The organism is Streptomyces sp. NBC_00122, assembly GCF_045160845.1.
Taxonomy (GTDB): Bacteria; Actinomycetota; Actinomycetes; order Streptomycetales; family Streptomycetaceae; genus Streptomyces.
On sequence record NZ_CP108191.1, the window covers coordinates 113,422 to 338,115 of the forward strand.

206 protein-coding genes and 1 pseudogene (2 of these 207 cut by a window edge) are annotated in these 224,694 nt (G+C 73.3%); 91 read left to right on the forward strand and 116 right to left on the reverse strand.

Annotated elements, in window-relative coordinates; all coding sequences use genetic code 11:
- The 8 genes and pseudogenes from OG737_RS00525 to OG737_RS00560 all read right to left on the reverse strand — a co-directional run.
- Positions 1-462 carry the 5' portion of an Asp/Glu racemase gene (locus OG737_RS00525; protein WP_328930161.1) on the reverse strand. The gene continues 264 nt to the left of window position 1, outside the view, so the window shows 462 of its 726 coding nt (coding positions 1-462); its start codon is at positions 460-462; the stop codon falls past the left edge of the window.
- A gap of 73 nt (positions 463-535) precedes the next feature.
- On the reverse strand, positions 536-1,477 hold the full coding sequence (locus tag OG737_RS00530) for a fumarylacetoacetate hydrolase family protein (protein WP_328924124.1): 942 nt from the start codon (positions 1,475-1,477) through the stop codon (positions 536-538).
- Positions 1,478-1,518: 41 nt separating this feature from the next.
- Positions 1,519-2,634: a cupin domain-containing protein gene (locus OG737_RS00535; protein WP_405680460.1), complete on the reverse strand. Its 1,116-nt coding sequence runs from the start codon at positions 2,632-2,634 to the stop codon at positions 1,519-1,521.
- Positions 2,631-3,659, reverse strand: coding sequence for a carbon-nitrogen hydrolase family protein (locus tag OG737_RS00540; protein ID WP_405921071.1), 1,029 nt, complete (start codon positions 3,657-3,659; stop codon positions 2,631-2,633). The genes OG737_RS00535 and OG737_RS00540 overlap by 4 nt, the downstream gene beginning before the upstream one ends.
- Positions 3,660-3,669: 10 nt before the next feature.
- Complete coding sequence (locus OG737_RS00545; protein ID WP_405680458.1) at positions 3,670-5,988, reverse strand: FAD-dependent monooxygenase; 2,319 nt, start codon at positions 5,986-5,988, stop codon at positions 3,670-3,672.
- On the reverse strand, positions 5,970-6,500 hold the full coding sequence (locus OG737_RS00550; RefSeq protein WP_405922389.1) for an acyl-CoA thioesterase: 531 nt from the start codon (positions 6,498-6,500) through the stop codon (positions 5,970-5,972). Before OG737_RS00550 ends, OG737_RS00545 begins: the two co-directional genes overlap by 19 nt.
- A 27-nt stretch (positions 6,501-6,527) precedes the next feature.
- Positions 6,528-8,147: pseudogene (locus tag OG737_RS00555) on the reverse strand (AMP-binding protein); the annotation flags it as partial.
- Positions 8,148-8,284: 137 nt separating this feature from the next.
- Positions 8,285-8,716, reverse strand: a complete 432-nt coding sequence (locus tag OG737_RS00560; RefSeq protein ID WP_328924128.1) for an ATP-binding protein — start codon at positions 8,714-8,716, stop codon at positions 8,285-8,287.
- A 249-nt stretch (positions 8,717-8,965) separates the two neighbouring features.
- On the opposite strand from OG737_RS00560, the gene OG737_RS00565 reads away from it, so the two are divergent.
- Both OG737_RS00565 and OG737_RS00570 read left to right on the forward strand, forming a co-directional pair.
- Positions 8,966-9,922 (forward strand): alpha/beta hydrolase fold domain-containing protein, encoded by a 957-nt coding sequence (locus tag OG737_RS00565; RefSeq protein WP_405680456.1) that lies wholly within the window; start codon positions 8,966-8,968, stop codon positions 9,920-9,922.
- A 92-nt stretch (positions 9,923-10,014) separates the two neighbouring features.
- Positions 10,015-10,761 (forward strand): phosphatase PAP2 family protein, encoded by a 747-nt coding sequence (locus OG737_RS00570; protein ID WP_328924130.1) that lies wholly within the window; start codon positions 10,015-10,017, stop codon positions 10,759-10,761.
- A gap of 64 nt (positions 10,762-10,825) precedes the next feature.
- Here the strand turns inward: OG737_RS00570 and OG737_RS00575 are convergent, their stop codons facing one another.
- The 3 genes from OG737_RS00575 to OG737_RS00585 form a co-directional block, all read right to left on the reverse strand.
- A complete protein-coding gene (locus OG737_RS00575; RefSeq protein WP_328924131.1) occupies positions 10,826-11,833 on the reverse strand; it encodes a LacI family DNA-binding transcriptional regulator in 1,008 nt (335 codons plus the stop codon).
- Between the two features lie 124 nt (positions 11,834-11,957).
- On the reverse strand, positions 11,958-13,502 hold the full coding sequence (locus OG737_RS00580) for a carboxylesterase family protein (RefSeq protein WP_328924132.1): 1,545 nt from the start codon (positions 13,500-13,502) through the stop codon (positions 11,958-11,960).
- A gap of 96 nt (positions 13,503-13,598) precedes the next feature.
- The gene (locus tag OG737_RS00585) at positions 13,599-14,294 is read right to left on the reverse strand and encodes a phosphatase PAP2 family protein (protein WP_405921072.1); all 696 of its coding nucleotides are present in this window, start codon (positions 14,292-14,294) and stop codon (positions 13,599-13,601) included.
- A 644-nt stretch (positions 14,295-14,938) separates the two neighbouring features.
- Here OG737_RS00585 and OG737_RS00590 point away from each other — a divergent pair.
- The 3 genes from OG737_RS00590 to OG737_RS00600 all read left to right on the forward strand — a co-directional run bounded on the left by OG737_RS00590 (position 14,939) and on the right by OG737_RS00600 (position 18,951).
- Entirely contained in the window at positions 14,939-16,198 is a 1,260-nt protein-coding gene (locus OG737_RS00590; protein ID WP_328924134.1) for an MFS transporter, read from the forward strand.
- A 94-nt stretch (positions 16,199-16,292) separates the two neighbouring features.
- Entirely contained in the window at positions 16,293-17,225 is a 933-nt protein-coding gene (surE, locus tag OG737_RS00595; protein ID WP_328924135.1) for a 5'/3'-nucleotidase SurE, read from the forward strand.
- 73 nt (positions 17,226-17,298) lie between these two features.
- Positions 17,299-18,951, forward strand: coding sequence for a carboxylesterase/lipase family protein (locus tag OG737_RS00600; RefSeq protein ID WP_405680451.1), 1,653 nt, complete (start codon positions 17,299-17,301; stop codon positions 18,949-18,951).
- Positions 18,952-18,963: 12 nt separating this feature from the next.
- Here the strand turns inward: OG737_RS00600 and OG737_RS00605 are convergent, their stop codons facing one another.
- On the reverse strand, positions 18,964-20,037 hold the full coding sequence (locus OG737_RS00605) for a DUF2330 domain-containing protein (protein WP_405680450.1): 1,074 nt from the start codon (positions 20,035-20,037) through the stop codon (positions 18,964-18,966).
- A gap of 148 nt (positions 20,038-20,185) precedes the next feature.
- Between OG737_RS00605 and OG737_RS00610 the strand changes: the two genes are divergently transcribed.
- Positions 20,186-21,301: a TauD/TfdA family dioxygenase gene (locus tag OG737_RS00610; protein ID WP_405680449.1), complete on the forward strand. Its 1,116-nt coding sequence runs from the start codon at positions 20,186-20,188 to the stop codon at positions 21,299-21,301.
- Complete coding sequence (locus OG737_RS00615) at positions 21,298-21,861, forward strand: phosphonate degradation HD-domain oxygenase (RefSeq protein WP_405680448.1); 564 nt, start codon at positions 21,298-21,300, stop codon at positions 21,859-21,861. The genes OG737_RS00610 and OG737_RS00615 overlap by 4 nt, the downstream gene beginning before the upstream one ends.
- Here the strand turns inward: OG737_RS00615 and OG737_RS00620 are convergent.
- From OG737_RS00620 to OG737_RS00650, 7 genes are all read right to left on the reverse strand, one after another.
- Positions 21,851-22,618: a GntR family transcriptional regulator gene (locus OG737_RS00620; protein WP_405680447.1), complete on the reverse strand. Its 768-nt coding sequence runs from the start codon at positions 22,616-22,618 to the stop codon at positions 21,851-21,853. The two genes, OG737_RS00615 and OG737_RS00620, sit on opposite strands and share 11 nt — an antisense overlap.
- 10 nt (positions 22,619-22,628) lie before the next feature.
- Entirely contained in the window at positions 22,629-24,581 is a 1,953-nt protein-coding gene (locus OG737_RS00625; protein WP_328924141.1) for a serine/threonine-protein kinase, read from the reverse strand.
- A gap of 66 nt (positions 24,582-24,647) precedes the next feature.
- Positions 24,648-25,307 carry an HAD family phosphatase gene (locus tag OG737_RS00630; protein WP_328924142.1) on the reverse strand — a complete coding sequence of 220 codons (660 nt, stop codon included), beginning with the start codon at positions 25,305-25,307 and terminating at the stop codon, positions 24,648-24,650.
- On the reverse strand, positions 25,304-26,401 hold the full coding sequence (locus OG737_RS00635; RefSeq protein ID WP_405680445.1) for an ABC transporter ATP-binding protein: 1,098 nt from the start codon (positions 26,399-26,401) through the stop codon (positions 25,304-25,306). Before OG737_RS00635 ends, OG737_RS00630 begins: the two co-directional genes overlap by 4 nt.
- A gap of 5 nt (positions 26,402-26,406) precedes the next feature.
- Positions 26,407-27,342 carry an ABC transporter permease gene (locus OG737_RS00640; RefSeq protein ID WP_405680443.1) on the reverse strand — a complete coding sequence of 312 codons (936 nt, stop codon included), beginning with the start codon at positions 27,340-27,342 and terminating at the stop codon, positions 26,407-26,409.
- Positions 27,330-28,217 (reverse strand): ABC transporter permease subunit, encoded by an 888-nt coding sequence (locus OG737_RS00645; protein WP_328924145.1) that lies wholly within the window; start codon positions 28,215-28,217, stop codon positions 27,330-27,332. Before OG737_RS00645 ends, OG737_RS00640 begins: the two co-directional genes overlap by 13 nt.
- Positions 28,217-29,380 carry an ABC transporter substrate-binding protein gene (locus OG737_RS00650; RefSeq protein ID WP_405680441.1) on the reverse strand — a complete coding sequence of 388 codons (1,164 nt, stop codon included), beginning with the start codon at positions 29,378-29,380 and terminating at the stop codon, positions 28,217-28,219. Before OG737_RS00650 ends, OG737_RS00645 begins: the two co-directional genes overlap by 1 nt.
- A gap of 209 nt (positions 29,381-29,589) precedes the next feature.
- Here OG737_RS00650 and OG737_RS00655 point away from each other — a divergent pair, with 209 nt between their 5' ends.
- The 3 genes from OG737_RS00655 (at position 29,590) to OG737_RS00665 (ending at position 31,724) form a co-directional block, all read left to right on the forward strand.
- Positions 29,590-30,354 carry a GntR family transcriptional regulator gene (locus tag OG737_RS00655; RefSeq protein ID WP_328924146.1) on the forward strand — a complete coding sequence of 255 codons (765 nt, stop codon included), beginning with the start codon at positions 29,590-29,592 and terminating at the stop codon, positions 30,352-30,354.
- A gap of 148 nt (positions 30,355-30,502) precedes the next feature.
- Complete coding sequence (locus OG737_RS00660; RefSeq protein ID WP_328924147.1) at positions 30,503-31,411, forward strand: LysR family transcriptional regulator; 909 nt, start codon at positions 30,503-30,505, stop codon at positions 31,409-31,411.
- A gap of 115 nt (positions 31,412-31,526) precedes the next feature.
- Complete coding sequence (locus tag OG737_RS00665) at positions 31,527-31,724, forward strand: hypothetical protein (RefSeq protein ID WP_405680440.1); 198 nt, start codon at positions 31,527-31,529, stop codon at positions 31,722-31,724.
- A gap of 19 nt (positions 31,725-31,743) precedes the next feature.
- Here the strand turns inward: OG737_RS00665 and OG737_RS00670 are convergent, their stop codons facing one another.
- Both OG737_RS00670 and OG737_RS00675 read right to left on the reverse strand, forming a co-directional pair.
- Positions 31,744-32,436: a response regulator transcription factor gene (locus OG737_RS00670; RefSeq protein ID WP_328924149.1), complete on the reverse strand. Its 693-nt coding sequence runs from the start codon at positions 32,434-32,436 to the stop codon at positions 31,744-31,746.
- Positions 32,433-33,296: a histidine kinase gene (locus OG737_RS00675; protein ID WP_328924150.1), complete on the reverse strand. Its 864-nt coding sequence runs from the start codon at positions 33,294-33,296 to the stop codon at positions 32,433-32,435. Before OG737_RS00675 ends, OG737_RS00670 begins: the two co-directional genes overlap by 4 nt.
- 130 nt (positions 33,297-33,426) lie before the next feature.
- Here OG737_RS00675 and OG737_RS00680 point away from each other — a divergent pair, with 130 nt between their 5' ends.
- Both OG737_RS00680 and OG737_RS00685 read left to right on the forward strand, forming a co-directional pair.
- Entirely contained in the window at positions 33,427-34,137 is a 711-nt protein-coding gene (locus tag OG737_RS00680; protein WP_328924151.1) for an ABC transporter ATP-binding protein, read from the forward strand.
- Positions 34,134-36,443, forward strand: coding sequence for an FtsX-like permease family protein (locus OG737_RS00685; RefSeq protein ID WP_405921073.1), 2,310 nt, complete (start codon positions 34,134-34,136; stop codon positions 36,441-36,443). Before OG737_RS00680 ends, OG737_RS00685 begins: the two co-directional genes overlap by 4 nt.
- Positions 36,444-36,464: 21 nt before the next feature.
- On the opposite strand, the gene OG737_RS00690 is transcribed toward OG737_RS00685, so the two are convergent.
- Positions 36,465-37,343 (reverse strand): hypothetical protein, encoded by an 879-nt coding sequence (locus tag OG737_RS00690; RefSeq protein WP_405921074.1) that lies wholly within the window; start codon positions 37,341-37,343, stop codon positions 36,465-36,467.
- A gap of 186 nt (positions 37,344-37,529) precedes the next feature.
- Between OG737_RS00690 and OG737_RS00695 the strand changes: the two genes are divergently transcribed.
- Positions 37,530-37,952, forward strand: a complete 423-nt coding sequence (locus tag OG737_RS00695) for an STAS domain-containing protein (RefSeq protein WP_328924154.1) — start codon at positions 37,530-37,532, stop codon at positions 37,950-37,952.
- Here OG737_RS00695 and OG737_RS00700 read toward each other — a convergent pair.
- Positions 37,942-38,670, reverse strand: coding sequence for an ABC transporter ATP-binding protein (locus tag OG737_RS00700; RefSeq protein WP_328924155.1), 729 nt, complete (start codon positions 38,668-38,670; stop codon positions 37,942-37,944). The two genes, OG737_RS00695 and OG737_RS00700, sit on opposite strands and share 11 nt — an antisense overlap.
- A gap of 175 nt (positions 38,671-38,845) precedes the next feature.
- Here OG737_RS00700 and OG737_RS00705 point away from each other — a divergent pair, with 175 nt between their 5' ends.
- The 4 genes from OG737_RS00705 (at position 38,846) to OG737_RS00720 (ending at position 47,459) form a co-directional block, all read left to right on the forward strand.
- On the forward strand, positions 38,846-42,169 hold the full coding sequence (locus tag OG737_RS00705) for an FtsX-like permease family protein (RefSeq protein WP_328924156.1): 3,324 nt from the start codon (positions 38,846-38,848) through the stop codon (positions 42,167-42,169).
- A complete protein-coding gene (locus OG737_RS00710) occupies positions 42,166-44,901 on the forward strand; it encodes a hypothetical protein (RefSeq protein ID WP_405921075.1) in 2,736 nt (911 codons plus the stop codon). The genes OG737_RS00705 and OG737_RS00710 overlap by 4 nt, the downstream gene beginning before the upstream one ends.
- Positions 44,898-45,884, forward strand: coding sequence for an ABC transporter ATP-binding protein (locus OG737_RS00715; protein WP_405680438.1), 987 nt, complete (start codon positions 44,898-44,900; stop codon positions 45,882-45,884). The genes OG737_RS00710 and OG737_RS00715 overlap by 4 nt, the downstream gene beginning before the upstream one ends.
- Before the next feature lie 90 nt (positions 45,885-45,974).
- Positions 45,975-47,459: a condensation domain-containing protein gene (locus OG737_RS00720; RefSeq protein WP_405680437.1), complete on the forward strand. Its 1,485-nt coding sequence runs from the start codon at positions 45,975-45,977 to the stop codon at positions 47,457-47,459.
- Positions 47,460-47,578: 119 nt separating this feature from the next.
- Here OG737_RS00720 and OG737_RS00725 read toward each other — a convergent pair whose 3' ends face one another.
- A complete protein-coding gene (locus OG737_RS00725) occupies positions 47,579-48,799 on the reverse strand; it encodes an RNA polymerase sigma factor (RefSeq protein WP_405922390.1) in 1,221 nt (406 codons plus the stop codon).
- Between the two features lie 58 nt (positions 48,800-48,857).
- Complete coding sequence (locus OG737_RS00730; RefSeq protein ID WP_328924159.1) at positions 48,858-49,214, reverse strand: YciI family protein; 357 nt, start codon at positions 49,212-49,214, stop codon at positions 48,858-48,860.
- 178 nt (positions 49,215-49,392) lie between these two features.
- Here OG737_RS00730 and OG737_RS00735 point away from each other — a divergent pair, with 178 nt between their 5' ends.
- The gene (locus OG737_RS00735; RefSeq protein ID WP_328924160.1) at positions 49,393-49,770 is read left to right on the forward strand and encodes a hypothetical protein; all 378 of its coding nucleotides are present in this window, start codon (positions 49,393-49,395) and stop codon (positions 49,768-49,770) included.
- Between the two features lie 60 nt (positions 49,771-49,830).
- Here OG737_RS00735 and OG737_RS00740 read toward each other — a convergent pair whose 3' ends face one another.
- Complete coding sequence (locus tag OG737_RS00740; RefSeq protein ID WP_328924161.1) at positions 49,831-50,100, reverse strand: hypothetical protein; 270 nt, start codon at positions 50,098-50,100, stop codon at positions 49,831-49,833.
- Between the two features lie 106 nt (positions 50,101-50,206).
- On the opposite strand from OG737_RS00740, the gene OG737_RS00745 reads away from it, so the two are divergent.
- The 5 genes from OG737_RS00745 (at position 50,207) to OG737_RS00765 (ending at position 53,121) form a co-directional block, all read left to right on the forward strand.
- Entirely contained in the window at positions 50,207-50,545 is a 339-nt protein-coding gene (locus OG737_RS00745; RefSeq protein ID WP_328924162.1) for a thioredoxin domain-containing protein, read from the forward strand.
- A gap of 141 nt (positions 50,546-50,686) precedes the next feature.
- Positions 50,687-51,874: a cytochrome P450 gene (locus OG737_RS00750; protein WP_405921076.1), complete on the forward strand. Its 1,188-nt coding sequence runs from the start codon at positions 50,687-50,689 to the stop codon at positions 51,872-51,874.
- Between the two features lie 20 nt (positions 51,875-51,894).
- Positions 51,895-52,089, forward strand: a complete 195-nt coding sequence (locus tag OG737_RS00755; protein WP_328930166.1) for a ferredoxin — start codon at positions 51,895-51,897, stop codon at positions 52,087-52,089.
- Between the two features lie 91 nt (positions 52,090-52,180).
- The gene (locus OG737_RS00760) at positions 52,181-52,531 is read left to right on the forward strand and encodes a DUF1304 domain-containing protein (RefSeq protein WP_328924164.1); all 351 of its coding nucleotides are present in this window, start codon (positions 52,181-52,183) and stop codon (positions 52,529-52,531) included.
- Positions 52,528-53,121: a TetR/AcrR family transcriptional regulator gene (locus OG737_RS00765; protein WP_328924165.1), complete on the forward strand. Its 594-nt coding sequence runs from the start codon at positions 52,528-52,530 to the stop codon at positions 53,119-53,121. Before OG737_RS00760 ends, OG737_RS00765 begins: the two co-directional genes overlap by 4 nt.
- Before the next feature lie 90 nt (positions 53,122-53,211).
- Here OG737_RS00765 and OG737_RS00770 read toward each other — a convergent pair whose 3' ends face one another.
- Positions 53,212-53,418: a cold-shock protein gene (locus OG737_RS00770; RefSeq protein WP_328924166.1), complete on the reverse strand. Its 207-nt coding sequence runs from the start codon at positions 53,416-53,418 to the stop codon at positions 53,212-53,214.
- A gap of 162 nt (positions 53,419-53,580) precedes the next feature.
- Positions 53,581-53,931 carry an HGxxPAAW family protein gene (locus tag OG737_RS00775; protein WP_328924167.1) on the reverse strand — a complete coding sequence of 117 codons (351 nt, stop codon included), beginning with the start codon at positions 53,929-53,931 and terminating at the stop codon, positions 53,581-53,583.
- Positions 53,932-54,022: 91 nt separating this feature from the next.
- Here OG737_RS00775 and OG737_RS00780 point away from each other — a divergent pair, with 91 nt between their 5' ends.
- On the forward strand, positions 54,023-54,556 hold the full coding sequence (locus OG737_RS00780; RefSeq protein WP_328924168.1) for a MarR family transcriptional regulator: 534 nt from the start codon (positions 54,023-54,025) through the stop codon (positions 54,554-54,556).
- Positions 54,557-54,599: 43 nt separating this feature from the next.
- Entirely contained in the window at positions 54,600-56,087 is a 1,488-nt protein-coding gene (locus OG737_RS00785) for a DEAD/DEAH box helicase (RefSeq protein ID WP_405680433.1), read from the forward strand.
- A gap of 41 nt (positions 56,088-56,128) precedes the next feature.
- Here OG737_RS00785 and OG737_RS00790 read toward each other — a convergent pair whose 3' ends face one another.
- From OG737_RS00790 to OG737_RS00810, 5 genes are all read right to left on the reverse strand, one after another.
- A complete protein-coding gene (locus OG737_RS00790; protein ID WP_328924169.1) occupies positions 56,129-56,599 on the reverse strand; it encodes a hypothetical protein in 471 nt (156 codons plus the stop codon).
- Positions 56,600-56,802: 203 nt separating this feature from the next.
- Positions 56,803-57,468, reverse strand: a complete 666-nt coding sequence (locus OG737_RS00795; protein ID WP_328924170.1) for a GNAT family N-acetyltransferase — start codon at positions 57,466-57,468, stop codon at positions 56,803-56,805.
- Positions 57,469-57,589: 121 nt separating this feature from the next.
- Positions 57,590-58,174 (reverse strand): SRPBCC family protein, encoded by a 585-nt coding sequence (locus OG737_RS00800; protein WP_328924171.1) that lies wholly within the window; start codon positions 58,172-58,174, stop codon positions 57,590-57,592.
- 93 nt (positions 58,175-58,267) lie between these two features.
- Complete coding sequence (locus OG737_RS00805; protein WP_328924172.1) at positions 58,268-58,900, reverse strand: hypothetical protein; 633 nt, start codon at positions 58,898-58,900, stop codon at positions 58,268-58,270.
- A gap of 43 nt (positions 58,901-58,943) precedes the next feature.
- On the reverse strand, positions 58,944-59,987 hold the full coding sequence (locus tag OG737_RS00810; protein WP_328924173.1) for an NUDIX hydrolase: 1,044 nt from the start codon (positions 59,985-59,987) through the stop codon (positions 58,944-58,946).
- 206 nt (positions 59,988-60,193) lie between these two features.
- Between OG737_RS00810 and OG737_RS00815 the strand changes: the two genes are divergently transcribed.
- The 3 genes from OG737_RS00815 (at position 60,194) to OG737_RS00825 (ending at position 63,158) form a co-directional block, all read left to right on the forward strand.
- A complete protein-coding gene (locus OG737_RS00815) occupies positions 60,194-61,072 on the forward strand; it encodes a heparan-alpha-glucosaminide N-acetyltransferase domain-containing protein (protein ID WP_328924174.1) in 879 nt (292 codons plus the stop codon).
- Positions 61,073-61,113: 41 nt separating this feature from the next.
- Positions 61,114-61,602 carry a hypothetical protein gene (locus tag OG737_RS00820; RefSeq protein WP_328924175.1) on the forward strand — a complete coding sequence of 163 codons (489 nt, stop codon included), beginning with the start codon at positions 61,114-61,116 and terminating at the stop codon, positions 61,600-61,602.
- Positions 61,603-61,670: 68 nt separating this feature from the next.
- Positions 61,671-63,158: a hypothetical protein gene (locus OG737_RS00825; RefSeq protein ID WP_328924176.1), complete on the forward strand. Its 1,488-nt coding sequence runs from the start codon at positions 61,671-61,673 to the stop codon at positions 63,156-63,158.
- A gap of 19 nt (positions 63,159-63,177) precedes the next feature.
- Here OG737_RS00825 and OG737_RS00830 read toward each other — a convergent pair whose 3' ends face one another.
- The gene (locus OG737_RS00830; protein WP_328924177.1) at positions 63,178-64,143 is read right to left on the reverse strand and encodes a WYL domain-containing protein; all 966 of its coding nucleotides are present in this window, start codon (positions 64,141-64,143) and stop codon (positions 63,178-63,180) included.
- A gap of 78 nt (positions 64,144-64,221) precedes the next feature.
- On the opposite strand from OG737_RS00830, the gene OG737_RS00835 reads away from it, so the two are divergent.
- The 3 genes from OG737_RS00835 (at position 64,222) to OG737_RS00845 (ending at position 69,672) form a co-directional block, all read left to right on the forward strand.
- Positions 64,222-64,854 (forward strand): TIGR03086 family metal-binding protein, encoded by a 633-nt coding sequence (locus OG737_RS00835; protein WP_328924178.1) that lies wholly within the window; start codon positions 64,222-64,224, stop codon positions 64,852-64,854.
- 97 nt (positions 64,855-64,951) lie between these two features.
- Positions 64,952-66,748, forward strand: a complete 1,797-nt coding sequence (locus OG737_RS00840) for an RNA ligase family protein (protein ID WP_328930168.1) — start codon at positions 64,952-64,954, stop codon at positions 66,746-66,748.
- Positions 66,748-69,672: a poly(A) polymerase gene (locus tag OG737_RS00845; protein WP_405921077.1), complete on the forward strand. Its 2,925-nt coding sequence runs from the start codon at positions 66,748-66,750 to the stop codon at positions 69,670-69,672. Before OG737_RS00840 ends, OG737_RS00845 begins: the two co-directional genes overlap by 1 nt.
- Positions 69,673-69,685: 13 nt before the next feature.
- On the opposite strand, the gene OG737_RS00850 is transcribed toward OG737_RS00845, so the two are convergent.
- The 5 genes from OG737_RS00850 to OG737_RS00870 form a co-directional block, all read right to left on the reverse strand.
- On the reverse strand, positions 69,686-70,603 hold the full coding sequence (locus OG737_RS00850) for an NADP-dependent oxidoreductase (protein WP_328930169.1): 918 nt from the start codon (positions 70,601-70,603) through the stop codon (positions 69,686-69,688).
- 120 nt (positions 70,604-70,723) lie between these two features.
- Entirely contained in the window at positions 70,724-72,100 is a 1,377-nt protein-coding gene (locus tag OG737_RS00855) for a GH1 family beta-glucosidase (protein WP_328924180.1), read from the reverse strand.
- On the reverse strand, positions 72,097-72,960 hold the full coding sequence (locus OG737_RS00860) for a carbohydrate ABC transporter permease (RefSeq protein ID WP_405921078.1): 864 nt from the start codon (positions 72,958-72,960) through the stop codon (positions 72,097-72,099). The genes OG737_RS00855 and OG737_RS00860 overlap by 4 nt, the downstream gene beginning before the upstream one ends.
- Complete coding sequence (locus tag OG737_RS00865; RefSeq protein ID WP_405680426.1) at positions 72,950-74,005, reverse strand: carbohydrate ABC transporter permease; 1,056 nt, start codon at positions 74,003-74,005, stop codon at positions 72,950-72,952. Before OG737_RS00865 ends, OG737_RS00860 begins: the two co-directional genes overlap by 11 nt.
- 10 nt (positions 74,006-74,015) lie before the next feature.
- Entirely contained in the window at positions 74,016-75,332 is a 1,317-nt protein-coding gene (locus OG737_RS00870; RefSeq protein WP_328924182.1) for a sugar ABC transporter substrate-binding protein, read from the reverse strand.
- Positions 75,333-75,494: 162 nt separating this feature from the next.
- Here OG737_RS00870 and OG737_RS00875 point away from each other — a divergent pair, with 162 nt between their 5' ends.
- Positions 75,495-76,787, forward strand: coding sequence for an ROK family transcriptional regulator (locus tag OG737_RS00875; protein WP_328924183.1), 1,293 nt, complete (start codon positions 75,495-75,497; stop codon positions 76,785-76,787).
- 37 nt (positions 76,788-76,824) lie between these two features.
- On the opposite strand, the gene OG737_RS00880 is transcribed toward OG737_RS00875, so the two are convergent.
- The 3 genes from OG737_RS00880 to OG737_RS00890 form a co-directional block, all read right to left on the reverse strand.
- Positions 76,825-77,901 carry an RNA ligase (ATP) gene (locus tag OG737_RS00880; RefSeq protein ID WP_328924184.1) on the reverse strand — a complete coding sequence of 359 codons (1,077 nt, stop codon included), beginning with the start codon at positions 77,899-77,901 and terminating at the stop codon, positions 76,825-76,827.
- Between the two features lie 140 nt (positions 77,902-78,041).
- Positions 78,042-78,788, reverse strand: coding sequence for a peptidoglycan-binding domain-containing protein (locus OG737_RS00885; protein WP_328924185.1), 747 nt, complete (start codon positions 78,786-78,788; stop codon positions 78,042-78,044).
- Positions 78,789-78,984: 196 nt separating this feature from the next.
- Positions 78,985-79,806: an MFS transporter gene (locus OG737_RS00890; RefSeq protein ID WP_405921079.1), complete on the reverse strand. Its 822-nt coding sequence runs from the start codon at positions 79,804-79,806 to the stop codon at positions 78,985-78,987.
- A 9-nt stretch (positions 79,807-79,815) separates the two neighbouring features.
- On the opposite strand from OG737_RS00890, the gene OG737_RS00895 reads away from it, so the two are divergent.
- Together OG737_RS00895 and OG737_RS00900 are read left to right on the forward strand one after the other, a co-directional pair.
- Positions 79,816-80,244, forward strand: a complete 429-nt coding sequence (locus OG737_RS00895) for a hypothetical protein (protein WP_405921080.1) — start codon at positions 79,816-79,818, stop codon at positions 80,242-80,244.
- 58 nt (positions 80,245-80,302) lie between these two features.
- Positions 80,303-81,145: a MerR family transcriptional regulator gene (locus tag OG737_RS00900; protein WP_405680423.1), complete on the forward strand. Its 843-nt coding sequence runs from the start codon at positions 80,303-80,305 to the stop codon at positions 81,143-81,145.
- A gap of 4 nt (positions 81,146-81,149) precedes the next feature.
- Here OG737_RS00900 and OG737_RS00905 read toward each other — a convergent pair whose 3' ends face one another.
- Entirely contained in the window at positions 81,150-81,446 is a 297-nt protein-coding gene (locus OG737_RS00905; protein WP_328924189.1) for a hypothetical protein, read from the reverse strand.
- A gap of 97 nt (positions 81,447-81,543) precedes the next feature.
- Between OG737_RS00905 and OG737_RS00910 the strand changes: the two genes are divergently transcribed.
- Together OG737_RS00910 and OG737_RS00915 are read left to right on the forward strand one after the other, a co-directional pair.
- On the forward strand, positions 81,544-82,014 hold the full coding sequence (locus OG737_RS00910) for a hypothetical protein (protein ID WP_328924190.1): 471 nt from the start codon (positions 81,544-81,546) through the stop codon (positions 82,012-82,014).
- Positions 82,015-82,443: 429 nt separating this feature from the next.
- Positions 82,444-82,926, forward strand: coding sequence for a GNAT family N-acetyltransferase (locus OG737_RS00915; protein ID WP_405922391.1), 483 nt, complete (start codon positions 82,444-82,446; stop codon positions 82,924-82,926).
- An 11-nt stretch (positions 82,927-82,937) separates the two neighbouring features.
- Here the strand turns inward: OG737_RS00915 and OG737_RS00920 are convergent, their stop codons facing one another.
- Positions 82,938-83,945: a transcriptional regulator gene (locus tag OG737_RS00920; protein ID WP_328924191.1), complete on the reverse strand. Its 1,008-nt coding sequence runs from the start codon at positions 83,943-83,945 to the stop codon at positions 82,938-82,940.
- A gap of 119 nt (positions 83,946-84,064) precedes the next feature.
- Here OG737_RS00920 and OG737_RS00925 point away from each other — a divergent pair, with 119 nt between their 5' ends.
- A complete protein-coding gene (locus OG737_RS00925; RefSeq protein WP_328924192.1) occupies positions 84,065-84,475 on the forward strand; it encodes a DUF3224 domain-containing protein in 411 nt (136 codons plus the stop codon).
- 75 nt (positions 84,476-84,550) lie between these two features.
- Here OG737_RS00925 and OG737_RS00930 read toward each other — a convergent pair whose 3' ends face one another.
- On the reverse strand, positions 84,551-87,283 hold the full coding sequence (locus tag OG737_RS00930; RefSeq protein WP_405680420.1) for a DNRLRE domain-containing protein: 2,733 nt from the start codon (positions 87,281-87,283) through the stop codon (positions 84,551-84,553).
- Positions 87,284-87,618: 335 nt separating this feature from the next.
- Between OG737_RS00930 and OG737_RS00935 the strand changes: the two genes are divergently transcribed.
- From OG737_RS00935 to OG737_RS00945, 3 genes are all read left to right on the forward strand, one after another.
- Entirely contained in the window at positions 87,619-87,921 is a 303-nt protein-coding gene (locus OG737_RS00935; RefSeq protein ID WP_328924194.1) for a hypothetical protein, read from the forward strand.
- A 159-nt stretch (positions 87,922-88,080) separates the two neighbouring features.
- Complete coding sequence (locus OG737_RS00940) at positions 88,081-88,542, forward strand: cyclic nucleotide-binding domain-containing protein (protein WP_328924195.1); 462 nt, start codon at positions 88,081-88,083, stop codon at positions 88,540-88,542.
- A gap of 302 nt (positions 88,543-88,844) precedes the next feature.
- Complete coding sequence (locus OG737_RS00945) at positions 88,845-89,288, forward strand: subtilase-type protease inhibitor (protein WP_328924196.1); 444 nt, start codon at positions 88,845-88,847, stop codon at positions 89,286-89,288.
- A 74-nt stretch (positions 89,289-89,362) separates the two neighbouring features.
- Here the strand turns inward: OG737_RS00945 and OG737_RS00950 are convergent, their stop codons facing one another.
- The gene (locus tag OG737_RS00950) at positions 89,363-90,220 is read right to left on the reverse strand and encodes a GNAT family N-acetyltransferase (protein WP_405921081.1); all 858 of its coding nucleotides are present in this window, start codon (positions 90,218-90,220) and stop codon (positions 89,363-89,365) included.
- Between the two features lie 89 nt (positions 90,221-90,309).
- The gene (locus OG737_RS00955; protein WP_328924198.1) at positions 90,310-90,741 is read right to left on the reverse strand and encodes a hypothetical protein; all 432 of its coding nucleotides are present in this window, start codon (positions 90,739-90,741) and stop codon (positions 90,310-90,312) included.
- A gap of 221 nt (positions 90,742-90,962) precedes the next feature.
- Here OG737_RS00955 and OG737_RS00960 point away from each other — a divergent pair, with 221 nt between their 5' ends.
- Entirely contained in the window at positions 90,963-91,703 is a 741-nt protein-coding gene (locus tag OG737_RS00960; RefSeq protein ID WP_328924199.1) for a Sir2 family NAD-dependent protein deacetylase, read from the forward strand.
- Here OG737_RS00960 and OG737_RS00965 read toward each other — a convergent pair.
- The 7 genes from OG737_RS00965 to OG737_RS00995 form a co-directional block, all read right to left on the reverse strand.
- Positions 91,700-92,188: a VOC family protein gene (locus tag OG737_RS00965; protein WP_328924200.1), complete on the reverse strand. Its 489-nt coding sequence runs from the start codon at positions 92,186-92,188 to the stop codon at positions 91,700-91,702. The genes OG737_RS00960 and OG737_RS00965 overlap by 4 nt on opposite strands.
- A 125-nt stretch (positions 92,189-92,313) precedes the next feature.
- On the reverse strand, positions 92,314-95,895 hold the full coding sequence (locus tag OG737_RS00970) for a bifunctional glycosyltransferase family 2 protein/CDP-glycerol:glycerophosphate glycerophosphotransferase (RefSeq protein WP_328924201.1): 3,582 nt from the start codon (positions 95,893-95,895) through the stop codon (positions 92,314-92,316).
- 169 nt (positions 95,896-96,064) lie between these two features.
- Positions 96,065-96,439 (reverse strand): hypothetical protein, encoded by a 375-nt coding sequence (locus OG737_RS00975; RefSeq protein ID WP_328924202.1) that lies wholly within the window; start codon positions 96,437-96,439, stop codon positions 96,065-96,067.
- A 71-nt stretch (positions 96,440-96,510) separates the two neighbouring features.
- Positions 96,511-96,957, reverse strand: coding sequence for a roadblock/LC7 domain-containing protein (locus tag OG737_RS00980; protein WP_328924203.1), 447 nt, complete (start codon positions 96,955-96,957; stop codon positions 96,511-96,513).
- A 71-nt stretch (positions 96,958-97,028) separates the two neighbouring features.
- Complete coding sequence (locus tag OG737_RS00985) at positions 97,029-97,814, reverse strand: transcriptional regulator (RefSeq protein WP_328924204.1); 786 nt, start codon at positions 97,812-97,814, stop codon at positions 97,029-97,031.
- Positions 97,811-98,230 carry a hypothetical protein gene (locus OG737_RS00990; RefSeq protein ID WP_328924205.1) on the reverse strand — a complete coding sequence of 140 codons (420 nt, stop codon included), beginning with the start codon at positions 98,228-98,230 and terminating at the stop codon, positions 97,811-97,813. Before OG737_RS00990 ends, OG737_RS00985 begins: the two co-directional genes overlap by 4 nt.
- 160 nt (positions 98,231-98,390) lie before the next feature.
- Positions 98,391-98,636: a helix-turn-helix domain-containing protein gene (locus OG737_RS00995; RefSeq protein WP_405680419.1), complete on the reverse strand. Its 246-nt coding sequence runs from the start codon at positions 98,634-98,636 to the stop codon at positions 98,391-98,393.
- Between the two features lie 189 nt (positions 98,637-98,825).
- On the opposite strand from OG737_RS00995, the gene OG737_RS01000 reads away from it, so the two are divergent.
- Positions 98,826-99,107: a hypothetical protein gene (locus tag OG737_RS01000; protein ID WP_328924206.1), complete on the forward strand. Its 282-nt coding sequence runs from the start codon at positions 98,826-98,828 to the stop codon at positions 99,105-99,107.
- A 54-nt stretch (positions 99,108-99,161) separates the two neighbouring features.
- Here the strand turns inward: OG737_RS01000 and OG737_RS01005 are convergent, their stop codons facing one another.
- Positions 99,162-99,725, reverse strand: a complete 564-nt coding sequence (locus OG737_RS01005) for a TetR family transcriptional regulator (protein ID WP_328924207.1) — start codon at positions 99,723-99,725, stop codon at positions 99,162-99,164.
- Between the two features lie 210 nt (positions 99,726-99,935).
- On the opposite strand from OG737_RS01005, the gene OG737_RS01010 reads away from it, so the two are divergent.
- The gene (locus tag OG737_RS01010; RefSeq protein ID WP_405921082.1) at positions 99,936-101,141 is read left to right on the forward strand and encodes a PucR family transcriptional regulator; all 1,206 of its coding nucleotides are present in this window, start codon (positions 99,936-99,938) and stop codon (positions 101,139-101,141) included.
- 3 nt (positions 101,142-101,144) lie between these two features.
- Here OG737_RS01010 and OG737_RS01015 read toward each other — a convergent pair whose 3' ends face one another.
- From OG737_RS01015 to OG737_RS01035, 5 genes are all read right to left on the reverse strand, one after another.
- The gene (locus tag OG737_RS01015; RefSeq protein WP_328924209.1) at positions 101,145-101,900 is read right to left on the reverse strand and encodes an MOSC domain-containing protein; all 756 of its coding nucleotides are present in this window, start codon (positions 101,898-101,900) and stop codon (positions 101,145-101,147) included.
- 33 nt (positions 101,901-101,933) lie between these two features.
- Positions 101,934-103,883, reverse strand: coding sequence for an APC family permease (locus OG737_RS01020; RefSeq protein ID WP_328924210.1), 1,950 nt, complete (start codon positions 103,881-103,883; stop codon positions 101,934-101,936).
- A gap of 51 nt (positions 103,884-103,934) precedes the next feature.
- Complete coding sequence (locus OG737_RS01025) at positions 103,935-105,362, reverse strand: helix-turn-helix domain-containing protein (RefSeq protein WP_328924211.1); 1,428 nt, start codon at positions 105,360-105,362, stop codon at positions 103,935-103,937.
- Between the two features lie 175 nt (positions 105,363-105,537).
- Positions 105,538-105,993, reverse strand: coding sequence for a (2Fe-2S)-binding protein (locus tag OG737_RS01030; protein ID WP_328924212.1), 456 nt, complete (start codon positions 105,991-105,993; stop codon positions 105,538-105,540).
- A 47-nt stretch (positions 105,994-106,040) separates the two neighbouring features.
- Positions 106,041-108,251: a molybdopterin cofactor-binding domain-containing protein gene (locus OG737_RS01035; protein WP_405921083.1), complete on the reverse strand. Its 2,211-nt coding sequence runs from the start codon at positions 108,249-108,251 to the stop codon at positions 106,041-106,043.
- 523 nt (positions 108,252-108,774) lie between these two features.
- Between OG737_RS01035 and OG737_RS01040 the strand changes: the two genes are divergently transcribed.
- A complete protein-coding gene (locus OG737_RS01040) occupies positions 108,775-110,196 on the forward strand; it encodes a SpoIIE family protein phosphatase (RefSeq protein ID WP_328924214.1) in 1,422 nt (473 codons plus the stop codon).
- A gap of 73 nt (positions 110,197-110,269) precedes the next feature.
- Here the strand turns inward: OG737_RS01040 and OG737_RS01045 are convergent, their stop codons facing one another.
- The gene (locus tag OG737_RS01045; RefSeq protein WP_328924215.1) at positions 110,270-111,766 is read right to left on the reverse strand and encodes a hypothetical protein; all 1,497 of its coding nucleotides are present in this window, start codon (positions 111,764-111,766) and stop codon (positions 110,270-110,272) included.
- 231 nt (positions 111,767-111,997) lie between these two features.
- On the opposite strand from OG737_RS01045, the gene OG737_RS01050 reads away from it, so the two are divergent.
- From OG737_RS01050 to kstD, 3 genes are all read left to right on the forward strand, one after another.
- Positions 111,998-113,122, forward strand: coding sequence for an aminoglycoside phosphotransferase family protein (locus tag OG737_RS01050; protein WP_405921084.1), 1,125 nt, complete (start codon positions 111,998-112,000; stop codon positions 113,120-113,122).
- Positions 113,123-113,363: 241 nt separating this feature from the next.
- Positions 113,364-113,978, forward strand: coding sequence for a hypothetical protein (locus OG737_RS01055; RefSeq protein WP_328924217.1), 615 nt, complete (start codon positions 113,364-113,366; stop codon positions 113,976-113,978).
- Between the two features lie 79 nt (positions 113,979-114,057).
- On the forward strand, positions 114,058-115,857 hold the full coding sequence (gene kstD / locus OG737_RS01060) for a 3-oxosteroid 1-dehydrogenase (RefSeq protein WP_405921085.1): 1,800 nt from the start codon (positions 114,058-114,060) through the stop codon (positions 115,855-115,857).
- 10 nt (positions 115,858-115,867) lie between these two features.
- Here kstD and OG737_RS01065 read toward each other — a convergent pair whose 3' ends face one another.
- The 9 genes from OG737_RS01065 to OG737_RS01105 all read right to left on the reverse strand — a co-directional run bounded on the left by OG737_RS01065 (position 115,868) and on the right by OG737_RS01105 (position 122,724).
- The gene (locus OG737_RS01065) at positions 115,868-116,368 is read right to left on the reverse strand and encodes a hypothetical protein (RefSeq protein WP_030960903.1); all 501 of its coding nucleotides are present in this window, start codon (positions 116,366-116,368) and stop codon (positions 115,868-115,870) included.
- Positions 116,369-116,453: 85 nt separating this feature from the next.
- Entirely contained in the window at positions 116,454-117,272 is an 819-nt protein-coding gene (locus OG737_RS01070; protein ID WP_328924219.1) for a maleylpyruvate isomerase family mycothiol-dependent enzyme, read from the reverse strand.
- A gap of 43 nt (positions 117,273-117,315) precedes the next feature.
- Positions 117,316-117,729 (reverse strand): ACT domain-containing protein, encoded by a 414-nt coding sequence (locus tag OG737_RS01075; protein ID WP_328924220.1) that lies wholly within the window; start codon positions 117,727-117,729, stop codon positions 117,316-117,318.
- A gap of 252 nt (positions 117,730-117,981) precedes the next feature.
- A complete protein-coding gene (locus tag OG737_RS01080) occupies positions 117,982-118,131 on the reverse strand; it encodes a hypothetical protein (RefSeq protein ID WP_328924221.1) in 150 nt (49 codons plus the stop codon).
- An 11-nt stretch (positions 118,132-118,142) separates the two neighbouring features.
- On the reverse strand, positions 118,143-118,370 hold the full coding sequence (locus OG737_RS01085; RefSeq protein WP_405681472.1) for a DUF397 domain-containing protein: 228 nt from the start codon (positions 118,368-118,370) through the stop codon (positions 118,143-118,145).
- A gap of 142 nt (positions 118,371-118,512) precedes the next feature.
- The gene (locus OG737_RS01090) at positions 118,513-119,688 is read right to left on the reverse strand and encodes a thiolase domain-containing protein (protein ID WP_328924223.1); all 1,176 of its coding nucleotides are present in this window, start codon (positions 119,686-119,688) and stop codon (positions 118,513-118,515) included.
- Positions 119,685-120,752 carry a thiolase domain-containing protein gene (locus tag OG737_RS01095; protein ID WP_405680415.1) on the reverse strand — a complete coding sequence of 356 codons (1,068 nt, stop codon included), beginning with the start codon at positions 120,750-120,752 and terminating at the stop codon, positions 119,685-119,687. The genes OG737_RS01090 and OG737_RS01095 overlap by 4 nt, the downstream gene beginning before the upstream one ends.
- Positions 120,752-121,714 (reverse strand): OB-fold domain-containing protein, encoded by a 963-nt coding sequence (locus OG737_RS01100; protein WP_328924225.1) that lies wholly within the window; start codon positions 121,712-121,714, stop codon positions 120,752-120,754. The genes OG737_RS01095 and OG737_RS01100 overlap by 1 nt, the downstream gene beginning before the upstream one ends.
- Positions 121,715-121,923: 209 nt before the next feature.
- Positions 121,924-122,724, reverse strand: a complete 801-nt coding sequence (locus tag OG737_RS01105) for a crotonase/enoyl-CoA hydratase family protein (protein ID WP_328924226.1) — start codon at positions 122,722-122,724, stop codon at positions 121,924-121,926.
- Between the two features lie 165 nt (positions 122,725-122,889).
- Between OG737_RS01105 and OG737_RS01110 the strand changes: the two genes are divergently transcribed.
- The 3 genes from OG737_RS01110 (at position 122,890) to OG737_RS01120 (ending at position 127,973) form a co-directional block, all read left to right on the forward strand.
- Positions 122,890-124,521 carry an acyl-CoA synthetase gene (locus OG737_RS01110; RefSeq protein ID WP_328924227.1) on the forward strand — a complete coding sequence of 544 codons (1,632 nt, stop codon included), beginning with the start codon at positions 122,890-122,892 and terminating at the stop codon, positions 124,519-124,521.
- A gap of 275 nt (positions 124,522-124,796) precedes the next feature.
- On the forward strand, positions 124,797-126,350 hold the full coding sequence (locus OG737_RS01115) for an alpha/beta fold hydrolase (protein WP_405921086.1): 1,554 nt from the start codon (positions 124,797-124,799) through the stop codon (positions 126,348-126,350).
- Positions 126,351-126,428: 78 nt separating this feature from the next.
- Positions 126,429-127,973, forward strand: a complete 1,545-nt coding sequence (locus tag OG737_RS01120) for an alpha/beta hydrolase (RefSeq protein WP_405921087.1) — start codon at positions 126,429-126,431, stop codon at positions 127,971-127,973.
- A 74-nt stretch (positions 127,974-128,047) separates the two neighbouring features.
- Here OG737_RS01120 and OG737_RS01125 read toward each other — a convergent pair whose 3' ends face one another.
- Positions 128,048-128,908 (reverse strand): alpha/beta hydrolase, encoded by an 861-nt coding sequence (locus OG737_RS01125; protein ID WP_328930172.1) that lies wholly within the window; start codon positions 128,906-128,908, stop codon positions 128,048-128,050.
- 107 nt (positions 128,909-129,015) lie between these two features.
- Between OG737_RS01125 and paaK the strand changes: the two genes are divergently transcribed.
- From paaK to OG737_RS01140, 3 genes are all read left to right on the forward strand, one after another.
- Positions 129,016-130,344, forward strand: a complete 1,329-nt coding sequence (gene paaK / locus OG737_RS01130) for a phenylacetate--CoA ligase PaaK (RefSeq protein ID WP_405921088.1) — start codon at positions 129,016-129,018, stop codon at positions 130,342-130,344.
- Between the two features lie 159 nt (positions 130,345-130,503).
- Positions 130,504-131,274, forward strand: a complete 771-nt coding sequence (locus tag OG737_RS01135; RefSeq protein ID WP_405681471.1) for a YhjD/YihY/BrkB family envelope integrity protein — start codon at positions 130,504-130,506, stop codon at positions 131,272-131,274.
- A gap of 87 nt (positions 131,275-131,361) precedes the next feature.
- Positions 131,362-132,243, forward strand: coding sequence for an oxidoreductase (locus OG737_RS01140; RefSeq protein ID WP_405921089.1), 882 nt, complete (start codon positions 131,362-131,364; stop codon positions 132,241-132,243).
- A gap of 71 nt (positions 132,244-132,314) precedes the next feature.
- Here the strand turns inward: OG737_RS01140 and OG737_RS01145 are convergent, their stop codons facing one another.
- A complete protein-coding gene (locus tag OG737_RS01145) occupies positions 132,315-133,859 on the reverse strand; it encodes a fatty acyl-CoA synthetase (RefSeq protein ID WP_405921090.1) in 1,545 nt (514 codons plus the stop codon).
- Between the two features lie 156 nt (positions 133,860-134,015).
- Here OG737_RS01145 and OG737_RS01150 point away from each other — a divergent pair, with 156 nt between their 5' ends.
- Positions 134,016-136,442 (forward strand): penicillin acylase family protein, encoded by a 2,427-nt coding sequence (locus OG737_RS01150; RefSeq protein WP_405921091.1) that lies wholly within the window; start codon positions 134,016-134,018, stop codon positions 136,440-136,442.
- Positions 136,443-136,478: 36 nt separating this feature from the next.
- On the opposite strand, the gene OG737_RS01155 is transcribed toward OG737_RS01150, so the two are convergent.
- The 4 genes from OG737_RS01155 to OG737_RS01170 all read right to left on the reverse strand — a co-directional run bounded on the left by OG737_RS01155 (position 136,479) and on the right by OG737_RS01170 (position 140,785).
- Entirely contained in the window at positions 136,479-137,579 is a 1,101-nt protein-coding gene (locus OG737_RS01155; protein ID WP_405921092.1) for a calcium:proton antiporter, read from the reverse strand.
- A 145-nt stretch (positions 137,580-137,724) separates the two neighbouring features.
- Positions 137,725-137,925, reverse strand: a complete 201-nt coding sequence (locus tag OG737_RS01160) for a hypothetical protein (protein ID WP_405921093.1) — start codon at positions 137,923-137,925, stop codon at positions 137,725-137,727.
- 184 nt (positions 137,926-138,109) lie between these two features.
- Positions 138,110-139,660, reverse strand: coding sequence for an acyl-CoA synthetase (locus tag OG737_RS01165; protein WP_328924237.1), 1,551 nt, complete (start codon positions 139,658-139,660; stop codon positions 138,110-138,112).
- 18 nt (positions 139,661-139,678) lie between these two features.
- Positions 139,679-140,785: a nitronate monooxygenase family protein gene (locus OG737_RS01170; RefSeq protein ID WP_328924238.1), complete on the reverse strand. Its 1,107-nt coding sequence runs from the start codon at positions 140,783-140,785 to the stop codon at positions 139,679-139,681.
- A 150-nt stretch (positions 140,786-140,935) separates the two neighbouring features.
- Here OG737_RS01170 and OG737_RS01175 point away from each other — a divergent pair, with 150 nt between their 5' ends.
- The gene (locus OG737_RS01175) at positions 140,936-142,777 is read left to right on the forward strand and encodes a serine hydrolase (RefSeq protein ID WP_328924239.1); all 1,842 of its coding nucleotides are present in this window, start codon (positions 140,936-140,938) and stop codon (positions 142,775-142,777) included.
- 209 nt (positions 142,778-142,986) lie between these two features.
- On the opposite strand, the gene OG737_RS01180 is transcribed toward OG737_RS01175, so the two are convergent.
- Positions 142,987-144,174, reverse strand: coding sequence for an IS4 family transposase (locus tag OG737_RS01180; RefSeq protein WP_328926695.1), 1,188 nt, complete (start codon positions 144,172-144,174; stop codon positions 142,987-142,989).
- A 205-nt stretch (positions 144,175-144,379) separates the two neighbouring features.
- Between OG737_RS01180 and OG737_RS01185 the strand changes: the two genes are divergently transcribed.
- Complete coding sequence (locus OG737_RS01185) at positions 144,380-144,970, forward strand: hypothetical protein (protein ID WP_328924240.1); 591 nt, start codon at positions 144,380-144,382, stop codon at positions 144,968-144,970.
- An 86-nt stretch (positions 144,971-145,056) separates the two neighbouring features.
- Here OG737_RS01185 and OG737_RS01190 read toward each other — a convergent pair whose 3' ends face one another.
- The 3 genes from OG737_RS01190 to OG737_RS01200 all read right to left on the reverse strand — a co-directional run bounded on the left by OG737_RS01190 (position 145,057) and on the right by OG737_RS01200 (position 147,188).
- Positions 145,057-145,359: a DUF1876 domain-containing protein gene (locus tag OG737_RS01190; RefSeq protein WP_328924241.1), complete on the reverse strand. Its 303-nt coding sequence runs from the start codon at positions 145,357-145,359 to the stop codon at positions 145,057-145,059.
- 90 nt (positions 145,360-145,449) lie between these two features.
- The gene (locus OG737_RS01195) at positions 145,450-146,535 is read right to left on the reverse strand and encodes a mechanosensitive ion channel family protein (RefSeq protein ID WP_405921094.1); all 1,086 of its coding nucleotides are present in this window, start codon (positions 146,533-146,535) and stop codon (positions 145,450-145,452) included.
- Between the two features lie 260 nt (positions 146,536-146,795).
- Positions 146,796-147,188: a VOC family protein gene (locus OG737_RS01200; RefSeq protein WP_405921095.1), complete on the reverse strand. Its 393-nt coding sequence runs from the start codon at positions 147,186-147,188 to the stop codon at positions 146,796-146,798.
- Positions 147,189-147,526: 338 nt separating this feature from the next.
- Between OG737_RS01200 and OG737_RS01205 the strand changes: the two genes are divergently transcribed.
- Positions 147,527-147,976, forward strand: a complete 450-nt coding sequence (locus OG737_RS01205) for a nitroreductase family deazaflavin-dependent oxidoreductase (RefSeq protein WP_328924244.1) — start codon at positions 147,527-147,529, stop codon at positions 147,974-147,976.
- 7 nt (positions 147,977-147,983) lie between these two features.
- Here OG737_RS01205 and OG737_RS01210 read toward each other — a convergent pair whose 3' ends face one another.
- From OG737_RS01210 to OG737_RS01235, 6 genes are all read right to left on the reverse strand, one after another.
- Positions 147,984-149,567 (reverse strand): phytoene desaturase family protein, encoded by a 1,584-nt coding sequence (locus OG737_RS01210; protein WP_405921096.1) that lies wholly within the window; start codon positions 149,565-149,567, stop codon positions 147,984-147,986.
- On the reverse strand, positions 149,564-151,639 hold the full coding sequence (locus tag OG737_RS01215) for a protein kinase domain-containing protein (RefSeq protein WP_405680407.1): 2,076 nt from the start codon (positions 151,637-151,639) through the stop codon (positions 149,564-149,566). The genes OG737_RS01210 and OG737_RS01215 overlap by 4 nt, the downstream gene beginning before the upstream one ends.
- Complete coding sequence (locus tag OG737_RS01220; RefSeq protein ID WP_405921097.1) at positions 151,621-152,559, reverse strand: oxygenase MpaB family protein; 939 nt, start codon at positions 152,557-152,559, stop codon at positions 151,621-151,623. Before OG737_RS01220 ends, OG737_RS01215 begins: the two co-directional genes overlap by 19 nt.
- A gap of 143 nt (positions 152,560-152,702) precedes the next feature.
- The gene (locus OG737_RS01225) at positions 152,703-154,787 is read right to left on the reverse strand and encodes an ATP-binding protein (protein ID WP_405921098.1); all 2,085 of its coding nucleotides are present in this window, start codon (positions 154,785-154,787) and stop codon (positions 152,703-152,705) included.
- Complete coding sequence (locus OG737_RS01230; protein WP_328924249.1) at positions 154,784-157,201, reverse strand: FxsB family cyclophane-forming radical SAM/SPASM peptide maturase; 2,418 nt, start codon at positions 157,199-157,201, stop codon at positions 154,784-154,786. Before OG737_RS01230 ends, OG737_RS01225 begins: the two co-directional genes overlap by 4 nt.
- Positions 157,171-157,389, reverse strand: coding sequence for a hypothetical protein (locus tag OG737_RS01235; RefSeq protein WP_328924250.1), 219 nt, complete (start codon positions 157,387-157,389; stop codon positions 157,171-157,173). Before OG737_RS01235 ends, OG737_RS01230 begins: the two co-directional genes overlap by 31 nt.
- A gap of 137 nt (positions 157,390-157,526) precedes the next feature.
- Here OG737_RS01235 and OG737_RS01240 point away from each other — a divergent pair, with 137 nt between their 5' ends.
- A complete protein-coding gene (locus OG737_RS01240; RefSeq protein ID WP_328924251.1) occupies positions 157,527-158,075 on the forward strand; it encodes a GNAT family protein in 549 nt (182 codons plus the stop codon).
- Between the two features lie 35 nt (positions 158,076-158,110).
- Here the strand turns inward: OG737_RS01240 and OG737_RS01245 are convergent, their stop codons facing one another.
- Together OG737_RS01245 and OG737_RS01250 are read right to left on the reverse strand one after the other, a co-directional pair.
- Positions 158,111-158,443: a hypothetical protein gene (locus OG737_RS01245; protein WP_405921099.1), complete on the reverse strand. Its 333-nt coding sequence runs from the start codon at positions 158,441-158,443 to the stop codon at positions 158,111-158,113.
- A gap of 159 nt (positions 158,444-158,602) precedes the next feature.
- Complete coding sequence (locus OG737_RS01250; RefSeq protein WP_405921100.1) at positions 158,603-159,793, reverse strand: acyl-CoA dehydrogenase family protein; 1,191 nt, start codon at positions 159,791-159,793, stop codon at positions 158,603-158,605.
- Positions 159,794-159,890: 97 nt separating this feature from the next.
- Here OG737_RS01250 and OG737_RS01255 point away from each other — a divergent pair, with 97 nt between their 5' ends.
- The gene (locus tag OG737_RS01255) at positions 159,891-160,385 is read left to right on the forward strand and encodes a hypothetical protein (RefSeq protein WP_328924254.1); all 495 of its coding nucleotides are present in this window, start codon (positions 159,891-159,893) and stop codon (positions 160,383-160,385) included.
- Positions 160,386-160,433: 48 nt separating this feature from the next.
- Here OG737_RS01255 and OG737_RS01260 read toward each other — a convergent pair whose 3' ends face one another.
- The 4 genes from OG737_RS01260 to OG737_RS01275 all read right to left on the reverse strand — a co-directional run bounded on the left by OG737_RS01260 (position 160,434) and on the right by OG737_RS01275 (position 163,224).
- On the reverse strand, positions 160,434-160,784 hold the full coding sequence (locus OG737_RS01260; protein WP_328924255.1) for a hypothetical protein: 351 nt from the start codon (positions 160,782-160,784) through the stop codon (positions 160,434-160,436).
- A 151-nt stretch (positions 160,785-160,935) separates the two neighbouring features.
- Complete coding sequence (locus OG737_RS01265) at positions 160,936-161,469, reverse strand: hypothetical protein (RefSeq protein ID WP_328924256.1); 534 nt, start codon at positions 161,467-161,469, stop codon at positions 160,936-160,938.
- Positions 161,470-161,488: 19 nt separating this feature from the next.
- Positions 161,489-162,325, reverse strand: a complete 837-nt coding sequence (locus tag OG737_RS01270; RefSeq protein WP_405680402.1) for a ketose-bisphosphate aldolase — start codon at positions 162,323-162,325, stop codon at positions 161,489-161,491.
- Positions 162,322-163,224 carry an SIS domain-containing protein gene (locus tag OG737_RS01275; protein ID WP_328924258.1) on the reverse strand — a complete coding sequence of 301 codons (903 nt, stop codon included), beginning with the start codon at positions 163,222-163,224 and terminating at the stop codon, positions 162,322-162,324. Before OG737_RS01275 ends, OG737_RS01270 begins: the two co-directional genes overlap by 4 nt.
- Before the next feature lie 143 nt (positions 163,225-163,367).
- Here OG737_RS01275 and OG737_RS01280 point away from each other — a divergent pair, with 143 nt between their 5' ends.
- A complete protein-coding gene (locus OG737_RS01280; RefSeq protein ID WP_328924259.1) occupies positions 163,368-164,147 on the forward strand; it encodes a DeoR/GlpR family DNA-binding transcription regulator in 780 nt (259 codons plus the stop codon).
- Positions 164,144-164,944: an MBL fold metallo-hydrolase gene (locus tag OG737_RS01285; protein WP_328924260.1), complete on the forward strand. Its 801-nt coding sequence runs from the start codon at positions 164,144-164,146 to the stop codon at positions 164,942-164,944. Before OG737_RS01280 ends, OG737_RS01285 begins: the two co-directional genes overlap by 4 nt.
- 76 nt (positions 164,945-165,020) lie before the next feature.
- Here the strand turns inward: OG737_RS01285 and OG737_RS01290 are convergent, their stop codons facing one another.
- The 3 genes from OG737_RS01290 to tdh form a co-directional block, all read right to left on the reverse strand.
- Positions 165,021-165,935, reverse strand: a complete 915-nt coding sequence (locus OG737_RS01290; RefSeq protein ID WP_328924261.1) for a LysR substrate-binding domain-containing protein — start codon at positions 165,933-165,935, stop codon at positions 165,021-165,023.
- Positions 165,936-165,965: 30 nt separating this feature from the next.
- The gene (locus OG737_RS01295) at positions 165,966-167,183 is read right to left on the reverse strand and encodes a glycine C-acetyltransferase (protein ID WP_405680399.1); all 1,218 of its coding nucleotides are present in this window, start codon (positions 167,181-167,183) and stop codon (positions 165,966-165,968) included.
- A gap of 130 nt (positions 167,184-167,313) precedes the next feature.
- Positions 167,314-168,342 carry an L-threonine 3-dehydrogenase gene (tdh, locus tag OG737_RS01300; RefSeq protein WP_328924263.1) on the reverse strand — a complete coding sequence of 343 codons (1,029 nt, stop codon included), beginning with the start codon at positions 168,340-168,342 and terminating at the stop codon, positions 167,314-167,316.
- 205 nt (positions 168,343-168,547) lie between these two features.
- Here tdh and OG737_RS01305 point away from each other — a divergent pair, with 205 nt between their 5' ends.
- Positions 168,548-169,459, forward strand: coding sequence for an alpha/beta hydrolase (locus OG737_RS01305; RefSeq protein ID WP_328924264.1), 912 nt, complete (start codon positions 168,548-168,550; stop codon positions 169,457-169,459).
- An 8-nt stretch (positions 169,460-169,467) separates the two neighbouring features.
- Here the strand turns inward: OG737_RS01305 and OG737_RS01310 are convergent, their stop codons facing one another.
- Positions 169,468-170,214, reverse strand: coding sequence for a class I SAM-dependent methyltransferase (locus OG737_RS01310; protein WP_328924265.1), 747 nt, complete (start codon positions 170,212-170,214; stop codon positions 169,468-169,470).
- Between the two features lie 138 nt (positions 170,215-170,352).
- A complete protein-coding gene (locus OG737_RS01315) occupies positions 170,353-171,321 on the reverse strand; it encodes a LysR family transcriptional regulator (RefSeq protein WP_405680396.1) in 969 nt (322 codons plus the stop codon).
- 103 nt (positions 171,322-171,424) lie between these two features.
- Here OG737_RS01315 and OG737_RS01320 point away from each other — a divergent pair, with 103 nt between their 5' ends.
- A complete protein-coding gene (locus OG737_RS01320; RefSeq protein WP_328924267.1) occupies positions 171,425-172,933 on the forward strand; it encodes an MFS transporter in 1,509 nt (502 codons plus the stop codon).
- A gap of 4 nt (positions 172,934-172,937) precedes the next feature.
- Complete coding sequence (locus tag OG737_RS01325; protein WP_328924268.1) at positions 172,938-175,091, forward strand: SpoIIE family protein phosphatase; 2,154 nt, start codon at positions 172,938-172,940, stop codon at positions 175,089-175,091.
- 20 nt (positions 175,092-175,111) lie between these two features.
- On the opposite strand, the gene OG737_RS01330 is transcribed toward OG737_RS01325, so the two are convergent.
- Positions 175,112-175,978, reverse strand: coding sequence for an alpha/beta hydrolase (locus tag OG737_RS01330; protein ID WP_328924269.1), 867 nt, complete (start codon positions 175,976-175,978; stop codon positions 175,112-175,114).
- Between the two features lie 130 nt (positions 175,979-176,108).
- Here OG737_RS01330 and OG737_RS01335 point away from each other — a divergent pair, with 130 nt between their 5' ends.
- From OG737_RS01335 to OG737_RS01360, 6 genes are all read left to right on the forward strand, one after another.
- Entirely contained in the window at positions 176,109-177,062 is a 954-nt protein-coding gene (locus tag OG737_RS01335) for an STM4015 family protein (protein ID WP_328924270.1), read from the forward strand.
- Positions 177,059-178,198, forward strand: a complete 1,140-nt coding sequence (locus OG737_RS01340; protein ID WP_405921101.1) for an STM4014 family protein — start codon at positions 177,059-177,061, stop codon at positions 178,196-178,198. The genes OG737_RS01335 and OG737_RS01340 overlap by 4 nt, the downstream gene beginning before the upstream one ends.
- A gap of 1 nt (position 178,199) precedes the next feature.
- Positions 178,200-179,015 carry an STM4013/SEN3800 family hydrolase gene (locus OG737_RS01345; protein ID WP_405922392.1) on the forward strand — a complete coding sequence of 272 codons (816 nt, stop codon included), beginning with the start codon at positions 178,200-178,202 and terminating at the stop codon, positions 179,013-179,015.
- Complete coding sequence (locus OG737_RS01350; RefSeq protein ID WP_405921102.1) at positions 179,012-180,343, forward strand: STM4012 family radical SAM protein; 1,332 nt, start codon at positions 179,012-179,014, stop codon at positions 180,341-180,343. The genes OG737_RS01345 and OG737_RS01350 overlap by 4 nt, the downstream gene beginning before the upstream one ends.
- 23 nt (positions 180,344-180,366) lie before the next feature.
- Positions 180,367-181,275: an STM4011 family radical SAM protein gene (locus OG737_RS01355; protein WP_328924273.1), complete on the forward strand. Its 909-nt coding sequence runs from the start codon at positions 180,367-180,369 to the stop codon at positions 181,273-181,275.
- 196 nt (positions 181,276-181,471) lie between these two features.
- Positions 181,472-182,878, forward strand: a complete 1,407-nt coding sequence (locus OG737_RS01360; protein ID WP_405921103.1) for an APC family permease — start codon at positions 181,472-181,474, stop codon at positions 182,876-182,878.
- Between the two features lie 41 nt (positions 182,879-182,919).
- Here OG737_RS01360 and OG737_RS01365 read toward each other — a convergent pair whose 3' ends face one another.
- The gene (locus OG737_RS01365) at positions 182,920-183,948 is read right to left on the reverse strand and encodes an NAD(P)-dependent alcohol dehydrogenase (protein WP_405921104.1); all 1,029 of its coding nucleotides are present in this window, start codon (positions 183,946-183,948) and stop codon (positions 182,920-182,922) included.
- A gap of 142 nt (positions 183,949-184,090) precedes the next feature.
- Here OG737_RS01365 and OG737_RS01370 point away from each other — a divergent pair, with 142 nt between their 5' ends.
- Positions 184,091-184,912, forward strand: a complete 822-nt coding sequence (locus OG737_RS01370; RefSeq protein ID WP_328924276.1) for a helix-turn-helix transcriptional regulator — start codon at positions 184,091-184,093, stop codon at positions 184,910-184,912.
- 17 nt (positions 184,913-184,929) lie between these two features.
- Here OG737_RS01370 and OG737_RS01375 read toward each other — a convergent pair whose 3' ends face one another.
- Both OG737_RS01375 and OG737_RS01380 read right to left on the reverse strand, forming a co-directional pair.
- Positions 184,930-186,729, reverse strand: a complete 1,800-nt coding sequence (locus OG737_RS01375; protein ID WP_328924277.1) for a glycoside hydrolase family 15 protein — start codon at positions 186,727-186,729, stop codon at positions 184,930-184,932.
- Between the two features lie 62 nt (positions 186,730-186,791).
- Positions 186,792-187,364: a DoxX family protein gene (locus OG737_RS01380; protein ID WP_405680387.1), complete on the reverse strand. Its 573-nt coding sequence runs from the start codon at positions 187,362-187,364 to the stop codon at positions 186,792-186,794.
- Between the two features lie 124 nt (positions 187,365-187,488).
- Here OG737_RS01380 and OG737_RS01385 point away from each other — a divergent pair, with 124 nt between their 5' ends.
- Together OG737_RS01385 and OG737_RS01390 are read left to right on the forward strand one after the other, a co-directional pair.
- Positions 187,489-187,953: a MarR family transcriptional regulator gene (locus OG737_RS01385; protein WP_328924279.1), complete on the forward strand. Its 465-nt coding sequence runs from the start codon at positions 187,489-187,491 to the stop codon at positions 187,951-187,953.
- A 59-nt stretch (positions 187,954-188,012) separates the two neighbouring features.
- Positions 188,013-188,309: a YkvA family protein gene (locus OG737_RS01390; protein ID WP_328924280.1), complete on the forward strand. Its 297-nt coding sequence runs from the start codon at positions 188,013-188,015 to the stop codon at positions 188,307-188,309.
- Between the two features lie 24 nt (positions 188,310-188,333).
- Here OG737_RS01390 and OG737_RS01395 read toward each other — a convergent pair whose 3' ends face one another.
- From OG737_RS01395 to OG737_RS01405, 3 genes are all read right to left on the reverse strand, one after another.
- Positions 188,334-188,969, reverse strand: a complete 636-nt coding sequence (locus tag OG737_RS01395; protein WP_328924281.1) for an alpha-ketoglutarate-dependent dioxygenase AlkB — start codon at positions 188,967-188,969, stop codon at positions 188,334-188,336.
- Between the two features lie 70 nt (positions 188,970-189,039).
- Positions 189,040-189,537, reverse strand: a complete 498-nt coding sequence (locus OG737_RS01400) for a hemerythrin domain-containing protein (protein WP_328924282.1) — start codon at positions 189,535-189,537, stop codon at positions 189,040-189,042.
- A 110-nt stretch (positions 189,538-189,647) separates the two neighbouring features.
- A complete protein-coding gene (locus OG737_RS01405) occupies positions 189,648-190,166 on the reverse strand; it encodes a flavin reductase family protein (RefSeq protein WP_405680384.1) in 519 nt (172 codons plus the stop codon).
- Between the two features lie 183 nt (positions 190,167-190,349).
- Here OG737_RS01405 and ctaD point away from each other — a divergent pair, with 183 nt between their 5' ends.
- Both ctaD and OG737_RS01415 read left to right on the forward strand, forming a co-directional pair.
- Positions 190,350-192,047, forward strand: a complete 1,698-nt coding sequence (ctaD, locus tag OG737_RS01410) for a cytochrome c oxidase subunit I (protein WP_405680382.1) — start codon at positions 190,350-190,352, stop codon at positions 192,045-192,047.
- 44 nt (positions 192,048-192,091) lie between these two features.
- Positions 192,092-192,481 carry a cytochrome c oxidase subunit 4 gene (locus OG737_RS01415; protein ID WP_328924285.1) on the forward strand — a complete coding sequence of 130 codons (390 nt, stop codon included), beginning with the start codon at positions 192,092-192,094 and terminating at the stop codon, positions 192,479-192,481.
- A gap of 19 nt (positions 192,482-192,500) precedes the next feature.
- On the opposite strand, the gene OG737_RS01420 is transcribed toward OG737_RS01415, so the two are convergent.
- Positions 192,501-194,069: a cytochrome bc complex cytochrome b subunit gene (locus tag OG737_RS01420; protein WP_405681470.1), complete on the reverse strand. Its 1,569-nt coding sequence runs from the start codon at positions 194,067-194,069 to the stop codon at positions 192,501-192,503.
- Positions 194,070-194,367: 298 nt separating this feature from the next.
- Between OG737_RS01420 and dhaK the strand changes: the two genes are divergently transcribed.
- From dhaK to OG737_RS01435, 3 genes are read left to right on the forward strand one after another with little or no spacing between them, the layout of a single operon-like run.
- On the forward strand, positions 194,368-195,372 hold the full coding sequence (gene dhaK, locus OG737_RS01425) for a dihydroxyacetone kinase subunit DhaK (protein ID WP_405680381.1): 1,005 nt from the start codon (positions 194,368-194,370) through the stop codon (positions 195,370-195,372).
- A 48-nt stretch (positions 195,373-195,420) separates the two neighbouring features.
- The gene (gene dhaL / locus OG737_RS01430) at positions 195,421-196,035 is read left to right on the forward strand and encodes a dihydroxyacetone kinase subunit DhaL (protein WP_405680380.1); all 615 of its coding nucleotides are present in this window, start codon (positions 195,421-195,423) and stop codon (positions 196,033-196,035) included.
- Positions 196,032-196,454, forward strand: coding sequence for a PTS fructose transporter subunit IIA (locus tag OG737_RS01435; RefSeq protein ID WP_328924288.1), 423 nt, complete (start codon positions 196,032-196,034; stop codon positions 196,452-196,454). The genes dhaL and OG737_RS01435 overlap by 4 nt, the downstream gene beginning before the upstream one ends.
- An 81-nt stretch (positions 196,455-196,535) precedes the next feature.
- On the opposite strand, the gene OG737_RS01440 is transcribed toward OG737_RS01435, so the two are convergent.
- A complete protein-coding gene (locus tag OG737_RS01440; RefSeq protein ID WP_328924289.1) occupies positions 196,536-196,934 on the reverse strand; it encodes an RNA-binding S4 domain-containing protein in 399 nt (132 codons plus the stop codon).
- Between the two features lie 231 nt (positions 196,935-197,165).
- On the opposite strand from OG737_RS01440, the gene modA reads away from it, so the two are divergent.
- Both modA and OG737_RS01450 read left to right on the forward strand, forming a co-directional pair.
- Complete coding sequence (gene modA / locus OG737_RS01445) at positions 197,166-197,993, forward strand: molybdate ABC transporter substrate-binding protein (protein ID WP_328924290.1); 828 nt, start codon at positions 197,166-197,168, stop codon at positions 197,991-197,993.
- 113 nt (positions 197,994-198,106) lie between these two features.
- Positions 198,107-200,056, forward strand: a complete 1,950-nt coding sequence (locus OG737_RS01450) for an ABC transporter permease (protein WP_405921105.1) — start codon at positions 198,107-198,109, stop codon at positions 200,054-200,056.
- A 15-nt stretch (positions 200,057-200,071) separates the two neighbouring features.
- On the opposite strand, the gene OG737_RS01455 is transcribed toward OG737_RS01450, so the two are convergent.
- The gene (locus tag OG737_RS01455; RefSeq protein ID WP_405680376.1) at positions 200,072-201,424 is read right to left on the reverse strand and encodes an acyltransferase family protein; all 1,353 of its coding nucleotides are present in this window, start codon (positions 201,422-201,424) and stop codon (positions 200,072-200,074) included.
- A gap of 101 nt (positions 201,425-201,525) precedes the next feature.
- Between OG737_RS01455 and OG737_RS01460 the strand changes: the two genes are divergently transcribed.
- Together OG737_RS01460 and OG737_RS01465 are read left to right on the forward strand one after the other, a co-directional pair.
- The gene (locus OG737_RS01460; RefSeq protein WP_328924293.1) at positions 201,526-202,230 is read left to right on the forward strand and encodes an alpha/beta fold hydrolase; all 705 of its coding nucleotides are present in this window, start codon (positions 201,526-201,528) and stop codon (positions 202,228-202,230) included.
- Between the two features lie 156 nt (positions 202,231-202,386).
- Positions 202,387-203,187 (forward strand): DUF4328 domain-containing protein, encoded by an 801-nt coding sequence (locus OG737_RS01465; protein WP_328924294.1) that lies wholly within the window; start codon positions 202,387-202,389, stop codon positions 203,185-203,187.
- Positions 203,188-203,197: 10 nt separating this feature from the next.
- Here the strand turns inward: OG737_RS01465 and OG737_RS01470 are convergent, their stop codons facing one another.
- Positions 203,198-205,273 carry a SpoIIE family protein phosphatase gene (locus OG737_RS01470; protein ID WP_328924295.1) on the reverse strand — a complete coding sequence of 692 codons (2,076 nt, stop codon included), beginning with the start codon at positions 205,271-205,273 and terminating at the stop codon, positions 203,198-203,200.
- A 161-nt stretch (positions 205,274-205,434) separates the two neighbouring features.
- A complete protein-coding gene (locus OG737_RS01475; protein WP_405921106.1) occupies positions 205,435-206,586 on the reverse strand; it encodes a DUF6777 domain-containing protein in 1,152 nt (383 codons plus the stop codon).
- Between the two features lie 396 nt (positions 206,587-206,982).
- Between OG737_RS01475 and OG737_RS01480 the strand changes: the two genes are divergently transcribed.
- Entirely contained in the window at positions 206,983-208,230 is a 1,248-nt protein-coding gene (locus OG737_RS01480; RefSeq protein WP_405921107.1) for a streptophobe family protein, read from the forward strand.
- On the opposite strand, the gene OG737_RS01485 is transcribed toward OG737_RS01480, so the two are convergent.
- From OG737_RS01485 to OG737_RS01495, 3 genes are read right to left on the reverse strand one after another with little or no spacing between them, the layout of a single operon-like run.
- Positions 208,227-209,195, reverse strand: coding sequence for a serine/threonine-protein kinase (locus OG737_RS01485; RefSeq protein WP_328924298.1), 969 nt, complete (start codon positions 209,193-209,195; stop codon positions 208,227-208,229). The two genes, OG737_RS01480 and OG737_RS01485, sit on opposite strands and share 4 nt — an antisense overlap.
- Positions 209,195-209,890, reverse strand: a complete 696-nt coding sequence (locus tag OG737_RS01490) for a hypothetical protein (RefSeq protein WP_328924299.1) — start codon at positions 209,888-209,890, stop codon at positions 209,195-209,197. Before OG737_RS01490 ends, OG737_RS01485 begins: the two co-directional genes overlap by 1 nt.
- A gap of 8 nt (positions 209,891-209,898) precedes the next feature.
- Complete coding sequence (locus tag OG737_RS01495) at positions 209,899-212,271, reverse strand: FHA domain-containing protein (protein ID WP_328924300.1); 2,373 nt, start codon at positions 212,269-212,271, stop codon at positions 209,899-209,901.
- Positions 212,272-212,433: 162 nt separating this feature from the next.
- On the opposite strand from OG737_RS01495, the gene OG737_RS01500 reads away from it, so the two are divergent.
- The 5 genes from OG737_RS01500 (at position 212,434) to OG737_RS01520 (ending at position 217,620) form a co-directional block, all read left to right on the forward strand.
- Complete coding sequence (locus OG737_RS01500) at positions 212,434-213,447, forward strand: cation diffusion facilitator family transporter (protein ID WP_328924301.1); 1,014 nt, start codon at positions 212,434-212,436, stop codon at positions 213,445-213,447.
- A 57-nt stretch (positions 213,448-213,504) separates the two neighbouring features.
- Positions 213,505-213,984, forward strand: a complete 480-nt coding sequence (locus OG737_RS01505) for an NUDIX domain-containing protein (RefSeq protein WP_328924302.1) — start codon at positions 213,505-213,507, stop codon at positions 213,982-213,984.
- A 47-nt stretch (positions 213,985-214,031) separates the two neighbouring features.
- Positions 214,032-215,288 carry a Tm-1-like ATP-binding domain-containing protein gene (locus OG737_RS01510; protein ID WP_405680370.1) on the forward strand — a complete coding sequence of 419 codons (1,257 nt, stop codon included), beginning with the start codon at positions 214,032-214,034 and terminating at the stop codon, positions 215,286-215,288.
- Positions 215,289-215,395: 107 nt separating this feature from the next.
- Positions 215,396-217,018: a serine/threonine-protein kinase gene (locus tag OG737_RS01515; RefSeq protein ID WP_405680369.1), complete on the forward strand. Its 1,623-nt coding sequence runs from the start codon at positions 215,396-215,398 to the stop codon at positions 217,016-217,018.
- Positions 217,015-217,620, forward strand: coding sequence for a hypothetical protein (locus tag OG737_RS01520; RefSeq protein ID WP_328924304.1), 606 nt, complete (start codon positions 217,015-217,017; stop codon positions 217,618-217,620). Before OG737_RS01515 ends, OG737_RS01520 begins: the two co-directional genes overlap by 4 nt.
- Before the next feature lie 75 nt (positions 217,621-217,695).
- Here the strand turns inward: OG737_RS01520 and OG737_RS01525 are convergent, their stop codons facing one another.
- Positions 217,696-218,985, reverse strand: a complete 1,290-nt coding sequence (locus OG737_RS01525; protein ID WP_328924305.1) for a bifunctional GNAT family N-acetyltransferase/ATP-binding protein — start codon at positions 218,983-218,985, stop codon at positions 217,696-217,698.
- Positions 218,986-219,145: 160 nt separating this feature from the next.
- Between OG737_RS01525 and OG737_RS01530 the strand changes: the two genes are divergently transcribed.
- A complete protein-coding gene (locus tag OG737_RS01530) occupies positions 219,146-220,609 on the forward strand; it encodes a hypothetical protein (RefSeq protein ID WP_405681469.1) in 1,464 nt (487 codons plus the stop codon).
- A gap of 149 nt (positions 220,610-220,758) precedes the next feature.
- Complete coding sequence (locus OG737_RS01535; RefSeq protein ID WP_328924306.1) at positions 220,759-221,526, forward strand: trypsin-like serine protease; 768 nt, start codon at positions 220,759-220,761, stop codon at positions 221,524-221,526.
- 52 nt (positions 221,527-221,578) lie between these two features.
- On the opposite strand, the gene OG737_RS01540 is transcribed toward OG737_RS01535, so the two are convergent.
- From OG737_RS01540 to OG737_RS01550, 3 genes are all read right to left on the reverse strand, one after another.
- Positions 221,579-222,082, reverse strand: a complete 504-nt coding sequence (locus OG737_RS01540) for an NUDIX domain-containing protein (RefSeq protein ID WP_328924307.1) — start codon at positions 222,080-222,082, stop codon at positions 221,579-221,581.
- Positions 222,083-222,119: 37 nt separating this feature from the next.
- The gene (lnt, locus tag OG737_RS01545; RefSeq protein WP_405921108.1) at positions 222,120-223,736 is read right to left on the reverse strand and encodes an apolipoprotein N-acyltransferase; all 1,617 of its coding nucleotides are present in this window, start codon (positions 223,734-223,736) and stop codon (positions 222,120-222,122) included.
- A gap of 62 nt (positions 223,737-223,798) precedes the next feature.
- A complete protein-coding gene (locus tag OG737_RS01550; protein ID WP_405680366.1) occupies positions 223,799-224,314 on the reverse strand; it encodes a hypothetical protein in 516 nt (171 codons plus the stop codon).
- Positions 224,315-224,428: 114 nt separating this feature from the next.
- Here OG737_RS01550 and OG737_RS01555 point away from each other — a divergent pair, with 114 nt between their 5' ends.
- Positions 224,429-224,694, forward strand: the 5' portion of a protein-coding gene (locus tag OG737_RS01555; protein WP_405921109.1) for a VOC family protein. 202 nt of this gene lie beyond the right edge of the window; the window shows 266 of its 468 coding nt (coding positions 1-266); it begins with the start codon at positions 224,429-224,431; its stop codon lies off the right edge, out of view.

Sequence of the window (224,694 nt, forward strand, 5' to 3'; positions counted from 1 at the left end):
GACGTCGAGGTTGTCCGGGATCTCCAGGGCCTGGTGGTCCAGGACCTCGATGCCCTCGTGGCCGAGGTAGTCGACGACGGTACGGGTGAGCGGGCGCATGTACGGGGCGAGCAGCACGATCTTCCGGGCGCCGATCGTGTGCAGTCCGTGGACCAGGGCGCCGGCGCTGGTGACCACGGGCGCCGGGGCGCCGTTCTCCACGGTACGCAGGTGCAGCCGCTCCTGGGCGGTGCGGTGGTAGCCGAGGCCCATGCTCATGATGGCGACGAGGCAGGCGTACCCGAGGACGTCGACGCGGGCGTCGGAGAGTTCCACGGCGCACCGGTCGGAGTCGGCGTCCATGGCCTTGAGCTGCTCCGGCGTCACATGGGTCATGCGCATCCGGCTGGAGTGGAAGGTGAAGTCCTCGTCGGGTACGAGGCCGCGGCGGGCCCGCAGGATCGCGGGGACCTCGGTCTCCATGGTGACGTTGGAGCTCGGCACGATCTGGCCGATGCGGTGGATACGGGTGCGGGACGACACGGTCGGTTGCTCCTCAGCGGGCGTCGACGACGGGGTTGGTCAGGGTGCCGATCAGCTCGACGGTGGCCTCCACGGTGTCACCGGGTACGAGGTACTGCGGCGGGACCATGCCGGCGCCGACGCCGGACGGGGAGCCCGTCGCGATGACGTCACCGGGCTCCAGGGTCACCCCGGAGCTGATGTCGGCGATGAGGCGGGCGATGGGGAAGAGCATGTGCCGGGTGTTCGACTTCTGCTTGGTGACGCCGTTGACGCGCAGCGAGAGGTCGAGGGCCATGGGGTCCCGGATCGCGTCCGCCGTCACGACGACCGGGCCGAAGGGGGCGTAGGAGTCCTGGCCCTTGGAGAAGAACCACTGACCGGAGCGGCGCTGGTCGCGGGCGCTGATGTCGTTGACGATGCTGAAGCCGAAGATGTGGTCGTAGGCCTCCTCCTCGCTCACCCGGTAGGCGGTGCGGCCGATGACGACGGCCAGTTCGCACTCCCAGTCGAGCTGGGTCGTGAGGTCGGCGTTGTGCAGGATGGGCTGGCCCGGGCCGGTGACGGCGGTGGCGGGCTTGGAGAACAGGACGGGGCGCGGGGGCAGGTCCCGGTCGGTGTCCAGGCTGCGGCTGGACTCCTCCACGTGCTCGACGTAGTTGAGGCCGACCCCGATGATCTTGCCGGGGCGGTGCGGGGCGCGCAGGGTGACGTCTTCGATCCGGTGGACCGCGCCTGCCGGGTGGCCGCAGGCGGCGCCGTCGAGCAGCTGCCGGGCGGTCTGCCGTGCGGCGGGTCCGGCCTGGATGAAGGAGAGCAGGTCGTGCGGGAGGTGGACGCCCGCGTGGTGGGCCAGGGCGGCGAGGTCGAAGACCTGGCCGTCGGCCTCGACGCCCAGGCGTTCCGGGGCGTCGGTGGTCGTGGTCGCGGTGGTCGCGGTGGTCGTGGTCGCGGTGGTGAAGGTCAGCAGTCGCATGGCGGTTCCTCGGGTCTTCGGGTCGTCGGGGGCCTCGTGGGTCAGGCGGTGGCCGGCTGGTGGCCGTCGTTGTCGGCGTACGCCTCTTCCCGGTGGAAGCCCAGCGAGCGCATGACGGGGAAGTCGTTGAAGGAGAAGAGGCAGGCGTCCTCGGACGGGTCCAGGTTGTGGTGCTCGTGCCAGGCCCAGGAGGGGACGCAGAAGATGTCCCCCTGCTGCCACACGAAACGCCGGCCCGCGATCACCGAGACCCCGCACCCCTTGGCCGCCGTGTAGACGACCGATCCGGTGTGCCGGTGGGCCTTCGTGGCCTGGCCCGGGCGCAGCAGCTGCATGTGGGCGCCCATGGTGGGCATGACGGGGCCGCCGGTGACCGGGTTGGTGTACTCGGCGATGACCCCGTCGTACGGGGAGCCCTCGGTCGCCTCGGCCAGGCCCAGCAGTGCCTCGTAGGTGGGCTCCCACGGGTAGGCGAGCAGCGGCGAGTACGGCCTCGTCCACTTCTCCGAGCCGTAGGGCAGAAGATGGGCCGCGTAGGTCAGCACGGAGGAGTTGACGACCTTTCCCGGGGTCTGGTGGAGCTCGGGGTGCACCTCGTAGAAGCCGGCGTCCAGGGCGTTGACCAGCGGGATGTCGAGTCCGTCCTGCCAGATGACGGGCGCGTCGTCGGCATCGTTGCCGTGTTCGTGCCAGGTGCCGTTCGGGGTGATGGCGAAGTCCCGGGGGCCGACCTTCAGTTTCTGGCCGTCGACGATCGTCCAGGCCCCGGTGCCCTCGTGGACGAAGCGCAGGGCGGCGGCCTGGTGGCGGTGTGCGGTCATGGCCTCGCCGGGGCCCATGATCTGCAGGCCCGTGTAGAGGAGTCCCGCGGCGGCGCTGACGTCCCGGCGGCCGGGGTTGACGAGCATGACCACGCGGCGGCCGGCGTCGTCGGCCTTGACGAGCCCGAGGGCCTTGTGGACGAGCGGGCGCAGGTCCGCGTAACGCCACAGCACCGGAACGGACTTGGGCTGGGGGTACCAGGGCTCGATGTCGTTGGCCACGGTCCACAGGGCGCCGGCGTCGAGGGCGCCGAGCTCTTCGTAGTACGCGGTGAGTTCGGGGGTGTCGGACACCCGGGCGCGGCCGAGCGCGGTGTCGTCCTGTTCCGTGGTCATGCGTCCTCCTCGGAGGTGGTGGTGGCGGTGGTGGGCGGGGCCGGGGCCGGGGCCGGGGCCGGGGGCACGGTGAACGTCACCGGCGGGCGCGGGCGGTTGTCGACTTCGAGGCGGAAGACGTCGAAGCGGTTGTAGTGGCCGACGATGTCGTGCATCTGCTTGGGCTGGATGCAGCGGGCGAGGTCGATCTCGCCGTAGACGATGCCCTCGTCGTCGACGAGCGGATCCGAGACGGGGCGGCCGTCGGGGCCGAAGATGCCGGACAGGGCGCTGCGCGGGCGGGTGAACTGCTTGCGGAGTTCCTCGTCGTCCCCGGCGAGGGCGTCGACGATCTCCGGGGAGACGGTGGAGCAGGCGACGACGGAGAAGACCTTGCCCTCGAAACTGTGGGCGGCGGTTCGGACGGCGATGGCGTCCGCCATGTCGTAGTCCGCGGGGGCCACGGGCAGGGCGATGTAGCAGGAGGCGTGGATCAGTTCGCCCTGGGCGAGGAGGGCGAAGCGGGCCAGGGTGTTGGTGTTCTCGCCGCAGGCCAGTACGCCGAGCGGCCCGACGGGGGTGGAGTGGACCCGCAGCGAGCTGCCGTCCCCGCCGGTCCAGGTGAGCTTCTCCGCCCAGGTGGGCACCAGTTTGCGGTGCACGCCGAGGAGTTCGCCGTCGGGGGCGATGGTGAGCAGGGTGTTGTACAGGACGCCGAGGCTGTACGGGACCCGCTCGTTGACCCCGATGACGACGGTGACGCCGTGCTGCCGGGCGGCGGCGCGCAGGGTGTCGACGTGGGGGCCGGGCACCTCGACCGAGGCCCGCTGGAGCCGCTCGAACCAGGGCGAACCCTGGACCGGGTTCATGGTCCAGTTCCAGTACGGGTATCCGGGGACGAACACCTCGGGGAACACGACGAGTTCGGCGCCGTTGCCCGCCGCCTCGGCGATCAGGGCGACGGCCTTGTCGACGGTGGCGGCGGGGTCGAGGTAGACGGGTGCGGCCTGGACGGCCGCGGCCGTGAAGCGGCGCAGGTTGTCCATGAGGGCCTCCCTATCGGTGGGCGGGTGCGGGTACGCGCGGCAGCCAGCGCCGACGGACGGGCGGGGCGAGCTGCCGCAGGAGTTCGAGCCGGGGAGGTACCCGGTCGGTGCGGGCGGCCGGCGGCCGGTTGCGGCCCGCCGCCCAGGAGCGCGCCCAGGGCGCCGCGGGACCCTGGTAGCCCTGGGCCGCCGCGGCGTGCAGGGTCCACAGGGGATCGTGGAGCTGGGCGCGGCCGACACCGCAGAGGTCGGCCCGGCCGGCCAGGATGATCGAGTTCACGTCGTCGTACGTGGAGATCGCGCCGACGGCGATGGTCGGGACCCCGGTGGCGTTGCGGACGAGGTCGGCGTACGGGGTCTGGTAGCTGCGGCCGTAGCGGGGCCGCTCGTGGGCGACGACCTCACCGGTGGAGACGTCGATGGCGTCGGCGCCCGCCTCGGCGAGCGCGCGGGCGATCGCCACGGCGTCGGCCTCGCCGAGGCCGCCCTCGGCCCAGTCCGCGGCGGAGATCCGCACGAGCAGTGCCTTGCCGAGGGGCCACACCGCCCGTACGGCGCGCAGCACTTCGAGGGGCAGGCGCAGCCGCCCGGCCAGGCCGCCGCCGTAGCCGTCGGTACGGAGGTTGGTCAGCGGCGACAGGAAGCCGGAGAGCAGGTGGCCGTGCCCGTACTGGAGTTCCAGGACGTCGAACCCGGCCCGGTCCGCGCGCCGGGCGGCGGCCGCGAAGTCCCGTACGAGTACGTCCATGTCGGCGCGGGTGACCTCGCGCGGGACCCGGCTGTGTTCGTCCCAGGCCAGGCCCGAGGCGGCGATCGGCGGCCCGTCGCCGGTGCCCGCGCGGCGGCCGGCGTGCGTGAGCTGGATGCCGAGGCAGGTGTCGGACTGGCCGTGGACGAAGTCGGTGACGCGCCGCCAGGCGGCTTCCTGTTCGTCCGTCCACAGTCCGGGGCAGCCGGGGCCGCTGCGGCCGTCGGCGCTGACGGCGGTCATCCCGGCGAGCACCAGGCCGGAGCCGCCGAGCGCCTGGGTGCTGAGGTGGACGAGGTCGAAGTCGCCCGGGACTCCCTCGTGCGCGGTGTCCAGCGCGGTGGGCGGTACGACGACCCGGTTGCGCAGCAGCAGCCCGCCGAGCCGGAAGGGCCGGAACATCGGCGGTACGTCCGGGGAAGAGGTCTCGCGGGACGCCGTGTTGACGGCCTCGGTGAAGCCCGCGTCGCGTTCGCGCAGGTTGTCGTAGGTCACGCGACGGCTGCGGGTCAGGAGGTTGAAGGCGAACTGGTGCGGCTCCTGGCCCGTGTACCGGCCGATGTTCTCGAACCACTCGAGGCTGGCCTGGGCCGCGCGCTGGGTGGACTCCACCACCGGCTTGCGCTCCTCCTCGTAGGCGGCGAGCGCCGTCGGCACGTCCGGGTGTTCGTGCAGGCAGGCGGCCAGGGCGAGGGCGTCCTCCATGGCGAGTTTGGTGCCGGAGCCGATGGAGAAGTGCGCGGTGTGGGCGGCGTCCCCGAGGAGGACGACATTGCCGTGGCGCCAGGTGCGGTTGCGCACCGTGGTGAAGCGCAGCCACTTGGAGTTGTTGGGGATCAGCCGGTGGCCGTCGAGATGGTCGGCGAGGAGCTCCTCGCAGCGCCGGATGCTGTCCACGTCGCTGGTGCCGGGCGGGTGGTCGCGCCCGGCGAACTCCTCGAAGCCCGCGCGCCGCCAGGCGTCCTCGGCCATCTCCACGATGAAGGTGGAGCGGGTGGCGTCGTACGGGTAGGCGTGCACCTGGAGCGTGCCGAAGTCCTGCTCGTCGACGATGAAGGTGAAGGCCTCGAAGACCTTGTCGGTGCCGAGCCACATGTAGCGGCCGGCGCGTTCGTCGAGGTCGGGGCCGAAGGTGTCGGCGTAGGCGGCGCGGGTGGCCGACCGCACCCCGTCGCAGGCCACCACCAGGTCGTACTCGGCGGCGAGTTCGGCGGCCGGCGGTGCCTGGGTGCGGTAGCGGACGTCCACCGCGAGGGCGGCGCAGCGCTGCTGGAGGATCCGCAGCAGGTGCCGCCGGCCGAGGGCGGCGAATCCGTGGCCGCCCGAGGTGAGCGTCCGGTCCCGGTAGCGGATGTCGATGTCGGTCCAGCGGGCGAACTCCGCGGACATGGCGTCGAAGGTCTCGCGGTCGGCCTGCGCGATGCCGTCGAGGGTCTCGTCGGAGAAGACGACACCGAAGCCGAAGGTGTCGTCGGGGGCGTTGCGCTCCCAGACGATGACCTCCCAGTGCGGGGAGAGCTGCTTGGCCAGGGCCGCGAAGTACAGCCCGCCGGGTCCTCCTCCTATGACTGCCACGCGCACGGCGTGCCTCCCAGTGGTTCCGAAGCGATGAGGAGCTCGGCCCGCTGCGGGCCGGCGCCGGTGAGCGCGGCCCGTACGTCGGCGGGCCAGGGGGTCGTGCCGGTCGCACGGGCGGCGGAGTGGGCGACGACCATGGTTCCGGCGGCCGCCTCCACCCCCTGCTCGCCGTAGACCGTGAACGCGTAGTGGAGCGAGCTGCCGCCGACCTTCGTGACCCTCAGGTCGGTGCGCACCGCGTCCCCGAACCAGAGCCGCGCGCGGTAGTCCGCTTCGAAGTGGACCCGCGGCGTGCTGCCGAACAGGTGGGCCAGGCCCAGGCGGCGCAGCAGGACGGCCTCGGCCGCCTCGACCCAGCGCACGACGGTGGAGTGGTGGTAGTGGCCGGCGGCATCGGTGTCGGTCCATTCGACGCGGCGCTCGACGACCACGCTGGGCAGTCGCGGCACGGGCACCTCCGGGGCGGCCGGCTCCGGCACGGGCACCTCCGGGGCGGCCGGCTCCGGCACGGGCACCTCCGGGGCGGGCGGCTCGGTCCGGTCGGCGGCGGACCGGGCCCGACTGCGCAGTTCGGCGCGCTGGAGCTTCCCGGTACCGGTGCGCGGGAGTTCGGTCACGAACTCCACGGCCCGCGGGTACTTGTACGGGGCGATGGTCTGCTTGACGTGGGTCTGCAGCTCGCGGACCGTGTCCTCGCCCGACGGGACGCCGGAGCGCAGGACGACGTACGCCGTGACGACCATGCCGCGCCGTTCGTCCGGGGCTCCGACGACACCGCACTCCTCGACGTACGGATGGGCGGCGAGCGCCTTTTCGACCTCGGGGCCCGCGATGTTGTAGCCGGAGGAGACGATCATGTCGTCGCTGCGGGCGACGTACCAGAAGTAGCCCTCCGCGTCGCGGACATAGGTGTCGCCGGTGATGTTCCAGCCGTTCCGTACGTACGAGGCCTGGCGCGGGTCCGCGAGGTAGCGGCAGCCGGTGGGGCCCGTCACCGCGAGGAGGCCGGGCTGCCCGTCGGGGACGGGATCGCCGTTCTCGTCGACGACGGCGGCGCGGTAGCCGGGGACCGGGCGGCCGGTGGAGCCGGGCCTGATGTCATCGTCCGCCGCCGAGATGAAGACGTGCAGCATCTCGGTGGCGCCGATGCCGTCGATGATGCGCAGCCCGGTGGCCTCGTGCAACTCGTGCCACACCGACGCGGGCAGCGGCTCACCCGCCGACACGCAGCGTCGCAGCCCGGCCAGCCGGTCCGCCGCCCCGGCCGCCATGATCGCGCGGTAGGCCGTGGGCGCGGTGAAGAGCACGGTCACCCCGTGGTCCGCGACGAGGTCCGCCAGCTCCCGTGGGCCCGCCTGCTCGATCAGCAGGGTCGCGGCCCCCACGTAGAGGGGGAAGACCACGAGTCCGCCGAGCCCGAAGGTGAAGGCGAGGGGCGGCGTGCCCGTGAAGACGTCGTCCGGGCGGGGTTCCAGGATGTGCCGGGAGAACGTCTCGGCATTGGCGAGGACGTCGCGGTGGAAGTGCAGGGTCGCCTTGGGGCGGCCCGTCGTGCCGGAGGTGAAGGCGATCAGCGCCACGTCGTCGGCGGCCGTGGCGACGGTAGCGAAGCGGCCGTCCTTGGCCGCGCACCGCTCGGTCAGGTCTTCGGGGCCGGAGCCGCCGTATGCGAGGACCGGCAGGCCGGGGAGGCCGGCCGCGTCGAGTTCACCGGTGTAGCGGTGATCGCAGATCGCGACCGATGGCCGGCTGATCTCGTGGAGCTCGGCGAGCTCGGCGGCCCGCAACAGCGGCATGGTGGTGACGGCGACCCCGCCGGCCTTCAGGACGCCGAACCAGGCGGCCACGAGCCAGGGGTTGTTGGGGCCGCGCAGAAGGACGCGGTTGCCCGGGACCAGGCCGAGGTCCTCGGTGAGCACCTGGGCGACCTGGTTGGCCCGGCGCTGCAGCTCGCCGTAGGTCCAGCGTTCGGTCGGGGTGAGCAGGGCGGGGCGGTCCGGGCCCCGGCTCTCGACGGCGTCGTCGAGCAGCCGCCGGGCGCAGTTGAGCCGGTCCGGATGGGCCAGCTCGGGGAGGTCGAAGTGGATTTCGGGCCAGAGGGGGAAGGGCGGCAGCCCGTCACGACAGAAGGAATCGGCATGCGCGGAAGGGGAGAGCTCCATGGGGCGGCACCTCAATCAGGGAGCAGCGGGGGAGACGAGAGCAAGGTATGTTGAATATTTGGCGTCCGTCAACATTGCTCGATATCGCGAGGAGTCGACGGCCTTCCCCACCCGGGGCCAGCAGGCCCCGGGGCGACTCAGGGCGCCGGTATGCGCACGCGGGCGGATTTCCCGAACTCGTCGACGACCACCGAGAGTTCACCTCCCAGGCCGACGGCCATCAACTGGACGATCAGCAGGCCGCGACCACCCTCGGAGTCCAGGTCGCCCTCGGCGCGGGGCCCGGGCAGGAGCGGAAGGGCCGCACCCTGGTCGGCGACCTCCAGCCGGAGCCATCTGCCGTCACAGGCCAACCCCACCCTCATCCGGCCGGCGCCGGCATGCCGGACGACGTTGCCGACGAGTTCGCTCACGGCCAGCAGCAGGACGTCCGTCTCGTCGGCCGGGACGCCCCAGCCCGCGAGCACGGCCCGCACCCGAGCCCTGACCCGCGGGACGGTCGCCGGGTCCGGGTCGGCGATCCAGTGGATGACGTTGCGGACGGCGCTGCCGACGGTGGTGGTGAGCATGTGGTGCTCCCGGAGGGGGAAGGCGACGGACCCACTGGAGCTGCTCGTGTAACTGGACCCGAAGTCTGATCGCTCATGGGCTTGTGGTCAGCGGAAACGCGTCGCTAGATTGTGATTACACGTGTAACACGCTAACCCTCCCCGGTGAACCGCGCAAGCATTTCGGACAATCCTCGCGAAGCTCCCGCCTGTGCCCGCTCACCGGGCCCAGCCGGCCGCCCCGGCCGGCGCCGAATTGGAAGGGCCTCAATGACGCAATCTCCCCCGGCCGAGTTCGACACCGCCGACATGGCCTGGCCGCCCCCGCCGTACCACTCCCCCGTGCCGCCCGTGACCGGCCCGGACGGCATACGCCGCTTCGAGGGGGTCACGTACGCGACCAAGCCGGGCTACCGCCCCCGGCTGCTCGACGTCCAGGTGCCCGCCGACGAAGGGCCGTTCCCCGTCGTCGTGTGGATCCACGGCGGCGGCTGGCTGGAGGGCGACCGCCGCTACCCGCCGCCGACCGTGCCCGCCGCGCTGCTGCACGGTTCGATCCTGGCGGCCGGGCTCGCGCTGGTCTCCATCGACTACCGGCACAGCCTCGAAGCGCCTTTCCCGGCCCAGCTGCATGACGTGAAGGCCGCGATCCGCTACGTCCGCCGGTTCGCCGGAGTCCTCGGCATCGACCCCGACCGGATCGGCGTCTGGGGCGAGTCGGCCGGCGGCCACCTGGCCGCGCTCGCCGGTCTGGTCGGCCCGGGCAGCCCGGACGGCGCGGCGCTGGAGGGCACGGAAGGGGTCGGCTCCGGGGAGACCGGGGTGCTGGCCGTCGTCGACTGGTACGGCTGCTCCGACCTCGTCGCCCTGGCCGCGCACCCCATGCCGCCGATGCCGTCGGGCGCCCCGTTCCCCGATCCGTACGAGGCCCTGCTCGGCGGTACCGAGGCCGAGCGCCCGGCGCTGGCGCGGGCCGCGAGCCCGGTGACGTACGCCGGGGGCCCGCACCTGCCGCCGTTCCTGCTCGTCCACGGAACCGCGGACGGCCTGGTCCCCTACAGCCAGAGCGAGGTACTCGCCGGGGCGCTGGAGGGCGCCGGGGGCGAGGTCATCCTGGAGCCCGTCGACGGCGCGGACCACATCTTCATCGGCTCCCCGGACATCCCCGGGCTCGTCGCCCGGAGCGTGGCCTTCCTGGCCCGGCACCTCGGCTCCACCACCCCCTAGCGCCTGTCGTCGTGCGGCGCGGCCCGGCCGCGCCCCCGTTTTCCCAGATCACCTACGGCCGCGGGCCGGGTCCGCGGCCGCGAGAGGCAGCCATGTCCACACGTCCGGCCCCCGCCCGCCGCTCCGCCAGACCCGCCGGCCGAGGCGGCCCCGGCGCACTCGTCCTGGGCCTCCTGCTCCTGGGGGCCGCCGCGCTGGCGGCCCTCGTGGTCCGCTCCGACGTCGCCGATCCTCCGTTCCAGGGCCTGGACGAGCGGTGGCTGGCATGGATGGGCGGGCCGCACGAGGGGCTGTACTCGGCCCTGGCCGCGGCCCTGAACTGGTTCGGCGGCCCCCTGGGGGCCGTCGTCCCGCTCGCCCTGCTGCTCCTGCTGCTCCTGCGCGGGCGCTGGGTGTCGGCCGGCTTCCTGCTGCTGGTCTACCTCGGCGGCAACATGGCCGTCGTACAAGGGCTCAAGCACCTGGTGGACCGGCCGCGCCCGGCCCACCCGCTGGTCCGCGTCGACCACGGCTCCTTCCCGTCCGGGCACTCCGCGTCGGCGGCGCTCCTCGTCGTCATCGTCGGGGCGCTGCTGGTCCCGGCGGCCCGGCGGCGGCTGTGGTGGGCGGCGGGCACGGCCTTCACGCTCGCCATGATGTGGAGCCGTACCTGGCTGCACGCGCACTGGCTCACCGACACCGTGGCCGGCGCCGCCGCGGGCGCGGGGGCCGGGCTGGTGGCGTGGTGGCTGGTGCGGCCCGCGCTCGCGCGGGAACACGCACGTGTCCACGGCCGCCGGGGGGCAGCCGCGGACACCCCGGACTCCGTGCCCGCATCGGCCGCCGCTCCTGTGGGGTGATGAGCGGCGGCTGATGCGGGCCGGGTGTCCGGCCGAGGGGCCGGGGGACGCTTCCCCCGGCCCCTCAGGAGGTCTCGCGGTGGACGAGGACGGCTTCCACGTCCGGCAGCGGCGGCGCCGTGCCGGTCTCGATCAGCTCGTGCACGACGTCCGCGATCCGCGCGGCCGACGGAAGGTCGAGGCGGACCGTGGTGAGCGCGGGCTGCTGGAGTGCGGAGAGGACGAGGTCGTCGCAGCCGACCAGGGCGACGTCGTCCGGTACGGCGATTCCCTCGGCCTGGAGCGCGTGCAGGAGCAGCGCGGCGTACTCGTCGTTGTAGGCGAAGACGGAGTCCAGGTTCAGGCTGCGCCACTGCCGGGCGAGGGCGGTCGCGGATTCGCGGGTGTAGGCCAGCTCCACCGGGGTGACGGTGGCCATCCGACGCGCGGCGACCGACTCGGCGCCCGCGAGGCGCGGCTCGGCGAGCGTGCGCAGGCCGCGTTCCTGGGGCATGACGACGCCGATCCGGGTCCGGCCGCGTGCGATGAGGTGCTCGGCGGCGATGGCGCCGATGTGGGCGTGGTCGAAAACGACGGTGTGCACGCCCTCGACGGGGTGGGACGCGAAGGCGAGCAGGCCGCGCACCCCGGCGCGGTGCAGCAGTTCGGCCGCCTGGGCGGTGAAGCGGTCGCCGTCCATGGCGACGACGGCCGCCGGGCGCAGTTCGGCCCAGGCCCGGGCGGCGTCGAGGGGGTCGGCGAAGCGGCCCGCGTGGAGCACCGCCGTGTAGCCGTGCCGGTCGAGCTCGCTGTGCAGGTCGTCGACCCAGTCGCTGACGAGACGGCCGATCGCGGAGATCGCCGATGGCATCAGGACGAGGTTGCTGCGGCCGGCCCGCAGGGACCTGGCGGCGGCGTGCGGTACGTAGCCGAGCTGCCTGGCCGCGTCGAGCACGCGGTCGCGGGTGCTCTGGCTGACGCGGTGGCCCGGGGTGTCGTTGAGCACGAAGGAGACGGTGGCGCGCGACACCCCCGCGAGCCGGGCCACGTCCGCGCTGGTGATCGACGCGGGGACGGGTGTGTCTTTGACCATGACGTCCCTCGACGCTCCTTCTGGCTGTGCCGGGCTTGCACCTTCTTTCAGGTTACACGAGTTAGATCAGGGCGGCGGGGGTCGATCAGGCGTGCGGGGGCTCGGTCGGCCCTGCCGGATCGGTCTACTCGGCCGGCCCGGTCCGCCGGGCCCGCTCGTGCAGGAGCCGGGAGGAGCCGGCGAGGTCGTCGAGGGCGGTGATGACGGAGTCGAAGCGCAGCGTGGTGCGCTTCGGCGTGTCGTACGGCTCCCACCGCGGCAGGTCCGGATGGTTCGGGTCGCCGGTGCGGACGAAGGCGATCCAGGCCCGGTGCATGGCGTACGCGAGGCCGTCGCTGACGGCGGGGTCGAGTCCGGCCAGGAAGGGGGCGTGCGCCCACTGGTCGAAGTTGTCGAAGACGAAGGGGAGTTCGAGGCAGTGCGCGGCGCCGAGCCGGCCCTCGTGCGCGGGCGTGGGCAGGTCGAACTGGTACGCCCACACGGGCCTGCCCAGCGCGGCCCTGGCTTCGGCCAGCCGCACCGATGGCACCCGGAAGAGCTCGTCCGTGATCAGGTCCATGAGCACATCGGCCGGGCGGGCGCCGGGCCGGGCGCGCTCGTACACCGAGTACGCCTCGGGCGCGGCCTCGGCGCCGACGGTCTCGGCGAGCCGGGCGGTCACCTGCTCGCGGGTGGCGGCGGCGTACTCCTCGTCGAGCGCGAAGCCGAAGTTGGCCTCCTCCCGGGTCCAGCCGATCATGACGTCGATGCCGGTCGCCGGTCCGTGCAGCAGGGCCTCCACCGGGTGCCGGCTCAGGGTGGCGCCGTCGACCACGGGCAGGAAGGGCGTCGGCCAGTGCCCCCACCGCATCGTCAGCGCGAACAGTCCGGCGCCCGCTCCGATCAGCTCGGGCCAGGGCAGGGCGCGCAGCTCCGCCGCGTCCTTGGCTCCGGCCAGCTCCAGGTAGGCGGCGGTGCGCTCCAGGTACGCGTCCGGGTCGGGGAGGTCCAGGCCGAAGGGCGGGCTCTGCAGGATCACCCGCTTGATGAGGTCCCGGGCCTGCGGATGTCCGGCGAGGGCGGCGGTGGACACCGCGCCGCCTGACTGGCCGGCGACCGTGATGGAGTCCGGGTCGCCGCCGAGGGCGGCGATGTTCTCCTTCACCCAGCGCAGGGCGGCGAGCTGGTCGGAGAGCCATGGGTTGCCGGTTTCGCCGGGGCCGTCGAGGTAGAGGTAACCCAGTGGCCCGATGCGGTAGTTGACGCTCACGACGACGAGGTCGCCGTCGCGCGCGAAGGTCTCGCCCGAGTACCCGGGCAGCGAGCCCGAACCGGACACGAAGCCGCCGCCGTGGATCCAGACGAGGACCGGGCGGCGGGCCGCGTCGGCGGCGGGCGTCCAGACGTTGAGGGTCAGGCAGTCCTCGTCGAAGGGGGGCGACCCGTGCCCGCCGAGCACCGGGTCGCCGCCCTCCCGGTACAGCTGCGGCGCGCTCGGACCGTCGGCGGTGGCGTCGCGCGTGCCGCTCCAGCCCGGGTGCGGCCGGGCCGGCCTCCACCGCAGGTCGCCGACCGGCGGTGCGGCGTACGGCACGGCCCGGAAGACGGCGACGCCGCCTTCGATCGCACCGCGGAGCCGCCCTGCGGGCAGGTCCGCCACCGTCGTTTCCTCGCCTGGGGAGTGAGCCATGAGCCGGTCCTTCCTGGCGGCGCGCGGGCTGCGTACCGACACGTCAAGACTATTGCGTGAATTTCACGACCGTCAACTCTTCACGATATTTTGGAGTCACAGCCACAGGCTGTCCGAGGCGATGCGCTCCGCCTCCGCACGCAGCAGCGGCGCGAAGACCCGCCACAGCATCAGACAGGCTCCGGCGCCGACCAGGGCGCCGGCGAAGGTGTCGGTGAGCCACTGGGCGTGCAGCCAGGTCCTGCTTCCCATCATGGCGAGGACGTACGCGGCCGCGCAGGGCCACCACCAGCGGCGGGCCCGCGGCGGGAAGACCACGAGCGCCACCACGATCACCAGGGTCACGGCACTGAACACCTGGCCGGAGGGGTACGAGCCGTCGTTGACCAGGACCGACGGGTGCGGGGGACGCGGGCGGTCGGCGAGCGCCTTGAGGGGCAGGAGCACCACGACGTTGGCGACGACGGTCGCGGTGAAGACGAAGAGCGCCGATCGCCAGCGCCCGTAGACGCAGAGGCAGCCGATCAGTGCGAGCGGCACGACCAGCCCGAGGGGGCCGCCGAGCCGGTCGAGCACGAGGGTGAATCCGCCGCCGCCGTCGACGGCGGATCCGTTCACCGAGGCCGCCCACCGGTCGTCGACGCCCTGGAAGAAGGGGCGCTCGACCACGCGGAGCAGGAGCGCGACGAGCAGCGGTACGACGAGGAGGAGGATTCCGCAGCCGAGCGCGTGGCGCGGCGGAGCCGCCGGCAGGTGGTGCGGCGGCGGTACACGGGAGGACGAGGGCGCCATGGCGGGCCTTTCACGGACACCGGTCCGCTCCCCTGGGGCGGAGCGCGGGCACGGGAGGGGACGGAAGGAGCGGCGATCGGGGCAGCGATCGGGGAACGTCGAGCGGGAACGTCGGCCGGGAACGTCGGCCTGAAGACATCCGGGCGGACCCGGCGGCGCGAGCGGCGCCTCCGCGGGCCCGCAGGACCCGGCGGTGCGGGCCCCCGGCGGTAGCCGGTCGAACTCCCGGCGCCCGGCGCGGCTCGTGATGCGCCGCGGGACGCGCGGTGCATTCCGGGGCACGCCCCGGCCGTCGGACGGCGGGGGCCGCGCAGGGTGGGGGCGGCGGCGATGGGGTTGTCGCACCGCGGCACGGAGTATGGCCGACGCACCACCACCGCCACAAGGGCTGTGGTTACACGTCATGGCACATGAAATCTCCGGACGGTCACGATCTGCACAACGACCGCACGCAGCCTCTGGCGGTGGCCGGAAATGGGTGCTACACAGTGTCCAGCGCCAGTGGTAACACGTGTAAATGACGGCTGGCAGGACCAGTACCCGTCCGTCGCACCTTCCCGCGCCCTGCGGCGCCCTGCCGCGCCCCGCCGCCCCCCGTTCGGCCCCCGCTCATCACCTCCCCGCTCCGTTCCCGAGGAGTCGTCATGGCCCTGCCCGACGTCGTCGATCCCGTTCCCGCGGCCCCCGAGCCTCCCCGCCAGCGCGGTCTGCTGCCCCTGCTGCTGTTCGCCAACGCCGCCATGCTGGCGGTCTACATGGGCGTGGGATCCGTCCTGCTGCCGCTGCAGATCGCCGAGATCGATCCCGCCAACAAGGTCGCGCTCCTCGGCCTGATCGGCGGCGTCAGCTCGATCTTCGCGACCGCCTTCAACCCGATCGCCGGCGCCCTGTCCGACCGCAGCGGGCGCCGCAGCCCCTGGATCCTGGGCGGCGCCCTCGCCGCGCTCGCCGCCCTGGCCTTCCTCGGCAGCGTGAGCACCGCTCTGCTCGTCGGCATCGGCTGGTGCCTGGTCCAGGCGACCATGAACGTCTACCAGGCGGCGGTCACCGCGATCGTGCCCGACCGCATCCCCGCCGCCCGCCGCGGCACCGCGTCCGCGCTGGTCGGACTGGGACTGCCCATCGGCGGCACGGTCGGCGTCCTGGTCGCCTCCCAGACCGCGGACCACCTGCGCACCGGCTACCTCGTCTTCGGCGCCATCGTCGCCGGAGCGGCGCTGCTGCTCACCACCTTCTGCCGGGACCTGCCGCGCCCCCGGTCCGCCCCGGGCGCGGCCTCCGCGGCCGCCCGCCCCAAGGGCGCCGGGCTCGCCGCCTTCCTCTCGTCCCTCGGCAACCACGACTTCCGGTGGGCCTTCATCGGCCGCGCCCTGATGGTCCTCGGCTACTTCTCCGTCGTCGGCTACCAGCTGTACATCCTCGACGACCACATCGCCCTGCCCGCCGGGCTGACCCCGCCCGCCGCGATGGCCGTGCTCACCCCGGTGTCGATGGTCGCGATGGCCGTCTCCACCGTGCTCGGCGGTCTGCTGTCCGACCGCCTGAACCGCCGCAAGGTGTTCGTCGGCGTCTCGGCCGCCCTCGCCGGACTCGTCATGGCAGTGCCCGTGGTGAGCCCGACGTGGACCGGCATGCTCGTCTTCAGCGCGCTCAACGGCCTCGCCTTCGGCTGTTTCATGGCCGTCGACACCGCGCTCGTCACCCTGGTCCTCCCCCGCGCCGAGGACGCCGCCCGCGACATGGGCGTACTCAACATCGCCAATGCCGGGCCGCAGGTCGTCGCCCCCTTCGTCGCCTCGGCGATCGTCACGGGCCTGGGCGGCTACACCCCGCTCTTCCTCGCCGGCGGCGCGCTGTCCCTGATCGGCGCGCTCGCCATCCTGCCGATCCGCAGCGTGCGCTGACACCGAACTCCGGCGGGCGCATGCCGAGGGTCACGCGCCCGCCGGTCACCACCCTTCTCACCCTCCTCTCCCTCCCCTTCGAAGGAGCACTCCTGTGAGACGCAAGCGAGTTCTGCCGCTGGCCGCACTGATGCTGTGCGCTCCGGCCCTGGCCGGCACGGCACCCGCGGCCGCCTCGCCACAGACCGTGCCCGCGCCCGCCCCCGTACCCGCGGCCGCCGGCCCGCTGCGGATCCTGCTCACCAACGACGACGGCTACAACGCGCCCGGCATCCGGAAGGCGTTCGAGCGGCTGACCGCGGCCGGACACGACGTCACGATCGTCGCCCCGCTCACCAATCAGAGCGGCACGGGTACGAAGATGATGAGCGCCCCCACCCTGACGGTGAAGCACCCCGAGCCCAAGGTGTGGGCCGTCGACGGCACGCCGGGCGACTCCGTCGCCTTCGGCCTGGCCGAGGTCTTCGCGGACGGGGCCCCCGATCTGGTGGTCTCCGGCACCAACTTCGGCCCGAACGTCGCCGGGCTCGCCACCCACTCGGGCACGGTCGGCGGCGCGGTCGCCGCGCTGGAGTCCGGCGTCCCCGCCATCGCACTGAGCACCGGCGGTCTGACCGCGCCCGACCCGGTCACCACCGTCAACGCGATGGGCCCGACGCTCGACTTCGCCGTCAAGCTGATCGACCGCCTGCGGGCGCGGGCCCCCCGGTCCGGCCCGCTGCTGCCCAAGGGCGTCGGCCTCAACGTCAACCATCCCGTGGTCGGCGCGGACGGCACGGGTACGGCCGCCGGTGTGGCAGCGACGTTCCAGGATCCGCAGACGCTCCTGGAGCCGGACTTCACCGATTCCGGCGACGGCACCTGGAAGGTGACCGTGAAGGTCGTGCCGCGCGCCGCGGCCAAGGGCGGCGACATCGAGGCCGTGAGCGCGGACCGGATCGCCGTCAGCCCCATGAACGCCGACTGGAACACCGGCCCGGCCGACCACGCCCTGGCCTCCGCCCTGCTCGCGGGGCTCCGCCCGTAACCCGTCGGACGGCCGGGGGCGCGGCGGCACGCCCGTCCGCCCCCGGCCCTCGGTCACACCCCCAGGAGGACGGATGAAGTGGCCCGGCAAGCGGCTGACTTCGGCAAGACCCCTGCTCGGAACGGCCCTCGCGCTGGCGGCTCTGCTCACCTCGACTCTGCTCGCCTCGGCGCTGCCCGCCGCGGCGCTGCCCGGTGGCACGGCCCGGTCCGGCGCGTCCGACGGACCGGCGCGCCCGGTGGTCGCCCTCGCGCAGGGCGCCCTGCGGGGGCAGACGCGCGACGGGGCCGAGGAGTTCCTCGGCGTCCCGTACGCCGCTCCCCCGGTCGCGGACGCACGGCTGCGCCCGCCGCGGCCGGCGCCCCGGTGGACCGGGGTGCGGGAGGCCGACCGGCAGGCTCCGGCGTGCCTGCAGTTCTCGCCGTTCGGGCTGCGTGATCCGCGGGCCGCCGCGGAGGACTGCCTGTACCTGGACGTGTACCGGCCCCGCACGGCCCGTCCCGGAGCCCGGCTCCCGGTGATCTTCTGGATGCACGGCGGCGCGTACAGCCAGGGCACGGGAACCCAGTTCGGCGGGCGCACGATGGCGGATCTCACCCAGACCGTGGTGGTGAGCATCAACTACCGGCTGGGACAGCTTGGTTATCTGGACCTGCCCGAGCTGGCCGAGGGGAGCGACGCGCCGCGCTCCGGGTCCTTCGGACTGATGGACCAGATCGCGGCGCTGCGCTGGACGCGACAGAACATCGCCGCGTTCGGCGGTGATCCGGACAGCGTCACGGTCTCCGGCCAGTCCGCGGGCAGCGGTTCGGTCTGCGCGCTGCTGGCGAGCCCGTCGGCCGCGGGCCTGTTCCACCGGGCCGTGCTGCAGAGCGGACCGTGCACCTTGCTGCGTACGCCCGACAGCGCGCGGGCCCAGGCGCAGGCGCGGGCCTTCGCCGCGCGGGCGGGGTGCGCCGGCCCGGCCGGGGTCGCCGCGTGTCTGCGCGGCGCCTCTGGAGCGGCCCTGGTGGAGGCGGCCCGTACGCTGCCCACCCCGGGTCCGGCCTCCGGCGACGGCCTGCTTCCGGCCGATCCGGAGCAGGCGATCCGGACCGGGACGTGGAACAAGGTGCCGGTCCTGATCGGGAGCACCCGTTCGGAGGCCCGCTTCTTCGTCGCGCTCAGCCGGCCCGGTCTGACGCAGGACCAGTACACGGCGCAGATCATGGCGGCTTACGGAGACGCGGGGGCCGAGGTCCTCGCCCGGTATCCGGTGGCGGACCACGGCTCGCCCTATCTCGCGCTGTCGGCCCTCATGACCGACTCGTCCTTCGCCTGCCACACCGCGTGGACGGCCGAGCTCTTCGCCTCCCAAGTGCCGACGTATGCCTACGAGTTCGATGATCCGCAGTCGCCGACGCTGGCCGGGGCGCAGGTGCCGGGCCTGGACGAGTCGAACGCGCACAGCGCGGAGCTGGCCTACCTGCACGACTTCACCATGGGCGACCGCCCGCTGACCGCCGTGCAGGTCGCGCTGGCGACCCGGATGAAGCGGTACTGGGGCGCCTTCGCCCGCTTCGGCGTGCCCGCCGTGCCGGGTCAGACCCGGTGGCCGGCGGTCGTTCCCGGCGCCGGGGCCGCCCCGGTCCTCACCCTCAACCCCACGGCGATGTCGGCGGGTTCGTCGTTCGCGGCGGACCACCAGTGCGCGTTCTGGCGGACCCACCCGCCCCTGCCCTTCTAGCCTTCCATCCTTCTAGGAGGTCCGTCGGCGGCGCCGGAGCAGGAGCGTGACGGCCGCCGCCGACACCACCAGGACTGCCGACACCGTCAGGAGCCACACCGGAACGCCGTCGCCCACCGTGAGCAGCTCGTCGTGGTAGACGGTCCGGCGGTACGGGGTGTCCTTGGCGGTGGCGCGCAGTTCGTGGTCGCCGTCGATGCGGCCGGGCTCCGGGAATTCCTGGTCGATCGCGGTGAGGAACACCGGCTCGCCGCCGGTGAGTTCGGCGAGCGGGGTGCCCTTCCTCGCCGTCACGGTGCCCGCGAAGGTCACCTTCGGCGCGGAGCCGCCGATCGTGGAGCCGGGTTCCATGCGGTGGTCGGCGAGCACGTACAGGCCGAGGGACTGCGGGGTCTTCGCCATCCGGGAGAGCCGCATGGGGTAGACGAGCCTCTCGCTGTCGAAGCGGATCTTCAGCGGGTCCAGGGTGCCCTGCAGCTTCTTGCCCTGCTGCCGCGGGGCGAGGCGGACGGCGACGTACTCCCACTTCTGGTCGACGTAGGGCTTCAATTCGGTGGCGAGGCCGTCGGGCAGTTTGAAGCCGTTGTCCTCCAGCCAGTTCCGCAGCGCGTCCGGGTCGGTGGCGGTCAGGCGCGCGACGTCGAAGTCGCCGAGCTGCTCCCGGCCGACCACCCCGACCGAGGGGGCGCCGGCGCCCGGCGCGGCTCCGACCATGCGGTCCCCGGCGGTGGCGGAGAAGGGCCAGTCGCCGTCGCGCGGCCAGAAGTAGTGCCGGGGCTTCTCCTGCGGCTCGGTCAGCTGGGAGAGCTGACCGAACACGGCCCCGTCCGCGAGCTCCACCGTGGCCCGGCCCGGCACCGGCATGATCCAGGCCGCCCGGGGCGCGTCCCCGCGGACGACGAACCGCATCACGATCTGTTCGGCGCGCCCGTCCCAGCGCACGACGGAGGTCTCCTTCTCGACCCCGATCCGCGCGTAGCCCTCAGGGATCATCGCCCCGCATCCGCAGGCCCACGCGGGGCTGATGAGCGAGCCCAACTGGGTCGCGAGCAGGGCGAACAGCAGGACCAGGATTCTTCGTTTCATCCACACGGGGTCTCAGACGACGGCCCGCGTGATCCGGTTCCTCGGGAGCGGGCGGGAGCCGTCGGACACTTCGCCGCCACCTTCCGGTCATCCGGCACTGCCACCATGCCGTTCCGAAAGTTGTATATACAACTCTGATGGAGAAGCGATGACCGCGACGGAGACCGCCCACCCGCCCGCCTTCTGGCTGCGCGACAACTGTCCTTGCGGCGCCTGCCGTGACCCGCGCAACGGCCAGAAGCTGTTCCAGATCACCGACCTGCCCGACGACCTGGCCGTCGGCGCGGTACGGGACGGTGTCCCGGCCGCGGACGGCGGCCCCGGCCGGGAAGTGCTGTGGGAGCCCGACGGACACCGGTCCGTCTACCCGGACGCCTGGCTCGCCGCCCACGCGCCCCGCGCAGCCCTCGGCCCGCCCCGCGCGGGCGACGGCCGGACCGAGGCGGACAAGGACCTGTGGGCCGCGGCGGATCTGCGCGGGCGGATCCCCGAGGCCGGCTGGGACGCGTACATCGGCGACCGCCGGGTGCGGATGCGGACGCTCGACAGCGTGGTGCGCCTCGGCTTCGTCCTGCTGCGGGGTGTCCCGCCCCGGGACCGGATGGTCCTCGACGTGGCGCGCACCTTCGGCTTCGTGCGCGAGACGAACTACGGCGAGCTCTTCGAGGTCCGGGTGGAGGCCGACCCCAACAATCTCGCCTTCACCGGCGCCCGGATCACCCCGCACACGGACAACCCGTACCGGGACCCGGTGCCCACGCTCCAGCTGCTGCACTGCCTGAGCAACGAGGCGCGGGGCGGGGACTCCGGACTCGTCGACGGCTTCCACGCCGCCGCGCTGCTGCGCGAAGAGGACCCGGACGCCTTCGCCGTACTGACCCGCGTGCCCGTCGAGTTCGCCTTCGCCGACGCCCGCACCGAGCTGCGCGCCCACCGGCCGCTGATCGACGTGGACCCGCTCGGGCGCATCCGGGAGATCCGGTTCAACAACCGCTCCATCGGCACCCTGCACCAGACGGCCGCGGTCGTGGAGGAGTTCTACGCCGCCTACCGCACGTTCGCACGGCTGCTGCTGCGCCCCGGCCTCCAGCTGGATTTCCGGCTGGCCCCCGGCGACTGCGTCGTCTTCGACAACACCCGCCTGCTGCACGCCCGTACGGCCTTCGCCGAGTCCGGCGCCCGCCACCTCCAGGGGGCCTACGCCGACCTCGACGGCCTCCTGTCCACCCTGTCCGTCCTGCGCCGCGGAGGAGACCGCTCATGACCCGGGACATCAGCCCCGTCGACACGCTCGCCGCGCTCTTCGAGGGCGAGGGCAGCGCCGAGTACTTCGGCGAAGCCGTCACCCAGGCCGGGCACATGCTCCAGGCCGCCGCCCTCGCCGAGGCCGCCGGCGCGCCCGCGCACCTCGTCGCCGCCGCCCTGCTGCACGACATCGGGCACTTCCACGGCACGGTGACCGGCCGCGACCTGATGGAGGGCGGCGTGGACAACCGGCACAGCCACACCGGAGCGGACTGGCTCGCCCGGTGGTTCGGTCCGGAGGTGACCGAGCCGGTACGGCTGCACGTCGCCGCCAAGCGGTACCTCTGCACGGCCGAGCCCGGCTACTTCGACCTGCTCTCCGAGGCCTCCGTGCACACGTTGCGCGTCCAGGGCGGGCCGATGACCGAGGACCAGGCCCGCGCCTTCGAGGCGCTGCCCGGCGCGGCCGACGCCGTGGCCGTACGGCGCTGGGACGAGCGGGCGAAGGACCCGGATATGGCGACCCCGGGCTTCGAGCACTTCCGGCCGCTGCTGGAAGGGCTGCTGGTCAGGGCCTGAGCCGTCGGCCCAGCCCGCCCGCCGCCGTGGTGTGCACGGTGAAGGCCACCGTCCCGGGAAGGTAGCGGTCCTGCGACCACTCCACCGGGACGCCGGCCGGGTCGGTGGAGCGCCGCCGCTCCCGCAGCAGCGCGTCCCCGGCCCGGCAGCCCAGCAGCCGCGCGTCGTCGGCGTCCGCGAGGGCGATGTCGATGGTGTGGTGGGCGTCGATGAACAGCACTCCGTGCAGCGCGAGTTGCCCGGAGTACGAAACCGTGTCCAGCGGCATCTCGGCCACCAGCGCGCCCACCGCCGCCGGGTACGTCGTGCGCTCCACCATGACCGGTGCGCCGGAGAGCGTACGCAGCCTGAGCACGCGGTGGACGGTGGCGCCGGGTTCGACCCGCAACTGCTCCGCCTCCTCGGCGTCGGCCTCACCCCGCTCGACCGAGACGGTCCGGCCGCCCGGCTCCTCGCCCAGCGAGCGCGCCCACCGCGTGAAGCTCCGCAGTTCGGCGGCGCCGCCCTGGCCGCCGGGGCCGGCCAGCACGACCCGGCGGGTGCCGCGGCGCGAGGTGATCAGCCCGTCGCTGCGCAGCGCGGCCAGCGCCTGGCGGACCGTACCGCGGGAGACGCCGTAGCGGCGGGCGAGTTCGTCCTCGGCGGGGAGCCGGGCGCCGGAGCCGTACTCCCCCGCCGTGATCGCGGTCCGCAGGTCCGCGGCGACGGTCCGGTAGAGCGGTGTCCGGCGGGACGCCGGCTCCGGTGTCTGGTCCACGGCCCCGGGCTCAGCCGCGCGAGCCGGAGCCGGAGCCGGCGGCATTGCGCCAGACCGTCACGTCCAGCGTCATGTACTTGCTGGGGGAACCCTCGGGCGAGAATCCCTGCACCGTCACGAGGCCCATGTGTCCGGTGCCCGTGGTGACGCAGATCTGCCGCCCCTTGGCGAGCTTGGTCAGATAGATGTTCTTGGCGAACCGCGTCTCGGCGCGGCAGACGGCGAGAGATCCCTCCTGCCCGGGATCGAGCAGGACCATGTTCCCCTCCGAGGTCTCCGCGTCGAGGTATCCGCCGGTGTCGTAGGACAGTTCGTACCCCCCGTCCTCGCCCTCCTGGGGCCGGACGTCCTCGTCACCGAGGGTCAGGTGGTAACCGGCGGTGAGGTTGATGCCCTTGTGGTCGGTGGGCTTCGGATCGGCCTTGGCGCTGGGCTTCGCGCTGGGCTTCGCGCTCGGCTTCGCCGTGCCCGTCTGCCCTCCGCCGGCCGTGTCCGTCCCGGTCCCCGTCCCCCTGCCCTTGTCCTGCGAGGTGGCGCCGCCCTGTGCCTGCTTCCCGTCTTCCTTGAGCAGGAAGTACGCCGTGCCGGCGCCCCCGACGGCGAACACCAGCGCGGCCGCGAGCGCGATGAACGGGCCCCGCTTGCCCGAGCTCTTCGGGGGCTGGGCGCCCGGGGGCATGGGGTATCCGGGGTAGCCCTGCGGCTGCGGGTGCGGGTGCGTCGGGAACTGGGCCGGAGCATAAGCGTGGGCGTGGGCCTGCGTGGGGACGTGCGTGGGCGGGGGCGTGGGGTACTGCTGCTGGACCGGTTGCTGCGGCTGCGGCAGGTGCTGAGGCTGCTGGGGCAGTGCCGGCCCGTAGCCCGGAGGCGGAGTGGCCGGTGCCGTCGGCGCAGTGGCCGGAGCCGTCGGCGGGTTGACCGGAGCCGGAGGCGCGGTGGGCGGAGCCGTCGGCGCGGTGGCCGGAGCCACCGGCGCGGTGGGCGTGTACGCCGCCACGGTCGGGGCGGCCGAGGGCGGCGGCGGGGTCTGGACCGGGGCGGGGGCGGCCGCGCGCACGGTGATGTCGGCGGCCACGGGAGCCGGGAGCCAGTCCTCGGGGCGGCGCAGGACCGTCTCCGCGTTCGCGGCCTGGCAGAGCTCGATGATCTCGGAGATGGACGGCCTGGCCTCGGGGTCCTTGGCGAGGCAGCGGGTCACGAGCTCCGTCAGCCGCTCCGGGACGGCGGAGAGGTCGGGCTCCTCGTGCACGATCCGGTAGAGCACCCCGTGCGAGGTCCCCTCGCCGAAGGCCGGGGTGCCCGTCGCCGCGTACGCCGCGACCTGGCCCAGCGCGAAGATGTCCGTGGCCGGGGTGACCTTGCGCCCCGCCGCCTGCTCGGGGGCCATGAACGAGGGCGTGCCGATGGTCACTCCGCTGCCCGTGAGCGAGGTCGCGTCGGCGGCGTAGGCGATGCCGAAGTCGATGACGCGGGGCCCGTCCGCGGCGAGCAGCACGTTGGACGGCTTGAGGTCGCGGTGGACGATGCCCGCGCCGTGGATGACGTGCAGGGCCTCGGCCATGCCGGCGATCAGCAGGAGCACCGCCTCGACCGGCAGCGCCCCGTGCGCGACGACGGCGTCGGCGAGCGAGGGGCCCGGCACGTAGGCGGTGGCCAGCCAGGGCTGCGCGCCGTCGGTGTCGGCGTCGATGACCGGGGCGGTGAACAGGCCCTGCACCCGCTGCGCGGACTGCACCTCCTGGGCGAACCGGCGGCGGAACTCGGCGTCCTCGCCGAATTCGGGGCGGATCACCTTGATCGCCACGGGCCGGCCGCCGGGGGTGTACGACAGGTACACCTTGCCCATGCCGCCGGCGCCGAGCTTGGCGGCCAGCCGGTACCCGGCGATGGTGGTCGGGTCGTCTCCCGAGAGCGGTTGGAAGACCTGAGGGGTAGTGTCCCGGCCCGGCTGCTGACCACTCATCAACTCATGTCTCCCACGCAGTACTCCATTGTCGACCGGCACCCTACCCGGCGTCCCGGCCCCTCCTCACACGGGTGGCCGCGCGCAGCCCCGCAGCAGCTCGGGGGTGACGTCCTCCAGGGACGCGGCGAAGGTCCGCGGCGGCGACGCGGGGACCGGCAGCAGCGACGGGACCACCAGGACCCCGCATCCGGCCGCCTCCGCCGAGGCCGCGCCGTCCGGCGAGTCCTCCACCGCCACGCACGCCTCCGGTACGAGGCCCAGCCGCCCGGCGGCCACCCGGTAGGGGTCCGGGTGCGGCTTGGTCCGTACGGTGTCGTCGGCGGACAGCGTGAAAGCGAAGGGGACGTGCGCCAGCGAACCGCCGACCACCGAGTCCACGACCACCCGCGGCGAGGCGCTGACCAGTGCGAAGGGCACGCCCTCCGCCTCCAGGGCGGTCAGCAGCCGCTGGGCGCCGGGCCGCATGGGGGCGCCCGCCTGCACCCGGCGGAAGAAGTCCTCGGTGAGGGCCGCCCCGACCTCCCGCGGGTCTCCCCCGCCCGCGACCCGTACGAGGTGGGCCGCGGTGTCCTCCACGGCGCGGCCGACCACCTCCGGAGCGTCCGCGTCGGTGAGCCGGTGGCCGAGGCCGTCGGCTATCTCCTCGGCGGTCCGCCACCACAGCACCTCGGTGTCGACGAGGGTGCCGTCCATGTCGAACAGGACCGCGGCGAGGGTGCTCACGCGGGCCTGGCCACGACGAGCACGGGCCGCTCGGCCAGTCCCACGGCGGCCCGGGCGCCGGGCACCAGGGCGCCGGCGTCCCGCGAGGGCAGGTCGGCCTTGACGGGCACGCCGCCGGGCAGCTCCAGGTGGAGGCGGGTCACCGAGCCGAAGAAGGAGGCGGAGACGACCGTCGCCGTGCCCTCGGCGTCGGCGGTCGCCGTCACGTTCTCGGGGCGTACGAGGACCTCCACGTCCGGTGTCGAGGGGACGGGGCCGTCCACCGGGAGGCGTACGCCCGCCACGGCCACCATGCCGGAGTCGGTGAGCTGTCCGGGGAGCCGGTTCATGGTGCCGACGAACTCGGCGACGAACGGTGTCGCGGGACGCTCGTACAACTCGGCCGGGGCGGCGCACTGTTCGAGCCTGCCGGCGTTCAGGACGGCGACCCGGTCGGCCATCGACAGCGCCTCCACCTGGTCGTGGGTGACGAACACGGTGGTGATGCCGAGGGACAGCTGGAGCCTGCGGATCTCCTCGCGCAGGTTCGCCCGCACCTTGGCGTCCAGCGCGGAGAGCGGCTCGTCGAGCAGGAGCACGCGCGGGCGCAGTGCCAGGGCGCGGGCGAGCGCGACGCGCTGCTGCTGGCCGCCGGACATCTGGTGCGGGTAGCGGTCGCCGTGGTCGGGGAGCCCCACCAGGTCCAGGAGTTCGGCGGCCCGCTCGCGGCGCTCGGCCGCGCCGACCTTGCGCACGCGCAGGCCGAAGGCGACGTTGTCGCGCGCGCTCAGGTTCGGGAAGAGGCTGTACGACTGGAAGACCATCCCGGCGTCGCGGCGGTTGGCCGGGACCCGGGTGACGTCCTGTCCGTCGACCAGGACTTCGCCGGAGTCGGGCTGCTCGAAACCGGCGACGACGCGCAGGGCGGTGGTCTTTCCGCAGCCCGACGGGCCGAGCAGGGCGAGGAGTTCGCCGGGCTCGACGGTCAGGTCGAGGCCGTCGAGGGCGACGGTGGAGCCGAACGCCCGGCGCAGGCCGCGGAACTCGACGCGGGCGCCCGCGGGGGCCGCTGAATCGGCCGCCGGCTTCCCGGCGGTGGGAAGGGTGGTGGACATGGAGGTCAGGTCTCCTTGCGGGAGGTGGTGGCGGGTGCGGCCGCGGCGGTGGACGGGGCGGTTCCGGCTCGCGAGAGGGCGAGCAGCAGCAGCCAGGTGATCAGGAGGCTGAGGACGGACACAGCCACGGACATGCGGGCCTGGGCTCCGGAGATCGAGACGATCCACACGGCGAAGGGCCGGAAGCCGAGGAGGGAGGCGATGGTGAACTCGCCGAGCACCAGGGCCAGGGTGAGGAAGGCGGCGCCCGCGATCGAGGCCCGCAGGTTCGGCAGGAGCACCCGCAGGACGACGTACGGCCAGCTCGCGCCGCAGCTGCGGGCCGCCTCGACCAGCGTGGGCACGTCGACGGCGCGCAGGCCGGCGTCGAGCGAGCGGTAGACGAAGGGCAGCGCCAGCACCGTGTAGGCGAGGACCAGGACGAAGGGGAAGTTCTCGTTCTGGACGGCGAGGAAGGTCTGGTAGAGCGGGGTCCGCGACAGGTGCTCCGGTCCCCAGCGCAGCACGGTGGTGATCCCGGTGACGAGGGCGATCGGCGGTACCACCAGCGGCAGCATGCACGTGATCTCGACGACGGGACGCAGCCGCGGGGAGCCGAGGCGTACGCCGATCAGCGCGGGCACGGCGAGCAGCAGCGACAGCGCGATGGTCGCGGCGGCCAGGCCGAGGGAGAGCAGCAGGCTCTCGGTGAAGCCGTCGGCGGAGAGCAGTTCGGTGTACGCCTCGAAGGTGATGCCCTGGCCGGGCACGTGCACGGTGAAGACGAAGGAGGCCAGGAGCGGGACGAGGAAGTACGCGCCCGCCAGTACGAGCACGGCTCCGCGCCACACCGCGGGCCTGCGGCGCCGTCCCCGGGGCCGGGCCGTGGGACGGTCGCCGGACGCGGCGCCGGTGCTCCGGGGTGCCGTGTCGGACGGGGCGGGTGAGGTCATCGCAGCCATCGGGCGCTCCGTCGCTGGAGGGGCAGGTAGACCGCCATGACCAGGCCGGCGATCAGGATCATGTCGAGGCCGAGGGCGAGCGCCACGTTCTCCTGGCCGGTGAGCACGTTGCCGGACAGCGCGTCCGCGATCTTGAGGGTGACCAGCGGGACGGAACCGCCGACGAGCGCCGCGGCCGTCGCGTGCGCGGCGAACGCGGTGCCGAACAGGAGCACGAAACCGCCGAGCAGGGAGGGCGCGAGCACGGGCAGGCCGACGTGGCGCCAGAACTGCCATCCGGTGGCCCCGCTGTTCTGGGCGGCCTCGCGCCATTGCGGACGCAGACCCTCCAGCGCCGGGGCGATCACCAGCACCATCAGCGGGATCAGGAAGTACAGGTACACCACGGCGAGACCGGTGAAGGAGTACAGGCTCCAGCCGAGGCTCGTGAGGTCGGCGAGCTGGGTGACGACTCCGGAGATGCCGACGGTGGCGATGAACGCGAAGGCGAGCGGGACGCCGCCGAAGTTCGCGAGCACGCCCGAGGCGGTCAGTGCCGCGCTGCGCAGGGCGCCGGAGCGGGAGGTGACCACGGCCTGGGCGATGAGGACGCCGAGGACCGAGCCGATCAGCGCGGTGAGCGCGGAGAGCTGGACGCTGCCGAGGAGCGAGCCGAGGTACGGGCCCTGCAGGGAGCGGGCGAGGTGCTCACCGGTGAGCTGGGTGGCGCCGGTCGCCGGGTCCGTGCGGGTGACCGCGCCGAAGGCGATGGCGCCGAGCGGGATGCCGAAGCAGAGCCCGGTGAAGGCCAGCAGCGGGAGGGCGGCGAGCCAGGTGCGGGGGCCGCGCCGCCGGCGGCTGGTGCCGTCGGCGGCGCGGGAGAGGGTGGTCGGCATCAGGAGAGGGCCTTGTCCCACTTCTCGGCGAGGGTGGCCTTGGCCTTGTCGAGCTCCTCGGAGGCGGGGAACGCGGGGGTGCCCTGGACCTGCGGGAGCTTGGTGACGGCGTCCTTGTCGACGGTGCCGTCCTGGGTCATGACGGGCAGCAGGACCGGGCGGGCGTGGCCCTTCAGCCACAGGTTCTGGCCGTCGGCGCTGTACAGGAACTCCATCCACAGGCGGGCGGCCGCCGGGTTCGGGGCCTCCTTGTTGATGGCCTGCGAGTAGAACTGGGCGTAGACGCCGTCGGCGGGGACGGCGACCTTCCAGTCGACGCCCTTGCCCTTGAACTGCTCGGCGTAGCCGGCGTTCAGGTAGTCCCAGTCGATGGAGATGGGCGTCTCGCCCTTCTCCACGGTGGCCGGGGTGGACTCGACCGGGATGAAGTTCCCGCTCTTCTTCAGCTGGCCGAAGAAGTCGATGCCGGGCTGGATGTCGGCGAAGGAGCCCTTGCTGGCGAGGGCGGCCGCGTAGACGCCGCCGAAGGCCGAGCCGGACTTGGTGGGGTTGCCGTTGAGGGCGACCTTGCCCTTGTACTCGGGCTTCAGCAGGTCGGCGAAGGTCTGCGGGCAGGCGGGGATCTTCGCGGCGTCGCAGCCGATGGAGACGTAGCCGCCGTAGTCGTTGTACCAGCGGCCGTCGGCGTCCTTCTGGCCGGCCGGGATCTTGTCCCAGGCGGTGACCTTGTACGGGGCGAACAGGTTCTCCGCGGCTCCGCTGCGGGCGAAGGCGATGCCCAGGTCCATCACGTCGGGGGCGCGCTTCTGGCCCTTGCGGGACTTGACGGCGGCGATCTCGTCGGAGCTGGAGGCGTCCGGGTTCTCGCTGTTGACCTTGATCTTGTACTTGGCCTCGAAGGCCTTGATGATCTCGCCGTAGTTCGCCCAGTCCGGCGGCAGCGCGATCACATTGAGCTGGCCCTCCTTCTGCGCGGCGGCGACGAGGGCTTCCATCGAGCCGAAGTCGGCGACCGAGACGGCGGCGCCCGGCTGCACCTTGCTCTTCGCATCGCCGGCGGCGCCGGACTTGGGGTCGGGTGCGGCACCACACGCACTGAGCGTGGTGAGGACGGCGGCGCTGAGCAGAACGGCCGCACCGCGACGAGCGGAGGAACTGAGCACGGTCTCTCCCGGAGACGAAGGGGGAATCACTTGTATGGACAAGTTGGCTCCAGTTCGCCCGGGTCCGCTGTACGGACGGTGAACGGCGGCTGTCCCGGGGAGCACGGCTCGACGAAGAGACGAGAATGACCTGAGGATCGGCGGCACGACCTGCTGGAATGATCATGAGAGGTGGAGACGGGCGCGCGGCGAGCAGGGGGCGAAACGGCATGGCCATGGGTACGGGCACGGGCACGGTCCGGTATCTGGAGATCGCCGAGGCACTGCGCGGCGCGATCGTCTCCGGTGAACTCCCAGTGGGCGCGCAGCTGCCCTCGGAGAGCGATCTTGCGGCCCGCTGGTCCGCCTCGCGCGGGACGGTCCGCCAGGCGGTCGCCACGCTGGCCGCGGAGGGGCTGATCGGCTCCCGGCAGGGCGCGCGCCGCACCGTCCTGCGCCACGAGCGCCGGCAGAGCTTCGGCGAGCTGAACAGCTTCGCCCAGTGGGCCGAGGGGGTCGGGCACCGGGCCGACAGCCGCTTCCTGTCCCGGACCCGCCGGCCGGCCACGGCCGAGGAGGCGGAACGGCTCGCCCTGGACCCCGGTACGGAGATCCTCGCCGTGCTGCGGCTGCGCCTGCTCGACGGGGAGCCCACCATGGTGGAGCGGACCGCCTACGCCGACTGGGTCGCGGCGGGCGTCGAGGCGCTGCCGGCGGACTGCCGCTCCGTCATGGACAGCCTGGCCCAGAACTCCGGGATCGTCGCCCACCACGGCGAGCACCTCATCGACGCCCTGGCGGCGGGCAGCGAGGACGCCCGGCTGCTGGAGATCCGGCGCGGCAGTCCGCTGCTGCGCCAGCGCCACGTCTCGGCCACCGCGGCGGGCCGCCCGATCGAGTGGTCCGACGACCGCTACCGGGCGGGCAGCGTCACCTTCAGTGTGAGCAACTCGGCGGTAGCCACCCCCTTGGAGCGGCGGGCCGGCGAAGGCTGACCGCTGCGGCGCGGCTTCGGCGCGGCTTCGGCGATCCCGCCCGGCAGCCGGCCGACGATGCCAAAGATCTTCTGCATGCGTCCGGCCCTGCCGCTGTATGGTCCCCAGCGGAACTGACGATCGGCTGAACACCCCTGAAGGAAAACCGATGATCGACGTGCAGCGGCTGCGCATCCTGCGGGCCGTGGCGGAGCACGGCAGCTTCAACAGGGCGGCCGGAGCCCTGCTCCTGACACCGTCGGCCGTCTCCCAGCACATCGCCTCGCTGGAGCGCACGCTCGGTCAGCCGGTGGCGGTGCGCAGTACCCGCGGGGTCACGCTCACCGAGCCCGGACGGCTGCTCGTGGAAGCGGCGGAGACGATATCCGCCGAACTGGACCAGGTGCGCCACGAGATCGACCGGCTCACCGCGCCGCGGCCGCGCCTCACCGTGGCCACCTTCACCAGCGGGGGCCGGCACCTGCTGCCCGAGGCGCTGTCCCGGTTCGTGTCCGCGCATCCGGAGGTGGAACTGACGGTGCTGGAGAGCGAGCCGGAGGCCGCCGTGCCGATGGTCCGCGCCGGCGCCGCCGACCTCGCGCTGGCCTACCACTTCGACGGTCCGCCGCCGGTACGGCCGGACGGGCGCCCCGCGCTCGACTGGGTCCCGCTGATGGAGGACCCGCTGTGGCTGGTCCTGCCGCCCGGCCACCGGCTCGCGGACCGGACCTCCATCGGCCTCGCCGAGCTGGCCGCCGAACGCTGGGTGCTCGGCTGCCTCAAGACGGAGGCGTTCTTGCGCCGTTACGCGGAACTCGCCGGGTTCGGCCTGCGGGTGGGAGCCTCCACCACCGACTACTTCTTCGCCCAGACCCTGGTCGCCGCGGGCGTCGGCGTGTCCCTGGTCCCGCAGGTGTCCCTGGCGCCGCCTCCCGGATCGGCCGTGGTCGGGGTCGAACCGCCGCGGCCCGCGCGGCACATAGGCGTGGTCACCCCACGCCGCAGGCGCCCGATCCCGTACACCGTCGCCCTGACCGAGGCCCTGACCGCCGCCGCACGCAAGGACGCACACTCGTGAACCCTCTCCTGCGCGGTCTCGCCGCCAATCCGGCGCTGCCGCCCGAGCTGGTCGACCGGCTGATCGAACTCGCGGTCGCGAGTTGCCCGCCATGGTCACGCGGCACGGCGTACGCGTGGCAGCCCACGTCGCCGCCAATCCGGACGCGCCGGGAGCCTTGCTGGCGGAGCTGGCCCGCCACGAGCCCGTACGCAAGACCTTGCGCCGCATAGCCGTCCATCCGAACGCGACGGCCGACGCGCTCCTGCCCGCTCTGGCCGACGCGGGGGAGGGCCGAGGCCGCGGCCCAACCCCGCACTCCCGCCCGCGGTGATGGAAGAGCTGGTGGCCCGCTACTCCGAGCCCGGAGTGACCAGACCCGTCTCGTAGGCGAGGACCACGGCCTGGGCCCGGTCACGCAGCGACAGCTTCGCGAAGATCCGGGCCACGTGGGTCTTCACCGTGGCCTCGCTGAGCGTCAGCTCCCGCGCCAGTTCGGCGTTGGAACGGCCGCGGCCCATCAGCGTCAGCACCTCGCGCTCGCGCGGGGTCAGCGCGGCGAGCTCCCGGTGGACGGCGGGGGTGGCGATCCGGTCCGGCTCTGCGGCCGCCGGGGCGCAGCGCTCCACGAGGCGGCGGGTGATCGACGGGGCGAGCAGCGCGTCGCCGGTGCCGACGAGGCGGACGGCGGCGGCGAGGTGTTCGGGGGTGACGTCCTTGAGCAGGAAGCCGCTCGCTCCGGCGGCGAGGGCGGCATAGACGTATGTGTCGAGGTCGAAGGTGGTCAGCATGATCACCCGGCAGTCGGGGACCTCGGCGAGGATCCGGCGGGCGGCCTCCATGCCGTCCATGTTCGGCATCCGGATGTCGAGCAGGACGACGTCGGGGCGCAGGCTGCGTACGGCGGCGACCGCTTCCACCCCGTCGGCGGCCACCGCGACCACGTCGATGCCACGGGCGGTGAGGATCAACCGGAAGCCGGTGCGGACGAGGTCCTGGTCGTCGGCGATCACCACCCGGGGCGCGGGCCCGGCGGGGGCGGTCACGGCCGGTCCAGGGGCAGGCGGGCCCGCACGCGGAAGCCGCCGCCCAGGCGGCGGCGGGCGTCGAGGTCGCCGCCGTAGACGGCGACGCGCTCGCGCAGACCGAGCAGCCCGCGGCCGGCCCCCTCGGCCTTGGCGGCGGCCGGGCGGGTGCGCCGCTCCCCCGGTGCGGCGGCCCTCAGCACGCTGGGTCCGCTGGTGAGCACCTCCACGCGCAGCGCGTGGTCCGCGTAGCGCACCGTCACCTCCGTCCTGCCCCCGTCTCCGTGTTTGAGCGCATTGGTCAGTGCCTCCTGGATGATCCGGTACGCGGTGACGTCGATCCCCGCCGGCAGCGGGCTCGGGTCTCCCGAGATCCGGACGTCCACCGGCAGCCCGGCGAAGGCGAACCTGTCGATGAGCGGGGTCAGCCGGGCCATGGTCGGCTGCGGCGCGAGCCGCGTACCGGCCGTCGGGTGCGGGGCGTAGGGCTCGTACGGTTCGTCCGCGCCGTCCTGCGCGGGGGCCAGCAGCCCCAGCAGGTGCCGAAGTTCGGTCATGGTGTTCCGTCCGGCGCTCTCCACCGCGCCCATCGCCGCCGCGGCCTCCTCCGGCATGGTCTCCAGCACCTCGCGGGCGGCGCCCGCCTGGACCACCATGAGGCTGACGTTGTGGCTGACGATGTCGTGGAGTTCGGCCGCGATCCTGGCCCGTTCCGCGTCGACGGCGCTGCGGGCCGCGCTCTCGCGCTCCCGCTCCAGCAGCCAGGCGCGCTCCTCCAGGGCCGCGCGGTGGCCGCGCCGCGCGCGCCGCAGGGCCGCGCCCAGCCCGCCGGCCACGGCCGCGGCCACGCACGCGGCGCCCACCGCGATGATCAGTCCCACCCCGAACTCCCTCTGTCCGCCCGGGTGTCATTGTGCCGGACGGGCCGCGTACATCCCCAGGACGACCTGCCCGGACCTTTACATCCGGGGGGTGACGCACCGTCCCCGAACACCGCCTTAGGTTCGGGCCATGACAACTGATCACGGCAGTGCGGGCAACATGGTGGTGCGGCTGGAGGGCGTGCACAAGGAGTACGGCGACGCGAAGGCGCTGGACGGGCTGTCGCTGGAGATCCGGGCGGGCGACGCGGTCGCCGTCATGGGTCCTTCGGGCTGCGGCAAGTCGACCCTCCTCAACATGGTGGCCGGCCTGGACCGGCCGACCGCGGGTCTGGTGGAGGTGCACGGCCAGGACCTGGGCCGGCTGAACGAGACCGGGCTGGCCCTCTTCCGGCGCCGCCACATCGGCATGGTCTTCCAGTTCTTCAACCTCATCGACGATCTGCCCGCCCTCGACAACGTGGCGCTCGCGGCCCAGTTGACCGGCACCTCGGCCCGGCAGGCGCGCCGCCGGGCCCTGGAACTCCTCGACGAGCTGGGTGTCGCCGACCGCCGCAACAACTACCCGGCGACGCTCAGCGGCGGTGAACGCCAACGGGTCGCCGTGGCAAGGGCGTTGATGAACCGCCCGGCACTGCTGCTGGCGGACGAGCCGACGGGCGCCCTCGACAGCCGCTCGGGCGAGCAGGTGATGGACCTGCTGATCGACCTGAACCAGATCGGCCAGACCCTGCTGCTCGTCACCCACGACCGGCACCTGGCCACCCGCTGCGCCAGTCGGCTGGTCGAGGTCGCCGACGGTCGGGTGGCCCGCGAGAGCTCCCTGGAGGCGACCGCGTGAGCGCCGTATGGAGGGCCTCGCGTGCGGCAGTGAAGCGCCGCCGGGTCCAGACCTTCGTCATCGGGCTCGTCGTCCTGTGCTCCACCACGACCGTGCTGCTCGCGCTGGGGCTGCTTTCCGCCTCCTCGGGGCCGTTCGACACGGCGTACGCCGCCCAGCGCGGCGCCCACGCGGTGGCGGGCTTCGACACCGCGAAGGTCACCCGGGAGCAGTTGGAGCGGACCGCCCGGCAGCCGGGCGTGGAGGCCGCGGCCGGACCGTTCGGGCAGGCCGTGATCGACATCCCCAAGGGCTGGCTCTGGACGGCGGGCGGCACCCTCACGGTGGTGGGCCGGGCCGATCCTGCGGGCGAGGTGGACCGGATCGAGCTGCTGGAGGGCCACTGGGCCACCGCGCCCGGTGAGATCGTCGTGGGCTGGTCGGTCCAGGGTTCCCCCGGGCCCGAGTTGCTGGGCAGCAGGCTGGAGAACACCGGAGGGCCGACGCTGACCGTCGTCGGATTCGCCGCGAGCATGAGCCGGTCGGCGAGCGCCTGGGTCTCACCGGAGCAGATGGAGGCACTCCACCCGTCCTCCGCCCAGATGCTCTACCGGTTCACGGACGCCTCCACACCGGCGCGGCTGAGCGCCGCGCTGGCCGGGGCGACCGCCGGACTGCCGCAGGAATCGGTGATCGGCGTACAGGACTACTTCACCCTCAAGCAGACGTTCTCGGCCCTGGCCGACTCCTATCTCCCGTTCATCACGCTCTTCGGCGTCCTGGGCCTGCTGGTCTCCGCCCTGATCGTCGGCAACGTGGTCAGCGGGGCGGTCGTCTCCGGGTACCGGCACATCGGGGTGCTCAAGGCCCTGGGCTTCACCCCGAACCAGGTCGTCGCCGTCTACCTGACGATGGTCTGCGTCCCGGCCCTCTTCGGCTGTGTGCTGGGCACCCTGCTCGGCAACGCGCTGGCCGGGCCGATCCTGAAGATCGCGTTCACCGGCATCGAGACCGGGCAGGCGTCGGTCGGCGAGGTCGGCCCGTGGGTGTCCGTGGTCTGCCTGGCGGGCATGCCCGCCCTGGTCCTGTCGGCCGCGCTGGTCCCCGCCCTGCGGGCGCACCGGCTGCCCGCCGCCCGGGCGATCGGCGCGGGCGGCGCGCCGCGGACCGGGCGCGGACTGCGGGCCCAGCGGGTGCTCTCCTCCACGCGGCTGCCGCGCGCGGTCAGCCTGGGCCTGGGCCAGCCGTTCGCCCGCCCCGCCCGCACGCTGCTGACCATGGCGGCCATCGTCCTCGGTGTCACCACGGTGACCCTGTCGACCGGGCTGACCAGCACGATGGTGGCCTTCGGCGAGGTCGGCCGCGGGGACGGGGGCGCGAGGATCCATGTGGAGGCGGGAGGGCCGGGCAACGACCGGACGCCGCCGCTGCTCGGAGACCCGCAGATCGAGGAGCGGCTGCGGTCGCTCCCGGGCGCGGCTCGGGTACGGGCCCGGGCGTTCACCCAGGCGAACCTGACCGGGCAGACCCAGCCGGTCTACGCCGACTTCTACCGCGGCGACGATGCCCTGTACGCGGACACGATCGTCCGGGGCCGCGGACCGGCCGCGCCGGGTGAGGTCGTGGCCGGGCCGGCCTTCTTGAAGGAGCGCGGGCTGAAGGTCGGCGACCGGGTCGCTCTGGAGCTCGGCGGCAGGAAGATCTCCGCGACCGTGGTGGGTGAGCTCATCGAGGGCAACGCGCGGGCCCTGGAGGCCTCCTGGCAGACCCTGGCCCTGCTCGCACCGGAGGCCCGGGCCACCGAGTACACGGTACGGCTCGCCCCCGGGGCCGATGTCCGGGCCTACGTCGAGGCGGTCGAGGCGCTCGACCCCGGCCTGCGCGCCTCGGTGGCGGACTCGGGGAACACCGGCACCACCACCGTCGTCGCCTTCTCCACGGTGTTCACCGTGCTGCTGACCCTCGTCGCCTCGCTCGGGGTCTTCAACACCGTCCTGCTGAACACCCGCGAGCGCCGCCGGGACCTGGGCATGCTCAAGTCGATCGGGATGACTCCGCGGCAGGTGGTGGTGATGACGCTGACCTCGGTCGCCGGACCGGGCGCGGTCGGCGGGCTGCTCGGCATCCCGCTCGGGATCGCGGCGCACCGGCTGGTCGTCGACCACGTCGAGGTGGTCACCTTCCCCGAATCGATGAAGGACGTGTGGCACGCGCCGCAACTCGCCGCGATGCTGCTGGCGGGGGTGGCGATCGCCGTCCTGGGCGCGCTGGTCCCGGCCCGGTCCGCGGCCAGGGCGACCATCGCCTCCGTGCTGCACACCGAGTAGCGATGACGGCCGGGGCGGGCGTCACGCTCCCCCGTCCCCTTCTGTCGGCCCGGATCGCGCCCGGCGCGCGGCGGCCTCCGCCGCGCGCCGGGCCTTGCGGGCCTCGCGGGTGGCCGTGCGGTGGCGTTCCTCGGTCTCGGCGACGCCGGCGTAGGCGAGGTCCCGGGCGGCCTGGGCGCGCTCCACCTCCGCGTCGGCGGCCACCGCCTCGGCAACCGCCCGCCGCCTGGCCTCCTCGGCCTGGCGCAGTTCGTCCTCCCGCGCCGTGGCGGCCCATTCGGCGTCCCGGGCGGCGGCGCGTGCGGCCTCGGCCCCGGGGACGGGCCGCCGCTCGGCGGCCTGCGGTACGGCCGGTGCCTGCGGCTCGGGCGATGCCGGCGGCACGGGCGATGCGGGCTTTGCGGGCGGCACGGCGTCCGCGTCGACACCGGGGAACTCCGTCGGCAGCTTCGGCGCCTTCGCGAGCCGGCCCGAGGCCCAGGCCTCGGCCGCCTCCGGATCGGCCAGGGCAGCGTAGAGGATCTGCTCGACCTCCCGCAGCACCGTCTCGGAGACGGGGGTCCCGGCCTCGTCGGCCAGCCGCAGTGCCTCCCGGGCCAGCGCCCCGACCACCACGTGCTGCTGGTGGGACAGATCGCGCAGCTGCTCCCCGTCCAGGGACCGGTGCGCCGCCCGCAGCGCCTGCCCGAGCTGGCGGAACTGCTCGACCTCCTCCGGCTTCGCCCGGACGAGCGTGTTCGACGTCCACGCCGCGATGGTGGGCCGCCGCAGCCCCGCGATCCGCTTCCCCGCGGCCGGATCCCCGGCCCGTTTCGCCCGGGACGCCGCCTCGTCCCGCGCCGCCGTGAACCGCGCGGGAGGCAGCGCGTACAGGCCGTCGATGACCTCTTCCACATCCACGCCGCCCACTCTCCGTCATCATCACCCGCGGACGGGGGACCGTGCGGACTCAGCGCGCCGCCAGCGGGACGCATCGGTACCCCGGGTACGGGACGAAGATCGCCGGAACGGGCCAGCGGCGCGGCCCGCGCGGGTGAATGACCGCTCCCGCCCGTTCCCACCTGGGGTGGAGCCCGTTGGAGAGTCATGCGCACTCCGATAGACGCCCCGATGAACGCATCGGCGGACGCCCCGGTTCCGGCCGTGGCCGCCGCTCTCCGCGGAGCCTTCACCGAGCGCGCGGTGGAGGCCGGTCCCGATCCCCTCTCCCGCATACGGGCCACGCTCCGCGACGACGTGCTCTGCGTCAGCCTGGCCGGGGAGTTCGACCACTACACCTGCGCCCGCCTGAACGGCCTCCTCGACGAAGGCGCCGCCCGCGGAGCCCGCCGGCTCGTCCTCGACGCGGCCGGGGTCAGCTTCTGCGACTCGGCCCTGCTCCACGTGCTGGACCGGTGGGCCCTGACAGGCGGCCAGGTGGAGCTGGCGGCGACCTCCCGCGCGCTGCGTCTGCTGCTGAACGTGGCGGCCCGGGTCCATCGCCCGCCCCGGGTCTGGCTCAGCCGGTGACCGCCTGACCGACGCGGTGTTCTTCGACGATGCGGCCGTCACGCAGTTCCACGACCCGGTCGGCCAGTTCGATCAGGGCCGGGTCGTGGGTGGCGACCAGCGCGGTGACGCCTTCGCTGCGCACCACCGCCCGCAGCAGCCGCATGATCGAGCGCCCCGTCTCGGAGTCGAGCTGGCCGGTCGGTTCGTCCGCGATGATCAGGTCCGGTTCGTTCGCCAGGGCCCGGGCCACGGCCACCCGCTGCTGCTGGCCGCCGGAGAGTTCACCGGGGCGCTGGCCCGCGTGGTCGGCGAGGCCCACCAGGGCGAGCAGCGTCCTGGCGCGCTCCTCGCGCCGGCGGGCGGGGATCTTCCGCAGCCGCATGGGGACCCCGACGTTCTCGGCGGCGGTCAGGACGGGGATCAGGCCGAAGGACTGGAACACGAAGCCGATCCGCTCGCGGCGCAGCCCCAGCAGCCCCGGCTCGTCCAGGCCCGCCAGCGGGGTGCCGTCGAGCAGGACGGTTCCGGCGGTCGGGGTGTCGAGGCCGCCGACCAGGTTCAGCAGGGTGGTCTTGCCGGAGCCGGACCGGCCCTTGAGCGCGGTGAGTTCGCCGCGGCGCACCTCGAACGACACGCCGCGCAGGGCGTGTACGGCTCGGGGGCCGCTGCCGAAGCTCCGGTGGACGTCGTCCACCACGACCATGGGCCCCGCCGTGCCGTCCTGTTGCTGCGTCATGTTGTGGGCTCCCCCTGAGACTGGAATCGGCCGACGGGCGCCCCGTGGAACGCCTCCCGTCGAATTTGCTCATCCGTCACATCCTGTACGCAAGTCCCTTCCCCTGTGCGTTCGAATCTGACAGCATCGTCCGCTATCCGGTGCCAGAGGTCCGGACGGGGGAGGAACAAGGCACATGCTCGGCTTCGTCGTGCGCCGGCTGCGCGGGCGATTGCCGCTCGCTGCCGCCGTACTGCTCACCGTACTGATCACCACGACCGTGCTGACGGCACTGTTCGCCTTCACCCGTGGTGTGGGCGAGGCGGGACTGCGCCAGGCGCTCCAGGGGCCGGGCTGGAGCCGGGCCACCGTCCTGGTCACCGACGAGCATCCGGGGTCGGCCGGCCCCGGGGGCGACGGGGCCGTACGGGCCTTCGCGGGCGAGCTGTTCGGCGGGATCCCGTACGGCGTCGAGTCGGTGGCGCGCAGCCGTCCGTACGGCCTGCAAGGTGGCAGCGCGCCCGGCAAGGACGCCGATCTGACACTGCTCGCCTCCCTCGACCGGGACCGCGTACGGCTCCTCGCGGGCCAGTGGCCGCAGGCGGCGGGCGGACCGGGCGGGGCGGATCCGTCCCGGCTGCCGGTGGCCGTGCCCCGGGCGGCGCTGGTCCGGCTCGGACTGACCGAGGCCGCGCTGCCCGCCGAGCTGCACCTGGACGACCGGTACGGCGGCGCCCCGCTCACCGTGCTGGTCACCGGCGTCTACCAGGCGGCCGATCCCGGGGCCGCGTACTGGCGGCTCGACCCGCTCGGCGGCCGCGAGGTCCAGGTCGGCAGTTTCACCACCTACGGCCCGCTGCTCGTCGACGGCAGCGCCTTCACCGCGGGCGGGCTCGCGCAGAACAGCCGTGCCTCGCTCCTCGCCCCCGACTTCGCCGCCGTGCGCCCCGCCGAGGCCGAGGTCCTGCGCGAACGCGCGGCGCCACTGGCCGGCGGCCCGGCCGGAGCCGGTGTCAAGATCCCCGCCGGCCTCCAGATCAGGAGCGAACTTCCGGCACTGCTCGGCGAGTTGGAGTCCGCTCAACTCGTCGCCCGTTCTTCCCTGCTGGTCGGCGCGCTCCAGCTCGCCGTCCTCGCCGCGGCCGCCCTGCTGCTGGTCGCCCACCTGCTGACGGACCGCCAGGAACCCGAGCGCGTCCTGCTCACCGCGCGCGGCGCCTCACGCGCACGGCTCGGCGCCCTCGGCGCCGCCGGGTCGCTGCTCCTGGCGCTGCCCGCCGCCGTTCTCGCACCGCTGCTCGCCCCGCCCCTGCTGGACCTGCTCGGCGGATTCGGCCCGCTGTCGCAGGTCCCGTTCGACACGTCCGGGGGCTGGCTGCTGTGGCCCGTCGCGGGCGCCTGCGCCCTCGGGTGCGTGGCCCTGACCGCGCTTCCGGCCGTACTGCGCGGCGCGGGCGCCGCCGCCCTGCGCCGCAGCGGCCGCCGTCAGGCCCTCGTCGCGGGGGCCGCCCGGTCCGGCGCGGACCTGGCGCTGGTGGTGCTCGCCGTCCTCGCCTACCAGCAGCTGGCGCAGTACAGCGGCCACGGGCCCGCCCCGGCCGGGGCGGGCGGCGGACTCGGCGTCGACCCGGTGCTGGTGGCCGCGCCGACCCTGGCCCTGTGCGCCGGCACCCTCCTGGTGCTGCGGCTGCTGCCGTTCGCCGCGCGGCTGGGCGGGCGGCTGGCCGCCCGCGGCCGCGGGCTGGGCCCCGCACTGGTCGGCTGGCAGCTCGCCCGCCGGCCCGGGCGGGCCACCGGCCCCGTGCTGCTGCTGGTCCTCGCCGTGTCCAGCGGGGTCCTGGCGCTCGGCCAGCACACCGCCTGGTCCGCGTCCCAGCGCGACCAGGCCGACTTCGCCACCGCCGGCGGCCTGCGGATATCGGGCAGCGAACTGGCCTCGCCGGGCCGGGGCGGACGCTACGCGTCACTGCCCGGCGGCGAGCGGGTGATCCCGGTGATCCGTGCCAAGCAGGAGCTGCCGGGCGGGCGCGCCGGGGAGGTGCTCGCGCTGGACGCCGCCGGGGTGGCCGAACGGGTGCCGCTGCGCGCCGACTTGCGGGACGGGCGCGCCATGCGGGAGCTGTTCAAGCCCCTCGCCGTGGACGGCGGCACGGGCGCGGGCGGCATCGCGCTGCCCGGCCGGCCGCGGCGCATCGACGTGGACGTGACGGTACGGGCGCCGGGAGTCGGCAGCCACCCCGGCCTGGGGCTGCTGCTGCGCGACCGGTTCGGCCTCACCTTCCGGACTCCGATGCTCCAGCTGCCCGAGGCAGGGGAAGCGACCGTATCGGTGGACCTGGACGCGCTCACCGGGGCCCCGCTCGGGTCCGCCGCCGCGCCGCTGAACCTGGCCGGGCTGGTGTTCTCGTACGGCATGGAGGACCCCGGCCCCGACCCCTCCGACGACGGGGTGGCGCCCGGCCCGCGGGATCTCACCGGGGAGCTGACCGTACGCCGGCTCGCCGTCGCCGACAGCCCGCACGGCGAGGCCCTGCCCGTCCCCGGCGGCGCGTCTGCCTGGGCCCTGAGCACCCCGGCCCTGACCAGCGGCGCTGCCGTCGCCGAACTGCTGCCGGGCGCTGAGGGCGGCCAGGGCGGCCCGGCACTGCTGCGGCTGCGCTACCGCGGCGGCTCCGACACCCTCGCCGGCGTCCGGATCGGGCTGGTCCCCGGCGGTGCTCCCGCGGCCGAGGTGCCCGGCATCGCCACCCGCGGGTACCTCGCCGCCGTCGGCGCGTCCGTCGGCGATCTGGTCCGCGTTCCCCTGGGCAGCGCGAGCGTGCCGGTGCGGATCACCGCGGCCGTCGGCTCCCTGCCGGTGGCCGGTGACAGCGCGCTGGCCGTCGATCTGGCCACCGCCGGGCGGCTGTTGGCCGCCGACGGCGCGAGGGAGCTGCCCGCCCCCGGCGAGTGGTGGCTGCCGGCCGCCTCCGCGGGCGACCCCGTCCCCGCGCAGGCCGCCGCCGCACTGCGCTCCGCGGCCGGGTCGCAGCAGGTGGAGCTGCGCGAGGAAGTGGCCGCCGCCCTGCTGGACGACCCGCTGAGCGCGGGCCCCCAGAGCGCGCTCGCCGCCCTCGCGGTGGCCTGCGCGGTGCTGGCGGCGATCGGCTTCGGGGCCGCCGCCGCTGCCACCGGGCGGGAACGGGCCCGGGAGTTCGCCGTGCTGCTGGCGCTCGGTGCGCCCCGCCGCGGGCTGGGCCGGACGGCCGCCGCCGATAGCGGTGTCCTGGTGGGCCTGGGCACCGCCGTCGGGCTGGGGCTCGGCGCCGCCATCGTCCACATGGTGGTGCCGCTGGTGGTGCTGACGCCGGCCGCGCGGCGGCCGGTGCCCGGGGTGCTGGTGGACCTGCCGGCTGCCCAGACCCTGCTGATGGCCGCCGCGGTCGCCGCGGTGCCGCTGCTGTCGGCCGTGTTCGGCGGCCGCCGTGACCGGACCGTCCGGGGCTCCGCCGAACGGCTGCGCCTCTTGGAGGACATGTGACCCGCCCGGCCCCGACCGCCGCCGACGGGCGCGGGACCCGCCCCGCGCCCTGGGTACGGACCCGGCTGCGCGCCGCGCCGCTGACCGCGCTGCTCGGCGCCGCCCTCGCCTTCGTCGCCGTCCTGCTGGCGGCCGCCCTGCCGCGCGCCGTCGACCGGGGCTCCGACCAGGCGCTGCGCTCCTTCCTGCACGACCGGGGCCCCGGCCCGACGAGCCTGCTCGCCACCGCGCCCGCCCGGTACGGCCGGCAGAGCCCCCAGGAGCTGGACTCCGTGCTCGCCACGCTGCGTTCGCGTACCGGCGGGTCCTTCAGGCTCGATGCGAGCGGTCCGGTGCACGGCACCCTCGGTGTGAAATCGCGCAGCCTCACCAACCCCGACATGCCGCGTCCCGATGGTGTCGACCCGCGGCTCACGCTGATCCGCCTGCCCGAGGCCGCCGCGCACGTGTCTCTCGTGGCCGGGCGCTGGCCTGGCGGCGCCGCCCCCGGCGCCCCGGTCCAGGTCGCGCTGTCGCGCGCGGCGTCCGAGACCCTCCGGGTCCCGCTCGGCACCGTGCTGGAATCCGTACCGGGCACCGCCGGTACGGCCCGGGCCGAGGTGGTCGGCCTCTACGACGCCGCCGACCCGACGGACGTCTACTGGACCGACCTGCCCTGCCTGACCAAGGCCTGCCAGGCCTTCACTCCCACCGTCGTGCCCCAGCTGTACTGGCAGACGGCCGCCCTGGTCGGCCCGGACGGCCTCGACCCGCTCGCCGTCTGGGGCGACGGCGCCGAAGACTTCTGGCGGCTGCCGGTCGACACCGCGGTCCTGCGGGCCGACCAGCTGCCCGCCGTCACCCGGGAGATCGCCGCCTACGTGGCCGGCCCCACCTCCTCCGCGCTGACACGCGCCACCCAGCGCCCCGAGCTGCGCATCAACTCCCGCCTGCCGGAACTGTTCAAGCAGGCCGAGGCCCGTCGCCAGGCCGCCGCGCCACTCGCCGCGATCGGCACGGCCGGAGTCGCCGGGGTGGCCCTCGTCGTGTTCTGCCTCGCCGCCGCGCTCACCGGGGACCGGCGCGAGGCCGAACTGCGGCTGCTGCTCGCACGCGGCGGCTCGCGCCGCACCGTCGTGGGCCGCCTGCTCGGTGAGGCCGCCGTCACCGTGCTGCCGGCCGCCGCGCTGGCCACTTGGCTCGCCGTACTGCTGCTGCCGACACCGCGCCTGACCGCCTCGCTGGCCGGGGCGTCGGCCGTCACCCTCCTGGCGCTGCTGGCCTTCCCCGTACGCGCCGCCGTGCTGCTGTCCGCGCCGCGGCGGCCGCGCCCCCGCCGCCGGCTCGTCGCCGAGCTGCTCGTGCTCACCGCCACCGCCGCGGCCGTGTTCGAGGTACGCCGTCGCGGGGTCGCCCCCGCCGGCGGCGGACTGGATCCGCTGGTGGTCGCCGCCCCGCTGCTGCTGGCGCTGTCCGGCGCGCTCGTCCTGGCCCGGCTGCTGCCCGCCGCCGTCGGGGCGATGGCCCGGGCGGCGGGCCGGGGTTCCGGCCTGATCGGCTTCCTGGGGCTGGCCCGGGCCGCCCGGGGCACCGGCGGCCGGGCACGCGTCCCGGTGCTACCGCTGGTCGCGCTGCTGCTCGCGGTCACCACGGGCGGCTTCGGGGCCACGGTGCTGAGCTCGGTGGACACCGCCCGGCTGCAGGCGGTCCGGCAGACCGTCGGCGGCGACGCCCAGGTCATCGCGCCCGCGGCCGGCACCCTCGCGCCGGAGCTGATCCGAGCCGCGGCCGCGCTGCCCGGCGTACGCACGTCCGTCCCCGTGTGGACGGACGACTACACCTTCCTCTTCGGCACCAAGGAGGGCTCCACCCAGGTGACGGTGGTCGTCGCCGAGCCGGAGGCGTACGCGGAACTGGCCCGCACCGTGGGGCGCGGCCGGTTCGACCCGGCGCTGCTCGCCGGCGGCGCCCCCGACGCTCCCGTGCCCGCGCTGCTGAGCCGCGACCTCGCCGCGCGAGCCGTCTCCGACACCCTGCGGGTGCGGATCGGCAGCGACGAAGTCGCGGTCAGGGCCGCCGGTGTGGTCGACGGCACGCCCGCCGTGGCGGGCCCGGGCGGCTCCACCGTCGTGCTCCCGGCCGGACCGGCCGGCGCCCACATCCCCAAGACCACCCGCCCGAACCGGTGGTTCGCGACCGGGCCCGTCGACGAGACCGGGCTGCACGACCTGATCCGCGCCACGGTTCCGGCCGCGACCGCCGGCCACTACACGGTCAAGACCAGTGCCGCCTCCGTCGCGGCACTCGCCGGCGAACCCCTCCAGCACTCGGCCGGCCGGCTGTTCTGGGCGGCCGTCGCGGCCGCCGCGGGCTTCGCCCTGCTGTCCGTCCTCCTCACCCTCGTCCGCGCGGCGCCCGAGCGGGCGGCGCTGCTGGCGCGGCTGCGCACCATGGGCCTGCGCCCCCGGCAGGGCGTGGCCCTGATCCTGGCCGAGGCGTTGCCGCAGGCCCTGGTCGCCGCCCTCGGCGGCGGGCTGGTCGCGCTGGCCGCCGTGGCCCTGCTCGGCCCGGCCGTGGACCTGTCCGCGCTGGTCGGGGAGAAGGTGCCGGCCGGGCTGCGGCTCGCCGCGCGGCCCGTGCTGACCCAGGTGCTGGGCCTGACGGCCCTGGTCACCGCGGGTGTGCTCGCGGAGGCCGCGATATCCGGAAGGCGACAGATCACCACCGAGTTGAGAGCGGGAGACCAGCGGTGAACACCGACCAGCCGACCTACGAAGAGCTGCGCACGCAGGCCCTGGCCGCCGCCGCGCCCCGTACGACCGGGGCGGGCACGGCCATCGCCTGCGACCGCCTGGTGCGCATCTTCAGCACCGACGGGGTCGAGGTACAGGCCTTGCAGGGGCTCGAACTGACCGTGGCCCAGGGTGACCTGGTGGCCCTGGTCGGTGCCTCCGGCAGCGGCAAGTCCACCCTGCTGAACATCCTGGCCGGACTGGACGTCCCCACGGCGGGCACCGCCACCGTCGGCGGCTACGACCTGCTGGAAATGTCCGCGAAGGACCGGCTGCGCTACCGGCGGGAGGCGGTGGGCTTCGTCTGGCAGCAGACCGCCCGCAATCTGCTGCCCTTCCTGACCGCGGCCCAGAACATCGCCCTCCCCATGCAGCTGAGGGGCCGCGCCTCCCGGGGCGCCGCCGCGCGCCGCGCGGGCCGCGTCCGCGACCTCCTCGAAGCGCTGGAGATCCCCGACCTGGCGGGCCGCCGGCCGGCCGAGCTCTCCGGCGGGCAGCAGCAGCGGGTGGCGATCGCCGTGGCCATGGCCAACGATCCCGCGGTCCTGCTCGCCGACGAGCCCACCGGAGAACTCGACTCCGAGACCGGCGCCGCCATCTTCGAGGCCTTCCGCACCGTCAACCGCGAGCTGGGCGCCACCGTGGTCATCGTGACCCACGACCCGCTCGTCGCGGGCGAGGTCCGCCGCACCGTGGCCATCCGCGACGGCCGCACCAGCAGCGAGGTCCTGCGCCGCACGGTCACCGACGAGCACGGCGCGGAGTCGGTGAGCGAGCGCGAGTACGTGATGCTGGACCGCACCGGCCGCGTGCAGCTCCCGCAGAAGTTCCTGGAGGCCCTGGGCATGGAGCAGCGCGTGGCCGTCGACCTCGCCGCCGACCACATCGAGGTGCGCCGCGACGACGCGGACGCGGACGGGGACGCGGACGGGGACGACGCCTGAAGGACACCCGCGGGACCGGATTCCGTCACCTCCCCGGGTCGGGGGTCGTTAGGGGCCTTGGGGTTGACTCGGGGGCGAAGGGATGACGGTATGCGGCAATTTCCTCTGGAAATGCACCAAGTGGCACCTGGTCGGGTGGTCGAGTGGCGGTTGCGGTCCACGGCGGCGGAGGAGAGCGACGGCCCGGGTGACGCGGCGGGCAGGAAGGCGTCCTTCAACCAGGACAAGCACTTCACCGTCGCCGAGGAGAGCCGGGCCGCCGACGACCCCGTCGCGTCGTGGATCGCGGTCACCTTCGAAGTGGCCGGGCGGCTGGACGAACCGGCCCTGGCCCGCGCCCTGCTGGCCTTCGTCCAGCGGCACGAGGTGCTGAGGTGCGCGTTCCGGAGGCTGGCCGGGGAACTGGCCTGTGAGCCCTTCGACCCGGCCGAACTCGCCCTCGAGGCCGAGCCCGTGGGCGCCTTCGCGACCTCCGAGCTCCTGCGGGACTTCCTCGTCGAGCGGTTCAAGCGGAGCATCGACACCCTGTCCTGGCCGCTGTTCACCATGGGCGCGGTCCTGCGCGAGGACTCCGCGACGGTCTATCTCGCCTTCGACCACATCGTGTGCGACGGCATGTCGATGCCGATCGTCGTCCACGAGGTGCTGACCGACTACGAGGCCCTGTGCCGCGGGGAGGACAGCGGGCTGCCGCCGGTCGCCCCCAGCTACCTCGACTTCGCCGACGAGCAGCGGCGCCGCTACCTCTCCATCGACGCCGGCGACGAACGCCTGGGCTACTGGAAGGAGTTCATCGAGCGCGGCGGCGGGTTCTTCCCCCGCTTCCCGCTCGACCTCGGGGTGGAACCGGGCCGGATGTACCCGATCGTCAACGAAGCCTCCGTGCTGCTGGACGCGGGTGAGGCGGAGGTGTTCGAGAAGACCTGCCTGGCGGTCGGCGGCAAGCCGTTCATGGGGGTGCTCGCCTCCGTCGCGGTGTGCCTGCGCGAGGCGGGCGGCCCCGGCGTCTACCGGGGCCTGATGCCGGTCAGCGAGCGCGGCCGGGAAGGCTGGGCGGACTCGGTGGGATGGTTCGTCAACACCATGCCCATCGAGTTCGACGCCTCTCCCGGCCGGGACTTCGCGCAGGTCATGGCCGCGGTCCGGGCCGGATTCACCGAGATGATCGGCCATATCGACGTGCCGTTCGTCCGCGCGTGGGAGCTGCTGGCGCCCGAGGAGTTCGCCGCCCGCTCGTGGCCCTACCCGGTGAACTTCTTCTCGTACATCGACATGCGCAAGTGCCGGGGCGCCGACCGCCACGACGAGTGGCGGCCCGCCACCCACGTGTGGTCTGCGCGGGCCAACGGAGCCTGCTCGTGGTTCCAGCGGGACGCCGACGGAATGCACATGAACTCCCTGTACGTGGACACCGTCGCGGCCCGCCGCACCATGGGCGACCTGCAGGAGGCGCTGCGTCTGAAGGTCCAGGAGATCGCCCGCTCGGGCGGGTTCCGCCGGCCCGTCGCGCTGACCCCGCAGCGCCGGCCCGTCGGGTCACCGCTCGACGTGGCCGCGTACGCCCGGCGCGGCTGAGCCCCGGCCCCGGTCCTGGCGGCCGGCGACGGCGTGCGCCGTGTATCGGGGCGTCGGACGCGGACGGCCGATGCCCGGTGGCTCGGCAAGGAGGACCGCGGCGGCCGGTTCCGCTGCGGTCAGAGGCGGGCCGCGCGGCTGCGGAGCAGGGCGCGCTCCCGCGCGTTGCGGGTGAGCGAGGCCGCCCGCTCGAACTCGGCGCGGGCCTCAGCCGGCCGGCCGAGGCGCTCCAGCAGGTCTCCCCGCACGCTCGGCAGCAGGTGGTAGGCGCGCAGCCCCGGCTCCTGCGCCAGCGCGTCGACCAGCGGCAGCGCCGCCTCCGGTCCCTGGGCCATCGACACGGCCACCGCCCGGTTGAGCTCCACCACCGGGGACGGAACGAGCGTGACGAGGCTCCCGTACAGGGCGGCGATCGTCGGCCAGTCGGTGTCCTCGTAGCGGACGGCCGCCGCGTGGCAGCCGGCGATCGCGGCCTGCAGGGAGTACGGGCCGCTGCCTGCGCGGCGCATGGCCTCGATGCCCCGGTGGATGAGCATCCGGTTCCACCGGGCCCGGTTCTGGTCGGCGAGCAGGACCGGTTCCCCGTCGGGGCCGGTACGGGTGGCCATCCGGGACGCCTGGAACTCCAGCAGCGCGGCCAGGCCGTGCACCTCGGGCTCCTTGGGCATCAGCGCCGCCAGGACGCGGGCCAGCCGCAGGGCGTCCTCGCACAGGGCGGGGCGGACGAGGTCCTCGCCGGCGGTGGCCGAGTAGCCCTCGTTGAAGACGAGGTAGATGACCTCCAGGACCGAGGCGAGCCGCGCCTCGCGGTCGGCCCCGTACGGGACTTCGAAGGGCACGCCGGCGGTGGCGAGCGTCCGCTTCGCCCGGACGATGCGCTGGGCGACGGTGGACTCGGAGGCGAGGAAGGCGCGGGCGATCTCCTGGGTCGTCAGCCCGCCCATCAGGCGCAGGGTGAGTGCGATCCGGGCCTCGGTCGCCAGCACCGGATGGCAGGCGGTGAAGATCAGCCGCAGCAGGTCGTCGTCGATGTCGTCCGGGTCGGCCGGTTCGCCGGGGGCGGGTACGTCCTCCAGGCTCCGGCCGACCTCGGCGAGTTTGCGCGCGTACGTCTCCTTGCGGCGCACGAGGTCGACCGCGCGGTGCTTGGCGGTGGCCATCAGCCAGGCGCCCGGCCGGTCCGGGACGCCGGACTGCGGCCACTGTTCGAGTGCGGCGACGAGGGCGTCCTGCGCGAGTTCCTCGGCGATGCCGACGTCCCGCACGATCCGGGCGACGCCCGCGATGATGCGCGCGGACTCGATCCGGAACACCGCTTCGACCGCCTGGGCCGTACTCACTGCCGTCACGGCCACCCATCAGAGCAGCCGTGACGCGGCAGGGCAAACGGGGCGCGGATCACATCTCCTGGATCTCCCTGACCTCGGCGCTCACGTTCCACTCCGCCGGGTGGATCTCCAGGAACCTCTTCGTCCACTCGATGGCCTCGGCCTTGTCCTTGCACTGGGTCAGGGAGTAGCCGCCGACGACCTCCTTGGTCTCCGTGAACGGGCCGTCGGTGTAGCTGATCTTTCCGCCGGACCAGCTGAGCCGGGTCCCCTCGGAGGTGGGGAGCAGCCCGGCGGTGTCCAGCATGACCCCGGCCTTGGTGATCTCCTCGAACAGGGCGCCCATGCGCTGCTCGAACTCGGCCGGGAACTTCTCGGGCGGCAGGTCCTGCTCGTTGATGCGGATCATCGTCAGGAAGCGCGGCATGGTGACTCCTCGGTCGGGAGCGGCGGGGGCTCTCCCCGCCTCTCACCCCTGCGTCGAACGGGAGGCGCCCGGATCGACAGCTCCTCGAAGATTCTTCGGAGAATTTTCCGGAGGGGCCATCCGGCGCGCCCCTACTCGCGAGTAGGATCGCCGCCCAGGCCGCCCCGAAAGGTCCCCCATGCCGCGCACGCCTTCCTCGCCGCTCCTGCTCGCCGGCCTCCTGGCCGGGGCGGCGGTCGCGCACGCCGCCGTGCCCGAGAAGTTCGACGCGACCGTCCCGCGCTCGCTGCCGGGCAGCCCGCGCGCGTGGACGTACGCGAGCGGGGTGGCCGAGCTCGCGCTCGCCGCCGGGGTCGCCCATCCGCGGACCCGCAAGGCGGCCGCGATGGCCGCGGCCGCCTTCTTCGTCGGCGTGTTCCCGGCGAACGTCAAGATGGCCGCCGACGCGCGCCACCGCTCCCCCGCCGTGCGCGCCGTGGCGTTCGGCCGGCTGCCGCTCCAGGTGCCGCTGGTGCTGTGGGCCGGGAAGGTGAGCCGCGGCGCCGCGGCCCGCTGACCGGCTGCCCCGTCGACCTCCGGCCCCGGCCCCCGGCCGCCCTGACCGGCCCGGATCGGGTCAGCGGCTGTCGCCCGTCCAGTCCCAGCGCCCCGGATCGCCCGCCCGGCGGCGGTAGTGGGCACGGCCGCCCGCCCCGTAGCGCCCTATCTCCGTGGACAGCCGGGCCTCTTCCGCGAGCTGCGGGGTGCTCCAGCCCGTGATGTCGAGGAGGAGCCCGTCCAGGGGACCGCCCACGAGTTCGCCGTAGACGTGGCCGGGGCGGGGGCCTGGGTCGGGATCGTCGTGGTCGGCGCCGTAGACCCGGCGGCGGAGCATCCTGTCGTCCATGCCTCCAAGCTTCACAGGCACCACTGACAATCGGCCGCCGCGTGCAGCGGCGATGATGGGTGCCGCCTCCCGGTCGCGGGAGGCATGGGAGCGAGGAGCGGCACGCATGGCACGTCGGGTACACCAGCCATTGGAGGACCAGGAGTTCGACTTCATCCTCTCCATGGCGCCGGGGCCGGTTCTCGCCTACTTCTGCGGGAGCTGGCCGAAGGCCCTGGAGGCGTGCCGGGCGATGGACACGCTCGTCGGCGAGCTGTCCGAGGAGTACGGGGCGCGGTTCACCGCCGTCCGCACCGACATGACCCGCTGCCCCGGCCCGACCAGGCGTTACGGCGTGACCGGCGCGCCGACCGCCGTGCTCATCAGGGACGGTGAGGCATTCGCGAGCCAGGCCGGACCGATGACGCGCGAGGAGTTCCGGGCGTTCCTGGACGCCCACCTCTGAGGCCGCCTCCGTAGGCCGGGCCGCCGGTTGGGCCCTGTGGGCGAACTCGGGTGATCTGGCCGAAAGTGGCATAGGTGGGATAGGTGCCTCAGGCATGTAATGGAGTCCGGCGAGACGGAACCATCGCTTGCGAGGTGCTCCATGTCAGAGACAGTTGCCTTCCCTCAGGACCGAACCTGCCCCTACCACCCACCGGCTGCTTACGAACCCCTGCGGGAGAGCCGGCCGCTCTCCCGCGTCACCCTCTTCGACGGCCGCTCCGTATGGGTGGTCACCGGGCACGCCGAGGCGCGTGCCCTGCTCGCGGACGGCCGGCTCTCCGCCGACCGCCGCAACGCGGCCTTCCCGGCGCCGACCAGGCGGTTCAAGGGGCTGCAGAACCGGCGTGCCGCACTGCTCGGGGTCGACGACCCCCAGCACAACGTCCAGCGCCGGATGCTGATCCCCAGCTTCACGCTGAAGCGGACGGCCGCCCTGCGGCCGCGGATCCAGCAGACCGTGGACCGGCTGATCGACGAGATGGTGGCGGGCGGTCCGCAGGCCGAACTGGTGGGCGACTTCGCCCTACCGGTGCCGTCGATGGTGATCTGTGCCCTGCTCGGGGTCCCGTACGAGGACCACGAGTTCTTCGAGGGACAGTCGCGGCGGCTGCTGCGCGGCCCGGAGCCGGCCGACGTGGAGGACGCCCGCCGCCGGCTGGACGGCTATCTCGTCGGCCTGATCGAGCGCAAGCGCCGGGAGCCCGGCGACGGGCTGCTCGACGAGCTCATCGCGCAGCGCCTGGAGACGGGCGAGATCGACGTCGAGGAGCTGGTCGCCCTCGCCGTGATCCTGCTGGTGGCGGGGCACGAGACGACCGCCAACATGATCTCGCTCGGCACGTTCACCCTGCTGCGCCATCCGGAGCAGCTGGCCGAACTGCGGGCCGACCCGGCGCTCATCTCCTCGGCCGTGGAGGAGCTGATGCGGTTCCTGTCGATCGCCGACGGAATGCTGCGGGTGGCGACCGAGGACATCGCCGTCGGCGGGGTGACGGTGCGCGCGGACGACGGGGTCGTCTTCTCCACTTCCGTCATCAACCGCGACGACTCCGTCTTCGAGGAGCCGGACGCGCTGGACTGGCACCGGCCCACCCGCCACCACCTGGCCTTCGGCTTCGGCATCCACCAGTGCCTGGGCCAGAACCTGGCCCGTGCGGAGATGGAGATCGCGCTGGGCACGCTCTTCGAGCGGCTGCCCGGACTGCGGCTGGCGGCCGAGCCAGACCGGATCCCCTTCAAGCCCGGCGACACCATCCAGGGGATGGTCGAACTCCCCGTGGCGTGGTGAGGGCCGTGCCGGACCGGCGGCTGCGCATCGACATCGACACCGGCGTCTGCATCGGCGCGGGCCAGTGCGCGCTGACCGCGCCCGGGGTGTTCACCCAGGACGACGACGGCTTCAGCGAGCTGCTCCCGGGCCGCGCGGACGGCGCCAGGAGCGCGCTGGTCCGGGAGGCCGCTCGGGCCTGCCCGGTCTCGGCCATCTCCGTCCGCGAGGACTGACCCGGCCGGTGGTGGGTGCGCAGGTATCGGGGGGCTGGATTTCCTGTACAGTTGTCCAGGAAATCTAGTCCCCCGAGAAGTGGAGGCGGCCATGCACACGGTCGCTCAGATATTGACCGGCCTCGTGGCCGCGCTGCACGTGTACTTCCTGGTCCTGGAGATGTTCCTGTGGCAGCGGCCGCCGGGGCGCGCGCTACACGGCTTCGACGCGGAAACCGCCCGGCTCACCGCACCGCTCGCCGCCAATCAGGGCCTCTACAACGGCTTCCTCGCCGCCGGGCTGGTCTGGGCGCTCGTCATCGACTCGCTGGCCACGCAGGTCTTCTTCCTCGTCTGCGTGATCGTCGCCGGGGTGTACGGGGCCGCGACCGCCAACCGCCGGATCCTCATCGTGCAGGCCCTGCCCGCGGCACTGGCCCTCGGCGCGGCACTGGCAGCGTGAGCCCTCAGGAGCCGCGCGAGCCCGCCGTGCGCGCGCCGGACCCGCGCACGGCGAGGACGAAGGCGCGGCTGCGCGAGAGCCTGCTCGCCGAGTGCGCGGACAAGCCGCTCGCCGAGGTCAGCGTCTCGGCCGTGGTCCGCGGGGCGCAGGTCGGCCGCGCCACGTTCTACCTCCATTACGAGGACCTCACCGCGCTCGCCGTGGACGCCTGCGCGGATGTGGTGCACGCGGCGGTCGACGCCCTGCACACCTGGCAGACGGGCCCCGGATCGCTTCCCCCGGCGCGGCCGCCCGCCGCGCTGGCCGCGTTCCTGACGGCCGCGGCGGACCGGGCGCCGCTCTACCGCACGCTGCTCCTCCCGGGCGGCGGCGGACCGCTCGGCGACCGCCTCCACCGGGAGCTGCGCGCCCGCGCGCACGCCGAGCGCACGGCGGCGGGCGCCCCGCACTCCGATCTCGTCGCGTCGGCGGTGGCCGCCACCTTCACCGGCGTCCTGGCGGACTGGCTGCACGGTGCCGTCCCGGCGGATCCGGCCGGACTGGCGGACCAGCTGTGGCGGCTGCTCCTGGCCCTCCACCAGGCCGCTTAGGACGGGGAGCGACCTTCGCGCCGCGGACGCCGAGAGCCCCGCCGGCCGGACCGGCGGGGCTCCCATCACGGGCGGTGCTCGTGAAGCGGACTACCGGAGGGGAACCACCCGCTCGGCCTGGGGGCCCTTGGGGCCCTGGGTGACGTTGTACTCGACCCTCGCGTTCTCTTCCAGGGACTTGAAGCCGGTGGTCTCGATGGCGGAGAAGTGCACGAACACGTCCGGGCCGCCGTCGTCCTGCTGGATGAACCCGAATCCCTTCTCCGAGTTGAACCACTTCACGATGCCTGTTGCCATCTTGCTGATCCTTCTCAACGTTCCACTGCGGGCCGCATATGCGGCCGTCATTGATCCTGCCCAAACGTCCCTCGGAGCACACGCTGAACGCGGCCAACCGTGGCGTGGCGCGTATTCGAACTTCTGACCGCCCTGTCCGTGAATCGAGGGATCGGCGCCTTCTCAAGACGCTTCGAGGGGGGACGGAGACCGAGGGGCTGCCGCGCGGGCTCGCCGCGGTCCGCCGACCCGGCAGCCCACGCAGTCGGCATGGCCCGTGTGCGCCGCGGTGTCCCGGGTGCGCCAGTCCCACTCGGCCTCGGGACGCGGCCCGCTCGGCTTGCCCCACCCCGCGAGGTGGAGGAGCCAGGTGACGATCCCGGCCGCGACGACGACGCCGAGGCCCAGCCAGATGCCGGGGGTCCACGCCGCGCACACCGCGGCGCCCGCTCCGGCGAAGCCCAGCAGGGCCAGGGTCGTACCGGTCCAGCCGGCCACCGTGTGGCCGAGATCGACGTGACCGTGCGCACTCATGATCCTCCCTGGTCGGACCGTCGGCAGTAGGCTCGGAGAAAGGTTCATTTATCTCACGAGCTAAGTTACTTAGATGCTAAGGAGTATGTGCGTGGAGGGCAAGACCCGCCCCCCGGCCACGGCCGAGGAGGCGATGGCGCGCATGGACCAGTTCGTCGCCCTGGGCATCGTCGGACAGCAGGAGGTCGCACAGCGGCTGGGGCTCAACGTCACCGACCTGACCTGCCTGGGCCACATCCTGGGCGCCGGGGACACCCCCCTGGCCGCCGGTGACCTCGCCGAGCTGGTGGACCTCACCACCGGCGCCGTCACCGGGGTCCTCAACCGCCTGGAACGCGCCGGATACGCGCGGCGCCGACCCGACCCCGCCGACCGGCGCCGGGTGCGGGTGGTGGCCGAGCCCGAGGCCGCCGCCCGGGTCGTCGCGGTCTACCAGCCGTTCTACGACCGGCTCGGCGCCCTGTTCGCCGACTACACCCCCGACGAGATCGCCGTGATCGCCGACTGGTTCGAGCGCGCCGCGGCCGAGGTGCGCGCCCACTGCGCGCAGGTGCGGTCGGGCGAACTGGACGGGGAACCGGAGGCCGGAGGGCAGCAGCCCCCCGCTGGTACCATGGGCGGTTGACCATCTTCTTCCTTCTTCTTCACTTTGCTTCGAAAGGCCCTGCATGAGGAACCCGTCAGTTCATGGACGCTTCGGTGTGAAGGGCGGTGCCAAGGCCGGGGCCAAGTCCGGCGGCAAGACCCCCCGGAGCATCGGGCCGCAGGGCGAGTTCACGATGCACGAGCCGAAGAATCCGGCGCTGCCGCCGGTGGAGTCGTTCTCCGAGCTCGACCTGCCCCTTGAGCTGGTGACGACCATGGCCTCGCTGGAGGTCAAGGAGCCGTTCCCCATCCAGGCCGCGACGCTCCCGAACGCGCTGGCCGGCCGGGACGTCCTCGGCCGCGGCCGGACCGGGTCGGGCAAGACCCTCGCCTTCGGCCTGGCGATGCTGGCGCGTACCGCGGGACAGCAGGCGGATCCGAAGCGCCCGCTGGCACTGGTCCTCGTACCGACGCGGGAGCTGGCGCAGCAGGTGACCGAGGCGCTGGCTCCGTACGCCGAGGCCCTGAACCTGCGGATGGCCACCGTGGTCGGCGGGCTGTCCATCGGGCGGCAGGTGAGCACGCTGCGCACCGGCGCCGAGGTAGTGGTGGCCACCCCCGGGCGCCTGAGCGACCTGGTCGGGCGGCGTGACGTCCACCTGGAGCGGGTGAAGATCACCGTGCTCGACGAGGCGGACCAGATGTGCGACATGGGATTCATGCCGCAGGTCACGGAGATCCTGGACCAGGTGCACCACGCGGGGCAGCGAATGTTGTTCTCGGCGACCCTGGACCGCAATGTGGACCAGCTCGTGCGCACGTACCTGAAGGACCCGGTCTCGCACTCCGTCGACCCGCAGGCGGGCGCGGTGACCACGATGGACCACCACGTGCTGCACATCCACGCGGCCGACAAGATCTCGGCGGCGACCGAGATCGCCGCCCGCGACAACCGGGTGCTGATGTTCCTCGACACCAAGCACGGGGTCGACCAGTTCGTGAAGCACCTGCGGGCCATGGGCGTACGGGCGGAGGGGCTGCACAGCGGCAAGTCGCAGCCGCAGCGCACCCGGACCCTGGCGCAGTTCAAGAGCGGCGCCGTGACCGTCCTGGTCGCGACCAACGTCGCGGCGCGCGGTATCCACATCGACGACCTCGACCTCGTGGTCAACGTCGACCCGCCCGCGGACCACAAGGACTACCTGCACCGGGGCGGCCGTACCGCCCGGGCCGGCGAGTCCGGCAAGGTCGTCACCCTCGTGACGCCGAACCAGCGGCGGGACATCGTCCGGCTGCTCGCCGACGCACGGGTCCGGCCGACCATCACCCAGGTGCGCTCCGGCGAGGCGGCCCTGAGCCGGATCACCGGCGCGAAGGCTCCTTCCGGGGTGCCCCTGGCCGGCTCCGCGCCGACCGACGCCAAGGGCAAGCCCTCGGGGTCGGAGCTCGGCTTCCGCGGGATGGGCACCCGGCCGGGCCGCCCGGGCAGGGGCAAGGAGTCCCGCAAGACGATGGAGGCCCGGCAGGCCGCCGAGGCCCGCCGCGCCGCCCGGGTACGCAAGGGCCTCTGACCCGCGTACGCCCCGCCCGGACAGGGGCGGGGCGGGCCTGGTCAGGCCAGGGTGCGGCGGCGCAGGCGATCGGCGGCCGCGTTGCGGACGCGGCGGGTGCGGGCCTCGGCGGCGAGCAGCCGCAGGGCCTCGGACGAGGTCAGGGACTGGGCGGCGGTGCGCTGGCACCAGTCGGAGGCGGCGGTGAGCTCCGCCGCGGACCACGCTTCACCGCGGGAGATCGCCTTGAGCAGGGTCCATTCGCGCAGCCGCCGCTCGGGGAAGGCGCGGCCGGCGAGCGCGGCCGTCATGGCCTGCGCCCAGGCGGGAAACCCCTCGTCGGCCAGCAGCCGGGCCGCCCGGCGGTTCAGGTGGGTGACCACCGCGCTCTCGGCCATCACGGGGTCGGGGTCGCGCAGCACGGCGGCCACGGCCTCGGCTTCGGCGGACTCGCCCGGCGCCACGGCCAGGAACTCCAGGTGGCGGCCGTAACGCCAGTGCTCGTGCGGCGTGCCGGCATCGGAACGGCTCATCGGCCGACGCCTTCGCGGACGCGCTCCGCCCGGCCGCCCGCCGCGGGCCCGACCGCTGCGGACCGCGGTATGCCGAAGGTGTGCCGCTGCTGCTTCTTCCCTCTCGCCATGGCACCCATTCCACACGACCGCCGTGAGCGCCCGGTGGTCAGGGTGCCCTCGGGGCGCTTCCGGGGTGCCTTTCCGGGTGCCTTTCGGGTTGCTCAGCCCGCGGCGGGCAGCATCAGCGCCTCCGCGCCGACCGGGCGGTAGCCGGCGGCCTGGAAGGCGCGGACGCTGCGGGCGTTGCCGGTGGCCTGCTGGGACCAGACCGGCTGCCCGTCGGGGACGAGGTGGCGGGCGGCGCGGGCGAGGTCCCGCCCGAGGCCGCGGTGGCGGACGTCCTCATCCACCTCAATCGCCGTCTCCCAGCGGCCCGCGACGCCCCGGCCGAGGACGACGACTCCCCCGTCCGCCGCCCAGACCCGTACGCCGTCCCGGCGGTGCAGGGCCCGCCGTACCCGGGGGTGGTCGGGGTCTGCGATCTCGCGCAGCTCCAGCGGGGGTTCGCCGGACAGCGGTCCGGCGACGGTCAGCAGGTCGACGGTGTCGGTGGTACGGCCCGTACGGTCCAGCAGCGCGGCCAGGAAGCGCGCGTTCATGGTGGCGGCGAGGGCGTCGCACGTGAGGGCTTCGAGAGTGGACCGCACCCAGTGCGGGTCCTCGTCGGTGAACACCACGGAGTGCGCGGTGAAGGCGATGACGCCCGCGTCGCGCCGGTTCTCCTGCGGCACCACGGTCGTGCCGCCGTCGGGCGGCGGAAACCGCCCCTCCGCGGCCGCGTCCAGGATCTCGCCCAGAGTCCGCCCCGTGCCGTGCTCGCGTGCCATGTCCGCACTCCTGATCAGTGGCCGGCACACATGATCTCAGGCGTGGTGTACGGGTGTTGGGGCGGGGGGGGCGGGGGCGGGGAGAGCCGGGCTGCCCGGGCCGGCTCTCCGTATCCGCCGGTCAGCTGCCGCCGGACCCGCCGGTGTCTCCGGCGTCGCCGATCCCGCGGGTCTCGCGGGTCTCGTACGCCTCGTGCCCGCCGTACCCCTGCTCCGTCCCGTCCCCGGGCCCGGGCAGCGGGGCTCCCGTCTCCAGGAGGGTCTTGAGACTGGAGGCGAGCATCGGCCAGGCGCGCCCGCACATGCCGATCAGGGTGCCGCCGGGTTCGAAGCCCTCGTGCAGGATGGTCAGCCGGGCCAGGGCGTCGCCGACCGGCTCGATCTCGTACGTCACCTTCGTGCGCCGTTCCCCGGCCAGTTCCGCCCGCAGCTCCTCGTCGACCCCGACCGCGGCCGCCCACTGCGGGCTGAAGGTGTGCCAGGTGTAGGACAGCAGGCGGTCCGGGACGCAGTCGAGGACCACCTGCTCGGGGTCGGTGGTGCTGGCCCCGCGCTCGACCCAGGCCATCGTCGAGCCCACGGCCCAGTCCGTCTCGAAGCTCAGGCCCCAGTAACGGCGGGTGAGGGCAGGATCGGTGAGTGCCTGCCAGACCCGGTCGGGATCGGCCTGGATGTACAGGGTGTAAGTGATCGCACTGTCGCTCATGGCCCCATGCTGCGGGACCGCGGACCGCGGACGCCGGATTTCCCGATCATGGCGGCGGACGCGGCCGGTCCGGCCCTCCCGCCGACACCCGGCTCACATCACGTGGAATGCGACCCCACACAGCCCGAGCCCGGCCCGCGCGGCCCCGCGCCAGGCTCGCAGCGGCCCGTCGAGGACGCTCTCCTCGCCGTCGGGTCGGTCCAGCCAGTGCCGCTCCTGCTCCCGAGCCCGCTCCCGCTCCCCCGGCGTGAACGCCAGCGCGCGCTCCACCTGCGGCAGCGCCCGTCGTACTTGGCCGGCGGTCAGCAGGAAGTTCCCGCACCAGCCGGGCAGCAGAGCGGCCCGCCAGGGCCCGATGGCATGGAAGAGCGCGGCGACCGCATAGTCCTTCCGCTGGACGGACACGAACATCGCCTCCGGTTCCGGCAGGCGCTCCCAGACATCGTCCGCGAGGTGGAAATCCGGGTCCGAGCTGCCGTTGCACAGGTCGTCGACGTGACGACCCGGGCTCGTCAGCTCCAGGAAGGAGCGGATCGCGTCGTCGTGCGTCGTACCCGTCCACCACGTGCGGTGGTCGGGCAGCGGGGCACTCTGCCACCGCGCCCACCGGCGGCGGGCTTCCGGGCGGTCGCGGTCGGCCTCGATCGCCACCGCCACGCGCGGCGCGAGCTCCCCGATGACGGAGTCCTCGTGGCCGCTGATCGACCAGGCACTGGTGAATCCCATGCCGTCGACGGTAGGAGGCCGCACTGACAGCGGCGGCCCGGTCTCACCAGCAGGTGCCCGGCTCCGGGAGTTCCGTGGGCGGGGTGCGGGGCGGGGACGGGAGGGACAGGTGGGTGCGGGCCGTGTGGACCGCCGCGAGTTCGTCGTCGCCCGCCCGGCCCCAGTCGCTCAGTTCGCGGACCTGCTCGGGGGTGGCCAGGAGCCGGGCGTACACCGGGTCCGCCGCCGGCGGGAACCCGGTGAGGCGCGCCGCGGTGCGGGCGTGGGCGCCCTGGTCACCGTGGCGGTAGCCGAGCTCGACGGCCCCGGCGGCCGGTGCGGCCGTCGGGGGCGGGAGGTGCGCTGCGCCGGTGGCGCGGTCGACCAGGAGCAGGACCCGGCCGTCGGGGGCGAAGAGCCACCCCGAGCGGTCCCGTACGGGCAGCCGCGCGGGTACCGGGCCCGGGTGCCAGGCGCCGTGCTGCGGCTCCCGGCGGGTGCGCAGCACGCCCAGCCGGTCGAGGGCGTTGGGCACGGTGGGACGGCCGTCCTCCAGCAGGGCGGTCCCGCAGCCGTTGATCCGGGCACGCAGCGCCGACAGGGCGCGGCGGGCGTCTCCCGCGTCCATCAGGCCGGGCAGATCGGCCGGTTCGGCGAAGTGGATGCCGGTGATCTCCTGGGGCGGAAGGCGAACGGAGTCGATCCGGTCCTGGGTCCACGTGCCGCCGTCGTAGACATGGAGGATCTCGCCGGGGAACCGCATCCCGGCCGGGAAGCCCGGGGTGTCGGCCGGGATCCAGTCCACGGCGAGGCCGTGCGGGTAGCACCCGTCGACGCCCAGTTCCTCGCGCACCTCACGGGCCGCCGCGGCGGACGGCGCCTCGCCGGCGTCCACGGCGCCGCCGGGCAGCATCCGGTCGGCGCGGTAGTCGACGCTCTGCACCAGGACCCGGCCGTCGACGTCGGTGACCAGGACGACGGCGCCGGTCCACAGCACGGCGCGCGAGGCACCGTAGGCCTCCGGGGTCATCCAGGTCCCCGCCCTCCGGTGCTCGTCGGTCCCTGCGCCGCCCTGCTCGGGCACGGCCTCGTCGGTCAACTGCGGCATCTGAACTCCGTTCACCGTGGGTGGACCCGCCGACTGTGCAACAGCGGGCGCGGCCGGCTGGTTACGGCAGCCCCCCGCCCGCTCCGCTTTGCCGCCCCTATACCTCCTTATTACCTGGTTATGCGGTCCTTGCTACCTTCCGGAGGCGGACTGGCGGCATGAAACCCGCCGGTCCGACCACGTCACCGGACCGAGGAGACCCAGCCGTGCGACGCGCTTCCGGTCCGGGGCACGTCGATTCCGGAAGGCTGGCCGGAGTAGATGCCGTGCGCGGGCTCGCCGTCCTCGGCATGTTCGCCGTGCACGTCGGCCCCGGCGCGCGGCCCGAAGGCGCCGGGTTCCTGATCGTCGCGGCCGACGGCCGCGCCCCGGCGCTCTTCACCCTCCTCGCCGGCTTCTCCCTGGTGCTCGCCCAGCGCGACCGCGACCCGGCCGGCGGGTGGACCCGGCGCTACCGCCCCCTGCTGATCCGTTCCGCGATCCTGGCCCTGCTCGGCGTGTTCCTGGCCTCGCTGTGGCCCGGGATCCTGGTCATCCTGGCCTTCTTCGCCGTGTACTTCCTCGCCGCCGAACCCTTCTCCCGGCTCGCCACCCCGCTGCTCGCCGCCGTCGCGGCACTCTCGGTGGTGGCGGGCCCGCTGCTGTCCTTCCTGCTGGGCCCGGTGTTCGGGTACGGGACCTCCGGGCGGGGACTGGTTCCCGAAGCCGCCGATTTCACCAGCTGGGCCGGGCTGGGCCGGGTGCTCTGCGAGCTGCTGCTCACCGGCGCGTATCCGCTGGCCACCTACTTCCCGTACGTCCTGGCCGGGATGGCTCTGGCCCGCCTGTGCGACGTCCGGGAGCGGGCGGTGGCCGGGCGGATGGCAGTCTGGGGCACGGCCGCCGCCGTGGCCGGCTACGGCTCCGCCTGGCTCGCCGCCCACGTGTTCGGCTCCCGGGGCCGGCTGCTGGACGCGATCGCCGTCCACCACCCGCAGGCCGCGGCCGCCGCCGATCCCGTACGCGAGGTGCTGCGCGGGCAGTACGGCGCCGTGCCCAGCACCTCTGCGTCACCGGGCGCCGGGCGACTTCACCCATCCGCATGACGGGTGCCGCCCGGGGGCGCCCCGTACGGCAGGGTGGGCGGATGCAGCTGCGCCGGGCCCTGCCCCTGACCCTTGCCGCACTCACCATGGCCACCGGATGCGTGACCGTGCATCCCGCCGCCCCGCCGGACGCTGCGCGCCTGACGCCCGCGGCCTCCCTCACGGAGCCCCGCCAACCGGCCGTCCCCGCCTTGCCGTTGGGCCATCTCCCGACGGCCGAGGAGACCGCCCCGCAGAGCCCGGAGGCCCGGGAGCCCGCACCGGCGGATCCGGTCCCGGCGGCGGCCCCGGAACCGCAGCACCGGGCGGCCGAGCCGACCCGGAGATACCGGCCGCACCGGCCGCCGGCGCCGTACAAGCCCGTCACTCCCGTCAAGCCCGCCCGCCCCGCGCCCCCGGCCAGGCCCCGCACGTTCCCCCCGGCGAAGGCCAAGTCCCGTCCCGCGCCGCCGCGTACGTACGACATGACGCCGCTGTGCGAGGCGGCCCGCGGCACGGTGTCTCCCTCCATCGTGGCCCTGTGCCGGTAGAGGGGGTGTCCGGCCCGACCGGCGGTTACCCTCGGAATCGCACGGCGGACGACTCGGGGAGCAGGCACATGAACGACGCGGGACCGGAGGCGGCCGCGGCCGTCGTCCGTGCGCTGCGCGAGCTGGCGAGGGAACGGCCGCACGAGGTCGAGCTGTTCGACGGGTTCACGGACGCGGAGCTGGACGGCTGGGCCGTCCCGGTCCCGGAGGACGTCCGGATCGTGCTGCGGGAGATCGGCGGGCTGGAGAGCGAGGCGCACGAGTACCGCTTCGGGCCGCGCGGTCGCGCGGTGTTCGAGGACAGTCACTGGACCCTCGGTGAACTGGACTTCGGCGAGGGCTCGCTCATCGTCGGCGTCGGTCCCGTCGGCTGGGGGCCGGTCGTGGCCGTCCGTCCGTGGGGGGACGGCGCGGACGTCACCGTCGAGGCCCCGGAGTTCGTCGGCTGGCTCGCCTGCTTCACCCGGCGGCTCGCCGAAGGGACGGCGGACCGGACCGCCGCGAAGCACTTCGTACCGGCCGTCCCGACCGTCGAGGTGGCCGAGGGGACGGACACCGGGCTCGCCGCGCTCGTCGGGCGCGGCGACTCGCTCACCGATCTCGTCGACCTGCGCGACCTGCCCGGCTACCCGTGCGCGGTGGGCTGGGAACCATATTTCTCCACCTCTCACAACACGGCCGACACCGGCAGCAGCGAGGTCGAGTACCGGATCGTGGGCGACGGCCGGGCACTGCTGCTGCGCAGCGTGGTCAGCGGGGACTTCCTCGGGCGGCCGGTGCGCAGGCACCGCCCGCCGGCGGATGCCGCGGACCGCGCGGTCGCCGAACTGCGCGCGCTGGCAGCAGAGTTCCCCTCTTTCGCCGTCCTCGACGCGGGCGCCTGCGACCGGACCATGGACGGCTGGGCGGTCCCGGTGCCCGCCGACGTCCGGTGCGTGCTGCGGGAGATCGGCGGGGTGGCCATCGCGGGACTGCCCGCGCTGCGGCTGCTGCCCGGAGCCCCCGAGCACGAGGTGGACCCCGAGGTGCACCGCATGATGGGCGGCGACGGCACGTACTGGCCGCTGACCCGGATCGGGTACGGGCACAGCCCCGCACTCCTGCAGATCCGCGTCGACCCGGAGACCGGGCGGTGGGGGTACGCCGTCTCCGTTCCCGCCGACGCGAAGGCGCTGCGGGAGTACCCCGAAGTGGCCCTGGTCGCCGAATCCCTGCCGGACCTGCTGCTGACCTTCGCCCGGCTGGCCCGGCAGGCCGTGGACGGCCCGGACTTCGCGGGCCGGGTCACCCGGGACACCCGGTGGCTGTTCCCCAACACCGGGGAGCCGTGGCCGCGGCCGGCCCCGGTCGGCGAGTGGGCGGGATCCGCGGACCCGCTGCTCGCGGCGGCCGCCACACTGCCGGCCGGGACGCACGCCGCCGACCTGCGGGCGGTACCGATCCCGAGCGACCTGTGCTTCTACCGGGCGGCGGGCTGGCCGTACGCGGCCCGGCTGGACCGGCTGCACTTCGCGGCCGGCGGCGGGCTGGCCGCGGCGATACCGGCCGGCGGCTGAGCGCACCCGGGGCGGTGCGTCACGCCGGCCCGTCGTCCGGGGGCGGTCCGTAGAGCCCGGCGAGTTCGGCGCCCAGCCGGGCCAGCCACTCCCGTACGTCCGGCGGTTCGAGCACTTCGATCCGGGCTCCCAGTCCGGACAGGTGCGCGGCCAGCGCCCGCGGTGCCGGGCCGTCGACCCAGACCTCCGTCCAGCCGTCGGGCAGCGGGCCGCCGACGCGCAGCCGGCCGCCGGAGAGCCGTGCCAGCAGCGCCACCGCGCCGGGTTCGACGCGGGCCCGGGCCGTCACCGCGTACAGCCGGTCCTCCATGGCCCCGGCCAGTTCCCGCCAGGCCGTGGCGAGGTCGAAGTCCGGTGGCCGGTGGGCGGGTTCGCCGGTCGGCTCGACCGAGGTGACCCGGCTGAGCCGGAAGGTGCGCAGCCCGTCCTCCGTACCGGCCACGAGGTACTCGACTCCTGCCTTGGCCACGAGTCCGAGCGGGTCGGCCGTACGGACGGCGGCCGGTTTGCCGGCGCCCGCGTACCCGAGGCGGATCCGGGTGCCGTCCACCACGGCCCGCTGGAGGGCCGAGCGGTACGGGGCGTCGGCGGTGACGGGGGTGCGCGACCAGTCCGTGCCGTCGACGGCGGTGGCCCGCGAGGCGGCCTCGGCGCCTCCGCGGAGCGTGGCCGGCAGGGCCTGGACCAGTTTGCGCAGCGCGGTGCGCAGTTCGGGGGTGGTGGCCTGGGGGCCGGCGACGAGGAACAGCGCCCGGATCTCGTCGGCGGTGAGGCCGGTGAGGTTGGTGCGGGCGCCGCCGACCAGGGACCAGCCGCCGCCCCGGCCGCGCTGCGCGTAGACGGGGATCCCGGCGGCGGCCAGTGCCTCCAGGTCGCGCCGTGCCGTGCGCTCCGAGACGTCGAGTTCCTCGGCCACTTCGGGGACGGTGACGCGCCCGCGCGCCTGGAGGAACAGCAGGGCCGCCACCAGCCGGTCAGCCTTCATGGGAGTCGTTTCGCATGGACAGGATTCTCCCCGGAAAACTGGCCAGAAGGTGGCCACTTTGCCCGCCAGGATGAGGTCATGACCGAAACCGAGCAGTTCACCACCGCCCCTTCCGCCCCGGCCGCCGCGGCCTCCTACCCCGGCGTCGACACCCGTCCGGATCTGGCGGCGGCCGTCGCCCTCGCCGGGCGTACCCTGGCCGCCGTCCGGCCGGACCAGTACGACCTTCCGACGCCCTGCACCGAGTTCGACGTCCGGCGCCTGTCGAGCCACCTCGTCGGCGTGCTGCGGCGGATCGCGGTGATCGGGCGTGGTGAGGACCCCTTCAGCGTCCCGTCCTTCGCCGACGAGCTCGCGGACGGCGAGTGGGCCGCCGCCTGGGAGCCGGCCGCCCGCGAGGCGGCCCGGGTATGGGCGGACCCGGGAGTGCTGGGCCGCGACCTGCGCCTGCCGATGGGGGTCAAGCCGGGGGCGGTCGCGGCGGCCGTGTACGCCAACGAACTGACCCTGCACACCTGGGACCTCGCCACCGCCACCGGACAGCGGCCGGACTGGGACGCCGGCCTGCTGGAGCGACTGGTCGAGGTGGTACGCCGGGCACTGCCCGCCGAAGCCCGCGGCGGCCGTATCCCGTACGGCGAGGTCGTCCCCGTGGCCGAGGACGCGTCCGCCCTCGACCGGCTGGTGGCCTGGTCCGGCCGCCGCCCCTGAGCGGGCCGCCCGGCGCGGGCGGGCCGTTATTCGATGGATGAGGCTGCTCCGGATACCTACAGTGACGGGGCACCACGTCGTCGAGCAGGAGCAGATCATGCGCACGCACTACCCCCGTACGCCCCATCTGCCCTGGTCTCCCGGGGCCAGCGCGGACGATGTCCGGGTGACGGGGCCGGGGGCGTGGTCGGGGCTGGCCGGGCGTGAGGTCGTGGTGACCGAGAAGCTCGACGGGGAGAACACCACCCTGTACGCGGACGGCCTGCACGCGCGTTCGCTCGACTCGGCCCACCACCCCTCGCGGGCCTGGGTCAAGGGCCTCCAGGGGCGGATCGGCGCGGGCATCCCGGCCGGCTGGCGGGTGTGCGGGGAGAACCTGTACGCCCGGCACTCGCTCGCGTACGAGGATCTGGAGAGCTGGTTCTACGGGTTCTCGGTGTGGGACGGGGAGCACTGCCTGGACTGGGACCGGACCGTACGTTTCCTGCGCGGTCTGGGCGTTCCCGCTCCGCGCGTGCTGTGGCGGGGCGTTTTCGACGAGCGTGCGCTGCGCAGGCTGAAGCTCGACACCGCGCGGCAGGAGGGGTACGTCGTACGGACCGTGGACGGCTTCGCGTACCAGGATTTCGGGCGGTGCGTGACCAAGTGGGTGCGCGGCGGGCACGTGCAGACGGACACGCACTGGATGTTCGCACCGGTCGTGCCGAACGGGCTCGGTCCGGCCGCCCCGTTGTGGGCGGTCCGGTCGGGTGCGCGGGCCGACGCGGCGGAGCTGCTGACGGCGGCCGGGGTGGCGGGTGCGCCCTGGGCGGCCGGCGCCGCCGAGGCCGGCCAGGTCTCCGGGACCGATGCCCCGACCGCATCCGTCGCCGATGCGGTGGCCGAGGCCGCCGCGCGGACGGACGGATCGGGGCGGACCGGCGACGCCCGGCTGGCCGGGGTGCTGGCCGCCGCGCTGCACGGCGCGCCGCGGGGCCGGGTCGCGGCGCGGCTCGCGGCGGGACCGCTCGGGATGGGGCTCGCGCGGCAGGTGTCCGACCTGCTCGGGCTGTACCCGTACCTCCAGCGGCCGTTCCCGGACACGGAGCGGCGGGCCGGGCTGGTCCGGATGGCCGCCGCGGCCGATCTGGGCGTGCTGCACGCGCTGGCGGGGGCGACGGCCGGGGACGCGCAGGCGCGCGAGTGCGTGGAGTGGTCCGCGCTGTGCGCCGAGGAGGCGGGGCTGCTCGGCCCCGACCCGCTCGGAGCCTTGCGCACCGCGCTGCGGGAACCCCTCGGTGAGCTCGGCGCGGACGCGGCCGACCGCTGCTGGGCCGAGGCGCGGCGCGCGTTCGCGCTGGGTCGGATCGGCACGGCGGAGGAGGCGGTGGCGGCCACCTGGCGCTGGCGCGACGGAACGTTCCCCCGGCTGGTGCAGCTGTGCGGCCCCTCGGGCAGCGGCAAGAGCACCTTCGGACGCGCCCTGCCCGGAGTGGACACCTACATCAGTCTCGACGATCTGCGCACCGCCCGGGGTTCCCGTGCGGACCAGCGGGCCAACACGGAGGTGCTGAGCGAGGGCCTCGACCGCCTCGACGCCGCGCTGGCCCGCGGGGGCACGGTCGTGTGGGACGCCACCTCCCTCACGGACCAGCAGCGGGGACTGGCCGGTTCGGTCGCGCGCCGCCGCGACGCGCTGGTCACCCACGCCGTCGTGCTGGTCGACGAGGAGGAGCTGGTACGGCGCAATGCCGCGCGCCCGCATCCGGTGCCGCCGCAGGTACTGGACTCGCAGCTGCACCGGTTCAGCCCGCCGTATCCCGGTCAGGCGCACCGGACCTGGTACATCGGCGCGGGCGGCGGCGTCGAGGACACGGTGGGCGTTCTGGGCGCCGCGGCGGGCGGGGAGCGTTGATGCGTACCAGCGAGGAGCTCTACCATCAGGTCCGCTGGGACCCCCGGTTCGATCCGGCGCGGTTCGTCCTCGGGCTGCTCCAGCGCGGAGCCGCCCCGAAGCGCGTGCCGCTGCCGTCCTTCGTGCCCGGCGGCGACATCCCCTGGCACCGCGTGCTGTTCGTCGAGGCGGACGGCGAACTGGTGTGGGACCGGGCCACGGGAGTGGACCGGATCGACGCCACCGCCGCGGGGCGGGTGCGTGATCCGCGCCTGCTGCGGGCGCCGTTCTTCACCGCCCGGACCCCGTACGCGTGGGATCCGGCGGACGGCGGCGGCTGGCTGCCGACGCAGGCCCCTCCCCCTGGCGGGACGGGGGCCCCGACCGCGGTGCGGCTGCTGACCTGGAACACCCTCTGGGACCGGTACGACGCCCCGCTCATCGCCACCGCCCGGCGCAGGCCGCTGCTGCTGGCCGATCTTGCGGCCGCCGACGCCGATGTCATCGTGCTCCAGGAGGTCGAGCCCGCGCTGCTCGGCATGCTGCTGGCCGAGGACTGGGTGCGGGAGCGGTACACGCTCGCCGCGGATCCGGGCGGCCGCGACGTCGCCGAGTACGGGCTGCTGGTGCTGAGCAGGCTGCCGGTACGGGAGGCGGGACTGCACCGGCTCGGCCCGCACAAGGCGGTCACCGCGGTCACGGTGGACGTCGCGGGCGGCCCCCTGGTCGTCGCCGCGACCCACCTGACCAGCGATCACACCGAGAACGGAGACGTACGGCGGGCCGCCGAACTGAGGCGGCTGGCCGAGGGGCTGGGCGGTGTGGAGGCCCCGGTGGCGCTGCTGGGCGACTTCAACGACGGCCGCTCCGGAGCCGAGGGACCCGGGGCCGCGCTGGGGATGCGGGATGCCTGGACCGATGTGCACGGGGCCGGCGACGGTACGCCCACGTTCGATCCGGTGGCCAATCCCCTGGCGGCGGTGGGCTCGCTGTCGGGGCGGGCGGCGCGGCTGGACCGGATCCTGCTGAGGGCCTCCGGGCCGGCGCGGGTGACCCGGGCGGCGCTGCGCGGCCACGCCCCGGACCGGGACGGCCTGTTCGTCTCCGACCACTACGGGGTGGAGGCGACGGTGGAGTGGGGGGCACCGGGCGCCGGGCCCGCGCGGCTGGGGGCCCCTCCCAGCGGAGCTGGGGGAGTACCGTCGACCGCGCGTACGGCGGTGGCGTGGCTGCCGCCCGAACTCCCCGAGGCGGCGGACGCGCTGCGGCGGGCGCACGACCCGCAGGCCGACCGCTGGCCCGCACACGTCAACCTGCTCTTCGGCTTCGTGCCCGAGTCCTCGTTCGAGGAGGCCGTACCGCTGCTGGCCGAAGTGGCGGCGGCGACCCCCGTGTTCACGGCACGGATGGAGGGGGTGCACAGCTTCGGGCACCGGGAGGACGCCACGCTCTGGCTGGATCCGGCGGCGGCCGGCGACGAGCCGTGGCAGGACCTGCGCGGGGCGCTGGCACGGCGGTTCCCGGGGTGCCGGGAGCGCACCGGGGAATACACCCCGCACCTGACCCTGGGCCGCAGCCGGGATCCGCAGCGGGCGGCTCGGGAGTTCACCGCCCGGCTCGGCGGCGGCGTGTCGGCGCGTGTCGGGGAACTGGCGGTGCTCTCACGGCGCGGGGACGGGCCGATGCGGGTCCGGGCGACGGTGGCTCTGGGAACCGGCGAGGTGCGGTGGGTGGCGCCGGAGGCCGCGGAGCCGGTCGGCGAACCCGCCCCCGGACCCGCCACCGGAGCGATCACCGAGCCGGTCACTGCCCGGTTCGTCACGGCCACGGCCGATCGGGTGGCCGGGGCGATCGGCGCCGGGCTGCTGCGGGTGGCCGGATCGCGCCGCATGCGCTGCGAACTCGCGCACGCGGACCTGGACCTGGTGGCGGCGCTGCCGGGCTCGCCCGATGTCGCGGAGGTACGGCGACGGGTCGAAGCGGCGCTGCCGGAGGCCGAGCGGATGCGTGAGGTGACCGGTGCGCGGGTGCCGGGCCTGCGGTTCCGGCTGGGGACGCTGGATGTGGACCTGGTGGTGGTCGGCTGTGGCGCGGTGGAACCGGGGCAGGCGCTCGCCCGGCGGTCGGAGCTGGGCGAGGCGGCGGCCGTCGCGCTCAGCGCGCTGAGCGACGCGGATGCCGTACGGGACTTCGTGCGCGAGGAGGCCGACGCCTTCACCCGGCTGGCCCGGGAGGTCAAGGCCTGGGCCCGGGCGCGGGGTCTGGACTCGGCGCCGTTCGGCGCGCTGCCCGGCCTCGCCTGGGCGGTGCTCGCCGCGCGCACCGTGAGCGCGGCCGGGCCGATTCCGCCCGAGGCCCTGCTGCGGGAGTTCTTCGGCATGTGGGCGGCGTGGGACTGGCGGGAGCCGGTCGGCCTGACGCCCTCGGCGCCGGGGCCCGGCCCGGTGACGGTCCTCACCCCCTCCGAGCCGGTCCGCAGTTGCACGACGCAGGTGGGACTCGGCATGCGCGATCTGCTGGTCCGGGAGCTGTACCGGGCCTGGGAGCTGCTGGACGCGGATCCCGGGGCCTTCGGCGAGGTCCTGGCGGCGCCGCCGCTGCACCGGCGGCACGCCGCCTGGGCGGTGGTGACCGTACGGGCGCCCGAGGAGCGGGAGTTCGAGTCGGTCCTGGGCCGGGTGCGCGGCCGGATGCGGGCGCTGCTCGGCGCCCTGGAGGAAGCCGGGACCGCCGACGCGCACGCCTGGCCGGATCCCTTCGGGACGGTCCCGGGCCTGGCCCGCTACGCGATCGGGCTCGGCGCCACCCCGCCGGACGCGGCGCGGCTCGCCGCCGTGGCCGCGCCGTGGTCGCGCGGCCTGCCCGGCGTCGAGGTCACGTGGGCGGCCTGCGGCGAGGTGCCGGACCTGGGCCGGCGGGGCCCGGGCCCGGCGGTCGGCGCGTAGCGGCCGTTCACGTTCAGATCTCGATGACGATCTTGCCCGAGGTGTGGCCGCCCTGGCTCAGCTCGAAGGCCGCGGCCAGCTCGGACAGCGGGAAGGTCCGCGCGACGGGCACTGTGAGCTGTCCGCCGTCCGCGAGGCGGCCCAGTGCCTCCAGGTCGCTGCCGACCGGGCGGACCCACATCCACTCGCCGCCCGAGCCGGTGACGGTGGGGTCGGCGATCGAGGCGTGGCGGCCGTCGGCGTGCAGCACTTCGCGGGTGACGGCGAGGACCCCGCCGACGAAGTCGGCGACGACCGTGACTCCTTCGGGGGCCAGTTCGAGGACCCGGCCCGCGAGTCCGTCGCCGTACTCGACGGGCTCGGCTCCGAGCGATCGGACGCGGTCGTGGTTGCGGGCGGAGGCGGTGCCGATGACCCGGGCCCCGAGCGCGCGGGCGATCTGGACGCCGAGGGAGCCGACGCCGCCGGCGGCGCCGTGGATGAGGACGGTGTCGCCCTTGCCGGTGCCGAGCCGGGTGAGCACCTGGTAGGCGGTCTGGCCGGCGAGCGGGAGCCCGGCGGCCTCGGCCCAGCCGAGCGAGGCGGGCTTGTGCGCGAGGGACCGTGCGGGCACGGTGACGAACTCGGCACAGGTCCCGCCGTGCACGTAGTCCTTGCGGGCGTTGGCCATGACCTCGTCGCCCTCGGTGAACTCGGGGGTGTCCGGTCCGACCCGCTCGACGGTGCCGGAAACGTCCCAGCAGGGAACCACCGGATACACGACGTCCATCAGGCCGTCGAGCCCACCCGCCATGACCTTCCAGTCGACGGGGTTGACGCCGACGCACTTCACCCGGACGAGGACCTCGCCCGGACCGACCTTCGGCAGGGGCAGCCGTGTCTCGGTGAGCACCTCCGTACCGCCGTACGTCTCGTAGGCAATCGCCCGCATGGTGTTGTCCTGCGCCATCCACCTGACCTCTCCGTGAGCTGCTGGACCCGCCCCGGGCCCATCCCACCACGCGCGCGGCGCCCGCCCCGAGAAGCAGGGCGGGCACGGTGCGGCGAAGCGTCAGCGGGCGCGGTGCGAGGCGATGATCTCGGCGTAACGGCGGCCGCTGGACTTCACCGTGCGACGCTGGGTGGCGTAGTCGACGTGGACCAGGCCGAAGCGCTTGTCGTAGCCGTAGGCCCATTCGAAGTTGTCCAGCAGCGACCAGGCGTAGTAGCCGGCCACCGGTGCGCCGCGGCGGGCCGCGCGGGCGCAGGCGGCCAGGTGGGCGGTGAGGTAGGCGGTGCGTTCGGGGTCGTGGACGCGGCCGTCGGGAGCCACGGTGTCGGGGTACGAGGAGCCGTTCTCCGTGATGTGTACGCGCTGGGCTCCGTACTCCTCGTGCAGGCGCATGATCAGCGACTCCAGGCCGTCGGCGTCGACCTCCCAGTCCATGGCGGTGCGCGGGACGCCGGGCCGCTCGATCTGGCGGGCGAAGGGCGCGGGGCCGGCCGGATCGTCGGTGACGACCTGCGGGAAGTAGTAGTTGAGGCCGGTCCAGTCGAGGGGGGCGGCGATGGCGGCGAGGTCGCCGGGACGTTCGGGGAGGTCCACGCCGTAGACCTCGCGCATGTCCGCGGGGAAGCCGCGGCCGTGGACGGGGTCGAGCCACCAGCGGTTGACGTGGCCGTCCATGCGCCGGGCGGCGGCGTGGTCGGCCTCGCTGCCGGTGGCCGGTTCGACGGTGGAGAGGTTGTTGACGATGCCGATCCGCGCTCCGGGGGCGGCCGCGCGGACGGCTTGGGTGGCGAGGCCGTGGCCGAGCAGCAGGTGGTAGGAGGCGCGGACGGCCGCGGTGAGGTCGGTCAGGCCGGGGGCCATCCTGCCCTCCAGGTGGCCGATCCACGCCGAGCACAGCGGCTCGTTCAGCGTGGCCCAGTGGGTGACGCGGTCGCCGAGCCGTCCGGCCACGAGACCGGCGTACGCGGCGAAGTGCTCGGCGGTGGCGCGCTCGGGCCAGCCCCCGCGGTCCTGGAGGGCCTGGGGCAGGTCCCAGTGGTAGAGGGTCACGTTGGGTTCGATGCCCGCGGCGAGCAGTGCGTCGATCAGCCGGTCGTAGAAGTCGAGGCCCTTGGAGTTGGCGGGGCCGTCTCCGCCGGGCACGACGCGCGGCCAGGCGACGGAGAGCCGGTAGGCGTTGGTGCCGAGCTGCCGCATGAGGCCGATGTCGCCGCGCCAGCGGTGGTAGTGGTCGCAGGCCGTGTCGCCGGTGTGGCCTCCGTCGATGGCGCCGGGGACGCGGGTGAAGGTGTCCCAGATGGAGGGGGACCGGCCGTCCTCGTCGACCGCGCCCTCGATCTGGTAGGCGGAGGTCGCGGTGCCCCAGGCGAAGTCGCGGGGCAGGGCGGCGAGGTCGAGGGCGCGGTCGGCGACGGGGAGGCGTTCGAAAGAAGTCATTTGACGGCTCCTGCCGTGAGTCCGGCCACCAGGTACTTCTGCAGCAGCAGGAATCCGGCGACGACGGGGATGCTGACGACGAGCGAGGCGGCCATGATCTGGTTCCAGTACACGTCGTTCTGCGTGGAGTAGCCCTGCAGTCCGATGGAGAGGGTGCGGGTGGTGTCGTTCGTCATGACGGACGCGAAGAGCACTTCGCCCCACGCGGTCATGAAGGCGTACACGGCGACGGCGACGATCCCGGGCACGGCGGCCGGGAGCACGACCCGCAGCAGCGCGCCGATCGGGCCGCAGCCGTCGACCGTGGCCGCCTCGTCGAGGTCGCGGGGCACCGAGTCGAAGTACCCGATGAGCATCCAGATGGAGAAGGGCAGCGAGAAGGTGAGGTAGGCGAGGATGAGCCCGCCTCGGGAGCCGTAGAGCGCCACCCCGGTGCTGTTGCCGATGTTCACGAAGATCAGGAACAGCGGGAGGAGGAAGAGGATCCCCGGGAACATCTGGGTGGACAGCACGGTGACGGTGAACAGGCGCTTGCCGCGGAACCGGTAGCGGCTGACGGCGTACGCCGCGAAGACGGCGATGACCACGGAACAGACGGTGGCGGCCCCGGCGACGATCAGGGAGTTCAGGAAGTACGTGGCGAGCGGGACGGTGTGCCAGATGTCGATGTAGGGGCGGATGGTGAGCCCGCCGGGGATCCAGCGGAACCGGCCCGCCACGTCCGCAAGCGGCTTCAGCGAGCTGGTGACCATCACGTAGACGGGCAGCAGCACGAAGCCGGCGAGCAGGGTCAGGAAGACGGCCCGGACGGCCCTGAAGGACAGGGGCGGGTCGAGCGGGCCGCAGGGCCTAGCAGGCATCGTCGTGCCTCCGTCCGCGTGTGGTGACGAGCAGGTACCCGGCGGTGACCAGGAGGAGGAAGAGCAGCAGGAGGACGGACATGGCCGAGCCGGTGCCGAAGTTCCAGGTGACGAAGGACGACTGGTAGATGTGGACGGAGATCAGGTCGGCGGCCTCGGGCGCCGCCTTGCCGAACAGGACGAACGGCGTGTTGAAGTCGTTGAAGGTCCACAGGAACAGCACCAGGACCAGTACCTGGTTGACCGCGCCGAGCGAGGGCAGGGTGATCCGGCGGATCTGCTGCCAGACGCCGGCGCCGTCCAGGGCCGCGGCTTCGTAGAGGTCGCCCGGGATGTTCTGGAGGGCTGCCGTCACGACGAGGAAGGCGAACGGCCAGCCCTTCCACACCGAGACGGTCAGCAGGGCCCAGAAGCTGTTGTCGCCGATGAGCCAGAAGGTGTGCTCGGCGCCGCCGAGGCCGAGCTGGTCGTGGAGGACGTGGTTCACCAGGCCGTTGTCCCGCTGGAACATGAACACCCAGGTGATGACGGCCGCGTAGACGGGCAGGGCGTACGGGACGAGGAAGAGCGCCCGCAGGAAGCCGCGGCCGCGGAAGCTCTCCTGCGTGAACACGGCGGCGGCGGTTCCGAGCAGCCAGCACAGGCCAACGGAGAGCAGGGTGAACAGGCAGGTGGTGAGGAAGGAGCCGAGGAGGGCCTCACCGACGGGGCGGTTGACGTCGACGGCGAGTTCGTAGTTGCGCAGACCTGTCCAAGGGGCGCGGGACCAGTCCCGGATGAAGAACTGCGTGAGCTCCCGGAAGCTCATCAGGATGCCCATCACCATCGGGACGAGGTGGATGAACAGTTCGAGGAGGAGGGCGGGCAGGAGCAGGAGGTAGGGCAGGGCGGTACGGCGCAGACGGCCGGTGGGGCGCATTCGTCCCGTACGGCGTACCCGGACGGCGGCGCGGGGCGGCCGCGGGGCGGCGCCGGCCCCAGCCTGGGCGTCGGCTCCGGCGTCGGGCCCGGTGTCTGATGGCATCGCGGTGGGCGCGGAGGTCATCTGGCGGGGCTCAGTTCGGCATCTGCTGCTGGGCCTTGGTGAGCTTCGCCTTGACCGATTCGGTGGTCACCGGGCGGCCGGCCGCGGCGTCGGCGAAGAGCTCCTTGATCGCGGTGCCGACGGTGGTCTCGAACTGCGACTCCTCGGGGACCTGCGGGAGCGGGGCGGCGCTGGTGGCGAGGGTGTCGCGGAGCACGGTGAGGTCCTCGGCGGCGAAGGCCGGGTCGCTCTGGGCGGCCTTGACCGGCGGGATGGAGCCGTAGGTCTTGTTGAGGATCTTCTGCTCCTCGTCGCCGGTCATGAACTTCACGAATTTCAGCGCGCCGTCGATGTTGTCGGTGTTCTTGAAGACGGCCAGGTTGATGCCCGCGACCATGGAGTTGGTGTTCCTGCCGGTACCGGGGGTGCCGCCCGCGGGGACGGGGACGGGGGCCACACCCCAGTCGCCCTCCTTCATGCCGTGTGCCGTGAAGCTGCTGGCCGCGCTCTGCCACAGGACCATGGCGGTCTTGCCGCCGGCGAAGTCCTGGAGCGACTGGTTCTTGTCGTACTCGGCGTTGCCGGGCGCGATGATCTTGTCCTTGGCCATCAGGTCGACGTACTGCTTGACGGCCTCGACGTTGGCGGGGGTGTCGAAGGAGGGCTTGCCGGCGGCGTCGAAGAACTCGGCCCCGTGCTGCCTGGAGAGCACGAAGGCCTGGTGGATGTTGTTGGAGAGGTTCGAACCCTCGGCCCCCAGCGCCCACTTGCCGTCCTTGGACAGCTTCCGGCCGGTGGTGACCATCTCGTCCCAGGTGGCCGGGGGCTTCTCGATGCCCGCCTCATGGAACATCTTCTTGTTGTAGTAGAGCGCGTACGACATCGAGTAGAGCGGGACGGCGGCCGGGTCCTTGCCGGCGGCTCCGGCCGAGCCGATCGCGGACTCGACGAAGCGGTCCTTGCCGCCGATCGCCTCGAAGTTCCCGGCGTCCCAGGGCAGCAGGGCGCCGGTCGCCTGGAGGGAGGAGGACCAGGTGTTGCCGATGTTGAGGACGTCCGGGCCCTGCCCGGAGGCGGTGGCGGCGAGGATCCGATTGAGCAGGTCGGACCACGGGACGACTTCGAGCTTCACCTTGATGCCGGTCCGCTGCTCGAACTTCTTCAGCTCGGGACCGAGCGCGGCCTGGTCCGCCGCGATGTCCGGGCCCTGGTTCGACGCCCAGTAGGTGAGCTCCCCGGGGGCGGTGTTGGATCCGCCCCCGCTGTCCGCGGATCCGCCGCCGCAGGCGGTGGCGGCGGCGAGGAGGGCGACGGTGACGGCGGCTGCGGCGGCTCTGGTTCTGCGCATGGCGGCTCGGCCCCTTTCGGCGAGGTCGCGGGCAACGGCAAGGCCGACGCGGGCACTCCGTCCAGGCCTTAATTTAGGACGTGAGTTAAGCCTCGTGAAAGGGTCGCGTCAAGAGGTCGCGCAAGGGTATGTTGCGAGCGATGCCACTGCGGAAGGAGCCGGATGACCACGGGGCGTAGCGGACGAACGGTGCGGGACCTGCGGCGGGGCAACCGGAGCGCCGTTCTCCAACGGCTGTACTTCGGCGGGCCGATGAGCCGCCAGGAACTGGGGCCCGCCACCGGGCTGAGCTCCGGATCCGTCAGCAACGTCGTCGGCGAACTCGTCGCGGACGGGCTGCTGGAAGAGGCCGGCGTGGTCGACTCGGACGGCGGCCGGCCCCGCACCCTGCTGCGCGTGGCGCCCGGCAGTGCCCACATGATCGGCGTCGATGTCGGCGAAACCCGGGTCCGCGTCGAGCTGTTCGACCTGACCCTGACCGAACTGGCCCGCACCGAACTCCCGTTGCTGCCGCGCGGCTGCTACGACGTCGGCCCGATCGTCGACCACATCGAGCAGGGCATCGCCACCGTGCTCGCCGAGGCCGGCGTCGGTACGGAGCGGCTGCTGGGCGTGGGCGTCGGCGTACCGGGCATCGTGGACCGCGAGGCGCCGGGCGGGGCCGTGGTGCACGGCCAGACCATCGGCTGGGACGCGGTCCCGCTGGAGGAGCTGCTGCGCGCCACCGGAGCCCTGCCGCCGGAGGTCCCGTACATCATCGACAACGGCGCGCGGACCCTCGGCCAGGCGGAGATGTGGTTCGGCGCGGGGCGCGGGGCCCGGGACGCGGTGGTCGTGCTCTTCGGCTCGGGCGTCGGCGCGAGCCTGATCACCGACGGCTCGCCGGACGGCGGGACGACGCAGGGGACCCCGCTGGAGTGGGGCCACCTGACGGTCTCCGTACGCGGCCGGCGCTGCCGGTGCGGGGCGCTGGGCTGCCTGGAGGCGTACACGGGAGCCGAATCCCTGCTGGCCCGCTGGGCCGAGCGCGGCGGCGGCCCGGTGGACTGCGTGGACGAGGAGGAAGCCCTGTCGGCCCTGCTGGCGGCGGCCGGTTCGGGGGACCCGGTGGCGCGGGAGGTCCTGGACGAGACCGCGGAGTACCTGGGCGCGGGGCTGTCGGACCTGATCAACCTGTTCCGTCCTGAGCGGATCCTGATCGGCGGCTGGGCGGGCCTCATGCTGGGCCCCCGCATCCTCCCGGCGGTACGGGAGCACGCGACGCGGTACTCGCTGCGCCATCCGGCGGGCCGGGTCACCGTGGGCCTGGGTTCCCTGGGCCCGGACGCCGTCACGGTCGGCGCGGCCACCCTCCCCCTCTCGGCGTTCTTCGCGACGGGCGGCCGCCGCGCGGCCCCGGCCCCCCACACCGAACCGCCGGGCTGGCGCACGGCCCTGGAGGTCCGAAAGCCGTGAGGGACGGGGCCGGGGCCGGCCGGACCGGCCCCGGCGGTCACTCGTACTCCGTACCGCCCTTCCGGGTCAGGTACGCCGGGCTCACCGCCTTGCCGATGGCGCGGCCGCCCACCACCGGGCTGTACCGCTCCACCACCGGCCGGATCACGACCCCCTCGCGCAGGTGCACCTCCCGCCCGGACACGGTCTCGCGGCCGCTCGCCAGCTCCAGCACCGTGTCGAGGTCGTACGGCCCCTCGTACAGCCGCGGCACCAGCGGCAGCTCGCCCTCCGGCAGCACGGCAGCCGGGTCCAGCCACCGCACCTGCCCGTCGATCTCCGCGGACACGTCGAAGACGGCGTATCCGGGCGGGGCCCCGGCGGTGCGCACGTCCGTCCCGTAGCCGAGGTCCTGGACGCCCGCGCCGTACACCTCCCCGAAGATCCCGACCCGGCTCGCGCCGAGCCGGGCGGCCAGCCCGGCCGCGACGGCCGGCACGCCGTGCCCCCGCACGGCCCGCCAGTAGACGTTGCGCTCGTCCTCGCTCAGCGCGAGCCCCTTCGAGCCGTAGCCCTTGGAGGAGACCACGGCCCGCTCGCCCTCGACGACGTACGTGAACAGGCAGGCGGTGCCGTGCAGTTTCTCCGTGAGGACGACCGGCTCGCCGGGCTCGAAGAGGTGCGGATAGCGCTGGAGGTTCTCGATGTCCACCCACGGCATCAGGTCCGGGGCGGACTCGACGTCGCCGTTCATCGTCGTCGGCACGGGCGGCGCCCATTTGGTGATGCCCAGCGACTCCGCGAAGTCCGTGCCCTCCTTGGCCGCCAGCACCAGATCGACGTCGGCGAGCGCGCGCGGCCGGCACACCAGCCCCTGCGAGAGCTCGCCGCGCAGCCGGACCGCCTTGACCCGGTCGGCGGAGCTTCCGGCCAGCCTCCCGGTCAGGCCGAGCTCCTCGATCAGGCCGGGCGGCAGGACGGCCTGCTCCGGTATGTACAGGGCGAACTCACCCGTGCGGTAGGCGCCCTTGGCGACGACGGCCCGGTACAGGCCCACCTGGGCCAGCTCCAACGCGTCGGCGTTCGGGTGCTCGTGGACGGTCAGCTCCTCGACGGTGACCCTCAAGGTCGACATGGGCGGACTCCTCGGACGTGGCGGTGGTGATGGACGCGACTGCGGCCGACGCCCACTTTCCCTCCCGCCATTTCCGCTGGTCCAGCACTTATCGGGGTGTTAGCCTGCCGCGCCGCCGAGGGCCTCCGACCGCGGGAGGGTCAGCCGCCGATGGGGAACGAAGCCTGCGTGGCGGGCCCGTAGACACCGGGCTGGTCGCCCTTGATGTTCCGGTCGCGCTGGAGCTGGGCGACACCGCGCCGGGTCTGGCTGTCGTAGACACCGGTCGTGGAGACGTACGTGAACCCCTGCCCGAACAGCCGCTCCTGCAGGGCGCGCACCCCCGAACCGCTGTCCCCCATGCGCAGCGTGCCGTACGAGGCCTGCCCGGCCGAGGCGCTCGCCGACGGCCCCGGCTTCGGCGACGCCTGGGAGGCCGAGGCCGAGGCCGTGGCCGACGCCGAGGGCTTCACGGACCGTACGGTCGCCTCCGGCGACGGGCTGCCGTCCGGGCTGCGCGCCGGGAGCGCCGGCAGGGACAGCCGGAGCGGCGCCTCTGCCCGCGCGCGGGGCTCCGGCTCGTCGGGGCCGGTCAGCAGGTACACCAGACCGCCGGCCAGGCCGAGCGCGATCAGGGTGAGGGCCGCCGCCGGGAGCCGGCTGCGGCGGCCACCGTCGCGGTCACGCCCGGCCGCGCGGCGCGAGCGGGGCGCGGCGGAGGCGGCGTCGCGGGCGGCGGGCGCCGCCTCCGCCCGCGGTTCGAAATCGTGGAAGGACAGCGGTGCGGGGCCGGTCTGCGGCCAGACGGAAGCCGTCGGCCCGGAGGGACCTTCCGGGGGCACCGCGTACGGGCTCGTGAACAGGCTGTCGCCGGGGACGGGTCCGCTCTCGTCGGGGTGGTGGGACACGGTTGCCGGTCAGGCTCTGGCACGCCGTGCGGCACCGCGTGCAACGAGCGCGGGAGAACCACCGGTCGCGGCCGGGTGGAGCGAGGAGCGGACCGATATGGACATCTTGGGGTCTCCGAGTGCAGCTCATGCGGTGGTTCTTGATCGGGCGCACTCTGTCCCCTGTGCGTACCCCGGGTCAAGCCTGATGTCCGAACTATCCCTTCGGTCCGCTATCCCGGCGCCTTACCGACGTGACCCGGACGGTACCCGCGGCCAGGAGCATCAGGGCGGCTCCGCCGCGCGGTGCGGCCGGGGCCGCGATGCCGTCGACGGCGAGGCCGCCGAGCAGCGCGCCCGCGGCTATGGCCAGGTTGAACATGGCGACCATGAGCGAGGAGGCCGTCTCGGCCGCGGCCGGAGCCGCCTTGATCATCCAGTTCTGCAGGCTCACCGGGACCCCTCCGTACACCAGCCCCCAGGCGAGCAGCAGGGTGGTCCCGGCGACCGCTCCCGGGAGGACGGCGATCGACGCGAGGATCACGGTGAGGCAGGTGCTGACCGTGAGCAGCGTGCGGTACGCGTCGCGCGCCCCGGCCAGGAAGTTGCCCGCGACGCCCGCGACGCCGTATCCGAGCAGGAGGGTGCTGACGTACCGGGCGTCGATGCCGGAGACGTCCTGCAGGATCCGTACGAAGGTGTAGCCGGCGAACTGTCCGGTCACCACGAGGAAGGTGACGACGACTCCCGCTCGGACCCCCGGGTTCTCGCGGAGCAGGGCGGGGAGTTCGGGGAAGGTGATGGGGCGGCTCGGCGGCAGCGGGGGCAGCAGCAGGAGCAGGGCGACCAGGGTGAGGAGGCCGAGGGCGCCGACCGCCGCGAAGGCGGTGCGCCAGCCGCCGAGTTCGCCCAGCAGGGTCCCCGCGGGGACGCCGAGCACGGAGGCGGCGGGGACGCCGCCGAAGGATCGATTCGGCTCCGCGGCCGCCGTCACCCGGACGCGTGAGGCGGGGCCCCGGCCGGGCGGGGTGTACGGCAAGGTGGTGCGATGCAGTTACGCCGGGCCGTGCCCCTCTCCCTCCTCGCGCTCCTCGCGAGCGCCGGCTGTGTCTCCGTCGGCCCGCAGCAGTCGGTTCCGGTTCCCCCGCGTGGTTCCGTACCGCCCGCCGACGCGCCGGACGCGTTGCCGCCCGTGCCGCTGCCCCTCGGGGAGCTGCCAGCGGCCGCGGCGGGCGGCACCGGCCCACGTCCCGTCCCGGCTCCCGATCCGGCCCCGGACCCGGCCCCCCCGGCCGCGCGGCCCCGGGCCAAGGCCTCCCGGCCGTCCGCCGGACGGCAGCACGCCGCCAAGCCCACGGTTCCCCATCCGCGGCGGGCGCCGGTCCCGCCGCCGCACGTGGACGAGCTGTGCGCGGCCGCGGAGGGCGCCGTACCGCCGTCCATCGTCGACCTGTGCCTGCGCCAGTACGGTCACTGACCACCACAGTGCGAGGCTTGACCCTCCCCCTGTGTCAGGGCCTGCACTGGAAGGCGTCATGTTCACCATCGGAGACTTCGCCAAGCACGGCCGCGTGTCGGTCCGCATGCTGCGTCACTACGACGCCCTCGGACTGCTGCGCCCGGCCCGTGTCGACCCCTTCACCGGCTACCGCTCCTACGAGGCCGGGCAGCTCGCCCGCCTCAACCGTGTCATCGCGCTCAAGGAACTCGGCTTCAGCCTCGACCAGGTGGGGACGATCCTCGACGAGCGGGTGGGTACGGAGGAGATGCGCGGCATGCTGCGGCTGCGCCAGGCGGAACTGGAGACCGCCATGGCCGCCGCGGCGGCCCGGCTGGTCCAGGTCGAGGCGAGGCTCCGGACCATCGAGAGCGAGGGTTCCATGCCTGCCGACGACATCGTCGTGAAGAGTCTCCCGTCCGTCCGGCTCGCCGAGCTGGCCGGGATCGCGGGGAGCTACGAGCCGCAGGACATCACTCCGGTCATCGGCCCGCTGTACGAGGAGCTGTGCCGCCGCGTCGAGGAGGCCGGGGTGGTTCCGGCCGGTCCCGGCCTCGCCTACTACGAGGACGCGCCCGGCGTGGAGCCCGGTACCGCGGTCCTGGTCCACGCGGGGCTGCCGGTGGCGGCGGCGGTCCGCGCCGAGGATCTCGGGGGCGGGGTACGGATCGTCACGCTGCCGGCCGTCGAGCGGGCGGCGACCGTGGTGCACCGGGGCTCGATGGACGGGGTGCTGCCGACGGCCCAGGCCCTGGCGCGCTGGATCGACGCGCACGGCCACCGCTCGGCGGGGTACGCGCGCGAGTTGACGCTCGCCTGCCCCGAGGACCCGGACCAGTGGGTCACCGAACTCCAGGAGCCCCTCGCCCCGGCCTCCTGACGCCTCAGGCGCGGCGGCCGCAGACGTGGGCGCAGCGCCTGGCCGTGTCCCGGCGGGCGGTGCGCAGCCGGTGCACGGTGGTGCGGCCCCGGCGCTTCCACTCCCCCCGGGGCAGGGCGGCCCGCTGGCCGCCGCTCGCGATCAGGGCGTTGACCGGGGTCATCGGGTCGGCGGCCATCGCCTTGGCGAACAGGACGCCGACGACGAGCGGGACCAGGGCCACGGCCAGGGCGGTGCCGGCGGTGGTCACGTGCTGCATGCGCGGGCGGAGCGTGGCGCTGCGCGGGGCCTCGGAGGTCATGGCCTCATTCGACCAGCGGCGGCGCGGCGGGGAATCGGTGCGGATACTCAGGCTGTTGGGCTCCATGTACTCAGACGGGCGGGCGGGGTGGTAGGTGATGGAGGCATCCGGGCAGGGTTTCGAGGCCGCGACCGGCGACGGCCCTGACACGCCGGACGAAGCCGGAGCGCCGGCTGCCCGGCGGGCGGCGGAGGTACGCACGGCGTACGAGGGGCTGCTCCAGATCCGTCGGCTGGTCAACGGCCCGGCGGGCACGGCGGTTCCCGCCCCGTGGGAGGTCCGCCGGCTGCCGCACGCGGTGGCCCTCGTACTGGAGGCGGCGGGGATCGCACCGTCGGCGCTGGACGCGCGGGGGCGGCGTACGCGGACGGGCTACCGCGTGGCCGCCGGAGCTGAGCCCGGGCGGGCGGAGGTGACCTGGCCCGGCCCCCCGGGCGGCGGCGCGGCCGGGGAGGAACAGGAACGGCTGAAGGCCTGTGCGGCCGTGCTGGAACGGCTGGGGTGGGTGTGCCTGCTGTACCGGGGCGCCCGCGGGCGCCGCTTCCTGGAGGTGGAGCCCCCGCGCTGACGAAATCCGGTGGCCGTCGCCGTCCCGTACGGCGAGACTCGCGCGATGAGCATGCTCGAAGCGCTGGCGGACCGTATCGGCCGCGGCGAGACCGTGGACTTCCGGCCGACCGGCGGATCCATCGCGCCCCTGATCCACAGCCGGGATCGCGTGCGGGTCGCGCCGGCCGACCCGGCGCTGGTCGAGGTCGGCGACATCGTCCTGGCCCGCGTCAGCGGCGCGGTGTACCTGCACCTGGTGTCGGCGGTGGACGCGCCCCGCCGGCGCGTGCAGATCAGCAACAACCAGGGCCACGTCAACGGCTGGACCGGCCATGACCGGGTGTTCGGCATCTGCCTGGCCGTGGACGGCGTCCCCCGCCCGGGCGCGGCCGCCAAGGTCCGCCGTCCCGCGACCCGGCCCGTCGCGCTCGCCACCCGCCGCCTCGACCTGCTCCCGCTGAGCCCCGCGCACGCCGACGAGATGGCCCTCGTACTGGCCGACCCCGCCCTGCACGCCTTCATCGGCGGCGCACCGCTGTCGCCCGACGGGCTCCGCGCCCGCTACGAGCGGCTGGCCACCGGCTCCCCCGACCCCGAGGTCGTGTGGGCCAACTGGGTACTGCGGCTGCGCGAGCAGGGAAGGCTGGTCGGCACCGTCCAGGCCACGATCACCCCCGGCCGTGACCGGGCCGAGCTGGCGTGGACCGTCGGCACCGCATGGCAGGGCCGGGGTTTCGCCGCGGAGGCCGCCCGGGCGCTCGCCGCCTGGCTGACGGAGCTCCCGATCGGCACTCTCGTCGCGCACGTGCACCCGGACCACGCGGCATCGGCGGCGGTCGCCGCGGCCTGCGGCCTGCGCGCGACCCCGCACCGCCAGGACGGCGAGATCCGCTGGCAGTCCGCCGGCCGCGGCGGCCCCGGCTCGGGGTGAGCCGGCCGGTGTCAGCCGTAGCGGGCGGCGAGCGCCGCGACCGTGCCGGCGACGGCCGAGCGCAGCTCGGGCGGGCCGAGGACCTCGGCCTCCGTACCCAGCCGGAGCAGGTCGCCGACCGCGACGGCCTCGGACTCCACCGGGAGCCGGATCCGTACCCAGCCCTCCTCGTCGGCCGGACCGGCGTCGGCGAGCGCCCGTACGCCCGCCGCGCCGAACTGCATCGGCAGCAGCCGCTGCCCGCGGGGCGAGAGGCGCAGCTCGGCGGTCTGCTGGTGGAGCACGGCGTCCAGGCGGCGGGTGGACTCCTCCCAGTACGCGGCTAGTTCGAAGTCGGCGGGCCGCTCGAAGGCGTCGGGCGAGGCGTCCACCGCCAGGAACCGCGAGACCCGGTACGTCCGGACGGCGGCCGCGGGGGCCGCGGGGGCCTCTGAGCTCACCGCGTTCCCGGAATGCCCGGCCCGGGCCACGAGGTACCAGATGCCGCCCTTGAGGACGAGGCCGAGCGGATGCAGTTCCCGGTGCACCTCGCCGCCCCAGCGGCGGTAGTGGGTGTGCAGGACCCGCTGGTCCCAGACGGCCTCGGCGATCCCCGCGAGGTGCGGGACGGGGTCGGCGTCGCGGAACCAGGCGGGCGCGTCGAGGTGGAACCGGTCCTGGATCATCCTCGCCCGGCCGGCGAGCGCGGCGGGGAGCGCGGCCTGGAGCTTCAGCTGGGCGGCAGCCAGCTCGGCGCCGAGGCCGAGTTCCCGCGCGGGGCCGGGTACTCCGGCGAGGAAGAGGGAGCCGGCCTGGGCGTCGGTGAGGCCGGTGAGGCGGGTCCGGTAGCCGTCCGCCAGCCGGAACCCGCCGGCTGGGCCCCGGTCCGCGAGGACGGGGACTCCGGAGGCGCCGAGGGCCTCGGCATCTCGGTAGACGGTACGGACGGACACCTCCAGCTCGGCGGCGAGCTCGGGCGCGGTCATCCGGCCGCGGTTCTGGAGCAGCAGGAGCAGGGAGAGGAGGCGGTCGGCGCGCATGGCAGTCATTGTCGCCGTACCTGACAGGAGGTGTCAGGTACGGCTGCCAGCCTGGGGGCACAGACCGATGAACGACCCGGGCGGGCAAGAACCGCCCGGGCCCCGCCGAGAGGATCACCATGCCCACGCCCGTAGAGACCGGCGGCCGTTTCACCTTCGCCGACTGGCAGGAGAGTCCCGTCGGCCCCGCGGAGGCCACCCCGCGCCTCGCCCACGCCGAGGTCACCAACTCCTTCAGCGGCGGGGTCGAGGCGGCCCGCACCACCTGCGCCTACACGATCGCGTACACCGGGGAGAAGGTCGGCACGTACGCCGGCATGGAACTGCTCTCCGGCAGCGTCGACGGCCGCAAGGGCACCTTCGTCCTGGAGGAGCGCGGCAGCTTCGACGCGGCCGGCACCGTCTGCCGCTTCGAGGTCGTACCGGGTTCCGGCACCGGCGATCTCGCCGGACTGACGGGCTCCGGAGGGTTCACCTTCCGGTACGGCGACACGTCCGTGGAGTACACCTTCACGTACGGCATCGCCTGAGGCCCGGGCCGTCGGTGGGGCGGACCGGAAACGGCCCGTCCCCGCCGACGGCGCTGCCCTACCTCACGGCGTACCTCACGGCGCGCCGAAGGTCAGCGTCAGCTGCGGTGTGCCCTCGTTGGCCTGCGCCTCCGAGGACCACAGCCACAGCGCGTCCGCACCGGCGCTGCTCAGGGCCAGGCCGTATCCGGTGCCGAGGGCCGCGGCGACGGCCTGGGTGTTCAGCGCCGTGGTGTTCACCGCGGAGCCGTCCGGGACCCCCGCGAACGCGCCGAGTGCCGGACCGCCCAGGCCGGGGCGGTTGTTGTACGTCGTCCCGCCCTCGGTCCACGGCCCGGCGACCGGGACGACCGAGACGGTGTCCGTCGTACCGGCGCCGCTCATCGTGCTCGTCTTCACGCTGAGGGTGGCCGACTTCAGCACCGTGCCCGCGGGCGCGGCGGGCAGGTCGAAACGGAGGTAGCTCGCGTAGAACGAGGTGCCGCGCACGGCGAGCGAGCTCGACGTGCCGTAGTTGGTGTCGGGCGCGCCCGCGTTGGCGTAGGTGTCCTCCGCGGCGGCCACCTGCACCACCGAGTCGGCCGGGGCGGTGGCGAGGGCGTAGTGGTTCTGCACCTGCGCCGCGCTCAGGACGGTCGGGTAGACGGCGGTCTCGTCGAGCCGGCCCGCCCAGTACTCGCTGGTCGGGCGGTCCGGCCAGCCGCCGAGGCTGTCGCCGCCGGCATGCCAGTAGCCCGAGAAGTTCTCGTGCGTGGTGACGTTCAGGGTGCCCTTCTGCGCGCCGTCCACGTAGAGGGTCATCCCGCCGGGGCCCTGGGTGGCGACGACGTGGTGCCACTTGTCGTCGTTGTACGCGGCGCTGGTGGTGACGGTGCGGGTCGCGCCGGTGTAGACGCCGTAGACCAGCCGGCCGTCATTGGTCATGTAGATGTGCTTGTCGTACTGATTGCTGCCGCGGGACTGGTTGTTCCCGAAGCCGAAGAGCTTGCCGCCGCGGGTGGTGTTCGTCTTGAACCAGGTCTCGATGGTGTAGGTGCTGCCCACCGTCTGGCGCTTGTCCCCGTACACCTGGGTGTCCGTGCCGTTGAAGCCGATCGCCGTGCTCGCGCCGGAGACCGCGCCGGGCGTCTGGCGCAGGGCGGGGGCGTTCAGGTGCACACCGCTCTGGTTGCCGCCGTCCGAGGAGTCGGCGACGAAGGGCAGGGCGGACTCGTCGTAGCGCCAGTACTGCTGGGCCCCGTCGGCGCGGACCTGGTTCGGGTAGCCGTCCACCGAGGTCGGGACCGTCACGCTCGCGGTGCCCGACAGGGCGCTGGCGTTGCCCGCCGCGTCGGTCGCCGTCACGCGGTAGGTGTACGACTGGCCGGGCGTGACGGTGGTGTCGGTCCAGGAGGCCTGCGGGCGCCGGAAGAACAGCGAGTCCGCGGTGACCGTGGCGATCGGCGTGGCCGCCCCGTTGCGGTAGATCTTGTAGGTGAGCGCGCTGTCGTCGAGGTCGAGGCTGGTGCGCCAGCGCACCTGCGCCTGGCCGGGCTTGAAGCTGACCGCGCTCGCGACGGGCACGGTGGGCGCGCCGGTGTCCCCGGTGGAGGCGAAGCGCGTCAGGCTCTGCTGCGCCGCGCCGTTGACGGTGGTGAACTCGCCGCCGACCCACAGGTACTGGACGCCGCCCTTGGAGCCGACCGTCATCACGCGCGGGCCGATGCCCTCGCCGATGCCGTCGTTGGTGTCGGGGGCCCAGCCCAGCTTGCCGGTGCCGCTGGTGGGCTGGGCGAGCAGGTGGTGGCGCTGGCCGTCGGGGAACTCGCCGACGCTGGAGCAGTCGTGCGCGTGCGAGGCGCTGTAGAGCACGTTCTGGTACGGCAGTACGGCCTGCGTGGCGCCCAGGCACGTGTCGCGCCAGCGCTGGTTGAAGTCGCCGAGGCCCAGCGCGATCCGGCCGTCGAAGACACCGCCGCCCGTGCCCTCGTTGGCGGTGTAGAAGCCGTTCGCGTCGGTCGCGATGTCCTTGACGACCGAGTTGGTCTCGATGAAGCCGGGATAGGACCTGGTGAGCGCGCCGCTCGTCGCGTTCACGACGGCCAGCGCGTGCGTGTTCGTACCGTTGACGGTGAAGAAGTCGCCGCCGAGCACCACACTGTTGCCGTCCGGGGTGACCTCCACGGCGCGGCCGGGCTCGTCCGCGTTGGCGGTGAAGGGCCTGAGCGTCCCGTCGGCCGCGTCGACCGCTGCGAAGCGCTCGCGCTGCTGGCCGGCGACGCTGAGGAAGTCGCCGCCCGCGTAGACGGTGTCGTCGGTGACGGCGAGGGCCCGTACGGTGGCCGCGAAGGCGGGCCGGAACGCGGGCTTCACCGTGCAGCTCGCCACGTCGATGGCCGCGAGACTGGAGACGGGGGTGCCGTTGACGGCACCGAAGTAGCCGCCCGCGTACAGGGTCTTCTTGTCGGGCGAGAGGGTGAGCGCTCGGACGGTGGCGGTGCCGCCGCCGACCGTGAAGGACAGCTCGCAGGAGGTCGGGGCGCCGGTCGCGGCGTCGAGCGCCACGAAGTTCGCCACCGGCTGCTCGCTGCCGGCGCCGCCCGCGGGCGGGCGTACGGCGGAGAAGGTGCCGCCGACGAAGACCTGGCCGCCCGCCTCGGCGAGGGCCCAGACCACGCCGTTGGGCTGCCAGGTCGACAGCGCGTCGGCGGTGAACGCGACGGGCGGGGTGATCGCCGCCGCCTGCTGGACGAGGCCGAGGCCCATCCCTGCGCCGGTTGTGGCCAGGGACAGGGCGAGAGCGGCCGCCAACCCTCTGGATCTACGCATGAACCCCCCAGTTCGAGTGCCGTGTGGCCGTATCGGGCGCGGCCGGGTGAGCCATGGCCGGAAACAGCCGAACAGCCGTCCGCCAGCCATGCGTACGGGCGCACCTTAGGGTGAATCCGCACTCCGTTCACCCCACTTGACACATCGGATGCCAAACCGCACCGCGCCCACGCGAAGGCGGGCGGGGAGGGTCGGGCGGCGGCGGTGAGCCAGCCGGAACCTGTCGGCCACGACCCGTTCACACAGGGTCACCCTGGCAAAACCGCCCCGCGCGGCGCCGCGCCCCTCTACGGTGCCCTGGGGGGACGGGCACGGCACTGGAGGATGGGGCGGGGATGGACGAAGAAGAGGACATGCGGCTGGCGAGGATGACGCCGGAGATCTCCCGCCGCACGCTCGCCATGCTGCGCGGTCTCGCGGGCCTCGAACCCCCCGAGCAGGTGCCGGAGGACGCGATGGTCGTGGCCGACGCGATCCTCGCCGACTACGGCACCGACGGGCTCCGGGTACTGGCGATGACGCTGTCGGCCTGGGCGACGGCGCAGATCGAGAACGTCGCCGAGCTGAGCGGGCGCAGCAACGAGGCGGTGCTGGACGCCATGGAACTGGCCTGCCTGGAGGCGAACGCCGACGAATAGACGGGGCCGCCGGGACGGGCGGGGACGTGCGGGGCGTACCGGGACCGGGCGGACGGGGCCGGTCCGCAAGAAGCCCTGTCCGTTGCGGTCTCGATGGCGCGCATGTCGGCGACACTGGGGGTAGCAGTGCGCCGCGGGGGGTCGTGATCGGAGGCCGTCGTGAGCACACCTTCCCCCGTCCGGATGGCTGCCGTGCTGTCCGCCGAGCATCGTGGCCGACTGATGGCCCAGGCCCGCGAGGTCAATTTCCCCGAAGGCGCCCGGATCTTCGCCGAAGGCTCCGTGGCGGAGTCCTTCTGGATCGTGCGCTCCGGCACGGTGACCCTGCAGATCCCCGTGCCCGGCGGCCGCAGGCCCACGCCCGTGGAGAACCTCGGCCCCGGTGAGCTGGTGGGCTGGTCGTGGCTGTTCCCGCCGTACGTGTGGCAGCTGAGCGCCGAGGCGATGACGCCGGTGCGGGCGTACGAGTTCGACGGCACGCGCGTGCGGCTGCTCATGGACGCCGACCCCGCCTTCGGATCCGCGATCGGCCACTGGGTCGGGCGCGTCCTCGCCATTCGGCTGCAGCAGACCCGCACCCGTCTCCTCGACCTCTACGCCCCGCGCGCCTCGGCGCGCTAGGCCCGTCCGGGCCTAGCGCGCCGAGGGCGCCCCACGGGATCACCATGCCGCTGCGGACGCCCAGCGGGGGTCCCGGACGGCCTCCGGGGCCTTTCGCAAAGGTTTCACGCGTGTCTCCCGGCCATTGTTCAGCCGATTCGGCGGCCTGCTCCCGCACAGGTCAGGCCCTGTCACACCGCTGCGGTCTGCAGTCATCCGTACACGATCGGTGACGAAAAATGGGGGTCCGAACGGGCGTTCACGGCCCGCGTCGGCAAGACTCTGTCCGCTATCCGAAACAACAACCCAAGGGAGTGTTCGAAATGCGGTCCATCACCAGGGGTCTCGGGCTCGGTTCCGCCGCCATGGCGCTCACCGCGCTCACTGCGCTGGCCTGGCCGGGGACGGCCGGAGCCGCTCCTTCCGGCGCGGAAAGCCTCTACGCCCCGTCCGCGCTCGTGCTCGGGGTGACCGCCGGAGACGACGCCGCGACCGGTACCGTACTGCGCGCGGTGACGCTGGTCTGCGCGCCGACGCCGGGCGGGACGCACCCGAACCCGGCCGGCGCGTGCGCCGAATTACGTGCGAACGCGGCACGGCTCGACGTCCTCGCGGCGCCCGGGCCCGACACGGCGTGTACCAGGGAGTGGAACCCCATGACGGTCACGGCCGACGGGGTGTGGCAGGGCCGTCGGCTGAACTACGACCACACCTTCGGCAACCCGTGCGGTCTGCGCAGCGCCAACGGCGTCCTGTTCGGCTTCTGACGCACGCTCAGCGCAGTGCGGTGACCGGCCGGGCGGCACGTCGACAGCCGCCCGGCCGCGGTCACCTCGCGGGGTCAGCCCAGTTCGAGGCTGGTGACCCCGTAGATCCCGGCCAGTTCCACCTCGGGGGCCGGGCCGGTGTACATCCTTGCGGTCTCGAAGGTGGGGACCAGCCCGAGGCCCTCGAAGAGGGCGATGCCTTCCGGGTTCGCGTCCGGCACGTCCACGGAGACCAGACCGCCCGGCGCGTGCTCGGCGAGCCGCCGCAGCAAGGTGGCGGCGACGCCGGGGGTGGCCGCGTAGAGGGGGCCGATACGGAAGGCTCCGCTGCACGGCCGGATGACGCCGATCCCCTCGATCCGGCCGCCCCGGACGGCGGCCAGCGCCGTCCGGCCCGGCAGAGCGGTCCAGGCGGAGAGGAAGGCGTCGCGCGCTTCGGGGAAGAACCGGCGGTCGTAGGCCGCGAGTTGCCCGAAGGGCAGCGCGGCCGCGTCGACCACGTCGACCCCGGCGCCCTCACCGGCGCCCTCACCAGCGCCCTGCGGGACACCTTCGTGGCGGACGTTGTTCCAGGCATGACGGAAACCGGACTTACGGTAGTTGTCCTGCTGCTCGACGACCCCGTCCAGCCCGATGAGCCGCCCGTCCAGCCGCTCCATCGCGGCATGCCAGAGCCTGATGCCGTACCCCTGCCCGCGAAAGGCGGGCCGGGCGATGTAGAAGCCGATGAATCCGAAGCCCTCGCCGTAGCGGACCGCTGAGACGCAGGCCACCGGCTCGCCGTCGAGCCGGCCGACGAGGAAGCCCTCCGGGTCGGCGACCGCGAAGGCGAACCGGTCCGTGTCTCCCGGGTTCCAGCCCTCCTCGGCCGCCCAGCCGCGGATCATCTCCATGTCGGCGGCGCTCGCGCCGGTGATCTCGAATCCCGTCATGCCCGGTGTTGTACCAGACGGCCGAAGGACGTGCAGCAGGGCCTGATGAGCCACCGGGAGCCGGCGCCCGGCCGCGGCGCGCGGGGGTCTCAGCCCGCGCAGATCACGTCGTCGAGCCGGATGGGCTCGGAGTCGAGGCGTACGTAGGCGGTGAAGGTGTCGGTGTGCCCGGACTCCCAGTGGGTGGTGACGGTGGCCCAGCCGACGGCGGCCGCCCGGGCGACGGTGACCGGGCCGACGGTGATGTCCTTCGGTTCGTTCTGCGCGCAGAGCAGGACGTCGACCTCCGGGGTGTCCTTCTGTCTGTCCTTCAGCACCTGCGAGACACGGCTCTCGCGGTCCTGGCGGGACGGGCCGTGCTCGCCGTAGAAGGCGGCGAGGAAGTGACTGATCGCCTCCTCGTTGTGCCGCGGCGGCCCCGGGACGGCCACCGGCGCGGCGAGAGCGGGAACGGACGACAGGGCCACCGGCGCCGGCAGGGTCAGCAGCAGGGCGACAAGGCTGTACGGCTTGAGCTTCATGCCCGGTTTGTACCCGCCTGCCGGTGTCGAGGGCAGGGGCCCGGCCCGGATCTCACCCCAGTGGAGGCCGGGATTCACCGCAGAAACGGCCCTCCGGCCCCCGGGCGCACGGGTCCCCGCCCCGATCGGCGGGAGGTGCAGACGGGCGGCAGGCTGACGGCAGACGGGTGAACGGATAAATGCGGTCGCGGCCGCGAGGGACCCGTACGTAGGCTCGGCGCATGGGGAAACCGCTCGTCGCAGTGTTCAGTGGGGCCGGGATGTCCACCGATTCCGGGATTCCGGACTACCGGGGGCCGCAAGGTCTGTGGCGGCGTGAGCCCGACGCCGAGAAGCTCGTGACCTACGCGTACTACATGGCCGATCCGGAGATCCGGCGCCGGTCCTGGCTGATGCGAGCCGAGCTCGGCGCACTCGGGGCGCGGCCCAACGCCGCGCACCTGGCCGTGGCGGAGCTGGAGCGCGGCGGCACCCCGGTGCGGGTGATCACACAGAACGTGGACGGGCTCCACCAGCTCGCCGGGATGCCCGCACGCAAGGTGTTCGAGCTGCACGGCACCGCCCGGTCGGTGGTGTGCACCGCCTGCCATGTCCGGTCGGACATGGACGAGGCGCTGGCCCGGGTCGCCGCCGGGGAGCCGGATCCCGCCTGCCGGCGGTGCGGCGGGATCCTCAAGGCGGCGACCGTGATGTTCGGCGAACGGCTCGACCCGCAGGTGCTGGGGCAGGCGATGGCGGTGGCCAAGGGGTGCCAGGTCTTCATCGCCGTCGGGTCGACGCTCCAGGTGCAGCCCGCCGCCTCCCTGGCCGGGATGGCGGCGGAGGCCGGAGCCCGGCTGATCATCGTGAACGCCGAAGAGACCCCGTACGACCCGCTCGCCGACGAGGTGGTCCGTGAGCCGATCGGGACCGCCCTGCCCGCGCTCCTGGCCCGGATCTCCGCCAGCCGGGAAGCGGTCTAGCCCGAGAACCCGTCGGCCGCCCGGCGCAGCTCCGCCACGTCCAGCTTCTTCATCTTCATCATGGCGGCGGTGGCGCGGGCGGCCCGCTCCGGGTCCGGATCGCCGATCACCTCGATGGCGCCCGGCGGGATGACCTGCCAGGACACCCCGAACTTGTCCTTGACCCAGCCGCAGGCGGACTCCTGTCCGCCCTCCTTGGTCAGCTCGTCGTAGTAGTAGTCCGCCTCGGCCTCATCGGCGCAGTGGATCTGGAAGGAGATCGCCTCCGTGAAGGGGAACTGCGGTCCGCCGTTGAGACCGACGAACTTCTGCCCGTTGATCTCGAACTCGACGACCATCACCGCGCCCGGCGTCCCGGGGCCCGCTTCCGTGTAGCGGCTGGTCCGGCCGATCTTGCCGCCCTTGAAGACGGACACGTAGTAGTCCGCGGCCGCTTCCGCGTCGCCGTCGAACCACAGACACGTGGTGAAACCGTTGCCGCTCATCTCTGCCTCCAGGCCCGTGTGTGGACGGTGGTTACCGTTCCTCACATACAGACCGGCCCCGGGCCCGAAATTCATCGGTGGGCCCGGGGCCTTTCTGTGTTCGGCCGGGATTTCGCCCGTACGGCCTACTTCGCGGGCTGCGCGCCCATCGAGAGCATGCGGTCGACGACACGCTCGGTGGCGCGGCCGTCGTCCAGGTCGCAGAACTCGTCGCGGAACGCCGCCCGCGCCTGCGCGTACTGCTCGCCGACGGTGTCGGCGTTGCGTACGGCCTCGATCAGGCTCGCCGAGTCCGCCAGCAGCGGGCCGGGCGCCTTCTCCTCCAGGTCGAAGTTGAAGCCGCGCAGCGTGCCCTTGTAGTGCTCCAGGTCGTACGTGAAGAGCAGGATCGGCCGGTCGGTGAGCGCGAAGTCGAAGATCGCGGAGGAGTAGTCCGAGATCAGCACGTCGGCGACGAGCAGCAGGTCGGCGGCGTCGGGCCAGCGGGAGACGTCGACGACGAAGCCGTCGCGGACGCCCTCGCGGACCTGCTCGCCCACGTGGTGGTGGCCGCGGACCAGCAGGACGTGGTCCTCGCCCAGCTCACGGCGCGCCTGCTCCAGGTCGATCCGCAGGTCGAGCTTGTAGCCGCCGGACCAGCCCTCGCAGTTCTCGCGCCACGTGGGCATGTAGAGGACGACCTTCTTGCCCTCGGGCAGGCCGAGCCGCCGCCGGACCTCGGCGATCCGCTCGGCGTCGGGCCGCACGAGTGCGTCCGTGCGCGGGCTGCCGGCCTCGATGACCTCGCCGTCGTAGCCGAGGGCGCGCTTGAGGAGGGGCGTCGCGTACGAGCTCGGGGAGGCGAGCAGGGTCCACTGGGCACTGTCGTGCGCCAGCCCCTCCAGGATCTCCGGGCTCGTGTAGTAGTCGTGCACGAAGTCGTGGCCGATCTGCTTGATCGGCGTGCCGTGCCAGGTCTGGACGACGACCTGACCGGCGCGGCGCTCGAAGTGCGCCGGCACGGTGTCGTTGGTGACGTAGTAACGGGCGCGGGCCAGCAGTTCCCAGCACTCCAGGCTGCCGTGCTGCACGGCGCGTGCGGTCGCCGGCACCTCGGCGCGGCCGTCGCGGACCAGCCAGATGTGCTCCAGCTTCTCGCCGCGGCGCACCAGTTCCTCGTGGATGGCGCGGGGGGAGTCGCCGGCGCCGTTGCCCTGGAAGGTGTCGTAGATGACGACGTCCTTGACCGGCAGGGCGCGCTGCGCCGGGTAGGTCTCGAAACGGGCCACGCGCTGGGAGTAGCGGGAGCGGTCGTGCGGGCTGAGCAGCGGGTCGGCGACCAGCACCATGCGGTCGTAGAAGCGGGTCTCGACCCGCATCCGGCGGCCGTGCGTGGTGAGGGGGTGCGGACCGGCGAAGAGCAGGCCGGGGCCCATCTGCACGGGAGCGCCGCGGTCGACGCCGAGGAGGCCCGCGGTGGTTCCGCCCTGGGCGGCCGGGCGCAGCGTGGGCCACCAGCGGCCCTCGGGGATCGTGGTGCGGCCGGCGTACGGCTCGGGGAGCACGGGCTCGAAGGTGGTCTCGAAGCCGTTGCCGTCACGGGTGACGGGGTAGCTGAACTCCACGCCGTGCGCGTTGTGCAGGACGAGCTCGTAGGGCTCGTCGGTAGGTGCGGTGAACCGGCCCTTCAGGGTGACGGTGCCGTCCTTGGTCTCGACGGTGTCGATCAGAGGCGGCGAGGGCTGCACGGAGAGCGTCAGGTGTCCGGTGTTGCCGCGCTTGGCGAACAGGACGCGGTCCGCGTCCTCGCCGGGCAGGGGAAGGACGAGACCGTTGAAACCGCCGCGCTCGTCGTGGGCCAGGCGGTGCTCGGTGCCGTCGGCGCCGAGCACGGACAGGCTCCACGGCTCCGGGGTCCACTCGCCGGGCTCGCACGGGGCGTCCGGTACGGCGGCCAGCTCGGCCAGCGGTACACGGGCGGTGAACGGGATCCGGCCGACGCCGGCCGCGGAGGCGGTCTCCAGCGGGAAGGTGAGGATGGTGCCGGTGCTGACGTGCACGGCCTGCAGGGTGGCGGCGCCGTCGATCTGGGCGGAGAGCTCGCCGCTGATCAGGGCGGCGTCGTCGCCGTCGGGTCGTACCTCCAGGGCGCGGGCGCGGACGATCTCCACCTGGATGGTGAGGGAGCCGGAGACGGCCGGAACGATCCGGACGTCCGGGGCCACCCAGTGCGCGGGCGGGTTCTGGCCGGTGTCGTTCTCGCCGCCCTTGAGGCGGGCGCGGTGCAGGCCGCCGGCTCCGGTGACGGCGATGGAGGTGGTCCATATCCCTTCGCGCCAGGTGCCGCCCGACTGGAAGACCGAGGGGTCGACGACGGCGGTGAAGCCGGCCCAGTCGGCGTGCCTCAGGGCGAGGTGGTGGGCGTTCACGGTGGCCATCGGGGAGGCGACCGTACGGGCGCTGACGACCGAGCGGCGGCGCTTGCCGCCCTCGCGGAACACCAGCATCTTGCGGGAGCCGAGGCGGCTCTCCGCGCCGAGGTGGCCGGGCACGGCGTAGCCGCGCAGGAGCAGCTTGCCGTCGGCCCAGGCAGCCTGCTCCACGCGGCTGACGACGCGGCGCTCGCGCGGGCCGAGGGTGAGGATCTTGGCGGGGACCGGCGGGCGGCCCTGCAGGAAGGGGTAGTCCGCCTGCGGGCGTGCGATGCCCTTGACGGGCACGCTGTACTGGTAGTCGCGCTGGTGATCCTGGAGGGCGATGAAGTCCTCGACGCGGCCTTCGCTCGCCAGGAACGCCTTGAGGCGGTCGGCGACGGTCAGGTCGGACCAGGGGCCGGTGCCGATCTCCCGGACGAGGCCGCCGACCTCCTTGACGAACGCGGCGCGGAAGTCGGCGCCGCCTTCACCGACGTACTTGTAGATGAGCGGGAGTTCCTCGCTCAGTACGTTGTAGTCGTAGTCGCGCAGGTAGCGGGTGTACTTGGCGCCCTGCTTGGCCTTGAGGGACTCGCGGACCAGGCGGACGGACGTCACGCGGTCGATGAGCGAGACCGGGTCGGTGGAGCGCTGGGTGATGGAGCGCTCGCCGGTCTCGCGGACGCGCCAGTGGTAGACGCAGTCACTGAGGATGTCGACGCTGGAGGCGAAGTAGTGCGAGGGGATGCTGACCGGGGCGTCCTCGTAGAGGATGCCCTCCGGGTACTGGAAGCCGTGCTCGTCCCAGAAGGTGCGCCGGTAGACCTTGTTCCACGCGGTGCGGTCGGTGACCAGCGCCGGGAACTTGGAGATGTGGGTCTTCAGCTGGGTCTTGGCGAAGGCCGCCCGGTGGCCCCAGGACTGCTGCATGCCGACGGAGCGGAAGCGCTTCACGTTGCCGGCCGCGAAGTCCGAGCCCGTCTCGTCGAGGGCGTCGATCATCCGCTGGTAGGCGTAGTCCGGCATGGTGTCGTCGCTGTCGACGAAGGCCAGGTACTCGCTGTCCTTGTGGGCGTGCCGGGCACCGACGTTGCGGGCGGCGCCGAGGCCGGCGTTCTCCTGCATCACGACCCGGAAGCGCTTGTCCCGCGCGGCGAAGGCCTTGGCGATGACGGCGCTGGTGTCCGTGGACCCGTCGTCCACGAGGATGGCCTCGAAGTCGCCGAAGGTCTGAGCGGCGATGGATTCCAGGCACTCGTCGAGGTAGAGCTCGACGTTGTAGACGGGGACGACGATGCTCAGGCGCGGGGGCATGGGTGGCGGGTTCTCCAGCGATTGGTGCTTTATCGATGATCAGCTGCTCACAGCATCCTACTAGGTGGCAGAATCATGAACTCCTCCCTTATCGGGCATACCACAGCTGATCGCCGGGGCGGACGGCAAAGATTTAAGCCGCCCGCCACCTCGACGACGCGGTCCTGGCTCAGATTTCCAGATCGGCCTCGATCCTCTTCAGCTGGTGGCGGGCCATCGCGAGGTTGGCCCGGCCCCTGTCGAGGGCGAGGTAGAAGAAGAAGCCCGAGGTGCCCCGGCCCTTCAGCAGGCGGATCAGGTGGTACTGGCCGCCCAGCGTGATGAGGATGTCCTCGATCTCGTCCTTGAGGCCGAGCATCTCCATCGTGCGGACCTTGGCGCGGACCACGTCCGTGTTGCCCGCGGCGGCTACCGCGAGGTCGAGGTCCTTGCCACCGCCGATGGTCCCGAGGGCCATGCCGCTGCCGTAGTCGACCAGGGCGGCGCCGAGCGCGCCGTCGATGGTTGTGGTGCATTCCTTGAGGCAGGTCTCGACGTTTGCCATGAGTGGTTCCTCTTTCGTGTTCTCTGTGGCTGTTCTGGTTGCGGTGCAGTCTGGTGTCGCCCTGCAGGGCGTCAGGTGGGCGGAGCGGGCGGCAGCGGGGGAAGGGGCGGAACGCCGGAGCCCCGCCGCCCGAGGGTGCGGTCGATGAGTTCGCCCACGCGCACGCTGGAGCGCCGGGCCTCCAGGTGGAGCCGGCCGACATTGACGCGCGGCTCCGCCGTCAGGGTCAGGACGGCCGCCTCGCCCGCCGCGTAGGTGGCCACGTAGCCGTACTCACCGCGCACGAGAAGCTCGCGGAATCCGCCCTGGCCGGTGCTGTCGCTCAGGCGCTGGGCGACACCGAGGGCGGCCGCGGTCAGTGCCGCGACGGTCTCCGCCTCGGAGGCGGCGCTGTCCTGAGCGAGTACGAGGCCGTCGGCGCTCGCGGCGAGGGCGCCGGTGAGCTGGGGCACGCGGGCCCGCAGCCTGCGGAGCTCCGCGAGTATCTCGGCCTCCGCCTCGGGAGGCACCGTGCTCATGTCGGCCTTTCTCCTTTCGGGCTGCCTCCGCTCGGAGCGGTCGGCGCGCAGGGCCGGTCGCAGCGGGAGCCTCACAGGCTTGCCTCCAGTGCGTCGCGTAACCGGCGGAGCAGCGCCACGTCCGGGGGTTGGGCCTGGGTCATCCAGTCGGGCAGGGGGTCCACGACCGGCGGCGGGGCCGGTGCGTGCGGGGTCTCGACCAGTCCGGCCGCCGCGAGGCGCCGTACGTCGAGCAGTGTGTGGAAGGCGGGTCGGCCGAGTACCCACGCGAGGTCCGCCGGGGTGCGCACACCGTCCGCCTGGTGCAGCAGCATCCGCTGCCGGGCTGTGATCGTCTGGCCGGGGAGGGCCTGTCTCGGCACGACCGGTGAGGTGTCCAGCAGGGGGTACGGCCAGACCGCGTCGAGCAGTTCCCGGCGGCGCCGGGTCTCGCGCTCCACGGCGGCGGCCGGGACGGAGCGGACCGAGCCGATCCAGTGGGTGGCTCCGCGGCGGAAGCGGGAGGGCCCGCTGCCCGGGGAGAGCGCGAAGAAGGCGGCGTCGAAGATGGCGGCGAGGTGGCAGATCTCCAGCTCCCCGCCCGCGAGACCGCCGCTGTCCACGAGGAAGCGGGCGACCTGGCGGCGGGCGCCGGCCCGGTCCACGGCCTCGCGCCAGCGCTCGGGGGCGAGGCCGCCTCCGGTGGTGAGCAGTACGTCGAGGCCGGGAGTGGCCGGGCTCTCGGCGTGCACGATGCGGCCGTTCTCCAGGAAGAGGGTGCCCCGGTCACGTAACAACGCGCCGGTGGCGCGCTCGGCGGCGAGCCGGGTGAGGAGGGGGGAGACGGCGACGCCCGCAGTGGTGACCGGGATGGTCATCTGAGCACCAGCCCCTCGGCGAGGGCGCGTAGCCTGTGGCGTGCCAGGGCGAGATTGCCGTCGGTGCGATCGAGCCACAGGTGCAGGAAGACACTGCTGTCGAAGCTCGTCTCGACGAAGCGCAGCACGTGGTAGCCGGTGCGGGTGGTGACGATCAGGTCCTCGACGGGCGGGCCGGCGGGCGGTATGCCGGACCCGTCACCGGATATCCGTTCGGCCTCCGCCGGGGCGAAGGACTCGTACTCGGCGGCCGCCCGGGCCAGCTCGGCGGTCTCGGCGGCGGTGGTCTCGTGATCGCCCACGGGCGAGTCCCCGGCGGTGCCGAGGGCCAGTCCGCTGCTCCAGTCGACCAGCGCGGCCCCCCGCGCACCAGGCAGGGCCATGGCTTCGAGCAGGCATTCGTCGATCCCGGGCACGCGGGCTCCCCTCCCGGCCGGACGTGCGGAGTGCACGGTCGTACGGCGCGACAGGAGGGAACTTACTCAACTTCCACACCCCGAAAGGGCGTTCTGGCATTTTCCGCTGGAACATGCACGGACGGGCGCGAGAGCTTGGCCGGAACCCGTCCACTTTTGATCACGAAGCGAGCGGAAGATCGTCAGCCAGCCGGAACGAGCCGCCCTCGCGCTGCACATAGCCCTCATGGCTCAGGGTGCGCAGCAAGTGGTAGACGGTGGGCAGCGGGATGCCGGTGAGCCGGGCGAGCCGCTTGGCCGTCACCCCGCCTTCCGCGTACATCGCCTCCAGCAGGCGCAGCGCGCGCTGCACGGAACCGATCAGGGTGGGTGTGCTGTCCTTCTGGCTGTGTTGCTCGGTGCCCATGGGTGGTCCCCCTGCTCCGGTACGAGGCCTGGCAAACCCATCAAAGTCCCTCACCAGCCGCAAAACCAGCTGACTCGCGTAAACCTGAGCATAAGATCACCGCACCTCGGCCCGGCTGCGACAGGCGGGGAACCGGCACCTATGCCGCCCCGACCTCGGATCCAGGGGGACCGCGGCGGGGAGGGAATCATGGAGACCGGCATCGGGGTGGCGGCGCCACCGGCCCGGGAGTGCCCGGAGTGCGGGGCCGCGGTACCCCGTGACGAACGCTACGTCGAATGGTGCGAGGCCTGCGACTGGAACGTGGACCCAGGCGCGCCGGACCCGGAATCCGGCCGGATCGCGTCCGTCCGGCGGCGCCTTGCGCAGCAGGTCGTCTGCGACGGATCCAGGCAGGACGAGGTGAGCGCCGAACTGGCTCCGGCCCGCGCCGCGCTGGCCCGCCAGGTGATCCGCGACTTCGCCGGCTGATCCGGCCGACCCTGCCGACCCGGCGTGCGGCGGGCCGGTCAGTCCGCGGGAAGGTCAGTCCGCGGGCCGCTCCGGGAGGAGGCGCTCGGCCATCTTCTCTATGAGCGTCTCCACCGGGTAGGCCTCCAGCAGCGTCGGCACGGTCAGGTCGTCCACGATCAGACCCAGCATCGCGAGGTAGAGCAGCACCACCCCCTGCCGGTCCCCCGGCAGGCCCGACTCCAGGTGCCAGCTGACGTTCGCCTCCAGCTCGGCGCGCTGGAACCCTGCCAGCTCCGCCTGGAGTTCGGGGCGCCGGGTGCCCTCCAGCCGCAGCTCCAGCATCGCGATGTGCACGCTGCGCTCGCGCCGCATCCGGTCCAGGAGCTGACCGAGCAGCACCTTGGTGTCCAGCGGGCCGACCAGGTCGGCGGGGTCCGGGACCAGCCGCTCCCGGGTGCGGTGGAGGATCTGCACGAGCAGCTGGGCCCGGTTGGCGAAGTAGTTCGAGGCGGTGCCCGTCGGCACGCCCGCCTCGGCGTCCACCGCGCGCAGCGTCAGGCCGCGGGAACCCTCGCGTGCCAGGACTTCGATGGCGGCGTCGAGCAGTGCGGCGCGGCGCTGCGGATTCTGGCGCATGAGCGGTCCCTCGGGTTCGTCGGTGGCCGTGGGCGGCGGGTCGTGAGCGGCGGGCGGTACGGCGGGTGCGGGTCCTGGCGAGCCGCCCCGGAGACCGGTGAGCACTGCAAGCGCAGTGCTCCGCTCACGGTAGCGGATGCGTACACGCATACGGATGCGCCCGGTCCTGGCCCTCCCCACCGCCCCCTCCCCCGTGTCAGGCTGCGCGTCATGGAGCGGATCATCGAGGAGATACGCGAGGACCTGGCACGCCGGCTCGCCCTGGCGGCGGACCGGCTCGCCGACCGGACGCTGGCCGAGGATCCCGCGTACGCCGCCCCGCTCGGCCGGGCCGCGCTGCGCGAACGGATCCACCACGACCTCCGCCAGGCCGTCGAGGGCCTGGTCCGCAGCTCCCGGGGCCTGCCGGTGGAGCTCGCCGACGCCCGGGCCGCCGGCACGCTCCGGGCCGAGCTGGGACTGCCGCTCTCCCCGCTGCTGCGCAGCTACCGCAGCGGCGGGCGGCTGCTCTGGGCGGCCCTCACCGAGGCCGTGGCCTCGCACGACCGGGCGGCGCTGCCCCGCCTCGTGCCGGGCGCGACCGCGCTGTGGGACGTACTGGACCAGATGACGGACGCCGCGTCCGAGTCCTACCGGCGTACGGAGGCCGCCCGCACCGACCGTGACCGGGAGCGCCGCGCGGCCCTGCTCGACTCCCTGCTCGACGGCGCGGCCACCCCCGCGGCTCCCGCTGCCCCGGAGGCCGCGGCGCAGCTGGGGCTGCCGGAGAGCGGCCGCTTCGCGGTGGTCGTGGTGGCCCCGGACACTGCCGCCCGGGCGGGGGAAAGACCCGGAGCGGGGGCCGGGGACCTGCGCGTGCTGTGGCGGGTCCGTGCCGAGGCGGAGACCGGTCTGGTGGAGCTGGGCCACCACCCGCTGGAGTCCGTACGGGAACTGCTCGCGCCGCTCGGGGTCCGCGCCGGGGTCAGCCCGGTCGTGGAGGCCCCGGCCGATCTCGCCCGGGCGTACCGGCTGGCCGTCCTCGCGCTGCGTACCGCCCCGGAGACCGGCGGCCCGCGCACCGCCCTGCTGGACGAAGGACTGCCAGGGGCGCTGGTCGCGGGCCAGGCCGAACTCGCCGGGCGGCTGCGGCAGGTGGTGCTGGGGCCGGTGCTGGCCCTGCCCGCGGAGGACCGCCGGCTGCTGCTGACCACCCTGGGCACCTGGCTGGCCTGTCAGGGCTCGACGACGTTCGCCGCGCAGCGGCTGTACTGCCACCGCAACACCGTCTCCAACCGGCTGCGCCGCGTGGAGCAGCTGACGGGGCGCTCCCTGTCGGACCCGCGGCAGCTGGTGGAGCTGGCGCTCGCCCACGCGGCGGTGGTCCAGCGGACCCCGGCACCACAGGCACCCCGTGGCCGCGTGGACCCGAAGTGAGCCCTAGGCGAGCAGTACGGGATCCCCTGCACGGGCGGTGCCCGGTGCGATGACGCCGGCGAGCGCGTCGAGCCGGTTGTCGTGGGCCGCGGCGATGGCCTTCAGGATCCGTGACGAGTGTGGGAGGTCCCGCTGGGCCTGGTTGGTCATCACACACCGCTCGCTGGAGCGCAGGAACTCGATGCGAAGGGTGTCTCCCGTGCGGGCCTGGTGTCCGATCCACCCGTCCTCGACGAACGGCGGGGTACCGGGCGGGGTGCGCAGGAGGATGTTCGGCCGGAAGCGGCGTTCGTCGATCGGTACGTCCGGTACCTCCTGGCGGATCCAGTCGAGGGTGGCCGTGGTCAGGACACTGAGCGGCAGTTGGTCGAAGTGTGAGATCCCGCCCTCGCGGGCCAGCTCCACATCGTCGCGGCCGAGGTACGCGCGGAGGTAGGCCGTGGGATCGGCCACCCTGCGTCCATGAGGGTCGATCAGCTCCGGTTGCCGCGGTTCCTGCCGTTCCTGCCGTTCCTGCGGCTGTTGCGGCCTCCGGTCGCCTTCCGGATAGCGGGAGCTCAGGTGCAGCAGCCCGTCCATGCGCCGGAAGCGGCGGGTGTTCTTGCCCGAGCCGAACTTGCCGTCCGCGCCCCGTACCGCGTACAGCCGGTCGCCCACCAGGCCACGCCGGTCGACCTCCGCGCTGCGCAGCCGTTCGCCACCGGTCGACTTGACCGGGTACCGCCACAACCGCTCGATCACACCTATGAGTTCCGCCACGGTGGCGACGGTAGCGCGCCCGCGGAGTACCGGTCATTTCGGCGTGACCGGGGCGAGCGGGGTGTCCGCGGGCTTCGCCGACTGCAGCAGGTACGGCACGTCGATCACCGCGACACCCGAGGTGAACAGCAGCCGCGCTTTCAGCCGCAGCGCGTTCTGGTTGTGCAGGGGCTGCTCCCACCAGTGGCCGACCACGTACTCCGGGATCACCACGGACAGCATGTCGGCCGGGCCGTCCGCCACCAGCTCCTCGACGTGGGCCAGGATCGGGCGGACCACCTCGCGGTACGGCGAGTGGAGGATCTTCAGCGGGAGGCCCGGAGCGTGTTCGGCCCACGCCGCGCGCAGCCGGCCCGCCTCCTCCTCGTCCGCCGCGACCGTGACCGCCGTCAGTGTGTCGGGGCGCAGGCCCTGGGCGTAGCCGAGCGCCTTCAGGGTCGGGGCCTGCACGGAGGCGACCAGGACCAGTACGTGGTGGCGGGCGGGCTTGCGCGGCTTCGCGCCGGGGGCGATGGCGACTTCGCGGGCGACCTGGTCGTAGTGGCGGCGTACGCCCTTCATGCCGAGGAAGAGCAGCGGCATGGCGATGACGACCAGCCAGGCGCCGTGCGTGAACTTGGTGGTCAGGACGATGACCAGGACCAGGGCGGTCAGGGCGGCGCCGACCGCGTTGATGGCGAGCCGGCGGTGGATGTGCACCCGCTCCTCGCTCGCGGTGGCGGGCGAGGCGAGTTCTCTGCGCCAGTGCCGGACCATGCCCGCCTGGGAGAGGGTGAAGGAGACGAAGACGCCGATGATGTAGAGCTGGATGAGGCGGGTCAGTTCGGCGTCGAACGCGACGATCAAGGCGATGGCGGTGAGCGCGAGGAGCACCACGCCGTTGGAGTAGACGAGCCGGTCGCCCCGGTTGAAGAGCTGGCGCGGCGCGTACCGGTCCCTGGCCAGGATCGAGGCGAGCATCGGGAAGCCGTTGAAGGCGGTGTTCGCGGCGAGGATCAGTACGCCGGCGGTGACGGCCTGGAGCAGGTAGAAGAGGAAGTGCCAGCTGCCGAAGGTGGCCCGGCCGATCTGGGCGAGGGCGGTGGAGGTCGGGGTGCCGGGGGGCAGGCCCAGCTCGGTGGGGTCGGCCGCGACGTGCACCTGGTACGTCATGGCGAGCACGGTGATGCCCATGAACATGGTCACCGAGAGCACGCCCATCGCGGCGAGGGTGGTCGCCGCGTTCCCGGCCTTGGGCTTCCGGAAGGCGGGGACACCGTTGCTGATCGCCTCGACGCCGGTCAGGGCGGTGCAGCCGGAGGCGAAGGCGCGCATCGCGAGGAAGACGAGCGCGATCCCCGTGTAGGTGCCGACCGCGGTGATCGGCAGGTCGGCGGATTCCGCGCGGATGGTGTCGCCGGTCGCCATGCGGACGGCGGCCCAGGCGAACATGAGGTAGATGACGAGCACGAAGCCGTAGGTGGGGATGGCGAAGACGCGCCCCGATTCGCGCACACCGCGCAGGTTCATCAGGGTCAGCAGCACCACGAACCCCACCGACAGGACTACCGCGTGGCCGCTCAGCGCCGGGATGGCCGAGGTGATCGCGTCGACGCCCGACACCACGGAGACGGCGACGGTCATCACGTAGTCGACGAGCAGGGCGCTGGCGGCGGTCAGGGCGGCGGTCTGGCCGAGGTTCTCGGAGCTGACGACGTAGGCGCCGCCGCCTCCGGGGTAGGCGTGGCAGGTCTGCCGGTAGGAGGCGACGACCACCACGAGGAGGAAGACGATGGCGGCGGCCGCGTACCACGTGAGGTGGAGCAGCGCGACGCCGCCGAGGGCGAGGATCAGCAGGATCTCCTCGGTGGCATAGGCCACTGAGGAGAGCGGGTCGCTGCAGAAGATCGGCAGGGCGAGCCGTTTGGGCAGCAGGGTTTCCCCCAGGCGCGCGGTGTCGAGGGGTTCACCGACCAGTACGCGTTTCGCATTGATGCGCCTCATGGAGGAATGATCGTCGACGTTTTGCGCCGGTCTTCCCTTTTGCCGCCTGTGTCACCCGGCGAGCTCCTCCGCCCGGTGCGCCAGCCACAGGTCGTGGCGGGCGCTCGGGGACTGGAGGAGGGAGCGTTCCAGAACTGCCTCCACGCGGGACAGCCGCTTGCGGGCGCCCGGCACGGAAATGCCCAGCGCCCCGGCGGCCGGGACGAGTTGGGCGTCGTGCGCCAGCCAGACGCGGACGGTCTCGCGGGCGCCGGACGGAGCGTCCGGTCCGGTCAGCGGGCCCAGATGGGAACGGGCCCACGCGGTCAGGCGTGGATCGCGCAGCACCTCGTCGAGGTCCGGGGCAAGCGCCGCGCCCGCGCCCTGCCCCCCGCCCCCCGGACCGCCCGAGGTCAGCCGCAGCGCCAGCGAGAGCGCCGCCTGGTCCGCGAGCCGTGCGAGGTCCAGGCCGAGCAGCGTCTCGACCAGGCGGAGCCGGGCGGCGAGGGTGTTGCGATGGATCTTCAGCAGCCTGGTCGCGTGCGAGGTGAAGTTCAGCCAGGCGTGAGCGGTGGCCCGCAGCTCCTGCGCCCCGGGGTCCTGGGGGCGCCGGGGCTCGTGGGTGTGCAGGGGAGCCAGCAGGGCCTCGGCCCAGCCTGCCCCCGCTCCGTGGGCGGCGAGCGCCAGTTCGGGGCCCGGCCCGAAGCGGGCGTGCCGTTCGCTCCGGCCGCGGGCGACGGCCAGGGCGTGGAAGGCCTGGGTGTAGGCGGCCGGGGCCTCGCGCAGGCCCAGTTCCCCGCTGACCCCGACCGCGCAGTCCGGGGCCACCTCCACCAGCGCCACGGCCAGGGAGTCGTGGTCGGCCGAGGCAGCCGCCAGGTCCGCCGGGACGAGGAGGATGAGGTGGCGCACGTACGCCGGGCAGCGCACGATCCAGGCCCGGCCGCCCGTCAGCTCCTCGCACCGCCGGGCCACTTCACCGCGCCGACCGGTCCGGCATTCCACGACGTACATGCGCATCGGCTCGGGCAGCGAGGACCCCAGCGTCTCGGCGATCTGGTGGGCGACGGAGAGCCGCCCGTTCATCAGCAGGTGCAGCACCGCCTCCCGGGCCCGCGACTCGGCGAGCTGGGCCCGCTCCTCCCGCCGCGCGGCCTCCTCGGCGCGCAGTACGAGGGCCAGCGGTACGGCGGCGTCCGCGAGCAGCGTGGCCGCGCCGGGGTGCTGCGGCTGCTCCAGTACGGCGGCCAGCGCGCGCCCGCCGTCCAGCGCGAACAGCAGCGTGGCGGAGCCGCCGTGGTGCAGGACGGCCGACCGTACGCCGCGGGCGCTCATCTCGGCGGCGCCCCGCACGGCGGACTCGGGCCCCGGCCCCTGCCCGTCGGCGTCCACCACACCGGCCCACCCGCCCAGGCGGGCGGCGAGCCACCCCAGCAGCGCGGCCGAGCCTCCGGCGTGGGCGAGCCTGTGGACCTTGAGGATGTCGTCGGACCGGGGCACGGCCGCATTCAACCATCCGCCGCACACTGTGCGCAGTGATACCCGTCTCGGCCCGTCACTGGGCACAGCGCACCCTGCGGAGGGCTCTCCACCCGCATACGCTGTGACGAGCGGCCGGATCCCGGCGGGGGCGCGAAGCGCCCGGTACGGGGGAAGCACCGGGGTCCGCCGCCGCTCACATCCTGGCGGCCGCGCTGCGGATGGCCTCCCGGATGCGGAAGTACGTCCCGCACCGGCAGATGTTGGCGATGGCGTCGATGTCCTCGTCCGTCGGCTCGGCGCTCCGCTTGAGCAGTGCGACGGCCGCCATGATCTGGCCTGGCTGGCAGAAGCCGCACTGGGCGACGTCCTGTTCGAGCCAGGCCTCCTGCACCGGGTGCAGCTCGTCCCCGTTCGCCAGCCCCTCGATGGTGGTCACCGACTTCCCCGCGCAGGCGGAGACGGGCACCACGCACGGCCGGATGTCGGTGCCGTCGAGATGACTGGTGCAGGCCTTGCAGACGTCCACGCCGCAGCCGTACTTGGGGCCGTTGACCCCGAGCATGTCGCGGAGCACCCACAGCAGGGGCAGGTCGTCGGGCGCGTCCACGGTGACGCTCCGCCCGTTGACGGTGAAGGTGTGGGAGGGCACGGCGTACTCCTGGTTCGTGGCTGCGGGGATCTGTGGGCCTGCGGGGCTCAACGGGGGTAGGGGGTGAAGTCGACGTCGAAGTCGAGGGGGAAGCCGCGCGGCTTGGAACCGGTCGCCCGCGCCCAGGCGTTGGCGATCGCGCCGACCGCCGCGGGGACCCCCAGCTCGCCCGCGCCGCCCGGCTCCTCCCCGGTGGCCGGCAGGACGTGGACCTGTACCTCGCTCGGGGTGTCGCGCTGCTTCGCCCAGTGGAACTGGCTGTAACTGCCCTCCAGCGGTAGTCCCTTGTCCAGGTGCAGGCCGGCGCGCAGGGTGGTGGAGATGGCGTCGGTGAGGCCGCCGATCATCTGGGCCTCCAGGCCGCGCGGGTTCACGGGCAGGCCCACGTCCACGGCGATGACCGCCTTGGTCACGCGGACGTGCTCCGGGTCGCGGGTGTCGATCTCGACGAGGCAGGCGGTGCGGGACTTGTACTCCTCGTGGAAGGCGATGCCCTGCGCGCATCCCGCGGGCATCGGCCGCCCCCACCGTCCTTCCGTCGCCGCCTTGTCGAGCACGGCGCGCTGGGCGCCGGTCTTCAGGAAGGTGCGGCGGAAGCGGTACGGGTCCTTGCCGGTCGCCGCGGCCAGTTCGTCGACCACGATCTCCTCGGCCCCGCGGGTGTTGGCCGAGTAGACCGAGCGCCAGGAGCCGGTGGGGATGCCGGTCGGCACCTCGGTGAGGGCCTGCGTGGTGAGACCGAAGTGGTACGGGGACTTCACCGTGGTGAGGAAGAGGGTCTGGGCCAGTGTCGCGTTGCCGATGCCGAGCGGCAGGCTCGCCGCCGTGGCGGTGATGATCTCGCCGAGCCCGTGCCGGAAGTCGGTCTCGGCGGCGGCGACCCGGTGCTCGAAGCTGAGCACCTCGCCCAGCAGGTGGGTGGCCCGGATCTTGTGGTGGGTGGCGGGGCGCATCCGGCCGTGCCGGGTGTCGTCCACACGGGTCCACATCAGCTTGACCGGGCGGCGGCAGGCCTTGGAGATCCGGGCGGCCTCCAGGGCGGCGTCGAAGAAGAGCCGCCGGCCGAAGGATCCGCCGGCCTGGACCACGTGCACCTTCACCTTGTCCAGGGGCAGGCCGAGGTCGGCGGCGATGGTCTCGCGGGCCACGATGGGGGACTTGAGGCCGGACCAGATCTCGGCGCGGTCCTCGGTCACGTCGGCGACGGCGGAGTTGGTCTCCATCGGCGCGTGACTGACGAACGCGAAGTCGAACTCGGCGTCCACGTACGGCGTCAGCAGCGGCGGCACCAGCAGCGGCGGGGTCGCGGCGCGCAGCTTCGTACGGATCTGCGTGTCGGACAGCGCGTCGGCGGGGCCGGGGCCCCAGGTGACCTGGAGGGCGGCCTTGGCGTTCAGGGCCTGACCGAAGGTCTCGGCGACGACGGCGACCCCGGTCGGGACGGTCACCACGTGCAGGACCCCGGGCATGGCCTGGACGGCGGCGGTGTTGGCGACGGACTTCACGCTGCCGCCGAGGGTGGGCGGGCGGCGCACCACACAGGGCTTGGCGCCGGGCACGTCGAGGTCGAGGGTGTACCGCTGGGCGCCGGTGACCATGGCGCGGGCGTCGACCCGGCTGGTCGGCCGCCCCACGAGGGTGTGCTGCGCGGTCTTCTTCGGGGTGGCGCCGGGGACGACCAGGCCCGGGTCGGCGGCGGCCGTGGCGAGGGAGCCGTAGTCGGCGGTCCGGCCGTCGGGGGCGCGGACCGCTCCGTTCGCGGTGGTCAGCGTGGCCGCGGAGAGGCCCCAGCGGCGGGCGGCGGCCGCCACGAGGCGGGCCCGGGCGGTGGCGGCGCACTGCCGGACCGGCCCGTAGAGGGAGCGGATGGAGTTGGAGGAGCCGGTGAGCTGGTTGAAGACCAGCTCGGGCCGCGCGTCGTCCAGTTCCACGCGTACGGCGGCCAGCGGCGCGTCGAGTTCCTCCGCGACCAGCATGGCCACGGCGGTGGTGAGGCCCTGGCCCACCTCCTCGCGCGGCAGCCGGAAGCGGATGGTCCCGTCCGCCTCGACGGCGAGCGCCAGCAGGGCGGAGGTGGGCGCGCCCGCCAGGATGAACAGGTCTCCGAGGTCGATGACGTCGGCGATGGCGGGCAGGCTCGGCACCACGGCGTGGGCGGGCTGCGGGGCGAGGGCGTCGGCCCCGGCCCGGGTGACGAGGGCCAGCGTCGGCGCCGCGACGAGGTACGTGAGGAAGGTACGGCGGCTCCGCCCGGTCATGATGCTGTGTCCCCACCCCTGCACGGGCCCGTGTGCGGACCTCCCCCGGCTCGTTACCGACACGTAGGGTAGCGATCGCCGCGCGGGCTGGGAAGCGGAAGCGCAGAGCGGGGTCCTTCGTTCGAGGGGTACCGCACCGGAGGGGTGACCGGTGCCCCACGGCCCGGACCGCTCGCACACCTCGCGCGTACACACGACGAACCGCCGCGGAGCAGCAGGATTCAAGCCACGGGTGGACGACTCCGGGGCCCCCTCGGCCGGCGCGGTCCAGCACGTCCACCAGGCGGCCGGGCACCCGGCTGCGGAGATCTCCCGGTGCCAACCTCCGCCCAACGCCGCCCCCACAGCGGGTGGCCGGAAGTATTCGTACAGGCGAAGCGATACCGGAAGGCCCTTGGCATATGCCACATGCAAGTCCTTAACGGATGTTGCCAAACTCCTTACAGGCCGTCGCGGCCTGTGCCACAGTCGTAACCGGTTCTTCCTCCAGACTTGGCCGTGCCGCGCCTGTATCGGAGTTCTCATGCCGTCCCACTTGTTCGCGGACCGTCCCGCGCAACCACCCGAGCCGGGGTCGGTGGACGCACTGATCTCGCAGACCCGGCGCCTTCGGGGTGAAGTGGACGCGGTCCGCCGCGACACCGTCGTCGACGACGACGACGCCCAGGGCCGCTGGCAGCGCGCGCTGTGTGATCTCGCCGTCCACCACCTCGACGACCTTCGCGAGCACCTGGGCCAGCTCAAGGAGGGCCTGCCGCCCGCGCCCGACACCGTCGAATTCCCCTCGGCGGCCCCCGAAGCCGGGCCCGAGGCGCAGACCCGCGTCGGCAGCGCCGAGTGGAACCTGCTGACGGACGAGGTCAGTTGGTCCGACGAGCTGTTCCAGATCTTCGGCCGGTCCCCCGAGTCGGGCGCGCTCCCGCTCGACGAACTGGGCTCCACCCTCTTCTCCGAGGACCAGCCGCTGCTCACCGCGTGGGTCACCGCCTGCCTGGTGGACGGCAAACCGATCGACGGTGAGTTCCGCATCGTCCGGGCCGACGGGAGGGTCCGGACCTTGCAGATGAGAGCCGAGCCGGTACTCGACTCCGACGGCTGCACGGCATCCATGTGGGCCGTGCTGCGGGACGTGAGTGAACTGCGCCGGAGCCAGCGGGCGGTGCGCGAGTCACGGGACTCGCTGCAGCGCCAGCGGGAGATCGCGCAGACCGAGCACCGGCTGGCGGTCGAGCTGCAGGAAGCCGTGCTCCCCCCGTGGCGCGGCTCCCTGCGGTTCCCGTACAGCAGCTCGGGCTCGCTCGACGTGGCCGCGCACTACCTGCCGTCGGCGACCCGCGCACTGATCGGCGGCGACTGGTACGACGCCCTCGAACTCCCCGACGGACGCTCGATGCTGACCGTCGGCGACCTGACCGGGCACGGGGTCACCGCGACCTCCGGGATGGCGATGATGCTCGGCGCCCTGCGCGGCATGGCCATGGCCGGCATCGAGCCCGGCCCCCTGATGGGCTGGCTGAACCAGCTCCTGGAGACCTCCGTACAGCCCGCGCTCGGCTCGGCCGTGTGCTGCCGGTACGATCCCGTGCGCCGCGCGCTCTCCTGGGCGCAGGCCGGACACCCCGCCCCCCTGCTCTTCCGCCACGGCTCCGGCCGCTCCCTGGCACCGCCGGAGGGCGTCCTCCTCGGCGCCACCTCCGGAGCCTCGTACGGGCAGGCCGAGGAGCGACTGGAGGTCGGCGACGTACTCGTCCTGCACACGGACGGGCTGACGCCGCGCAGCATCGAGTTCAGCCGGGCCGACGGAGCCGAGCGGCTGCTGGCGCTCGCGCCCCGGTTCTCGGCGGCGCGGTCGGCACAGGACTGTGTGCGGATGGTGATCGAGGAGTTCGGCGAGAGCGAGCGCGAGGACGACGCCTGCGTGCTGGTGGCCCGGGTCGGCTCCTGAGCGGGAACAGCCGTAAGGGTTCAGGGCCGCGCCGGAAGGCGCGGCCTTTCTCGTCTCCTTTCGCCTCCGGCCACTACACCTCCGTACCGCGCGGGCTGCGCGGTGCCGGGATGTCGGGCAGGGCCAGCTCGATCTCCTCGCGCAGGTCCTCGATGCGCGCGTACCCCGCGTACTGGCCGGTGAGCCGGTACATCTCGCGCAGCCGGTCCCATGTCCGGTGCGAGGAGGTCTCGTTGATCGACACCAGGGCCAGCCGGGCGTAGCGGTCGGCCTGTTCGGGATCGTCGGCGATGAAGCAGGCCGAGGCCATCGAGATGTAGTCGAAGATCTGCGAGCGCTGGTAGCCGTCGCCGCGCAGCCGCAGGGCCTCCTTGGCGTGGCGCGCGGCGATCGGCGCAGCCGTGGCGTCGTGGTCGGCGAGCGTACGGTACGCCAGCGCCTGCATGCCGTGCAGGTCCGCCTCGTCGAAGTGCTGCATCCAGCTCGGCGGCGGTACGTCGCCCTTGTCGGAGACGAACAGCTCCTCCGCCTCGCCCAGGGTGCGGCGCATGGCCTGGCCCTTGCCCATGGCGGCCTGCGCCCAGGCCTCGATGGTGTGCAGCATGGCGCGGGTGCGCGGCAGGGTCTGCTCGCCGGAGCCCGACTGGGCCAGCTTCATCAGGTCGAGGGCTTCGTTCGGCTTGCCGAGGTGGACCATCTGGCGCGCGGCCCGGGACAGCGCCTCGCCAGCGCGCGGCCGATCGCCGCCCTCGCGCGCGGCGTGCGCGGCGATGACGAAGTACTTCTGCGCCGTGGGTTCGAGGCCCACGTCGTGGGACATCCAGCCGGCGAGCACGGCGAGGTTGGCCGCCACCCCCCATAGCCGCCGCTGGAGGTGGTCGGGGTGGTGGTAGGCGAGCATCCCGCCCACCTCGTTGAGCTGGCCGACGACCGCCTTGCGCTGGAGGCCACCTCCTCTGGAGGCGTCCCAGGCACGGAACACCTCGACGGAGCGTTCCAGTGCCTCGATCTCCTGGGAGCCGATGGGCGCGGCCTCGTAGCGGTCGTAGCCCGCGGGGTCGGCCTGGAAAGAGCCCCCGAAGCGCTGCGTCTCCTTGGCGAGGGCGGGGTCGGTGTGGAGCCAGTCGTGCATGGCGTTGGTGAGGGCGGAGCCGGCGGTGAGCACGGCGCCCGCGCCCATCAGACCGCGACGGTTGAGCATGAGGTCCATTCCCGTGAATTCGGTGAGGACCGCGGCTGTGCGTTCGGGCGCCCATGGCATTCCGTCGGGGTTCTCCTGACCCCCGTCCGGCTGCCTTCTGCTGGTGCGCCGCTGCCGTACGAACCCGAGGTCCTCGATGGTCACGACACGACCGAGCCGCTCGGTGAACAGTGCTGCCAGTACCGTGGGCACCGGTTCGCGCGGGGACTCCCCCATGTCGATCCAGCGCCGTACCCGCGAGGTGTCGGTGGCCAGCTGGGGGTGGCCCATGGCCGCCGCCTGCCGATTGACCATCCTCGCGAGTTCGCCTTTCGACCAGCCGGCCAGGCCGAACAGGTCGTTCAAGCGGGTGTTCGGACCTTTGCTCACGTCAAGCCCCCAGGTTCTCGGCTGAGTTGACATTAGCCCGCCGTCAGATGCCCGGCGACTATTCGCCAGGCTTCGCCAGGGCACGCTCGATGATGCGCCACCCACGCCCGGGTGTCTGGTTGGAATGCGCCTCCCCGCCCCGGTTTACCGGCGGAGCTCCCCAGGGTGAAGTACGGGATCCGGCGGGGCGGCGTACGCAAATCGTCGGCGCACGAAGGGATCCGTAACGCCATGTACGCAGCAACGTCCTCCGTGTCCGCCCCGGTCCGGCCGCACCGCACGCTCCCGGCGGGCGGCGGCTCCTACCTCGAACCCGGCCGTCCCGCCATTCCGGCGCAGGGCGCCGTACGAGCGCGGCGGATGCCGGGAGCCGGATCTCAGCCGCTCAGCGGAAGAATCGACCTCTCGGGGCCGCAGGGGGCGCAACTGCGCACCGCGCTCGCCTCGGTGCAGCGGATCTGTCCGGAGTTCGCGCCGGTCCAGGTGCTGCGGCGCAGCGGCCGGTCGGTCCTCCTGGTGGGCACCACCGGACGGATGACCGCCGTCGCGAAGGTTTTACTGGACCACTCGCCCGAGTGGCGTGAGCGGTACCGGCACGAAATAGGAGCATATCGGACGTTCGTCCGACACCGCCCGCCGGTCCGCGTGCCGCGGCTGATCGCCGCCGACCCGGAGAACTGCGTACTGATCGTCGAGCGGATGGCGGGCCGGGTCGCGGCGCTGCAGCGGCATCCCGTGGAGGCCCCGCCGCGGGTCGACGTACGGACGGCCCTGGGCGCGGTGTGCCGGGTCAACCAGTGGCGTCCGCCGGCCGATCTGTTCGGGACCCCGCTGAACTACGCGCGGCGGATCGCCCGCGACTACGAGCTGGGCCTGCTGACCGACCGGGACCTCGGTGACCTGCAGAAACTGCTGCACGGCGTCAAGCTGTCGGGCACGTCCCTGCAGTTCAACCACGGTGACGCGCTCCTGTCGAACCTGCTGCTGTCCCCGGCCGGGCCGGTGCTCCTGGACTGGGAGCACGCGGGCTGGTACCTGCCGGGCTACGACCTGGCCACCCTGTGGACGGTGCTGGGCGACGCCCCGGCGGCGCGCAGCCAGATCAGCCGGCTCGCGCAGTCGGCCGGTCCGGCGGCGCGGGACGCGTTCCTGGTCAATCTGATGCTGGTGCTGACCCGGGAGATCCGGATGTCGGAGACGGCGGTCCAGCGCTCGATGCTGGCGACCGCTCCGGCCCAGCCCCTGATGGTCGGCGCCCTGTCGTCCGGAGAGGAGCAGCGGCTGTTGCTGCGGCGGCTGCACGACGACGCCGGAATGGCGCGCGGAGCGATCCGCGCGGCGGTCGGCACCCGCTGACGCGTCCCGCGTCCCCCTTACGCGAAGTCCCGCGGCCCCCACCGCCGCGGGACTTCGCTCGTACGCAAGTGCGTACGTCGGCACGTACGCGGGCGCACACCCGGGCGCGTACGCCGCGAGGCGGATCCGCCTCCCCCGCACGGCGGAAGCGGATCCGCCCGGCGGGCGATCCGCGCGCACCGCGCGGCTGCGATCTTCGGATCAGACCGGGCAACCGCTGCCCGCCACTCCGGAGGTAGCCATGTCCGTGCATGCCGGGACGAGACCGTCGGGCGGCCGCGTGCGCGCCGCCTGGAGGGCCGCGCACACCCCCGTGGCAGGAGTTCCGCGCTGGGCGCGGATCGCCGCGTACGCCATCCCCTTCACCGTCCTGCCGTCCGGCATCTGGCGGCTGGGCCTCCTCTTCGTCGACCATTCCGCGGCGGACAGCGGGCGGCTGCCGCACTGGCTGCCGCTCGACGTGTACGTCGTCGTCCTCTCGGTCCTCTCCGAGCTGCTGGCCTTCACCGCCGTCGGGCTGGTCGCCGCCTGGGGAGAGGTCGTGCCCCGCTGGATCCCGGTCCTCGGCGGCCGGCGGATCCCGGTGGCCGCCGCCTGCGTCCCGGCCGCGCTCGGCGCCTTCGCGCTGACCGTCCTCTGGACCGTCCTGGCGGCGGTGACCCAGGTGGCCGGGACCACCGTCCAGGGCGATCCGCTGCCCGACGACTTCCCCAGCGAGGCGGGTGGCTGGAGCGCGGTGTGGTTCTACGTCTGCTACACCCCGCTGGTGCTGTGGGGCCCGCTGCTGGGCGCGGTGACGGTGGCGTACTGGAGGAGGCGTGCGGGCGGCGGCGCCGGAGCCCTTGACATCACATGATCCCCCGAACACCTTTTCTGACTCAGCATCAGACATGCTGGAGCCGTTCCCTTCCTCCCCACACCGCTGGAGCCTGCCCATGTCCGCAAGCGCTTCGCGCACCTCCCCCGACGGCCTCCCGTCCAGACGTACCGTCCTCGCCGGGACGGGCGCCGGGGTGCTCACCGCCACCGTGCTGCCGTCCGTCGCCGCACGGGCCGTCGGCGCCGGTGCCCAAGAGGGGCCACCGCTCGGCGAGTACGACGTCGTCGTGGTCGGTGCCGGGGCCTCCGGGATGACCGCCGCGCTCACGGCCGCCAAGCGGGGGCTGAGCGTTCTGGTGGTGGAGAAGGCGCCCACCTTCGGCGGGTCCGCCGCGCGCTCGGGGGCCGGGATCTGGCTGCCCAACAACTCGGTGATCCTGGGCGCCGGGGTGCCGGACACCCCGCAGAAGGCGGCGGCGTACCTCTCCGCGGTCGTCGGGCCCGAGGTGCCGGCGGACCGGCAGGCCGCCTTCCTCGCCAACGGGCCGCGGATGCTGGACTTCGTGATGGCCAACAGCCCGCTCAGGTTCCGCTTCATGGAGGGGTACAGCGACTACTACCCCAACCTGCCGGGCGGGCTGCCGAACGGCCGCTCCATCGAGCCCGACCAGATCGACGGGAACATCCTCGGTGCCGAACTGGCCCGGCTGAACCCGGCGTACATGCCGGTCCCCGCCGGGATGGTGGTCTTCAGCCAGGACTACAAGTGGCTGAACCTGGCGGCCGTGAACGCCAAGGGCCTCGCGGTGTCCACGGAGTGCCTGGCTCGCGGCACGAAGGCGGCGCTGCTGGGGCAGAAGCCGCTGACGATGGGCCAGGCCCTGGCGGCCGGGCTGCGCGCCGGGCTGCAGCGGGCGGGGGTGCCGGTGTGGCTGAACAGCCCGCTGGTCGACCTGGTCCAGGAGGGCGGCGCGGTGACCGGGGTGGTCGTGGAGAAGGAGGGCGTACGGGGCACCGTACGGGCCCGGCGCGGCGTGGTCATCGGCTCGGGCGGCTTCGAGCACAACGCGTCGATGCGGGCGCAGTACCAGCAGCAGCCGATCGGCACCCAGTGGTCGGTGGGGGCGAAGGAGAACACGGGCGACGGGATCCTGGCGGGGGAGCGGGCCGGGGCGGCGCTCGCCCTGATGGAGGACGCCTGGTGGGGCCCGTCGATCCCGCTGCCCGGGGAGCCCTACTTCTGCCTCGCCGAACGGACCCTGCCGGGCGGGCTGATCGTGAACGGGAACGGCGCGCGGTTCGTCAACGAGGCCGCCCCCTACAGCGACGTGGTGCACGTGATGTACGAGAAGGACCGGGGCGCGACCGGTTCGCACATCCCGGCGTGGCTGATCGTGGACCAGAACTACCGCAACAAGTACCTGTTCAAGGACGTCCTGCCGATGATCGTCTTCCCCGACTCGTGGTACGAGGCGGGCGCGGCGAAGAGGGCGTGGACCTGGGACGCGCTGGCCGGGCAGATCGGGGTCCCGGCGGCGGCGCTGCGGGCGACCTTGAACCGGTTCAACGCGCAGGCGTGGAACGGGACCGATCCCGACTTCCACCGGGGCGACACGGCGTACGACCACTACTACACGGACCCGGGGGTGACTCCGAACTCCTGCCTGGCACCCGTCTGGGCGCCGCCGTTCTACGCCTTCAAGATCGTGCCGGGCGACCTGGGCACGAAGGGCGGCATCGTGACGGACGCGCGGGCCCGGGCGCTGCGGGCGGACGGCTCGGTGATCCGGGGCCTGTACGCGGCGGGGAACGCGAGCGCGGCGGTGATGGGCCACAGCTACGCGGGGGCCGGATCGACGATCGGCCCCGCGATGACGTTCGGCTACGTGGCGGCGACCGACATCGCGGACGCGTGATTCGTGTGGATCAGCCCTGCTGGAAGAGCTCGGCGGGGAGCGGCTTCAGGAGGGCGTAGAGGTCGTCGGTGATCGGGCGGTCCCAGCTGGCGATGGTGACCAGCACGTTGTCGCTGCGGTCGAACTGGACGCAGGAGATGCGGGACTCCGACAGCTTGATCTTCCGGACGATGAGGAGGTTGTCGCCCTGCATGACGGGGCAGTCCTCGACGCCGGTGACCTCGACGTCCTCGTCGTTCTCCAGGGCGTCGAGGAGCTGGGCGACCTCGAAGGGGACCTGGCCGTCGGCGAGGTCCCGGGCGGGAGAGCCCTCCGGGAGGTTGCCGATGATCATCGCGGGGCCGCGTCCGCCGAACAGGTCGTAGCGGAGGAAGACACCCTGGCAGCTGCCGTCGGGCGCGGGCAGCAGCCCGGCCCCGAGATTGCCCGGCCAGTCCCCCGGGTCCATGGCCAGGACGTCGAAGTCCGGGCCGGCGGGGGTGGCGGCGCGGTGGCGGCGGAGGAAGGACATGCCGCCATGGTACGTGGCCGCACGGGTTTTCCGGCCCGGGGGCCCGCATCCCCGACCTGGCCGGGCCGCCCGCCGGTCAGGCCCGTCAGACCGGCGGGACCAGGGTGAAGTAGTGCGCCAACAGGGTGGCGTCGCCGGTGACCCGCAGGCCGGCGGCGGGCAGCCGGCGCCAGAGGAACAGGGCGAGGTCCGAGGCGGTCCCGGCTGCCTCGACGTCCGCCGGGGCGGTGTCGTCGGGCGTCGGCAGGACCTCGTCGCCGTCGAAGAGGACGGTCCAGGATTCCGGGCCGTCCGTACGCCGGAAGCGGTACCGCTCCCCCGCACCGGCCGGTGCGCCCTGCCAGGAGCGCCGTGCCGGAGCCATGACCTCGAAGGTCTGGGCCACGGCGTCCGCCGCCAGGTCCGGATCGAGCGGGGCCGGGGCGCCTTTCACGGACTGCGCGTCCCAGCGGTGGAGGGCCAGCTCGATCGTCTGCATCCGCAGCCAGAAACCCGAGCTCTGTTCGGCCGACCAGGTCCAGACCGCCGCGTCCGGCCCGAGCTCGCGCAGGAGCGCCTCCAGCTCCCGCGCGCCCTGCGCGAACCAGTCCGTCAGCCCCTCGGGCGCGGGGCCCGGGCTCGGGGCACGGCCGGGCATCGGCCAGGCGGCCAGTGCCTCCGGGTCGGCGGGCAGACCGTACAGGGAGAGGTCCGTGGGGTCGGGTGCCTCGGTCAGGCGTTCCCGCAGGACGTGGCTGAGGTAGCGGTGCACTCCCCCCAGGTGTCCCACGAGGTCGCAGACCGACCAGCCGGGGCACGAGGGGACCAGTGGCGCCGGCCCGCCGGGGTCGAGCGCCCCGCGGACGGCCTTCTCGAATGCCGATGCCTCGCTCTGGAAGCGGGTGAGCCTGGAGTCGTGGTCCATGGGATCACTCTGCCCCGGCCCCGCCCGGGGCCCCCTGCTTGAGCTACGGGCGAACGTCTGCGGAGCGACCGGCGAGTTGCTCCAGGACGGCGACGGCCTCCGCGGCCCGGTCGGCGGCCACGAAGAGGTGGTCGTGGTGGTAGCCGGCGATGACGTTGCAGCTCAGACCGTGTGCGCCGAGTTCGGCCGCGAAGGCGGCGGTGAGCCCGACGGCGTCGAGGGCGGAGTGGATCCGCAGGGTGATCCAGCCGGCCGTGTAGTCGTAGGCCAGGCCGGCCGCGTCGGCGTCCTCCTGGCGCAGGACCAGGGTGAGGCCCTCGGGCTCCAGGACGGTGGCGACGGGTGCGGTGCCCGCGGGGACGGTGGTGCCGGGGACGGTGCAGAACACGTACCGGCCCTCGTTCAGTTCGGGCCGCATCCCGCTCAGCAGCTTCCGCAGGTCGCTCTCTCCGCTCATGCCGTCACCCTATCCACGGGTGTCGTCCTCGGAGAGGCGGCGGTACCACCGGGCCGACGGGACGGAGCCCCGGCCCCGGTGCCCGGCGTACGGCACGGGGTCGGGGAGGGTACGGCGGCGGAACTCCGCGTCCAGCAGGCACAGTACGCGGCCCGGTGCGCGCCGCGCTTCGGGCGGCAGTGCGCGGTGGCCGTCGGGGCAGATCGCTGCGGTCAGCCGCAGCCGGCTTCCGGGGCGGTCCAGGAAGTCCCGCTAGCGGCCCGGCAGTTCCTCCAGCCGGTGGATCCGGCCGTGCTCGGCCCGGCGGACTCCCGCGCTCGCGGCGGGCGACAGCCGGAGCCCGGCCGGCGCACCATCGGGCCGACGGCTCCGCGCCCCCGGTGGTGCGCCGCGCGCGGTCACGGCGGGGGAGGCTAGGTCAGGTCGAACTCGCCGCCCCGCGCGTCCAGTACGAACCTGCGCCACTCGTCCGGCGCGAAGATCAGCGATGGGCTTTCGGGGCGCTCGCTGTTGCGCATCGCGATGAAGCCCTCGACGAAGGCGATCTGGACGTCTCCCGCTCCCCGGCTGCTCGACTGCCACTGCGCCTCGGTGAGATCGAGGTCCGGCTTGCCCCAGCCAGCGAGGGGTTGTGAAGTCATGCTCTCGGCCACGTGCGTGCTCCTCCCGGTACGTCGTCCGGGGGCAAGGTTAACCATCGCGGCGGGTGCCGCACAGGGCACGGTGAGTCACCCGTGGCCGGTCCGGCCCCCCGCCCGTCCCCGTCGGGGGGCCGTCTTTCGTTCAGGACTCGGGCGGCTCGGCCCCCACCAGCCACATGGAGAAGAACTGCGCGCCGCCACCGTACGCGTGCCCCAGGGCCCGGCGGGCGTCCGGAACCTGGTGTTCCCCGGCCTGGCCGCGGACCTGGAGGGCCGCCTCCGCGAAGCGGATCATGCCGGAGGCGCCGATCGGGTTGGTGGACAGGACACCCCCCGACGGGTTGACCGGAAGGTCACCGTCGAGTTCGGTGACCCCGGCCTCGGTGAGCTTCCAGCCCTCGCCCTCCGCCGCGAAGCCGAGGTTCTCCAGCCACATCGGCTCGTACCAGGAGAACGGCACGTACATCTCGACCGCGTCGATCTCCCGGCGCGGGTCGGTGATCCCCGCCTGGCGGTAGACGTCGGCCGCGCAGTCCTTGCCGGCCTGCGGGGAGACGAAGTCCTTGCCCGCGAAGAGGGTCGGCTCGCTGCGCATGGCCCCGCCGTGCACCCAGGCCGCGGGCTTCGGCGAGCGGGCCGCGCCCTCCCGGTCGGTGAGGATCATCGCGCAGGCGCCGTCCGAGGAGGGGCAGGTCTCGGAGTAGCGGATCGGGTCCCACAGCATCGGCGAGGCCTGGACCTTCTCCAGGGTGATGTCGTGCTCGTGCAGGTGCGCGTAGGGGTTCTTCAGCGCGTTGCGCCGGTCCTTGTACGCCACCAGCGAGCCGACCGTGTCGGGGGCGCCGGTGCGCCGCATGTACGCGCGCACGTGCGGGGCGAAGAATCCGCCCGCGCCCGCCAGCAGGGGCTGCTGGAAGGGGACGGGGAGCGAGAGGCCCCACATGGCGTTGGACTCGGACTGCTTCTCGAAGGCGAGGGTGAGGACCGTCCGGTGGACGCGGGCCGCGACGAGGTTGGCGGCGACGAGCGCCGTGGACCCGCCCACCGAACCGGCCGTGTGCACGCGCAGCATGGGCTTGCCGACGGCGCCGAGCGCGTCCGCCAGGTACAGCTCCGGCATCATCACGCCCTCGAAGAAGTCGGGGGCCTTGCCGATGACGACCGCGTCGATGTCCGTCCAGCTCAGCCCGGCGTCCGCGAGGGCGCGCAGGGCGGCCTCCCGGACGAGGCCGGCGATGGAGACGTCGTGCCGGGCGGCGACGTGCTTGGTCTGGCCGATGCCGACGACGGCTACGGGTTCCTTGCCCGACGTGCTCATGCGGGGTCCCCTTCCAGGACGGCGACCAGGTTCTGCTGGAGGCAGGGGCCGGAGGTGGCGTGCGCGACGGCGCGGTCGGACTCGCCGCGGTGGATGCGGGCGGCCGCCTCACCGATCCGGATCAGGCCCGCGGCCATGACCGGGTTGGCGGCGAGCGCACCGCCGGAGGGGTTGACGGCGACGCCGTCGCCGAGCCCGAGGACCTTGCGGAGCACGACCTCCTGCGAGGAGAACGGCGCGTGCAGTTCCGCCGTGTCCACCGGGGCGTCGAACACCCCGGCGCGCTCGGCGGCGGTCCGGGTGGACGGGGAGTCGGTGAGGTCGCGCAGGCCCAGGCCGTGGGCCTCGATGCGGTGGTCGATGCCGGTGATCCAGGCGGGGCGCTCGCACAGCCGCCGGGCGGTGTCCCCGGCGGCGAGGATCACGGCCGCCGCGCCGTCGCCGATGGGCGGGCAGTCGCCGGTGCGCAGCGGGCGGACCTGGTAGTCGCCCTGGGGCACCGGGCCCCTCAGCTGGGCGTGCGGGTTGGCCTCGGCGGCGGCCCGGCTGCGGGCGCCGATGGCCGCCAAGGAGGGCTCGTCGGTCTCGCCCGCGTCGATCAGGGCCTGGGCCTGGAGGGCGGCCAGGGCCACCGAGTCGGGCCAGAGCGGGGCGAGGTAGTACGGGTCGAGCTGCCGGGTCAGGACGTCCCGTACCGGCCCCGGCGAGGACTTGCCGTACGAGTAGACGAGCGCGGTGTCGGCCTCGCCGGTCTGGATCTTGACCCAGGCTTCGTAGAGGGCCCAGGCGCCGTCCATCTCGACGTGCGACTCGGAAATCGGCGGCCAGGCCCCGACACCGTCGAGGGTCATGGTGAAGGAGAAGGCCCGGCCGGCCAGGTAGTCGCTGGAGCCGGAGCAGGTGAAGCCGATCTCGCCGGCCTTCAGGCCGGTCCGGGCCAGCACCTGGTGGAGGACCGGCATGACCATCTCGACTTCGCTGAGTTCGTCGGTGCGGCGCAGGTGGTCGCTCTGCGCGAAGGCGACGACGGCCACGTCGCGTGCGTGCCTGCTCGTCCTGGGCATCAGATGAGCTCCTTGTACGCGTCGTAGTCCGCGTCCGGCTCGCCGGTGGGGCGGTAGTGGTCGGGGTAGCGGCCGCCTTCGGTCCACACGGGTTCGACGCGCAGGCCCATGCGGACCTGGTCGTACGGGATGCCGCCGATCCGGCCGTGGAGGGCGAGGCCGGCGCCGTCGAGGGCGATGTGGGCGTAGACGTAGGGGACTTCGATGTCGAGGCCGCGGGCCTTGATGTTGACGATGCAGTACGTGGTGACGGTGCCGGCCGGTCCGACCTCGACCTGGTCGGTGGTGGCGACCCCGCAGGTGGGGCAGGCCCCGCGCGGCGGGACGTACACCTTGTGGCAGGAGGGGCAGCGCTCGCCGATGGTCTTCTGCTCGGAGAGGCCGCTGATGTAGGCGGTCTGGGCGCGGCCGGGGCTGTACGTGTAGTCCAGGCGGGCCGGGGCGACGATGCCGGTGACGGGCTCCGCGAAGACCCCGGCGTGCGGGGCGGCTCCAGGGCCGGCGGGGCCCTCGTACGGCTCGAAGCAGGCGATGTCGGTGATCGCCCCGGTGCGCTCGGCGGCCCACCGCACGCGCACCCGCATCCCGGTGCGCACGGATTCGGGACCGGGGGCGTCGAGGGCGTGCAGGAGGGCGGTGTCGGCGCCGTCGAGCGTGACCAGGACCCAGGCGAACGGCGTGTCGAGGGGCTGGTTCGGGCGGGGCAGGCCGTTCCAGGCCCAGGTGGTGACGGTGCCGGTGGCGCCGACCTCGACGAGTTCGCGGATCTCCTCGGCGGTGCGGGGGTCGTACTCGACGGGCGGCACCATTACGGTCCCGTCGGAGGTCTTCACGCCGAGCACGAGCCCTTCGCGCAACCCGGTGAGGAACGCGGACTGCACGGGCCCGAGGGACCGGGTGAAGGGGAACTCGACGACGAGCGGCGCACGGAGCACGTCGGGCGAGGGCACGGTGGCTGTCACGGGTGGCTCTCCGATTCTCGTAGCTGTGGGGGGAGTTTGAGACGGGTGGCGGAGCCCGACATCCGGTCCCGCCGTCGTTTGAGGCGCGGGGTCTGGGGCGGAGCCCCCAAACCGGCCCCGCCGGCGTTTGAGGCGGGGCCGGATCGGAGCCCCGGCAGCGGCGCCGCACCCGGACTTCCCTGGCCCGCCCGGCGACGGGCCCGGCGGGCCTACTCCCGGCGGTACACCGCGGGCCTCTTCTCGGCGAAGGCCCGCGCCCCCTCCTTGGCATCCGCCGTGTCGAAGACCGGCCAGCCCCGCAGGAGTTCGGACGCCAGCCCCTCCCGCTCCGTCAGCTCGGCGGTCTCGTAGACCGACGCCTTGACCGCCTCGACGGCCAAGGGCCCGCACGCGTTGACCTGCTCCGCGATCTCCAGCGCCGCCTCCAGCGCCGTACCGTCCGGCACCACCCGCCCGACCAGCCCGATCCGCGCCGCCTCCGCGGCGGAGTACGGACGCCCGGTCAGCAGCATCTCCAGGGCGTGCGTACGCGGGATCTGACGCGGCAGCCGGACCGTCGAGCCGCCGATCGGGAAGAGCCCCCGCTTGACCTCGAAGAGCCCGAAGGTGGCCCCCTCCCCCGCCACCCGGATGTCCGTGCCCTGGAGGATCTCGGTCCCGCCGGCCACGCAGTAGCCCTCCACCGCCGCGATCAAGGGCTTGCGCGGCCGGTGGTGGCGGAGCATGGCCTTCCAGTGCAGGTCGGGGTCGGCCTTCAGCCGGTCCCGGTACTGGTCGCCCGCCATCCCCTTCCCTGCCAGCGCCTTGAGGTCCATGCCGGCGCAGAAGTCCCCGCCCGCGCCGGTCAGCACCACGGAGCGGATCGCGTCGTCGGCGTCCGCCTCCAGCCACCCGTCGTACAGCCCCACCAGCAGCGGCAGCGAGAGCGCGTTCTTCGCCTCGGGCCTGTTCATGGTGAGCACCAGCGTGGCGCCGTGCCGTTGCACGGTCAGGTGTTCCGTCCCACCCATTGCCGTCCTCCCGTCTCAAGACCTAGAACAGGTTGCAGTAGGGGCGGGTGCAGTTCAATAGTTTTCTGACACACAGTCAGATTTCTTGGGCGGCTCCCTTCCCACTTGCCCTCGGCGGCGCTGTAATGACCGCCCGAGCAGACAGCCATGGGGTCAGGAGGAACGGTGGAGTACAACCTTGCCGACCTGTTCGAGTCGGTGGTGGACGTGGTTCCGGACCGCGAGGCCCTCGTCTACGTGGACCACCCGGGGACCGGCGCCGAGCGCCGCCTCACGTACGCGGAGCTGGACTCGGCGGCGAACCGGATCGCGCACCACCTGCTGGCCAGCGGCTTGACGGCCGGCGAGCACCTGGGCCTGCACCTCTACAACGGGATCGAGTACCTCCAGACCGTCCTGGCCTGCCTGAAGGCCCGGCTGGTCCCGGTGAACGTCAACTACCGGTACGTGGAGGAGGAACTGGTCTACCTCTACAACGACGCCGACCTCGCCGCGCTGGTCTTCGAGGGCGAGTTCACCGAGCGGGTCGCGGCCGCGCTGCCGCAGACGACGAAGCTCCGGCACCTGATCCGGGTCGGCGACGCTCCCGAGGGGGCCCCGGAGCCTTCGATCGCGCCGGTCGCGTACGCGGACGCCGAGGCGGCCGGCTCGCCCGGGCGCGGTTTCCCGCCCCGCAGCGCCGACGACCTGTTCATCATCTACACCGGCGGTACGACCGGCATGCCCAAGGGCGTCATGTGGCGGGCGGAGGACCTCTTCTTCGCCGGGCTGTTCGGCGGCGAGCCGTCGGGCGAGCCGGTGAAGCGGCCCGAGGAGCTGGCCGAGCGGGTCGCGGCGCGCGGCGCCGGGCTGACCTTCTTCCCCGCTCCCCCGCTGATGCACGGGACGTCCACGCTGACCTCGTTCATCGCCTTCAACTACGGGCAGCGGGTGGTCATCCACCGCAAGTACGCGCCCGAGGAGGTGCTCCGTACGATCGAGAAGGAGAAGGTCTCCAGCGTGTCGCTGGTGGGCGACGCGATGCTGCGGCCCCTCATCGACGCGCTGAACGGCCCGCTCAAGGGGACCGACCTGTCCTCGCTGTTCAGCGTCTCCTCATCCGGCGCGATCATGTCTGAGACGGTGCGCGCGGAGTTCCAGCGGCTGGTTCCGAACGTGCTGCTCCTGAACAACTTCGGGTCCTCGGAGTCCGGATCCAACGGACGGGCGACGAACGACTCCAGCCCGGAGAAGGGCTTCCGCCTGGAGGTCAACGACCGTACGCAGGTGGTGGACCCGGTGACGCACGAGCCCGTGCCCGTGGGCGAACCGGGCCGTCTCGCGCAGCGCGGCCACGTCCCGCTCGGCTACTACAACGACCCGGCGAAGACCGCCGAGACCTTCTTCCAGAAGGGCACGGAGCGCTGGGTGCTGCTCGGCGACATGGCCACGGTGGACGAGCAGGGCATCGTCACCGTCCTCGGGCGCGGCTCGCAGTGCATCAACACGGGCGGCGAGAAGGTCTACCCGGAGGAGGTCGAGCAGGCGCTGAAGTCGCACCCGGACGTGTACGACGCCCTGGTCGCGGGCGTCCCGGATCCGACCTGGGGCAGCCACGTGGCCGCGGTGGTGCAGATCCGGGCGGGCGCGCCGGAGCCGACCCTGGACGAGATCCAGAGCCACTGCCGCACCCGGCTCGCGGGCTACAAGATCCCGCGCCAGCTGGTCATCACCCCCGCCATCCAGCGCTCCCCGAGCGGCAAGGCGGACTACCGCTGGGCCAAGACGGTCGCGACCCGGGCGGACACGGCCGGCTAGCTAGGGCGTGTCGTCACCTTCCCGTCGTCGCCCGAAGGGCGGCCCCGAGTGTGACGACAGGCCCTGGGGCCTGTTGAGACGTCGGTGACCTGGCCGGTTGGCCGCCCTGGGGAAGGTACGGGCGGCCGACCGGACGGCCCGGGCCACGGGGTTGCGACCCGCTCCGGGTGCGCGCGAACGCGCCACCCGGTAGCGTCGGAATCGTGCGTTCCGCCCAACCGCTGGGCCCTGGCCCGGCAGGGCCGCCGCCGATGTCGGCACAGGAACGAGACCACATGCCAAAGCACAGCATCCGCGCGGTGACTGCCGCGGCCGCTCTGGTCTGCCTGACGGGATTCGGCCCCTCACCCGGCGGCGGCGCGTCACCCCCCGCCCAGCCCGCCGGGCCCAGCCAGGCAGCCCCGTCCCGGTTCGTGCCCGGACCCTGCCCGAAGCCGCCCGAGCCCATCGAAGCGCTGAGCGGCGCACGGTGCGGCTTCCTGGAGGTCCCCGAGAACCGCTCCCGCCCCGGCGGCCGGACCATCAAGCTGGCCGTCGCGGTGATTCCGGCCGTCACCCCCGCCAAGCCCGCACAGGACCCCGTGGTGTTCATGGCGGGCGGCCCCGGTGCCGACACGTTCGACGACATCCCGTTCCTGGTCGGCTCCGGCCTGAACAAGGACCGCGACCTGATCATCATGGCCCAGCGCGGCAACCTCTACGACCGGCCGAACCTCGCCTGCCCGGAGATCGACCGGTTCAACGCGCGGGCCGTGGGCCTCGGCTACGACTCGCAGCAGGCGGAACAGCTCATGGTGAAGGCGGTCAAGGACTGCCGCAGCCGCCTGACGGCCGAGGGCATCGACCTGAGCGCCTACAACACCACCGAGAACGCCGCCGACTTCGCCGACCTGCGCAAGGCGCTGGGCATTCCCCGGTGGAACGTCTACGGCTACTCCTACGGCAGCAACCTGGCCCTCACGTACCTGCGCCTGCACCCCGAGGGCATCCGCGCGTTCGCGATCGACTCGATCACGCCTCCCCAGCACGTGACCCTTCCGTGGACATGGGCCAGCACCGCTGAGGGGATCGACAACATCCTCGAGGCGTGCGCGGCCGAGCCCGCCTGCAAGGACCGTTACCCGGACGTCCGCCGTACTCTGACCGAACAGGTGCGCAAGCTGGAAGCACACCCCCTGACGCTGAACGTCGCGCCGCCCGGCGGAGGGAAGCCGGTCAAGGTCGTCCTCGACGGCGGCGCGCTCCTGAACCTGATCGTCGCCTTCACGCCCAGGCCCGAGGACCTTCCGGCGGCGCTCGACGAGCTCAGCAACGGAAACCCGCAGCGCTTCGCGCAGGCCCGCGCGGCCGGCTCGGTCCAGAAGGTCGGCATGTTCGCGCACGGCCTGACGGAGTCGGTGGTGTGCGGTGAATGGGCGCCGGGGTACTCGGAGACCGACGTGCTGAAGGCGGGGCGCAAGACCTACCCCGGGTGGCCGGACACGGTCCTGGCCCAGGTGCCGCAGCTTCCCTTCCAGTACCCGGCGTGCCGCATCTGGAACGTTCCGGACCGCGCGGCCGCCCAGCGGTTGCCCACGGTCAGCTCGGTGCCGGCGCTCGTCATCTCCGGCACGTTCGACGTGAAGACGGGGGCGAGTTGGGCGACGGACGTGGCCCGCAACCTGTCCCGCTCGACCGCCGTGCTGGTCCCCGGAATCGGCCACTGGGTGGTCCCGCAGTCGCCGTGCGCGCAGAGCGTGCTGGCCTCGTTCTTCGCTCGCCCGACCGCGCCCGACACCGCTTGCGTGGACGGGCTCAAGCCCAAACCGTTCACGATCATCCCGAAATGACCGGGAGGGCAGATGACACGCCACCAAGCGCCCAGTCGTCGCCGCACCGCACGACGACTCCGGGCCACGTCGGCCGGTATGGCGACCGGTCTCCTGGTCACCGGCCTGCTCGCAGCGTCGGCTCAGGCGCAGTCCCGCACCGGCACCACCCCCACTCCCGGGGCGCCGATCGGCACGACCGCCCGGACGGTGGGCGACGCGAGCTACGAACCGGGCCCCTGCCCCAAGACACCGGAACCGATCAAGGCCCTCGAAGGGGCCCGCTGCGGAACGCTCACCGTGCCCGAGAACCGCGCCAAGCCGAACGGTCGAACGATCGAACTCGGTGTCGCGATCGTGCCCGCGGCCGCCGACAAGCCGAAACCCGACCCGATCGTCTGGCTCGCGGGCGGACCCGGGGACGACGCCGTGGGCGAGGCGAAGATGGCGGTCGACGGCGGCCTGAACCGCGACCGTGACGTGATCCTCATGTCCCAGCGCGGCACGTACTCGGCCGACCCGAATCTCCTGTGCCCCAACATCGACGAGTTCAACGCACGCTCGGTCGGCCTCGTCTACGACGCCCCATCCACCGGGCGCCTGCACGTCGAGGCCACGAAGGCCTGCCGCGACAAGCTGGCGGCCCGCGGGATCGACCTCAGCGCCTACAACGACACCGAGAGCGCCGCCGACTACGAGGACCTGCGCAAGGCGCTGGGCCTGGCACAGTGGAACCTGTACGGCATCTCCTACGGCACCCACCTGGCGCTGGCCTACATGCGCCTGCACCCCGAGGGGCTCCGCTCGGTGGGCATCGACGGCATCCTGCCGCCGTCCAAGGCCGGCTCGGCGGCGACCTGGAGCAGCGCCCGGCAGGGCTTCGACGGCCTGTTCAAAGCCTGCGCGGACCAGCCGGCGTGCAACAGGCGCTATCCGAACCTGTCGGCCACCTTCGACAAGCTCGTCCGCGACCTCGAAGCCCATCCGGTCACCACCACCGTCACGCTCCCCGGCAGCGACAAGCCGGTGAAGGTCGTACTGGACGGCGGAGCCCTGGTGAGCTGGATGACCTCGGCCACCCACGTGGCACCCCAGGTGCCCGCCGCGCTCGACGAACTGGCCCACGGCAAGCCGCAGCGGATCGCCCAGCAGTACGCGGGCGGCAAGCTCAGCCCCCAGGCCATGGGAAGGGTCGCGCACGGTCTCGTCTACGGCGTCTTCTGCAGCGCGTGGACGCCGTACGAGAGCCGGGATGCCGCGCTCCGGGGCGGACAGGAGACCTTCCCGACCTTCCCCCGCTCCGTACAGGCCCAGGCCCCGCAGCTCGCCTTCCTCCACCCGGACTGCGACGCCTGGAACGTCCCCGCGGCGGCGCCCTCGATCCGGGACGTCACGCGCGGCGACATCCCCACCCTCGCCCTGTCGGGCGGCTTCGACTCCCAGACCGGGGCCGACAACGGGCCGTACGTGGCCCGCACGCTGCCCAAGGCCAAGGTCGTCACGGTCCCCTACGAGCCGCACGTGGTGTTCGCCACCTCGAAGTGCGCCCAGGAGATCGCCGTCTCCTTCTTCGACGACCCGTCCGCGCCGAAGACCGGATGCCTGAAGAGCCTTGAGCCGCCCGAGTTCGAGATCGGGCCCTGAAACCGCTCGCGGTCCGCTCCGCCGGCCCTCGGGCGCCGGGCGGGGCCCGGTCAGGCCCCCCGGGTGTCCCGGGGTCAGGCTCCGCAGGACAGGAACCGCTCCACGCGGGCCGCGAACCACTCCGGGTCGTCCAGCCACGGGAAGTGGCAGGCCTGGGGCTGGACGTCGACCGCCCCCCGTGGGAACAGCGCGGCGAGCTCGGCCGCCAGCGCCGGCCGGGGGTTGCCGTCCAGTTCCGCGGCCAGGACCAGGACCTCGCCCTCGACCTGGCGGAGCCCCGCACGGGTGGCGGGCGGGTCGAAGGCGCCGGGGCCCGCGTAGGCCTCGGCCGCCTTCCCGTTCTGCTGGTGCTCGCCCGCCGCCCAGTGGGCCTGGACCTCCTCGTCCCAGCGGCCGTGGAACAGCGGCGCGGCCAGGTCCCAGTCCTCGTCGCCGCGCCCTCCCCGGCCGTCGCCCGCCAGGATCCGCTCGTAGGCCGCGATGGCCGTGTCGTAGGGCTCGCTCCCGGCCCGCAGCCGGGCGGCTTCCAGCCGGTGCTCCGTGGTGACGGGGAGGTCCACCGCCCACGCGGTCGGAGTGACCAGGACGAGCCGGCGCACCCGGTGCGGATGCGCGGCCGCGTAGAGCTGGGCCAGGTTGCCGCCGGCGGAGTGCGCGAGGAGGTCCATGCGCTCCAGGCCCAGGTGTACGCGCAGCGCCTCGACGTCGGCGACCTGGTGGTCGACCCTGTACGTGGACTCGTCCACCGGTATCGCGGAGGCGCCCGTGCCGCGCAGGTCGAGGAGGACGAGACGGCGGCTCGCCGTGAGCCCGCCCAGGTCCGCCATGTACTCCGAGGCGCGCATGGCGCCGCCCGGCAGGCAGACGAGCGGCTCGCCCTCGCCCCGGACGTGACAGGCGAGTTCGGTTCCGTCGTAGGTGTTGAAGACAGGCATGCGGGCCATCACATCAGACGATCACTCGTTCGAGTCATTGATTTACGGGGCAGGGGCCTGGCAATCTACCGAATGATCGGTCGGTGGACTCACGATGAGGTGACGGCATGGCGGCATACGCGGATCTCCACGACGAAGGCGAGCGGCTCAGCGGCGACGAGCTGGCCGCCCTCCAGCTGACGCGGCTGCGCGCGACCCTGCACCGCGCCTACGACCGGGTGCCGTTCTACCGGCAGGCCTTCGACAAGGCCGGCGTGCATCCCGACGACTGCCGCTCCCTCGCCGATCTCGCCCTGTTCCCCTTCACCACCAAGACCGACCTGCGGGACCAGTACCCCTTCGGGATGTTCGCCGTGCCGCGCTCCGAGGTGCGCCGCATCCATGCCTCCAGCGGCACCACGGGGCGCCCCACGGTCGTCGGGTACACCGACGGGGACCTGTCGACCTGGGCGGATGTCGTCGCCCGGTCCATACGCGCGGCGGGCGGCAGACCCGGTCAGATCGTCCACATCGCCTACGGCTACGGGCTGTTCACGGGCGGCCTCGGCGCGCACTACGGCGCCGAGCGGCTCGGCTGCACGGTCGTGCCCGCCTCGGGCGGGATGACGGACCGCCAGGTCCGGCTCATCCAGGACTTCGAGCCGGAGGTCATCATGGTGACCCCCTCGTACATGCTGACCCTGCTGGACGAGATGGAGCGCCAGGGCATCGATCCGCGTTCCACCTCGCTCAGGACCGGGATCTTCGGCGCGGAGCCGTGGACCGAGGAGATGCGCCGGGAGATCGAGGAGCGGCTGGGGATCGACGCGGTGGACATATACGGCCTGTCCGAGGTGATGGGACCGGGCGTGGCGCAGGAGTTCGCGTCGAGCAAGGACGGGCTGCACATCTGGGAGGACCACTTCTACCCGGAGGTCGTCGATCCGCTGACGGGCGCGGTGGTGCCGGAGGGCGAGCCCGGCGAGCTGGTGTTCACCTCCCTCACCAAGGAGGCCATGCCGGTGATCCGCTACCGCACCCGGGACCTGACGCGGCTGCTGCCCGGCACGGCCCGGCCCGCCTTCCGCCGGATGGAGAAGGTCACGGGCCGCAGTGACGACATGATCATCCTGCGCGGGGTGAACCTGTATCCGACCCAGATCGAGGAGATCCTCCTGCGGACGGCCGGTCTGGCTCCCCACTTCCAGCTGCGGCTGACGAAGGAGGGCCGGATGGACGCCCTGACGGTCCGGGTGGAGGCGCGCCGGGAGGCGGACGCCGCCCGGCGGGAGGCCGCGGGCGCCGCCGTGGTGCGGGCCGTCAAGGAGGGGATCGGGGTCTCGGTCCGGGTGGAGGTGGTCGAGCCGGAGACGCTGGAGCGCTCGGTGGGCAAGATCAAGCGGCTGGTGGACCTTCGCGGTGCCGGGGAGCGAGGGGAGACTCGGCCGGGCGGATGAAATGTGACACAGCCACCCCTTCGGGCCTATTTCGAGGCGGCTCCCGGGAGCAGACGGGCCCGCCCGGGTAGTGCATGAGGCGTGACCTCGATCTTCCGGCGGCTCTACGACCGGCTCCAGGGCTCGGCTGTAGGGCTGGCGTGGAGCCGCGGCCGTGAGATGGAGCTGATGCACCGGGCGATGGGCTTCGCGGCCCTCGGGTTCCTCACCCTGGTGCCGCTGCTGGTGGTCGTGGCCGCCGCCGCGCCCGGCAGCGGCTCCGGCTTCGGCCGCTGGCTCGGCCAGGCCCTCGGGGTCTCGGCGTCCTCGCGCGCCCGGGTCGAGATGCTGTTCGCCGCGGCGGACCTGGCGCTGGAGCGGACCACCGCCTTCGGCCTGGCTGCCCTGGCCGTCTTCGGCCTGACCTTCGGCTCCGCCGTGCAGACCGGCTACGAGAAGGTCTGGGACCTACCGACCGCCCGCTGGCACACCATGTGGCGGCATGTCGTGTGGCTCGCCCTGCTGGTCTGCTACCTCGCCCTGCTCGTCGCCATCCCCCCGCCGTCCGACGACGTCTTCGGCACGATCCTGGGCACCGTGGGCGACCTCGTCGGCACCTGCCTGTTCTTCATCGGCTCGCAGCGGATGCTGCTCGGCGGCCGGGTCCGCTGGCGCGCCCTGGTGCCCGGGGCGGTGGCCACCAGCATCGGCCTGCTCGGGCTGCGCGTCTTCTCGCAGCTGGTGTTCTCCCCGCTGATCGCCTCGAACGCCGTGACCTACGGCCCCTTCGGCACTCTGCTGGTCGTCCAGTCCTGGCTGGTAGGGGTCGGCTTCGTCGTCTACGGCGGGGCCCTCGTGGGCCGGCTCTTCCACGAGCACCTCACCGTGCGCCGCCTCCGGCGGAGCGGGCACCTCCCCTTCGGCAACCCCCCTTCCGACCACCCCTCATGACCCCGGAAGGGGCTGACCTGACCGTGCCGACGATGCCAGGATGTCGGGGGTAACGATCGACGAACACCTTCACCCACAGGGGGATTGATGTCTGTTCAGGACCGGGAGACCAAGGCCGAGGGCCGGGTCTGGCTGATCACCGGGGCCTCGTCCGGCTTCGGCCTGACCCTCACCGAGGCCGTACTCGCGACCGGGGACACCGTGGTCGCGGCGGTCCGCCGCCCCGACTCCCTCGCCGCGCTGGCCACCGCCCACCCCGAGCGCCTCGTGCCGATCGCGGTGGACGTGACGGACACGGCGCGCGCCGAAGAGGTCGTCGGCGAGGTGGTGAACCGTTTAGGCCGGATCGACGTCCTCGTCAACAACGCCGGACGGGGTCTGCTCGGCGCGGTGGAGGAGACCTCCGACACCGAGCTCCGCGAGCTGATGGAGCTGCACTTCTTCGGCCCGGCGGCGCTCACGCGGGCCGCGCTGCCGCACATGCGGGCCCGGAAGTCGGGTGCCGTGGTGCAGATGAGCAGCATGGGCGGGCGGCTCGCCTTCCCCGGCGTCGGGGCCTACTGCGCGACCAAGTTCGCGCTGGAAGGCCTGACCGAGGCGCTCGCCGGCGAGGTCGCCGCCTTCGGCATCAAGGCGCTGATCGTGGAGCCCGGCTCCTTCCGTACGGGCTTCACGAGCGGAAACGCCCTGCGGCAGACCACGGCCCTGCCCGCTTACGAGAACGTGGTCGGCCCGGTGCGCCAGGGCATGCCGGCCACCGACGGCCACCAGCCCGGCGACCCGGTCAAGGCGGCTGCCGCGATCCTCGCCGCGCTGGATGCCGAGAACACGCCGCTGAGGCTGGTGCTGGGCAACGACGCGGTCGACTTCATCACGGCCCGCGATGACGCCACCCGCGCGGAGGCCCAGGCCTGGGAGTCGGTCAGCCGCGGCACGGACTTCGACGGCGCGCCCACTCCGGCGGCGTAAGCCGTACGGGCGGCAGCCCCGGGAGCCGGGCCCGTCCGGGCTCCCGGGGCCGTCACCGCGAACGCCGGGCGTCAGGCAGGCGGCGGCGCGGCGAAGCGGTCGCGGAGTTCACGCTTGAGGATCTTGCCGCTGGCGTTGCGCGGGAGGGCGTCCACGAACAGCACCCGCTTGGGGGCCTTGAAGTGGGCCAGCCGCTCCCGCGCGTACGCCATCAGCTCCGTCTCCGTCACCTCTCCGCGCGGCACCACCACGGCCGTGACGGCCTCGATCCACCGCTCGTCCGGCAGCCCGACCACCGCCGCCTCGGCCACCCCCGGGTGGGTGTACAGCACGTCCTCGACCTGCCGTGAGGCCACCAGCACACCGCCGGAGTTGATGACGTCCTTCACCCGGTCGACGACCGTGAAGTACCCCTGCGCGTCCCGCACCGCGAGGTCCCCCGAGCGGAACCAGCCGTCCCGGAAGGCCCGCTCCGACGCCCCGGGGTCGTTCCAGTACCCCAGGCACAGCTGCGGCGACCGGTAGACCACCTCGCCCGCCGTACCGTCCGGGACGTCCTTGCCGTCCTCGTCGACGACCTTCGCCTCCACGTGCCGCACCGGCCGCCCGCAGGAGTCCATCCGTCCCTCGTGCTCCTGCGGCCCCAGCACCGTGGCCAGCGGCCCGATCTCGCTCTGACCGAAGCAGTTGTAGAAGCCGAGGCCCGGCAGCCGCTCCCGCAGCCGCTCCAGCACGGGCACCGGCATGATCGAGGCCCCGTAGTACGCCTTGCGCAGCGCGCCCAGCTCGCGCACCGCGAACTCCGGGTGGTTGGCCAGGGCGATCCACACCGTCGGCGGCGCGAACAGGCTGTCCGCCCGCCCCGCCTCCACCAGGTCGAAGATCTGCTCCGCGACCGGCGCGTCCAGGATGGTGTTCTCCGCGCCCACCGCCAGGTACGGCAGCAGGAAGACGTGCATCTGTGCCGAGTGGTAGAGCGGCAGCGAGTGCACCGGCCGGTCGTCCTCGGACAGGCCGAGCGCCTCGATCGCGCTCTCGTACTCGTGGACGAGCGCCCGGTGCGTCATCATCGCGCCCTTGGGCAGGGCGGTCGTCCCCGAGGTGTAGAGCAGCTGCGCCAGCCCGTGCGCGTCCCCGCCGGGCCGAGGAGCGGGCGGCTCGGCCGGCTCCGTCGCCTGCGCCGCCTGCGCCGCCTGCGTCAGCTCCGCCAGGAAGGAGCCGGGTGCGTCGCGCAGCGGCCGTACGGGATACCCGCCGGGGATCCGCCCGGCCAGATCCGGATCGGCGAGGACCAGGGCGCTGGTGCAGTCGTCCAGGATGTACGCGAGGTCCTCGCCGGTGAGGTTCTGGTTGACCGGTACGTGCGTGAGCCCCGCCCGGGCGCAGGCGAGGAAGACCAGGAGATAGGCGTCGGAGTTGTGCGCGAAGGTGGCGACGCGGTCACCACCGGCCAGCCCGTACCGCTCCCGCAGGACGGCGGCCCCGGTGGTGACGGCCGCGTCGAGCTCCGCGTACGTCCAGCTCCGCCCGCCGTAGCGGACGGCCACCCGGCCGGGGGTCCGCCGCGCGCTGTCGTGTACCAGTCCGTCGACCGTGTTGTGCCGCACTGCCGTCATGGCGTGATCCTCGCCTCCTCCCCGCCCGAGGTCAATGACCGGATACCAAACGGGATGTTGACAGATCATCGGACTGCCTGCATGAGTGTGGGGGCACGGACGCACCGCCTGTCTCACGGGCAACCTCGCCCATCCGCAGGCCACTTGGGAGGTACGTTGCTCCGCACCCGCCCGACACTCCGCCGCCTCGCCCTCACCGGCGCCGCACTGCTCGCCACGACGGCCGCGATACCGCAGGCCTCGGCGGCGACCGCCGACCGGATACCGTCCGGCGGCGGCCTGTCCGCCGTCATCCGGTACACCGAGAACGGCATCCCGCACATCGTCGGCCGCGACTACGCGCACCTGGGCTTCGGCACCGGCTGGGCCCAGGCCGCGGACCAGGTCTGCGTCCTCGCCGACGGGTTCGTGACCCTCGCCGGTGAGCGCTCGCGCTGGTTCGGCGCCGACGCCGCGCCCGACGGATCGCTCTCCTCCGCCGCCCGCAACCTCTCCAGCGACCTGTACTTCAAGGGCGTACGGGAGTCCGGCACGGTCGAGAAGCTGCTGGAAACGCCCGCTCCGGCCGGTCCCGGCAAGGACCTCAAGGAGCTGATGCGCGGCTGGGCCGCCGGCTACAACGCCTGGCTCGCCCAGAACAAGATCACCGACCCCGCCTGCAAGGGCGCGGGCTGGGTCCGCCCGGTCACCGCGACCGATGTGGCCGCCCGCGGCTTCGCGGTCTCGGTCCTCGGCGGCCAGGGCCGCGGCATCGACGGCATCACGGCCGCCCAGCCGCCGGCCGCGGCCGGCGCCCGTGCCGCGGCGCCGCAGGACCCCGACCCGGCGGCCGCGGCCGAGGCGGCCAGGGAGTTCTTCGACACCACCCGCTACGACATGGGCTCCAACGCGGTGGCCTTCGCCGGATCCACCACGGCCGACGGGGGCGGCCTGCTGCTCGGGAACCCGCACTACCCCTGGCAGGGCGGGCGCCGCTTCTGGCAGTCGCAGCAGACCATCCCGGGCGAGCTGAACGTCTCGGGCGGCTCGCTGCTCGGCAACCCCGTGGTCAACATCGGCTTCAACGAGAAGGTGGCCTGGAGCCACACGGTGGCCACGGGCACCCCCGTCAACCTCCACCAGCTCACCCTCGACCCGGCCGACCCGACCGCCTACCTGGTCGACGGCAAGCCGGAGCGGATGACCCGGCGGACCGTCACCGTCCCGGTGGCGGGCGGCGATCCGGTGACCCGCACCCAGTGGTGGACCCGCTACGGGCCGGTGGTCTCCAACCTCGGCCCGGGCCTGCCGCTGACCTGGACGGCCGGTACGGCGTACGCGCTGAACGATCCCAACGCGGCGAACCTGCGCGGCTCCGACACCGCGCTCGCCATGGGCAAGGCCCGCTCGGTGGCCGGGATCCAGGCCGCCCTGAGGCGCACCCAGGGCCTGCCGTGGGTCAACACCGTGGCCGCCGACTCGGCGGGCGGCACCCTCTTCACCCAGTCCCAGGTGCTCCCCCGGATCACCGACGAGCTCGCGGCGCGCTGCTCCACGCCGCTGGGCCGTGCCACCTACCCCGCCTCGGGGCTCGCGGTACTGGACGGCGCGCGCGGCGACTGCGCGCCCGGCTCGGATCCGGACGCGGTGCAGCCGGGGGTCTTCGGACCGGGGAAGGCGCCGACGCTGCGCGACGCCCCGTACGCCGAGAACTCCAACGACAGTGCCTGGCTGGCCAACGCGGAGCGGCCACTGACCGGTTACGAGCGGGTCTGGGGCAATGTGGCGGCCCCGCGCTCGCTGCGCACCCGCGGCGCGATCGAGGACGTGGCGGCGATGGCGGAGAAGGGCGGCCTGACCGTGGCCGACCTGCAGAAGCAGCAGTTCGCCAACCGGGCGCCGGCCGGTGACCTGGCGGCGGCGGACGCGGCGCAGGCCTGCGCCGCCCTGCCGGGTGGTACGGCGACGGCGGGCGACGGCACCGCGGTGGACGTCTCGGCGGCCTGCGGGGTGCTGGCGGGCTGGGACCGTACGGCCGACAGCGCCAGCCGTGGCGCGCTGCTCTTCGACCGGTTCTGGCGCAAGCTGACGGCGACCACCCCGGCCAAGGACCTGTGGCTGGTGCCGTTCTCCGCGGCCGATCCGGTCCGCACGCCCCGTACGCTCAACCGGGCGGCCCCCGGCGTCGGCCGGGCGCTCGCGGACGCGGTCCTGGAACTGAGGGGCGCCGGGATCGCGCTGGACGCCCCGCTGGGCGAGCACCAGTTCGTGGTCCGCGCCGGGCAGAAGATGCCGGTGGGCGGCGGTACGGAGGCGCTCGGCATCTGGAACAAGATCGAGGCGCCGTGGAACGCGGCCCTCGGTGGCTACCCGGAGGTCGTGCACGGGTCCAGCCACATCCAGGCGGTCGGCTGGAACGGCGGCCGCTGCCCGGTGGCGCGCACCTTGCTGACGTACAGCCAGTCGTCGAACCCGGAGTCGCCGTACTACGCCGACCAGACGCGGCTGTTCGCGCAGGAGCGCTGGGTGACGTCCCGGTTCTGCGAGCGGGACATCCTCACCTCGCCGCAGCTCAAGGTGGTGTGGCCGCGCGAGCGCCGCTGACCCGTGTCCTTCCTCCCGGCCGTGCCGCTCACGGGCTCACGGGCTCACGGCCAGGAGGAGGTAGGCGGCCAGCACCACGAGGTGCACCCCGCCCTGGAGCAGCGTGGCGCGGCCCGGGGCGATGGTGAGGGCGCCGACCACGACGGTCAGGGCAAGCAGCACCATGTGGACCGGGCCGAGACCCAGCAGCAGCGGGCCGGAGAGCCAGAGCGAGGCCAGGACGATGGCCGGGATGGTGAGGCCGATGCTGGCGATGGCGGATCCGTAGGCCAGGTTGAGGCTGGTCTGCACACGGTCCCGGCGGGCGGCCCGGACGGCGGCGAGGGTCTCGGGCGCCAGCACCAGCAGGGCGATGATCACACCGACCACGGCGTTGGGGAGTCCGGCGCTCGCGACGCCCGCCTCGATGGCCGGGGAGATCGCCTTGCCGTCGCCGACGACCGCGACGAGGGCGACGAGCAGCAGGCCGAGGCTGACGAGGGCGGCGCGGGACGTGGGCGGCGCGGCGTGGTCGTCCTCGTCGGCGCTCCGCCCGGTGTCCACGGGCAGGAAGTAGTCCCGGTGGCGGACGGTCTGGACGGTGACGAAGAGCCCGTACAGGGCCAGCGAGGCGACGGCGGCGAAGGCCAGTTGGGCGGTGGAGAACTCGGGGCCGGGCTTGCTGGTGGTGAAGGTCGGCAGGACCAGGCTGAGGGTGGCGAGGGTGGCGACGGTGGCGAGGGCCGCTCCGGAGCCCTCGGCGTTGAAGACGGCGACGCGGTTGCGCAGGGCCCCGACCAGCAGGGACAGGCCGACGATGCCGTTGCAGGTGATCATGACGGCGGCGAAGACGGTGTCCCGGGCGAGCGAGGCGGCCTTGTCGCCGCCGTCGGCCATCAGCGTGACGATGAGCGCCACTTCGATGACGGTGACGGCCACGGCGAGGACGAGGGAGCCGAAGGGCTCGCCGACCCGGTGGGCGACGACCTCCGCGTGGTGGACGGCCGCCAGCACGGCGCCGCCCAGGCACAGGGCGACCAGTGCCACGGCCGGGGCGGGCAGGTCGCGCCCCCAGCTGAGGACGAGGGCGACGAGCGCCACCACGGGGACCACGACGGTCCAGTCGGTGACGGGGAATCTGCGTGCGGCGGTACTCATGCCCCCCACGCTGCCATGAGTGGCACCTTCGGGGCGAACAGGACCAGCTGGGCGATTTCGATTCTACGGGTGTGCGCCGAGAGCGGGCGCGTCGGCCGCGGAGTCCCCGTACGAGGGCCTCGCAGCCGGCGCAACTTCGACCGGACTACCAGAAGATGACGACGTAGCCGTCGCCACCGTCGTTGCCCGGCGAGCCCGGGGATCCCTGGGCCTCCCCGCCCAGACCGCCCTCGGCCTGGGCCAGAGGGGACATGACGAGCAGCTGGCCGGTGACGGCCGCCGCCGTGAGGGCCGCGACGGCCAGGGCCCGGCGCCGGGAGCGGCGGGTGGTGGTACGCGCGTTCATGACGTCCTTACCTCCCCCGCCCGCGCACGGCCGGGGGAGTGCGGTGGGGTGGCAGAAGGAAGGGGACCTCGACGGTCCGCCGCCACCCATCTCACCGATGCCCTTGCGCACCGCACCGCACCACGCACCACGGCCGCCTGTTACCCCGGCCGGCCCGCACGTTGCGCTGGTCAGGCTAGCGCGGTCATACCGCCCGCTCGCGGCCCTCCCAGTACGGGTCGCGCAGGCGGCGCTTGTACAGCTTGCCGTTCGGGTCGCGCGGCATCGTCCGGATGAAGTCGACCGTCTTGGGACGCTTGTACCGGGCGAGCTGCCCCTCGCAGTGGTGCAGGATCTCCGCGGCCAGCGCGTCGCCCGCCTCGAAGCCCTCCGCCGGTTCGATGACCGCCTTGACCTCCTCGCCCCAGTCGGCGTGCGGGATGCCGAAGGCGGCGGCGTCGGCGACCGCCGGGTGGGTGAGCAGGGCCGACTCGATCTCGGCGGGGTAGATGTTGACCCCGCCCGAGATGATCATGTCGATCTTCCGGTCACGGAGGTAGAGGTAGCCCTCCTCGTCCAGCAGGCCCAGGTCGCCGACGGTGAAGAAGTCGCCGATGCGGTTCTTCTTCGTCTTGCCCTCGTCCTTGTGGTAGCTGAAGCCACCGGTGTTCATCTTCAGGTAGACGGTGCCCAGTTCTCCGGCGGGCAGCCGGTTGCCGTCGTCGTCGAAGACGGCGAGTTCGCTGATCGGCCAGGCCTTGCCGACGGTTCCCGGCTTCTTCAGCCAGTCCTCGGCGGTGGCGAAGGCTCCGCCGCCCTCGCTCGCGGCGTAGTACTCCTCCACGCACCGGCCCCACCAGTCGATCATCGCCCGCTTGACGTGGTCCGGGCAGGGCGCGGCGCCGTGGATGGCGTGGCGCATCGAGGAGACGTCGTACGCGTCCTTGGTCTCCTGCGGGAGCGCGAGCAGCCGGTGGAACTGCGTCGGGACCATGTGGGTGTGTGTGCAGGCGTGTTGGTCGATCAGCCGCAGCATCTCCTGCGGGGTCCACTTGTCCATCACGACCAGCGGGTGGCCGATGTGCAGGGCGGCGCCCGCGAACTGGAGGACGGCCGTGTGGTAGAGCGGCGAGCAGACCAGGTGGACGTTGCCGTCGAAGGGCCGGATCCCGAAGATGCCGAGGAACCCGCCGAGGTACGTCTCCTCCGGGAGCTTGCCGGGCAGCGGCCGGCGGATCCCGCGCGGGCGGCCGGTGGTGCCGGAGGTGTAGTTCATGACCCAGCCGAGGGTGCGCTGCTCGGGGGGCGTCCCCGGCTGTCCTTCGAGGAGGTCCCCGTACGGCCGGAAGCCCGGGACCGCTCCGACGGCGTACCGGTGGCTCACGGGCAGGGCCGCCTCGTCCGCCGCGGCGGTGGCGGCGTCGGCGAAGCGCTCGTGGGCGATGAGGACCTTGGCGCCCGAGTCGGAGACGATCCAGGCGATCTCGGGGCCGACGAGGTGGTGGTTGACGGGAACGAGGTAGAAGCCCGCCTGGGAGGCCGCGAGGTAGGCGGTGATGAACTCGACGCCGTTGGGGAGGACGACGGCGAAGACGTCCCCCTTCTCCAGACCGGCGGCGCGCAGGCCGTGGACGAGGCGGTTGACGTCGGCGTGCAGCCGCCCGGCGGACCACTCCTCGCCGTCGGGGGTGACGAGGACCGTGCGCTGCGGGTCCGCGGCAGCCTGCGCCCAGAAGCCGTTGGGTCGTTCGGTCATGGCGGTCGCGTTCCTCTCTCAGGCCCGTCCGGCGATGCGGTTGATGCGGTCGATGGCGCGCTCGAAGCCGCGGGTGAGGTCGTCGAAGACGGCCTGGACGCTGCGTTCGGTGTTCATCCGGCCGACGATCTGGCCGACCGGGGTGCCGAGCAGTGGCTGGACCTCGTACTTCTGGATCCGGGAGACGGCCTCGGCGACGAGCAGGCCCTGCAGGGGCATGGGGAGCGCGCCGGGGCCTGCCGGGTCGTCCCAGGCGTCGGTCCACTCGGTGCGCAGCTGGCGGGCGGGCTTGCCGGTGAGGGCGCGGGAGCGGACGGTGTCGCCGGAGCCTGCGGCGAGCAGCTTCTCGGTGAGGGCGCGGGAGTGGAGGTCGGCCTCGGTGGTGGTGAGCCAGAGGGAGCCGAGCCAGGCGCCCTGGGCGCCGAGGGCGAGTCCGGCGGCGATCTGCTCGCCGCTGCCGATGCCGCCGGCGGCGAGGACGGGGAGCGGGGCGACGGCCTCGGCGATCTCGGGGACGAGGACCATGGTGGCGATGTCGCCGGTGTGGCCGCCGGCCTCGTAGCCCTGGGCGACGACGATGTCGATGCCTGCTTCGGCGTGGCGGCGGGCGTGTTTGGCGCTGCCGGCGAGGGCGGCGACGAGGACGCCGTGGTCGTGGGCGCGCGAGATGACGTCGGCGGGTGGGGAACCGAGGGCGTTCGCCAGGAGTTTGATGGGGTAGTCGAAGGCGACGTCGAGCTGGTTCCGGGCGACCTGCTCCATCCAGCCGGTGATCCGCCAGCCGGAGGCCTCGCCCTCGGCGAGTTCGGGTACGTGGTGCTTGGCGAGGGTGTCGCGGACGAAGGCGCGGTGACCGGCCGGGATCATCGCCTCGATGTCGGCTTCGCTGATGCCGTCGACGGCCTTCTTGGCGGGCATGACGACGTCGAGACCGTAGGGCTTGCCGTCGGTGTGCGCCTGCATCCAGTCGAGGTCGCGCGCCAGGTCGTCGGGCGCGGTGTAGCGGACCGCGCCGAGTACGCCCAATCCGCCCGCCCGGGTGATGGCGGCGGCGACCGCCGGGAAGGGCGTGAAGCCGAAGATGGCGTGTTCGACTCCCAGTTTCTTGCTCAGCTCCGTCTCCATGGGCGGCAGGATGCCGCAGCCGTGCATCCGAGGGAAGAGATTTTCTGATGCAGTGTCAGATTCTTTACGGGCCGGTCGGTGCGGACGGTGCCCGACGGGCGGGCAGATACCCACTAGCGTGCGGCGCAGTCGGGAACAGGAGGGCCGGACATGGTGGGTACGGGGGCTGACGGGGCGACAGGTGAGGAAGGGGCGGCCGCGAGCGGGAACGGGCTGAGCCGACGGCGGCTCGGGGCGCGGCTGCTCGCGCTGGGCGGGGTGCTCGTCCTGCACGCGGCACTCCCCGGCGGCTCCGCCGGGGCGGCGGGCGGCGCGGCCGAGCGGCGGGCGCTCCAGGGGCTGCGGCTGCGGTACGGATCGGCGCGCCAGGCCGGGCTGCTGGACAAGCACCTGGAGGGGGTGGCGGAGGAGGCGCGGCGGTTCCTCGGCCCCTCCCCCGAACACCCTTACTACGCGGGGGCAGTGGTCCTCGCCGGCCGGGGCCGCACCATCGCGCTGCACCGCGCCATGGGCGACGCCGTGCGGTACGCGGACTACGACGGGCGGACGGACCGCGCCCGGGAGTTCCCGGCGGCCGAGCGGATCGCGATGGCCGAGGACACCGTCTTCGACCTTGCCTCCCTGACGAAACTGTTCACCTCCATCCTTGCCGTGCAGCAGATGGAGCGGGGCCGGCTGGAGCTGGAGGCGCCGGTGAACCGGTACCTGCCCGCCTTCACCGGGGGCGGCAAGGAGCTGATCACGGTCCGTCAGCTGCTCACGCACACCTCGGGGCTGCGCTCGTGGGCACCCTTCTACCAGGAGTCCACACGCGAGGGCCGGCTGAGGCTGCTGTGGTCGGTGCGCCCGCAGGAGACTCCCGGGACCGTCTACCGGTACTCCGACCTGAACCTGATCACCCTCCAGCTGCTCCTGGAAGAGATCACCGGCCGCACTCTGGATGTCCTGCTCCACGACGAGATCACCGCTCCGCTCGGGATGCACCGCACCCGGTACAACCCGCCGCGCGCCTGGCGCCGGGTCACCGCGGCCACCGAGGTGCAGCGCCCGCCCTGGTCCGGCCTGGACCGCGGACTGGTGTGGGGCGAGGTGCACGACGAGAACGCGTACGCCCTCGGCGGAGTCGCGGGCCACGCCGGGGTCTTCGGCACCGCCTGGGACCTGGCCGTCCTCGCCCGCGCCCTCCTCGACGGCGGGGTGTACGCGGGCCGGCGCATCCTGCGTCCCGCCTCCGTCGAGCTGCTCTTCACCGACTACAACACCGCCTTCCCGGGCGACGACCACGGTCTCGGCTTCGAGCTCTACCAGCACTGGTACATGGGCGCCATGGCCACCCCGCACTCCGCCGGCCACACCGGCTTCACCGGCACCTCCCTGGTCCTCGACCCCTCCACCGACTCCTTCCTGATCCTGCTCGGCAACTCCGTCCACCCCGTGCGCACCTGGCGGGCGGGCAGCGCGCCGCGGGTGGCCGTCGGCAACCGCTTCGCCCGCGCCGTCCCGGTCCGCACGAAGCACGGCGGCCCGGCCTGGTTCTCCGGGACCATTCCGGGTGCCTCGGGCACCTTGAACCTGCCGCCGCTCACCCCGGCGACGTCCGCCGCCCGGCTGCGCTGCGCCGTGTGGTGGGACACCGTGCCCGGTGAGGGCGCGTTCCACCTGGAGGCCTCGGCGGACGGGGAGCACTGGGAGCCGCTGCCGTTCACCACGGTGCGGTCCACCGGCGGCGCCGCCGAGTCGTGGCCCCGGGGTTCCGCGGGCGGCTGGTCCGGCCGCATCTGGCACCGCCTGGAGGCCCCCCTCACGGCCGCCTGGTCGGGGCGCGAGGTCCGGCTGCGCTTCCGCCACACCGCGACCGGCCGTTACGTCGGGCGCGGGGTGTACGTGGACGTCGTACGGGTGGCGGAACCGGCCCGCCTCCTGTTCGCGGAGGACCGCCCCTCCGACGCCGCCCGCATCGTGGCCATCGGCTGGACCCGCTCGGCCGACTAGGCCCAATGCCGTTGCTTTATGGCGGTTGGATCACGATGGCGTCGTGTGAGGGCCGGGTTGGCTGGGGCCAGTCGCGGTGGCGACTGGCCTTGGCCTTGTAGTTCGACATCTTGCGTTTGACGACCCGGGGCTGGCTGCGCAGTCGCCTCGGGGGCAGGAGCCGCTCGGTGACCTCGGCGCGGAAATGCCGCCAGGCCCTGTGCAGGTGGTCAGGGGGAAAAAGAGCCGGGCAGGATGGTCACGGTGCGGCGGGCCGCCCGCAGGGCGGTGGTGAAGGAGAGCCGGTCGCAGTCGACCGGCTCGGGACTACCGGCCGCCGCTTCGGCCATCAGTGCGCGCAGGGCGTGGTGCACCAGCAGGTGGGCATAGATCTCCTGGCGGACGCCGGTGGGGGTCTTGCTGGCCAGGACAACGGTCTTGGCGCCGCGCTGATGGGTCTTGATCTCGTCCAGGACGCTCTCGCACTCCCAGCGTTGCGGGTAGAGCGCGGCCAGGTCGGCGGCCGGGGCCCGGACCGGGTCCAGGACCGAGGTCAGCAGCACGTACTGGTCCTCGCCGGGTCGTCCCGGGTCGTCCAGGCGGTAGCGGATCACGCGGACCGCCACCGGCTCGCGGCCGGCCTTCTTGTCGTCTCCGGCCTGGATCACGGTGAGCCAGGACCCGTCGGGCAGTGTTTGCAGGACGGGCAGGCGGCGGTTGGTCTTGGCGCGGAAGCACAGGTCAGCGCCGCTGCTGGTCAGGGCTCGCCATAACCGGGTCGAGGGCAGGTTGCGGTCGCCCAGGACGAGCATGTCCTCGGTCAGTGAGCGTTCCAGGTCCTCGGCGAGGCGGACCTCGCCGTCATGCCAGCCGCCGAGCACCGCATCGACGACGGCGTGGGTGCCGCATTCGACCAGAGCGACGACCTGGACCTGCGGATATCCGCCGGTGCCTTCCCCGCGGCCGGTCCCAGGGCGGCCGAACTCAGCGGCGTTCGCCGCACTGTCGGCGACATCGAAACGGGTGCCGTCGATGGCCATCAGCCGCCAGCCCCTCCAGAACACCCCGGGCATCGCGGGCGTGCCCAGCGGTCGGGCGCATCTGTCGAACAGCGCGGCCATCGGTTCGACCCCGAGCCGTCCACGCGCCCGGAAGATGGCAGCCTTGCTCGGTGGATGCCACGACCCCCACAGCCCCGCCCACCGCAGGCCCTCAGCAAGGTGCCGCATGACCTCCAGATACGGCGCGGGCGAGAACAATGCCATCGCCAGCAGGAAGTACACCACCAGCCGGGCCGGCAACAGCCGCCGACGCTTCTCCGTCCGGTCGCACTGGGCCACGACCTCGTCCACCAGCCACGGCGGATACATCCGGGTCAGCACACCCACCCCGGCCAGATCCGGCAGAGACGACGCCATGCCACCACCCCCGATGACGTCGTCTCACCGATCCAGATCAATGTCAACGGCATTGCGACTAGGCCCCGTCCGGTACCGCGCGTACCGGTGACCGCCGGCCGGGCGCGGAGTGTCCGGTTGACCGCTGCGGACGGAAGCTGCTGGCCTGCTCGTACGCGCCAGGCACGCTGGCCCGTCCGCAGGAGAAAACCGGGGAGAAGGACGCATGAGCCAGGACGACCGGCCGACCCCGGATCCGCAGTCGGCGAGCATGGGCGCGCAGGTGCAGGCCTCCGCACGCGGCTGGCACACCGTTCAGCTGGCTGTCTTCGGGTTCATCGGCATCTGCGGTGTCCTCAAGAGCGGCGGCAGCTCGCCGGCGCCCGCCGGCATCGAGGAAGTGGCGGGGATCCTGGTCCTTGCGGCGCTGGCCGTGGCCATCTTGGCGACGTATCTGGTCGCACGCGTCGCCTGGCCCGTTCCAGGGTCGGCGGCAGACGTCGGAACGTCACCGGAAGGGAAGAACGGGGTGGACCGCGCCGCCCGGCGGCTGCGCTGGGGGCTCGTGCTGACGTTTCTCGCCGTCGTGCTGGTGGCGACGGCTTCCGCCTCTTCCTGGTGGCCCACTCGCTCGGCCGCCGAGGGCGCCAAGAGCGCCGAGGGACAGTTCGTGCAGGTCGAGACGTTGGCGGGCACGGTCTGCGGAACCCTGGGCTCCGGCGGCGGAGGGAGTGTCCACCTGAAGGCCGAGGGGCAGAGCGTCGACATTCCGCTCAGCCGGATCGCGAGCCTGAGCCCCGCATCCGCCTGCCCGTAGCGCGGAGAGTCACCACCGGAGCACAGGGGGCGCCCACGGGCCCCCGGAACCGCTGTTTCGGGGGCCCGTGGGCCGGGCTGGCCGGCCTACTTGGCGGGGCCCACGTCCTCTGGCCATCCGTAGCCCGTACGCGGCGACCTGGCCACGGCGCCCACCGACGCCAGGTCCCGGTCGGCGGCCCGCATCAGCTGGCCGGCCAGGTCGCGCATCGCCCGGCTCGCCGCCAGCTCGTCGCCGATCGCGGGGATCTCCACGTCCTCGGGATTGCACCGCGCCGTGCCGCGGCCGACCATCGTCGCCTTGCCGTTCTCGAGAACCGCCCGGGCTTTGGTCGTGCCGGCCTCCTCGATCAGGTAGACGCCCACTTTCCACTCTTCGGCGTGTGTCATCGCGTGCCTCCTCCCGCCCCCGGCCCTCGGCTCTGCTCCGGGCTGATTCCAGGATCCCTCCGAGCGGGCGGATCCGGCCATCCGGGTCCCTCAGCGCTCGGCCGGCACCGAGGCCGAGGCGTCGCGCTGGTGCGGGATCGGGGACGACCCCCACGGCTGGACCGAGACCGTATGCGTGGGGGCGGGGATGGCGATGCCCTCCGCCCGGAACCGCTCGTGCAGGCGCTTGATGAACTCGTGCTTGATCCGGTACTGGTCGCTGAACTCGCCCACGCCCAGGATCACGGTGAAGTTGATCCTGGAGTCGGCGAACGTGTGGAAGCGGACGGCGGCCTCGTGGTCGGCGACCCCTCCGGAGACGTCGGCCATCACGGTGTCGACGACGTCGAGGGTGACCCGCTCGACGTGCTCCAGGTCGCTGTCGTAGCCGACACCCGCCTGGACGAGGAGCGACAACTTCTGTTCCGGCTGGGTGAAGTTGGTCATGTTCGTGCGCGCGAGGCGTCCGTTGGGGATGATCACCAGGTTGTTCGACAGGTTGCGCACCACGGTGTTGCGCCAGTTGATGTCGACGACGTAACCCTCCTCGCCGCTGCTGAGCCGGATGTAGTCACCGGGCTGCACCGTCTTCGAGGCCAGGATGTGCACTCCCGCGAAGAGGTTGGCCAGGGTGTCCTGCAGCGCCAGGGCGACCGCGAGACCGCCCACTCCGAGGGCCGTGAGCAGCGGCGCGATGGACACGCCCATGGTTTCGAGTGCGACGAGTACGCCCATGGTCAGCACGACCACACGCGTGATGTTGACGAAGATGCTGGCCGATCCGGCCACGCCCGTACGGGCCTGCGCCAGGGACTGCACGAGCCCCGCGACGACCCTGGCCGCCGTGACCGTGGCGATGAGGATGAGCAGGGCGGTCAGCGACTGGTTCACGAGCCCCGTGACCCGCGTGGTGAGCGGCAGTACCGAAGCCGCCGCGGCCGCGCCGCCGATGACGGCCGCCCAGGGCGCCAGGGTTCGCAGCGCGTCGACGATGACGTCGTCCCCGGTCCAGGCCGTCCTGCTCGCGTGCTTGCCCAGCCATCGCAGGACGGCGCGCAGCAGCAACCCGGCCGCGACACCCGCCGCCATCGCGATGGCGGCCACCACCCAGTCGTGCAGGACGGGATCCCGGCTCACAGGTTCCCCTCCGGCGCGAAGGGCGGCGCCGACCGGCGTATGTGTTGTGTCGTCACTTTGTCACCTGTCAGATCGTGCTGTGCGGAGCCCCGTTCGGGCGTGTGTACGCACACGAATCGGGCTGCCATCCTCCCCCATGGACAGCGGGGTGCCACAGGTGGGCCGGTGTGACCTCGGGTGACACGGGCGCGATCCGGCCGCACCACCCGATCCGCCGCCCTGCGGGAACGGCCTCGGCGGCGCCGGCCGGCAGTGGCAGATCACGGAGCGGCGGCCTGGTGGCGGACCAGGCAGAAGGGATGGCCCGCCGGGTCCGCGTAGACGCGCCAGCCCCGGTCGGCGGGGCCCCGGTCGAGCACCGTCGCGCCGTGCGCGAGGACCTGCTCCTCTGCTCGGTCGAGGTCCGGGACACCGAAGTCCAGGTGGAACTGCTGCGGCCGGGCCGGGTCCGGCCAGCTCGGGGGCCGGTGGTCCGACGCGCGCTGGAAGGCGAGGACCGGGCCGGCCGGGGTGTGGAGCGTCGCCCAGTCCGCGTCGACCGACCACCGCCGGTCCGGCTGGTCGACGGTTCCGCCCAGTACCGAGTGGTAGAACTCGGCCAGCCGCTGCGGGTCGGGGCAGTCCAGGACCACGCACTGCACTTCAGCGATCATGGCTGGATCCTAAGCGGCCTCGGGGAAGTGGGGTGCGTTTCCGCGTCGTCCGGTGCGGTGCATCGCAAGGCGGAGCAGGGCCCTTGTACTGGACGTACCCGGGTACTGCGACAACGCGGCGAGGTGCCGTGCCTGGGGGCACCTCCCAGCGGTAGCTGGGGGAGGCGCGGGGACGTGCCCTACTTCCCCGAGGCCGCTTAGGGAGTCGCGGGCGCGTCGTCGATCGTCTTCCACGACGCCTCGCGCTCGCCGCCCGCACGGCATAATCCCGTGCCCGTCGGCGTTGGAACTCGTTGTTGACGTTGTTGACCGTTCAACACGAAGGCAGGCAGAGTTCTATGACGACAGAGATCGACTGGGACCACCCGACCGACCCGCGGCCCGGAAGCTGGCAGCTCGACCACGTCAAGCAGTACGTGGCGTCGAACGGGACCGAGGGCCAGTTCTGGAACGGAACCCAGACCCTGCTGCTCACCACGGTGGGCAGGGTCTCCGGCAACCCGGTGCGGACGCCCCTCATCTACGGTGAGGCCGAAGGCCGCTACCTCGTCGTCGCCTCCAAGGGCGGCGACCCGGCACACCCGCTCTGGTTCCGGAACCTCACCGAGCACCCCGAGGTCCGCATCCAGGTCGGCCCGAAGACCCTCCAGGGCACGGCCCGCACCGCGACCGCCGAGGAGCGCGCCGCGTACTGGCCGCTGATGGTCGGGCACTGGCCCGCCTACGACGAGTACCAGGCCAAGACGGACCGCGAGATCCCGATCGTGGTCATCGAGCCCGTCGGCTAGCGGGAGGTCAGAGCCCCAGCACCGCCATCGCCGCGTTGTGGCCGGGGACCCCGCTGACGCCGCCGCCGCGCACCGCCCCCGCACCGCACAGCAGTACGTTGCGGTGGGCGGTCTCCACGCCCCACCTTCCGGAGTCGCCGTACGGCCAGGACAGGTCCCGGTGGAAGATGTGGCCGCCGGGCAGGCGCAGGTCGCGCTCCAGGTCCAGCGGGGTCTTCGCCTCGATGCACGGGCGGCCGTCCGCGTCGAAGGCGAGGCAGTCGGTGAGCGGTTCCGCCAGGTGCGCGTCGAGCTGCGCGAGGGTGGCGGTCAGCAGTACCTCGCGCGCCTGCCGGTTGTCGTGTCCGAAGAGCCGGGCCGGGGTGTGCAGGCCGAAGAGAGTGAGCGTCTGGTAGCCCTGCTCCACGAGTTCCGGGCCGAGGATCGTCGGGTCGGTCAGCGAGTGGCAGTAGATCTCCGAGGGCGGTACCGAGGGCAGCTCCCCGGCCGCGGCCTCCGAGTATGCCCTCGCGAGCTGTTCGTAGCCCTCGGCGATGTGGCAGGTGCCGCCGAAGGCCTCGCGCGGGTCGACGGCGGTGTCCCGCAGCCGGGGCAGCCGCCGGAGCAGCATGTTGATCTTGAGCTGAGCCCCTTCGGGGGCCGGCTCGGCCCGCTGGGCCGGTGCCTCGCCGAGGAGTTCCGCCAGCGCCTGCGGGGAGGCGTTGACCAGCACCGTCCGGCCGACGACCCGCCCCTCGCCGACCGCCGTCCGGAACACCACCTCGGCCGGCGCGACGCCGTCCGTGTCGATCCGCAGCACCTCATGCCCGGTGGCGATCTCCGCCCCGGCCGCCCGCGCGGCCCCGGCCAGGGCGTCCGTGAGCGCACCCATGCCGCCGACGGGCACGTCCCAGTCGCCGGTCCCGCCGCCGATGACGTGGTACAGGAAGCAGCGGTTCTGCGCGAGCGAGGGGTCGTGCGCGTCCGCGAAGGTGCCGATCAGCCCGTCGGTGAGGACCACGCCCCGGACCAGGTCGTCGGCGAAGTGCCGCTCCACCGCCTGTCCGAGGGGCTCCTCGAACAGCATCCGCCAGGCCGCTTCGTCGTCGATCCGGGAGCGCAGCGCCTCGCGGGTGGGCAGCGGCTCGGTCAGCGTCGGAAAGACCTTCCCCGCGACCCGGCCGGTGGTGCCGTAGAAGGCGCGCCAGCTCTCGTACTCCCGCTCCGAGCCGGTCAGCCGCGCGAAGGACTCCTTGGTGCGCGCCTCGCCGCCGCCGACGAGCAGGCCGCCGTGGCGCCCGTCGCGCAGGGCGGGCGTGTACGAGGAGACGCTGCGCTTGCGGACCTCGAAGCGTAGCCCCAGATCGCGCACGATCTTCGCGGGGAGCAGGGAGACGAGGTAGGAGTAACGCGAGAGGCGGGCGTCGACACCGGCGAAGGGCCGGCTGGAGATGGCCGCACCGCCGGTGTGCCCGAGCCGTTCCAGGACCAGCACGGACCGGCCCGCCCGGGCCAGGTACGCGGCGGCCACCAGACCGTTGTGTCCGCCGCCCACGATCACATCGTCGTAGACGTCGTGTCCGAATCCGCTGGAGCCCCGCATGGCTGTCATGGCTCTTGGTAACACACCTGGCCGAGCCGCTCCAGACAGTACGCCTCGTCGGCGTGGGCCAGGACGGTGTCGGGATGCTCGTCGCCCAGGGACCGCTCGCGGATGCCGGAGAGCTCCCGGTAGATGGGCAGCGCCTCGTCCCAGCGGCCCAGCCGGCCCAGTCCGACGGCGAGTTCGCGGCGGCTGACCAGCGTGTCCGCGTGTTCGGCGCCGAGCACCTCGGCCCGTGCGGCGCCCACCTGCCTCGCCTCGGCCACCGCCTCCTCCCAGCGGTCCAGACGGCCCAGGTTGACACCGAGGACGTGCCGGGCCCGGAGCGTCTCCGGGTCGGCGGCCCCGTACGCGCGCGTCCGGTCCCGGGCCAGGGACCGGAACAGGTCGAGGGCCTGGGCGGTGCTCCCGGTACGGCCGAGCGCGATGCCCACCTCGTAGCGCGCGGCCAGGGTGTCGGGGTGGTCGCGGCCGAGCACCCGTTCCCGTACGGCGGCGACCTCGCGGAAGCCGGCCAGGGCCTCCTGCCAGCGGTTCAGGCGGCCGAGCGCGTACGCGACCTCGTAGCGGGTCAGGAGGGTGTCCGCGTGCTCGGCGCCCAGGACGGCCGCCCGGTCGGCAGCGACGTGGGCGGCGGCGGCGTGGGCCTCCGCGAACCGGCCGAGGGCTCCCAGGGCGCAGGCCAGGTTGTGGCGGCAGCGCAGGGTGTCGGGGTGGCGCGGGCCCATGCTGCGCTCGCGGGCGACGAGCACGGTGCGGTAGACGCCGTACGCCTCCTCGTGGCGTCCGAGCCGGCCCAGTTCGTACGCGGTCTCCTGGCGGGCCGCGAGGGTGTCGGCGTGGTCCGGGCCGAGTACCCGCGCGCGTCCGTCGGCCACGGCTTCGTACACGGCGAGCGCCTCCTCGGGCCGGCCGGCCCGGCTGAGGGCGAAGGCACGCGTGTGCCCGGCGGCGAGGGCGTCGGGGCCGCTCTCGCGCGGGCCGGGCACGCGCGGGACCCCGTACGGGGCGGTGAGCCGCGGGTCCTCGGCGGGCGCGGGCCGGAGGATCGGCCGCAGGCCGCCGACCGGCTGCTCGCCGCTGGGGCGCGCGGTCCAGGAACCGGTGAGCACGGCCCACGCGCCGCTCGCGGGACGCGCCTCGATGCCCGCCTTGCGTCCGGCGGTCATCCCGCGGGCCCATGCCGGCAGGGGGGCCTGGGCGCCGGGCAGCCCGCCCGGGCCGACGCGTGCCTCGACGAGCCGCCGGTGCAGGTCGCGGGCGTCGACGGGCCGGTCCTCGGGGCACTTGGCGAGCAGGTCCAGGACGGCCTGCTCGAAGTACTCCGGCAGTTCGGGCCGGTGCTCGCGGAGCGGGACGGGCGCGTTGTCGCGGTGGCCGACGAGCACGGACCAGGAGTCGCCGAGGTCGAAGGGCGGGGCACCGGTGGCGATCTCGTACAGGACGCAGCCGAGGGAGTAGAGGTCGCTGCGGTGGTCCACCTCGCCGCCGGCGATCTGCTCGGGCGACATGTAGTGCGGGGTGCCCATGGCCATGCCGCCGCCGGTGAGCTTGGCGGTGAAGCCGATGTCGTGGGCGAGACGGGCGATGCCGAAGTCGCAGATCTTCACCGTGCCGTCGGTGAGCCGCATGATGTTGGCGGGCTTCAGATCGCGGTGGACGACGCCCTGGTCGTGGGTGTAGCTGAGGGCGGCGGCCATCTGCTCGGCGATGTCGACGACCACGTCCACGGGGAGCGGGCGCGTGCCGTTGTCCTCCAGGAGCTGGCTGAGGTTGCGGCCTTCGAGGAGTTCCATGACGAGGTAGAGGGGGCCGCCCGCGGCGCTGTCGTCGCCGAAGTCGTGGACGACGGTGACGCCCCGGTGCTGGAGCGACGCGGCGACGCGCGCCTCGCGACGGAATCGTTCGCGCAGCACCTGGGTGAAGTGGTTGTCCTGCTCCGGTCCGAGCGGTTTGAGGCATTTCACGGCGACGTGCCGGCCCAGCGACTCGTCCCGGGCGCGCCATACCTCGCCCATGCCGCCGCGACCGATCAGATCGAGGGACCGGTACCGGCCCTGGATCAGTCTGGACTCCGCCATGTCTTGAAGTCGCCCCCGTTGTCGTGCCACGCCCTCCCTGGCCCGTCCAGTATGGCCGCTGATGTACGCAGTGTGTACGGCGAGGGGCGACTCCCGGGGCCCATGCGACGCATCGCCTTCAAGATGTGACCTGGAGGCAGCTGCCAGCGCAGACCTGCGGGAATGCTGCGCAGTACGTGTCCGGTGAGGCGCAGGCGCCGGGTGACCGTACGTGGGGCCGGTGCGGGCCGCCCGTACAGCCGGTGCGCCCATGCGGGGAGGGAGCCGTAGGCGAGACCGGCGAGCGGGCGCCACAGCAGATTTCGGCCAGGCACGAGGAGCGGGTGGACGGGCGGGCCGCGCAGGAAGTCGTCCACCGCGCGGGCGTCGGGGCCGGCCGCGAGCTCGGGGCGGACCTCCTCGAAGTACGCAGCCAGCTGCGCGGTATCGGCGGGGACCGCGGCCGGTTCGAGTCCGACGAGGCGGGCGTTCACGCGGTTCTCGTCGACGTAGCGGTCGGCCTGGGCGGGGGTGAGGGGGACGCCGGAGCGGCGCAGGACGTGCAGGAAGCTGTCGATCTGCGCGCAGTGGATCCACAGCAGCAGTGCGGGGTCGTCGACGGGGAAGCGGTCGCCGGTGTCCGGGTCGGTGGCGGACAGCGTCCGGTGGATCTTCCGTACGCGGGCGCCGGCCCGTTCGGCGGCTTCGGCCGTGCCGTAGGTGAGCGTCCCGACGAAGTCGGCGGTGCGCAGCAGCCGCCCCCACGCGTCCTTCCGGAAGTCGGAGTTCTCCATGACCCCGCGGACGGCGCGCGGGTGCAGGGCCTGGAGGTAGAGGGCGCGGACACCTGCGATCCACATCATCGGATCGCCGTGGCACTGCCAGGTGACGGAGGCCGGCCCGTACAGTCCCGGGTCGGGAACGGCCGTGGTGTGTCCCATCCCCGTACCTCCCTGTCGCGGACGCCCGGCGGCTCCAGCGTACGAGGCGGCCAGGGGCGTGAGCGAGTCCGCCGCCGGGCCGGTCCACGCACGTGCCCGCCCCGATACCGCGTCCGACGCGACCGGGCGGGCCCATGCCGTGCTCAGTCCCCCTCACCGCCGATGTCCGCGAGACAGCGTCGTGCGTCCTCCACGAGCGGGTCCTTGAGGTCGTCGAAGATCACCACGGCTTGGGCCAGTGCCTGGCCCGCCTCGGCGGGGCGGCCGACAGCGGCGAGCTGCTTGCCCAGTTCGAAGAGCGAGCAGGCCAGTCCGAAGCGATCGCCGACGCGGTGACGTACGTCGACGGCCTGTCGATACCAGTCGATCGCCTCGCTCGTCCGGCCGACCGTGCGGCACACGTCGCCCAGCCCGTGCAACGCCTTGGCTTCCGTGGGCAGATCGGTCGACTCACGTGCGCCGACGAGCGCCCGCTCGAATTCGATGTACGCCTGGTCGGGCCTGCCCAGGTCGAGTTCCAGTGCGCCGATCTCGGTCAGGGTGATCGCCACGCTGCGCCTGTCACCGCTCTCCTGCTGGAGCACCAGCGCCTGGCGCTGGTGCTCCAGCCCTTCGGCGTACCGCCCCAGCAGACGCAGTGTCCAGGCCAGGTTGTAGATGCTGATGGCTTCCCAGTGGCGGTCCTGGATCTCCCGACTGATCCGTAGCGCTTCCGTGAAGTGCCCGAGCGCGTCTTCGTGGCGCTCCAGGTCGGTCTCCGCTCCTCCGAGACAGATGAGGCTCCAGGCCTCGGCCCCCGGGTCACCCTCTCGGCGCGCTGCGTCGACCGCGACGGTGGACAGTTCGAACCGGTACGTGTCACGCCTCTGCAAACGCAAGAAGTAGACCAGCGCAACCGGCAGCTTCCACGCCACATCGTCGAAGCCGAGCTCGACGGCCTGATCGACGGCGTGGACGAGGCTCGGCAGTTCGGCATCGCACCAGGCGAGGGCGGCGTCTGGGCCCGGGAACGGCACCGGTTGCCGAGCCGTGTCGTGGTCCAGCGGCACGTGCTGCCGCTCGGGAGCCAGAACACGATCGCAGGCGTCCACCATCCGAAGGTAGTACGACAACTCCCGGCGCAGCGCGCCCAGCCTCTCCGACTGCGTCTCCTCCTCCTCCACCCGCTCCCGCGCGTAGTCGCGGAGCACGTCGTGGTACCGGTACCGCCCTCCTCCCATGTCCTCGAGCATGTTGACGGCATCCAGCTTCTCGATGATGCGCCGGGTCTCGTTCTCGGGGCGGCCGATCAGCGCGGCGGCCGCCGGAAGGGAGAAGTCAGGACCGGCGTGGAGGGCGAGTAAGCGAAAAGCTCGGGCAACCGGTGAGGGCAGTCCCTGGTAGGACCAAGAGAGCACCATGCGGGCATCCATTCCGTCATCCAGTGTGGAGAGTGCTTCGAGTCGGTCATGGTCGCGGGCGAGCTCTTCGGCCGGCCCCTTCAGAGACGGGGCGGTGCTCGCTCTTTCCGCCGCGATCCTGATGAAGAGCGGCATGCGGCCGCAGCGGAGCACGAGTTCAGTGGCGGCCCGCGGGTCCCGGTGACCTGAGACCCGCTGCAACAGGTGAACCGCGTCGGGAGTGTCGAGCGGTCTGACGAGCAGGGGCGTGGCTCCGTCCACCGCGGTCAGACTGCTCAGGCGGTTTCTGCTGGTGACGAGCGTGAAGCAGCCCGGCGACGACGTGAGCAGCGGGCGTACCTGGTCCGCGCTCCGCGCGTTGTCCGCCACGACAAGCAGGCGTTTCCCGTGGGCCAGCGAGCGGAACAGCGCCGCCATGGCGTCCAGATCATTCAGCACCCCGTCGGCCGACGCGTTCAGGGCGTGCAGAAAGCCGTGGAGCACGTCCTCGGGCCGCAGGGGGGCGCGTCGGTCGTAACCACAGAGGTTGACGTACAGCTGGCCGTCGGGGAACGCCTCTTTGCGTGCATGCGCCCAGTGAACGGCGAGGGCGCTCTTGCCCACCCCTGCTGGCCCGGAGATCATGGCGATGCCGTTCTCGGTCGCGGCCAGCTCGTGCAGCCTGTTGAGTACCTCGGTGCGATCCGTGAAGTGGGTCGCGTCCCGGGGCAGTTGCCGCGGTACCGGCAACAGGTGCGGCCCGGTGTTCACTCCCCCGTAAAGGGTCTCGACCTGCACGACGTTCCTGGCCTGTCCGGCGTAGGTGTTGGCGCTGCCCTCTGCGGTCATGGGCCTTCTCTCCGGGTCCGGATCCTGTTGAGCATCGCTCCTGTAGCTGGTCCGCCGGCCGGAACCCGCCGTACCCCCGGGCGGCCATCGGCGGCCAGCCGGTCGACGGTGGCCCGCAGGCCGGCCGTGAAGCGGACGCCTGCCGGTTCCATCTGCACCTGGGCCGCCAAGACGTCCACGGCGATGTCTGCCCAGTCCAAGTACCGCCGGAACGCTGCCGCGGCTTCCTCGGGCGGCTCCGACGCGGCCGGACGCGGTATCTCGGCGGAACGCGCGCCCCACAGCTCCGCGAGGGCCACGTGGGCGTAGAGACCATGGAGGACCTGCTGGGCGGGCAGCGGCTCACGCGACCACGGTACGGACAACGGGGCCGGGTCCGCCGCCGGGAAGAACGCGTACGCGTCCAGCAGTGCGGCCAGTTTGGTGTGTTGGAACTCGCACAGCAGGGCAGCGGCCGCGTCCATGACGACCCTGCCCTCAGGCCGCCGTCGCAGGCCCAGGCCGACGCCACCGAACGCGCGCCTCGAAGCGCGGTCACGGACCCCGTTCTCAGGCACCGTGTCCCGGAGGGGAACGACCGCACGCAGTCCCGCCCTCAGCGTCGCGGCGTAGGCGGGGACCAGCCGCGAGAGTTCGCTCCCCGCGCCGTCCAGCGCGGTCCGCCAGGTACCCCAATCCGGTGCGGACAGGCGGCCGAGGGCAGGCCGGTCCTCGTCGGCCCGGTACGGGTCGAGGTCGTCGAGGGCGACGGGGAGCGAGGCCGCGGTCAGCCGTCTGATCACGATCGGCCCGCCACCTGCCGGGCGGCCACCGTCAAGCGATACGACCGCGGTGGGCCCGTCGTCCTGGACCCGTAACGCGCCCACGCCCGGCAGATGGACCAGCCCGGCTCTCGCCGGTAACGGCAGGCTCACGTCCGCGCCCGCCCACCAGGCGACGGCTGCCGCGACACCTGCGATGTGCGCCCTGTCCCGTTCGGACTGCCCCGTGCCGACGGCGCGCCCGCAGTGGTCCGCCCACGTCTGTACGAAGGGGTGGCGCAGGACTTCTCGGGTCTCGGCCGGATGACGGCTCTCCAACTCGACCAGCAGATCCCAGCCTTCGGATGCCGCGGCTCCGAGGGGGGATCGGCCGACCGGCCGGGCGGCTGTGCCGGCTATCAACGTCTTCGTCAGGGCGAGTTGCATGTCCTGAAGCGCATGGACGCCTTCTGCGGTCCCCGCCCCTGCCGCGAACGCGTCGAACGCGCCGTCCGGCAGGTGAGCGGTGACGCGCTGCCGACCACCGGGGCGGGAACCGGCCACGTGCCCCGCCTGCGCCGCCGGCACCTCGGTCGCCAGGACCATGAGGTCGGCGCAGTACACGGACGGGTTGTCGAAGCCACGCGCGGAGCTGTAGCGGTGGGCATAGAGACCACCACCGCAGGTCCGCACCACGGGGCAGTCCATGCAGGTCGCACACAGCTCCGCGTGGCGCTCGTTGCGCGCGGCGATGCCGGGGTGGGACATGAGGCTGTCCAGGCTGTGGGTGAAGACGGACATGCCGGTGGCGGGTGCGCCCGCGTAGGCGGTCTTCAGGGAATCGGCCTGTTCCCACGAACCGTCGGTGTCCACCACGGCGAGGGTGACCGGTCGCAGTCCCACCGCTTCACTGCCGCTGGGTTCACCTCGGGACGCGGCCGTCAGAGCCTCGAACAGCCGGATCGGAACGGGTGTGCCGTCGGCGAGCCAGCGGGAGTGAATCCGGCCCAGCCAGGCTGCGTAGGGGGACGGTGAATCGTCGCGCCGCGGTGGCGGATTCTCCCACGTCGCGTGGGGAAACAGGAAGTCCATACGGGGCGGCGACTCCGCCAACAATGCTTCATAAACCGCGACCGGGTCATTTGCCAGATCCACCGTGCACAGGATCCCGCCGTAGAGATGGCGGAATTCAGACCGCCTCAGCAGCTCAAGGCCTCTGAGGACCCCAGCATGACTGCTGCGACCGCTCGCATATCGACGGTGCCGATCGTTGGCCGTCCGGTCACCGTCGAGCGAGACTCCAACCTGGATGCCGAGCTCGTCGAACATCCTGCAGAATCGTTCATTGAGCATCACGCCGTTGGTCTGCACCTGAAGACCGAGCCTGAATTCACCACCGATGACGTCTCGCAACGTTGCGGCGATCTCCCGCAGGCGTTTCGTCCCGAGAAGGAGCGGCTCTCCGCCATGGAGGCTGATTCGCACCACAGGCACCTGATGAATACGACCGTGCTCCGCGATACGCATCGCCGCTTGCGCCACCACTTCCGGACTCATCGTCCGTGGTTTGTCGCGCCAGCTCTGATCGGCGTGCTCGTAGACGTAGCAGTGATCACAGGCCAGGTTGCAGCCGCCGTGTACCTTCAGGACGAATTGGTCGATGGCAGGAGGCACTCATTGCCGCCGATTTCAGAATTGAAGGCTGCCATCCGCGCAGGCAGGCCCGGCTGGAAGATCAGCGAACGGAATTCAGCAGCCGTGGCGGCCGAATCGGACGCCAGACTCGACAGGGTGAGTGTTCCTATGTCGGGGAGGGGGCGCCCAGCGGGGTCTATATCGCTCATGATCACCTTTTCTGTCATAGCGGAAGCCATGATCGATGAAGGGTGCACACAGGGCTGCTCACGCGAAGGACCGCGGCCACCACAATAGCATCGGACTACGCACGTTCCCAGATTTTGCGGATAATTCTGATCCCGATCGGCGTACACTCATGCCGGTGAATATCGAATCGGCGCAGGGGTCACAAGTAACTATCCGGACAGTCACGGCGGAAGACCAGGAAAGATATGTCGAACTGGTACGGATGAGTGCCGACCTCCATCACCCGTGGGTCGCCATGCCAGGCACGCCGAGTGGATTCTCGGCCTATCTGGCGAGAACCGGTGGGGAGACCACCGTCGGCTTGGTGGTCTGCCTCAATGACCGGGCCGACCTGGTCGGGACGATCACCATCAGCGGCATCGTTCGAGACCCCTACCACCGTGGCGTGCTCGGCTACGCCGCTTTCCTGCCCTACACGGGCCGGGGCTACATGTCCGAGGGCGTCGCGCTCGCGGTGCGTTACGCCTTCGACCAGTTGGGGCTCCACCGCGTGGAGGCCGACGTCCAGCCGGGCAATACCGCGTCGCTGAATCTCGTCCGGCGGCTCGGGTTCCGGAAGGAGGGCGTCTCACCCGGCTTCATCAAGATCGACGGAGTCTGGCGCGACCACGAACGCTGGGCCATCACGGCGGAGATGGAGCTTCCCCCGGTTTGGTCGCAGTGACTCCGCCGCACGCCGGGGAACGAAGGGAGCGCGCTTCATTGGATCGTGAACCCGCCATGGATGTCGCGGGTCATGACCACGTTCTTGGCCTGGCCTTGGAACGAGTTGGCGGCGCCCCCGTTCGTCACCTGGCTCCACAGGGCCTGGCACTCCTGCCGGAACGCGGGGTCGCGCGTGAACTCCTCGTCCAGGGCCGCCGAGAGCTGCTCCTGGGACTCCGCATCGGTCGGAATGTCGATCGGACGGCCGGCGAAGCGCTCCCTGATCCTCCGGGCGAGGGCCGGAAGGGCGGCCCCGGCGGACTCACCCGCTCCGGTGGCGACACCGGCGGCGAGGGCTGCGGCGATGGCGAGGGACAAAGGATCCATTCGAGTCCTCCACGGTGAGGGTGGCCCGTCCATCATGAGGCCGAGGCCCTACGGAAGCCAGAGGGCCCCCTCCCGCGCGAACTCCCCCTGCATCGCCTTTGCTTCGCCCCCGCATCGCCGGGGGCGGGAGAGGGAAGGGCCGCCGGACGGCCGGCGGGGTCAGCGGCGGACGCGGGGCATGCCGAGGCCGATCCACGAGATGATCTCGCGCTGGATCTCGTTGTTGCCGCCGCCGAAGGTGAAGATGACGGCGCTGCGGTAGCCGCGTTCGAGCTCGCCGTGCAGGACCGCTCCGGCGGAGCCGTCCTTGAGGGAGCCGGCCGCGCCGACGACTTCCATGAGCCAGGCGTACGCGTCGCGGCGCGCCTCGGAGCCGTAGACCTTGACCGCTGAGGCGTCCTGGGGGGTGAGGGTGCCGGACTGGACGGCGTTCACCATCTGCCAGTTGAGCAGCTTCATCGCGTCGAGGCGGGCGTGGGTGCGGGCGAGGCGGCCGCGGACCCAGGACAGGTCGATCACCCGGCGGCCGTCGGCGAGTTTCGTCCCGGCGGCCCAGCGCTGGACGTCGTGCAGGGCGCGGATGGCCATGGTGCCGTGGGCGGCGAGGGTCACGCGCTCGTGGTTGAGCTGATTGGTGATCAGGCGCCAGCCCTTGTTCTCCTGGCCGACGCGGCGGGTGGCGGGGACGCGGATGTTCTCGTAGTAGCTGGCGGTGGTGTCGTGCGAGGCCAGGGTGTTGATGAGGGTGCAGGAGTAGCCGGGGTCGGAGGTCGGCACGAGGAGCATGGTGATGCCCTTGTGCGCCGGGGCGTCCGGGTCGGTGCGGACGGCGAGCCAGACCCAGTCGGCGGTGTCGCCGTTGGTGGTCCAGATCTTCTGCCCGTTGACGACGTAGGTGCCGGTCTCCTCGTCGCCCTCGCGGACTGCCTTGCACTTGAGCGCGGCGAGGTCGGTGCCCGCGTCGGGCTCGCTGTAGCCGATGGCGAAGTCGATCTCGCCGGCGAGGATCCTGGGGAGGAAGTACGCCTTCTGCTCGTCGGTGCCGAACTGCATGATGGTCGGCCCGACGGTGTTGAGCGCCATCAGCGGCAGGGGGACGACGGCCTGCGCGGCCTCGTCGAAGAAGATGAACTGGTCCATCGGGGACATCCCGCGGCCGCCGTACTCCTTCGGCCAGCCGACCCCGAGCCAGCCGTCGGAGCCGAGCCGGCGGATGGTCTCCCGGTAGAACCGCTTCTGCGCCGCCGGGTCCTCGTAGCGGGCGTAGACGTCCTCAGGGATCAGCCGGGCGAAGTAGGCACGCAGCTCGGCGCGCAACTGCTGCTGCTCGGGCGTGTATTCGAGGTGCACGGCCCCTCCGGGATTCTCACGGTCCGTCGTCGCTGGCGGAGGGCAGACTAGAACCTGTTACAAGAATCCGGAAGGGTCGGCGGGCTAGGGTTTCGGCATGAACGCGCAGACGGTGACGGCGGGCAGCGAGATCGTGGTCGAACTCCCCGGCTTCACGAGCTACTACAAGGGGACCCCGACCCCGTTCCGGCTGCGACGGCGCGAGCACGACGGGGCGTGGCTGTACGAGTTGGGCTCGCCGGTCGCCGCGGTGGAGGCGCTCGCGGGGGTGGCGCGCGAGGAGGACATACGGGCCTTCGCGCACGGGATCCTCGAGGTGCTGGCGGTGGGCGGCGGGGAGCCGGACTTCCCCCTGTACGACGACGGCTACGCGGAGACGATCGTGACGGTCGGGTACGGGCCCGAGCTGTACCTGTGCGTGGAGGCCGTCTTCAGCCTCGCGGCGGACCGGGTGGGGACCTCACCGAGCGGCGAGCCTTTGTACTCCAACCCCTTCGGCGGGTCCCACGTGTACCTGGGCGAGATCTCACCGGCCGAGCCCGAGGTCCTGACCGCGCTGGCCCGGGAGTTGCTGGCCGCGCTCGACGGCTGACCTGCCCGGACGGGCCGGGCAGGCAGGCGCGCAGGCCGGTGACCGCGATCACCGGAAGAAGATCACCGACCGCAGCTTCAGGCGCTCCGAGCCGCGGCCGGTGTACGGGCGCAAGTCGAACTCGTCACCCGTGCAGTCGGGGTTGGTGAAGACCCGCGCGAGGGCGTCGGTCCGGTTGCGCGGCGAGAAGGCCGGCTCGGAGGAGTTGGGGTCGGCGGCCTCGGGGATGACCATGCACTCGTGACCCTCCGGGTCGAAGAGGAATGCCCGCTGCGGCTCCCCGCTCAGGCCGATGTAGGAGTACTCGAATTCACCGGTCGCGGCAGTGGCCGAGCCGGGCACGGCGACGAGCAGCGTGAGGGCACTGACTGCGGCCACGGCGGCGGTACGAAGACGCATGGGGGCTTCCCTTTCGGTTTCGGAAGGTGACGCCAACCACGCTAGCGCTCACCCAGCGTGACCAAACGATTCGTCCGCACCACCGAAAAGGGGGGTTTGGCACCGGATCGCCCAGGGGAGCAGGCGACCTGCCCCCGAGGCTGCGAGCGCGCTACGCGTACAGCTCGATGACGTCGAAGCAGACGAGGTCGCGCTCCGCGTCGAGGAGGAACTCGCCCGAGGAGGAGGTGAACAGGTCCGAGCCGGGCCTGTTCATCAGGGTGTCGAAGGCCTCGCTCCGCTGCCACGCGGCGCCGGCGGGCACGTACGGCTTCAGACGGCCCGGAAGGTCCTTCGGCTCCGCGGCCGCGAAGGAGTAGTCGGGGTTGCGCAGGATGCCCGCCACCTGGCCGGTCCCGAGGCGGGCGACTCCGACCAGCCGGATCCGGGAGTCCGGGCTGGGGATGTAGCGGTCGCCGCCGGCGGACGCGTCCACGTCGTAGCCCTGCCAGTGCGCCTCGGTGAGCTCGCCCGCCGCATGGAACCGCAGCTTCAGCGGCTCCAGATCGGTACGGACCCGGCGCGGGTCCGGCTCGTCGGACGACAGCGCGGACCCCACCCCGACCCCGGCGCCCGCCAGCAGCAGCGAGCCGCCCAGGATCAGCAGGAACCGGCGTCTGCTGGTGCGGCCGCGCTGCGACTCCATCGTGTCCCCCCGGTGCCCGTCAGTTCAGGGCGCTGATCATAGCCTCGGCCGTCGCCGCCATCGCCGTGCGGGCGGCCGTCAGATAGGGCCTGGGGTCCGCCGCGGTGAGGTGGGTGCGGATGGCCCCGGTCATCGCCACGTTCAGCGCGGTGCCGATGTTGACCTTGCGGATGCCGCCCGCGACGGCCGCCGCGAGCTCCGTGTCCGGCAGCCCGGAGGAACCGTGCAGGACGAGCGGCACGTCGACCGTCTTGGCCAGCCGGGCCAGCAGCGCGTGGTCCAGGGAGGCGGTCCGGCTGGTCATGGCGTGGCTGCTGCCGATGGCGACGGCCAGCGCGTCGACCCCGGAGTCGGCGACGAACCGGTGCGCCTCGTCCGGGTCGGTACGGGCGCCGGGCGCGTGCGGATCCAGTGGCGCCGCCCCGTTCTTGCCGCCGACCTCGCCCAGCTCCGCTTCGATCCAGAGGCCGTTGACGTGTGCCCAGTCCGCGGCCGAACGGGTCGCCTCCAGGTTCTCGGCGTACGGGAGGTGCGCGGCGTCGTACATGACGGAGCTGAATCCCGCGTCGCCGGCCTGGCGCAGCAGTTCGGAGCTCTTGACGTGGTCGAGGTGCAGGCCGACCGGGACCCCCGCGGCCTCGGCGCAGGCGGCGGCCGCGCGGGAGATGGGCAGCAGCTGCCCGCCGCGGAACTTCACGGCGTTCTCGCTCAGTTGGAGGATGACCGGCAGTCCGGCCGCCTCGGCTCCGGCGACGACGGCTTCGGCGTGCTCCAGGGTGATGATGTTGAAGGCGGCGACGGCGCGGCCCGCGCCGGCCGCCTCCCGGACGAGCGTGCCCGCGGGGACGAGGCTCATCGGACCGCCTCCTCTCCGGTGGTGAGGATCACCGAGCGGGTGAGGTGGCGCGGCGTGTCCGGATCCAGCTGCTGGTGGGCGGCGACGGCGAGGGCCAGGCGGTGCACCCGGACCAGCTCGGCGAGCGGGTCGAGCCGCCCGGCCACCCACTGGGCGCCGGTGGCGCGCACCTGGTCGGCGAGGCCGTCGGGGGCCTCGTCGAGGGACCAGGTGACGGTGCCCGGGCCGGAGACGCTGATGGGCCCGTGCCGGTACTCCATCGCCGGGTAGGACTCGGCCCAGGACAGGGAAGCCTCGCGCATCTTCAGCGCCGCCTCGTTCGCGAGGCCGATGCTCCAGCCGCGGCCGAGGAAGGTGAACTGCCCCCGGCTCTCCAGCTCGGCGGGCAGCGGCTCGGCCAGCGCCGTGCGCGCGTCGGCGACGACGCCCGCGGTGTGCAGCCCGGCGTGGGCGCGCAGCAGGGTGAGGGCGGTGGTGGCGAAGCGGGTCTGGACGACGGACCGCTCGTCGGCGAAGTCGAGGACGACGAGCTCGTCGGCGAGGGTCATCACCGGGGTGGCCGGATCTCCGATGACGGCGGTCGTGGGCACGCCCGCGTCCCGCAGCCCGGCCAGCAGGTCCAGCACCTCGGTGGTGGTCCCGGACCGGGTGAGGGCGACGACCCGGTCGTAGCGGCGGTGGCTCGGGAACTCCGAGGCGGGGAAGGCGTCGGTCTCCCCCTGGCCGGCCTCCTCGCGCAACGCGGCGGCCGCCTGGGCCATGTAGTAGGAGGTCCCGCACCCGACGATCGCGGTACGCTCCCCCGGCTGCGGCAGCACCGCCCGCCGGGCCGGGGCCAGTTCGGCGGCCCGCTCCCAGCATCCGGGCTGCGTGCCCAACTCGTGCGCGACGTGACTCATGCAGGCTCCCTCATGCGGCAGACGGGTCTGAATGCGTGTTCTTGCAAGGTAGCTGGCTATTTCGCGCAACTTCAAGCATCTACGGGTGGATCGCCTGAGTTAATGTCGGCGTGTAGGCCAATGGAGAGCGAAGGGGGCGGCCGATGACCCGCAAGGAGCGCTGGCAGACGCTGCTGGATCTGCTGGTGGAGCGGGGCGAGCTGGAGGTGGAGCCGGCCGCCGAGATCCTCGGCGTGTCCGCCGCGACCATCCGCCGCGACCTCGATCAGCTGGCCGAGCAGCAGCTGCTGGTCCGCACCCGCGGCGGGGCGGTGATGCACGGGGTCAGCTACGAACTCCCCCTGCGCTACCGCACCTCGCGCCGGGCGGCCGAGAAGCACCGCATCAGCGAGGCCGTGGCCTCCCTGATCACCCCGGGCGAGGTCATCGGCCTGACGGGCGGCACCACGACCACCGAGGTGGCGCGGGCCCTGGCCGGGCGCCCGGACCTGGCTTCAGGCTCCCCGGCGCTGACCGTGGTGACCAACGCCCTCAACATCGCGGGCGAGTTGGTGATCCGGCCGCAGTTCAAAATCGTGCTGACCGGCGGGGTGGCCCGCCCGCAGTCGTACGAGCTGACGGGCCCGCTCGCCGAGCAGGTCCTCGGGCAGCTCGCGGTGGACACGGCGGTGCTCGGCGTGGACGGCTTCGATCCGGCGGACGGCGCCGCGACCCGGCACGAGGACGAGGCCTCGGTGAACCGCCTGCTGTGCGAGCGGGCCCGCCGGGTGGTGATCGCGGCCGACTCCAGCAAGCTGGGCGTGCGCGCCTTCGCCCGTATCTGCGCGACCTCGTCGGTGGACGTGCTGGTGACGGACACCGGCCTGACGGCTGCGGTCGCACAGGAGTTCGCGGCGGCGGGCGTGGAGGTCGTGCGGGTATGAGCGACTCGACGAGCGGCGCGACGGGGGTCGATCCCCTGCGCCTCACCGTCCTCGGCAGCGCGACGCCGTATCCGCTGGCGGACAACCCCTGTTCCGGCTACCTGGTGTCCGGCGGCGGCACGCGGATCTGGATGGACGCCGGCAGCGGGACGCTGGGACCGCTGCAGCGGTACGTCGGGCTGGGCGAGCTGGACGCGGTCTGGATCTCGCATCTGCACGCCGACCACAGCGCGGACCTCCTCACGGCGTACTACGGCCTGCTCTTCGCCGACGTCGAACGCGCGGCGCCGCTGCTGCTGTTCGGCCCGCCGGGCATCGCCGACCGGCTGGCCGGGTTCCTCACCAACGGGGCGGAGCGCAGCCCGGTGGAGTCCGCGTTCGCCGTGCACGAGCTGTCCGACGGGCACCGGGTGCGGGTGGGCGCGCTCACCCTCACCAGCCGGGCCGTGGCCCACGGCGTGCCCGCCTTCGCGGTGCGCGTCGAGGCCGGCGGCCACTCGTTGGTCTACTCCGGGGACACGGCGCCCTGCCCCGCGCTGACGGCCCTCGCCGGGGGGTGCGACGTACTGCTCTGCGAGGCCGAGAGCGTGCGCCGCCCGGCGCCGGACGAAGCCGAGCACCTCCACCACACGCCGGAGGAGGCCGGGCGGACGGCGGCGGCCGCGCGCGCCGGTCGGCTGGTCGTCACCCACGTGGGCCGCGGCCTCGGCCCGGACGAGGCGGTGGCCCGCGCCTCGGCGCACTACGGCGGACCCGTCGACCACGCCGCCCCCGGGGCCGTGTTCCCGGTCGGCTGACCGGGAAGGCTCCGGAGTTCGGGCACCGGCGTTCGGGCCCCCGCCCCCACTCCCACTCCCACTCCCGCTCCGCCGTTCAGTGCGTCGGCAGCCGCTCCGATTCCCGGACCAGGGCGGCCAGGACGGGGGCGACCAGGGGGTGGGTCTCGCCGCCGCGGCGGGTGGCGGCGAAGACCCGGCGGGTGGCGGCCGGGCCGGCGACCGGGCGGACCTGGACCTCCTTGAGATCCATGCCCCGCAGCGCCGAGCGCGGTACGAGGGCCACCCCGGCCCCCGCGCCCACCAGCGCCGTCACCGCCCGGAAGTCGTCGGAGGAGTGGACGAACCGGGGCTGGAACCCGGCCAGTTCGCACGCCAGCAGCGTCACGTCGTGGCACGGGTTGCCGGGGTACTGGCCCACCCAGTCCGAGTCGGACAGGTCTGCCAGCGATACCGCGGGCAGGTCGGCGAGCGGGTGCCCCGAGGGAAGCACCGCGTCGAAGGGCTCCGCGTACAGCGGCAGGACAGACAGCCGGGCGTCGTCCGCGCCCGGCCCGCCCCGGTACTCGACCGCCAGGGCGACGTCCGCCTCGCCGTCGAGCAGCAGCGGCAGGCTCTGGTCGCCCTCCGCGTCCCGTACCCGCAGCCGGATCCCCGGGTGGTCCAGCGCGAGCCGGGCGATGGCCGGGGCCAGCACCTCGGCGATGCCGGTGGCGAAGGCGGCCACCGTGACCTCGCCGGCCGAGCCGCCCGCGTAGGCCGCGAGCTCGGCCTCCGCACGCTCCAGCTGGGCCAGCACCTCGTGGGCGTGGCCGAGCAGGATCTCACCGGCCGCCGTGAGCCGCACGCCCCGGCCGCTGCGGGTGAGCAGCGCGTGGCCCGTCTCCTGTTCCAGCGCCGCGAGCTGCTGGGAGACGGCCGAGGGGGTGAGGTACAGGGCTGCGGCCGCGGCGGTCACCGTACGGTGGTCCGCCACGGCCCGCAGGATGCGCAGCCGGCGGGGGTCGATCACCCCGCCATTGTCTCAGGATGCAGAGGCCCCTCAGGCCCCCGTGGTCCCGAGCGCCGCACGGGCGTCGACGAACGCCGCCACCGCGCGCTCCACGTCGGCCGTCGAGTGGGCCGCCGAGAGCTGCACGCGGATGCGCGCCGCGCCCATCGGCACCACGGGGTAGGAGAAGCCGATCACGTACACGCCGCGCTCCAGCAGCAGCTCCGCCATCCTGGCCGCCTGGGCCGCGTCGCCGATCATCACCGGGGCGATGGCGTGGTCGCCGGGCAGGATCTCGAAACCGGCCTCGGTCATCTTCGTACGGAAGAGCGCGGTGTTGGCGGCGAGGTGCTCGCGCAGGTCGCCGGCCGACTCCAGCAGGTCGAGGACCTTGAGGGAGGCCGCCGCGATGACCGGGGCGAGGGAGTTGGAGAAGAGGTACGGGCGCGAGCGCTGGCGCAGCAGCTCGACGATCTCGGCGCGCGCCGCGACGTAGCCGCCGGAGGCGCCGCCGAGGGCCTTGCCGAGGGTGCCGGTGATGATGTCGACGCGGTCCATGACCCCGTGCAGTTCGGGGGTGCCGCGGCCACCGGGGCCGACGAAGCCGACCGCGTGCGAGTCGTCGACCATGACCATGGCGTCGTAGCGCTCGGCCAGGTCACAGATGTCCGCGAGGGGGGCGACGTAGCCGTCCATCGAGAAGACGCCGTCGGTGACGATCAGCTTGCGGCGGGCACCGCCCTCGGTGGCCTCCTTGAGCCGGGTCTCCAGCTCCGCCATGTCGCGGTTGGCGTAGCGGAAGCGGCGGGCCTTGGAGAGGCGGATGCCGTCGATGATCGAGGCGTGGTTGAGGGCGTCGGAGATGACCGCGTCCTCGGCGCCGAGGAGGGTCTCGAAGACGCCGCCGTTGGCGTCGAAGCAGGAGGAGTAGAGGATCGTGTCCTCCTGGCCGAGGAAGGCCGACAGGCGCGCCTCCAGCTCCTTGTGCACCTCCTGCGTGCCGCAGATGAAGCGGACGGAGGCCATGCCGTAGCCCCAGCGGTCCAGCGCGTCCTTCGCCGCGGCGACGACCTCGGGGTGGTCGGCCAGCCCCAGGTAGTTGTTGGCGCAGAAGTTGAGCACCTCGCCGACAGCGTTGCGGGCGCCGCCCGCGGTGACGGCGACGGCCGCGCTCTGCGGGGTGCCGATGACGCGCTCGGGCTTGTGCAGGCCGGCGGCGCGGATCTCGTCGAGGGTGGCGCGCAGGTCCTCGCGGACGGACTCGAACATGGTGCGGTTCTCCTTGTGCGGTGTGCCGTCCGGCGGAGCGGAGGCAGACGGGAGGGGCCGGACCCCGCGGAGGGGGAGGGTGTGCGGGGCCCGGCCGGAGGGAGATGGTCCAGGAAGTGGCGGGCGGCGGTTACGCCGTCCAGTCCAGGATGATCTTGCCGCTGCGGGCGGTCGAGGCCTCGTCGAACGCCGCTTCGAAGTCGCGGTGCGAGTAGCGGCCGGTGATGACCGGGCTGAGGTCGAGCCCGCCCTCCAGCAGCACCGTCATCGCGTACCAGGTCTCGAACATCTCGCGGCCGTAGATGCCCTTGATCGTGATCATCGAGGTGACGACCTTGGCCCAGTCCACCGGGAACTCCTGCGCGGGCAGGCCCAGCATGGCGATCCGGCCGCCGTGCGTCATGTTGTCGATCATGTCGCGCATCGCCTCGGCGCGGCCGGACATCTCCAGGCCGATGTCGAAGCCCTCGCGCAGACCGAGCTGCGCCTGCGCCGCGGCGATGGAGGACTCGGCGACGTTCACCGCGAGCGTGGCGCCGGCCTTGCGGGCGATCTCCAGCCGCTCGGGGCTGACGTCGGTGATGACCACGTTGCGGGCGCCCGCGTGCCGGGCCACGGCCGCCGCCATGATGCCGATCGGGCCGGCGCCGGTGATCAGTACGTCCTCGCCGACCAGCGGGAAGGACAGCGCGGTGTGCACGGCGTTGCCGAACGGGTCGAAGATCGCCGCGACGTCCAGGTCCACGGCGGTCCGGTGCACCCACACGTTCTGCGCGGGCAGGACCACGTACTCGGCGAAGGCGCCGTCGCGGCCGACACCGAGCCCGATCGTGCTGCGGCACAGGTGGCGGCGCCCGGCCAGGCAGTTGCGGCACTTGCCGCACACCAGGTGTCCCTCGCCGCTGACCAGCGCGCCGATCTCGATGTCGCGGACGTCCGCGCCGAGGGCGGCGACCTCGCCGACGAACTCGTGGCCGAGGACCAGCGGGGTCTTGACGGCGCCCTGCGCCCAGCCGTCCCAGGCGCGGATGTGCAGGTCGGTTCCGCAGATGCCGGTGCGCAGCACCTTGATCAGCACGTCGCCGGCGCCGTACTCGGGCTCGGGGACGTCCATGAGCCACAGCCCGGGCTCGGCCTTGTGCTTGACGAGTGCCTTCATGGGGTGGCTCCAGGCATGCGGAAGGGAGCGCCGCGAGCGCGGGGGCGCGGGCGGCGTCGGTGAACGGAACCAATCTGCCGAGGGGCACGGTGATCAGTCCATCGAGACTTTCTTAAGCGGGCCGACAGCCCAGCTTCACGCCTATGCTCCTCACGTGACGGGGTGGGGGCTGGCGACGGCCAGGGGAAAAGGGGAGGTGAGGGGCGTGCCGAGTCTGCGCAGCAGGGCACTGTCGGTGGCGCTGATCGCGGCGGGACGGCGAAGACGGTTCGCGAGTGCGGAGGCGGTGAGGAGCCGGGTGGCCCAGTCCGCCCGACGGCCCGCTTCCCATCTGCCGCCGCGCCGTCTGGGCCGGATCGCGGACGTCTCGCGGACCTTCGTCGGGGCGTGGCCGGTGTACGACGTCTCCCCGCGCGGGACCGAGCCGGTGGCCCAGGTGCTGTACGTGCACGGCGGCGCCTACGTGGGCGAGCTGGTCCGCCCGCACTGGGCGATGGTGCGGACCCTGGTCACACAGGCGCGGGCGCGTGTCGTCGTACCCGCCTACATCCTGGCCCCGCGCGGGACGGCCGACCGGACGGTCCCGGTCGCCGCCGACCTGCTCAGCGGTCTCATCGAGAGCGGCGGCCCGGGCGGGACGGTGCTCATCGGCGACTCCGCAGGCGCCGGGCTGGCGCTGGCCGCCGCCCAGCGGCTGCGCGAACGCACCGGGGCGCGCCCCTCCCGGATCGTGCTGATCTCGCCGTGGCTGGACGTGACCATGAGCCATCCGGACCAGGCGGGCATCGAGGCGGCCGATCCGGTGCTGGGGCTCCCGGGGCTGCGGGAGGCCGGGCGCCTCTACGCCGGGACCCTGGCCGCCGACGATCCCCGGGTGAGCCCGCTGCACGGGTCCTTCGAGGGGCTGGCGCCGCTGACGGTGTTCACCGGGACCCGGGACGTGCTGACCACGGACAGCAGGGAACTGGTGCGCCGGGCGCGCGCGGCCGGGGTGGAGGTGGAGTTCCACGAGGAGGCGGGGCTGCCGCACGGCTACCCGCTGCTGCCGCTGCCGGAGGGGCGGGCGGCGCGCGACCGGATCGTCGAGCTGATCCGGTCGGCGGCGGCGGAGCTGTGACACCGGACCTACGCCACGCAGGTCATCAGCGAGCTGATCGGCCAGGCGCGGTACGCCGTCCAGTACGCCTCGTCGCGTAGGTGATCGGCGGGCGGGGTGCGGTTCGGCTGCCAGCCGACCGTACTGAAGCCCGCCTCGACGGCGGCTTCGGCGAGGTCGGCGTGGGACCACTCGCGGAATTCGAAGGGCAAGGGCGGGTCGGTCAGCAGGTGCGCCTTCAGCAGCGGCGCGTCGCCGCTCACCACCCGGTCGAGGATGCGGACCCCGTACGGCGACCAGTCCACGTGCGGGAACGCCCCGGCGTTGGGCACGATGGCGAGCAGCCGTCCGCCCGCGCGCAGGCTTGCGCGGACCGACCGGAACACCGCGTGCAGTTCCAGACGGTCGGGCGTGTGGTGGAAGGGGTAGAGGGCGGTGGCGAGGTCGAAGGGGCCGAGGCCCTTCAGGCCGGCGGCGTCGGCGACGAGGTACTCGATGTTCTCGGTGGCGGGCCGGTCCTTCGCCGCCTCGTGCTCGCGGGCCAGCGTGATCATCTCTTCCGAGATGTCCACGCCGACGGTGCGCCGGGCGCCGCCGCGGGCGAGCAGCCGGGTGTTGAAGCCGTACCCGCAGGCGAGGTCGAGGGCGTCGAGCCCGCGTACCCCGCCGAGCGCGTCGATGGCTCCGTGCAGGGTGTAGGTGTCGGCCGCCGAGAAGGCCGCGGTGGTCCTTGACTCCGCGTAGCGCTCGCCGATGGTGTCGTACTGGAACCGCATGCTCTGCCTTCCGGTGGCCTGCCGGTGGGGTGGGTGGGGCGGACGGGACGGGTGGGACGCGTGCGTATCGTGCCCCGCGACGCGTCCGGGGCACGGGCCGTACACCCGGCCGTCCCCCGGACGAGGGATGCGGTCGGCCTATCGCCGCCCGGCCGGGTCATCGCGTACGGGGCTCACCGCCTCGGCCCGCCCGCCGGTCGGCAGCAGTTCGCGGATACAGGTACGCAGCCAGGCGTGCGCCGGGTCCGCGTCGTGGCGCGGGTGCCAGGCCATGCCGAAGGTCAGCTCCGGCAGGTCGAGCGGGATCTCGAAGGTCTCCAGGCCCAGCGCGGCGGCGAGCGGTACGACCTGGGTGGTGAGCAGTCCGACGAGGTCGCTCTCGCGCAGGACGAACAGGGAGGCGGGAAAGGTGCCCACGCTGCCCACCACTCGCCGGGACAGGCCCTGTTCGGCCAGGGCGGCGTCCACCGGGCCCTGCAGGCGGCCGCGCCGGGAGGCGATCAGGTGCTCGGCGGCGGCGAACCGGCGCGCGGTGACCCGGCCGCGGAGCAGCGGGTGGCCGCGCCGGACCACGGCCAGCATCCGCTCGTCGGAGAAGTGCTCGACGCGCACTTCGGGGGAACGCGTGTCGATGACGCCGAGTTCCAGGTCGGCGACGCCCTCGCGCAGCGCCGGGACGTCCACGTGGCTCTCCCCCAGGAAGCGCAGCCGCACCCCCGGCGCCTCGCTCCTCACCCGGGTGAGGAGGGTGGCTCCGTGAACGGCGGTGAAGGCGTCGTTCGTCAGCACGGTGAAGGTGCGGGCGAGGGTGGACAGGTCCACCTGCCCGCCGGTGAGGAAGAGGGCTCTGGCCCGTTCCACGACGGCCCTGACCTCGCCCTGGACGGCGAGGGCGTGCGGGGTGGGCACCATGGTCCGCCCGGCCCGGACCAGGACGGGATCGCCCAGGGCCTTGCGGATCCGGCCGAGGGTGCGGCTCATCGCGGGCTCGGAGAGGTGCAGACGGGCCGCCGCGCGGGACACGCTCGACTCCTCCAGGAGGACGTCCAGAGCGGCGAGGAGATTGAGGTCCAGACCGGACCCCGTCCCGGATTGCGTCACACGCATTCATCCCTTGCAGAACTTGCACTGGAAAGCAGGTCACCTCGACTCTACGGTGAAGCGGAGGCCTCGGCCCCATCCCCCTTGCCACCGACTCCCAGGAGGAGCCGTGCTCCGCCATGCCCGCACGCGGGATCCCGTCGTACCGCCCGCGCCCGCCGCGACCGTCCTCACCCGGCCCGCCCTGCTCGTCCTGTGCGCCTGCGTACTGGTCGCCCAGGGCATGGTCGCCGCCGTCAACCTGCTCATCCCGCAGCTCGCCGCGTCGACGCTGCGTCCGAGCCCCGGCGAGCTGCTGTGGGCGGTCGACGCCTACGTCATCGTCTTCGCCGCGCTGCTGATCCCGGCCGGGGCCCTCGGCGACCGGTACGGGCGCAAGGGCGCCCTGCTCGCCGGGCTCGGGCTGTTCGCCGCGGGCGGGGCCCTCAGCGCGCTCGCGCAGGCCCCGGCCGTGCTGATCGCCGGCCGTGGCCTGTGCGGGGCCGGCGCGGCCCTGATCATGCCCGCCACCATGTCCGTCCTGATCCACCTGAGCCCGCCCGAGCGGCGCGGCCGGGCGCTGGCCACCTGGACGCTGTCCGCGGGCCTCGGGGGCCTGGCGGGCAATGTCGGCGGCGGCCTGGCCGGGGAGTTCCTGACCTGGCGGGCCCTGTTCTGGGCCGTCGTCCCGCTCGGCGCGCTGCTCGCGCTCGCGGTCGCCCGTACGGTCCCGCGTACGCCCTCGCGACCCGACGCGGCCGTCGACCCCGCCGGCGCGGCGCTGCTCGCGGCGGCGCTGCTCGCGGTGGTCTACGGAATCATCGAGGGGCCCGCGTACGGCTGGGCCTCGGTGCGCGTGCTGACCGCCTTCGGCGCCGGCGCGGGCCTCCTCGCGGCCTTCACCGGCCATGCCCTGCGCGCCGCCCGCCCGCTGCTCGACCCGCGGATCTTCGCGTCGCCGAAGCTCCGAGCCGGGGCGCTCGGTATCGCCGCCGCCTTCTTCGGGCTCTTCGCCCTGTTCTTCGTCAACGCCCAGTACCTCCAGTACGCGAAGGGCTTCTCCCCCGCCGAGACCGGCCTGGCGATCGTCCCGCTGACCGTCGGCATGGTCCTGGTGCCCCGGTTCGGGGCTCGGCTCCAGGTGGGGGTCCCCCCGGACGGAGTCTGGGGGAGCATCGGGCCCCGGCTGCCGGTCGGCGCCGGGCTCGGCCTGATCGGTGCGGGGCTGCTGCTGGTCTCCACCGTCGACGCGGGCACCCCTTACGCCCTGTACGCGCTCTACCTGCTGGTGCTCTCCGTGGGCACCGGGCTGTGCGCGCCCTCCCTGACCCTGACGGTGGTCGCCGAGCTGCCGCCGCACCAGGCCGGGCTGGGCTCCGGGCTGAACACCGCGGCCCGTGAGATCGGCGCCGCCCTCGGGGTGGCGGTGGTCGGCACGGTGCTGGCCTCCCGGTTCCACGGGAACCCGGCGGATCCGGCGCAGGCCGCCGCCTTCACCGACGCGATGGGGACCGCGCTGCGCACGGTGGCGGTGGCGGTGCTGCTGGCCTCGGCCGCCGTGGTGGCCGGGTACCGGGACACGGGGCGGGGCCGGGCCCGGCGCCGGGGTGCGGGCACCGCCGCCGAGGGCGCATCCTGACCGTGTGACGGCGAGACCGGACAGCGGCGCCCCCGCCCTCGATGCCACGGCCCAGGTGCTCGCCCGGGCCACCGTCGACGCGGTGGCGGCCGTAGGCGGGTACGCGGGCGGGGTGTACGTGCGCTCCGGCGCCGAGGGGCTGCTGCGGATGGCCGTGCTCACGGGGCTCCCGGGGCCGCTGTTCCGGCCCTGGTGGCGGATGCACGTGAACCGGCCCTACCCGGTGGCCGAGGCCTACCGCTCCGGGCAGTCCGTGCACCTTCCCGACGTGGAAACGGCCATGCGCCGCTTTCCCCAGCTGATGGCCGGGCTGCCCTTCCCGTTCGCCTCGCTGTTCGAGCCGGTGACGGCCGGGACCGAGCGGTTCGGAGTCCTGATGGTGCTTCGCGAGCCGACTCCCGGGATCCCGGTCGGGACGGCGGACCGCGAGCGGCTGCGCGAGACCGCGGACCGGCTGGCCCAGGAGCTCGCGGCGCTGACGGCGGCCGGGGCGCCGGTGATCTGGGAAGGCGACCCCCTCCTCGTCCGGCCGCCCGCACCGGCCGGGGGCGGCGCCGCCGAGCCGGGCGCGCGGGAGGCCGTGGACCGGCTCGCGCAGGCCGTGCTGTCCGTGGACCGGCAGGGCACGATCGGCTTCGTCAACACCGCCGCCGAGGACCTGCTCGGCCTCGGCCCGGCGCAGTTGCGCGGACGGGTGCTGTGGGAGGCGCTGCCCTGGCTCAGGCACCCCGCGTACGAGGACCACTTCCGGGCGGTCTTCATGTCCACCGAGCCGGTGCACTTCCCGGCCCGGCGCGGCCGGCAGCCGCCCGGGGAATGGCTGTCGGTGGACCTGTACCCCAGCGCCGACGGGGTCACCGTGACGATCAGTGCCACCGGGAAGCCCGCCTACTCGCCCGCGTCGATGATCCAGCCCGGCACGGAGCTCGACTCGCCCGCCGACCGGGCCGCCGCGCTGTACCGGCCGGTGGCCCTCGCCATCGCGCTGACCGAGGCGGTCACGGCCCGCCAGGTGTCGGCGGTGGTCACCGATGAGCTGCTGCCCGCCTTCGGCGGCCGCCAGCTGGCGATCTACCTGCTCGACGAGCGGCACCTGCACCTCGCCTGGGAGACCGGTTTCCCCAAGGGCTTCCTCAACCGCTTCGACGGGGTCGCGCTCGACGTGCGGCTGCCGGGCGTGGAGACGCTGACCACGGGCCGGCCGCTGTTCTTCGAGTCGATGGAACACCTGGCCGCCGCATATCCGGGCATCCCGCTGGACGCCCATGTCGGCGCCCGCGCCTTCCTCCCGCTGATCGCCTCCGGCCGCCCGGTCGGCTCGTGCATCCTCGGCTTCGACGCGCCCCGCGACTTCAGCCCGGAGGAACGTACGGTGCTGACCGCCCTGGCCGGGCTGATCGCGCAGGCCCTGGCGCGGGCGCGGCGCTACGACAACGAGGCGGCTCTCGCCCGCGGGCTCCAGTCGGCGCTGCTGCCACACCGGCTGCCGCGGAGCGAGCACGTGGACACGGTGGGCCGCTACCTCCCCGGAACCCAGGGCATGGAGGTCGGCGGTGACTGGTACGACGTCATCGAGACCGGCGGCGGACGCCTCGCCCTGATCATCGGGGACGTGCAGGGCCACGGCGTGGCGGCCGCCGCGACGATGGGCCAACTCCGCAGCGCGGTACGGGCCTTCGCCCTCGCCGGCAGTACCCCGGACCAGGTGGTGCGCGGCACGAACCAGTTGCTCAGCGACCTGGACCCGGGCCAGTTCGCCAGCTGCTGCTACGTGGTGCTCGACCCGGCGTCGGGCACCGCCCAGGCCGTCCGGGCCGGTCACCCCCAGCCGCTGCTGCGCCACCCCGACGGACGGACCGAGGTCCTGGACCTGGCGGGCGGGCTCGTGCTCGGCATCGACCCGGAGGCCGCGTATCCGGTGACCGAACTGCGGCTGGCGGTCGGCTCGGTGCTCGCCCTGTACACGGACGGGCTGGTGGAGAAGCCGGGCACCGACATCGATGTCGGGGTGGAGCGGCTGCGGGCGGCCCTGGCCGCGACCGGGCCGGGCCCGCTGACCGAGACGGCCGACCGGCTGATCGCCGAGGCCGGCAGCGACGAAGACCGGCCGGACGACATCGCCCTGCTGCTCGCGTCCCGCACGGGCGGGGCCGCGTGACGACCCGGAGAACGATGCGACTACCCCGCGCCCGCGCCGCCCGCAGGCTGCCCCGGGCTCTCCAGCAAGGCGACCAGGCATTCGGGGCGTTCTTCGACCACGAGATGTCCGGCCTCGGCGACCACGCCCAACTCCGTGCCGAGCGTGCCGCGCACTGCCGTGACGAGCCGCCTGGGCGGTAGGAAGACATCGTGCTCGCCGGTGACGACCAGGCGGGAGACGGACCGCGCGGGCAGGGCCGCGGCGCCCGGCGCCCCGCTGGAGCGCGAGTGCCGGGCAACCAGCGTCATCCAGGTCACCAGGTCCTCACGGGGCTGATGGCCGGGGGCGAGCATGGCACGCAGGAGCCGGGCGCTGTGCGCCGGGGCGGGCCGCAGGAACCAGGCCGCCGAGGCGGCCAGCACCGCGGGGGTCAACCGCAGCCTGGTCAACCCGCCGGGCGAGACCAGGACGAGCCGGCTGATCCTGGACGAGTCGGCGGACAGGGCGATGCCCGCGCCGAAGGAGTGGCCCATCACCACGACCGGCTCGGGCGAGATCTTCTCGATCACCTCGCCCAGCCATGCCCCGTACCAGGACAACCGGCCGCCGGAGAGCGCACGTTCGCCGGAACTGAGACCGGGCTGGCCCGGCACGTCCACCAGCAGGACCCGATGGCCGGCGGCGACCAGGGTCGTGGCCAGCGGCAGGGACGCGGCGGCGTTGAAGTTGGTGCCCGGGACGAACACGACCGTCGTAGGACCGCTTCCGGCGAGGACCACGTGGGTCTGTGCGCCGTTGGCGCTCACCGTCGTACGCTCGTGGGGTACCGCCCATGCGTCGAACTGGTCGAAGCACCAGCGGCGGATGAGCTCCCTGCCCGCCGTACTGCGGTAGATCGATTCCACCGGTCGAGTATCGCGCCCCGCGGTACGCACCGCCGCCCCCTCCGCCTCCTTCGCTGTCAGTGGGACTTGGTAGAACTGCTGTCGCACCGTCCGCCCGTCCGAGCGGACCGTTCACCACCAGGAGCAGCGCATGAGCCAGGTCTCACACCTCACGGAACTGGGCGGGCTGCCCGCCTTCGACTTCCCGGGCACGGACGTCGAGGGCGAGGTCGAGCTGCCCGCGGCCGACGCCGTGGCTTGGCGGGTCCGGGGCGACGAGCACGAGACCGAGGAGACCTGGAGCGAGGCCTTCGCCCGCTTCACGGCCGACGTCGACACCCGGCAGGTCCGCTCCCTGATCGTGGGCGTTTGGGAGGAGTCGTACGAGACCTCCTGCGCCGACATCGTGAGCACCCTGGTGGCGGCCGCCGCGGACTTCCCGCTCCTGCGCGCCCTGTTCATCGGTGACATCGAAGGCGAGGAGTGCGAAATCTCCTGGATCCAGCAGGCGGACGTCACTCCGCTGCTGGAGACGTTCCAGGGCCTGCGCGAGTTCGGGGTGCGCGGCGGTGAGGGGCTGGTCCTCGCTCCGGTCAAGCACGCGGAGCTGCGGCGGCTGGTGGTGGAGACGGGCGGGCTGCCCCGGGAGGTGGTGCGGGGCATCGCCGCGAGCGACCTGCCCGCCCTGGAGGCTCTCGACATATGGCTCGGCACGTCCGAGTACGGTGCGGACAGCGAGCCGCAGGACCTGGAGCCGATCCTCTCGGGCGCGCGGCTGCCGGCCCTGCGCCATCTCGCCCTGCGCAACAGCGAGATCCAGGACGCGGTCGCCGCCGCCGTGGCGGGTGCGCCGGTCGTGGCCCGGCTGGAGACCCTGGACCTGTCCATGGGCATCCTCACCGACGAGGGCGCGGCCGCCCTGCTCGCGGGCGGGCCGCTCACCCACCTGAACCGCCTGGACCTGGACCACCACTTCATCGGCTCCGAGCTCCAGGAGCGGCTGCGCGCGGCCCTGGAGCCGCACGGCGTGGAGCTCGTCCTCGGCGCGGGCGAGGAAGACGAGTACGACGGGGAGATCTACCGGTACGTCGCGGTGTCGGAGTGAGACCTCCGTCCCTCGCGGTCGTCGGCAATCCGGGGGGCCGCCGTGTGGCGCTCTTCCAGGAGGCCGTCCGCGCCGCCGGACTGCCGGCCGCCCGGGTGGTTCCGTGGCTGACGGTGCTCGCCGGCGGGGCCCGGTTCCGGCCGGGCGAGACCGTACGGATCGACTCGCCGGGCGAGGACCCGGAGGTCGACCGGCTGCTGCGGGGGACGGCCGACCCCACCCGGGTGGAGGGCACCGCCCGTTGGTACCGCCGGTTCACCGGGGCCGTCGAGGCGCTGGCCGCCGAGGTCGCGGCGGCCGGCGGGCGGCTGCTCACCACCCCGGGGGACCTGGCCGTGCTGTTCGATAAACGGCTGACCCACCACGCCCTGGAGACGGCGGGAGTCGCGGTGCCGCCCTCCCCGACCTCCGGCCCCGCCGCGCCCCCGGTGCGCGGCTGGGCGGACGTACGTGAGGTGCTCGCGCGGCCCGGGCCGCGCCGGGTGTTCGTGAAGCTCGCCCACGGCTCCTCGGCCTCCGGCGTCCTCGCCGTCGAGTCCGGTGCGGGCGGCCGCGTCCGGGCGACGACCTCGGTGGAGCGGTCCGCCTCCGGCGGGCTGCACAACTCGCTGCGGGTGCGCCGGTACGAGGACGAGCGCGCGATCGGAGCGATCGTCGACGCGCTGGCCCCCGACGGCCTGCACATCGAGCGCTGGCTGCCGAAGGCCTCGCAGGACGGCCGCGCGGCCGATCTGCGGGTCGTGGTCATCGGCGGCTGCGCCACGCACGCGGTGGTCCGCACCGCGTCCGGGCCGATGACCAACCTGCACCTCGGCGGCGCCCGCGGCGACCTCGACGCCGCCGTCGCCGCCGTGACGGCGGCGGGCGGCAGCTGGTCCGAGGACGCCCTCGCCGTCTGCGAGCGCGCCGCGGCCGTCTTCCCCGGCACCCTGTGCGTGGGCGTGGACCTGCTCCCGGCCACGGGCTGGCGGCGGTTCGCCGTCGGCGAGGTCAACGCCTTCGGGGACCTGCTGCCCCACCTCACCGGGCTGCCCGGCTCGCCCGCCGCGGGCCTCGACACCTACGCGGCCCAACTGGCCGCCGTACACGCATCCGCACGACAGGAACACCATGCACCCCTCACCGCCCGCCCCTGACATGAACGAGGTCGTCGGCCACGACGACCTGCTGCTCGTCACCCTCGACACCCTGCGCTTCGACGTCGCCGCCCAGTTGGCGGCCGAGGGCCGGATCCCGCACCTCGCGGCGCACCTCCCCGGCGGGGTCTGGGAGCGGCGGCACGCGCCGGGCAGCTTCACCTACGCCTCGCACCAGGCGATGTTCGCGGGCTTCCTGCCGACGCCGGCCGGTCCCGGGCCGCATCCGCGACTGTTCGCCGCCCGGTTCGCGGGCAGTGAGACCACGGCCGGGCGCACCTGGGTGTTCGACACCCCGGACCTGGTCTCCGCACTGGCCGGGGCCGGGTACCGGACGGTGTGCGTGGGCGGGGTCGGCTTCTTCAACAAGCAGGCCGCGCTGGGCTCCGTACTGCCCGGGATGTTCCAGGAGAGCCACTGGGAGCCGGAGTTCGGGGTGCCGTCGCCGACGTCCTTCGAGGCGCAGGTGGCCTGCGCGGAGCGGGTGGTGGCCGCAACTCCGCGGGACCGGCGGCTGTTCCTGTTCGTGAACGTGTCGGCGCTGCACCAGCCCAACTGGTTCCACCTGGAGGGCAGGGCGGCCGCGGCCGGGGACTCGTGGGAGACGCACGCGGCCGCGCTGGAGTACGTGGACCGGCACATCGGCCGGCTGTTCGACGCGATGAGCACCCGGCGCCGCTGCTTCGCGATCGTCTGCTCCGACCACGGCACGACCTACGGCGAGGACGGATACACCGGGCACCGGCTGGCACACGAGGCGGTGTGGACTGTCCCGTACGCGCAGTTCTTCCTGGAGCCGAAGGAGGCCCTGCGATGAGCGTTCCCCCCACCCCGTACGAGAGTTACGTGTACGCGTACCCGCACAAGACGGCGTACCGCGCGCTGGCCGGGCGGCCCGCGCTGCGCGAGCTGTGGGCGGAGCAGCCCAGGCACGCGCTCTCCCTCTACCTGCACATCCCGTTCTGCGAGGTGCGCTGCGGGTTCTGCAACCTGTTCACGCGGATCGGCGCGCCCGAGGGGCTGACCACGGCGTACCTCGACGCGCTGGAGCGGCAGGCGAACGCCGTCCGGGACGCGCTCGGCGGCGACGGGGAGCCGGTGCGGTACGCGGCGGCCGCCTTCGGCGGCGGGACGCCGACCTTCCTGACCGCGGCCGAGCTGGAACGGCTCTGCGACATCGCGGAGAAGAGCGCGGGCGCCGATCTGCGGGCGGTCCCGCTGTCGGTGGAGGCCTCGCCCTCCACCGCCACCGCGGACCGCCTCGCCGTCCTCGCCGACCGGGGCACCACGCGGCTGAGCCTGGGCGTGCAGAGCTTCGTGGCCGAGGAGGCGCGCTCGGCCGTGCGGCCGCAGAAGCGCGCGGAGGTGGAGGCGGCCCTGTCCCGGATCCGGGACGCGGCGATCCCGGTCCTGAACATCGACCTGATCTACGGGATCGACGGCCAGACCGAGGACAGCTGGCGGTACTCGCTCGACGCGGCGCTGGCCTGGGAACCGGAGGAGCTGTACCTGTATCCGCTGTACGTGCGGCCCCTGACGGGTCTGGGACGCCGGTCGGACGAGCCCACCGCGGACTGGGACGAACAGCGGCTGCGGCTCTACCGGGCCGGCCGGGACCATCTGCTGGCCGCCGGGTACGAGCAGGTGTCGATGCGGATGTTCCGCCGCCCCGGGGCCCCGGCGGCGGGCGCCGACGACTACGCCTGCCAGACGGACGGCATGGTGGGCCTGGGCTGCGGGGCCCGTTCGTACACCGCGGAGCTGCACTACTCCTTCGACTACGCGGTGGACATGCGGGAGATACGGGGCATCGTCGACGACTACGTGGGGCGGTCCGAGGCCGACTTCGCCCGGGCGGAGTACGGCCGGTGGATCGACGGCGACGAGGCCCGTCGGCGGCATCTGCTGCAGTCCCTGCTGCAGGCGGAGGGCGTGGCGGTGGCGGAGTACCGGGAGCGGTTCGGCAGCGGCCCGCGGGAGGACTTCCCGGCGGAGCTGGCGGCCTTCGCGGAGCGCGGCTGGCTCTCGGAGGCACCGGGCCTGATGCGCCTGACTCCCGAGGGCCTGGCGCATTCGGACGCCGTGGGTCCCGCGCTGTTCTCGGCGGAGGTACGGGCCGCGATGGCCGCGTACGAGCGCAAGTGACGGGCCCGGGTGCCGCACCGGCCATGGACCTGACGCTGCTCTACCGGGGTCCGCTGGCGTCCTGCGACTACGACTGCCCGTACTGCCCCTTCGCCAAGCGGCGGGACAGCCGCTCGCAGCTGACCGCGGACCGCGCGGCGCTGGAACGGTTCGCCGCGTGGGCGGCCGGGAACACGGGCGACCGCCTGTCGCTCCTGTTCACCCCGTGGGGCGAGGGCCTGGTCCGCTCCTGGTACCGGCGCGCGCTGGTGGAGCTGTCGCACCTGCCGCACATCCGCCGGGTCGCGATCCAGACCAACCTGAGCTGCCGCGTCGAGTGGACCGCCGGGGCCGATCCGGACACGCTCGCGCTGTGGTGCACGTACCACCCGGGGCAGACCCCGTACGACCGCTTCCTCGGCCGGTGCCGGGAGCTGGCGGTCCGGGGGATCCGGTTCAGCGTGGGCGTGGTCGGGCTGCCGGAGCACCTCGCGGAGGCGGGGCGGCTGCGCGCGGAGCTCCCGGCGGAGGTGTACCTGTGGGTGAACGCGGCGGAGGGCCGTACGTACACCGACGCGGAGGCCGCGGACTGGACGGCGCTGGACCCGCTCTTCGCGTACAGCCGCCACCCGCACCGCTCGGCGGGGCTGCCCTGCCGCACGGGCGAGTCGGTGGTCTCGGTCGACGGCGACGGCACGGTCCGCCGCTGCCACTTCGTGAAGGCGGAGCTGGGCAACCTCTACGACGGCTCTTACCGGGCGGCGCTGCGCCCTCGTGGCTGCCCGCTCACCGTCTGCGACTGCCACATCGGCTACGTCCACCTGGAGACGCTGCCGCTCTACGACGTCTTCGCGGGCGGCGTCCTGGAGCGGATCCCGGCGTCCGGCAAAGCGGAGGAAAATTCTTCGGCGGGGCAGCTGCGGTTCCCGCACCTGCCACTCGTGCAGCGTTAACAGGTTCTTTACGCCGCGGACCGGGTCCGGCGGGGCCCCGGACGACGGAATCCGCAGGTAGACAGCTATTGACCTGCGGATCTCGCAGAGATTGCATGTCGGCCCGGGAGCCACGGAACTACTTGCTCACCACCGCCTCGGAGGCGATACCGCTCCCGCGCTCATTCACCGCACCTGCCGATCGGAACCCCGCACGATGACTGACACGATCAGCGCCCCACAGGCCCTCGCCCCCGCCACCGGGCCCGTCCCGCAGAAGCTCAAGCGTTCCATCGGCGTCGTCGGCGGGACTCTGCTCACGCTCTCCTGCGTGACGCCTGCCTCGACCCTCTTCGTCGTCGTGCCCGACCTGTTCTCCAGCCTCGGCACCTGGACCGCCCTCACCATCGCGATCGGCTCGCTGCTCTGCATCGGCGTCGCGTTCTGCTACTCGGAGCTGGGCACCCTCATCCCCAGCGCGGGCGGCGAGTACGCCATGGTCTCCACGCTGGCCGGCCGGGTCGCGGGCTGGCTGGTGTTCGTCCTGTCCCTGCTGGTCGTCATGATCGTGCCGCCCGTGATCGCCATGGGCACGGCCGACTACCTCGCCCCGGTGATCGACATCCCGGCTCCGGTCGCGGGCGGCGGCGTGATGCTGCTGGCCACCCTCGCCGGTCTCCTCGACCTGCGGGCCAACGCCTGGATCACCGGCATCTTCCTCGTCCTGGAGGTGGTCGCCGCCGCCATGGTCGCCGTACTGGGCTTCGCGCACGGCGAGCGGGGCGCCGACGCGCTGGTGCACGGCACGGTCGCCGCCGAGGGCGGCGGCACGTCCACCGTCACCGCGATGATGGTCGTCTCCGGGCTCGCCATCGCCCTCTTCATCACCCAGGGGTTCTCGACCGCCGTCTACCTCTCGGAGGAGCTGGAGAACCCGCGGCGCAACGTCGCCCGGACCGTGCTCGCCACGCTCGCCATCTCCACCGCCGTGATCCTGGTGCCGGTCATCGCCATCACCATGGGCGCCCCGGACCTGGAAGCGCTGGCCGCGGGCGACCTCGGCGGGATGGTGACCGCCTGGTCCAACTCGGCCGTCGGCACCTTCGTGAGCCTGTGCGTCGCCCTCGCCATCGTCAACGCGGGCATCGTCATGGTCATCCAGAACTCCCGGGTGCTGTTCGCCTCCGCCCGTGACAAGGCCTGGCCCCGGCCCGTCAACAACGCCCTGTCCAAGCTCGGCCGCTTCGGCTCGCCATGGGTGGCGACCCTGCTCGTCGGTGTCCCGGGCGCGGCGATGTGCTTCGTCAACCTCGACACCCTGTACGGGGTCACCGGCGTCTCGGTGACCGGCATGTACCTGCTGGTGGCGGTGGCCGCGCTGTTCAGCCGGCGCGGGGCGCACCGCGACGCGGCCGCCTGGCGGATGCCGCTGTGGCCGGCCGTGCCGATCGCGCTGATCGCCGTACTCGCGTACATCCTGACCCAGCAGGAAACCCAGTACCTGCTGTGGACGGGCGGGATCACCGCCGCGGCCACCGTGTACTGGGCGCTGTACCTGCGGCCGCGGCGGGAGACGCGCTGGCTGGTCAGCATCCCGGAGGACGGCGAGAGCGCCGACGCGTAGGCTCCGGCGCGACGCGACCGCGCGGTCCCGCACCCGGACCCTCAACTCCCCACACGGATGACGACTTTGCCGAACGGCGGGTCGGCGACGTAGCCGCGGTAGGCCGCGTGCACCTCCTCGAAGGAGTGCACGCGGCCTACCCGCGGACGGAGTTCGTGGGCGGCGACGGCCAGGTTCATGTCCTCGAACCGGTCCCGGCTGCCGACGAAGACGCGGCGGATCGTCGCCAGGCTCGACGCGTACGCCGCGTGCGAGACCTCGATCCCGGCCTTGCGGGTGCTGCCAGTGACGAGCAGGGCGATCTCGCCGTAGAGGGAACTGGCGCGCACCGACTGCTCGATGGTCTCCGGGCCGCCCGTCTCGACGACCAGGTCGGCGCCCCGGCCGTCGGTCAGCTCCTTCACCTTCGCGCCCCATTCGGGGATTCTCACGTAGTCGACGACCTCGTCGGCCCCCAGGGCCTTGAGCCGGCCGGCCTTGTCCGCGTCCGAGGTGGTCGCCACGACCCGGCAGCCCAGCAGCTTCGCGAACTGCACGGAGAAGAGGGCGACCGGGCCGGTGCCGAGGGTCAGTACGGTCCGGCCCGGCAGCAGCGGCTCGCCACCGGTCAGCGCGCTCCAGGCGGTCACCGCCGCGCACGGCAGCGTGGCCGCCTCCTCCCAGGTCAGGTGGCCGGGGACGCGTACGGCCGCCTGCTCGTCCAGTACGGCGTACTCCGCGAGCATCCCGTCGAGTGTGCAGCCGGGCTGGTCCAGGGCGTCCGGGGTGATCCGGCCGGACCGCCAACGCGGGAAGTACGTGCCGGCGACGCGGTCGCCGACCGCGAACCGGGTGACCGCCTCCCCCACCGCGACCACCTCGCCCGCGCCGTCGCTGAGCGCGACCACGCCGGGCACGGCGGGCAGCGGGTAGCGCCCGTTCAGGATCAGCAGGTCACGCCGGTTGAGCGAAGCCGCGCGCACCGCGACCACGATGTCGGCCGGTCCGGCCGGCTCCGGTACCGCGGATCCGGTGTCGCGCCGCACGATCCCCTCGATGTCACCGAACGTTTCCAGGTGGTACGCGCGCATCCCGGCCTCCAGGGCGGTGTCGTGTGTCGGCGTGTCCGTGCCGCGTCCGGCCGGTCACCGCCGATGCTCCGGGGCCGGGACACGCGCGGCAATTCCCTCCGGGGAATCGCCGGGTCCGCCGGGCAGCGGCTAGAAAGGGGTCATGGCCACCACCACCGCAGCCGCCGAGCCCTCCGCCTTCTCCCGCGAGGTGCGCAGGAGGCGGGCGCTGCGGCGCATGAGCCAGCTCGAACTGGCCACGCTCGCCGGTACGACCCAGCGCCACCTCAGCTTCATCGAGAGCGGCCGCTCGGTGCCGGGGCGGGCGATGGTGGTGCGGCTCGCCGAGTCCCTCCGGCTGACCCTGCGCGAGCGCAACTCCCTTCTTCTGGCCGCCGGTTACGCGCCCGCGTACGCCGAGTCGCCGCGCGACGGCTCGGCCGTCGAACCGGCCATGAGGGCCCTGGGCTCCATCCTGACCGGGCATCTGCCGTATCCGGCGGTGGTCTGCGGGGCGCGGGGCGAACTCGTGCTGGCGAACCCCGCGTTCGAGGTGCTCACCGAGGGCGCCGCCGCGCACCTGCTCGCTCCTCCGGTGAACGTACTGCGCCTCGCACTGCACCCCGAGGGCATGGCACCGCGCGTGGTGAACCTGGCGGCGTGGGGGCGGCACATCGTGGAGAACCTGCGCGTACGGGCCCTGGCCCATCCCGATCCCGAGCTCGACCTGCTCCTGGCCGAACTGCGCGGCTACCTGCCGGCGCCGGCGCCGCCCGGGCCGGACCACCTCGGCTTCGCCGTGCCGCTGCGGCTGCGCACCGAGGGCGGGGAGCTACGGCTGCTGACCACCCTGACCTCCTTCGCCACCGCCGTGGACGTCACGCTCGCCGAGCTGCACCTGGAGGCCTTCCTCCCCGCCGACCCGGCCAGCTGTGACCTGCTGCGCCGCCGCGAGGAGCACCGGACGGCCGCCGTGCGGGCCTGATCGCTCCCACCGGCCGGTCAGCCGACGCGGACGGCCTCGCCCTCGGCCAGCGTGAGGGCGGTGTTGATCAGTCCGACGTGGCTGAAGGCCTGGGGGAAGTTGCCGAGTTGCCGCCCGGCGATGGGGTCGTACTCCTCGGCGAGCAGCCCCACGTCGTTGCGTACCGACAGCAGCCGCTCGAACAGGTCCCGGGCCTCCTTCTCCCGCCCGGTCAGGTACAAGGCGTCGGCCAGCCAGAACGAGCAGGCCAGGAAGGCTCCTTCGTCGCCGGGCAGGCCGTCGACGGCGGGGCCTTCGGTGGTGTAGCGGCGGACCAGGCCGCTGCGGCCGAGCTCCTCCCGGACCGCGTCGACGGTGCCGATGACGCGCGGGTCGTCGGGCGGTAGGAAGCCGACGCGGGGAATGAGCAGGGTCGCCGCGTCGAGCTCGCCGGAGCCGTAGTACTGGGTGAAGGTGCCCCGCTCGGGGTCGTAGCCCTTCTCGCACACGTCACGGTGCACGTCGTCCCTCATGGTCCGCCAGCGCTCCAGGTCACCGGGCATCGAGGAATCGCCCTCCAGGGTGCGCACGGCCCGGTCGGCGGCGACCCAGGCCATCACCTTGGAGTGCACGAAGTGGCGGCGCGGGCCGCGCACTTCCCACAGCCCCTCGTCGGGCCGGCGCCAGTTCCGCTCCAGGAAGTCGAGCAGCGCGAGCTGGATCTGCCACGCGTGGCGCTCGGAGGCCAGCCCGGAGGCCCGCGCGAGGTACAGGGAGTCGATGACCTCGCCGTACACGTCGAGCTGGAGCTGGTCGACCGCCGCGTTGCCGACGCGTACGGGGGCGGAGGAGGCGTAGCCGCGCAGCCACGGCAGGTCGGTCTCGGGGATCCTGCGCTCGCCGGCGATCCCGTACATGATCTGGAGGTCGGCGGGGTCGCCGGCGACCGCGCGCAGCAGCCAGGCCCGCCAGGCGCGGGCCTCGTCGTGGAATCCGGTGGACAGGAGCGAGCCGAGGGTGAGGGTGGAGTCCCGGAGCCAGCAGTAGCGGTAGTCCCAGTTGCGGACCCCGCCGATCTCCTCGGGGAGGGAAGTGCTGGCCGCGGCGACGATGCCGCCGGTCGGGGCGTAGGTGAGGGCCTTGAGGGTGATCAGGGAGCGGGCGACCGCCTCCCGGTAGGGGCCCTCGTAGCTGCACTGGGACGTCCATTGCCGCCAGTCGGCGAGGCTCTGCTCCAGCGCCGCGTACGGTTCGACGGGCTCGGGGCGCGGGTCGTGCGAGGCGTGCCAGGTGAGGACGAAGGCGACGCGCTCCCCCGCTGCGACGGTGAACTCGGAGCAGGTGCTGTTGGCCTCGCCCCAGGTGCGCACGGGCGGTTCGCTGCGCAACCAGGCGGAGTCGGGCCCGGCGATGGCGACGCGCTCCCCGTCGCTGCGGCGGACCCAGGGGACGACGTGGCCGTAGTCGAAGCGCAGGCGCAGGGTGCTGCGGACGGACACCTCGCCGGACACGCCTTCGACGATCCGCATCACATCGGGTGAGATGTCACGCTGCGGCATGAAGTCGATGACCTTGACCGTGCCGTCCTCGGTCTCCCAGTACGACTCCAGCACCATCGAGCCGTCCGCGTAGGCGCGGCGGGTGCACCGCTCGGCCGCCCCGGCGGATGCGGGCGCGATGCGCCAGTGGCCGTTCTCCTCGTCGCCGAGGAGCTTGGCGAAGCAGGCCCCGGAGTCGAATCGCGGCAGGCACAGCCAGTCGATGGACCCGTCGCGGCCAACCAGTCCACTGGTCATCAGGTCGCCGATGAGTGCGTAGTCTTCGATGGGTTGTGTCATTTGTGCGATCTTCCCCCGAATGCCCGGGGCCAATCAGGCCCCGGACACCCGCGCCCGCGTAGCTAGTTCCGTACGAGGAGCAGCGCGCCGGCGAGGACCACGCCGAGGGCGACGGCGAGGGCGCCGTGGGCCAGACGGTGGCTGCGCAGCACGGGCAGGAAGCGGTCGACGGCGTACCGGCCGGGGCCTGTGAGGGCCAGGGCCGCGGCGCCCGCCGCCAGCAGCAGTTCGTACTCGATGCCCTCGGGGGCGAAGAAGGATCCGGCGCCGTGGACGGCGATCGCGTTGATGAGGGTGCCGACGACGGCCGCGCCGGCGAGCGGGGTGAGCAGTCCGACGGCGAGGCCGAGGCCTCCCAGGGTCTCGGTCAGCCCGGCCAGGACGGCCATGGCGTCGCCCGCCGGGTAGCCGCTGGCGGTGAAGAACTGGCCGGTGCCGCTGATGCCGCCGCCTCCGAACCAGCCGAAGAGCTTCTGGGAGCCGTGGGCGGCCATGGTCAACCCGAGGACGAGGCGCAGGAGCAGCAGGCCGGCGTCGTGGGCCGGGGTCGAGAGCGAGGGGGAGGAGGTGGTGGCGGGCTGCGCGGCCGGTGCGGCGGCCTGCGGCTTCGTCGGGGCGACGGAGGGGCTGGTCATCGGGGGTTCCTTCCGGTCGTGCGGCCCGAGGGGGACGGGGCTGGGCAGGGTTGTTCAAATTCGAACCGCAGGTCTCCGACCCTAACCATTGATTCAAATTGGAACAACCCGGTAGCCTGGGGCCATGGCTGAGACGAGATGGCTGGACGACCGCGAGATGCGGGCCTGGAGCGGATTCCTGGCCGCCTCGGCCCTGGTGAACCGCCGCCTCGACCAGCAGCTGAAGGACGACTCCGGGCTCTCGCACCCCCAGTACGAGATCCTCGTACGGCTCGCCGCGGCCCCCGGACGCGAGCTGCGGATGACGGAGCTGGCCAACGGCCTGATCAACTCGAAGAGCGGCCTGACCTACCAGATCACCCAGATGGAGAAAGCCGGGCTGGTCCGCCGCCGCAGCTGCCCCTCCGACGTGCGCGGCGTCTTCGCCGTCCTCACCGAGGCCGGGAGCGCCCGGCTGGACGAGGCGGCACCCGGGCACGTGGCCACCGTCCGGGAGATCCTCGTCGACGTCCTGACCCCCGAGCAGCTCGACGCGCTCGCAGACGGGCTGGGCGAGGTCGGACGGCGCCTGCGTGAGCACGGCGCCTGAGGAAGCGGCGGACGGGCCCGGCGGGGTACGGAGACCCGCAGGGCGGGTATAGGGGCGAAATGGACGGAAAGTTCTGGCTCACGCTCGCCACGGTGGTCACCGCCGTGCTCGCGGTGGCCGCAGCGGTGCTGCTCGTACGGGTCTTCCGGGCGCGGCGGCTGCTCACCGACGCCGGGATCCCGCTGCGCGACAAGGCCCTGTTCTGGGCCGCAGTGATCTACACCGTCTCACCGGCGGACCTGATTCCGGACCCGGTCTACCTCGACGACATCGGGCTCCTGCTGCTGGCCCTGCGCTCGCTGCACGCGGCAGCGGCGGCGACCCGGCCGGCGACGGCCCGCCCCGCGAAGCCCTGACCCGCCGCACGGCCAAGGCCCGGGTCACAGGACCCCGCGGGTGCGGAACTGGACGCTGATGCGCGGCCCGACGGCCCGCGCCGACTTGGGCACCGCGTGCTCCATGGTCCGCTGACACGAGCCGCCCATGACGACGAGGTCCCCGTGGCCGAGGGCGAGGCGCAGCAGGGTGGCTCCGCCGTCGCGGGGGCGGAAGGCGAGGTCGCGGGGGTCGCCGACGGAGACGATCGCGACCATAGTGTCCTCGGTGGACGAGCGGCCGGTCCGGTCGCCGTGCCAGGCCACGCTGTCGCGGCCGTCGCGGTAGAGGCACAGCCCCGCGGTGGCGAAGGGCTCCCCGAGTTCCGCGGCGTAGTGCCCGGACAGTGCCTCGCGGGCCTCGGTGAGGGCGGCGTGCGGAAGATCCTCGCCCTCACCGTAGAAGGCGAGCAGGCGGGGCACCTCGACCTCACGCTCGTACATCTGCCGCCGCTCGGCGCGCCAGGGCACATCGGCGGCCAGCCGCTCGAAGAGCGCGTCGGAACCGGTCAGCCAGCCGGGGAGATGGTCGACCCAGGCCCCGGCACCGAGGGGGGTGCGCCGCACGCCCGCGAGCGGCCCGAGACGGATCTCGTCCCCCTGGTCGAAGAGGGAACCCTGTAGGCCCTGGGCAGCGTGCATGGCACCAGCCTAACCCCATCCATCGAACATACGCACGAATACCCGCGTGCGACGGGGCGGCAGGGCGCCGTCATCCCCGTACGAGGCCGCGCACGTTCTCGACGCTCCCGCAGTCCGCCGCCAGCTGCCGCTCCCGCTCCCGCAGGAACGCGGCTCCCAGTTCGGCCCTGCGCTCGCCGGGAACGTTCTCCCGGGCCCCGTTGAGGATCGTCCGCTCCTCCTCGTCGACGTGGTGGGAGACCGCCTTGACCAGGTCCTCCAGCCGCGCGTCCCATTCGCCGGAGCCCACCTCGTCCACTTCGAGCAGCGCCAGCAGCGCCTCGTTGCCCTCGGCGTGCTCCTCGACCCCGTGTTCCACCTCCTTGTCGTCGACGTTCCTGAAACGCTTCAGCGCGCCGTACACCTCGGCTTCCTCCGCCTCGCCGTGGGCGATGAGCAGCGCGGAGAACTTCGCGAGCGCGCCGGCCCGGTCCGCCTCCACGCTCCGCATCCGGCGGAACAGCTCCTCCATGGTGCGGTGGTCCTTGAGGATCACGGCGACGACGTCCTGGTCCTGGTCCCCGGCCATGCCACATCCCTTCCTTTCCTTGCTGAACTTCCGGTCGCCCTGCGCGTGCTCGCTGGGCGAGGATCCACACCCCGCCCCCGGCCTCCGCCCCGCGGCGATCTCAGCGCGGTTCAGGCCGGGTGGCCCGCCTCCAGGTCGCCCACGTCCTCGTACCGGAGCAGCGCGGGCACAGTGCCCTCTACCGGTGGGCACCGCTCGGCGAGCGACAGGAGGAAGCCGACGTGATCGCCGCCCACGGTGCCTCCGCCGCCCCCGACACCTCCCTCGAAGCGCCCCTCGACGCGGCCGGTGAACCAGGTGCGCACGTCCGTCAGGACCGGACTGCCCTCCAGGCCCGGCCGCCAGCCGACCCGCGCGAACTTGTCCACTCTGTCGCCGCACTCGCCACCGAAGAGCTCCGCCAGCGCCCGCTGGTCGCGGCGGAGCAGGTGCACGGTGAGGTACGGGGCCTCGCGCGCGACGCGGTAGGTGTGGTTGGCGGTGGACAGCCAGACGACGAATCGCGGCGGATGGATCGAGCACTGCGAGGCGAACCCCACCAGGCAGCCCGCCCGCTCACCGCCCGCCGCGGCCGTGACCGCGAACATCGGGCCGTCGCTCGCCTCGGCGAAGGGATCCTGCTCGGTCACGGCTCCTCCTCGTGGGGTCCGGATGCTTCCAGCCCCCTTCGGGCGGCTACCCCGCCCATCGGCGCGGAACCGCGCGGCAGCCGGGGTACCCGGGGCGGGATGTCGGCGCGCCGTCCGGTGCCCCGGCTCCCCAGGCTGTAGGGCAAGGGGTGCAGGCGCGGCGGCGAGGCTTCGGGAGGACGGATGACGTCGGTGGACCGGTCACCGGTACAGGCGCCGCCCGACGACCGGACCGCGCCCAGGACCGAACGGCGGGCCGGCCAGGGATCCGCCGTACTGGGGTGGCTGTCGACCACCGACCACAAGGTGATCGGCAACCTCTACCTGGTGACGGCCTTCGCCTTCTTCCTCTTCGCCGGGGTGCTGGCCCTGGTGATGCGGGCCGAACTCGCCCGCCCCGGGCTCCAGATCATCTCGAACCAGCAGTACAACGAGGCGTTCACCATCCACGCCACGATCATGATGCTGCTGTTCGCGACGCCGACCTTCACCGGCTTCGCCAACGCGGTCATGCCCTTGCAGATCGGCGCGCCCGATGTCGCCTTCCCCCGGCTGAACGCGTTCACCTACTGGGTGTACCTGTTCGGGGGCCTCATGGTGGTGTCAGGACTGCTGACCGCCGACGGGGCGGCGGCGTTCGGATGGTTCGCCTACGCGCCCCTCAACAGCGCCGCGTACTCCCCGGGAACCGGCCCGGACCTGTGGGCCATGGGGCTGGCGGTGTCGGGACTCAGCACGATCCTGGGGTCGGTGAACTTCATCACCACCATCGTCTGTCTGCGCGCCCCGGGCATGACCTTGTTCCGCATGCCGATCTTCACCTGGAACGTGCTCTTCACCTCCATCCTGGCGCTGCTGGCCTTTCCCGTCCTCACGGCCACACTGCTGGTCCTGGAGGCGGACAGGAAGTTCGGCGCGCACGTCTTCGACGCGGCCAACGGCGGCGCCCTGCTGTGGCAGCACCTGTTCTGGTTCTTCGGGCATCCGGAGGTCTACATCGTGGCGCTGCCGTTCTTCGGGGTGGTGAGCGAGATCCTGCCCGTCTTCAGCCGGAAGCCGATGTTCGGGTACGCGGCCCTGATCGGTGCCACGATCGCCATCACGGGCCTGTCGGCGACCGTGTGGGCGCACCACATGTTCGCTACGGGGGCCGTGCTCCTGCCCTTCTTCTCGCTGATGTCCTTCCTGATCGCCGTCCCCACGGGCGTGAAGTTCTTCAACTGGATCGGGACGATGTGGCAGGGCTCGCTCTCCTTCGAGACACCGATGCTGTGGTCCATCGGCTTCCTCGTCACCTTCCTGCTGGGCGGTCTGACCGGCGTGCTGGTCGCATCGCCGCCGCTGGACTTCCATCTGACGGACAGCTACTTCGTCGTCGCCCATCTCCACTACGTGCTCTTCGGCACGATCGTGTTCGCCACCTTCGGAGGCTTCTACTTCTGGTGGCCGAAGCTGACGGGACGGATGCTGGACGAGCGGCTCGGCAAGGTCCACTTCTGGACCCTGTTCGTCGGCTTCCAGACCACGTTCCTGGTCCAGCACTGGCTGGGCGAGGCCGGGATGCCGCGCCGGTACGCCGACTACCTCGCGAGCGACGGCTTCACCCTCCTCAACACGGTCTCCACCATCGGCTCCTTCCTCCTCGGCCTCTCGACGCTGCCCTTCCTCTACAACGTCTTCAGGACGCAGCGCCACGGCGAGCGGGTCACCGTCGACGACCCGTGGGGCTGGGGCCGTTCCCTGGAATGGGCGACGAGCTGCCCGCCACCGCGGCACAACTTCCACGCCCTGCCCCGGATCCGCTCGGAATCCCCGGCCTTCGACCTGCACCACCCGGAGGTGCCCAGTGACAGAGTGCCCAGCGAAAGAGGTACGCGGTGACAGAGGTACCCGGTGACACAGGTACCCGGTGAAGGAGGTACCCGGTGAAAGGTGAGGCCTGGCTCTTCACCGGCACGGCCCTGTTCTTCGGGGCGACCACCCTCGTCTACGGATGGTTCTCGCACGAGCCGGCGGGCACGGTGGCGCTGTGCGTCTCGTTCGTCATGTCTGGCCTCGTCTCCGCCTTCCTCTGGCGCCAGTACCGGCGCGCGGGAGAGCGTCCGGAGGACCGCGGGGAGGCCGAGGTCCGGGAGGCCGGCGGCCGCCGCGTCTTCTTCCCCGCCCGCAGCCACTTTCCCGTACTGGCGGCGGCGGGCAGCGCGTTGATCGGCCTCGGGGTGGTCCAGGGCCTGTGGCTGTGCCTCATCGGGTTCGGCGTGCTGCTGCCCGGGGTCCTGGGGTTCGCCTTCCAGAGCCTCGGCCACGAGGAGTAGCCCGAGCGGCCCGGACGGCTCACCCGTCCTCGGCGGACTCCCGCACGTCCGGTCCGGCGGTGGTCGCCGCGATCTTCCGGCGCTGTTCGGGGGTGGCGGGGTAGGGAACCCGGTCCTGGTAGTACCAGGCGCTGATCGCCGACCGCGCGCCGGCCAGCCGACGTCGCAGGGCGCCGCCGGCGGCCGCTCCGGCGGGGTCGGCGGGGTCGGCGGGGTCGGCGGGCCGCAGCGGCTCGGGCCGCTCCCTGGCGAGGACGGCGTACCGCTCGGTCGCCGTGAGGGCCCGGTGCAGCGGCTCGAAGCCGCCCTCGACGCTCTGGCTCACCAGACCGGACGCCTCCCCCTCGGTCAGCAGCCGGCGCTCGCGCGACTGGAGAGCCAGGCACAGCCGTCTGGTGAGCCAGAAGGCGGCCGCCGGCACGGCGAAGAAGGCGACGCGCAGCGTCCAGGTCAGCGCGTGCACGGGCACGTCGAAGACGAAGGCGAGGATGTCCTGGGCGCCGGCGAGGAGCAGCACGGCGTAGCAGGAGAGGGCGGCCACGCCCAGGCCGGTGCGGGCGGGACGGTCACGCGGGCGGTCGCACAGGTGCCGTTCCCCCGTCGCGCCGGTGATCCAGCGCTCGAAGAAGGGGTAGGCGTAGAGGAGCGCGAAGAGCAGGCCCGGCAGGAGGACGGCGGTCACCAGGGGATTCCACATGATCGTGTGCCCCCACAGGCGGGTTTCCACCCCTGGCATCAGCCGCAGCGCCCCTTCGAGGAATCCGACGTACCAGTCGGGCTGGGCGCCGGTGGAGACCACGTCGGCGCGGTAGGGGCCGTAGGTCCAGATGGGGTTGATCTGCGCGACGGCCCCCAGGGCCGCGAGCAGGCCGAAGACGGTGAAGAACAGCCCGGCGGACTTGGCCATGTACTGCGGGAGGAAGGGCAGGCCGACGACGTTGCGGCCGCTCCTGCCGGGCCCCGGCCAGTGGGTGTGCTTCAGGACCACGACGAGGAGGATGTGCACCGTGATCAGCCCCAGCAGCAGGCCGGGGACCAGCAGGATGTGCACGGGGTAGAGCCGGGGCACGATGTCGTCGCCGGGATACTGCCCGCCGAAGGCGAAGAAGCTCAGGTAGGTGCCGACGACCGGGACCGACAGGGTGATCCCCTGGGCGATCCTCAGCCCGGTGCCCGACAGCAGGTCGTCGGGGAGCGAGTACCCGGCGAAGCCCTCCAGCAGCGCCAGCATGAACAGCGTCACCCCCAGCAGCCAGTTGACCTCGCGCGGCCGGCGGAAGGCGCCGGTGAGGAACACCCGCAGCATGTGCGCGCCGATGGAGGCGACGAAGACCAGGGCCGCCCAGTGGTGGACCTGCCGGATCAGCAGCCCGCCGCGTACGTCGAAACTGATCCGCAGGGTGGACAGGTAGGCCTGGGACATCAGTACGCCCTGGAGCGGGCGGTACGAGCCCGTGTACGGCGTCTCCCGCATCGAGGGGTCGAAGAAGAAGGTCAGGTACACGCCGGTCAGCAGGAGCACGACGAAGCTGTACAGGGCCAGCTCGCCCAGCAGGAACGACCAGTGGTCGGGGAACACCTTGCGCATGCCCGTCCGGAGGACTTCGGAGAGCGGCAGCCGCGCGTCGAGGGCTTCGGACCCCCTCGCCACCGCCCGCCCGGCCCCGCTCCCCGGCCGCACGTTCCGCTTCGAACCAGGCACCGGCACGCACCTCCTGTGCGGACCCTCGCCCTCGGGCCGGGCAAGTCATCCGAAGTATGCACAAAACTACCGAGCGTCATGATTCGCTATCAATTCAGACACGGAGTCGTCGGCTTCGGAAAATGGGGGCAGGAAGTCCTCACCCGGCCGCCGGCCATCGGTCGAGCCCTCTGAGGAGATGTCCGTGAAGATGCTGATCAACAGCCCGGAGACCGTGGTCGCCGACGCCCTGCGCGGGATGGCGGCGGCCCATCCCGAGCTCGACGTCGACGTGGAGCGGCGGGTCGTCGTACGTCGGGACGCGCGCGCCGGCGGGCGGGTCGGAGTGGTCTCCGGGGGCGGCTCCGGGCACGAGCCGCTGCACGCGGGCTTCGTGGGGTACGGGATGCTGTCGGCCGCCTGCCCCGGGGAGGTGTTCACCTCGCCCGTGCCCGACCAGATGCTGCGGGCGGCCGAGGCGGTGGACTCCGGGCAGGGGGTGCTGTTCGTCGTCAAGAACTACACCGGGGACGTACTGAACTTCGAGATGGCCGCCGAGCTCGCAGAGGAGGACGGCCTGCGGGTCGAGCGGGTCCTGGTCAACGACGACGTCGCGGTCACGGACAGCCTGTACACGGCCGGCCGGCGCGGCACCGGGGCCACGCTCTTCGTCGAGAAGATCGCCGGGGCGGCGGCCGAGGAGGGGGCGCCGCTGGAGCGGGTCGCGGCGCTCGCCCGCCGGGTCAACGAGTCCTCGCGGAGCTTCGGCGTGGCGCTCAGCGCCTGCACCACTCCCGCCAAGGGCAGCCCGACCTTCGATCTGCCGGACGGGGAGCTGGAGCTGGGGGTCGGGATCCACGGCGAACCGGGCCGGGAGCGGCGCGCGATGATGCCGGCGCGGGAGATCGCGGAGATCACGGTGGGCGCCGTACTGGAGGAGCTGGGCCAAGCCGGCCCGGCGGACGGCCCGGTACTGGCGCTGGTCAACGGGATGGGGGCGACGCCGCTGCTGGAGCTGTACGGGTTCCACGCCGAGGTGGCGCGCGTGCTGGAGGCCCGCGGTGTGCCGGTGGCGCGGACGCTCGTGGGGAACTACGTGACCTCGCTCGACATGGCGGGGTGCTCGGTGACCCTGTGCCGGGCCGATGAGGAACTGCTGCGGCTGTGGGACGCGCCCGTGCAGACCGCGGCGCTGCGCTGGGGCCGCTGACTAAGGTGGTGTCGGACCGACCAGACGTTCGTGAGGCGAGGAGATCCGGTGCGTGACGCAGACTTCTTCCGGCGCTGGATGGCGGCCGCCGCGGCGGCGGTCGAGCAGGAGGCGGACCGGCTGACCGAGCTCGACTCGCCCATCGGCGACGCCGACCACGGGAGCAACATGCTGCGGGGCTTCATCGCCGTACGGGCGGCCCTGGACGCGGAGGCTCCGGCGACGCCGGGGGCGGTGCTGCAGCTCGCCGGGCGGACCCTGATCTCGACCGTCGGCGGCGCCTCGGGACCGCTGTACGGGACCCTGCTGCGGCGCACCGGCAAGGAGCTCGGGGAGGCCGCCGAGGTCTCCGACGACGAGCTGTGCAAGGCCTTGTACGCGGGCGTGGGCGCGGTGGCCCTGCTCGGCGGGGCGGCGCCCGGCGACAAGACGATGCTGGACGCCCTGGTGCCGGGGGTCGCCGCGCTGAACACCTCGTACCGGGCGGCCGGGGACGCGGCCGACAACGGGGCGCAGGCGACGGTACCGATGCTGGCGCGCAAGGGCCGGGCCAGCTACCTGGGCGAGCGGAGCATCGGGCACCAGGATCCGGGCGCGACCTCGTCGGCGCTGCTGCTGGGTGCGCTGGCGGACGTGGCGGACGTGGCGGGCGGTCAGCGGTGACGGGCGCGGGTTCCGGCCTGGTCGGCATCGTGCTGGTCTCGCACAGCGCGCCGGTCGCCGAGGCGGTTGCCGAGCTGGCGCGGGGCCTCGCGGTGGGCGGCCCCGATGCCCCGATGGCCCCGGTGGCGGCGGCGGGCGGAACGGCCGACGGCGGCCTCGGCACGAGCGCGGAGCGGATCCTCGCAGCCGCGCGGGAGGTGGACCGGGGCGCCGGGGTCGCCCTCCTGGCGGACCTCGGCAGCTCCGTACTGACGGTCAAGGCCCTGCTGGCGGATGACGAACTTCCTCCGGGATCCCGGCTGGTGGACGCCCCCTTCCTGGAGGGAGCGGTGGCGGCGATGGTCGCCGCCTCCGCGGGAGTCCCCCTGCCGGCGGTCGAATCCGCCGCCGCCGAGGCATACGCGTACCGCAAGGCCTGACCCTCGGGGCCGTGGCCGTGGCCGCCGGGCAGCCCGGAGCGCCGGGTCCGGTCCGCGCCCGGACCCGGGCACCACCGGAGGTTACTGGCGGCCGCGCAGGGTCTCGATCTCCCGGCGCTCGCGCTTCGTGGGGCGGCCGGCACCGCGGTCGCGGATGCCCACCACCGCGGCCTCGACGGGGGTCGGCGGCGGCGGACTCTTGTCGATCAGGCACTCGGCGGCGACCGGAGCGCCCACCCGCTTGGACACGGGCCGGCGGACCACGACGATCCGCTCGCGGCCGGCGTGGAAGAGCCGTACCTCGTCACCCGCGCGTACGGGCTGCGCGGGCTTGGCGCGCTCCCCGTTGACCCTCACGTGCCCCGCCCGGCAGGCGGTCGCCGCGGTCGAGCGGGTCTTCGTCAGGCGTACGGACCAGATCCACGCGTCCACGCGCACGGATCCCGTTTCCGTCCCTGTTCCCGATGCCTCATCAGCCATGCCCCGACTCTAGCGAGGCGGGCGCGTGACCGTGGAACGACTTTCGGCAGATGCCACAACGTGCATAGCACCTGCCAGGTAGCTAATCCCAAGAGAATTGCAAATGCGCCAGCGATGCCCATACCTTGTCGCACACGCAGTCCCGAACCCGCAGATTCACCGCACCTGCGCCGGGACCGCCCCGGTCCCGGCACCGCGCCGGCCGCCGACCCGACCGAGGAGCATCAGCCCATGTCCCCGACGCCGCACCTGACCCGCCGCCGTGCCGCTGCCGCCGCGCTGACCGCCGCTCTGCTCTTCCCGCTGGCCGCCTGCGGCGACGACGGCGGCGACAAGAAGCCCGCCGCCGACGCCTCCGCCGGAGCCTCTGCACCGGGCTCCGGCGCGCCCGGGGCGGCGAACCTCACCGTCCTCGCCGCCTCCTCCCTCACGGACGTCTTCAAGGCCGCGGGTGCCGCCTACGAGAAGGCCCACCCCGGTACGAAGGTCACGTTCTCCTTCGCCGGTTCGCAGGAGCTCGCGGCGCAGGTCAAGCAGGGCGCGCCCGCCGACGCCCTGGTCACCGCCGACACCAAGACCATGGACGGGGTGAAGGCGGAGACGGGCGAGGCCAAGGTCATCGCCAAGAACCGCCTGGTCATCGCGACCGGCAAGGGCAACCCGTTCAAGATCGCCGGTCTCAAGGACCTCGCCGACACCAAGATCAAGGTCGTGCTGGCCGCACCCGAGGTCCCGGTCGGCCGCTACAGCAAGGAGATCCTGGACAAGCAGGGCGTCACGGTGAAGCCCGTCTCCCAGGAGCCCAACGTCCGCGCCGTGCTGAGCAAGGTCGAGCTGGGCGAGGCCGACGCGGGCCTCGTCTACAAGACGGACTCCGCCAAGTCCGGCGACAAGGTCGTCGCCGTGGAGGTCCCGGACGAGCAGAACGCGGTGGCCTCCTACCCGGCCGCCACGCTGAAGCAGTCCAAGAACCCCGAGGCCGCGGCCGCGTTCGTGGCCTGGCTGAGCACCCCGGAGGCCCAGAAGATCCTCCAGGACGCCGGTTTCCAGCAGGCGTAGCAGAGGTAGGTCGGACCTCGGCCCGCCCGCCGCCGCATACCGAGGAGGGGCTGCCCGGCCCGGGGGGACGGGCAGCCCCTCCTCGCACCGCCCCCCGAGACAGGGATCTCCCCGTGAGCAGACTCCGCACCCGCACCCGGCCCCCCGTGGCCCTGGTACTGCCGGCGCTGCTCGCCGTCGCGTTCCTGCTGCTGCCGCTGATCGGCATCCTCACCCGGACCCGGTGGAGCGAGCTCGGCGCCCACCTCGGCAGCCCCGGCGTGGTCCAGGCCCTGCGCCTCTCGCTCATGGTGTCCTTCTGGGCCCTCGGCCTCTCGCTGCTCCTCGGCGTACCGCTCGCCTGGCTGCTGGCGCGTGTGGAGTTCAGGGGCAAGGCCTTCGTACGCTCGCTCGTCCTGCTCCCCATGGTGCTGCCGCCGACCGTGGGCGGTGTGGCCCTGCTGCTGGGCTTCGGCCGGCGCGGTCTGCTCGGGCCCTGGCTGGAGGGCACCTTCGGCGTCACGCTGCCGTTCCACACCTCGGGCGCCGTCGTCGCGGCCACCTTCGTGGCCATGCCGTTCCTCGTCATCAGCCTGGAAGGCGCCCTCGGCGGGCTCAGGCAGAGCTACGAGGAGACGGCCGGCTCCCTCGGCGCCTCGCCGGTCCGCGTGTTCTTCACCGTGACCCTGCCCATGGTGGCCCCCGGCCTGATAGCCGGCGCCGCCCTCACCTGGGCCCGTGCGCTCGGCGAGTTCGGCGCGACCATCACCTTCGCCGGAAACCTGCCCGGCACCACCCAGACCCTTCCGCTCCAGGTGTACCTGCTGCTCCAGGACCAGCCCGAGGCCGCCACGTCCGTCTCCCTGCTGCTCCTCGTGATCGCCATGGCCGTGCTGATCGCCCTGCGCGGCCGCTGGACGGGCACGCCCGCCCCCGCCGCCCACGGGCCCGGCGAGACGCAGGCCGCCGAGGCGCAGCCGGCGACCGACGGTCGCCCGGTACCCGCGCACTCCGGTGAACCGGGCAAGCCCGCGGCGGACGATGCCGGCCACTGGCCCCTGCACGCCACCGTCACCGGCTTCAACCGGCTCACCCTCGACGCCGGCCCCGGCACCACCATCGCCGTCGTCGGCGAGAACGGCGCCGGCAAGACCACCCTGCTGCGCGCCCTCCTCGGCCTGACCCCGCGGGCCCACGCCGAGCTCCGACTCGGCGACACCGACGTCACGGCGCTGCCCCCGCACAAGCGGCAGGTCGCCTGGGTCCCGCAGGACGGCGCACTGTTCCCGCACCTGAGCGCCCTGGCCAACACGGCGTACGGGCTGCGCGCGCGCCGGGTGCCGCGCGCCGAAGCCCGCCGGGAGGCGCAGGCCTGGCTGGACCGGCTCGGCGTCGGGCACCTCGCCCAGCGCAGGCCCGCCCAGCTCTCCGGCGGCCAGGCCCAGCGCGTGGCCCTCGCCCGCGCCCTGGCCACCCGGCCCCGGCTGCTGTTGCTGGACGAACCGCTCGCCGCCCTCGACCAGACGACGCGGGCCCGCGTCCGGCACACGCTGCGCACGCATCTGGCCGGCTTCGGCGGGGTCTGCCTCATCGTCACGCACGATCCCGTCGAGGCGGTCTCACTGGCCGACCGGGTCCTCGTCCTGGCCGACGGGCAGACCCTCCAGGACGCGCCGCCCGCCGAGGTGAGCCGGCATCCGCGCTCCCCGTGGGTGGCGCGGATGCTGGGGCGCAACGCCTGGCCGGGCACGGCGTCCACCGACGGACTCACCCTGGCGGCGGGGGGCCGGCTGGTCGTCGCCGAGACGCTGCCCGAGGGGTCTCAGGCACTCGCGATCATCGCCCCGGAGGCGGTGTCCGTTCACCGCGGCCGCCCGGGCGGCAGTCCCCGTAACGTCTGGCCGGGAACCGTACGGGAGATCACCGCGGTCGGCAGCCGGCTGCGCGTCCTGGTCGCCTCGGCCGAGGCACCCGACCTGGTCGCGGAGATCACCCCCGGCGCGGCCGCCGAACTCGGCATCGTCGACGGCGCCGAGGTGTGGACCAGCGTGAAGGCCACCGAGGTCACGCTGGTCCGCCTCTGAAGGACCTCCCTGCGGTCAGCCCGTGGCGGCGGGCGCCGGCTCGAAGCCGGACCCGTCCGACTGCCGCGGCTGCGGCCGGTCCTCCGGCGCGGTGCGCGGCCAGCGGCGGTCCGCCGCCCGCTGCACGCGTCGGCCGAGGCGCTGCATCGGCATCTCGACCAGGCGGTACATGAGGTAGCTGACGGCCAGCACGGCACCGAGGAAGATCGCCGTCCAGGCGATCCGGCCGAGCGTGGACGACGGCTGCGGCGGAACGCCCACCAGCGGTTCGATGGTGCGCAGCAGCGGGATGTGCAGCAGGTAGACCGAGAAGCTGATCGCTCCGAGCCAGGTCAGCGCCTTGGGGAAGCGCCGCCCGCGGAGGAGGAAGCCGATACCGAAGAGCGCCCAGGCGGCGAGGTAGGCGATCGACCAGGCCTTCCAGCCCGACGACCAGGTCCGGTCCAGGGCTTCGCCATGGTTGTACAGCCGGCCGACCAGCGCACCCGCGACGACGACGAAGCCGCAGGAGAGCAGGGCCGGGACCCGGGCGAGCTGACCGTGCTGCGCCCGGTACACCACGGTGCCGGCGAACATGGTCGCGAAGATCATCCAGGTTTCGAAGGCGGGGGCCCGGCTGTTGAGCGTGACCAGCACCAGGCCGACGCCGGCGAGCAGCAGGGCGCCCGTCCCGGTCAGCATGCGGTTGCCGCTGAGCACGCCGGCGAGGCCCACGAGCACGATCGGCGTCACGACCAGCAGGAGCTGACGGGTCGAGCCGAGTTCCGCGCTCACGAGCTGGGTGCCGACAGCCGTCCCGACCGCCAGGGCGACGCCTGCGAGGGCCACCGCGATCGGCCCGCTGTGCCGGTGCAGGCCGCGGGTGAAGAGGGCGGTGACGAAGAAGTAGAAGACCATCTCGTAGCAGAGCGTCCAGGTGACGTTCATGCCGTTGATGACGCCGAGCAGGTCCTGGAGCATCAGGCCGTTCGCGACCAGCGAGGCCAGGTCGTCGCCGGTGCGCAGCAGCGCGACCGAGCCGTCCCCGTCCGGCAGCATCATGATCGAGAGGACGAAGGCGGCGATCAGGGCCGGGTAGATCCGGAAGATCCGGCCGATCCAGAAGCCCCGGACGTCACCCCGCCGCTCCAGCGAGGCCGGGATGATGTAGCCGCTGACGATGAAGAAGAGCATGACGCCGAAGAGGCCCATGTCGAAGTTCCGCCAGACCATGCCCCCGAAGGGCAGCATCCTCAGCACGTCGAAGTGGTGCAGTGCCACGATCAGAGCGGCGATGCCGCGGAGCGCGTCCAGCCAGCCGAGGCGGGCACCGTGTGCGGCGGCTGGTGGGGCAGCCGTCCGCTGGGCAAGTGGGGGTATGAGCTTCACGGCAGGGACCATAGCCCACGCCCCGGCCGGGTCCCCTGCCTCGGCCAACGGGGCCGACGCCGTCCCGCCGCGATGTCGGACCCCTCGGATACGGTGCCGCCATGGTGAACTTCGTGCTGGTGGCAGGCGTTTGGCTCGGATCGTGGGCGTGGGACGAGGTGGCGGCGGAGCTGAGATCGGCCGGGCACGGCGCCCATGCCGTGACGCTGTCGGGCGTCGCCGAGCGGCAGGGCGTACCGGCCGGGCAGCAGACCCACGTCCAGGACGTCGTGGACGAGGTCGAGCGCCTCGGTCTGCGCGATGTCGTCCTGGTCGGGCACAGCTATGCGGGCATACCGGTCGGCCAGGCCGCCGAGCGGATCGGCGACCGGCTGGCCCGGGTCGTCTTCGTCGACTCCGCCGTCGCGGCGGACGGGGAGTCGTTCCTCGACGGCTGGCCGGACGGGCGGGCGATCGTGGAGGGCTCGATCTCCCGCAGCGGCGGCTTCTGGGAGCCGCAGCCCGCGCCCGACTACGCGGGCCAGGACCTCGACGCCGAGCAGGTGACGCGGATCGTGGCCCGTTCGACCCCGCATCCCGGGGCCACGCTGACCGAGCCCGCCGTGCTGGCCCGCCCGCTGGGCGAGCTCCCGGCCACGTACGTCAAGTGCCTGCTCGACGGCCCCGAGCCGAGCCCGGCGGTGGCCGAGCTGCTGACCGGCGAGCGCTGGCGGCTGGTCACGATGGACACCGGGCACTGGCCGATGTTCTCGCGCCCGGGCGAGCTGGCGCGGATCCTGCTGGCCGAGGCGGAGGCCGGGGCGTAGGGCCTGACAGGCCCGGCGGGCAGACGTCGGCCGCTGCGGGGCGGCCCCGCGAATCGCTTTGGACTCCGGTCGCGGGGCTGGCATATGTTCAGCCGTGTCCGCGCCTGTCAGCGGGCCGTTCGCATGTTCACGTGTTCCCGTGGGGGGTACTCCGTCATGTCCTTCAGCCCGCCCGGCTCACCGCCGCCGCCCGGCCAGCCGCCGTACGCCGGGGCCGCCCCGTACCCGGCCCAGCCCTACCCGGGGCAGCCGTACCCGGGGCAGCCCGTGTACCCCGGTCCGCCGCCGCCCGTCGACGTCCTGCGCTCTCCGCGGGGCCTCGCGACCGCCCTGACCGTGCTGCTGTCCGTCGCGGCCGCGGTCAACCTGCTCTCGGCCGGCGCCAACCTGTTCGCCTGGTCACTGATGAAGGACGTCATCGCGGCCCCCGGCGGGGTCCCGGAGGACACGCTCAACCTGTCGGACGTCCTCACCAGCCTGGCCGGGGGTTTCCAGCTCCTGGCGATGCTCGGCACGGCGACCGTCTTCATCATCTGGTTCCACCGCGTGCGGAGCAACGGCGAGATCTTCCGCCCCGACGCCTTCACGCTGGGGCGCGGATGGGCCATCGGCGCCTGGTTCGTCCCCGTCGGCAATCTGTTCCTCCCCTTCCGCGTCGCGCGGCAGACGTGGAAGGCCAGCACCCAGCTCGATCCCGACGGTTCCTACCGCCACGTTTCCAGCGCTCCCCTCACGGCCTGGTGGGTGGTGTGGGTCGTCGCGGCCTGCACGGACCGCGTCTTCTCCCGGATGTACAAGCTGGCCGAGACCCCCCAGGCCCTTCGCGATGCCTCCGTCGTCGGCATCGTCTCCGACCTCCTCGCCGTCGCCGCCGCCGTGCTCGCCGTCCTCTTCGTCCGCAAGCTCACGGCTCTGCAGAACGTCAAGGCCGCGCAGGGACCGTACGCCGCGGTCTGACGCGCACGGCTCACCCGGCGATCTCGCGCTCCGGGGCGGCGACGGCGAACTCGCACCACACGCATTTGCCGCCGCCCCGGGGCTCCACGCCCCAGGCGTCCGCGAGCTGATCCACCAGCATCAGCCCGCGCCCCGAGACCGCCCAGTCGCCCGCCTCGCGCCGACGAGGCAGGGCGCTGCTGGAGTCCTCGACCTCGATCCGGATCCGCCCGTCCGCCATCAGCCGCATGCCGACGTGGCCGCCGCCCTCCGTGTGGACCAGGGCGTTGGTCATCAGCTCGTCCGCCGCCAGTTCGATCTCGTCGGCCCGCTCCCGCGCCCCCCAGGCGGCCACCGCCGCCCGGATCAGGTGGCGGGCCATCGCCGGGCCCTCCGTGTCGCCCGGTTCCAGCCGCTGGCGCAGCGGACCGCCGCCGCGCCCGGCGGGCGTGCCGCGGCGGCGCAGGACGAGCAGGGCCATGTCGTCGCCGCCGCCCGCGTCGCCGACCAGGTCGCACAGCACGTCGGCGAGTTCCTCCACGTCGATCGGGCCGCTGTGGACCGCGGCCATGAACTCCCGCATCCCGCTGTCGGGGTCCGCACCGGGCCGTTCGATCAGGCCGTCCGTGCACAGCAGCAGCGTGTCGCCCGGGTGCAGCTCCAGGCTGGTGACCGGGTAGCCCGAGCCGGTCCCGGACTGCTCACGGGCCGGCAGCCCGAGGGGCAGGCCGCCGGCCACCTGGATCCGGTGGCAGCTGCCGTCCCCGCGCCGCACGACCGGGTCGAGGTGCCCGGCGCGGACCATCCTGAGCATTCCGCTGTTGAGGTCCACCTCGGCGTACGTGCACGTGGCGAACCGCTCCGTGTCCAGGTCGCGCAGAAAGGCCGAGGCCCGCGCCATCGCCGTGCCGGGGGTGTGCCCCTCCGCGATGTACGCGCGCAGCACGATGCGCAGCTGGCCCATGACGGCGGCCGCGTCCGTGTCGTGCCCCTCCACGTCCCCGATCATCACCCCGACCCGGCCCTCGCCGAGCGGGATCACGTCGTACCAGTCGCCGCCGATGTCCCGCCCCATCCGGGCGGACCGGTACCGTACGGCGATCAGCGCACCCGCCACCGCGGGGATCCGGCGGGGCAGCATGGCCCGCTGGAGCCCTTCCGCGAGGTCGTGCTCCTGCTCGAAGAGCATCGCGCGCTGGAGGCTCTGCGCGATGCCGCTGCCGAGCGCCATCAGGAGGTTCCGCTCCTCGGCGGTGAAGTGGCCGTCGCGCGTGTAGAGCAGCCCGAGTGCGCCGATGGCCCGCCCCTGGGCGATCAGCGGCAGGTAGACCCCGCTGCGGACGGACAGCGGCTCGATGTACGGCCACAGCAGCGGGTAGCGCGTCTGGAACTCCTCCCGTGAGGCGATGAAGACCGGCTGCATGGTGCGGACGGCCTCGCTCATCGGGAACCCCGCGTCGATCCGCGTGTATTCGATCTCGGGCACGTACGAGCCCAGCTGTCCCTCCGCGACCAGGTGGATGCGCCCGCCGTCGACGACGCCGAGCATCACGCTGACCGCGCCGAGGTGTCCGAGGGCCTGCGGGTCCTTGAGGATGTCGGTGACGTCGTTGACGGTGCGGGCGTGGGCGAGGATGGCCGTGGTCCGCTCGACGACACCGGTCATCCGGCGCCGCCCCTCGGCATCGTCCCCGCCGGAGCCCGGCTCGCCGGGGTCGTGGGCGGCGTCACGGAGGATCCCGATGACGCGGTACGGGCGCCCCTGCCGGTCCCGCATGATGTGCCCCTGGATGTGGATCCAGGTCCGGGTCCCGTCGCGGCGTCGGCTGCGGACGTAGGCCCCGTAGTGGCTGCGGCCGTCCTTGAGGGCCTGCGCGACCCGGGCGTCGAGCCGGGCCGCGTCGGACGGCGGGACGCGCGGGCGCAGCCCCGCGCTGGTCCCGTCGAACTCGTCCGGGCGCAGGTCAAGCACCTCGAGGGCGGTCGGATCCAGGTACATCCGCCCGCTGTCGAGGTCCCAGTCGAACGTGCCCATGCGGTTGAGCGCAAGGCTCGTATCCGGCCGCGCGGGCCAGTCGACCTCGGGGTTCTGTCCCCTCTGGGCCATGCTGCCAGGGTCTCACCCTCCCCCGTTTTTCTCCTCACGATGGACAGGCCGGGCGCCTTCCGGGCAGCCCGGACCGCCGCCCGTTCCCGTGTGTCGTGCGTGCGCGCCGTGTCGCCCACTACAACAGCCGCCGCGGCCAAGCCCCCTGGTGAGGTGCGTGCCTACGGGGACGGCGAGGCCGGCTCCGTGCTGGAAGGGGACGGCGGGGCGGGCGGACCGGAGCTCGTGGTCGCGGTCCCGGTCGGCGTAGCGGTCCGGTCCGTCAGCGCCGGCGGCGGCAACACCGTGGGTATCTCGGGCTCGTCGGTCGGCGGAATGATGTCCTCGGCGGGCGCGCCCGTGGTCTCGGCGGGCGTGCCCGTGGCTTCGGTCGGCGCGCCCGTGGTCTCGGTGGGCGCGCCCGTGGTCTCGGTGGGCGCGCCCGTGGTCCTGGTGGGCGTGGCCGTGTGTTCGGTCGGCGTACCAGTGGCTTCGGTGGGCGTGCCCGTGGCTTCGGTCGGCTTGCCCGTGGCCGCGGTGGGGGTCGCGGGCACGCCGGGCGACGTGGTGGGCGGGGAAGCGGTCACCGGCGGGCTCGGGAGCACCGGTGGCGGGACGGGCTTGTCGCGGCCCGGAGTCGGGCCGCGGCCGCGCTCGTACCAGCTGTGGTTCGCGTGGTCGTAGATCACGATCCTGTCGACGACCGTCTCGGAAGGCGCGATGACCACGACGCCCTGCGGGCGGTACGCGGCCCACGGCTGCCCGTACCGCCGCGAGTAGGGCTTGAGGGGCACCGGCGGCCCCAGCGGGTTCCCGCAGGCGCACCGCACGCGGGGCACCCCTCTGCTGTCCACCAGCACGGCCGTCCCCGCCTCGAGCACGGCCTGGTAGGGGGTCGCCACGCCGTCCTTGTAACCGTGGTTGGTAACCCGGGTGTCCATCCGCAGCTGGACCGGGGTGAGGGAGCGCAGGTACTGCGGGACGTCCGCGGGCTGGATCCCCAGGGCCGAGGCGAAGGCACTGTTCTTCGCGGGCACCGCCGCCAGCTCCTTGATCTGCTTCTCGACGTCGCAGCTGGCCAGGTCCTGGGTGCCGCCGTACAGGCCCGGCTGGGAGCCGCTGACGGAGCGGGTGTTGATGGTGCCCGTCACGGGCTCGGAGCTGGTGGGAGTGGGCCGGGGCTCCTGGACGCCCTGGGTCGTCGCCGTCGACTCGGTGAAGGGGTCCTTTCCGGCGGACCCGGCCGGCTGCAGGAAGAGCTCGCCGCCCGTGCCGGGGGTACCGCTGGGCCGGGTCAGCACCACGGCCACCGCCACCGCCGCGGCCACGGCCACGAGCGCGGCCGCCAGCCTGGGCCCGGACCGCCACCAGGGCTTCCCGGCGGGCTCGCCGTGCGGCCCGGATCCCGGGCCGGAGCCTGACCCGGAGCCGGACCCCGACCCCCGCCCGGGCCCCGGCCCCCGCCCTCCTCCGCCCGTGCCCCCAGGAGGTGAGGGCGGCGGGGCGCCCTGGCGGTCACCCGAGAGGGGCCCGGAAGGCGGGCCGGTGGGGCGTTCCGACGGTGGTGTGCCCGAAGGCTGCGTGGTCACCGATGCCCTCCTGGAAGCTTCGCAGACGAACCAGTACATATGGGCTCATCCCTAGAAGTCTCGGGACATCCGTCACTCCAGCGCACTATTGGGTGCGCCGTTCAGGTGGTGGCGGGTACCGGGGCTGCCTACGGTGACCCTGTGAGCCGTTCCTGGCGTGACGCGTTGATCGCGGTACTGGCGGGGTTCCTCGTGATGGCCGCCGAAGCCGCGGCCGGGCTGGCCTGTGCCGGTGCCGGCGATCTTCCGGACGGCGCGTTCCCGCGGGTGATCGCCGCGGTCGTCGTGATGGCGGCCGGCGGCTCGGTCGAGGTGTCCGGCGGAGCCGGCTTCCTGGTCGGGGCCGACGCCAGCCTGTCCGTGCTCCCGCTCTCGGTGAGCCTGGCCGGAGCCCTCACCGCCGCGTACTGCTTCCTGCGGCCGCTGCACCACCGGGCGGTGGCCCGGCCACGTGAACTGCTGGCCCGGGCGGGCCCGTTGGTGCTCCTCTGGCTGCTGGCCCTCACGGGGACCGCCCTCCTCGCCCGCCAGGACTTCGGTATCTCCACCGGCGACTCCCCCATCGGAGAGATCGGCGAACTCCTCGACTCCTCACCGACGGTGGGCTTCCGGGCCGACCTGCCCGCCACCCTCTTCTTCGGGCTGCTGTGGATCCTGGGCCTGTTGCTGGTCACCCTGCTGGTCTCCCGCCGCGCACCGCTCCCGGCCGGGCTGGTCCGTTTCCACACGGCGGTGCGCCCGGCGGCCTCCGCCACGGTCGTGCTGCTCCTCGCGTACGTCGTCCTCGGCATCGGGGTCGGCGTGGTCGTGGCCGCGACCCAGGGCCATGCCGCCCGGACCATGGCCGTGGTCCTGCTGGGCCTGCCGAACCTCGCCTGGGTCGCGCTCACCGTGGGCTTCGGCGGCGCCTGGGAGGGCAAGGTCGAGGGCCCGTTCGGGCTGCCGATGCCGCACCCGCTGGACCAGGTGCTGCGCGGCCCCGACCTGTCCACGCTCGACCTGGCCTCGCTCACGGAACAGGACCCACGCTGGTGGTGGCTGGTGCCGGCGGCCGCCGTCCTGCTGCTCGCCACGGGTGTGCTGGCCGCCGTACGCTCCCCCGCCCACGTCCGTGCCTGGCAGCACGCGCTGCACCTCGGCGCGGCCCTGGCCCTGGCCACCCTGACGGTCTGCCTGCTGGCCCGGGTCCATGCCCAGTTCGGCCTCACCCTGCTGGGCATCGGCGACGTGGACAGCCTCAGCGGGGAGGTCGAACTCGATCCCGTTCTGTGGCGCACGGTCGGCCTCGCCATCATCTGGGGCGCGGTGACGGGCTTCCTGGGCGCCCTCCTGGCCCGCCCCCTCCGCCGACGCGGCCGCGTCGAAGACGCAGCGCCCCCGAATCCCTAGCTGTGCTGCCCGAACACCGGCAGCGCCCACCGCGGAGGCGGTGGCGGCGGCTCCGCGGGCCCCGGCGCGTGGGCCTCCCGGGTCCGCGGGCGGGCGGCCGTCCCGGCCCGCTTGAGCGCGCCGGTGAACTCCAGGCAGGTGCTCCACCGGTCCTCCGGCGACTTGGCCAGCGCCTTCGCCAGTACCTCGTCCACCGCGCCCGGCAGCCCTGACCGCCGAGAGGTGAGCGGTGGCGGCGGATCGAACTGGTGGGCCCAGAGCAGTGCCATGTCGTCGTCCCGCTCGAAGGGCGGGCCACCGGCCAGGGTCTCGTAGACGACGCACCCGAGGCTGTACACGTCGCACCGGCCGTCCACCGGCTTCCCGGAGATCTGCTCCGGCGCCACGTAGTCCAGGGTCCCGACGAACTGCCCCACGGTCGTGAACCCGGTCAGCGACAGCGACTTCTTCGTCAGCCCGAAGTCCGTGAGGTACGCGTACTCGGGGTGGTCGCTGTCCGTCCCCTCCGCGATCAGGATGTTGCCCGGCTTCACGTCCCGGTGCACCAGGTCGTGGTCGTGTGCCGCGTCCAGCGCCGAGGCGATCTGCCCCGCGATCCGGGCGGCCGTGCCGACCGGCAGCGGGCCCGTGCGGTCCAGCATCGCCCGCAGGTCCTGGCCTGCGACGTACCGCATCGCGATGTACAGCAGCCCCTCCGTCTCCCCCGCCTCGAACACGGGCACGATGTTCGGGTGCTCGATGGCCGCTGCCACCCGCGACTCGTGCGCGAACCGCTGCCTGAAGGTGTCGTTGCGGGCCAGTTCGGGAGCCAGCAGCTTCAGTGCCACCGTCCGGTCCAGGCGCAGGTCCCGCGCCCGGTAGACGACGGCCATCCCGCCGCGGCCGATCTCGCTCTCCACCTCGTACCCGGCGATGCGCCTGCCGCGCAGGTCGGAGGGCCGCCCGCCGACCGGCTCCGACCCCATCACCCGCCCCCGTTCCCGTTCCCGTTTCCGTTCCCGGGCGTGTCCACGATGCGGGTCGGGTCGTACGCCGCCGCCCGCCCGGGCTCCGCGTCAGGCCGGGCCGCGACCACGTCGGCGGTCGGCGGACCGGACGGTACGTCTCCCGCACCGTCCGGATCCGAAGGCGCCGGCGGGTGCTCCGGCCCGGGCGCGGCCCCCGGTTCCGCGCCGACCGCGTAGGTCGCCAGGCGGGTCCCGTCCCCGTACATCCACCGTCCCGCCGTGTCGTCGTAGAGCCACACGGACTCCCCGTCGAGCACGACCCCGGCCCGCAGTCCCTTCACGGAGCGCCGGAAGGCCTCGCCGTCCGTGCGCCCCGAGGCGAGGTCGACGAAGGCCCGCCGGTAGCGATCCAGGGCGTCGGCGCTGCGCGCGAGCTGCGGGCCCGGGTCCTCGGCCCGCCCCGGCTGCCTTCCTCCCGCGGTCGGCGGCGGCTGCGGCACGGTGATCAGCAGCCGTCCGTCCACCCAGGCGGACCATCCGTTGGAGCAGAGGATCTCGCCCCAGTCCCCGCGGCGGGAGAGCAGCTGCACGGGCAGGAAGGGGTCGAGGGGCTCCGTCGGCCGGGAGACGTCGGGCTCTTCCCAGGCGGGCAGTCCCTCCTGCGGCACGACGTGGGTGGGCCGGAAGTCCAGGTCGTCGACCGGGTTCGTCATGGGCGGTCCTACTTCCGCATGATGGCGGGCTCGCGGCGGCGCAGCAGCCGGGCGACGAGCACCCCGAAGAGCACCGACAGTGCCACCAGCATGCCGACGTTGAACAGCCACACGCCGGGGCTGTGGGCGAACAGCGGGTCGTCGGTGAGCGGGCCGGGCAGGATCGCGCCCAGGTCGATGGTGCCCGCCATCGCACCGAGCGCCCAGCGCGAGGGCACGAACCAGGCCAGCTGCTCGACCACCGGCACTCCGTCCAGTTGGAGCAGCGCGCCGCAGAAGACCACCTGCACGATGGCGAGGAGGACCAGCAGCGGCATGGTGACCTCCTCCTTCGTGACCAGCGCGGAGACCAGCAGGCCGAGCATCATCGCGGTGAAGGACAGCAGCGCCACGACGAGGGTGATCTCGGCGAGGGGTGGCAGGAAGACGCCCCGCCCGCCGGGCGCGCCCAGTTTCACGCCGAAGAGGCCGACGAGCGTCAGCACCACGGCCTGGGCCACGGTGATGGCCCCCAGCACCACCACCTTGGACATCAGGTAGGCGGAACGCGAGAGCCCGACGGCGCGTTCGCGCCGGTAGATGACCCGCTCCTTGACGAGCTCGCGCACGGCGTTGGCGGCTCCGGTGAGCACGCCGCCGACGCACAGGATGAGCAGGGCGTTCATCGCCGTCTCCCGGGTGAGCGCGCCGCCGGCCAGGGCCCGGGCCATGGCTCCCATCACGAAGGGCAGCGCGATCATGATCGCGAGGAAGGTCTTGTCGGCGCTGAGCGCGGCCGCGTACCGCCGGATGAGGGTGGACAGCTGGGAGCCCCAGCTCTGGGACTTGGGCGGCGCGGCGACGAAGTCGGCCGAGGCGTGCCGGCTCTCGTCCCGGTCGTCGCCGCCCGGCCGCGGCTGCCGGGGGGCACCGTCGACGTACCGGTGGTGCAGGGGCGAGGTCGCGTACTCCCCGGCCCAGTCGCGGTCCTGCTGGTTCTCGAACGCTTCGAAGGCCTCGGGCCACTGCGTGAAGCCGAAGAAGCCCAGGGTCTCCCCGGGGGGCCCGTAGTAGGCGATCCGCCCGCCGGGGGCGAGGACGAGCAGCCGGTCGCAGACGTCGAGACTGAGCACGCTGTGGGTCACCACGATGACGGTGCGGCCGTCGTCGGCGAGGCCGCGCAGCATGTGCATCACCGAGCGGTCCATGCCGGGGTCGAGGCCGGAGGTGGGTTCGTCCAGGAAGAGCAGCGAGGGCTTGGTGAGCAGTTCCAGGGCGACGGAGACGCGTTTGCGCTGGCCGCCGGAGAGGCTGTGGATGGGCTGGCCCGCACGCTCCTGGAGGCCGAGTTCGCCGATCACCTCGTCGACCCGGGCCCGGCGTTCGGCCTTGGCGGTGTCCTGCGGGAAGCGCAGTTCGGCGGCGTAGGCGAGGGCGCGCCGGACGGTGAGCTGGGTGTGCAGGATGTCGTCCTGCGGGACGAGTCCGATGCGGCTGCGCAGTTCGGCGTAGTCGCGGTAGAGGTCGCGGCCGTCGTAGAGGACGGTGCCCCGGTCGGCGGGGCGCAGGCCGGTGAGGGCGCCCAGCAGGGTGGACTTGCCCGCTCCGCTGGGGCCGACCACGGCGAGCAGGCATTTGGCGCCGACGGGGAAGGAGACGGCGTCGAGGAGTCTCTTGCGGCCGCGGTCGACGGCGACGGTGAGGTCCTGGACGTCGAGGGAGACCTCGCCCGTGTCGACGTACTCCTGGAGCTGGTCCCCGACGAGGCAGAAGTCCGAGTGGCCGATGCCGACGATGTCTCCCTCGGCGAGGGGGGCGGCCCCGACCACCCGGGCGCCGTTGAGATAGGTGCCGTTGTGGCTGTCGAGGTCGGCGATCTCGTGCGTGCCGTCGGCGAGCGCCCGCAGTTCGGCGTGCCGACGGGAGACGACGAGGTCGTCGATGACGAGGTCGCTGTCGGGGGCGCGGCCGATACGGACGGCGGTACGGGCGAGCAGCGGGCGGATGCTGGTCGGCTGCCGGAAGGTGCCGGTCAGGGACGGGTTCGAGACCCCGGAGGGCCGGGAACCGGGCCGGGGCGGCGCGCGGTCGACGAGAACGGCGCGCGGGCCGTCCGCGGCGCTGCCGAAGCGCAGCTCGCTTCCGGGGCCGACGATCCATTCGTGGATGCGGTGGCCGTCTGCCCAGGTGCCGTTGGTGCTGCCCTCGTCCTCGACGGTCCAGTGGTCGCCGTCGGGGCGCAGGAGCGCGTGGTGCCAGGAGACGCGGGCGTCGTCGAGGCAGATCTCGCACAGGGGGTCGCGACCGACGTGATAGACCCGGCCCGGGCTCATCTCCGTGGAACCGAGGTCGGTCTCCAGGACGAGCTCGGGCGCCGTCGGCACACCGGGCCGCTGGACCATGAGCAGATTTTCCCACGATCCGGCAAGACCGGCACCGGTCCGGCATAGTCGCAGGTCAGAGGCCGCTTATGGGTAATGACAACGGTCCCCGTTGCAGCCTTTGCCGATCCCGCCGAGGTGCGCTTCACTTCACGCGTCGGAACCGAACAAACGGGGGACGCCATGACCGGGCACGACCACGCGCACGACGACACCGGCCACGCAGGCCACGGCGGGCACAGCCACGGCGTGGCCGCCGATGCCGACCGGCGCTGGCTGGCGATCGCTCTCGGCCTGATCGGCGCGTTCATGGCCGTCGAGGTGATCGTCGGCATCATGGCCAACTCGCTGGCCCTGATCTCCGATGCGGCCCACATGCTGACCGACGCCGTCTCGATCGTCCTCGCGCTGATCGCGATGCGGCTCGCCGCCCGTCCGGCGCGCGGTGGTTTCACGTACGGCCTCAAGCGGGCGGAGATACTCTCCGCCCAGGCCAACGGGCTGACCCTGATCCTGCTGGCGGTCTGGCTGGCGTACGAGGCGGTGCGGCGGCTGATGGATCCGCCGCCGGTGGAGGGCGGCCTGGTCCTGGTGACCGCGCTCGCGGGCATCGTGGTCAACGTGGCCGCGGCCTGGTGCATCTCGAAGGCGAACCGGTCCTCGCTGGCCGTCGAGGGTGCCTACCAGCACATCCTGAACGACTTGTTCGCCTTCATCGGGACGGCCGTCGCCGGTCTGATCGTGCTCACCACCGGCTTCCGGCAGGCCGACGCGATCGCCACGCTCGTGGTGGTGGTGCTGATGGTCAGGGCGGGCTACGGTCTGCTCCGCGAGTCCGGCCGGATCTTCCTGGAGGCCGCTCCGGCCCATATGGACCCGGACGCGGTGGGCGACCGGCTCGTCGCACACCCGCCGGTCACCGAGGTGCACGACCTGCACATCTGGACCATCACCTCCGGGACGGCGGCGCTCTCCGCGCACGTGCTCGTCGAGCCGGCGGGCGACTGCCACGCGGTGCGCCGGGACCTGGAGCGGATGCTGGCCGAGGAGTACGGGATCACGCACACCACCCTCCAGGTGGACCACGTACAGGACACCCTCCTTACGGTCGGCCGCGCGGGGGGCGAGGGGCCGCAGGACGCCCATTGCGCGGACGCGCACGGTCCGGTCCACCGGCAGGGCCCGCACGACCACTGAACGGCGGGGTTCGGCGGGTATCACTGAGTCCGCGCCGCGCGGGGCATACATGGACGCATGACGCACAAACGCAGTGCCGGACTGCTCCTGTTCCGCCGAACGGGCGAGGGCTCGGATCCGGGGGTCGAGGTCCTGCTCGGCCGCATGGGCGGCCCGCTGTGGGCCGGACGGGACGCCGGGGGCTGGGCCATCCCCAAGGGCGAGTACGAGCCGGACGAGACGCCGCGGGACGCGGCCCGCCGGGAGTTCACCGAGGAGATCGGGCTGCCGCCCCCGGAGGGCGAGTACCTGCCGCTGGGCGAGGTGCGGCTGTCCAGCGGGAAGCTGGTGACCATCTGGGCGGTGGAGGCGGACCTCGACCCCGCGCTGATGGTGCCCGGGACCTTCTCCATGGAGTGGCCGCCGCACTCCGGGGCCGTGCAGGAGTTCCCCGAGCTGGACCGGGTGGCCTGGTTCACCCCCCAGATGGCGGAAACCAAGCTGATGCCTCCTCAACTCCCGTTTCTGAAGCGGTTGTTGGCGCTTGTCAAGGATTGACTCGACCATTACTTGCCAACAAACCCCCCTGCATGAACATTGCACATATGACGAACGTCGTGCTGGTGGGAACCCTGGACACCAAGGGTGTGGAGTACGGCTGGCTGCGCGAGAGGCTGCTGCGCGCCGGCGTCGAAGTGACACTGGTCGATACGGGAGTGATGGGCGAGCCCCGGGTGCCCGCCGACATCCCGCGTGAAGCGGTGGCCCGGGCCGCGGGAGCTGAACTGCCGGAACTGCGCGCGGCCGCCGACCGGGGCGCGGCCGTCACCACGATGGCCCAAGGTGCGGAGGCGACCCTGTTGCGCCTGCACGCCGAGGGCCGGCTGCACGCGGTGCTCGCGATCGGCGGCAGCGGAGGCACCTCCATCGCCACCCGGGCGATGCGCGCCCTGCCGCTGGGCGTGCCGAAACTGATGGTCTCGTCCATGGCGTCGGGCGATGTCTCGCCGTACGTGGGCTCGGCGGACATCACGATGATGTACAGCGTCGTGGACATAGCGGGGATCAACAGCATCTCCGCGCCCGTCCTGGCCAACGCCGTGGAGGCGGTCGCGGGCATGGCCAAAGCCTTCGCCCGCACGGCCCCGGACACCCGCCGCGCGGCCCGGCTGGGCGCGGGCGGCCGCCCGCTGGTCGCGGCGAGCATGGCGGGCGTGACCACGACCGGCGTGGACGCGGCCCGCGAGCGGCTGACCGAACTGGGCTACGAGGTACTCGTCTTCCACGTCAGCGGCAGCGGCGGCCGCACCCTGGAGAAGCTGGCCGGCCAGGGGGTCTTCGCGGGGGTCCTCGACCTCACCCTCAGCGAGCTCGCCGACGATCTGTGCGGCGGCATCCTCACCGCCGGCCCCGACCGGCTCAGTGCGGCCGGGCTGGCCGGGATTCCGCAGGTGGTGAGCCTGGGCGCACTGGACATGGTCAAGTTCGGCCCGCTGGAGACGCTGCCCGAAAAGGTCCGCTACCGGCGGGTCCGCGTCCACAACCCGTCCATCACGGTGATCCGTACGACCGAGGCCGAGTGCGCGGAACTGGGCCGCCGGGTCGCCGCCAAACTCCGCGCGGCCACCGGCCCCACCGCGGTCTGCGTCCCCTTGCGCGGACTGTCCACGCTCGGCGCGCCGGGTGGCCCCTACCATGACCCCGACGCGGACCGGGCCCTGTTCTCGGCGCTGCGCGACGGCTTGCGGGGCAGCGCCGCCCGGCTCTACGACTACGACACCCACATCAACGACCCGGACTTCGGACGGGCGGCGGCCGACCGGCTGCACGCCATGATCGGCGCGGTGCCGGCCGCCGCCTGAGACACCCCGCACGGCCTGGAACCGGCCGTGGCGGAAACTGTGTCCCTGGGGTTGGCCGGTCGACGACCGGCCGGCCCGAGGGCACGGCGGCAGGGGGGCGGGAAGCGATGAAGGACACGCGGACGTCATGGACGGTCCCCGGTTACACGGAGGTACGGGAGCTCGGCTCGGGCGGCAGCGGCCGCGTCGTGCTCGCCGTGCACGACGGTACGGGCACGGCGGTCGCGGTGAAGTACCTCAGCGACCGGCTGCGCCAGGACCCGGCCTTCGTCGGCGAGTTCCGGGCCGAGGCCCGCCTGCTCGGCGGGCTCCGGTCGCCGTACGTGGTGGGCCTGTACGAGTACGTGGAGTCGCCCGGCGGCGCGGCCATCGTGATGGAACTGGTGGACGGCATCTCCCTGCGCGCCCTGCTGAAGCAGGCCGGGCGGGCGGACGCCGAGGCCGCGCTGGTGGTCCTGAAGGGCTCCCTGCTCGGGCTGGCGGCGGCGCACCGGGAGGGCGTGGTCCACCGCGACTACAAGCCGGAGAACGTGCTGGTCGCGGCGGACGGCTCGTCGAAGCTGGTGGACTTCGGGATCGCGGCGGGCCGCGGGACCACACCGGGCGTGGCCGGAACCCCGGCCTACATGGCGCCCGAGCAGTGGCAGGGCCGGCCGGCCTCGCCCGCGGCCGACGTCTACGCGGCGACGGCGACCTTCTTCGAGTGCCTGACCGGGCGCAAGCCGTACGACGGGGAGAACTTCGCGGAGCTCGCGGTCCAGCACATCGAGGCTCCGGTGCCGGAGACCGAGGCCCCCGAGCCCGTACGCCCGCTGATCCGACGGGGTCTGGCCAAGCAGCCGGAGCAACGGCCGGAGAACGCCGAGGCCTTCGTGACGGAGCTGGAGGGCGTGGCCCTCGCCGCGTACGGGCCGCAGTGGGAGGAGCGCGGCCAGCGCAAGCTGGCGGCGCTGGCCGCGCTGGTGCCGCTGCTGTTCCCCTCGGCGGGCGCCGCGGCGGAGGGCACCACCGCGGTGGCCACGACCACGCTGCACAGCGGATCCGGCTGGGCCCCCGGCCGGAGCGGCTGGCTAGCGGCCGGGGTGGCGCTGGTCCTGGGGGCGGCGCTGGTGCTCACCACGGACGCGATCGGCGCGGCACCGGGCGGGGCCTCGGCGCTGAGCGCGTTCGCCACGACGAGCGCGGCCCCTCCCGGGTCCGGCTCGCCGACCCCCGCCCCGGCCCCGCCGGTCTCGGCGTCCCCGTCCGCGAGCGCGAGCCCGTCGGCGTCGCCGAGTGCCTCGCCCTCGCTGTCGCCGACTCCCACGCCCTCCGCGTCCTCGGCCCCGAGCCCGACCCCGAAGCCGACGGTGAGCTGGCCGACGGCGCCGACCCCCTCTCCGACGCCCACGCCGACGCCGACCCTGAAGGTCACGAAGGTCGACGTCTCGCTCAAGCCCGGCGTGTACCGCGGCGATGCGACCGTGACGCTCGCCGCCCAGGGCACCGGGCCGGTCACCGTCGTACTGGAGTGGTTCCTGGGCAGCGGGCCGGGCGACTATTCCGTGCCCGACGGCACGGACACGGTCGTCGTCCAGGCCGGTTCGGTGGCCCCCGTGGTCCGGGCCCACACCTTCACCCGCGGCCGCGGCTGCTACGGCGGGGTCAGGGTCACCACCAAGCCCGCCGCCGGCAACAGGTCCGCGTCCGACTCGCAGTACCTGCTGCGCTGCCAGGAGGCGCCCCGATGAGCGATCCCCGCGTCCCGCAGGGCGACGACGACTACAGCGCCACCGTGCTCGGCAGCCACTGGTTCTCCGGGCCGCCGGCGGCTCCGGAGGTGACCCCCGACCGGGTCGAGGGTTCGGTGCTCCGGTTCGGGCCCGGGGTCACGGCGGCCATGCCCGCCCCGTTCCCCGTCTCCGCCACCGCCGTACGCGGCGCGGGGCGGCGGCGCGGCGCCGGGCTGCGGCGGTACACGCTGGCCGCGGTCGTCCTGCTCGCGGTCCTCGCGTACCTCGGGTGGCAGCGGTACGGGCCCGCCCTCGTCGTCCGGGACGTGGCCGTGACCACCGAGCCCGGGGGACCGGCGTGCGACACGGCGGCCGACGTGGTGGCCGTCGTACGGACCAACGGGCGCCCGGGGAACCTCACCTACCGCTGGCTCCGCAGCGACGGCACGCACTCCGAGCAGCTGACCGAGCGGGTGCCGCGCGGACAGCGGGAGGCGCGGCTGCACCTGCTGTGGACCTTCCAGGGCGCCGGGACCTACCCCGCGAAGGCCGAACTCGAACTGCTCTCGCCCGGGCGGCGCACGGCCGCGGTGGAGTTCACGTACCGGTGCCGTCTGTAGCGTCGCGGGGCAGACGGGAATGTGACGACAGGCCCTAAGCGGCCTCAGGGAAGTAGGGCACGTCCCCGAGGCCGCTTAGAACCGCGCGTGCGCGGTGATGTCCGCCTCGAACTCGCCCGTCATCGCCGGGGTCACCGTCGGCCTGCACTGCCGGACGGCTGCCAGGTAGTCCGTCGTACCCGCGCCGAGCTGCGCGGCCACCGCGCCCCGCACGCCCACCGCCTCCAGGTCCCGTTCGAAGGACACCTGTGCCGCGATCCGCGCCGCGTGCTCGATGTCGGCAGGTGTGAACAGCTCGGTCGCCGCCACCAGGGCCGATACGTCGACGTCCGCGCGCCCCGCCGTGTAGCGGGACCAGATCGCGGCGCGGGCCCCGGCGTCCGGGGTGCCGATCGGGATCAGGTAGTCGAAGCGACCCGGCCGCAGGAAGGCCGGGTCGAGGGAGCGGATGGAGTTGGTGGCGCACACCAGCAGCCGTTCGTCGCCCTCCCGGAAGCCCGGGATCAGCTTGAGCAGTTCGTTGGTCACCCCGTGGATGCCGCCGGGCTGCGCGGGCTCGGTGCGCACGGGCGCGATCTCCTCGACCTCGTCGATGAAGACGAGGACCCGTTCCAGCTCGGCTATCCGGGCGAACGCGTCGCGCAGCGCAGCGGCGAGGTTGCCCTCGCCGGCGAGGCGGGAGGGCAGCAGTTCGACGAAGGGCCAGCCGAGCCGGGAGGCGATGGCCCGGGCGAAGGTGGTCTTGCCGGTGCCGGGCGGGCCGAAGAGGGTGATGGCACGCGGCGGCCGCACGCCGTGCGCGGCGGCGCGCTCCGGTTCGGCGAGCGGCAGCACCACGCGCCGCTCGATGAGGTCCTTCTCCTTCTCCATGCCCGCGACCTTGGCCCACAGGTCGCTGGGCAGGAACCGGCCCCCGAGGTCGTCGAGGAGGCCGGCCGCCGGTCCGTGCAGCGGCTCGGTCTTCTCGAAGTAGGCGACGGCCGGCTGCCGCGTGTAGCCGGCGTTGAGGAGGCCCTCGCCGAGCAGGTCCTCCTCGGGCAGGACGTACGCGATCCGGCCGACGCGCGCCGCGACGAGCCGTCGCTCCAGCTCGACGAGCAGGGCGCTGGCCAGGCCCCGGCCGCGCCAGCCCGCGGCGATCGCGATGCGCATCACCCAGGCGCGCTCACCGGTGACGCAGGCGAGGGCCGCGCCGATCGGGACGCCCTGGTGGACGGCGACCACGCAGGGCTGCCGGCCGGTGAGGGCGCTGATGCACTCGGCGAGCGAGAAGACGGACTCCTGGCCGAGTTCGGCCGTGGTGTCGATCAGATGGACGACCGCTGCGAGATCGCTCTCGCGGTAGTCGTGGATGAGCCAGTTCACCGGGTACCGCCCCTCGTTCGTGCTCCTGCGGCGAGGCTAGGGGCGGCCGACCCGGGCGATCACGCTCCGCGGTGCACAACAGCCGAACCGGAAACCGTCCGTGTCGTCCATAGACTGGTACCTTCCGCCCACGCCCCGCACCGAGGACCAGCGCACCTTCATGGCTTCCGACATATCCTCCCCGTCCGGTGCCCGCCGCCGGCACCTCGTGTGGCTGATCCCGGTCCTGTGGACGCTGGCGCTCGGCCTGTGGGGGCTCTCCCGGCAGGACAGCGTGTGGCGGGACGAGGCGGCGACCTGGCAGGTGGCCGGGCGGTCGGCGGACGAGATCTGGGCCATGCTCGGGAACGTCGACGCCGTGCACGGGCTGTACTACCTGCTGATGCACGGCCTCTTCGAGGTGTTCGGGGCGGGTACGACGACCCTGCGGCTGCCGTCGGTGCTGGCGGTCGCCGCCGCGGCGGCGTGCGTGGGCCTGATCGGACGGCGGCTCGCCGGGTTCTGGGCGGGGCTCGGCGGCGGGCTGGCCCTGGGGCTGCTGCCGGCCGTGCAGTTCTACCTCCAGGAGGGCCGGCCGTACGCACTGGTCGCCGCCGGGGCCGGGCTGTCGACCCTGCTGCTGGTGTCGCTGCTGGAACTCCCGCCCGGTCGGCGGGCCTGGCCGCGCTGGACGGCGTACGGGATCACCGTGCTGCTGTGCGCCCTGCTGAACTGGCTGTCGCTGCTGCTCCTGCCGGCCCACGCGGCGACCCTGTGGCGGGTGCGGGCCGACCGCGGGGTGTGGCTGCGCTGGGCGGCGTACGGCGCGGGCGCGGTGGCCGGAGCGCTGCCGCTGATCCTGTTCAGCCGGGGGCAGTCCGACCAGGTGTCGTGGATACCGCCGCTGACCTGGCACATGCTGATCGGGCCGGGGATCCTGTTCGCGATCGGCGGCCTGTGCGCGTGGGCGGACCGGCCTCGTGCGGGCCGGCTGTCTGCGGCGGCGGTCGGGCTGCCGCTGCTGGCGGTGCCCCAGCTCGGGCTGGTGGGACTTTCGCTGGTCCAGCCGCTGTTCCTGGACCGGTACGTGCTGTTCAGCATGCTGGGTCTGGCCCTGCTGATCGGCGCCGCCCTAGGCGCTGCCGTACGGGCCACCGCGCCCCGGTTCCCGAAGGCCGCGGGCCTGCTGGTGCCGGGAGTGGTGGGGGTCGCGGTGCTGGCCCTGCTGCCGGTCGAACTGGGCAAGCGGGCCCCGGCGAGCCGGGTCGACGACGTCCTGGCGGTGGCCGGCGAGGTGGCGCGGCTGAAGCAGGACGGGGACGCGGTGCTGTTCGTACCGGCCGCGCGGCGGGACACCGCGCTGGTCTCCCCCGGCGCGTTCACGGGCCTGGCGGACGTGGCGCTGGCCGAGACGCCGGTGGCCTCGGCGACGCTCAAGGGCGAGGAGGCCGATCCCGCGCGGATCCGGGCGGCGCTGCTCGCACAGCGGCGGGTGCTGCTGGTGACGGACGCGGCGAAGGTCGCGAAGGCGCCGTCGGCGGAGCGGGACAAAGCGAAGGCCGCGGTGCTGCGGGAGCGGTTCACTGTGGTCGAGGACCGGCAGGTCCGGGGCCGCCGGGTGACGGTGTACGAGCGGCGCCCGTAGCGGACAGTTCAGTGCGAACGGCCCGGATGAGACTTGTCCGGCCGTGACCCGAGTTTCACATCATGTTCACGGGATTCACAGGGTATTCATACGGAATACCTCCCTCCGGACACAGGTTCGGCAGGCAGGGTCGGAACATGATCCACCGGATGCTTCCTCGACCGGCCCGCCGCACCCGTGCGCGGCGGGCATCCAGGATCCTGCTGGCGCTGGCCGCGATGGCCGCGCTGATCAGCGTGGACGTCCCCGACGCCGAGACCGGTCCCCCGTTCGGAGTCACCGCGCAGGCCCTGCCCGGCGCCTCGGCGGACCGGGTCGGCGCGCTCTTCTCGGGGGGCGGGCTCGACGACGGGCACTTCTGTACCGCGGCGGTGGTGCACAGCGACGACCGCGATGTGATCGCCACCGCCGCGCACTGCCTGGGCAACCCGGACACCACCGTCTTCGCACCGGGCTACCGGGACGGCGAGGCCCCGTACGGCGTGTGGAAGGTGACCGGTGTCCACGTCGCCCCGGGCTGGACGGACGGCGAGAACCCGGACGACGACATCGCCTTCGCGACGGTGGCCCCGGTGGACGAGGGGCGGTCGGGTGCTGTCGAGGACCTCGTGGGCGGCTTCCAGGTCGCCGCGGAGCAGCCCGCCGACGCCACGGTGACGGTCATCGGGTACCCGAGCACCGACGAGACCCCGCTGCGTTGCGCCAACACCACCAGCCTGTTCTCGGACACCCAGCGGCGCATCGAGTGCCCGGACCTCAGCGGCGGCACCAGCGGCAGCCCCTGGCTGGTGCACGGCGCCCTGGCCGGGGTGCTCGGCGGCTACGAGGGCGGCGGCGCCGTCCCGGAGGTCTCGTACAGCGCGGTGATGGACGACCAGGCCGTGGAGCTCTACCGCGAGGCGGCGGACGCGGACTGACGCCCCTGCCCGATCCGGGCCGGGCCGGCCCGGACCGGCCCGCAGGACGGACTCAGGCGTCGGCGGACTGACCCTCGAGGTCGGCGGCGGGGGCCTCGAACCAGGTCGGCTCGTCGCGGAGGGCCTGGTGGATGCGGTCCAGGGCGAACCGTTCCAGCGGGGGGAGCGCGTCCACGTCGAACCAGGCCACCTCCAGCGACTCGCTGTCATTCGCCCGGGCCTCGCCGCCGGTCGCCCGGCAGCGGAAGGTGATGTCCTGGAACTGGCAGACGTCACCGTTGGGGTAGGTGATCGGCTCCAGCATCTGTACGAGGACCACCCGCTCGGGGACGCACCGCACGGCCGTCTCCTCGTACACCTCGCGCACGGCGGTCTCGGCGGGCTGCTCCCCCGGCTCGGCGATCCCGCCGACCACGGACCACCGCCCGGTGTCGGAGCGCCGGCCGAGCAGCACCCGGCCCCGGTCGTCGAGGACGATGGCCGTGACCCCGGGCAGCAGAAGCAGCCGGTGACCGGCGGTGGCACGGATGTCGCGGATGAATTCCGGAGTGGTCATGCCCCGACCCTACGAGGCCGGGGCGGCGACCCCCTCGTCAGGCAGCCCGGGGCGCGCGAATCCGGCGGGTCAGGACCCAGCCGAGCCCGCCCGCGGCGAGGAGGAGCAGCGCGTACTCGGGCAGCGGTCCCACGACGGTGGCCGGGGTACGGGTGGAGCGCAGCGGGATCTCGGCGACCAGCGCGTCGGCGGTGAACATCTGCGTCTGCTGCACGACCTTTCCGTCGGGACGGATCACCGCGCTCACCCCGCTGGTGACGGGCACGAGGACGGTGCGGCTGTGCTCGACGGCGCGGATCCGGTCCATGGCGAGCTGCTGGTAGGTCATCTGGGTCCGGCCGAACGTGGCGTTGTTGCTGGGTACGGCGATCACCTGGGCGCCGTCCCGGACGGTGGAGCGGACGGCGTCATCGAAGGCGGCCTCGAAGCAAGTGACCATGCCAACGCCGCTGCCGGCCATGTCGAAGACGCCGGGGTCCTTGCCGGGCCCGAAGTCGCGGCGCACCCGGTCCACGTCCGAGCTGAAGAGCCGGACGAAGGAGCGCATCGGGATGCGCTCGCCGAAGGGCTGGATCTTCCGCTTGTCGTACGTCTCGGTGGGGCCGCCCACCGGGTCCCAGAGGATCACCGTGTTGCGCAGCGGGCCGGTCTCCGGGGCCACGACGGCGCCGATGGCGACGGGCACGCCGATGGCCTTGACCGCCGTGTCGATGGCTTCGTACGCGTCGGGCTCGGCGTACGGGTCCAGGTCGGAGGAGTTCTCCGGCCAGACGACGAAGTCGGGCTTCGGGGCGCGGCCCGCCTTGACGTCACCGGCGAGCTGAATGGTCCGGTTGACGTGGTTGTCCAGGACCTGGCGGCGCTGGGCGTTGAAGTCGAAGCCCAGGCGCGGCACGTTGCCCTGGATGACGGCGGCCACCGCGGTGCCGTCCTCGGCCGCGTCGGAGACCAGGGGCCGGACTGCGAGGCCGGCGCCGATGGGCACGGCGACGGTGAGCGCGGCCAGGGCCGCGGTGGCGCGCCGGGGGCGGTCGAGGGCGACGCGCAGGGCCGCGTAGAGGCCGAATCCGCAGAGGGCCACGGCGAAGGAGAGCAGCGGGGTGCCGCCGAGGGCGGCGATCGGGGTGAAGACGCCGTCGGCCTGGCCGAAGGCGAGTTTGCCCCAGGGGAACCCGCCGAAGGGGGCCCGGGCGCGCAGGGCCTCGCCCGCGACCCAAACGGCGGCGGCGAACAGCGGCCAGGCCGGGAGGCGGCTGACGAGGCCGATGCCGAGGCCGGTGAGTCCGATGAAGAGGGCCTCGACGGCGGCCAGCGCAAGCCACGGCACCGGGCCGACTTCCGCGCCGGTCCAGACGAGCAGCGGCAGCAGGAAGCCGAGCCCGGCGAGGAATCCGAGGCCGAAGCCCGCCCGGGCGCGGCGGCCGTGGAGGCAGCCGGCGAGCAGGGCGAGGGCGAGGGGGGCCAGCCACCACAGGGGGCGGGGCGGGAAGCTGAGGTAGAGCAGCACCCCGGCGAGGGCGGCGAGCGCGGCGCGCAGCAGGGCGGCGCCCTTCCGTTTCGCGCCGGAGGCGGGGTGCGCCGCGGCTTCGGTCGGGACTCCGGCTGCGGGCTGCGGGGGCTCGTTCCCGGGCGCGCGGGTGACACTGCTGCTCATCTGGCGGAGTGTACGTCCCCGGGCGCCGGGCGCTGGTAAAGAGTGCCGGGCGCGGTGAAGAGTTACGGGGCGAGGGCCCGAAGGTGGACGCGGATGACCCGGACGGCGTTCTCGGCGTCGTCGACGGTGACCGTGAAGCGCTTCCCGTCGCCGAGCCTCACCTCCAGTCCCTGGCCGCGCCGGACGATGACCGCGGTGCCCTTCTCGGGGCGCCAGCGGTAACCCCAGCCACCCCACTGCTGGGGGGTGATCCGGGGGATGAACTCGGCGGACGTCACCTCCGCGAGGCGGATCCTGCGGCGCGGCAGTCCGACGTGGCCGCATCGGACTTCGATGGCCTCGGAGTCGATGGTGACCTCCACGCGGACGAAGGCGAGGGTGCCGTAGAGGATGAGCAGCCCCACCGCGAGGCAGCCGATCACGGACATGAGCAGCGGGACGATGCCGGCGGTCCAGGCGTAGTCGACGGCGAGCTCGACGCCGAGCGCCAGACAGGCCGCACCGGCGGCTGCGAGCAGCCACTGCACACGGTTGGAGGCCCGGCCCGCCCAGAGCGGACCCGGAGGGTGACCCGTCATGTGTAGCAGCGTACTCACGTTCCGCATGCGCGCCACCACCTCTCGCCCGCTCTCCGCATCGCGTCTCTGCCCGCGCTTGACCTGAACCAAACTTGAGGTTCTACGGTCCCCGGTATGACCATGCACCAGGCAGTCGAGAGCAATGTCCCCGAGCGCTACCGCACCGCGGTGGTGCCGCACATCATGGTGGCCGACGCGCCCGCCGCGATCGCGTTCTACGTCCGGGCCTTCGGCGCCGTCGAGGAGTTCAGGATCGACCGGCCCGAGGGCGGGGTGCTGCACGCCGAGATCCGGATCGGCGAGGCGGTCCTGATGCTGGGCGACACCTCCGAGGGCCCCTTCACCGCCCCTGCGGCCCTGGGCGGGACCTCGGTCGCGCT

Coding starts and splice junctions, on each gene's coding strand:
- OG737_RS00530 (WP_328924124.1), bottom strand. CDS start 1,477: ATGCGACTGCTGACCTTCACCACCGCGACCACGACCACCGCGACCACC.
- OG737_RS00535 (WP_405680460.1), bottom strand. CDS start 2,634: ATGACCACGGAACAGGACGACACCGCGCTCGGCCGCGCCCGGGTGTCC.
- OG737_RS00540 (WP_405921071.1), bottom strand. CDS start 3,659: ATGGACAACCTGCGCCGCTTCACGGCCGCGGCCGTCCAGGCCGCACCC.
- OG737_RS00560 (WP_328924128.1), bottom strand. CDS start 8,716: ATGCTCACCACCACCGTCGGCAGCGCCGTCCGCAACGTCATCCACTGG.
- OG737_RS00565 (WP_405680456.1), top strand. CDS start 8,966: ATGACGCAATCTCCCCCGGCCGAGTTCGACACCGCCGACATGGCCTGG.
- OG737_RS00570 (WP_328924130.1), top strand. CDS start 10,015: ATGTCCACACGTCCGGCCCCCGCCCGCCGCTCCGCCAGACCCGCCGGC.
- OG737_RS00575 (WP_328924131.1), bottom strand. CDS start 11,833: ATGGTCAAAGACACACCCGTCCCCGCGTCGATCACCAGCGCGGACGTG.
- OG737_RS00580 (WP_328924132.1), bottom strand. CDS start 13,502: ATGGCTCACTCCCCAGGCGAGGAAACGACGGTGGCGGACCTGCCCGCA.
- OG737_RS00585 (WP_405921072.1), bottom strand. CDS start 14,294: ATGGCGCCCTCGTCCTCCCGTGTACCGCCGCCGCACCACCTGCCGGCG.
- OG737_RS00590 (WP_328924134.1), top strand. CDS start 14,939: ATGGCCCTGCCCGACGTCGTCGATCCCGTTCCCGCGGCCCCCGAGCCT.
- OG737_RS00600 (WP_405680451.1), top strand. CDS start 17,299: ATGAAGTGGCCCGGCAAGCGGCTGACTTCGGCAAGACCCCTGCTCGGA.
- OG737_RS00605 (WP_405680450.1), bottom strand. CDS start 20,037: ATGAAACGAAGAATCCTGGTCCTGCTGTTCGCCCTGCTCGCGACCCAG.
- OG737_RS00610 (WP_405680449.1), top strand. CDS start 20,186: ATGACCGCGACGGAGACCGCCCACCCGCCCGCCTTCTGGCTGCGCGAC.
- OG737_RS00615 (WP_405680448.1), top strand. CDS start 21,298: ATGACCCGGGACATCAGCCCCGTCGACACGCTCGCCGCGCTCTTCGAG.
- OG737_RS00625 (WP_328924141.1), bottom strand. CDS start 24,581: ATGAGTGGTCAGCAGCCGGGCCGGGACACTACCCCTCAGGTCTTCCAA.
- OG737_RS00635 (WP_405680445.1), bottom strand. CDS start 26,401: ATGTCCACCACCCTTCCCACCGCCGGGAAGCCGGCGGCCGATTCAGCG.
- OG737_RS00640 (WP_405680443.1), bottom strand. CDS start 27,342: ATGGCTGCGATGACCTCACCCGCCCCGTCCGACACGGCACCCCGGAGC.
- OG737_RS00645 (WP_328924145.1), bottom strand. CDS start 28,217: ATGCCGACCACCCTCTCCCGCGCCGCCGACGGCACCAGCCGCCGGCGG.
- OG737_RS00655 (WP_328924146.1), top strand. CDS start 29,590: ATGGCCATGGGTACGGGCACGGGCACGGTCCGGTATCTGGAGATCGCC.
- OG737_RS00660 (WP_328924147.1), top strand. CDS start 30,503: ATGATCGACGTGCAGCGGCTGCGCATCCTGCGGGCCGTGGCGGAGCAC.
- OG737_RS00680 (WP_328924151.1), top strand. CDS start 33,427: ATGACAACTGATCACGGCAGTGCGGGCAACATGGTGGTGCGGCTGGAG.
- OG737_RS00695 (WP_328924154.1), top strand. CDS start 37,530: ATGCGCACTCCGATAGACGCCCCGATGAACGCATCGGCGGACGCCCCG.
- OG737_RS00700 (WP_328924155.1), bottom strand. CDS start 38,670: ATGACGCAGCAACAGGACGGCACGGCGGGGCCCATGGTCGTGGTGGAC.
- OG737_RS00705 (WP_328924156.1), top strand. CDS start 38,846: ATGCTCGGCTTCGTCGTGCGCCGGCTGCGCGGGCGATTGCCGCTCGCT.
- OG737_RS00720 (WP_405680437.1), top strand. CDS start 45,975: ATGCGGCAATTTCCTCTGGAAATGCACCAAGTGGCACCTGGTCGGGTG.
- OG737_RS00730 (WP_328924159.1), bottom strand. CDS start 49,214: ATGCCGCGCTTCCTGACGATGATCCGCATCAACGAGCAGGACCTGCCG.
- OG737_RS00735 (WP_328924160.1), top strand. CDS start 49,393: ATGCCGCGCACGCCTTCCTCGCCGCTCCTGCTCGCCGGCCTCCTGGCC.
- OG737_RS00740 (WP_328924161.1), bottom strand. CDS start 50,100: ATGGACGACAGGATGCTCCGCCGCCGGGTCTACGGCGCCGACCACGAC.
- OG737_RS00745 (WP_328924162.1), top strand. CDS start 50,207: ATGGCACGTCGGGTACACCAGCCATTGGAGGACCAGGAGTTCGACTTC.
- OG737_RS00750 (WP_405921076.1), top strand. CDS start 50,687: ATGTCAGAGACAGTTGCCTTCCCTCAGGACCGAACCTGCCCCTACCAC.
- OG737_RS00760 (WP_328924164.1), top strand. CDS start 52,181: ATGCACACGGTCGCTCAGATATTGACCGGCCTCGTGGCCGCGCTGCAC.
- OG737_RS00770 (WP_328924166.1), bottom strand. CDS start 53,418: ATGGCAACAGGCATCGTGAAGTGGTTCAACTCGGAGAAGGGATTCGGG.
- OG737_RS00775 (WP_328924167.1), bottom strand. CDS start 53,931: ATGAGTGCGCACGGTCACGTCGATCTCGGCCACACGGTGGCCGGCTGG.
- OG737_RS00785 (WP_405680433.1), top strand. CDS start 54,600: ATGAGGAACCCGTCAGTTCATGGACGCTTCGGTGTGAAGGGCGGTGCC.
- OG737_RS00790 (WP_328924169.1), bottom strand. CDS start 56,599: ATGAGCCGTTCCGATGCCGGCACGCCGCACGAGCACTGGCGTTACGGC.
- OG737_RS00795 (WP_328924170.1), bottom strand. CDS start 57,468: ATGGCACGCGAGCACGGCACGGGGCGGACTCTGGGCGAGATCCTGGAC.
- OG737_RS00800 (WP_328924171.1), bottom strand. CDS start 58,174: ATGAGCGACAGTGCGATCACTTACACCCTGTACATCCAGGCCGATCCC.
- OG737_RS00805 (WP_328924172.1), bottom strand. CDS start 58,900: ATGGGATTCACCAGTGCCTGGTCGATCAGCGGCCACGAGGACTCCGTC.
- OG737_RS00810 (WP_328924173.1), bottom strand. CDS start 59,987: ATGCCGCAGTTGACCGACGAGGCCGTGCCCGAGCAGGGCGGCGCAGGG.
- OG737_RS00820 (WP_328924175.1), top strand. CDS start 61,114: ATGCAGCTGCGCCGGGCCCTGCCCCTGACCCTTGCCGCACTCACCATG.
- OG737_RS00825 (WP_328924176.1), top strand. CDS start 61,671: ATGAACGACGCGGGACCGGAGGCGGCCGCGGCCGTCGTCCGTGCGCTG.
- OG737_RS00830 (WP_328924177.1), bottom strand. CDS start 64,143: ATGAAGGCTGACCGGCTGGTGGCGGCCCTGCTGTTCCTCCAGGCGCGC.
- OG737_RS00835 (WP_328924178.1), top strand. CDS start 64,222: ATGACCGAAACCGAGCAGTTCACCACCGCCCCTTCCGCCCCGGCCGCC.
- OG737_RS00840 (WP_328930168.1), top strand. CDS start 64,952: ATGCGCACGCACTACCCCCGTACGCCCCATCTGCCCTGGTCTCCCGGG.
- OG737_RS00845 (WP_405921077.1), top strand. CDS start 66,748: ATGCGTACCAGCGAGGAGCTCTACCATCAGGTCCGCTGGGACCCCCGG.
- OG737_RS00850 (WP_328930169.1), bottom strand. CDS start 70,603: ATGCGGGCGATTGCCTACGAGACGTACGGCGGTACGGAGGTGCTCACC.
- OG737_RS00855 (WP_328924180.1), bottom strand. CDS start 72,100: ATGACTTCTTTCGAACGCCTCCCCGTCGCCGACCGCGCCCTCGACCTC.
- OG737_RS00860 (WP_405921078.1), bottom strand. CDS start 72,960: ATGCCTGCTAGGCCCTGCGGCCCGCTCGACCCGCCCCTGTCCTTCAGG.
- OG737_RS00865 (WP_405680426.1), bottom strand. CDS start 74,005: ATGACCTCCGCGCCCACCGCGATGCCATCAGACACCGGGCCCGACGCC.
- OG737_RS00870 (WP_328924182.1), bottom strand. CDS start 75,332: ATGCGCAGAACCAGAGCCGCCGCAGCCGCCGTCACCGTCGCCCTCCTC.
- OG737_RS00875 (WP_328924183.1), top strand. CDS start 75,495: ATGACCACGGGGCGTAGCGGACGAACGGTGCGGGACCTGCGGCGGGGC.
- OG737_RS00880 (WP_328924184.1), bottom strand. CDS start 77,901: ATGTCGACCTTGAGGGTCACCGTCGAGGAGCTGACCGTCCACGAGCAC.
- OG737_RS00895 (WP_405921080.1), top strand. CDS start 79,816: ATGCAGTTACGCCGGGCCGTGCCCCTCTCCCTCCTCGCGCTCCTCGCG.
- OG737_RS00900 (WP_405680423.1), top strand. CDS start 80,303: ATGTTCACCATCGGAGACTTCGCCAAGCACGGCCGCGTGTCGGTCCGC.
- OG737_RS00905 (WP_328924189.1), bottom strand. CDS start 81,446: ATGACCTCCGAGGCCCCGCGCAGCGCCACGCTCCGCCCGCGCATGCAG.
- OG737_RS00910 (WP_328924190.1), top strand. CDS start 81,544: ATGGAGGCATCCGGGCAGGGTTTCGAGGCCGCGACCGGCGACGGCCCT.
- OG737_RS00920 (WP_328924191.1), bottom strand. CDS start 83,945: ATGCGCGCCGACCGCCTCCTCTCCCTGCTCCTGCTGCTCCAGAACCGC.
- OG737_RS00925 (WP_328924192.1), top strand. CDS start 84,065: ATGCCCACGCCCGTAGAGACCGGCGGCCGTTTCACCTTCGCCGACTGG.
- OG737_RS00930 (WP_405680420.1), bottom strand. CDS start 87,283: ATGCGTAGATCCAGAGGGTTGGCGGCCGCTCTCGCCCTGTCCCTGGCC.
- OG737_RS00935 (WP_328924194.1), top strand. CDS start 87,619: ATGGACGAAGAAGAGGACATGCGGCTGGCGAGGATGACGCCGGAGATC.
- OG737_RS00945 (WP_328924196.1), top strand. CDS start 88,845: ATGCGGTCCATCACCAGGGGTCTCGGGCTCGGTTCCGCCGCCATGGCG.
- OG737_RS00950 (WP_405921081.1), bottom strand. CDS start 90,220: ATGACGGGATTCGAGATCACCGGCGCGAGCGCCGCCGACATGGAGATG.
- OG737_RS00955 (WP_328924198.1), bottom strand. CDS start 90,741: ATGAAGCTCAAGCCGTACAGCCTTGTCGCCCTGCTGCTGACCCTGCCG.
- OG737_RS00960 (WP_328924199.1), top strand. CDS start 90,963: ATGGGGAAACCGCTCGTCGCAGTGTTCAGTGGGGCCGGGATGTCCACC.
- OG737_RS00965 (WP_328924200.1), bottom strand. CDS start 92,188: ATGAGCGGCAACGGTTTCACCACGTGTCTGTGGTTCGACGGCGACGCG.
- OG737_RS00970 (WP_328924201.1), bottom strand. CDS start 95,895: ATGCCCCCGCGCCTGAGCATCGTCGTCCCCGTCTACAACGTCGAGCTC.
- OG737_RS00975 (WP_328924202.1), bottom strand. CDS start 96,439: ATGGCAAACGTCGAGACCTGCCTCAAGGAATGCACCACAACCATCGAC.
- OG737_RS00980 (WP_328924203.1), bottom strand. CDS start 96,957: ATGAGCACGGTGCCTCCCGAGGCGGAGGCCGAGATACTCGCGGAGCTC.
- OG737_RS00985 (WP_328924204.1), bottom strand. CDS start 97,814: ATGACCATCCCGGTCACCACTGCGGGCGTCGCCGTCTCCCCCCTCCTC.
- OG737_RS00995 (WP_405680419.1), bottom strand. CDS start 98,636: ATGGGCACCGAGCAACACAGCCAGAAGGACAGCACACCCACCCTGATC.
- OG737_RS01000 (WP_328924206.1), top strand. CDS start 98,826: ATGGAGACCGGCATCGGGGTGGCGGCGCCACCGGCCCGGGAGTGCCCG.
- OG737_RS01005 (WP_328924207.1), bottom strand. CDS start 99,725: ATGCGCCAGAATCCGCAGCGCCGCGCCGCACTGCTCGACGCCGCCATC.
- OG737_RS01010 (WP_405921082.1), top strand. CDS start 99,936: ATGGAGCGGATCATCGAGGAGATACGCGAGGACCTGGCACGCCGGCTC.
- OG737_RS01020 (WP_328924210.1), bottom strand. CDS start 103,883: ATGAGGCGCATCAATGCGAAACGCGTACTGGTCGGTGAACCCCTCGAC.
- OG737_RS01035 (WP_405921083.1), bottom strand. CDS start 108,251: ATGACCGGGCGGAGCCGCCGTACCTTCCTCACGTACCTCGTCGCGGCG.
- OG737_RS01040 (WP_328924214.1), top strand. CDS start 108,775: ATGCCGTCCCACTTGTTCGCGGACCGTCCCGCGCAACCACCCGAGCCG.
- OG737_RS01050 (WP_405921084.1), top strand. CDS start 111,998: ATGTACGCAGCAACGTCCTCCGTGTCCGCCCCGGTCCGGCCGCACCGC.
- OG737_RS01055 (WP_328924217.1), top strand. CDS start 113,364: ATGTCCGTGCATGCCGGGACGAGACCGTCGGGCGGCCGCGTGCGCGCC.
- kstD (WP_405921085.1), top strand. CDS start 114,058: ATGTCCGCAAGCGCTTCGCGCACCTCCCCCGACGGCCTCCCGTCCAGA.
- OG737_RS01065 (WP_030960903.1), bottom strand. CDS start 116,368: ATGTCCTTCCTCCGCCGCCACCGCGCCGCCACCCCCGCCGGCCCGGAC.
- OG737_RS01070 (WP_328924219.1), bottom strand. CDS start 117,272: ATGGACCACGACTCCAGGCTCACCCGCTTCCAGAGCGAGGCATCGGCA.
- OG737_RS01075 (WP_328924220.1), bottom strand. CDS start 117,729: ATGAGCGGAGAGAGCGACCTGCGGAAGCTGCTGAGCGGGATGCGGCCC.
- OG737_RS01085 (WP_405681472.1), bottom strand. CDS start 118,370: ATGACTTCACAACCCCTCGCTGGCTGGGGCAAGCCGGACCTCGATCTC.
- OG737_RS01090 (WP_328924223.1), bottom strand. CDS start 119,688: ATGAGCACGTCGGGCAAGGAACCCGTAGCCGTCGTCGGCATCGGCCAG.
- OG737_RS01095 (WP_405680415.1), bottom strand. CDS start 120,752: ATGCCCAGGACGAGCAGGCACGCACGCGACGTGGCCGTCGTCGCCTTC.
- OG737_RS01105 (WP_328924226.1), bottom strand. CDS start 122,724: ATGGGTGGGACGGAACACCTGACCGTGCAACGGCACGGCGCCACGCTG.
- OG737_RS01115 (WP_405921086.1), top strand. CDS start 124,797: ATGCCAAAGCACAGCATCCGCGCGGTGACTGCCGCGGCCGCTCTGGTC.
- OG737_RS01120 (WP_405921087.1), top strand. CDS start 126,429: ATGGCGACCGGTCTCCTGGTCACCGGCCTGCTCGCAGCGTCGGCTCAG.
- OG737_RS01125 (WP_328930172.1), bottom strand. CDS start 128,908: ATGCCTGTCTTCAACACCTACGACGGAACCGAACTCGCCTGTCACGTC.
- paaK (WP_405921088.1), top strand. CDS start 129,016: ATGGCGGCATACGCGGATCTCCACGACGAAGGCGAGCGGCTCAGCGGC.
- OG737_RS01135 (WP_405681471.1), top strand. CDS start 130,504: ATGGAGCTGATGCACCGGGCGATGGGCTTCGCGGCCCTCGGGTTCCTC.
- OG737_RS01140 (WP_405921089.1), top strand. CDS start 131,362: ATGTCTGTTCAGGACCGGGAGACCAAGGCCGAGGGCCGGGTCTGGCTG.
- OG737_RS01145 (WP_405921090.1), bottom strand. CDS start 133,859: ATGACGGCAGTGCGGCACAACACGGTCGACGGACTGGTACACGACAGC.
- OG737_RS01155 (WP_405921092.1), bottom strand. CDS start 137,579: ATGAGTACCGCCGCACGCAGATTCCCCGTCACCGACTGGACCGTCGTG.
- OG737_RS01160 (WP_405921093.1), bottom strand. CDS start 137,925: ATGAACGCGCGTACCACCACCCGCCGCTCCCGGCGCCGGGCCCTGGCC.
- OG737_RS01165 (WP_328924237.1), bottom strand. CDS start 139,660: ATGACCGAACGACCCAACGGCTTCTGGGCGCAGGCTGCCGCGGACCCG.
- OG737_RS01170 (WP_328924238.1), bottom strand. CDS start 140,785: ATGGAGACGGAGCTGAGCAAGAAACTGGGAGTCGAACACGCCATCTTC.
- OG737_RS01175 (WP_328924239.1), top strand. CDS start 140,936: ATGGTGGGTACGGGGGCTGACGGGGCGACAGGTGAGGAAGGGGCGGCC.
- OG737_RS01180 (WP_328926695.1), bottom strand. CDS start 144,174: ATGGCGTCGTCTCTGCCGGATCTGGCCGGGGTGGGTGTGCTGACCCGG.
- OG737_RS01185 (WP_328924240.1), top strand. CDS start 144,380: ATGAGCCAGGACGACCGGCCGACCCCGGATCCGCAGTCGGCGAGCATG.
- OG737_RS01190 (WP_328924241.1), bottom strand. CDS start 145,359: ATGACACACGCCGAAGAGTGGAAAGTGGGCGTCTACCTGATCGAGGAG.
- OG737_RS01200 (WP_405921095.1), bottom strand. CDS start 147,188: ATGATCGCTGAAGTGCAGTGCGTGGTCCTGGACTGCCCCGACCCGCAG.
- OG737_RS01205 (WP_328924244.1), top strand. CDS start 147,527: ATGACGACAGAGATCGACTGGGACCACCCGACCGACCCGCGGCCCGGA.
- OG737_RS01210 (WP_405921096.1), bottom strand. CDS start 149,567: ATGACAGCCATGCGGGGCTCCAGCGGATTCGGACACGACGTCTACGAC.
- OG737_RS01215 (WP_405680407.1), bottom strand. CDS start 151,639: ATGGCGGAGTCCAGACTGATCCAGGGCCGGTACCGGTCCCTCGATCTG.
- OG737_RS01220 (WP_405921097.1), bottom strand. CDS start 152,559: ATGGGACACACCACGGCCGTTCCCGACCCGGGACTGTACGGGCCGGCC.
- OG737_RS01225 (WP_405921098.1), bottom strand. CDS start 154,787: ATGACCGCAGAGGGCAGCGCCAACACCTACGCCGGACAGGCCAGGAAC.
- OG737_RS01235 (WP_328924250.1), bottom strand. CDS start 157,389: ATGACAGAAAAGGTGATCATGAGCGATATAGACCCCGCTGGGCGCCCC.
- OG737_RS01245 (WP_405921099.1), bottom strand. CDS start 158,443: ATGGATCCTTTGTCCCTCGCCATCGCCGCAGCCCTCGCCGCCGGTGTC.
- OG737_RS01255 (WP_328924254.1), top strand. CDS start 159,891: ATGAACGCGCAGACGGTGACGGCGGGCAGCGAGATCGTGGTCGAACTC.
- OG737_RS01260 (WP_328924255.1), bottom strand. CDS start 160,784: ATGCGTCTTCGTACCGCCGCCGTGGCCGCAGTCAGTGCCCTCACGCTG.
- OG737_RS01265 (WP_328924256.1), bottom strand. CDS start 161,469: ATGGAGTCGCAGCGCGGCCGCACCAGCAGACGCCGGTTCCTGCTGATC.
- OG737_RS01270 (WP_405680402.1), bottom strand. CDS start 162,325: ATGAGCCTCGTCCCCGCGGGCACGCTCGTCCGGGAGGCGGCCGGCGCG.
- OG737_RS01275 (WP_328924258.1), bottom strand. CDS start 163,224: ATGAGTCACGTCGCGCACGAGTTGGGCACGCAGCCCGGATGCTGGGAG.
- OG737_RS01280 (WP_328924259.1), top strand. CDS start 163,368: ATGACCCGCAAGGAGCGCTGGCAGACGCTGCTGGATCTGCTGGTGGAG.
- OG737_RS01285 (WP_328924260.1), top strand. CDS start 164,144: ATGAGCGACTCGACGAGCGGCGCGACGGGGGTCGATCCCCTGCGCCTC.
- OG737_RS01295 (WP_405680399.1), bottom strand. CDS start 167,183: ATGTTCGAGTCCGTCCGCGAGGACCTGCGCGCCACCCTCGACGAGATC.
- tdh (WP_328924263.1), bottom strand. CDS start 168,342: ATGAAGGCACTCGTCAAGCACAAGGCCGAGCCCGGGCTGTGGCTCATG.
- OG737_RS01310 (WP_328924265.1), bottom strand. CDS start 170,214: ATGCGGTTCCAGTACGACACCATCGGCGAGCGCTACGCGGAGTCAAGG.
- OG737_RS01315 (WP_405680396.1), bottom strand. CDS start 171,321: ATGCGTGTGACGCAATCCGGGACGGGGTCCGGTCTGGACCTCAATCTC.
- OG737_RS01335 (WP_328924270.1), top strand. CDS start 176,109: ATGAGCCAGGTCTCACACCTCACGGAACTGGGCGGGCTGCCCGCCTTC.
- OG737_RS01345 (WP_405922392.1), top strand. CDS start 178,200: ATGAACGAGGTCGTCGGCCACGACGACCTGCTGCTCGTCACCCTCGAC.
- OG737_RS01350 (WP_405921102.1), top strand. CDS start 179,012: ATGAGCGTTCCCCCCACCCCGTACGAGAGTTACGTGTACGCGTACCCG.
- OG737_RS01355 (WP_328924273.1), top strand. CDS start 180,367: ATGGACCTGACGCTGCTCTACCGGGGTCCGCTGGCGTCCTGCGACTAC.
- OG737_RS01360 (WP_405921103.1), top strand. CDS start 181,472: ATGACTGACACGATCAGCGCCCCACAGGCCCTCGCCCCCGCCACCGGG.
- OG737_RS01365 (WP_405921104.1), bottom strand. CDS start 183,948: ATGCGCGCGTACCACCTGGAAACGTTCGGTGACATCGAGGGGATCGTG.
- OG737_RS01370 (WP_328924276.1), top strand. CDS start 184,091: ATGGCCACCACCACCGCAGCCGCCGAGCCCTCCGCCTTCTCCCGCGAG.
- OG737_RS01375 (WP_328924277.1), bottom strand. CDS start 186,729: ATGACACAACCCATCGAAGACTACGCACTCATCGGCGACCTGATGACC.
- OG737_RS01380 (WP_405680387.1), bottom strand. CDS start 187,364: ATGACCAGCCCCTCCGTCGCCCCGACGAAGCCGCAGGCCGCCGCACCG.
- OG737_RS01385 (WP_328924279.1), top strand. CDS start 187,489: ATGGCTGAGACGAGATGGCTGGACGACCGCGAGATGCGGGCCTGGAGC.
- OG737_RS01390 (WP_328924280.1), top strand. CDS start 188,013: ATGGACGGAAAGTTCTGGCTCACGCTCGCCACGGTGGTCACCGCCGTG.
- OG737_RS01395 (WP_328924281.1), bottom strand. CDS start 188,969: ATGCACGCTGCCCAGGGCCTACAGGGTTCCCTCTTCGACCAGGGGGAC.
- OG737_RS01400 (WP_328924282.1), bottom strand. CDS start 189,537: ATGGCCGGGGACCAGGACCAGGACGTCGTCGCCGTGATCCTCAAGGAC.
- ctaD (WP_405680382.1), top strand. CDS start 190,350: ATGACGTCGGTGGACCGGTCACCGGTACAGGCGCCGCCCGACGACCGG.
- OG737_RS01420 (WP_405681470.1), bottom strand. CDS start 194,069: ATGCGCAAGGTGTTCCCCGACCACTGGTCGTTCCTGCTGGGCGAGCTG.
- OG737_RS01440 (WP_328924289.1), bottom strand. CDS start 196,934: ATGGCTGATGAGGCATCGGGAACAGGGACGGAAACGGGATCCGTGCGC.
- modA (WP_328924290.1), top strand. CDS start 197,166: ATGTCCCCGACGCCGCACCTGACCCGCCGCCGTGCCGCTGCCGCCGCG.
- OG737_RS01460 (WP_328924293.1), top strand. CDS start 201,526: ATGGTGAACTTCGTGCTGGTGGCAGGCGTTTGGCTCGGATCGTGGGCG.
- OG737_RS01465 (WP_328924294.1), top strand. CDS start 202,387: ATGTCCTTCAGCCCGCCCGGCTCACCGCCGCCGCCCGGCCAGCCGCCG.
- OG737_RS01470 (WP_328924295.1), bottom strand. CDS start 205,273: ATGGCCCAGAGGGGACAGAACCCCGAGGTCGACTGGCCCGCGCGGCCG.
- OG737_RS01485 (WP_328924298.1), bottom strand. CDS start 209,195: ATGGGGTCGGAGCCGGTCGGCGGGCGGCCCTCCGACCTGCGCGGCAGG.
- OG737_RS01490 (WP_328924299.1), bottom strand. CDS start 209,890: ATGACGAACCCGGTCGACGACCTGGACTTCCGGCCCACCCACGTCGTG.
- OG737_RS01495 (WP_328924300.1), bottom strand. CDS start 212,271: ATGGTCCAGCGGCCCGGTGTGCCGACGGCGCCCGAGCTCGTCCTGGAG.
- OG737_RS01500 (WP_328924301.1), top strand. CDS start 212,434: ATGACCGGGCACGACCACGCGCACGACGACACCGGCCACGCAGGCCAC.
- OG737_RS01505 (WP_328924302.1), top strand. CDS start 213,505: ATGACGCACAAACGCAGTGCCGGACTGCTCCTGTTCCGCCGAACGGGC.
- OG737_RS01510 (WP_405680370.1), top strand. CDS start 214,032: ATGACGAACGTCGTGCTGGTGGGAACCCTGGACACCAAGGGTGTGGAG.
- OG737_RS01515 (WP_405680369.1), top strand. CDS start 215,396: ATGAAGGACACGCGGACGTCATGGACGGTCCCCGGTTACACGGAGGTA.
- OG737_RS01520 (WP_328924304.1), top strand. CDS start 217,015: ATGAGCGATCCCCGCGTCCCGCAGGGCGACGACGACTACAGCGCCACC.
- OG737_RS01530 (WP_405681469.1), top strand. CDS start 219,146: ATGGCTTCCGACATATCCTCCCCGTCCGGTGCCCGCCGCCGGCACCTC.
- OG737_RS01535 (WP_328924306.1), top strand. CDS start 220,759: ATGCTTCCTCGACCGGCCCGCCGCACCCGTGCGCGGCGGGCATCCAGG.
- OG737_RS01540 (WP_328924307.1), bottom strand. CDS start 222,082: ATGACCACTCCGGAATTCATCCGCGACATCCGTGCCACCGCCGGTCAC.
- lnt (WP_405921108.1), bottom strand. CDS start 223,736: ATGAGCAGCAGTGTCACCCGCGCGCCCGGGAACGAGCCCCCGCAGCCC.
- OG737_RS01550 (WP_405680366.1), bottom strand. CDS start 224,314: ATGACGGGTCACCCTCCGGGTCCGCTCTGGGCGGGCCGGGCCTCCAAC.